Source organism: Corynebacterium glucuronolyticum DSM 44120 (assembly GCF_030440595.1).
GTDB lineage: Bacteria > Actinomycetota > Actinomycetes > Mycobacteriales > Mycobacteriaceae > Corynebacterium > Corynebacterium glucuronolyticum.
This window is the reverse complement of the sequence record NZ_CP047452.1, coordinates 1903158-2133843: the sequence shown is the minus strand read 5'-3', so window position 1 is coordinate 2133843 and position 230686 is coordinate 1903158. Positions and strand designations below refer to the sequence as shown.

The 230686-nt window shown below is 60.1% G+C and carries 226 protein-coding genes, 4 tRNA genes, 1 other RNA gene and 1 riboswitch (2 of these 232 only partly in view); of the genes, 146 read left to right on the top strand and 85 right to left on the bottom strand.

Annotation, left to right across the window (positions count from 1 at the left end; translation table 11 throughout):
- Together proB and CGLUCO_RS09495 are read left to right on the top strand one after the other, a co-directional pair.
- Positions 1–957: the 3' portion of a glutamate 5-kinase gene (gene proB, locus CGLUCO_RS09500; RefSeq protein ID WP_005389211.1), read on the top strand. The gene continues 132 nt to the left of window position 1, outside the view; 957 of the gene's 1089 nt are visible here — the last part of the coding sequence; its start codon lies off the left edge, out of view; the stop codon is at positions 955–957.
- Positions 954–2165 (top strand): glutamate-5-semialdehyde dehydrogenase, encoded by a 1212-nt coding sequence (locus CGLUCO_RS09495; RefSeq protein WP_005389212.1) that lies wholly within the window; start codon positions 954–956, stop codon positions 2163–2165. The genes proB and CGLUCO_RS09495 overlap by 4 nt, the downstream gene beginning before the upstream one ends.
- Here the strand turns inward: CGLUCO_RS09495 and CGLUCO_RS09490 are convergent.
- Positions 2162–3325, bottom strand: a complete 1164-nt coding sequence (locus CGLUCO_RS09490; protein WP_084036738.1) for an HNH endonuclease signature motif containing protein — start codon at positions 3323–3325, stop codon at positions 2162–2164. The genes CGLUCO_RS09495 and CGLUCO_RS09490 overlap by 4 nt on opposite strands.
- A 132-nt stretch (positions 3326–3457) precedes the next feature.
- On the opposite strand from CGLUCO_RS09490, the gene CGLUCO_RS09485 reads away from it, so the two are divergent.
- The 8 genes from CGLUCO_RS09485 to holA all read left to right on the top strand — a co-directional run bounded on the left by CGLUCO_RS09485 (position 3458) and on the right by holA (position 10075).
- A complete protein-coding gene (locus tag CGLUCO_RS09485) occupies positions 3458–4393 on the top strand; it encodes a cutinase family protein (RefSeq protein ID WP_005395320.1) in 936 nt (311 codons plus the stop codon).
- Positions 4394–4403: 10 nt separating this feature from the next.
- Positions 4404–5021 carry a nicotinate-nucleotide adenylyltransferase gene (gene nadD / locus CGLUCO_RS09480; RefSeq protein WP_005389215.1) on the top strand — a complete coding sequence of 206 codons (618 nt, stop codon included), beginning with the start codon at positions 4404–4406 and terminating at the stop codon, positions 5019–5021.
- Between the two features lie 24 nt (positions 5022–5045).
- Positions 5046–5507 carry a ribosome silencing factor gene (gene rsfS, locus CGLUCO_RS09475; RefSeq protein ID WP_231286025.1) on the top strand — a complete coding sequence of 154 codons (462 nt, stop codon included), beginning with the start codon at positions 5046–5048 and terminating at the stop codon, positions 5505–5507.
- The gene (locus CGLUCO_RS09470) at positions 5504–6070 is read left to right on the top strand and encodes a histidine phosphatase family protein (RefSeq protein WP_005389217.1); all 567 of its coding nucleotides are present in this window, start codon (positions 5504–5506) and stop codon (positions 6068–6070) included. Before rsfS ends, CGLUCO_RS09470 begins: the two co-directional genes overlap by 4 nt.
- Complete coding sequence (locus CGLUCO_RS09465) at positions 6067–6852, top strand: DegV family protein (RefSeq protein WP_005389218.1); 786 nt, start codon at positions 6067–6069, stop codon at positions 6850–6852. Before CGLUCO_RS09470 ends, CGLUCO_RS09465 begins: the two co-directional genes overlap by 4 nt.
- Positions 6853–6919: 67 nt before the next feature.
- Positions 6920–7567: a ComEA family DNA-binding protein gene (locus CGLUCO_RS09460; RefSeq protein ID WP_070740091.1), complete on the top strand. Its 648-nt coding sequence runs from the start codon at positions 6920–6922 to the stop codon at positions 7565–7567.
- Positions 7564–9147, top strand: a complete 1584-nt coding sequence (locus CGLUCO_RS09455; protein ID WP_084036740.1) for a ComEC/Rec2 family competence protein — start codon at positions 7564–7566, stop codon at positions 9145–9147. The genes CGLUCO_RS09460 and CGLUCO_RS09455 overlap by 4 nt, the downstream gene beginning before the upstream one ends.
- A 19-nt stretch (positions 9148–9166) precedes the next feature.
- Positions 9167–10075, top strand: coding sequence for a DNA polymerase III subunit delta (gene holA, locus CGLUCO_RS09450; RefSeq protein ID WP_070740081.1), 909 nt, complete (start codon positions 9167–9169; stop codon positions 10073–10075).
- Positions 10076–10148: 73 nt separating this feature from the next.
- Here the strand turns inward: holA and rpsT are convergent, their stop codons facing one another.
- Positions 10149–10412 (bottom strand): 30S ribosomal protein S20, encoded by a 264-nt coding sequence (gene rpsT / locus CGLUCO_RS09445; protein ID WP_005389224.1) that lies wholly within the window; start codon positions 10410–10412, stop codon positions 10149–10151.
- 130 nt (positions 10413–10542) lie between these two features.
- Positions 10543–11064 carry a type II toxin-antitoxin system PemK/MazF family toxin gene (locus tag CGLUCO_RS09440; RefSeq protein WP_232621997.1) on the bottom strand — a complete coding sequence of 174 codons (522 nt, stop codon included), beginning with the start codon at positions 11062–11064 and terminating at the stop codon, positions 10543–10545.
- A gap of 85 nt (positions 11065–11149) precedes the next feature.
- Here CGLUCO_RS09440 and lepA point away from each other — a divergent pair, with 85 nt between their 5' ends.
- Both lepA and CGLUCO_RS09430 read left to right on the top strand, forming a co-directional pair.
- Entirely contained in the window at positions 11150–13003 is a 1854-nt protein-coding gene (lepA, locus tag CGLUCO_RS09435; protein ID WP_005395329.1) for a translation elongation factor 4, read from the top strand.
- Positions 12993–13163, top strand: a complete 171-nt coding sequence (locus CGLUCO_RS09430; protein ID WP_159447602.1) for a hypothetical protein — start codon at positions 12993–12995, stop codon at positions 13161–13163. Before lepA ends, CGLUCO_RS09430 begins: the two co-directional genes overlap by 11 nt.
- Before the next feature lies 1 nt (position 13164).
- On the opposite strand, the gene CGLUCO_RS09425 is transcribed toward CGLUCO_RS09430, so the two are convergent.
- From CGLUCO_RS09425 to CGLUCO_RS09415, 3 genes are read right to left on the bottom strand one after another with little or no spacing between them, the layout of a single operon-like run.
- Positions 13165–13380, bottom strand: coding sequence for an Rv0909 family putative TA system antitoxin (locus tag CGLUCO_RS09425; protein WP_005389231.1), 216 nt, complete (start codon positions 13378–13380; stop codon positions 13165–13167).
- Positions 13381–13407: 27 nt separating this feature from the next.
- Positions 13408–13974, bottom strand: a complete 567-nt coding sequence (locus CGLUCO_RS09420; protein ID WP_005389232.1) for a CAP domain-containing protein — start codon at positions 13972–13974, stop codon at positions 13408–13410.
- Positions 13975–14019: 45 nt separating this feature from the next.
- Entirely contained in the window at positions 14020–14763 is a 744-nt protein-coding gene (locus CGLUCO_RS09415) for a CAP domain-containing protein (RefSeq protein ID WP_301386948.1), read from the bottom strand.
- A gap of 154 nt (positions 14764–14917) precedes the next feature.
- Between CGLUCO_RS09415 and CGLUCO_RS09410 the strand changes: the two genes are divergently transcribed.
- Positions 14918–16255, top strand: coding sequence for a YeeE/YedE thiosulfate transporter family protein (locus CGLUCO_RS09410; RefSeq protein ID WP_084036744.1), 1338 nt, complete (start codon positions 14918–14920; stop codon positions 16253–16255).
- Between the two features lie 17 nt (positions 16256–16272).
- Here CGLUCO_RS09410 and CGLUCO_RS09405 read toward each other — a convergent pair whose 3' ends face one another.
- The 6 genes from CGLUCO_RS09405 to CGLUCO_RS09380 form a co-directional block, all read right to left on the bottom strand.
- A complete protein-coding gene (locus tag CGLUCO_RS09405; RefSeq protein WP_084036746.1) occupies positions 16273–18138 on the bottom strand; it encodes a BCCT family transporter in 1866 nt (621 codons plus the stop codon).
- A 119-nt stretch (positions 18139–18257) separates the two neighbouring features.
- On the bottom strand, positions 18258–18770 hold the full coding sequence (locus CGLUCO_RS09400; RefSeq protein ID WP_005389237.1) for a ferritin: 513 nt from the start codon (positions 18768–18770) through the stop codon (positions 18258–18260).
- A gap of 119 nt (positions 18771–18889) precedes the next feature.
- Positions 18890–19807: a ribokinase gene (locus tag CGLUCO_RS09395; protein ID WP_198481487.1), complete on the bottom strand. Its 918-nt coding sequence runs from the start codon at positions 19805–19807 to the stop codon at positions 18890–18892.
- Between the two features lie 147 nt (positions 19808–19954).
- A complete protein-coding gene (gene glpK, locus CGLUCO_RS09390) occupies positions 19955–21466 on the bottom strand; it encodes a glycerol kinase GlpK (protein WP_070740064.1) in 1512 nt (503 codons plus the stop codon).
- A gap of 73 nt (positions 21467–21539) precedes the next feature.
- On the bottom strand, positions 21540–22253 hold the full coding sequence (locus CGLUCO_RS09385; RefSeq protein ID WP_084036750.1) for an MIP/aquaporin family protein: 714 nt from the start codon (positions 22251–22253) through the stop codon (positions 21540–21542).
- A 111-nt stretch (positions 22254–22364) separates the two neighbouring features.
- A complete protein-coding gene (locus CGLUCO_RS09380) occupies positions 22365–24083 on the bottom strand; it encodes a glycerol-3-phosphate dehydrogenase/oxidase (protein ID WP_232621998.1) in 1719 nt (572 codons plus the stop codon).
- A gap of 413 nt (positions 24084–24496) precedes the next feature.
- Between CGLUCO_RS09380 and CGLUCO_RS09375 the strand changes: the two genes are divergently transcribed.
- Both CGLUCO_RS09375 and CGLUCO_RS09370 read left to right on the top strand, forming a co-directional pair.
- Positions 24497–24667: a hypothetical protein gene (locus CGLUCO_RS09375; protein WP_231286028.1), complete on the top strand. Its 171-nt coding sequence runs from the start codon at positions 24497–24499 to the stop codon at positions 24665–24667.
- A gap of 118 nt (positions 24668–24785) precedes the next feature.
- Positions 24786–25748: an ADP-ribosylglycohydrolase family protein gene (locus CGLUCO_RS09370; RefSeq protein ID WP_084036754.1), complete on the top strand. Its 963-nt coding sequence runs from the start codon at positions 24786–24788 to the stop codon at positions 25746–25748.
- A gap of 18 nt (positions 25749–25766) precedes the next feature.
- On the opposite strand, the gene CGLUCO_RS09365 is transcribed toward CGLUCO_RS09370, so the two are convergent.
- The 4 genes from CGLUCO_RS09365 to CGLUCO_RS09350 are packed head-to-tail and all read right to left on the bottom strand — an operon-like array spanning position 25767 to position 30713.
- On the bottom strand, positions 25767–27440 hold the full coding sequence (locus CGLUCO_RS09365) for a dipeptide ABC transporter ATP-binding protein (RefSeq protein WP_005395348.1): 1674 nt from the start codon (positions 27438–27440) through the stop codon (positions 25767–25769).
- Complete coding sequence (locus CGLUCO_RS09360) at positions 27437–28252, bottom strand: ABC transporter permease (RefSeq protein WP_005395350.1); 816 nt, start codon at positions 28250–28252, stop codon at positions 27437–27439. The genes CGLUCO_RS09365 and CGLUCO_RS09360 overlap by 4 nt, the downstream gene beginning before the upstream one ends.
- Entirely contained in the window at positions 28249–29199 is a 951-nt protein-coding gene (locus CGLUCO_RS09355) for an ABC transporter permease (protein WP_084036756.1), read from the bottom strand. Before CGLUCO_RS09355 ends, CGLUCO_RS09360 begins: the two co-directional genes overlap by 4 nt.
- Entirely contained in the window at positions 29196–30713 is a 1518-nt protein-coding gene (locus CGLUCO_RS09350) for an ABC transporter substrate-binding protein (protein WP_198481488.1), read from the bottom strand. Before CGLUCO_RS09350 ends, CGLUCO_RS09355 begins: the two co-directional genes overlap by 4 nt.
- A 102-nt stretch (positions 30714–30815) precedes the next feature.
- On the opposite strand from CGLUCO_RS09350, the gene CGLUCO_RS09345 reads away from it, so the two are divergent.
- The 4 genes from CGLUCO_RS09345 to CGLUCO_RS09330 all read left to right on the top strand — a co-directional run bounded on the left by CGLUCO_RS09345 (position 30816) and on the right by CGLUCO_RS09330 (position 33739).
- Entirely contained in the window at positions 30816–31748 is a 933-nt protein-coding gene (locus CGLUCO_RS09345) for an AEC family transporter (RefSeq protein ID WP_005395353.1), read from the top strand.
- Between the two features lie 116 nt (positions 31749–31864).
- Positions 31865–32191, top strand: coding sequence for an ArsR/SmtB family transcription factor (locus tag CGLUCO_RS09340; RefSeq protein WP_331252797.1), 327 nt, complete (start codon positions 31865–31867; stop codon positions 32189–32191).
- Positions 32191–33297, top strand: coding sequence for an ACR3 family arsenite efflux transporter (gene arsB / locus CGLUCO_RS09335; protein ID WP_084036760.1), 1107 nt, complete (start codon positions 32191–32193; stop codon positions 33295–33297). Before CGLUCO_RS09340 ends, arsB begins: the two co-directional genes overlap by 1 nt.
- Before the next feature lie 25 nt (positions 33298–33322).
- Positions 33323–33739, top strand: a complete 417-nt coding sequence (locus CGLUCO_RS09330; protein ID WP_232621999.1) for an arsenate reductase/protein-tyrosine-phosphatase family protein — start codon at positions 33323–33325, stop codon at positions 33737–33739.
- Positions 33740–33788: 49 nt separating this feature from the next.
- Here the strand turns inward: CGLUCO_RS09330 and brnQ are convergent, their stop codons facing one another.
- The 3 genes from brnQ to CGLUCO_RS09315 form a co-directional block, all read right to left on the bottom strand.
- Positions 33789–35204, bottom strand: coding sequence for a branched-chain amino acid transport system II carrier protein (gene brnQ / locus CGLUCO_RS09325; RefSeq protein ID WP_084036762.1), 1416 nt, complete (start codon positions 35202–35204; stop codon positions 33789–33791).
- A 203-nt stretch (positions 35205–35407) separates the two neighbouring features.
- The gene (locus CGLUCO_RS09320) at positions 35408–36529 is read right to left on the bottom strand and encodes a MalY/PatB family protein (RefSeq protein ID WP_084036764.1); all 1122 of its coding nucleotides are present in this window, start codon (positions 36527–36529) and stop codon (positions 35408–35410) included.
- 111 nt (positions 36530–36640) lie between these two features.
- Complete coding sequence (locus CGLUCO_RS09315) at positions 36641–38485, bottom strand: ABC transporter ATP-binding protein (protein ID WP_084036766.1); 1845 nt, start codon at positions 38483–38485, stop codon at positions 36641–36643.
- 169 nt (positions 38486–38654) lie between these two features.
- Between CGLUCO_RS09315 and CGLUCO_RS09310 the strand changes: the two genes are divergently transcribed.
- Positions 38655–39215 carry a hypothetical protein gene (locus tag CGLUCO_RS09310; RefSeq protein WP_231286067.1) on the top strand — a complete coding sequence of 187 codons (561 nt, stop codon included), beginning with the start codon at positions 38655–38657 and terminating at the stop codon, positions 39213–39215.
- Positions 39216–39297: 82 nt separating this feature from the next.
- Here CGLUCO_RS09310 and crtI read toward each other — a convergent pair whose 3' ends face one another.
- From crtI to CGLUCO_RS09295, 3 genes are read right to left on the bottom strand one after another with little or no spacing between them, the layout of a single operon-like run.
- Complete coding sequence (gene crtI / locus CGLUCO_RS09305) at positions 39298–40893, bottom strand: phytoene desaturase family protein (protein ID WP_005389262.1); 1596 nt, start codon at positions 40891–40893, stop codon at positions 39298–39300.
- A gap of 24 nt (positions 40894–40917) precedes the next feature.
- The gene (locus CGLUCO_RS09300) at positions 40918–41487 is read right to left on the bottom strand and encodes a polyprenyl synthetase family protein (protein WP_268753258.1); all 570 of its coding nucleotides are present in this window, start codon (positions 41485–41487) and stop codon (positions 40918–40920) included.
- On the bottom strand, positions 41484–42014 hold the full coding sequence (locus tag CGLUCO_RS09295) for a polyprenyl synthetase family protein (protein ID WP_260322400.1): 531 nt from the start codon (positions 42012–42014) through the stop codon (positions 41484–41486). Before CGLUCO_RS09295 ends, CGLUCO_RS09300 begins: the two co-directional genes overlap by 4 nt.
- 63 nt (positions 42015–42077) lie before the next feature.
- On the opposite strand from CGLUCO_RS09295, the gene idi reads away from it, so the two are divergent.
- Complete coding sequence (gene idi, locus CGLUCO_RS09290) at positions 42078–42647, top strand: isopentenyl-diphosphate Delta-isomerase (RefSeq protein ID WP_005389264.1); 570 nt, start codon at positions 42078–42080, stop codon at positions 42645–42647.
- Between the two features lie 51 nt (positions 42648–42698).
- On the opposite strand, the gene CGLUCO_RS09285 is transcribed toward idi, so the two are convergent.
- Together CGLUCO_RS09285 and treS are read right to left on the bottom strand one after the other, a co-directional pair.
- Complete coding sequence (locus CGLUCO_RS09285; protein ID WP_070740044.1) at positions 42699–43862, bottom strand: phosphotransferase; 1164 nt, start codon at positions 43860–43862, stop codon at positions 42699–42701.
- Positions 43859–45604: a maltose alpha-D-glucosyltransferase gene (gene treS / locus CGLUCO_RS09280; RefSeq protein WP_084036768.1), complete on the bottom strand. Its 1746-nt coding sequence runs from the start codon at positions 45602–45604 to the stop codon at positions 43859–43861. The genes CGLUCO_RS09285 and treS overlap by 4 nt, the downstream gene beginning before the upstream one ends.
- 190 nt (positions 45605–45794) lie before the next feature.
- Between treS and CGLUCO_RS09275 the strand changes: the two genes are divergently transcribed.
- Positions 45795–46088 (top strand): hypothetical protein, encoded by a 294-nt coding sequence (locus tag CGLUCO_RS09275; RefSeq protein ID WP_084036770.1) that lies wholly within the window; start codon positions 45795–45797, stop codon positions 46086–46088.
- A 46-nt stretch (positions 46089–46134) separates the two neighbouring features.
- On the opposite strand, the gene CGLUCO_RS09270 is transcribed toward CGLUCO_RS09275, so the two are convergent.
- The gene (locus CGLUCO_RS09270; RefSeq protein WP_005389269.1) at positions 46135–47463 is read right to left on the bottom strand and encodes a carboxylesterase family protein; all 1329 of its coding nucleotides are present in this window, start codon (positions 47461–47463) and stop codon (positions 46135–46137) included.
- Between the two features lie 24 nt (positions 47464–47487).
- On the opposite strand from CGLUCO_RS09270, the gene CGLUCO_RS09265 reads away from it, so the two are divergent.
- A complete protein-coding gene (locus tag CGLUCO_RS09265) occupies positions 47488–49518 on the top strand; it encodes a M3 family metallopeptidase (RefSeq protein WP_084036852.1) in 2031 nt (676 codons plus the stop codon).
- 39 nt (positions 49519–49557) lie between these two features.
- A complete protein-coding gene (locus tag CGLUCO_RS09260; protein ID WP_301386947.1) occupies positions 49558–49710 on the top strand; it encodes a hypothetical protein in 153 nt (50 codons plus the stop codon).
- Positions 49711–49804: 94 nt separating this feature from the next.
- Here the strand turns inward: CGLUCO_RS09260 and malQ are convergent, their stop codons facing one another.
- Entirely contained in the window at positions 49805–51907 is a 2103-nt protein-coding gene (gene malQ / locus CGLUCO_RS09255) for a 4-alpha-glucanotransferase (RefSeq protein WP_196793916.1), read from the bottom strand.
- A 102-nt stretch (positions 51908–52009) separates the two neighbouring features.
- Here malQ and CGLUCO_RS09250 point away from each other — a divergent pair, with 102 nt between their 5' ends.
- The 3 genes from CGLUCO_RS09250 (at position 52010) to hemW (ending at position 55804) form a co-directional block, all read left to right on the top strand.
- A complete protein-coding gene (locus tag CGLUCO_RS09250) occupies positions 52010–53848 on the top strand; it encodes an AMP-dependent synthetase/ligase (RefSeq protein WP_084036774.1) in 1839 nt (612 codons plus the stop codon).
- A gap of 126 nt (positions 53849–53974) precedes the next feature.
- On the top strand, positions 53975–54661 hold the full coding sequence (locus tag CGLUCO_RS09245) for a hypothetical protein (protein WP_005389278.1): 687 nt from the start codon (positions 53975–53977) through the stop codon (positions 54659–54661).
- Complete coding sequence (gene hemW, locus CGLUCO_RS09240) at positions 54662–55804, top strand: radical SAM family heme chaperone HemW (protein ID WP_005389280.1); 1143 nt, start codon at positions 54662–54664, stop codon at positions 55802–55804. It begins immediately after the preceding gene.
- On the opposite strand, the gene CGLUCO_RS09235 is transcribed toward hemW, so the two are convergent.
- Positions 55796–57010: an HNH endonuclease signature motif containing protein gene (locus CGLUCO_RS09235; protein ID WP_084036776.1), complete on the bottom strand. Its 1215-nt coding sequence runs from the start codon at positions 57008–57010 to the stop codon at positions 55796–55798. The genes hemW and CGLUCO_RS09235 overlap by 9 nt on opposite strands.
- A 156-nt stretch (positions 57011–57166) precedes the next feature.
- Between CGLUCO_RS09235 and hrcA the strand changes: the two genes are divergently transcribed.
- From hrcA to CGLUCO_RS09185, 10 genes are all read left to right on the top strand, one after another.
- Entirely contained in the window at positions 57167–58192 is a 1026-nt protein-coding gene (hrcA, locus tag CGLUCO_RS09230) for a heat-inducible transcriptional repressor HrcA (protein WP_084036778.1), read from the top strand.
- Positions 58193–58222: 30 nt separating this feature from the next.
- Positions 58223–59359: a molecular chaperone DnaJ gene (dnaJ, locus tag CGLUCO_RS09225; protein WP_005395392.1), complete on the top strand. Its 1137-nt coding sequence runs from the start codon at positions 58223–58225 to the stop codon at positions 59357–59359.
- Positions 59360–60082, top strand: a complete 723-nt coding sequence (locus tag CGLUCO_RS09220; protein ID WP_005389285.1) for a 16S rRNA (uracil(1498)-N(3))-methyltransferase — start codon at positions 59360–59362, stop codon at positions 60080–60082.
- A gap of 49 nt (positions 60083–60131) precedes the next feature.
- Positions 60132–61112 carry a PhoH family protein gene (locus CGLUCO_RS09215; RefSeq protein WP_005389286.1) on the top strand — a complete coding sequence of 327 codons (981 nt, stop codon included), beginning with the start codon at positions 60132–60134 and terminating at the stop codon, positions 61110–61112.
- A 3-nt stretch (positions 61113–61115) separates the two neighbouring features.
- On the top strand, positions 61116–61640 hold the full coding sequence (gene ybeY, locus CGLUCO_RS09210; RefSeq protein ID WP_005395393.1) for an rRNA maturation RNase YbeY: 525 nt from the start codon (positions 61116–61118) through the stop codon (positions 61638–61640).
- Between the two features lie 9 nt (positions 61641–61649).
- Positions 61650–62999, top strand: coding sequence for a hemolysin family protein (locus CGLUCO_RS09205; RefSeq protein WP_005389289.1), 1350 nt, complete (start codon positions 61650–61652; stop codon positions 62997–62999).
- Positions 62992–63918, top strand: coding sequence for a GTPase Era (gene era / locus CGLUCO_RS09200; protein ID WP_005389290.1), 927 nt, complete (start codon positions 62992–62994; stop codon positions 63916–63918). Before CGLUCO_RS09205 ends, era begins: the two co-directional genes overlap by 8 nt.
- A gap of 3 nt (positions 63919–63921) precedes the next feature.
- Positions 63922–64647: a DNA repair protein RecO gene (gene recO / locus CGLUCO_RS09195; RefSeq protein WP_005389292.1), complete on the top strand. Its 726-nt coding sequence runs from the start codon at positions 63922–63924 to the stop codon at positions 64645–64647.
- Between the two features lie 132 nt (positions 64648–64779).
- Entirely contained in the window at positions 64780–65451 is a 672-nt protein-coding gene (locus CGLUCO_RS09190) for an isoprenyl transferase (protein ID WP_371326117.1), read from the top strand.
- Positions 65451–66539, top strand: a complete 1089-nt coding sequence (locus CGLUCO_RS09185) for a VIT1/CCC1 transporter family protein (RefSeq protein WP_005389297.1) — start codon at positions 65451–65453, stop codon at positions 66537–66539. Before CGLUCO_RS09190 ends, CGLUCO_RS09185 begins: the two co-directional genes overlap by 1 nt.
- Here CGLUCO_RS09185 and CGLUCO_RS09180 read toward each other — a convergent pair.
- Together CGLUCO_RS09180 and CGLUCO_RS09175 are read right to left on the bottom strand one after the other, a co-directional pair.
- Positions 66523–66960 carry a Fur family transcriptional regulator gene (locus tag CGLUCO_RS09180; protein WP_005395402.1) on the bottom strand — a complete coding sequence of 146 codons (438 nt, stop codon included), beginning with the start codon at positions 66958–66960 and terminating at the stop codon, positions 66523–66525. The two genes, CGLUCO_RS09185 and CGLUCO_RS09180, sit on opposite strands and share 17 nt — an antisense overlap.
- 50 nt (positions 66961–67010) lie before the next feature.
- Complete coding sequence (locus CGLUCO_RS09175; RefSeq protein WP_005389301.1) at positions 67011–67394, bottom strand: ArsR/SmtB family transcription factor; 384 nt, start codon at positions 67392–67394, stop codon at positions 67011–67013.
- Between the two features lie 347 nt (positions 67395–67741).
- On the opposite strand from CGLUCO_RS09175, the gene CGLUCO_RS09170 reads away from it, so the two are divergent.
- Genes CGLUCO_RS09170 through CGLUCO_RS09160 form a run of 3 tightly spaced genes read left to right on the top strand, consistent with a single transcriptional unit; the run spans position 67742 to position 70095 of the window.
- A complete protein-coding gene (locus CGLUCO_RS09170; RefSeq protein ID WP_005389302.1) occupies positions 67742–69127 on the top strand; it encodes a glycine--tRNA ligase in 1386 nt (461 codons plus the stop codon).
- A 15-nt stretch (positions 69128–69142) separates the two neighbouring features.
- Positions 69143–69637, top strand: a complete 495-nt coding sequence (locus tag CGLUCO_RS09165; protein WP_005395403.1) for a hypothetical protein — start codon at positions 69143–69145, stop codon at positions 69635–69637.
- Between the two features lie 5 nt (positions 69638–69642).
- Positions 69643–70095 carry a hypothetical protein gene (locus CGLUCO_RS09160; protein WP_005395405.1) on the top strand — a complete coding sequence of 151 codons (453 nt, stop codon included), beginning with the start codon at positions 69643–69645 and terminating at the stop codon, positions 70093–70095.
- A 48-nt stretch (positions 70096–70143) separates the two neighbouring features.
- On the opposite strand, the gene CGLUCO_RS09155 is transcribed toward CGLUCO_RS09160, so the two are convergent.
- Positions 70144–72069 (bottom strand): TPM domain-containing protein, encoded by a 1926-nt coding sequence (locus tag CGLUCO_RS09155; RefSeq protein ID WP_084036780.1) that lies wholly within the window; start codon positions 72067–72069, stop codon positions 70144–70146.
- A gap of 42 nt (positions 72070–72111) precedes the next feature.
- On the opposite strand from CGLUCO_RS09155, the gene CGLUCO_RS09150 reads away from it, so the two are divergent.
- Positions 72112–73356, top strand: a complete 1245-nt coding sequence (locus CGLUCO_RS09150) for a deoxyguanosinetriphosphate triphosphohydrolase (protein ID WP_005389312.1) — start codon at positions 72112–72114, stop codon at positions 73354–73356.
- A gap of 96 nt (positions 73357–73452) precedes the next feature.
- Here the strand turns inward: CGLUCO_RS09150 and CGLUCO_RS09145 are convergent, their stop codons facing one another.
- Positions 73453–73917 carry a guanyl-specific ribonuclease gene (locus tag CGLUCO_RS09145; RefSeq protein WP_005389313.1) on the bottom strand — a complete coding sequence of 155 codons (465 nt, stop codon included), beginning with the start codon at positions 73915–73917 and terminating at the stop codon, positions 73453–73455.
- On the opposite strand from CGLUCO_RS09145, the gene dnaG reads away from it, so the two are divergent.
- A complete protein-coding gene (gene dnaG / locus CGLUCO_RS09140; RefSeq protein WP_084036782.1) occupies positions 73916–75793 on the top strand; it encodes a DNA primase in 1878 nt (625 codons plus the stop codon). The genes CGLUCO_RS09145 and dnaG overlap by 2 nt on opposite strands.
- Before the next feature lie 3 nt (positions 75794–75796).
- On the top strand, positions 75797–77038 hold the full coding sequence (locus tag CGLUCO_RS09135; protein ID WP_084036784.1) for a glutaminase: 1242 nt from the start codon (positions 75797–75799) through the stop codon (positions 77036–77038).
- Here CGLUCO_RS09135 and CGLUCO_RS09130 read toward each other — a convergent pair.
- Positions 77035–77277, bottom strand: coding sequence for a hypothetical protein (locus CGLUCO_RS09130; protein WP_034989438.1), 243 nt, complete (start codon positions 77275–77277; stop codon positions 77035–77037). The genes CGLUCO_RS09135 and CGLUCO_RS09130 overlap by 4 nt on opposite strands.
- Before the next feature lie 63 nt (positions 77278–77340).
- A tRNA-Ile gene (locus CGLUCO_RS09125) sits at positions 77341–77414 on the bottom strand.
- 114 nt (positions 77415–77528) lie between these two features.
- Here CGLUCO_RS09125 and CGLUCO_RS09120 point away from each other — a divergent pair.
- The 5 genes from CGLUCO_RS09120 to CGLUCO_RS09100 all read left to right on the top strand — a co-directional run bounded on the left by CGLUCO_RS09120 (position 77529) and on the right by CGLUCO_RS09100 (position 81135).
- A tRNA-Asn gene (locus CGLUCO_RS09120) sits at positions 77529–77604 on the top strand.
- 50 nt (positions 77605–77654) lie between these two features.
- Positions 77655–78428, top strand: a complete 774-nt coding sequence (locus tag CGLUCO_RS09115; protein ID WP_239170947.1) for a trimeric intracellular cation channel family protein — start codon at positions 77655–77657, stop codon at positions 78426–78428.
- A 90-nt stretch (positions 78429–78518) separates the two neighbouring features.
- Entirely contained in the window at positions 78519–79838 is a 1320-nt protein-coding gene (locus CGLUCO_RS09110) for a dicarboxylate/amino acid:cation symporter (protein ID WP_084036786.1), read from the top strand.
- 2 nt (positions 79839–79840) lie between these two features.
- Positions 79841–80629, top strand: coding sequence for a serine hydrolase domain-containing protein (locus tag CGLUCO_RS09105; RefSeq protein ID WP_084036800.1), 789 nt, complete (start codon positions 79841–79843; stop codon positions 80627–80629).
- 173 nt (positions 80630–80802) lie between these two features.
- A complete protein-coding gene (locus CGLUCO_RS09100; protein WP_231286030.1) occupies positions 80803–81135 on the top strand; it encodes a hypothetical protein in 333 nt (110 codons plus the stop codon).
- A 446-nt stretch (positions 81136–81581) separates the two neighbouring features.
- Here the strand turns inward: CGLUCO_RS09100 and CGLUCO_RS09095 are convergent, their stop codons facing one another.
- Positions 81582–81809, bottom strand: a complete 228-nt coding sequence (locus tag CGLUCO_RS09095) for an acyl carrier protein (protein ID WP_005395416.1) — start codon at positions 81807–81809, stop codon at positions 81582–81584.
- A gap of 62 nt (positions 81810–81871) precedes the next feature.
- On the opposite strand from CGLUCO_RS09095, the gene CGLUCO_RS09090 reads away from it, so the two are divergent.
- On the top strand, positions 81872–82861 hold the full coding sequence (locus tag CGLUCO_RS09090) for an alpha/beta fold hydrolase (RefSeq protein WP_084036802.1): 990 nt from the start codon (positions 81872–81874) through the stop codon (positions 82859–82861).
- Here the strand turns inward: CGLUCO_RS09090 and aceE are convergent.
- Positions 82858–85608 carry a pyruvate dehydrogenase (acetyl-transferring), homodimeric type gene (aceE, locus tag CGLUCO_RS09085; protein ID WP_005395420.1) on the bottom strand — a complete coding sequence of 917 codons (2751 nt, stop codon included), beginning with the start codon at positions 85606–85608 and terminating at the stop codon, positions 82858–82860. The genes CGLUCO_RS09090 and aceE overlap by 4 nt on opposite strands.
- Positions 85609–85662: 54 nt before the next feature.
- Positions 85663–87099 (bottom strand): amino acid permease, encoded by a 1437-nt coding sequence (locus tag CGLUCO_RS09080; RefSeq protein ID WP_005389325.1) that lies wholly within the window; start codon positions 87097–87099, stop codon positions 85663–85665.
- A 194-nt stretch (positions 87100–87293) separates the two neighbouring features.
- Between CGLUCO_RS09080 and CGLUCO_RS09075 the strand changes: the two genes are divergently transcribed.
- From CGLUCO_RS09075 to cbiB, 3 genes are all read left to right on the top strand, one after another.
- The gene (locus tag CGLUCO_RS09075; protein WP_005389327.1) at positions 87294–87710 is read left to right on the top strand and encodes a DUF3052 domain-containing protein; all 417 of its coding nucleotides are present in this window, start codon (positions 87294–87296) and stop codon (positions 87708–87710) included.
- A 48-nt stretch (positions 87711–87758) separates the two neighbouring features.
- Positions 87759–87831: transfer RNA gene (locus CGLUCO_RS09070), tRNA-Val, on the top strand.
- A gap of 113 nt (positions 87832–87944) precedes the next feature.
- Positions 87945–88847, top strand: coding sequence for an adenosylcobinamide-phosphate synthase CbiB (gene cbiB / locus CGLUCO_RS09065; RefSeq protein ID WP_005389329.1), 903 nt, complete (start codon positions 87945–87947; stop codon positions 88845–88847).
- Here cbiB and CGLUCO_RS09060 read toward each other — a convergent pair.
- From CGLUCO_RS09060 to CGLUCO_RS09050, 3 genes are read right to left on the bottom strand one after another with little or no spacing between them, the layout of a single operon-like run.
- Positions 88808–89695, bottom strand: a complete 888-nt coding sequence (locus CGLUCO_RS09060) for an SURF1 family cytochrome oxidase biogenesis protein (protein ID WP_070739989.1) — start codon at positions 89693–89695, stop codon at positions 88808–88810. The two genes, cbiB and CGLUCO_RS09060, sit on opposite strands and share 40 nt — an antisense overlap.
- Positions 89696–89701: 6 nt before the next feature.
- Positions 89702–90184 carry a low molecular weight protein-tyrosine-phosphatase gene (locus CGLUCO_RS09055; protein ID WP_070739985.1) on the bottom strand — a complete coding sequence of 161 codons (483 nt, stop codon included), beginning with the start codon at positions 90182–90184 and terminating at the stop codon, positions 89702–89704.
- Entirely contained in the window at positions 90165–90815 is a 651-nt protein-coding gene (locus CGLUCO_RS09050) for an HAD-IA family hydrolase (RefSeq protein WP_301386946.1), read from the bottom strand. Before CGLUCO_RS09050 ends, CGLUCO_RS09055 begins: the two co-directional genes overlap by 20 nt.
- Positions 90816–90844: 29 nt before the next feature.
- Here CGLUCO_RS09050 and CGLUCO_RS09045 point away from each other — a divergent pair, with 29 nt between their 5' ends.
- The 6 genes from CGLUCO_RS09045 (at position 90845) to CGLUCO_RS09020 (ending at position 95901) form a co-directional block, all read left to right on the top strand.
- On the top strand, positions 90845–91804 hold the full coding sequence (locus CGLUCO_RS09045) for an aminotransferase class I/II-fold pyridoxal phosphate-dependent enzyme (protein WP_084036806.1): 960 nt from the start codon (positions 90845–90847) through the stop codon (positions 91802–91804).
- Positions 91792–92919: a Nif3-like dinuclear metal center hexameric protein gene (locus CGLUCO_RS09040; RefSeq protein WP_084036808.1), complete on the top strand. Its 1128-nt coding sequence runs from the start codon at positions 91792–91794 to the stop codon at positions 92917–92919. Before CGLUCO_RS09045 ends, CGLUCO_RS09040 begins: the two co-directional genes overlap by 13 nt.
- Complete coding sequence (locus tag CGLUCO_RS09035; RefSeq protein WP_005389339.1) at positions 92919–93608, top strand: zinc ribbon domain-containing protein; 690 nt, start codon at positions 92919–92921, stop codon at positions 93606–93608. Before CGLUCO_RS09040 ends, CGLUCO_RS09035 begins: the two co-directional genes overlap by 1 nt.
- A complete protein-coding gene (locus CGLUCO_RS09030) occupies positions 93608–94774 on the top strand; it encodes a bifunctional RNase H/acid phosphatase (RefSeq protein WP_070739973.1) in 1167 nt (388 codons plus the stop codon). The genes CGLUCO_RS09035 and CGLUCO_RS09030 overlap by 1 nt, the downstream gene beginning before the upstream one ends.
- Before the next feature lie 345 nt (positions 94775–95119).
- Positions 95120–95512 (top strand): hypothetical protein, encoded by a 393-nt coding sequence (locus tag CGLUCO_RS09025; RefSeq protein WP_232622000.1) that lies wholly within the window; start codon positions 95120–95122, stop codon positions 95510–95512.
- Positions 95513–95619: 107 nt separating this feature from the next.
- Positions 95620–95901: an HNH endonuclease signature motif containing protein gene (locus CGLUCO_RS09020; RefSeq protein WP_232622001.1), complete on the top strand. Its 282-nt coding sequence runs from the start codon at positions 95620–95622 to the stop codon at positions 95899–95901.
- 6 nt (positions 95902–95907) lie between these two features.
- On the opposite strand, the gene CGLUCO_RS09015 is transcribed toward CGLUCO_RS09020, so the two are convergent.
- Genes CGLUCO_RS09015 through CGLUCO_RS09005 form a run of 3 tightly spaced genes read right to left on the bottom strand, consistent with a single transcriptional unit; the run spans position 95908 to position 99859 of the window.
- Positions 95908–97185 carry an ABC transporter permease gene (locus tag CGLUCO_RS09015; protein ID WP_084036810.1) on the bottom strand — a complete coding sequence of 426 codons (1278 nt, stop codon included), beginning with the start codon at positions 97183–97185 and terminating at the stop codon, positions 95908–95910.
- Complete coding sequence (locus CGLUCO_RS09010; RefSeq protein ID WP_084036812.1) at positions 97182–97916, bottom strand: ABC transporter ATP-binding protein; 735 nt, start codon at positions 97914–97916, stop codon at positions 97182–97184. Before CGLUCO_RS09010 ends, CGLUCO_RS09015 begins: the two co-directional genes overlap by 4 nt.
- Positions 97916–99859, bottom strand: coding sequence for a permuted SH3 domain-containing protein (locus CGLUCO_RS09005; protein ID WP_084036814.1), 1944 nt, complete (start codon positions 99857–99859; stop codon positions 97916–97918). Before CGLUCO_RS09005 ends, CGLUCO_RS09010 begins: the two co-directional genes overlap by 1 nt.
- A gap of 180 nt (positions 99860–100039) precedes the next feature.
- Between CGLUCO_RS09005 and rnpB the strand changes: the two genes are divergently transcribed.
- Together rnpB and CGLUCO_RS08995 are read left to right on the top strand one after the other, a co-directional pair.
- Positions 100040–100446: RNase P RNA component class A (gene rnpB, locus CGLUCO_RS09000), an RNA gene on the top strand.
- A gap of 30 nt (positions 100447–100476) precedes the next feature.
- On the top strand, positions 100477–101853 hold the full coding sequence (locus tag CGLUCO_RS08995) for a ribonuclease catalytic domain-containing protein (RefSeq protein ID WP_084036816.1): 1377 nt from the start codon (positions 100477–100479) through the stop codon (positions 101851–101853).
- On the opposite strand, the gene CGLUCO_RS08990 is transcribed toward CGLUCO_RS08995, so the two are convergent.
- Positions 101850–103082, bottom strand: a complete 1233-nt coding sequence (locus CGLUCO_RS08990; protein WP_232622002.1) for a GHMP family kinase ATP-binding protein — start codon at positions 103080–103082, stop codon at positions 101850–101852. The genes CGLUCO_RS08995 and CGLUCO_RS08990 overlap by 4 nt on opposite strands.
- Before the next feature lie 150 nt (positions 103083–103232).
- Here CGLUCO_RS08990 and CGLUCO_RS08985 point away from each other — a divergent pair, with 150 nt between their 5' ends.
- The gene (locus CGLUCO_RS08985; RefSeq protein WP_196793918.1) at positions 103233–103436 is read left to right on the top strand and encodes a hypothetical protein; all 204 of its coding nucleotides are present in this window, start codon (positions 103233–103235) and stop codon (positions 103434–103436) included.
- Between the two features lie 3 nt (positions 103437–103439).
- Here CGLUCO_RS08985 and CGLUCO_RS08980 read toward each other — a convergent pair whose 3' ends face one another.
- Together CGLUCO_RS08980 and CGLUCO_RS08975 are read right to left on the bottom strand one after the other, a co-directional pair.
- Positions 103440–105182, bottom strand: coding sequence for a CYTH and CHAD domain-containing protein (locus tag CGLUCO_RS08980; RefSeq protein WP_084036820.1), 1743 nt, complete (start codon positions 105180–105182; stop codon positions 103440–103442).
- A gap of 47 nt (positions 105183–105229) precedes the next feature.
- The gene (locus CGLUCO_RS08975; protein ID WP_084036822.1) at positions 105230–106255 is read right to left on the bottom strand and encodes a DUF2786 domain-containing protein; all 1026 of its coding nucleotides are present in this window, start codon (positions 106253–106255) and stop codon (positions 105230–105232) included.
- A gap of 266 nt (positions 106256–106521) precedes the next feature.
- Here CGLUCO_RS08975 and CGLUCO_RS08970 point away from each other — a divergent pair, with 266 nt between their 5' ends.
- A complete protein-coding gene (locus CGLUCO_RS08970; RefSeq protein ID WP_034989447.1) occupies positions 106522–107862 on the top strand; it encodes a glutamine synthetase family protein in 1341 nt (446 codons plus the stop codon).
- A 32-nt stretch (positions 107863–107894) separates the two neighbouring features.
- Positions 107895–110966 (top strand): bifunctional [glutamine synthetase] adenylyltransferase/[glutamine synthetase]-adenylyl-L-tyrosine phosphorylase, encoded by a 3072-nt coding sequence (locus CGLUCO_RS08965; protein ID WP_198481489.1) that lies wholly within the window; start codon positions 107895–107897, stop codon positions 110964–110966.
- On the opposite strand, the gene CGLUCO_RS08960 is transcribed toward CGLUCO_RS08965, so the two are convergent.
- Positions 110963–111610: an anaerobic ribonucleoside-triphosphate reductase activating protein gene (locus CGLUCO_RS08960; RefSeq protein WP_084036828.1), complete on the bottom strand. Its 648-nt coding sequence runs from the start codon at positions 111608–111610 to the stop codon at positions 110963–110965. The genes CGLUCO_RS08965 and CGLUCO_RS08960 overlap by 4 nt on opposite strands.
- Positions 111603–113414 carry a ribonucleoside triphosphate reductase gene (locus CGLUCO_RS08955; protein ID WP_084036830.1) on the bottom strand — a complete coding sequence of 604 codons (1812 nt, stop codon included), beginning with the start codon at positions 113412–113414 and terminating at the stop codon, positions 111603–111605. Before CGLUCO_RS08955 ends, CGLUCO_RS08960 begins: the two co-directional genes overlap by 8 nt.
- A 210-nt stretch (positions 113415–113624) precedes the next feature.
- Between CGLUCO_RS08955 and CGLUCO_RS08950 the strand changes: the two genes are divergently transcribed.
- Together CGLUCO_RS08950 and CGLUCO_RS08945 are read left to right on the top strand one after the other, a co-directional pair.
- Complete coding sequence (locus CGLUCO_RS08950) at positions 113625–113912, top strand: Cgl2226 family protein (RefSeq protein WP_005389366.1); 288 nt, start codon at positions 113625–113627, stop codon at positions 113910–113912.
- Positions 113913–114629: an AAA family ATPase gene (locus CGLUCO_RS08945; RefSeq protein WP_005395448.1), complete on the top strand. Its 717-nt coding sequence runs from the start codon at positions 113913–113915 to the stop codon at positions 114627–114629.
- On the opposite strand, the gene CGLUCO_RS08940 is transcribed toward CGLUCO_RS08945, so the two are convergent.
- From CGLUCO_RS08940 to CGLUCO_RS08920, 5 genes are all read right to left on the bottom strand, one after another.
- Positions 114600–115022, bottom strand: a complete 423-nt coding sequence (locus CGLUCO_RS08940) for a PRC-barrel domain-containing protein (RefSeq protein WP_005389370.1) — start codon at positions 115020–115022, stop codon at positions 114600–114602. The genes CGLUCO_RS08945 and CGLUCO_RS08940 overlap by 30 nt on opposite strands.
- Before the next feature lie 29 nt (positions 115023–115051).
- Positions 115052–115789, bottom strand: coding sequence for a sortase family protein (locus CGLUCO_RS08935; protein ID WP_231286033.1), 738 nt, complete (start codon positions 115787–115789; stop codon positions 115052–115054).
- 94 nt (positions 115790–115883) lie between these two features.
- Positions 115884–116765 carry a PRC and DUF2382 domain-containing protein gene (locus tag CGLUCO_RS08930; RefSeq protein WP_005389372.1) on the bottom strand — a complete coding sequence of 294 codons (882 nt, stop codon included), beginning with the start codon at positions 116763–116765 and terminating at the stop codon, positions 115884–115886.
- A 584-nt stretch (positions 116766–117349) separates the two neighbouring features.
- Entirely contained in the window at positions 117350–118765 is a 1416-nt protein-coding gene (locus CGLUCO_RS08925; protein ID WP_070739939.1) for a hypothetical protein, read from the bottom strand.
- A 537-nt stretch (positions 118766–119302) separates the two neighbouring features.
- A complete protein-coding gene (locus CGLUCO_RS08920; protein WP_070739936.1) occupies positions 119303–120841 on the bottom strand; it encodes an MFS transporter in 1539 nt (512 codons plus the stop codon).
- 209 nt (positions 120842–121050) lie between these two features.
- Between CGLUCO_RS08920 and CGLUCO_RS08915 the strand changes: the two genes are divergently transcribed.
- Positions 121051–121587 carry an NUDIX hydrolase gene (locus CGLUCO_RS08915; RefSeq protein ID WP_005389375.1) on the top strand — a complete coding sequence of 179 codons (537 nt, stop codon included), beginning with the start codon at positions 121051–121053 and terminating at the stop codon, positions 121585–121587.
- A gap of 73 nt (positions 121588–121660) precedes the next feature.
- Here CGLUCO_RS08915 and CGLUCO_RS08910 read toward each other — a convergent pair whose 3' ends face one another.
- Positions 121661–123241: a catalase gene (locus CGLUCO_RS08910; RefSeq protein ID WP_084036832.1), complete on the bottom strand. Its 1581-nt coding sequence runs from the start codon at positions 123239–123241 to the stop codon at positions 121661–121663.
- A gap of 211 nt (positions 123242–123452) precedes the next feature.
- Positions 123453–123665, top strand: a riboswitch (cobalamin riboswitch).
- 245 nt (positions 123666–123910) lie between these two features.
- Between CGLUCO_RS08910 and CGLUCO_RS08905 the strand changes: the two genes are divergently transcribed.
- Genes CGLUCO_RS08905 through CGLUCO_RS08895 form a run of 3 tightly spaced genes read left to right on the top strand, consistent with a single transcriptional unit; the run spans position 123911 to position 126857 of the window.
- Positions 123911–124942: a FecCD family ABC transporter permease gene (locus CGLUCO_RS08905; protein ID WP_363325313.1), complete on the top strand. Its 1032-nt coding sequence runs from the start codon at positions 123911–123913 to the stop codon at positions 124940–124942.
- The gene (locus CGLUCO_RS08900) at positions 124926–125741 is read left to right on the top strand and encodes an ABC transporter ATP-binding protein (protein WP_232622004.1); all 816 of its coding nucleotides are present in this window, start codon (positions 124926–124928) and stop codon (positions 125739–125741) included. Before CGLUCO_RS08905 ends, CGLUCO_RS08900 begins: the two co-directional genes overlap by 17 nt.
- Before the next feature lie 6 nt (positions 125742–125747).
- On the top strand, positions 125748–126857 hold the full coding sequence (locus CGLUCO_RS08895; RefSeq protein WP_084036838.1) for an ABC transporter substrate-binding protein: 1110 nt from the start codon (positions 125748–125750) through the stop codon (positions 126855–126857).
- Positions 126858–126951: 94 nt separating this feature from the next.
- Here the strand turns inward: CGLUCO_RS08895 and CGLUCO_RS08890 are convergent, their stop codons facing one another.
- Positions 126952–127710 carry a helical backbone metal receptor gene (locus tag CGLUCO_RS08890; RefSeq protein WP_084036840.1) on the bottom strand — a complete coding sequence of 253 codons (759 nt, stop codon included), beginning with the start codon at positions 127708–127710 and terminating at the stop codon, positions 126952–126954.
- An 81-nt stretch (positions 127711–127791) separates the two neighbouring features.
- Here CGLUCO_RS08890 and CGLUCO_RS08885 point away from each other — a divergent pair, with 81 nt between their 5' ends.
- Positions 127792–128469 (top strand): metal-dependent transcriptional regulator, encoded by a 678-nt coding sequence (locus CGLUCO_RS08885; protein WP_005389387.1) that lies wholly within the window; start codon positions 127792–127794, stop codon positions 128467–128469.
- On the opposite strand, the gene CGLUCO_RS08880 is transcribed toward CGLUCO_RS08885, so the two are convergent.
- The gene (locus CGLUCO_RS08880) at positions 128446–128961 is read right to left on the bottom strand and encodes a TIR domain-containing protein (RefSeq protein WP_070739923.1); all 516 of its coding nucleotides are present in this window, start codon (positions 128959–128961) and stop codon (positions 128446–128448) included. The two genes, CGLUCO_RS08885 and CGLUCO_RS08880, sit on opposite strands and share 24 nt — an antisense overlap.
- Positions 128962–129067: 106 nt before the next feature.
- Here CGLUCO_RS08880 and CGLUCO_RS08875 point away from each other — a divergent pair, with 106 nt between their 5' ends.
- On the top strand, positions 129068–130207 hold the full coding sequence (locus CGLUCO_RS08875; RefSeq protein ID WP_198481490.1) for an HNH endonuclease signature motif containing protein: 1140 nt from the start codon (positions 129068–129070) through the stop codon (positions 130205–130207).
- A gap of 124 nt (positions 130208–130331) precedes the next feature.
- Here CGLUCO_RS08875 and CGLUCO_RS08870 read toward each other — a convergent pair whose 3' ends face one another.
- From CGLUCO_RS08870 to CGLUCO_RS08855, 4 genes are all read right to left on the bottom strand, one after another.
- The gene (locus CGLUCO_RS08870) at positions 130332–131453 is read right to left on the bottom strand and encodes a tyrosine-type recombinase/integrase (RefSeq protein ID WP_301386945.1); all 1122 of its coding nucleotides are present in this window, start codon (positions 131451–131453) and stop codon (positions 130332–130334) included.
- A 150-nt stretch (positions 131454–131603) separates the two neighbouring features.
- Entirely contained in the window at positions 131604–132401 is a 798-nt protein-coding gene (locus tag CGLUCO_RS08865) for an SHOCT domain-containing protein (RefSeq protein WP_232621823.1), read from the bottom strand.
- A 19-nt stretch (positions 132402–132420) separates the two neighbouring features.
- Positions 132421–132804 (bottom strand): ImmA/IrrE family metallo-endopeptidase, encoded by a 384-nt coding sequence (locus tag CGLUCO_RS08860; RefSeq protein ID WP_331252788.1) that lies wholly within the window; start codon positions 132802–132804, stop codon positions 132421–132423.
- Positions 132797–133276, bottom strand: coding sequence for a helix-turn-helix domain-containing protein (locus CGLUCO_RS08855; RefSeq protein ID WP_084036469.1), 480 nt, complete (start codon positions 133274–133276; stop codon positions 132797–132799). The genes CGLUCO_RS08860 and CGLUCO_RS08855 overlap by 8 nt, the downstream gene beginning before the upstream one ends.
- A gap of 179 nt (positions 133277–133455) precedes the next feature.
- On the opposite strand from CGLUCO_RS08855, the gene CGLUCO_RS08850 reads away from it, so the two are divergent.
- The 50 genes from CGLUCO_RS08850 to CGLUCO_RS08605 all read left to right on the top strand — a co-directional run bounded on the left by CGLUCO_RS08850 (position 133456) and on the right by CGLUCO_RS08605 (position 174117).
- The gene (locus CGLUCO_RS08850; protein WP_084036470.1) at positions 133456–133683 is read left to right on the top strand and encodes a hypothetical protein; all 228 of its coding nucleotides are present in this window, start codon (positions 133456–133458) and stop codon (positions 133681–133683) included.
- 349 nt (positions 133684–134032) lie between these two features.
- Positions 134033–134182, top strand: coding sequence for a hypothetical protein (locus CGLUCO_RS08845; protein ID WP_159447590.1), 150 nt, complete (start codon positions 134033–134035; stop codon positions 134180–134182).
- A 5-nt stretch (positions 134183–134187) separates the two neighbouring features.
- A complete protein-coding gene (locus CGLUCO_RS08840) occupies positions 134188–134430 on the top strand; it encodes a hypothetical protein (protein ID WP_084036471.1) in 243 nt (80 codons plus the stop codon).
- Positions 134427–134813, top strand: a complete 387-nt coding sequence (locus tag CGLUCO_RS08835; protein WP_084036472.1) for a hypothetical protein — start codon at positions 134427–134429, stop codon at positions 134811–134813. The genes CGLUCO_RS08840 and CGLUCO_RS08835 overlap by 4 nt, the downstream gene beginning before the upstream one ends.
- 2 nt (positions 134814–134815) lie before the next feature.
- Positions 134816–135298 carry a hypothetical protein gene (locus tag CGLUCO_RS08830; protein WP_084036473.1) on the top strand — a complete coding sequence of 161 codons (483 nt, stop codon included), beginning with the start codon at positions 134816–134818 and terminating at the stop codon, positions 135296–135298.
- A complete protein-coding gene (locus CGLUCO_RS08825; RefSeq protein WP_084036474.1) occupies positions 135291–135722 on the top strand; it encodes a hypothetical protein in 432 nt (143 codons plus the stop codon). The genes CGLUCO_RS08830 and CGLUCO_RS08825 overlap by 8 nt, the downstream gene beginning before the upstream one ends.
- Positions 135723–135827: 105 nt before the next feature.
- A complete protein-coding gene (locus CGLUCO_RS08820) occupies positions 135828–136001 on the top strand; it encodes a hypothetical protein (protein ID WP_159447591.1) in 174 nt (57 codons plus the stop codon).
- Between the two features lie 102 nt (positions 136002–136103).
- Entirely contained in the window at positions 136104–136313 is a 210-nt protein-coding gene (locus CGLUCO_RS08815) for a hypothetical protein (RefSeq protein ID WP_084036475.1), read from the top strand.
- 13 nt (positions 136314–136326) lie between these two features.
- A complete protein-coding gene (locus CGLUCO_RS08810; protein ID WP_084036476.1) occupies positions 136327–136851 on the top strand; it encodes a hypothetical protein in 525 nt (174 codons plus the stop codon).
- Between the two features lie 72 nt (positions 136852–136923).
- A complete protein-coding gene (locus CGLUCO_RS08805) occupies positions 136924–137238 on the top strand; it encodes a hypothetical protein (protein ID WP_084036477.1) in 315 nt (104 codons plus the stop codon).
- A 93-nt stretch (positions 137239–137331) separates the two neighbouring features.
- On the top strand, positions 137332–137667 hold the full coding sequence (locus CGLUCO_RS08800; RefSeq protein WP_084036478.1) for a hypothetical protein: 336 nt from the start codon (positions 137332–137334) through the stop codon (positions 137665–137667).
- A gap of 229 nt (positions 137668–137896) precedes the next feature.
- Complete coding sequence (locus tag CGLUCO_RS08795) at positions 137897–138082, top strand: helix-turn-helix domain-containing protein (protein WP_260322663.1); 186 nt, start codon at positions 137897–137899, stop codon at positions 138080–138082.
- A complete protein-coding gene (locus tag CGLUCO_RS08790; RefSeq protein ID WP_084036480.1) occupies positions 138079–138336 on the top strand; it encodes a hypothetical protein in 258 nt (85 codons plus the stop codon). The genes CGLUCO_RS08795 and CGLUCO_RS08790 overlap by 4 nt, the downstream gene beginning before the upstream one ends.
- Complete coding sequence (locus CGLUCO_RS08785; protein ID WP_084036481.1) at positions 138336–138617, top strand: hypothetical protein; 282 nt, start codon at positions 138336–138338, stop codon at positions 138615–138617. Before CGLUCO_RS08790 ends, CGLUCO_RS08785 begins: the two co-directional genes overlap by 1 nt.
- Before the next feature lie 17 nt (positions 138618–138634).
- Entirely contained in the window at positions 138635–139000 is a 366-nt protein-coding gene (locus CGLUCO_RS08780) for a hypothetical protein (RefSeq protein WP_143336901.1), read from the top strand.
- Positions 138997–140517 carry a DUF2800 domain-containing protein gene (locus CGLUCO_RS08775; protein ID WP_232622007.1) on the top strand — a complete coding sequence of 507 codons (1521 nt, stop codon included), beginning with the start codon at positions 138997–138999 and terminating at the stop codon, positions 140515–140517. Before CGLUCO_RS08780 ends, CGLUCO_RS08775 begins: the two co-directional genes overlap by 4 nt.
- 55 nt (positions 140518–140572) lie before the next feature.
- Complete coding sequence (locus CGLUCO_RS08770; RefSeq protein WP_084036483.1) at positions 140573–141151, top strand: DUF2815 family protein; 579 nt, start codon at positions 140573–140575, stop codon at positions 141149–141151.
- Between the two features lie 103 nt (positions 141152–141254).
- Entirely contained in the window at positions 141255–141470 is a 216-nt protein-coding gene (locus CGLUCO_RS08765; protein ID WP_143336923.1) for a hypothetical protein, read from the top strand.
- Complete coding sequence (locus CGLUCO_RS08760; RefSeq protein ID WP_198481381.1) at positions 141446–143449, top strand: DNA polymerase; 2004 nt, start codon at positions 141446–141448, stop codon at positions 143447–143449. Before CGLUCO_RS08765 ends, CGLUCO_RS08760 begins: the two co-directional genes overlap by 25 nt.
- 16 nt (positions 143450–143465) lie before the next feature.
- Positions 143466–145904 (top strand): virulence-associated E family protein, encoded by a 2439-nt coding sequence (locus tag CGLUCO_RS08755; RefSeq protein ID WP_084036371.1) that lies wholly within the window; start codon positions 143466–143468, stop codon positions 145902–145904.
- A 589-nt stretch (positions 145905–146493) separates the two neighbouring features.
- On the top strand, positions 146494–147867 hold the full coding sequence (locus CGLUCO_RS08750; protein ID WP_084036350.1) for a DEAD/DEAH box helicase: 1374 nt from the start codon (positions 146494–146496) through the stop codon (positions 147865–147867).
- Complete coding sequence (locus CGLUCO_RS08745; RefSeq protein ID WP_084036351.1) at positions 147864–148505, top strand: MerR family transcriptional regulator; 642 nt, start codon at positions 147864–147866, stop codon at positions 148503–148505. The genes CGLUCO_RS08750 and CGLUCO_RS08745 overlap by 4 nt, the downstream gene beginning before the upstream one ends.
- A gap of 162 nt (positions 148506–148667) precedes the next feature.
- Positions 148668–149357 (top strand): RapZ C-terminal domain-containing protein, encoded by a 690-nt coding sequence (locus CGLUCO_RS08740; protein WP_084036352.1) that lies wholly within the window; start codon positions 148668–148670, stop codon positions 149355–149357.
- Between the two features lie 148 nt (positions 149358–149505).
- Positions 149506–149772 (top strand): terminase small subunit, encoded by a 267-nt coding sequence (locus CGLUCO_RS08735; protein WP_143336875.1) that lies wholly within the window; start codon positions 149506–149508, stop codon positions 149770–149772.
- Between the two features lie 19 nt (positions 149773–149791).
- The gene (locus tag CGLUCO_RS08730; protein ID WP_084036354.1) at positions 149792–151471 is read left to right on the top strand and encodes a terminase large subunit domain-containing protein; all 1680 of its coding nucleotides are present in this window, start codon (positions 149792–149794) and stop codon (positions 151469–151471) included.
- 1 nt (position 151472) lies between these two features.
- Positions 151473–152846 (top strand): phage portal protein family protein, encoded by a 1374-nt coding sequence (locus CGLUCO_RS08725; protein ID WP_084036355.1) that lies wholly within the window; start codon positions 151473–151475, stop codon positions 152844–152846.
- Complete coding sequence (locus tag CGLUCO_RS08720) at positions 152846–154294, top strand: head maturation protease, ClpP-related (protein ID WP_084036356.1); 1449 nt, start codon at positions 152846–152848, stop codon at positions 154292–154294. Before CGLUCO_RS08725 ends, CGLUCO_RS08720 begins: the two co-directional genes overlap by 1 nt.
- Positions 154287–154664, top strand: a complete 378-nt coding sequence (locus CGLUCO_RS08715; RefSeq protein WP_084036357.1) for a hypothetical protein — start codon at positions 154287–154289, stop codon at positions 154662–154664. The genes CGLUCO_RS08720 and CGLUCO_RS08715 overlap by 8 nt, the downstream gene beginning before the upstream one ends.
- Before the next feature lie 19 nt (positions 154665–154683).
- Positions 154684–155631, top strand: a complete 948-nt coding sequence (locus tag CGLUCO_RS08710; RefSeq protein WP_084036358.1) for a phage major capsid protein — start codon at positions 154684–154686, stop codon at positions 155629–155631.
- On the top strand, positions 155632–156027 hold the full coding sequence (locus tag CGLUCO_RS08705) for a hypothetical protein (protein WP_084036359.1): 396 nt from the start codon (positions 155632–155634) through the stop codon (positions 156025–156027).
- Positions 156028–156052: 25 nt separating this feature from the next.
- Positions 156053–156517 (top strand): Gp19/Gp15/Gp42 family protein, encoded by a 465-nt coding sequence (locus tag CGLUCO_RS08700; RefSeq protein WP_084036360.1) that lies wholly within the window; start codon positions 156053–156055, stop codon positions 156515–156517.
- A complete protein-coding gene (locus CGLUCO_RS08695; protein WP_084036361.1) occupies positions 156517–156888 on the top strand; it encodes a hypothetical protein in 372 nt (123 codons plus the stop codon). Before CGLUCO_RS08700 ends, CGLUCO_RS08695 begins: the two co-directional genes overlap by 1 nt.
- Positions 156878–157180 (top strand): hypothetical protein, encoded by a 303-nt coding sequence (locus CGLUCO_RS08690; protein ID WP_084036362.1) that lies wholly within the window; start codon positions 156878–156880, stop codon positions 157178–157180. The genes CGLUCO_RS08695 and CGLUCO_RS08690 overlap by 11 nt, the downstream gene beginning before the upstream one ends.
- Positions 157170–157601, top strand: a complete 432-nt coding sequence (locus CGLUCO_RS08685) for a hypothetical protein (protein WP_143336877.1) — start codon at positions 157170–157172, stop codon at positions 157599–157601. The genes CGLUCO_RS08690 and CGLUCO_RS08685 overlap by 11 nt, the downstream gene beginning before the upstream one ends.
- Positions 157602–157681: 80 nt before the next feature.
- Entirely contained in the window at positions 157682–158476 is a 795-nt protein-coding gene (locus CGLUCO_RS08680) for a hypothetical protein (protein WP_084036364.1), read from the top strand.
- Positions 158477–158525: 49 nt separating this feature from the next.
- Positions 158526–158584: transfer RNA gene (locus tag CGLUCO_RS08675), tRNA-OTHER, on the top strand.
- An 89-nt stretch (positions 158585–158673) separates the two neighbouring features.
- Entirely contained in the window at positions 158674–158997 is a 324-nt protein-coding gene (locus CGLUCO_RS08670) for a hypothetical protein (protein WP_084036365.1), read from the top strand.
- On the top strand, positions 158997–159701 hold the full coding sequence (locus CGLUCO_RS08665; protein WP_084036366.1) for a hypothetical protein: 705 nt from the start codon (positions 158997–158999) through the stop codon (positions 159699–159701). The genes CGLUCO_RS08670 and CGLUCO_RS08665 overlap by 1 nt, the downstream gene beginning before the upstream one ends.
- A 29-nt stretch (positions 159702–159730) precedes the next feature.
- The gene (locus CGLUCO_RS08660) at positions 159731–165724 is read left to right on the top strand and encodes a tape measure protein (protein ID WP_084036367.1); all 5994 of its coding nucleotides are present in this window, start codon (positions 159731–159733) and stop codon (positions 165722–165724) included.
- Positions 165725–166468, top strand: coding sequence for a phage tail family protein (locus CGLUCO_RS08655; protein WP_084036368.1), 744 nt, complete (start codon positions 165725–165727; stop codon positions 166466–166468).
- Between the two features lie 82 nt (positions 166469–166550).
- Positions 166551–167522 (top strand): hypothetical protein, encoded by a 972-nt coding sequence (locus tag CGLUCO_RS08650; protein ID WP_143336878.1) that lies wholly within the window; start codon positions 166551–166553, stop codon positions 167520–167522.
- 1 nt (position 167523) lies between these two features.
- A complete protein-coding gene (locus tag CGLUCO_RS08645) occupies positions 167524–169899 on the top strand; it encodes a hypothetical protein (RefSeq protein WP_198481383.1) in 2376 nt (791 codons plus the stop codon).
- Positions 169900–169915: 16 nt separating this feature from the next.
- Positions 169916–170302, top strand: coding sequence for a hypothetical protein (locus tag CGLUCO_RS08640; protein WP_198481385.1), 387 nt, complete (start codon positions 169916–169918; stop codon positions 170300–170302).
- A gap of 18 nt (positions 170303–170320) precedes the next feature.
- Entirely contained in the window at positions 170321–170689 is a 369-nt protein-coding gene (locus CGLUCO_RS08635) for a hypothetical protein (protein ID WP_084036590.1), read from the top strand.
- 19 nt (positions 170690–170708) lie between these two features.
- The gene (locus CGLUCO_RS08630) at positions 170709–171110 is read left to right on the top strand and encodes a hypothetical protein (RefSeq protein WP_084036589.1); all 402 of its coding nucleotides are present in this window, start codon (positions 170709–170711) and stop codon (positions 171108–171110) included.
- 15 nt (positions 171111–171125) lie between these two features.
- The gene (locus CGLUCO_RS08625; protein ID WP_198481365.1) at positions 171126–171587 is read left to right on the top strand and encodes a hypothetical protein; all 462 of its coding nucleotides are present in this window, start codon (positions 171126–171128) and stop codon (positions 171585–171587) included.
- A gap of 81 nt (positions 171588–171668) precedes the next feature.
- Positions 171669–172985: a peptidoglycan DD-metalloendopeptidase family protein gene (locus tag CGLUCO_RS08620; protein ID WP_232621826.1), complete on the top strand. Its 1317-nt coding sequence runs from the start codon at positions 171669–171671 to the stop codon at positions 172983–172985.
- Positions 172978–173367: a hypothetical protein gene (locus tag CGLUCO_RS08615; RefSeq protein WP_084036584.1), complete on the top strand. Its 390-nt coding sequence runs from the start codon at positions 172978–172980 to the stop codon at positions 173365–173367. The genes CGLUCO_RS08620 and CGLUCO_RS08615 overlap by 8 nt, the downstream gene beginning before the upstream one ends.
- Positions 173368–173396: 29 nt before the next feature.
- On the top strand, positions 173397–173795 hold the full coding sequence (locus tag CGLUCO_RS08610; protein WP_084036583.1) for a hypothetical protein: 399 nt from the start codon (positions 173397–173399) through the stop codon (positions 173793–173795).
- Positions 173770–174117 (top strand): hypothetical protein, encoded by a 348-nt coding sequence (locus tag CGLUCO_RS08605; RefSeq protein WP_084036582.1) that lies wholly within the window; start codon positions 173770–173772, stop codon positions 174115–174117. The genes CGLUCO_RS08610 and CGLUCO_RS08605 overlap by 26 nt, the downstream gene beginning before the upstream one ends.
- A gap of 209 nt (positions 174118–174326) precedes the next feature.
- On the opposite strand, the gene CGLUCO_RS08600 is transcribed toward CGLUCO_RS08605, so the two are convergent.
- The 7 genes from CGLUCO_RS08600 to glnA form a co-directional block, all read right to left on the bottom strand.
- A complete protein-coding gene (locus tag CGLUCO_RS08600; RefSeq protein ID WP_159447594.1) occupies positions 174327–175172 on the bottom strand; it encodes a tyrosine-type recombinase/integrase in 846 nt (281 codons plus the stop codon).
- Between the two features lie 11 nt (positions 175173–175183).
- Positions 175184–176044 carry a hypothetical protein gene (locus tag CGLUCO_RS08595; RefSeq protein ID WP_084036580.1) on the bottom strand — a complete coding sequence of 287 codons (861 nt, stop codon included), beginning with the start codon at positions 176042–176044 and terminating at the stop codon, positions 175184–175186.
- A 54-nt stretch (positions 176045–176098) separates the two neighbouring features.
- Positions 176099–176371: a hypothetical protein gene (locus CGLUCO_RS08590; RefSeq protein WP_084036579.1), complete on the bottom strand. Its 273-nt coding sequence runs from the start codon at positions 176369–176371 to the stop codon at positions 176099–176101.
- Between the two features lie 31 nt (positions 176372–176402).
- The gene (locus CGLUCO_RS08585; RefSeq protein WP_084036578.1) at positions 176403–176714 is read right to left on the bottom strand and encodes a hypothetical protein; all 312 of its coding nucleotides are present in this window, start codon (positions 176712–176714) and stop codon (positions 176403–176405) included.
- A gap of 86 nt (positions 176715–176800) precedes the next feature.
- Positions 176801–177211, bottom strand: coding sequence for a hypothetical protein (locus CGLUCO_RS08580; RefSeq protein WP_143336915.1), 411 nt, complete (start codon positions 177209–177211; stop codon positions 176801–176803).
- Between the two features lie 77 nt (positions 177212–177288).
- Complete coding sequence (locus CGLUCO_RS08575; RefSeq protein WP_084036576.1) at positions 177289–178044, bottom strand: hypothetical protein; 756 nt, start codon at positions 178042–178044, stop codon at positions 177289–177291.
- Positions 178045–178455: 411 nt separating this feature from the next.
- Positions 178456–179892, bottom strand: a complete 1437-nt coding sequence (gene glnA / locus CGLUCO_RS08570) for a type I glutamate--ammonia ligase (RefSeq protein WP_005389392.1) — start codon at positions 179890–179892, stop codon at positions 178456–178458.
- Positions 179893–179984: 92 nt separating this feature from the next.
- On the opposite strand from glnA, the gene CGLUCO_RS08565 reads away from it, so the two are divergent.
- Positions 179985–180461, top strand: coding sequence for an RDD family protein (locus CGLUCO_RS08565; RefSeq protein ID WP_070740198.1), 477 nt, complete (start codon positions 179985–179987; stop codon positions 180459–180461).
- Here CGLUCO_RS08565 and CGLUCO_RS08560 read toward each other — a convergent pair whose 3' ends face one another.
- The 4 genes from CGLUCO_RS08560 to lipB form a co-directional block, all read right to left on the bottom strand.
- A complete protein-coding gene (locus tag CGLUCO_RS08560; protein WP_005389395.1) occupies positions 180462–182063 on the bottom strand; it encodes an aspartate:alanine exchanger family transporter in 1602 nt (533 codons plus the stop codon).
- A 111-nt stretch (positions 182064–182174) separates the two neighbouring features.
- Complete coding sequence (locus tag CGLUCO_RS08555) at positions 182175–182948, bottom strand: DUF4191 domain-containing protein (RefSeq protein WP_005389396.1); 774 nt, start codon at positions 182946–182948, stop codon at positions 182175–182177.
- A gap of 61 nt (positions 182949–183009) precedes the next feature.
- Positions 183010–184041, bottom strand: coding sequence for a lipoyl synthase (locus CGLUCO_RS08550; protein WP_005395461.1), 1032 nt, complete (start codon positions 184039–184041; stop codon positions 183010–183012).
- Positions 184042–184054: 13 nt separating this feature from the next.
- Positions 184055–184831 (bottom strand): lipoyl(octanoyl) transferase LipB, encoded by a 777-nt coding sequence (lipB, locus tag CGLUCO_RS08545; RefSeq protein ID WP_005395463.1) that lies wholly within the window; start codon positions 184829–184831, stop codon positions 184055–184057.
- A gap of 197 nt (positions 184832–185028) precedes the next feature.
- On the opposite strand from lipB, the gene CGLUCO_RS08540 reads away from it, so the two are divergent.
- Positions 185029–186591 (top strand): aspartate-alanine antiporter-like transporter, encoded by a 1563-nt coding sequence (locus CGLUCO_RS08540; RefSeq protein ID WP_005389399.1) that lies wholly within the window; start codon positions 185029–185031, stop codon positions 186589–186591.
- 59 nt (positions 186592–186650) lie between these two features.
- Here the strand turns inward: CGLUCO_RS08540 and gcvH are convergent, their stop codons facing one another.
- The 4 genes from gcvH to sucB all read right to left on the bottom strand — a co-directional run bounded on the left by gcvH (position 186651) and on the right by sucB (position 193473).
- Positions 186651–187037, bottom strand: a complete 387-nt coding sequence (gene gcvH / locus CGLUCO_RS08535) for a glycine cleavage system protein GcvH (protein ID WP_005389401.1) — start codon at positions 187035–187037, stop codon at positions 186651–186653.
- A 72-nt stretch (positions 187038–187109) separates the two neighbouring features.
- Positions 187110–188216 carry a glycine cleavage system aminomethyltransferase GcvT gene (gcvT, locus tag CGLUCO_RS08530; protein ID WP_198481389.1) on the bottom strand — a complete coding sequence of 369 codons (1107 nt, stop codon included), beginning with the start codon at positions 188214–188216 and terminating at the stop codon, positions 187110–187112.
- A gap of 88 nt (positions 188217–188304) precedes the next feature.
- Positions 188305–191169 (bottom strand): aminomethyl-transferring glycine dehydrogenase, encoded by a 2865-nt coding sequence (gcvP, locus tag CGLUCO_RS08525; protein ID WP_084036465.1) that lies wholly within the window; start codon positions 191167–191169, stop codon positions 188305–188307.
- Between the two features lie 294 nt (positions 191170–191463).
- A complete protein-coding gene (gene sucB, locus CGLUCO_RS08520; RefSeq protein WP_198481391.1) occupies positions 191464–193473 on the bottom strand; it encodes a 2-oxoglutarate dehydrogenase, E2 component, dihydrolipoamide succinyltransferase in 2010 nt (669 codons plus the stop codon).
- 233 nt (positions 193474–193706) lie between these two features.
- Between sucB and CGLUCO_RS08515 the strand changes: the two genes are divergently transcribed.
- Positions 193707–194105 (top strand): oxidoreductase, encoded by a 399-nt coding sequence (locus CGLUCO_RS08515; RefSeq protein WP_070739111.1) that lies wholly within the window; start codon positions 193707–193709, stop codon positions 194103–194105.
- 41 nt (positions 194106–194146) lie between these two features.
- Here the strand turns inward: CGLUCO_RS08515 and CGLUCO_RS08510 are convergent, their stop codons facing one another.
- Positions 194147–195610, bottom strand: coding sequence for a leucyl aminopeptidase (locus tag CGLUCO_RS08510; protein WP_005395476.1), 1464 nt, complete (start codon positions 195608–195610; stop codon positions 194147–194149).
- Between the two features lie 180 nt (positions 195611–195790).
- Here CGLUCO_RS08510 and CGLUCO_RS08505 point away from each other — a divergent pair, with 180 nt between their 5' ends.
- The gene (locus CGLUCO_RS08505) at positions 195791–196891 is read left to right on the top strand and encodes a branched-chain amino acid aminotransferase (RefSeq protein WP_005389415.1); all 1101 of its coding nucleotides are present in this window, start codon (positions 195791–195793) and stop codon (positions 196889–196891) included.
- A gap of 105 nt (positions 196892–196996) precedes the next feature.
- On the opposite strand, the gene CGLUCO_RS08500 is transcribed toward CGLUCO_RS08505, so the two are convergent.
- The 5 genes from CGLUCO_RS08500 to CGLUCO_RS08480 all read right to left on the bottom strand — a co-directional run bounded on the left by CGLUCO_RS08500 (position 196997) and on the right by CGLUCO_RS08480 (position 201302).
- Complete coding sequence (locus CGLUCO_RS08500) at positions 196997–198061, bottom strand: AbrB family transcriptional regulator (RefSeq protein ID WP_005389418.1); 1065 nt, start codon at positions 198059–198061, stop codon at positions 196997–196999.
- Positions 198062–198136: 75 nt separating this feature from the next.
- Positions 198137–198925 carry an adenosylcobinamide-GDP ribazoletransferase gene (locus tag CGLUCO_RS08495; protein ID WP_005389420.1) on the bottom strand — a complete coding sequence of 263 codons (789 nt, stop codon included), beginning with the start codon at positions 198923–198925 and terminating at the stop codon, positions 198137–198139.
- 16 nt (positions 198926–198941) lie between these two features.
- Positions 198942–199988 carry a nicotinate-nucleotide--dimethylbenzimidazole phosphoribosyltransferase gene (gene cobT, locus CGLUCO_RS08490; RefSeq protein ID WP_084036218.1) on the bottom strand — a complete coding sequence of 349 codons (1047 nt, stop codon included), beginning with the start codon at positions 199986–199988 and terminating at the stop codon, positions 198942–198944.
- 10 nt (positions 199989–199998) lie between these two features.
- The gene (locus CGLUCO_RS08485) at positions 199999–200541 is read right to left on the bottom strand and encodes a bifunctional adenosylcobinamide kinase/adenosylcobinamide-phosphate guanylyltransferase (RefSeq protein ID WP_084036217.1); all 543 of its coding nucleotides are present in this window, start codon (positions 200539–200541) and stop codon (positions 199999–200001) included.
- The gene (locus CGLUCO_RS08480; RefSeq protein ID WP_005389425.1) at positions 200541–201302 is read right to left on the bottom strand and encodes a DUF3043 domain-containing protein; all 762 of its coding nucleotides are present in this window, start codon (positions 201300–201302) and stop codon (positions 200541–200543) included. The genes CGLUCO_RS08485 and CGLUCO_RS08480 overlap by 1 nt, the downstream gene beginning before the upstream one ends.
- Positions 201303–201525: 223 nt before the next feature.
- On the opposite strand from CGLUCO_RS08480, the gene erpA reads away from it, so the two are divergent.
- Entirely contained in the window at positions 201526–201867 is a 342-nt protein-coding gene (gene erpA / locus CGLUCO_RS08475) for an iron-sulfur cluster insertion protein ErpA (protein WP_005389426.1), read from the top strand.
- Positions 201868–201956: 89 nt separating this feature from the next.
- Here erpA and asnB read toward each other — a convergent pair whose 3' ends face one another.
- Positions 201957–203882 (bottom strand): asparagine synthase (glutamine-hydrolyzing), encoded by a 1926-nt coding sequence (gene asnB / locus CGLUCO_RS08470; protein ID WP_084036216.1) that lies wholly within the window; start codon positions 203880–203882, stop codon positions 201957–201959.
- Positions 203883–204633: 751 nt separating this feature from the next.
- Here asnB and ctaC point away from each other — a divergent pair.
- The 13 genes from ctaC to CGLUCO_RS08405 all read left to right on the top strand — a co-directional run bounded on the left by ctaC (position 204634) and on the right by CGLUCO_RS08405 (position 219277).
- Positions 204634–205776 carry an aa3-type cytochrome oxidase subunit II gene (ctaC, locus tag CGLUCO_RS08465; protein WP_198481393.1) on the top strand — a complete coding sequence of 381 codons (1143 nt, stop codon included), beginning with the start codon at positions 204634–204636 and terminating at the stop codon, positions 205774–205776.
- Between the two features lie 18 nt (positions 205777–205794).
- The gene (ctaF, locus tag CGLUCO_RS08460; protein ID WP_005389430.1) at positions 205795–206226 is read left to right on the top strand and encodes an aa3-type cytochrome oxidase subunit IV; all 432 of its coding nucleotides are present in this window, start codon (positions 205795–205797) and stop codon (positions 206224–206226) included.
- 510 nt (positions 206227–206736) lie between these two features.
- Complete coding sequence (ctaE, locus tag CGLUCO_RS08455; RefSeq protein WP_141759623.1) at positions 206737–207351, top strand: aa3-type cytochrome oxidase subunit III; 615 nt, start codon at positions 206737–206739, stop codon at positions 207349–207351.
- A 95-nt stretch (positions 207352–207446) separates the two neighbouring features.
- Positions 207447–208334, top strand: a complete 888-nt coding sequence (gene qcrC, locus CGLUCO_RS08450) for a cytochrome bc1 complex diheme cytochrome c subunit (RefSeq protein WP_005389433.1) — start codon at positions 207447–207449, stop codon at positions 208332–208334.
- Positions 208331–209542 carry a cytochrome bc1 complex Rieske iron-sulfur subunit gene (gene qcrA / locus CGLUCO_RS08445; RefSeq protein ID WP_005389434.1) on the top strand — a complete coding sequence of 404 codons (1212 nt, stop codon included), beginning with the start codon at positions 208331–208333 and terminating at the stop codon, positions 209540–209542. The genes qcrC and qcrA overlap by 4 nt, the downstream gene beginning before the upstream one ends.
- On the top strand, positions 209539–211182 hold the full coding sequence (qcrB, locus tag CGLUCO_RS08440; RefSeq protein WP_005395484.1) for a cytochrome bc1 complex cytochrome b subunit: 1644 nt from the start codon (positions 209539–209541) through the stop codon (positions 211180–211182). The genes qcrA and qcrB overlap by 4 nt, the downstream gene beginning before the upstream one ends.
- 948 nt (positions 211183–212130) lie before the next feature.
- Complete coding sequence (locus CGLUCO_RS08435) at positions 212131–212754, top strand: C40 family peptidase (RefSeq protein WP_034989501.1); 624 nt, start codon at positions 212131–212133, stop codon at positions 212752–212754.
- Between the two features lie 459 nt (positions 212755–213213).
- Positions 213214–214179: an NlpC/P60 family protein gene (locus CGLUCO_RS08430; protein WP_005395488.1), complete on the top strand. Its 966-nt coding sequence runs from the start codon at positions 213214–213216 to the stop codon at positions 214177–214179.
- Between the two features lie 3 nt (positions 214180–214182).
- Positions 214183–215265, top strand: a complete 1083-nt coding sequence (locus CGLUCO_RS08425; RefSeq protein ID WP_084036214.1) for a glycosyltransferase family 4 protein — start codon at positions 214183–214185, stop codon at positions 215263–215265.
- A 49-nt stretch (positions 215266–215314) separates the two neighbouring features.
- A complete protein-coding gene (locus CGLUCO_RS08420; protein WP_005395491.1) occupies positions 215315–216277 on the top strand; it encodes an ROK family protein in 963 nt (320 codons plus the stop codon).
- Positions 216278–216308: 31 nt separating this feature from the next.
- On the top strand, positions 216309–217043 hold the full coding sequence (locus CGLUCO_RS08415; RefSeq protein WP_005389442.1) for a lysophospholipid acyltransferase family protein: 735 nt from the start codon (positions 216309–216311) through the stop codon (positions 217041–217043).
- 263 nt (positions 217044–217306) lie between these two features.
- A complete protein-coding gene (locus CGLUCO_RS08410; RefSeq protein WP_005389443.1) occupies positions 217307–217813 on the top strand; it encodes a polyadenylate-specific 3'-exoribonuclease AS in 507 nt (168 codons plus the stop codon).
- Between the two features lie 66 nt (positions 217814–217879).
- A complete protein-coding gene (locus tag CGLUCO_RS08405) occupies positions 217880–219277 on the top strand; it encodes a class II 3-deoxy-7-phosphoheptulonate synthase (RefSeq protein ID WP_005389444.1) in 1398 nt (465 codons plus the stop codon).
- Positions 219278–219293: 16 nt separating this feature from the next.
- On the opposite strand, the gene pknB is transcribed toward CGLUCO_RS08405, so the two are convergent.
- The gene (gene pknB, locus CGLUCO_RS08400) at positions 219294–221426 is read right to left on the bottom strand and encodes a Stk1 family PASTA domain-containing Ser/Thr kinase (RefSeq protein WP_084036213.1); all 2133 of its coding nucleotides are present in this window, start codon (positions 221424–221426) and stop codon (positions 219294–219296) included.
- Positions 221427–221493: 67 nt separating this feature from the next.
- Here pknB and CGLUCO_RS08395 point away from each other — a divergent pair, with 67 nt between their 5' ends.
- Entirely contained in the window at positions 221494–221862 is a 369-nt protein-coding gene (locus tag CGLUCO_RS08395) for an Rv2175c family DNA-binding protein (RefSeq protein ID WP_196793919.1), read from the top strand.
- A 648-nt stretch (positions 221863–222510) separates the two neighbouring features.
- Here CGLUCO_RS08395 and CGLUCO_RS08390 read toward each other — a convergent pair.
- The 3 genes from CGLUCO_RS08390 to CGLUCO_RS08380 all read right to left on the bottom strand — a co-directional run bounded on the left by CGLUCO_RS08390 (position 222511) and on the right by CGLUCO_RS08380 (position 225853).
- Complete coding sequence (locus CGLUCO_RS08390; RefSeq protein ID WP_005395497.1) at positions 222511–224013, bottom strand: alpha-(1->6)-mannopyranosyltransferase A; 1503 nt, start codon at positions 224011–224013, stop codon at positions 222511–222513.
- Positions 224010–225086, bottom strand: coding sequence for a polyprenyl synthetase family protein (locus CGLUCO_RS08385; protein WP_005389451.1), 1077 nt, complete (start codon positions 225084–225086; stop codon positions 224010–224012). The genes CGLUCO_RS08390 and CGLUCO_RS08385 overlap by 4 nt, the downstream gene beginning before the upstream one ends.
- Before the next feature lie 89 nt (positions 225087–225175).
- On the bottom strand, positions 225176–225853 hold the full coding sequence (locus CGLUCO_RS08380; RefSeq protein ID WP_005389453.1) for a GNAT family N-acetyltransferase: 678 nt from the start codon (positions 225851–225853) through the stop codon (positions 225176–225178).
- A gap of 175 nt (positions 225854–226028) precedes the next feature.
- Between CGLUCO_RS08380 and CGLUCO_RS08375 the strand changes: the two genes are divergently transcribed.
- From CGLUCO_RS08375 to CGLUCO_RS08350, 6 genes are all read left to right on the top strand, one after another.
- Entirely contained in the window at positions 226029–226460 is a 432-nt protein-coding gene (locus CGLUCO_RS08375) for an SAV_6107 family HEPN domain-containing protein (RefSeq protein ID WP_005389454.1), read from the top strand.
- A 167-nt stretch (positions 226461–226627) separates the two neighbouring features.
- Positions 226628–227026: a DUF3040 domain-containing protein gene (locus CGLUCO_RS08370; RefSeq protein WP_005395499.1), complete on the top strand. Its 399-nt coding sequence runs from the start codon at positions 226628–226630 to the stop codon at positions 227024–227026.
- A gap of 470 nt (positions 227027–227496) precedes the next feature.
- A complete protein-coding gene (mraZ, locus tag CGLUCO_RS08365) occupies positions 227497–227928 on the top strand; it encodes a division/cell wall cluster transcriptional repressor MraZ (protein ID WP_005389459.1) in 432 nt (143 codons plus the stop codon).
- A 327-nt stretch (positions 227929–228255) separates the two neighbouring features.
- Positions 228256–229206 carry a 16S rRNA (cytosine(1402)-N(4))-methyltransferase RsmH gene (gene rsmH / locus CGLUCO_RS08360; protein ID WP_231286068.1) on the top strand — a complete coding sequence of 317 codons (951 nt, stop codon included), beginning with the start codon at positions 228256–228258 and terminating at the stop codon, positions 229204–229206.
- Complete coding sequence (ftsL, locus tag CGLUCO_RS08355) at positions 229203–229970, top strand: cell division protein FtsL (protein WP_231286035.1); 768 nt, start codon at positions 229203–229205, stop codon at positions 229968–229970. Before rsmH ends, ftsL begins: the two co-directional genes overlap by 4 nt.
- A gap of 140 nt (positions 229971–230110) precedes the next feature.
- Positions 230111–230686: the beginning of a peptidoglycan D,D-transpeptidase FtsI family protein gene (locus tag CGLUCO_RS08350; RefSeq protein WP_084036211.1), read on the top strand. 1290 nt of this gene lie beyond the right edge of the window; the window shows 576 of its 1866 coding nt (coding positions 1–576); the start codon lies at positions 230111–230113; the stop codon falls past the right edge of the window.

Genomic DNA, 230686 nt, shown 5'->3' with positions numbered 1-230686 from the left:
GCCCAGGTCAGCGACATTATCCTCGTCACCTCCGGTGCCATCGCCGTCGGTATGGCCCCACTGCGACTGTCGTCGCGTCCTACGGACCTCGCGACCAAGCAGGCTGCGGCCTCCGTTGGGCAGGTTGAGCTTGCCTACGCCTGGGGGCAGAGCTTCGCCCGCCACGGCATCACCGTCGGTCAGGTCCTCCTCACCGCATCTGATGCTGGTCAGCGCGATCGCGCCCGCAACATCCAGAACACCATCGCCCGTCTACACCAGCTCGGTAGCATCCCCGTGGTGAACGAAAACGACACGGTTGCCACGACGGAGGTCCGGTTTGGTGATAATGATCGCCTCGCCGCAATCGTGGCGAACCTCGTCTCCGCAGACGCACTCGTTCTCCTTTCCGATGTCGACGGCCTCTACACCGCCAACCCATCCACCCCCGGTGCGCGGTTCATTCCTGAAGTTTCGGGACCAGAAGATCTCGCCGGCGTGGTCGCCGGTGGTGGCGGTGCCGTGGGAACCGGCGGCATGGCGACAAAGCTCAACGCCGCCCAACTCGCCACCCGGGCAGGCATTCCTGTCCTCCTCACCTCCGCCACCCGCATCGCCGACGCACTCGACGATGCCTCCGTGGGCACCGCCTTTGCCCCACGCAAGGGACTGAACGCCTGGAAAACCTGGGCCCTGTACGCCGCCGAGGTTTCCGGCAACCTGGTCGTGGACGAGGGCGCGATGGAAGCGCTTGCACAGCCCGGCACGTCACTCCTTGCCGTCGGTATCACAGCCATCGACGGGGATTTCCATGCCGGCGACATTGTGGAGGTACACGGCCCCGCCGGTGAAATCCTTGGCCGTGGCGAGGTGAATTACTCCTCCGGGGCGCTCCAGCGGATGCGCGGCAAACACACCTCAGACCTGCCTGATAAACGCCCCGTTGTCCACGCCGATTACTTTTCTCACCAGGAATGACACACACCATGAACGTAACAGAACTCGCCACGCGCGCCGCCCGTGCTTCCCGCACCATCCGCACGCTGCCCCGGACCACAAAGGACGAGGTATTGCGGGCTGCCGCCGGAGCCATCCGTGAGCACACGGACGCGATCCTTGCCGCCAACAAGGTGGACCTCGTCGTCGACGATGACCGACTCCTGCTCACCCCCGAGCGCATCGAGGGGATCGCCTCCGGTCTGGAACAGGTGGCAGCACTTCCGGATCCGGTAGGAGAAGTCCTCGAAGGGCGCACGATGTACAACGGCATCCGCATGACTAAGCGGCGCGTCCCCATCGGTGTGATCGGCATCGTCTACGAGGCACGGCCTAATGTCACCGTTGATGCTTTTGGGCTCACCTTTAAGTCCGGCAACGTCGTCCTCCTCCGTGGCTCCAAGACCGCTCGCAACACCAACGAAACGCTTGTGGGCATCCTGAGGAAGGTGCTTGAGGATTTCGGCCTTCCTGCCGATGCCGTTTGCCTGCTCCCGAGCGATGACCATAGCTCGGTGACCGAACTCGTCACCGCTCGCGGGCTCGTCGATCTGGTCATCCCGCGTGGCGGGGCAGGCCTCATCAACGCCGTTGTCACGCAGGCAACCGTGCCCACGATCGAAACCGGCACAGGCAACTGCCATGTCTACGTTGACGGCACGGCCGATCCCGCCAAGGCTCGCGACATCGTCCTCAACGGGAAAACTCGCCGGGTGTCGGTGTGCAATGCCACAGAGACCGTGCTTATCGACGCTTCCTACCCGCAGGCTACGGAGCTCCTCCAGGCCCTCGTGGACGCAGGTGTCACCATCCATGGGGACGACCTGCCCGTTGAGTGCGTTCCTGCGACGGATGCCGATTGGGCAGACGAGTACCTCTCCATGGACATCGCCGCCAAAATTGTGTCCGGCGTAGATGAAGCCATCGATCACATCCAGCGCTACAGCTCCGGGCACACCGATGCGATTGTTGCCCAGGACGCAGATGTCATCGACACCTTCGTTGAGGGGCTCGACTCTGCGGTGGTGATGGTCAACGCCTCCACCGCTTTCACGGATGGAGAGCAATTCGGGATGGGGGCAGAGATCGGGATTTCCACCCAGAAGCTCCATGCCCGTGGCCCGATGGCCCTCCCGGAACTAACCACCACGACCTGGACACTGCGCGGCGATGGCCAGACGCGGAGTTAGGCAGCGGGCCCGAACAACCATTCTCGCCGGGCGGTGAAGCTGTTGCGCAGCCCCGCCTTGCAGGCCAGCCCCGCGAGGGGCCCGGTGGGAATTGTCGTTGTCTTTTCCCCGTTGGCAAAGAACCATGTATTGATCCCCAGACCATCCATAATGACCTGGACGATGCCGAGGGTTTTCAACGTATGGTGCCGGTGGCACATGAGGTGCAGGTTATCGGGGCTGGTTGGTCCGTCACCCTTGTAATCCTGCACGTGGTCGATCTCGCAGTCCCGGGCGGGCACGTCGCAACCGGGGAAACAGCAGGTTCCGTCGCGGCCACGCACAAAGTCCTTGATCAGGGTGGAGGGTTTGTATCCGGTGGATACCTTTGTCTTGGCCTCATCCATGTCATGCGTGGTAGTCACTTTTCCTGTGAAGTAGTCGGAGAGGTTTGGCGTGAGATCCCCGACGTAGTCGGCGTACTCCGCCTTCCCATCCGCACCATAGGTGTTGAGCGTGACCTTCATCTGCACTTTGCTCATGATGATTTTCTTCAGCGCCTCTATAGGGGAGAGTCCCCATTGCCGTGCGCACTCCATGATTCGCACCTCGATTTCGGTGCCGGCTGTCTCGTCGAAAGACGCGACCACAACAGTCTCATCAACATCAGGGCTGTGCCAGAAAGTGAGCGAGTCCTTGTGTTTCCGCTCCCTCTTCTTAAACTTCACCCCGTACAGTTTGATAAGGATTCGCTTCACCTTCTTCTTGATCTCCCCCGGCGATGGGAGACATTGGTCTTTCCGAATCGGCTGCATGGCTTCGACGATGGCCGCATCAAACGCCGAGAGGTCGTCGCCGATGAGTGCTTTCACCTCGCACAACGGATCCGAGATCGCGCGCAGACGCCGGGCATCGAAGAGGTTTTTCTCCTCTACCCACGCGCGGAGCCGTGGCAGGTGATTGAGGGTGGCGTAGGCACAGAGCTTGCCGGCGATACTCGTCGCGGTTGAGCCGCACTGGCTGGCGAGCTCCTCCGCCGTCGCTGTGATATTGACGATGTCTGTGGTGAATTGTGACCAAAATTGTCTATCGCTCTTATTTTCGAATATGTAGCGTCTGCCGACGAGGTTTGTCGGCTTTTCGACGGTGTAATAAGCGTTGTCTGTGGCTTTTAACTGCATTTTCTACCCTTAGGCTGGGATCGACATTGTGTTCGAATTTATCGTACAAAGTGGCACCCACATCACTCACCCCCGCGGGGGTAGGGGGTGAGTGACCGGGAGAAACAGTCCGCAGATGAGAGGCGATAGTGGATGTGGCAGAATACAACAACGAAAGATCCCTCCGAGAAACGTGAACAGGAGATGGCTCTCTACATGAAGAAGCTTCTTCGAGCAATCGCTGCAACCGCTGTGGCTGTAGCATCCACCTTGGTTGTGCCCGTCGCGGCACAAGCGCAAGAGCCGTGCCCGGCTGTAGCCGTCGTGGCTGCCCGTGGCAGTGGTGAAAACGGTGGTGGTGCGTGGGCACCACAGAACTACGGTGGCCCGTTCTGGTCCAATGGTCGTGAGGGTCCCACTCTGGCGGCCATGTTCCACTATTTTGAGTCCCGCTACAACTGGGATACCGGCGGATCGGTCATGAATTCGGTCAAGGTTCTCGGGCTCGACGAGTTCAAGTACCCGGCTGCTGCACCGGAGCGGGATATCACCCCACCGACGGATTTCGATTCCGCAGTGAACCTGTTCCGCGAGATGCTCCTTCCGCAGGCTGCGCTCTTCCGTGACTCGTTTATCAACGGCACCCACGGTGTCCTGTCCACCATCAACGACTATGAGGCCAGCAGTGGCTGCCACCCGCAGTACGTGTTGGCTGGTTACTCCCAGGGCTCCGTGGTCATGGGTGGTGTCGAGCGGACGCTTGACCGCCAGGGCAAGCTTGCCGGAGTGATCAACCTCGGCAGCCCGTACAACACGCAAGGCACTCCGGGGCGCATTGGAACGGGGCTCAGCGGCATCGGCGTGCTGGGCGGGACTCCCATGCGTGCTGGCGCGCTGTCGGGTGCTCCGCGCATCGAGTACTGCGTGGCTGATGACCCCTTCTGCGACCTGAACGTACGCAAGTACCTCAACGGCCAGTGGGTGGACAACTCCGCACACGGCTCCTACTTCCGCTGGAACTCCTCACGTGCTGCGGATCGCGACGCAGCTGCCCGGATCTTTGCCTCCTGGGTAGACGCGCGACGGTAGCCTAGGGGGTATGGCGAACCGCATTGGAATCATGGGTGGAACGTTCGATCCCATCCACAACGGCCACCTCGTTGCGGGCAGCGAGGTGGCTTACCGTTTTGGTCTGGACATCGTGCTTTACGTCCCCACCGGGGAGCCATGGCAGAAGGCCGACCGGAAAGTAAGCGACAAAGAGGACCGGTATCTCATGACGGTCATCGCTACCGCGTCCAACCCACGGTTTACCGTGTCGAGGGTGGATATTGACCGGGAGGGGGCGACGTACACCATTGACACGCTGCGGGAGCTGAGGGAGCAGTTCCCGGATGCCGAGCTGTTCTTCATCACGGGGGCGGACTCGTTGCAGAACATCACAAGCTGGAAAGACTACGAGGAGATGTTCGAACTCGCGCACTTCGTGGGTGTAAATAGACCAGGCTACGAGGTCGACGAATCCGCTCTGCCGGAGGGGAAAGTGCAGTTCATCAACATCCCTGCGATGGCGATTTCGTCCACCGATTGTCGCGCACGAGCACGCAGTGGCCAGCCCGTGTGGTACCTCGTGCCCGACGGCGTGGTTCAATACATTGAAAAGCGCAAACTCTACCGGCGGGAGGGGCCACGGGAGATCCTTTCTCCCAGCACGTAGCTTGGTGCTAGTACCATATGCCCCATGAATGAAAGCTCAGTAAGAATGGCGACCGTCGCGGCTCGTGCTGCCGACGAAAAGCTCGCAACCAACATTGCTGTCCTCGACGTTACCCAGCCTCTGACCATCACCGACCTCTTTGTCATTGCCTCGGCGGAAACGGAACGCCAGGTGCAGGCAATCGTCGATGAGATCGAGTTCCAGATGAAGGAAGCCGGATACAAGCCGGCCAAGCGCGAAGGTGTGCGCGAATCTCGCTGGTCCTTGCTGGACTACACGGATATCGTCGTGCACGTCATGCGTGATGAGGAGCGGGAGTTCTACGGCCTGGACAAGCTGTACGCCGATTGCCCGATTGTCCCCATCGAGGGTATTGAGCCCTACGAACGCCCCGTGAAATGGGAAGACGAGGTCGATGTCCGCAGCGTGGATTCCATCGATGAGATCCCGCTCGCAGCCCCGGAGCCGGATCGCGACGAACTGTGAGACTCATTCTTCTCCGGCACGGAGAAACAGAGTGGAATCTCGAAAGGCGCGTCCAGGGTCACCTCGATTCGCCGTTGACGCAGAAAGGGCTCACCGGGGCATATGCGTCGGCAGCGGTGCTAGCCAATCGAGGTATCACAGAAATTTACGCTTCTGACCTGGGGCGCGCGTGGAGTACGGCGCAGATCGTCGGCAAGCATGTGGGGCTACCTGTACATGCGGACGTTCGGTTGCGTGAGACCAACCTCGGCGCATGGCAGGGTAAAACCTACGGTGACCTGCCGGAGGGGGAGCGTCTCGCAGAGTCAACTGATCCGAGTTGGGCCCCCGACGGTGGCGAATCGCGACTGCAGGTGGCGGAGCGGATGTCCGACTTTGCGCAGGAGATGTCCGGCAAAAAAGGCACAATTCTGGCGGTCACTCACGGTAATTCGAGCCGGATCCTTGTCACCAGCTGCCTGGGGATCGACGAATCCCTCCTTAACGTCATGACCAATACCGCGTGGGCGACACTGGATTCCACCGGCTGGTGGTCACTTGTTGAATGGAATATGCACCCATGACTGTTCGTGTTGTCACAGATTCTTCCTCAAACCTGCCAGCGTGGGTAGCTGAAGAGCTACACATCGAGGTGGTAGAGCTACATGCGATGGGGGATACGACAGCGGGACTCAGCGCGCTGGAGCTGGCCGCTACGTACGCCCGCCAGCTCGAGCGCGGCGGCGACGATGGGCTCGTGGCGCTACACATTGGTAAAGAGTTGTCGAGTACATGGTCTAATGCAGTGGCGGCGGCAGCCGTTTTTGATAATGTCCGTGTGATCGATACTGACACGGTGGGGATGGACCTTGGCGCGGCGGCGATGGCCGCGGCTAAGAGTGCCCAGATGGGGGCCGATGTGGAGGAATGCTACGCCGTTGCAGTGGATATTTTGCGGCGCAGTGATACGTGGTTCTACGTACATAAGCTCGATGCGCTGCGGAAGTCGGGGCGCTTGACCACGGGGGCATATGTTGCGGCGACGTTGGCAGCGAGACCGATCCTGCACGTGGGCGAAAACGGTCTCGACGTTGCTGCGAAGGGACGTACCCCATCGAAGGCGCTGGCCAAAATGGTGGAGCTGGTGGAGGGACACGCGCGTGGGGAGCGCGTGTTTGTGGCCATTCAACAGTATGAGGCACGCGAAACGGCCCGTCGACTCGAGCAGCACCTGCGCTCAGTGTTAGCGGAAGGGTCGAATGTCCTCGTTGTGGATATCTCCCCGGCAATCGCTATCCACGTTGGTCCCGGCGCCGTCGGAGCGACCCTTGTGAATACATGTGACCTGCCAGAACTACCAAAATAGGGACGTTATCCACAGGACAGTGTTCACGCGCTCGCGTCCGTGAGGTTTGCCTCTTAGCCTCGGGCGCATGAGCACTAATCGCAGAAAAATCGCAGATCGCATCGGTGAGCTCAGCCAGCCCACCGGTACCGAAACACATCTCAACGTCGCGTTTCCGCGCGTCAGCATCGACCCGAAACAAGCAGTGGCCGCCGTCGCAGTCATCGTCGTCGGGCTCTGTTTCTTTTTCCTCCATGGCGGGGCAGAGGAGGCCGACGAGTTCACGCCGATCCCGGCGGTGGAAACATCGGCACCGCCATCGGAGGTTGTGGTCAGCGTCGTCGGCGCCGTCGACCGTCCCGGCCTCATCACGCTCCCCGAGGGGGCTCGCGTCGCGGACGCGCTCGCGCAGGCGGGACCACAGCCCGAGGCGAACCTGGTGGCCGTTAACCAGGCGCAGAAGCTTGTCGACGGCACGCAGATCACTGTCCCCGTACAGGGTGCGGTCGGCGCGGTCGGTGCGGCGGAACCCGGTGGAGGTGCAGGTGGTGTCTCCCTGAACTCCGCCACTGCGGCGCAGCTGCAGGAGCTCGATGGAGTGGGGGAGAAGACGGCTGCGGCGATCATCGCCTACCGGGAGCAAAACGGTGGATTTTCCTCGCTGGAGCAGCTGCAGGACGTAAAGGGTATTGGGCCGGCGACCTTTGACAAGCTGAAGGATAAGGTCACGCTGTGACGGAACTGCGGCTCGTTCCGGCTGCGCTCACTGTGTGGGCTGTCGTCCTCGCGACCATTCTCAGCCGGGGTTCCGCCCTGGGTATAGTGGTCATCGGCGTGGCAGTGCTGGTGTGCGTCTTGCTACGGCAGTGGGGGCAGGCGCTGTTCGTCGCCGGGGTCAGCTGCGCGGGGCTTGTCACCTGTTGGCTCAGGATCGTGCGCAGCCGTTGCCTTGCAGATCTTGCTGGCCGGGTCACCCTTCGCGTGCACGGGGTGCGCCAGACCAGCTCCGGCGGGTACCTCCTGGATACGGGAGGACTCCCCGTTCTCGTGAAAGAAAAGGTCGAGGTCGGTTCGGTGATTACGGCGAATATCCACACCATGCCCAGTGATCGGCCGAGCGTGGAGGGGGTGCTGGGGATCGGGAGGAACATTGAGGTGTTGCGCGGTGGCGGGTGGGCGCAGGGTATGCGCGCCGATTTCGCTGCGGCGGTAGCGCGCATCGCGGGGAGCGACACGCGTGGTCTAATCCCCGGCATGGTGCTCGGGGACACGAGCCTGCAAACACCAGATGAACAGTCCGTATATATTTCCACGGGGTTGAGCCATCTCAGTGCGGTGAGCGGTTCGAACATCGCAATTGTCACCACTGTCGCCGTGCTTACATTGGGGTGGGCAGGCCCCTACATACGGACGGCGGGCGCTGCAGCTGTGCTACTTGTTTACGTGTTCTTGGTAGGACCGGAGCCGTCGGTTCTTCGCGCAGCGGTCACGGGTGTGGTGGGGCTCACCGCTGTCGTTGCTTCCCGACGCTCCGAACCCGTCCACGCCCTGTGTCTCGCCGTCATCGGGCTTGTCGTGTGGGACTCCAACCTCGCGGTGAATTACGGCTTCGCCCTATCCGTCGCGGCGACAGCGGGCATCGTTGTCGTCAGTCCTCTCGTTGCGCAGGCCCTGGGATTCCTTCCGGACCTGCTTGCCCGTGCCCTGGCGGTAGCGATCGCGGCAGACGTAGTCACCATGCCGATCATCGCACTCATGTCCGGCAGGGTCTCCCTCGTCAGTGTTGTAGCGAACCTGCTTGCGGGCATAGCGGTCGCGCCGGTGACGGTGCTGGGGCTGTGTGGCGCCGTGGCGATGCTTCTCCCCGGCGGGGGCGAAGGAGTCTTTATCCGGCTAGCGGAGCCCGGTGCTTGGTGGATTCACGCGGTGGCCACATGGGCGAACAATCTCCCCCACGCGACGGTGGGGATCTCTGCCGCCTGGGCGGTCGTCGTCGCAGGGTGGATCGTGTACCTCATCCTGGATGGGCACCCGCGGCTCGTCGCCACAGTGGTGGCTCTCGTCGTGATCGGGGGCGGACATCTTCCGTGGCGCGCCGGGCCACCACAGGCGACGTTCGATGCGGTCGTGGGCGTGAACGACTACGATGGGAAGGATTACATCGACGCACAGGTCATCGTTGACTCGAGTCCCGGCCGGCCACATGAGCGAGCGACTGTCACGCGCTGGGGACAGCCGGTGATCTATCCGGAACGGGACGGCCGGGTCACCATCTACGCCGATGGAACCCAGCACGCCGAAAGCGGAGCGTTCTAGCTAGGATAGTGGCGTGGCTATGCATGTAATCGTGGGGGAGGATGACTTCCTCGTAGAACGCGTCCGAGACATTATCATCCAGAGGACCGAGGGAAATCCGACCGTGGAGTCACACCACTGCGCGGAGCTCACCGGCTCAATGGTCTACGGCCTCGTCACCCCCACTCTCATGCGGGAGGCCCGTGTCATCGTCTTCACCCACGGTGAACTCGCCCGAAAAGAGGTCATGGAGGCGTTCATCAGCGTCGCTGCGGACCCCGTGGACGAAATCACTGTCATTCTCATGCACTCCGGCGGGGGCAAGCAGAAGAAGCTGTTGACCCAGTTGAAAAAGACGGCGACGGTCAATGAGGTCAAGCCCGTTAAGCCGCGCGACCGGATGCGGTGGGTGATGGATGAATTCCGCAGCCACAATGCGCGCGTGACCCCTGATGTCGCGCAGGCGGTCCTCGAGGGAGTGGGCAGCGATCTGAGGGAACTCGCAGCGGCCATCGCGCAGCTCGTGTCCGATAACAACGGCACGGTGACGGTGGACAGCGTCCGCACCATGTATCAGGGAGTCGCCGAAGTATCGGGGTTCGAAATCGCGGACCTCATCGTCAGCGGGCAGACTGCTAAGGCAGTTGCATCCACCCGGCGGGCACTGCAGCTCGGGGAGCCACCCGTGCGCCTGACCAGCGCCATTGCCTCCAATATCACGGCTATCGCGTGTCTCTACTCCATGCGCGGAGCAGGAGCTCAGGTGCCGGGGATGCCACCGTGGAAGGCGGATAAGCTGGCAAAGGTTGCGCGCCGGTGGTCGGAGGATTCCATTTCCCGCGCTGTCGTCATCCTGGCGGAGCTTGAAGAGGCGACAAAAGGGTGGGGAAACCCCGAATACTCCGTGGAATTCGCGGTCCGGCGTTTGTCTGAGCTGGCGCTGCAGTAGGGGTAGAGATCCCGACATACGAAAACGCCCTTCACAGTCATTCACCGTGAAGGGCGTCCGTACTGATGGACTATTACGCCATCTTGTTAAAAGCCTTCGCCATGCGGGACTTCTTGTTAGCTGCGCTGTTGCGGTGGTACACACCCTTGGTCACAGCCTTGTCCAGCTTGCGGGAAGCGACACGGAGCTGCTCCTCAGCCTTGTCCTTCTCGCCAGCGGCGACGAGCTCGCGGAACTTGCGAATCTCGGTCTTGACGGCGGAACGGACGGCCATGTTGCGCACGCGACGCTTCTCGTTGGTCTTAACGCGCTTCTTCTGCTGCTTAATGTTAGCCATGGAAGTTTTCCTCTTTCTATCGTGTTCTCCTACGCAGACCCAAGGTCCTGCCTGCGATGATTGGAGCCGAGGAAGAAGAATACTCTACTTCCGTCCGTCGAGCAAGCTCAATGGACCTCGACGGACGGTGTTAGGACCAGCCGTACTTCGAGCGCAGGCGATGGGAAACCCGTTCGAAGCGGGCGCGGTTAATGAACGCTCCCTTGCGGGTGATCGTGCTTTCCGGAACGCGCACCATGCGGTCGAGACGTACCCATGCCGGCTTCCCCGATTCATCCCACGGGCCCGAGCCGATCTCCAGCCAGCGGGGGTCATTCTGGTGCCCCGGGTCACAGCTGATGACTAAGCCGAGGAGATCGTTGCCTTCGTGGCCGACGACGATGACGGTGCGCTCCTGCACATCGCGATTGGTCCGTACCTGGATCCAGACGATCTCTCCGGGCTCGGCTTGGCCGTCCATGTCGGGTGCGTAGACGACTCCCCGGGCGAGATCTCTCGTCGGGACGACGAGCTGCTCGAAGTACTGAGGTGCAACGGGGCGGGGGATGTCTTCGTCAAGCCCGAGCCGCGAATTGAGCCGTGACATAGTGCGACTAAGGTCGGAGTCATCCTGCGGCCGGAAATGAGAGAAGAGCCGTTTGAGCCACTGCACAGTAAATACTGTAGTTGGCTAGGCTGTGAAAGAGAAGGTAAAATTACCTGCTTGAAGAGTATCCAGTAATAGTAAGGGGATTTTCGTGGCGCAGAATTTCGCAGAGGAAACTTTTTCGAACCCGAAAAACATCAGAAACTTCTGCATCATTGCGCATATCGACCACGGGAAATCCACCCTTGCGGATCGCATTTTGCAGCTCACCGGAGTGGTGGAGCAGCGCGATATGCGCGACCAGTACCTGGACAACATGGACATCGAGCGCGAGCGCGGGATCACCATTAAGGCGCAGAACGTTCGCCTGCCGTGGGTGCCCCGCAGCGGTGAGCACAAGGGCGAGAACATCGTCATGCACCTCATCGATACGCCCGGCCACGTCGACTTCTCCTACGAGGTGTCCCGCGCGCTCGAGGCGTGCGAGGGGGCAATTTTGCTTGTCGACGCTGCCCAGGGCATCGAGGCGCAGACGCTCGCCAATCTCTACATGGCCATGGAAAATGATCTTGAGATCATCCCGGTCTTGAACAAGATTGACCTCCCCGCCGCCGACCCGGACAAGTACGCGGAGGAAATCGCCCAGATCATCGGCGGTGACCCAGAGGACGTGCTGCGGGTATCGGGCAAGACAGGTGAGGGTGTTGAGGAACTCCTTGACCGCGTGTGTGACCTTGTGCCTGCCCCGACGAGCGAGCACGGAGCCGATGCCCCTGCACGAGCGCTTATTTTTGACTCTGTCTATGACACCTACCGTGGTGTGGTCACCTATGTCCGTGTGATGGATGGCAAGTTGGAACCGCGCCAGAAACTGAAGATGATGTCCACCGGTGCAACCCACGAATTGTTGGAAATCGGCATTGTCTCGCCGACACCGAAGCCCTGCAAGGGGCTTGGCCCCGGCGAGGTGGGCTATCTCATCACCGGCGTGAAGGATGTTCGCCAGTCCAAAGTGGGCGATACCGTCACGTGGGCAGTCGGTGGTGCAGAGGAACCACTCAAGGGCTACGAAGACCCCAAGCCGATGGTGTACTCGGGGCTTTTCCCGATTTCCCAGGCGGAATACCCCGACCTTCGTGACGCGCTGGAGAAGCTGCAGCTCAACGACGCAGCCCTGACCTACGAGCCGGAGACCTCCGTGGCTCTGGGGTTCGGCTTCCGCTGCGGATTCCTGGGGCTCCTACACATGGAGATCACCCGTACCCGCCTGGAGCGAGAGGCTGGACTCGAACTCATCTCGACCGCCCCGAGTGTGAACTACCGCGTGGTGACGGAGGACGGCAGTGAAAAGATCGTCCACAACCCGTCAGACTGGCCCGAGGGCAAGAACCGTGAGGTGTGGGAGCCGATCGTGGATTCCACCATCATCGTTCCCAGTGAATTTGTGGGACCCGTCATGGAGCTATGTCAATCCAAGCGCGGTCAGATGAAGTCCATGAATTACCTGTCCGAAGACCGCGTTGAGCTGGACTACACCATGCCACTCGGCGAGATCATCTTTGACTTCTTCGATTCCCTGAAATCGCGTACGCGTGGCTATGCCTCGCTGAACTACGAGGAGGCAGGGGAACAGCAGGCCGACCTCGTGAAGGTGGACATCCTGCTGCAGGGTAAGCCCGTCGACGCGTTCAGCGCGATCGTCCACCGGGATAACGCGCAGTGGTACGGCAACAAGATGACGGTGAAGCTGCGCAAGCTCATTCCCCGCCAGCAGTTTGAGGTGCCCGTGCAGGCGGCAATCGGCTCCAAGATCATTGCCCGTGAGAACATCCGCGCGCTGCGGAAGGACGTGCTCAGTAAGTGCTACGGCGGCGACGTCTCCCGCAAGAGGAAGCTCCTGGAAAAGCAGAAGGCCGGTAAGAAGAGGATGAAGTCTATCGGCTCCGTATCTGTGCCACAGGAGGCCTTCGTTGCAGCTCTGTCCACGGACGAAGATGAGAAGTAGAGCAGTAGTGGCCGTGGCCATCGCCACGGGCCTCACCGTCGCAGGCTGCAGCACGGGCACGAGCGACTACCCTCCGACAGAGCCCCTATCAACAGAAAAGGTGGCCCCCACAACGGAGACCACCACACCTGGAATCGGCCTACCCGATCCGGTGAAATAGATTACTGCTGCTCGCCCTCTGCAGGTGCCTCGGGGGCGGGCTGCTGTTGCTCACGGTCTGCACCACGGTTGCCGATGCGCTCGTCAGCGGCATCGCGGGCCTGGCGGATCTGATCGGCCTTGTCCGCACCGAGCTTCTCGGTGGCGATTTGCTCCAGCTTGTCCAGGCCAGCGTCGGAGGCCTTTTCGATGAGATCGTCCTTGTTGAAAATGCCCATGGGGATACCTTTCTTTAACGTTTCTTTTTAGTTCCAGAACTTCTCTGTAGCGTACCACCCGCCGTTTCCGTCGGGGGCAAATCCGATTCCGACCTCCCGTGCGCTTGGGTGCATCATGTTGGCATAGTGACCGGGGGAGTTCTTCCAACTCTCGGCGGCACCGCCGGGGTTGTTGGCGGATGTCCAGAAGATGTTCTCTGATTCGCCCGGTCGCATCACGGCGTGCCGGAACGCGTTGTGGGAGGCCATCCACTGGGAGTGTGCGCGAGCATCGTTGGCAAGCCCCTCGTTCCATGCGACGGGGGCGAGGCCGTGGCTGGTGCGCTCCGCGTTTAGCTTGTCAAAGATCGAGCGCTGAGCATCAGAAAGCTGCTGGTTGGTCAGCGCCGGGGCGGGCGCGCCGGGGGCGTTGAGGAGCTGAACGGAACCGTTGGTGATCTGGAACAGGAGATCTGAGGACCCGGGAATGCGGAGGGCGAGGTCGACCAATGGTTGGGGGATAGTAATGGTGGCAGCGCTCGCTGCCGGTGCGACGGTGAGGGTCGCGGCGAGAGCAGTGGCGCAGGCGATGGCTAGGGGGTGTCGTTTCATCATGTTCCTCGGTAGGGATCGGGTGTACACTCCGCTAGCCTAGTGGAGCTAGGAGCTCGCTGCAGCGGAGATTTCTTCCTCGGTCAATGGATCGACAGTGATGATGGCCGGCTTCTCCGCAGGTTCGGTGGATGCGCGGAAAACAACGTACCACTTTCCCTCGTCGTTGTGCTTATAGAAGGCGATGGCTCCGGACTGCAGTGTGGGTTCGAAGATCATCTTCTTGCTCGGCGTGTTATCGCTCCACTCGCGGTAGGACGTGGGAGCCCACAGCGAGTCAGAGGTGCTGGAGATTTCGATTTCCGTCGAGGCAAGGTCGCTGGCGCGGATCAGGCGCTTCTGCTTGGCCTGGTAGACGGCCGAATCCCGGGCGGCGTGGAGTTGTTTGTTGTCCCATGTCAGCGGTTTTAATCCCCTGGCCTCCCGCTCTTTGTTGATGAGCAGGAAGAGCTGCTGCTCGTTCTTGGATTGGAAGGAGATATCCGAGGACATGAGGGAGGACAGGTACTCGCTTGTGGGCTCGGGGCGGCCCTCCCACTGGTCAGCAAATGCGATCAGTGCCATGAGCCCGGATGAGATGGAGGCAATGGCAACGGCGACCTGTGCAGCGATGTTGGGGTCAAAGTTCGTGTTGACCTGCGGTGCCGGGAGATTGGGTAGCTCGATGGGAGGGAGTCCGGGGATCCCGATCTGGGTGGCACTCGCCGACGCTGCTGGGGCAACGGTGGCGGTGAGCGTGCATGCGGTGACAGCGGTCAGGGCGACAGCGCGGGCGATGCGGCGGTTGTTCACGTGCGGGCCTTTCTCCGAGGACATATCTGACTGCCAATTGTAAAGGGTGTGTGCGCGAGGCGGGGTATTGGCGTGGGGTAAATTTTATGCTACAAATGAACCCTACGGTTCAGAAAAAATAGACAATACGGTTCATTTTAGAATTGAGGACACAGTGATTATCACCGGAATAGCGCTCGGCATTGTGCTGGGCATTGTCATGCAACGGGGCAGATTCTGCGTCACAGGCATGCTGCGCGATATTTCCCTCGCACACACGTGGCGCCCGTTCACGGCACTACTCATCGTGATCGCCATCCACGCTGTGGGTATCGCGGGGTTAACCGCAGCCGGCGTTATTCAGCCGGAATACGACCCCTTCGCGCCCTACGCCGTGGTTATCGGCGGCTTTGTCTTCGGGATTGGCATTGTCCTTGCCGGTGGCTGTGCCTCGGGTACGTGGTACCGCTCCGGTGAGGGCTTGGTTGGTAGCTGGTTCGCGCTCCTGTTCTACGGGCTGTCAGCCGCCGCGATGAAGGCCGGTGCCCTCGGCGGTCTTAACTCGTGGTTGCGCGACAAGACCGTGAACCTCACCACGATCCACGGTTCGCTGGGCCTGTCCGTGTGGTGGCTCGCAATCCCGTTTGCCGCGTTGACCGCAGGACTAGCCGTGTACTTTCTGCAGAACGAGTCCACACCCGTCTCCCTGCAGCGGGGCTGGAAGAAGCCGCTTCACCTGTACACTGCAGGCGTGCTCGTGGGCATCCTCGGCGTTATTGCCTGGCCGCTTTCCGCCGCTGCCGGCCGCAATGATGGTCTTGGCATTACGAGCCCCACGGCGAACCTGACCAAGTTCATTGTCACCGGAGATAGTGGCCGTGTGGACTGGGGAGTCATGCTCGTGCTGGGGATTCTTGTCGGTTCCTTCATTGCAGCGAAGGCGACCGGTGAGTTCCGGGTGCGCGTCCCGGATGCCACGCAGACGGTGAAGTCCATTGTCGGTGGCACGCTCATGGGTATTGGTGCCGCGTGGGCCGGTGGCTGCACGGTGGGCAACGGCATGGTGCAGACCAGCTTGTTCACCTACCAGGGATGGGTCGCGCTGCTGGCCATCGCCGCGGGTGTATTCACGGCGGCAAAGATCTGGCTCAAGCCGACGAAGTCAGCTGCTCCGGCAGTGCCTGCCACGTCTGAGGGCGAGCACGTAGGTACCTTCAATCTCAACGCTCCTGTCCTCGGCGGTTCGGCTGTGGCCGTCGCCACGGCGACGGAACTGAGGGAGGTAGCACCTGCGGTCTTCGCTCTGGATACGCTCGGCTCGGTCTGCCCCTTCCCGCTTATCGACGCGAAACAGGCGATGAATGAACTGGAGCCCGGAGAGTGCCTCCGCATCGATTTCGATTGCACGCAGGCTACGGAATCCATCCCGCGGTGGGCGGCCGACGAGGGGTATGAGGTCACTGACTTCCACGAGGTCGGCGACGCCGGCTGGCGAATCACGGTGAAGAAGTAGCAGCCCAGCGGCGGGCGCTACTCGTCGGATGAGGAGTCCTCGTACCCGTCGGCCCACGTGTCGGTGGAGAAGTCGTAGTCGACGGGTTCGCCTGCCTCGTTCGTCCGCTGGTACCAGTCCGTGACGCTGGAATCGGCGGAGTCGAAATCGGCCCCGGCGCCGCGTCCGTCGCGGGCTGACTGAATAGACAACTCAAAATCATCTCCATGCTCCTCAACACCACGGCGGACGGCGTTAGCCACCGCCGTTTTTGCGTAGTCGGAGCGGATGGCAGCGGGATCCTTACGGAGATCCATGAGGAAGGCGACCATCATGACAATGAGGATCGCAGAGAACGGGAGGGCCATGAGGATGATGAGGGACTGCAGTCCGCTGAGCGCCTCCTCGCCTCCGGCGAGGAGCATGACCACGGCGATTCCCATCATGCACAGGCCCCAGAAAACGACGATTGGTTTCGGCGGTGCGGGGTTGCCCTTGGTGCTCATCGTCCCCATCACCACCGAGGCGCTGTCCGCCGAGGTGATGAAGAAGATCGCCAGCACGACCATGAGAATGAACGGCGTGATCTGGTGGAGGGGGAGCTCCCCAAAGAGGGCGAACAAAACCTGCTCGCCGGAGTGGGAGCCGTCGAAAAGCGAATTTCCCTCGCGGCGGAAACTGATGGAGGTGCCACCGAAGACCGTGAAAGCGAAGATGAGAATCGCCGTGGGCACGAGCGTGGCGACGATAGTGAACTCACGGATGGTGCGACCGCGGGAGATGCGGGCGACGAACATTCCCACAAACGGCGTCCAGGCGATCCACCACGCCCAGTAGAAGGCGGTCCAGGAGGCCTGGAATTGTAGCGTGTCCTCGCCCCAGGACAGCGACCTGCTGAGCATCGGGAGCAGCTCATCCACATACATGAGCGTGCCGGAGGGGATGAGGTTGAGGAGGAACAACGTGGGGCCGGTGAGGAACACGAAGACGATGAGTCCGAGAGTGAGGGTAATGTTCGCGTTGGACAGATAGCGGATGCCCTTGGACACGCCGGAAACCGCCGAAATGATGAAACACACCGTCAATACGGTGAGGATCGCGATGAGGATCGTGTTTGTTACCTCGCCTGCGCCGGAGATGATCGTGTAGCCTTCGCCGAGCTGGATGGCGGAGATCCCGAGGGAGGCGGCAGTTCCGAAGAGCGTTGCCCAGATGGCAAAGATATCGACCACCCGCCCGGCGATGCTGCCGGCGGGGGACTCGCCAAAGAGCGAGTGGAATGTGGACGAGATCAAAGAGACGCGACCGCGCCGGAAGCAGGAGTAGGCCATCGCCGCGCCGACGAAGGCGTAGAGCGCCCACGGGGCGAGACCCCAGTGAAAGTGGGACTGCGCCATCGCCATGTGCAGGGCAGCCGGCGTTTCCGGGGAGACCGTTTCCGGGGGAGGGGTGATGTAGTGGGATAGTGGCTCGGAGGGGCCGAAGAAGAAAATTCCCACGCCGATGCCGGCGCCGAACATCATCGCCACCCAGGAAAAACGTGAAAACTCCGGCTCCTCGTCGTCGCGGCCGAGCTTGATCTTGCCGTAGCGGGAACACGCGAGGTAGACCATGAGCACTATGCCGAGGCCGCAGACGGCGTTGAGGAGCCAGCCTACATTGCGCATCGCCCAGCCGAACGCCGTCGCCGCCACGCTGGCAACGGAGGCGGGGCTGAGGACGCCCCAGATGATGAAGGCAATGATCAGGATGCCGGTGACACCGGCGACAACCTTGTCCACGCCGAAGGCGTTGCGCTGATCGTCGACGCTGATCCCCGGTACGAGGGCGGGGTGGAGGCCGTGGGGGTATTGGGAGAAGTCTTTACGGTCGGGATTTTCCGAGCGACCGGAGGAGGTGGGCATAGACGCGCTCACTTACAAAAGTAGAAAATAGTTGTTTCGCCAGTGTAGCAAGCGTGCGCGCGGAGAAAGAGAAAAAGGGAACGCGAAGCGCGTTCCCTTTTTGCCACTAGCAAGCGAAGTTAGGCCTCTTCGCTGGTGGATTCCCCACCGAGGCGGGCATCGATGCGGAGGATGCCGGAGCCGTCGGAACCGACGAGTTCGAGCTGGTCGACGATCTCGGAGACGGTTGCCTCCTCCTCGATCTGCTCGTCGAGGAAGAAGTTAATGAGGGAGCGGGAATCAAGATCCTTCACCTCGTCAGCGATGAGTGCGAGGTCGCGGATCATCGCCGAGACCTTCTTCTCGTGGTCGTAGGCTGCCTTGAAAGCATCCAGCGCGCTGTTAATAGTCAGCGAGGGAACCTCGATGGTGTGGAGGGCAACCTTCTCGCTGCGGTCCAGGAGGTGCTGCGCAAACTTTGCTGCGTGGCTCTGCTCCTCAACGGCATGGGAAGCAAACCAGTCGCAGAGGCCCGGGAGGGAGAGAGCGTCCATCTCGTACGACAGTTGCTGGTAGATGAGGGCAGCCTGGAACTCGGCGTTGACCTGCTCGTTGATTGCAGTGAGGAGCTTGTTATCGATAGTCATAGACATTCCTTTACTTGACGTGCAGGGGCACGAACGGAGGTGTCGTGCCCGTCTGTGAGACAAGAGCAATTTTACATAAGAATGGAAAAGTTAAACAGTAAAATGAAGGGTAGCCTAAGTTTGTGTTAGCCCCGCGGGGGTACCTCGCCGGGAAGGGTGTCGGCCATGTCGGGGTAGCTTGCCTGCGCGCCACGGTGGGTGACGGCGAAGGCGGCGACACGGGTGGCGTGGCGGGCAGCGTCGACAAGGCCCTCACCGGCCAGCAGCTTCGCGGCGACCGTGCCCACGTACGCGTCTCCAGCGCCGGTGGTCTCCACCGGTTCGACGGCGACGGCCGGAATGTGCGTCGTTCCAGACGCGTCGCTGACAATAGACCCGTGGGCACCGAGGGTAATGATGACGGAGGCGAAACCGGCGGCGCGCAGGGTGGTGGCTTGCTCCTCGGGGGTGGCCTGGGAGGGGAGACCAAGGAGAGTGAGGATTTCCCCGGCCTCGTGCTCGTTGGCGATGAGCGGGTCGGCGCGGAGGAGATCCTCGCGGTTGACCTCAATGACGGGGGCCAAGTTGATGACGACACGGCCGGTGGCGTGGGCAATGGCGGCCGAAAAGCCACTGGCCGGGATCTCGCCCTGCACCAAGATAATGTCGCTTTCCGCGATTGTCTCGGCGTGGGCATCGACGCGCTCCGCGTCCATAGCGGAGTTCGCCCCGGGCACGACGACGATGGTATTCTCCCCGGACTCGGAGACGGTAATGAGGGCGAGGCCGGTGTGCCCCTCGAGGAATTCAACGTCGGCGAGGGAGACATCGGAGGATTTCAGATTCGTGAGGGCGGATTCCGCATACGGATCCTTGCCCACGGCACCCACCATGCGCACGTTCGCCCCCTGCAAAGAAGCGGCCACGGCCTGGTTGGCCCCCTTGCCGCCGGCAGAAATATCGCCGCCTGTGCCGAGGACAGTTTGTCCAGGAGCCGGGTGGCGGGTGGCATGTACGGTGAGGTCGGCGTTAATAGAACCGATGACTGTCAGACGCGGATTCATAGGCAACACCATACCGCCTGGTGTCTGAGGAAACAGAAGACCCCGGGCACGGGGACCTGCTCACGGCTTCAGGGAACCGATCGCACATCACAGTGTCCGGGGCACCGTCCGGGGTAATGCATCTGGGGTTTAGCCGGGGGAGCTCAGTTACTCCACCCAGCCGTAGGTGCGCTCCACAGCGCGGTTCCAGTCGTGGTAGAGCTTGTCCACCTTCTCCTTTTCCATCTGCGGCTCCCACACCTTGTCGATGTCCACCTGCGTCTTCAACTGCTCGAGGGAATCCCAGAAACCAATGGCCAGGCCGGCGGCGTAGGCGGCGCCGAGGGCGGTCGTCTCCGTCACCTTCGGGCGAACGACCTCGGTGCCAAGGATATCGGCCTGGAACTGCATGAGCAGCTCGTTCTTGACCATGCCGCCGTCGACCTTCAGGCGGGTGATCTCGACGCCGGAATCGGCGACCATCGCGTCGAGGACCTCGCGTGTCTGGTAGGCCGTCGCCTCGAGCACGGCGCGGGCGAAGTGGTTGCGGTTGGAGAAGCGGGTGAGTCCGACGATGGCACCGCGCGCGTCGTCGCGCCAGCGGGGTGCGAACAGTCCGGAGAACGCGGGGACGATGTAGACACCGCCGTTATCGTCAACCTCGCGGGCCATCGACTCGATCGCTGCGGCGTTCGGAGTTATTGCCAGCTGATCGCGCAGCCACTGGACGAGGGAACCTCCGATGGCCACGGAACCCTCGAGGGCGTACACGGGCTTTTGGTTTTCGATCTGGTAGCAGACGGTGGTGATGAGGCCGTTGTCGGACCACGTCGCCTTATTGCCCGTGTTCTGTAGCATGAACAGGCCCGTGCCGTACGTGTTCTTGGTGTCGCCGGGCTGGAAACACGCCTGGCCGAAGGTTGCGGCCTGCTGGTCACCGAGGACACCACGGATCGGAACATCGGCGAGCGGACCCACATCACGGGTGCGCCCAAAATCGCCCACCGAGGGGCGGATCTCCGGCAGCATGGACATGGGGATATCCATGGCGGCGCAGAGCTCCTCATCCCACTGCAGGGTTTCGAGATCCATGAGCAGGGTGCGGGACGCGTTGGTCACGTCCGTGACATGCTCGGCGTTGCCCTCGGCGCCGCCGGTGAGGTTCCAGATGAGCCAGGAATCGACTGTGCCGAAGATGAGATCGCCCTTTTCTGCGCGCTCGCGGGCACCCTCGACGTTGTCCAGGATCCATGTGATCTTCGGACCAGCGGGGTAGGAAGTAATGCGGAGACCCGTCTTCTTGCGCCACCGGTCAATCCCCTCATCGCCGGCGAGCTCCTTGCAGATCGCCGAGGTGCGAGTGTCCTGCCAGACGATAGCGTTGTACACGGGCTCGCCCGTGTTCTTATCCCAGACAACGGTGGTCTCGCGCTGGTTGGTAATGCCCAGTGCGACCACATCGGAGGTATCGGCATCGATATCGGTGAGGGCGCGCCCCATAGCGCGGCGGGCGTTTTGCCACAGCTTCATCGGGTCGTGCTCCACCCATCCAGCCTCGGGCATGATCTGATCATGCTCATACTGGCCGGTGGAACAGACGGTGCCTTCGTGGTCGAACAGGATGCAGCGGGTGGAGGTGGTGCCGGCATCGAGTGCGGCGATGAACTTCTTGCGTCCCATAGCGGTAAAACCTTTCTTTTATGTGGGTGAAAGATATTGAAATATCTGTAGTTCGGGAGTGCGGGAGTGCGGGTTAGACGGCGAGTGACAGTAGACCGACGGCAACAGCCGCCAGCAGCGGTCCGATGATCGGAACCCAGGCGTAATTCCATGACGCGGATTCCTTGTTCTTAAAGGGTAGAACGAAGGCATACATGAGGCGCGGGCCGAGATCGCGGACCGGGTTAATGGCGTACCCGGTGGGCGTACCAACCGAGAGGCCGATGGCGACGATGATGAAGGCGACACCGAAGTAGCTCAGCGGGCCGAGCTCTCCGCCGGACGGGCCGAAGGCGATGAAGGCCAACAGCGCGAAGGTGCCAATGAACTCGGTCACGCAGTTCCAGCCGTTGTGCGGATGTGCGGGCCGGGTGAAGAAGATTCCGCCGGGGATGGCCTCATCGTGGTGATCAAACAGCTGCTTGTAAGCGAGGTAGGCGGCACCGGCGCCGACCATGGCGCCGAGCATCTGGCCGGCGATGTAGGCGGGGACCAGCGACCAAGACAGGTTCCCGGCGATCGCTGCCCAGATCGTCACTGCCGGGTTGAGGTGGCCGCCCGTGGGGTCGGCGATCGACGCACCGATGAACACACCGAGGCCCCACCCGAAGGCGATCATGAGCCAGCCGGTTCCTTTAGCGGCCGATGTGCGAAGGTTGACAGCGGCACAGACACCGTTGCCAAACAGGAGGAGCATGGCGGTGCCAAAAAACTCCCAGCCAAATGCGGACAGTGGTGTTAATTCCATACGCGGACTTTCTTGTCGTGGGTTTTTGCCCAGTTATCTGTGTTTATGTGGTTTTTTCTCTGGAAAGGCGAAAGCCCCGCTCGTAGCGGGGCCTTCAGAGGTATTGAGTTTTTACTGCTCATCCTGCGATTCGTCGAGGTGAGTGCGCGGATCGGAGACTTCTTCCAAACGGGCATTCGCAGCCGCATCGGTAAGCTCCTTCTCGGCGGCGAGCTGACCCTTCATGCGGGAGGTGAAGGACTCAATCTCGGCCCGCTTGGTCTCGTCATCCCAGCCAAGTAGTGGGGCGATGATGTCGGCCACGGCCTCCGCAGAGTCGATGCCACGGTGGTCGTACTCCATCGTGATGCGCGTGCGGCGGGCGAGGATGTCCTCGAGGTGCTGTGCGCCCTCGTGGGTGACGCCGTAGCGCACCTCTGCCTCGAGGTAGTCGGGCGCGCCGGGGATCGGCTTCAGGCCGTCCGGGTCGGCGGCCACAACATCGTCGACAAGCGAACCATAGCGGTGGAGGAGGTGGTCGGCGACCTTCTCGGACACGCCGAGGCGCTTGGCCAGGGCCGGCAGCGAGTTCTTCAGGGCCTGGAAACCGTCGGCGCCGAGAATCGGCGTGTGATCCGTGACGGACTCGGGGACGCGGATCTTGATGTCCTCGGCGGCCTTGTCCACGGCGTCCTTGCCGATGACGCGGTAGGTGGTGTACTTACCGCCAGCGACGGAGACGAGACCCGGGGCAACGCGGGCGACCGCGTGGTTGCGGGACAGGTTCGTCGTGGTGTCGGACTTGCCGGCGAGCAGCGGGCGCAGGCCGGAGTACACGCCGACAATATCGTCGTGGGTGATCTGGCGAGAGACGCGGGAGTTGAGCTCGTCGAGGATGTAGTTGATATCCGTTGCCGTCGGGGCCGGGTCAGCGCGATCCATGTCCCAGTCGGTGTCCGTGGTGCCGACGATCCAGTAGTTGCCCCACGGGATCACGAAGAGCACGGACTTCTCGGTGACGAAGCAAATGGCGGCGTCTCCCTCAAAACGGTCCTTCGGGATCACAATGTGGACACCCTTGGATGCGTGGACGGTGAACTTGGCATCCACCTCGGCGAGCTCCTGGATCTCGTTGGTCCACACGCCGGTGGCGTTGATGAAGGCGTCTGCGTGGATGGTCGTCGTGTCGCCGGTGTCGGAATCCTGGACGTGGACGCCGGTGACGCGGTCGCCGTCCTTCTCAAAGCCAGTGACCTGGGTGGAGTTGCGGACCGTCGCGCCGTAGTGGGCGGCGGTGCGCAGGACGGTCATCGTGTGGCGGGCGTCGTCGACAAGGGTGTCGAAGTAGCGCACGCCACCGACGAGGGCATCCTTCTTCAGGCCCGGAGCCAGGCGCAGGGCACCCTTGCGGGAGAGGTGCTTCTGGAATGGCACGGTCTTTGCGCCGCCCATGAGGTCGTAGAGGGCGAAGCCGCAGAACATCATGACGCGTTCCCACACGGGGTGGGTCAGCGGGAAGAGGAAACGCAGCGGGGTGACCAGGTGGGGAGCGAGGGCGGACATGGACAGCTCGCGCTCGTGCAGGGATTCGGCGACGAGGGCGAAGTCGAACATGGCGAGGTAGCGCAGGCCACCGTGGAACATCTTGGAGCTCCTGGAGCTGGTGCCGGCGGCGAAATCGCGAGCCTCGATCACGGCGACATTCAGACCGCGCGTTGCAGCGTCGAGTGCGGCGCCGGCACCAACGGAGCCACCGCCAATGATGACGAGGTCGAAGTGCTCATTGCCGAGTTTTTCCCAGGACTCCTTGTGCACCTCGGGGGAAAGTGTTGAGGTGGGGTGGAAAGCCATGATAAGTCTCCCTTTCATGTGGTTTTGTTTGACGGCTTGGTGATGACTAAAACTTTACCTACGAAACCGTAAGTTACGAAAGTGTAGCGTCCCCTGTTTGGGGTTAGGGGGCGGACACGTGGATGCACGGCCAACGTTAGTTTTGTGCCCGTGATCCTGCATGACAACGTTTATTCCTGCACGTGAAGGAAGTGAGGTGTGTGCGGGGAAGAGGAGGCAGGTGCCGTGATGTGTCTCACTATGTGGTGTGAGGGGGTGCATGTGGCTGTGGCGGGTTGACACAGGTGCGAGGTTCTCGTCGTCCCGTCGTGCGAGTCGGGTCAGTGGGGTAGGCTGAAACGCGTACGTTGTTTACGGCCAGTGGGTGTCCGCACCCCTTCGAGTACTTGGAGATAACAATGGAAGCGTATTTCATGCCCCGTCGTGTGCCCACAGTTCACACGGTGGATCCCCAGGTTGCTGCAGCGGCCGCAGCACAACATCGGGACGACAATATCCTGCAGGCCTTGGACACCCAATTCTCGGTAGACCAGGAGCACGTCATCGACATCATGTCGGAATATTGGGGGCCATATTCCAGCTAGCACCTGCAGAAGCAGATAAGCTACCGCACTTTCCAGGCAAAACGGTAGATTGGGGGAAAGAAACCACTTCCATTGATCGCCGGTGATCGTGTGTGGCCCGGCAGTGAGGACAGTAGTCATGATTCCCGCCGACAAGAATGACGCTAACGACGCTCTTTTAGACCGTGCACAGGGGGTGCTGTACGGCCAATTCATCGGGGACTCCCTCGGCTCACTCGTGGAGTGGATGTCCCCGCACGAGATTGAGGCTGACTATCCGGATGGGGTTCGGGAGCTTGTCGACGGCGGGCCCCACGGTCTCCTCGCAGGCCAGCCAACTGACGACTCGGAAATGGCGCTGGCACTCGCGCGGTCGCTCGTCTCCCTCGGCTCTTTCGATCTCGACGATATTCGTGGTGCCTACGAACGCTGGATGCGCTCGGAACCCTTCTCCGTGGGGCAGACGTGCCGGGCTGCACTCACCGGTGGCTATATGAGCCCGGATTCGCAGGCCAACGGCGCCCTCATGCGGATTTCACCGCTCGCCGTCTTCGGCGCGGGCCGCCCGGCAGATGCCGACGGATCGATCGCCGAGGCCGCCACGGAAGACGCGAAAATTACGCACATCAACCCGCTGTGCACGGCGGTGAACGCCACCTACGTTCTCACCCTCACGCGGATCGTGCGCGAGGGCCTCACCCGCGATGCGGCGGTGGACACCCTCCAATCCGTCGCGCGCGAGTATGGCTCCCCAGAAGTAGAAGACCTGGTTGAGCGCGGGCTGCAGGCACCGCCGGCGGACTTCGTCCAGCAGATGGGCTGGGTCACCATCGCGTTCACCAACGCCGTGTACGAGCTCGCGCACGGCGACAGCATTGAAGAGTCCCTCGTCCGAACGGTGAGGCAGGGTGGCGATACCGACACAAACGCCGCCATCTGCGGCGCGCTGCTGGGTGGCCTTTACGGTGCCGAGGCGATCCCCGCACGGTGGCGGGAAACTATCGACACCTGCAAGGCCTACCCCGGTACCCTGCGCCCACGGCCGGAGGAATACTGGCCCGCAGATGTCTCCCAGCTCGCACGGAGCCTGTTGGCCCCGTAGCTAGACAGGCGGTAGCCCCTACGATGTGGTGAGCGTCAGCCGGGAATCCAAGAGCTGCTGCGTGTACGCGTGCTGGGGGTTCGTGTACACGGCATCGGAGGAACCGCGTTCCACGATGCGGCCACCCTGGAAGACGGCCACATCCGAGCAGATCTCGTGAATGACACCCAGATCGTGGGAGACAAACACTGTGGTCAGGCCGTACTCCCGCGACAGACGCTGGAGCAGGTTCAGGATCTGGGCGCGCACGGACACGTCGAGGGCAGAAACCGCCTCGTCGGCAAGCAAAACCTCCGGATGCACGGACAGCGCGCGAGCGATAGAGATGCGCTGGCGCTGGCCACCCGAAAACTCGTGCGGATACTTGTCGGCGGCCGACGGATCGAGACCCACCTCCGCTAACACCTCCTCCACACGAGCGCGGGACACATCTCCCGGCTCTGCAATCGAACGACCCACCGTCATCCGGGGGTCGAGCGAGCCACGCGGATCCTGGAATACCATCTGCACGCTCCTGCCCACGGTGCGCGGATCGACCGGTTTCCCGTGCAGGGTGATGGTGCCACTGGTAGGCGTAATGAGGCCGGAGAGGAGACGCAGGAACGTCGACTTGCCCGAGCCGGATTCGCCCACGATGCCGAGCTGCATCCCCTGCGTCACAGTGAGCGAAACATCGGACAATGCCGTGTTTTCTACTGCCGGGTGGAAGAGCTTCTTAGAGGTGAACACCTTGGACACGTTTTCAGCAACGATAATCGGGGCAGGGCCGTGTGTGCTCGCCGCTGTTTCTGCTTCTGCTGATTCTGTTTCTGCTGTTTCTGTAACCGCCGTTGCTGTTTCCGTCGGGGCTGCCGATACGCCCTTCTTCACACCGGGGACGTACGTGTCCGCCGTGGAGACCGTGTAGAACTCGCCGTTTTCGTCGCGGGCGGTGAGATCCGTCGCCGCAACGAGCCCGGCAGTGTAGGGGTGCGCGGGAGAACTGATGAGAGTCGACGTAGCGCCCTTTTCCACAAGATGCCCATCCTTCATCACGATGAGGGAATCGCACACGTGGGAAACGAGGCCGATGTCGTGCGAAATGAACAGCACAGCCGTGCCACGCTGTTCCGTCAACCGCGAGATAAGGTCCACGATCTGCTGCTGCACAGTAACATCGAGGGCCGTCGTTGGCTCGTCGCAAATGAGAAGATCCGGGTTGTTCGCCACAGCCATGGCGATCAGCGCCCGCTGCCGCTGGCCACCGGAAAGCTCATGTGGGAACGCCTCATAGGCGCGTTCCGGCAGGGAGCACTCCGCAAACAGGTCCTTGGTGCGCTGGGCGGCAGTGGCCTTGTCCGCCGTGCCGTGCAGAAGCATCACCTCGTCTACCTGTTTGCCCACGCGCTTCAGGGGGTTCAGCGCGGTCAACGGCTCCTGGAAGACGATCGAGATGCGGTCACCACGTAGAGGGGCAACCTCCTTTTCCGGCGCGCCGATAAGCTCCCGCTCCGCAAAGGTGGCGGAGCCGGTGGCGTGGAGATTCTCAGCGAGGAGGCCGAGGATGGCGTAGGACGTGAGCGTCTTGCCGGAACCGGACTCGCCGATGATGCCGAGCTTTTCGCCGACATCCAGCGCGAACGTGATGTCCTTGACCAGGTCACGGCCGGAGGCGGTGGAGACGGTGAGGTGGGAAACGTTAAGAAGACTCATCGGTTTGCTCCCGTTGTCGGATCAAGGATGTCGCGGAGGGCATCACCTAGCAGGTTGAAGCCCAAAACCGTGAGGGCAATAGCCATGCCGGGCCACACCACCAAAAGCGGCTGGGTGGAGAGGAAAGACTGCGCCCCCTGCAGCATGCGTCCCCACGATGGATCTGGCGGGGGAGTGCCGAGCCCGAGGAAGCTGAGGGCCGCCTCGGCGAGGATCGCCAGCGCAAATACGATGGAGGCCTGGACGATGACGAGGCCAGCGATGTTCGGGAGCACGTGGTGCACAGCCTTGGATACTCCCCCCTTGCCCGCGAGCGTGGCGGCCTCCATATACGGGGCTGTCACCACGCGCAGCGTGCCCGCGCGGGAGACGCGAATGAAGGCGGGGATGGAAGCAATGCCAATGGCCACCATAGCCGAGCCCGTGCTCGCACCCACCATCGCACCGGCGATGATCGCCATGAGCAGGGCGGGGAAGGCGAGCAGAATGTCCGCGCCGCGGATGATCAGCTGCTCGATGACGCTATCCCTGTTCATCCCGGCAATGATGCCGAGCGGCACCCCGACGAGCATGCCGATGGTGACGGCGACAAAGCCGACAAAGAGCGTGATCTGGCTTCCGGCCATGATGCGCGACAGGATGTCGCGCCCGTAGCGGTCGGTTCCCATGAGGTGTTCCCACGAGGGGCCCTCCAAGGCGGAGTGGGGGAACGCCTGGATCGGGTCGTAGGGCGTCCACACCAGTGAGATAAGGGCGACGGCGACGACGATGATGACGAGGCCGGAGCCGAGGTAAAGCTGGAGTTTTTTCATGCGCGGACCCTCCTCACGCGGGGGTCAATGATGGTGTAGCAGAGGTCCACGATGGTGTTAATAGCCAGCGTGAACACGACGAGGACAAGGACAGCGGACTGGACGGCGGGGAGGTCGCGGTTGGTCACGGAATCCAACAGGAATGCGCCGAGGCCGGGGATGGCGAAGACGCGCTCGATGACAACCGCGCCGACCACGAGACCGGCCAGCTGCACGCCGGTGACGGTAATGACAGGAAGGGCGGCGTTGCGCAGGCCGTCCTTGACCAGAGCCTGCCAGCGGGTCTGGCCTTTGGCGCGCGCCGTCCGCAGGAAGTCGTCGTTAAGAATATCGAGGACGGCGTTGCGAACGTAGCGGGTGATAATCGCGGCCTGCACGGCAGCGAGGGCGAGGACGGGGAGGATGAGTCTGGACACGAATGCGCCGAAATTCCATCCCGGTGGCATCCAGCCGTTGGCCGGCAGCCACCCCAGCTGTACGGAGAACACCGTCACCAACAGGATCGCGGCGAGGAAGGAGGGGATGGCGATACCTACCTGGCTGGCAGCCGTGATGAGCACACCGTCGATTTTGCGGGCTCGCAGGGCGGCCCACATCCCCAGCGGGACGGCGATGGCTACCGCAATGATGAGCGCCGTGGTGACCAGGATGAGGGAAACCTGCAGGCGGTCGGTGATGAGCGGGGAGATGTCCTGCGAACTGGTGAGGGACTTTCCAAAATCACCGGTGAACAGGCCGGAGACCCAGTCGACGTACTGGGTGAGAAGCGGCCGGTCGGTGCCGAGTTCCGCGCGTTTTTTGGCGAGGAGTTCGGGGGTGGCGTTCACGCCGAGGGCAATCTCGGCGGGGTCGCCGGGGACGACGCGGAGCGCCAAAAAGATGAGGATAGAGGAAGCAAAAACCGTGCCCACGAAGCGGACCCCGATGCGGAGGAGCTGTCTAATCACTTGTCTGCCTCCATATCCGCCAGAGGCAGGCCCTCCGTCACGACGTTGGGGTTAAAGCCCGTCACGCCCGGCTTGGTGACCACGATATTGGGGAAGTTGAACACGGTATCTGCTGCCGCATCCTGCATGATGGTGTCCACCGCATCGCGCATGTACTGCACGTTTTCCTCGGGGGTTCCCGTGTCGGCGAGGCTAAGTTGCTCGCGCAGTTTTTCGCTGTCGTAGCCGAGGTAGTAGTCGGGGTTGCCAAACAGGTGGGGGATGTCGCGGGCCTCCACGTGGGCGATGAGCGACATCTGGTAATCGGCCTGGCCCATGACCTTGTTCAACCACACGGCGGGGAACTCCGTGCCCACGATGTAGGCATCGAGTCCGATGTCACGGAGCTGGCTGACAATGATCTCGGAGGCGCTCATGGCGTAGGGGAAGCTGGGGACAGCGAATTCCACCTTTGCGCCCTCGGCACCCGCTTCGCGGATGAGCTCCCGCGCCTTGTCTGGATCGTAGGGGTAGTAGTTCTTCTCCGTGTACCACGGATCGGTGGGAGGAACTGGTTGCCCGCCGGTATCCGTGCCGTAGCCTGCCCATGCGGTATCGATGACCGCTTGGCGGTCGATGGCGTACATGACGGCTTGGCGGACGCGGACATCGTCGAACGGGGCGCGCTTGTTGTTCATCGATAGCAGCACCTCCCCGTTGGTGGTTCCCACCTGCACGTTGTACTTGCCACCGGATACGAGCCCGGATACGAGCTCGGGTTGCTGCGCGGCCCAGAGAATATCGATGTCGCCGCTGAGGAGGGCGTTGGTGGAACTTGTGGCATCCGCGAAGTAGCGAATCACCGCGTGGGAGTGGTGGGGTTTTTCGTCCCAGTAGGTCGGGTTTTCTTTAAGCGCGACGGACTGGCCGACGGCGAAGCTGTCAATGGTGTAGGGGCCGGTGCCCACTGGTTCGGTTGCTAATTTGTCCACGTGGTCGGGGTGCATCATGGCACCGATGAGCGTGCCCATGGACCACAGCCACTGGTTCGACGGGTGAGACAGGGTGACTTCGAGGGTGAGGGGATCAATAACGCGGACGTGGTCGACCACGTCCATGCCCTTTTTCATTCCGTTGGTCCAGTTTTCCTGCACGTTGGTGATGGAAAACGCTGCGGTATCTGCGGTGAAGGGTTCCCCTGTAGAGAAAGTCACGCCGTCGCGGAGGTGGAATGTGTAGACGGTGCCGTCCGGGGACATTTCCCAGCTAGTGGCAAGGCCGGGTACGATGTCGCCCTTTTCATCCAGTTGGATGAGGGTCTGGTACACGTTGCCCATGAGCGCCGAGGGGATGGCGGCGCCACCGGTGGTGGTGAAGTCCAGGCTCGCAGGTGGCCCGGAGGTTCCGACGACGATGGAGTCTTGTTGCTGATTTGTTGCTGTGGGGGTCGCCGTGTAGCCAGCGCTACACGCCGTTGCCGCAGTCGCGATCGTGATGCCCGTGAGGACACTCGCGGTCGCCCGGAGTGAAAACATGTGGAACATGGTAAAACGAACGGCAATTAAAAACACGTTTTTTTGAATATTTCCCCCCGTTTTCTCCTGTCGCTTCGCGCACGAGTGCAATAATGGCCCATCGTGGGAGACGTTATTCATGGTTTTACTGTCGTCGCGCTGATTATCGTCGCCGGATTCGCTGTCGCGCGGACCGGTGTCCTTGGGTCGCATGCGGAGAAGGTTCTCTCCGCCCTCGTCTTCAACGTGACCACCCCGGCGCTCATCATCACGCACACGGCGACGACGCGCCCTGCGGAGCTCTTCTCCCCACTGTTCTTCGTCATCGTCGCTGCGGAAATGGTGATGTTTGTCCTCGTTGCGGTGGGCTACCGGCTCGTCGGGCGGACCCGCTGGGACCGGGCGATCTTCGCGGGGATGAGCACGTCCTACGTCAATGCGGCGAACCTCGGCATCCCGTTTGCCGTCTATATTCTTTCCGACGCCCACCCCGCCGTCCTCGCCATCGTGTTTCAGACCTCACTGTATGCTCCCTTTGCGCTGCTGCTTGTCGACGCTTCCCGGGGCAGGCACGCCAGCGACACGCGCGCCCGCGGCCGCAACCGGTGGGCGCCACTGAAGAACCCCATCGTCATCGCTGCGGCTATCGGCATCGCGGTGAGTCTCACGGGCGTGACGATCCCCTCGATGATCTTTGATCCACTGCAGCTGTTATCCGATGCGGCTGTGGGGCTCGCACTCATCTTCTTCGGTGTTTCGCTCTCCTCCACGACGTTCCTGGAAAAGGGGGCGGTCTCCCGGCGGGAGGCGGCGGGACTCAGCGTGGCCAAGTCCATACTGCACCCGGTAGTGGGGGTGGGGATTGCTACGCTTGTGGGGCTGGATCCCGCCGGTGTCATCGCGGCGGGGCTCATGGGGGCGCTGCCCACCGCGCAAAACGTGTTCGTGTACTCCTCGCAGTACAACACCGCACCGCACCTTGCTCGGGATGTGTCCGTCATCACCACGCTGGCGGCGCTTCCTGTCATGCTCGTCATTGCGCTGGTTCTGGGGTAGGGGCAGTAGTCACCGCTCTGAAAAGTCGAGTGCCCCCACCCCGAACATGTATTGAAGGGATTCTATGTGAGTGCTAGCCTACGTATTGAAAAGTTTCGATATATAGGAGGTTGGCAGTGGCACCTGAAGAGCGCTATTCCCGCATCGCCGGCATGATAACAGCCCTCTCACAGCCCAAGCGGCTGCAGATTGTGGATATGTTGTCCTGCGGGGAACTGTGTGCGTGCGAAATATTGGAAGAGTTCCACATCACCCAGCCGACGCTGTCCTACGACATGAAAGTGCTGACGGAAGCCGGCATTGTGAAGGGGCGAAAAGACGGCAAAAACACCTACTACACGTTGTGGCGAGAAAACCTCACATGGCTGCTAGGAGAGCTCAATGCCGTGTGTTCTGACACCCCCGATTGCCTGTGTCATGTGGCCCACCGAGGTGACTGCTAATGGACTTCTTCCACAAATATCTCTCAGTGTGGGTTCTCCTCTGCATGCTTGCAGGTGTCGCCCTCGGTGCTCTCGTGCCTGCCGTCCCGGACGCTCTGGGGAGGCTGACTGTTTCAGGGATCTCCATCCCTATCGCCGTGCTCATCTGGATCATGATCTACCCCATGATGATCAAGGTGGACTTCGCCAGTGTCCGCACGGTAGGGAAGAATCCCGGTGGGCTCGTCCTCACGTGGGTGATCAACTGGTTGGTCAAGCCGTTCACGATGTATGCCATCACCGCCTTCTTCCTCTTTACTGTGTTTTCGGCAGTCATCCCTAAGGATCTCGCTACCGACTACCTTGCTGGCGCGGTTCTGCTTGGCGCCGCGCCGTGCACGGCCATGGTTTTTGTGTGGAGCAGCCTGGTCAAGGGGAATCCCGCGTACACGGTTGTTCAGGTTGCGACCAACGACCTCATCATCCTCGTGGCCTTCGTGCCCATCGTCACGTTCCTCCTCGGGGTAACAGACGTGCACGTGCCCTATACCGTCCTCATCCTCTCCGTGGTCCTGTTCGTCGTGATCCCGCTCGTGGCCGGCGTAGTTACCAGGCAGGTAGTCGTCCGGAAGAGGGGAGAAAAGTACCTGGCGGACACGTTCCTGCCGGCCTTCGACGGCGTGACCACCATTGGTTTGCTGGCCACCTTGGTCATCATCTTCAGCTCCCAAGCGGAGACGATTCTGGCGCACCCGGTTCATATCGCCCTCATCGCGGTCCCCCTCATCATTCAAACCGTCGTCATCTTCGGTCTTGCGTATGCGGGAGCCCGGGTCATAGCACTGCCGTTCGACATTGCTGCACCGGCGGGAATGATCGGGGCCTCGAACTTCTTTGAGCTTTCTGTAGCCGTCGCCGTTGCACTGTTTGGCGCGGGCAGCCCGGCAGCTCTGGCAACGACCGTGGGGGTACTCACCGAGGTGCCCGTCATGCTGGCTCTCGTGGCGTTTGCGAACAGAACCAAGGGCTGTTTTGCGACCGGGCAAAAGGTGAGGGGCACCTCCAGTGTGAGCAACACCTCCAGTGTGAGCAACACCTCCAGTGGGGGTGAGCCGCGTGGGAACTGAGCATGGTGTGAGAACTGTGCATGGCGTGGGAACGAGGCCACGCGTCGCGTTTATTTGCGTGCATAACTCGTGCCGGAGTCAGATCGCGGAGGCGTTCGCGCGGCTCCGCCTGGCTGATGTGTGCGATGCCTATTCTGCGGGGGTCGCCGCTTCCGGAAGCCTCAACCAGGACGCGGTGCGGCTCATGAAGCAGCTGTACGGCATCGATCTGACAAGGCAGAAGAGCAAGACGATCGAGGAGATCCCGAACCCGAACATTATTATCTCCATGGGATGTATGGACGGGTGCCCATACATTGGCAGGGGATACGACGAGGATTGGGGGATACCGGATCCGACAGGAACCGATGACGAGACCTTCGCCCGCACGATCCGGGTAATTGAAGGAAAGGTAGCTGCGCTGGGAGCACGCCTCAGACAGCACACAGCCCACCGAAAGTAATTGCGGTGGGCTGCCTGCCGTCAGTATAGGCGGGAGAAAAAGTCGGGGTTTACGCGGTAACCGCTGCCTCCACGGGTTCATCCTCGTGGACGGTGGCAACACCGACCTGGATGTCTTCCTTCTTACGGGTGGTGAAGTCCAGGATCAAGCCAACGATAGCGGCTGTCAGAACCGGGAGCCACCAGCCGAGGTCGTTGGAGTGACCCGGTGCCCAGCTGATGAGCGGCTCGATGACAGCAGAACCCCAACCGAGGGAATTCAGGCTCATGAGGCCGGCCCAAATGATGGCCACATACAGGGAGATGCGGTACGTCCAGAACAGCTTCCGGCCGAACAGGGGCTCCACCAGGGTGATGAGCACGAGGGTCATGGCCGCCGGGTAGAGGAAGCCGATGATCGGGGCGGCGACGGACAGCACGGCGGTCAGGCCCAGGGAGGAAATGCCCAGTGCGATGACGGAGAAGATGATCACCCACGCGTGGTAGGAGATGCCGGGGGCAATCTCGTTGAAGAACTCGGAGGTCGAGCCGATAAGGCCGACCGAGGTGGTCAAGCAAGCCAGGAAAACGATGGCGCCGAGAGCGTACATGCCGGGGGTGCCCATGATCTCATGTGCGGATGCGGCAAGCAGTGACGCGCCATCCTTGTAGGAGCGGCCATCAGCCAGGTTCTTGCCGATGATTCCCAGACCGATGTAGACGAGGGCCAGGAGAATGCCGGCACCGATGGCGGCGGCGGACACGGAGCGGACGAGGCGCGGGCCTTCGCCGACGCGCTTGTACCGCAGGGAAGTAACGACGAGAATGCCGAAGGCGAGGGCAGCCAGGGAATCCATGGTGGCGTAGCCCTGGATGAGGCCAGCGGACATCGGGGCAGCATAGTCCTCAGCTGGGGGCAGAGCCTGCGAGTCCAAACGGACGAAGCTCATGATGATCATGACGGCCAGCAGGAACAGCAGCGCCGGTGTCAGGAACTTACCCAGGTTGTCGATGATCGAGTTCGAGTTCCATGCCAGGGCGGCCGAAATGACGAAGAAAACGATGCAGTAAATGACCAGTGAGGCCTTGTTGTCCACGCCCGAGATCGGGACGAACCCGGAGCCGTAGCTCACGACGGCTGTACGGGGGACGGCGTACAAAGCGCCGATGGACAGGTACACAAGGATCGGGAAAACGATGCCGAATACCTTGCCGCCACGGTTGGACATGTCGGTGATGGAATCACCGGTCACGGCGACGGCGATGACGGAAATCACAGGAAGAAGCACACCGGCGAGAAGGAAGCCGATAATGGCGGGCGTGAAAGCCTCGCCTGCGTGTGCGCCGAGCATCGGCGGGAAAATAAGGTTACCGGCGCCGAAGTACATGGAAAACAGCATCATGGACGCCACGATGAGCGTTATGTAGTACTTTCCACCTCGGATCGTCGGTGTTGCTGCGTCGGCTGACGCATTCTTTGCAGTCATGGTAGGAACTCCAGTCCTCTCAAAAATCTCACTCTGACGGATTACCTACCGGCCCTGTGCCCTTTGTCAGATCGGGTCGATTCGGTAGTGGTTTGCCGTGGTTACCGCCTATGGGTGGGGCGGACTACGGCTCCCCATGTCCTTTATTTCACTGTATGGGACGGTATCCTACACAGTGGGAGGCAATTTGTGAAATTTTATCCCTAAAAGGTATTCCCAATTCTGCTTATCATTTCTGCTAGGGTTGACCGGTCGCACCCGAAATTGAGACGCGCAAACCCGTCATGAACTGCCCCGAACCCAGTGCATGCGTTGAGTCCGACGCGCGCTTTCTCGGCCAAAACCTGCTGTGGATTGTTGCGCAGCGCAAGGATCTCACATTGTGAGAAATCAAGCCACATGAGGTAGGTCGCATCCGGATGTGACATGCCGATTCCGGGCAGAACCTCGGGCAGGTGGGTGAGGAGATAGTCTCGGTTTTCCACGAGGTACGCGATTTCGTCATCGAGGAACGAGGATGTGTCGGTGTAGCAGGTCACGGCCGCAACGTTCCCGAGAATCGATGGTGGGGGCACGGCGCTTGGGTTGAGTTTCCCCCACGCGTCATTGTCGTGGTTGTTGGTGAGGATGATCTGGGCGGAGCGCAGGCCAGCGACGTTCCACCCCTTGGACGTGGACATGAACGTGATTGTGCGCTCAGAGGCGACATCGGACACGCTGGCGGTGGGGCGGTGATGGTGGCCAGGGTAGACCAGAGGCGCGTGAATTTCGTCGGAAAGCACGCGCACGTCGTACCGGTCCGCGAGTTCCGCCAGATGGATGAGGTAATCCCGCTCGTGGACAACCCCCAACGGATTGTGTGGGGAACAGAGAATGAACGCTGCGGGGTGGTGGTCCTGGAATGCCTCCTCCACTGCGTCGAGGGACAACCCGTCAATGGTGACAACCTCTCGCCCTGCTGATTGGCAAGCGAAGAAGAACGGCGGGTAGCTCGGTGTGGGGATCACGACGGGGCCTGCGGGAACGATGTAGCGGAGCGCTGCGATGAGCGCCTGCATGACGTCGGTTGCCAGATGGATGCGGGAGGGATCGACGTGCCACCCGTAGCGGGCTTGGCAGAACTGGCTGAGCGCCTCTGCTACCTCGTTTCCCGCCGGGGGATAGCCGAATTGTTCCTCGTCAATGGCCTGGTGGAGAGCCTGGGTGATGCAGGGGTTGGTGGCAAAATCTGATTCGGCGATCCACAGTGGCAGCACATCTGGCTCGAAGGCTGTCCACTTCATCGTCCGGCGGCGGCGGAGCGTGTTGAGGTCTGGGCATTTCATACTTTTGATTGTATTCCTCTGCCGTGCTCATGGAACCTGGCTCACTGTGTTTGCGGTGCCTGGGGTGCCTGCGGTGTCTACTGTGTCTGCTGAGCCTTGCCCACAGAGCGATTAGTTGATGAGGCCGAATTCTTTCAGGCGCTTGCGGCTCTCCTCCGTTGCCGTGGAGGTGAGGGCGAGGAGCTGGGAGTAAATACCACCGGAGGCCGCCAGCTCCGCCGGTGCGCCGATCTCGTCCACGCGTCCCTTATCCATCGTGACGATCGTGTCCACGGTCGCAATCGTGGACAAACGGTGGGCGATGATGAGCGTCGAACGGTTGCGCATCAGCGCCTCCAACCCGGCCTGAACCTGCTGCTCCGCCTTGGTATCTAGGGCACTTGTCGCCTCATCAAGAACGAGGATGGGAGCATCCTTCAGCATCGCGCGGGCGATAGCCACGCGCTGCTTCTGGCCACCGGACAGGCGAAGACCACGTTCGCCGATGACAGTGTCATAGCCGTCGGGGAAAGCCTCGATGAAGTCGTGGGCGTACGCGGCCTTGGCAGCGGCGATAATTTCCTCGTCCGTGGCACCGGGCTTGCCGTAGGCAATGTTCTCGCGCACCGTGCCGGAAAACAGCGAAGAATCCTGGAACACCACGCCGACGGATGCCCGCAGATCCTCTGCCTGAACATCGGTGACATCGTGCCCGTTGATGGTAAGTCGGCCGTCGGTCGGCCTATACAGGCCGAGGATGAGATTGACCAGCGTCGACTTGCCGCCGCCGGATTCGCCAACGAGTGCAACTTTTTCACCCGGGTGGACAGCAAAGCTGATGTTGTGGATGACCTCGTCGCCCTCGTCGTAGCTGAAGCTCACGTCGTCGAAAGTGATGGCGGTCGATCCGGCCGCTGCCAGGGGCGTGGCGTGCTGGGGCTGCGCCTCGAGCGTGTGGGAGGAACCCGTCGCATCGACGACGATCTCGTTGGCCGTCGGCTCGGGGGACACCTCCATCACCTCGAAGTAATCCTTGGAGCCCGCGATCGCCCGCTGCGTCGTGTCTACGAGGTAGCTCATCATCATGACCGGTTGACGCGCCATGGTGACCAGCTGGATAAGCATGACCATGTCACCGAGGCTGAAATAGCCGTGGAGAGTGCGGTAGAAGAGCACGCCGTAGATGAACAAGAAGATGAGGTCCATCGCCGCGCCGCGTGCGACATCCATGAGGTGCCAATAGCGGGACTGCTCGCGGGTATGCGTCACCGTCTTGCCGTAGCGACGGGAGAAGCCGACGAGCTCAGCCACCTCCGTGACGAAGGACTTCACCACCTTGACCTGGCTGATGACCTCGGCAAAACGCCCGCCTGCGAGGTCAATTTCCCTGTTCTTCGCTGCCTCGATGCGCTGCCATTTCTTGCTCGTCAGCGCCGTCAGCCACATGTAAATGGGGAAAATGATGGCCAGCAGGACCGCAAGCGGCCAGTAATACACCGCCGTGATGATGAGGACAGCCGCCACCGTGAGCAGCATCGGGAAAAAGTTGTTGGAAAAAGCCTGCAGGAACTGCGTGATAGAGGTGATGGACCGGTCGAGCCGGGCGATGATCGTGCCGGTCACCTGGGAATCAAAGTAGCGCTGTGGCAGGGACAACAGCTGCGCGTAATAACGCGTGGAGAGGATCTGTCGCATCCGCGCGGCCATGACATCGCCGATATAGCCGCCGATGTTGCGCACGCCGGTGTTGAGAAGTCCGACGACGAGGATTGCCACGGTCAGCCAGATGATCCGCGTGTTCGCGTCACCCAGTGGCTGCTCGCCGGAAACGACGGAGACGATGGTGTCAGTCGCGTCGCGCATGATGAACGGGTTAATCAGGCCGAGCGCCGCGGTGACAAGGGAGGCGAGGATCACTCCCACATAGAAGGGCCACAGGGCTGTGACATTTCTAATAATTCGTAGGATGCTACGCACACATACTCCTTCTACCCGCTGTCCCCGGGCCCGGGGATTATTGCCATATCACCAAACACGCACCCTACCTCACATATTCCCACGACGTGGGGTCGGTAGAATAAGCTAAAGTGCACGTGCTCAGTTCTGGTACGTGTGGACCAAGGATTTCAAGGATGGACGTTTCGTGATGAATCTTCGCCGACCGATCGCCTCTGTGGTAGCTGTTACTGTGTCTGCTGCGCTGGTTCTAGCTGGTTGCTCCGACGAGAAACACGACGGGAACAGTGCCCAAGAATCGTCGGTTAGTGAGAAGGTGTCCACCTCGACTGAGGCTGCCCCGTCGTTCACTCCCAAGGATGTCGCGCCTAAGACGGTGGAAAAGTTTTCCGAACCGGTCGTCGACGAGGGCCTCGGGTTGACCTACAAGCTCGTCAGCGTTGCCGCGGGTAACTTCGGTGGCACCACCGTCGTTGTCACGGTGGAAAACAACAACGAGCAACCGTTCCCGCCGAGCGCGCTGAAGGCCACGTACAAATTTGAGGACTACGACGGCAACAAGGAGCTTTCGGAGGGGGAACCGCTCACGATTTCCGATCCGGACTACATCGTGGGTCTCGACGTGCCCCTCGGAGTGGGGGCGAAGGCGAACCTGAACTTCCCCTACGCTGTGTCCCCCAGCACCGCCTACGATGCGGAGTTCACCATCGGTAACGTGACGTTCAAGGGGAATCTCACCGCCGCCAACTAGGAGCGCACGGTTTTTCGATGCCTCCGCGCACCCTCTTCTCGTCCCCCACGGTCTGCACCGGTGGGGGTTTTTCTTTGCCCCCTTACGCGTAGGGCAGGGGACCGGATGTGGAATCTCCGCGCAGGCGCTTGAGCACATTCTCGGCAGAAATGAGGCACAGTGGAACACCGACACCGGGAACCGTCGTTCCACCCGCAAAGTACAGGCCGGCGACTTTGGACGAGGCGTTGGAGCCACGGAGGAATGCGGACTGCCACAGCGTGTGCGCCAAGCCAATGGAGGAGGCCTGCCACGAGTTATAGCGCTGGGCGAAATCCGCCGGTCCGATGGTAAACCGCTTTTCCACCTTGGTCTTCAACGCCGGGGCATCCGCGCGCCGGGCGACGACGTCGATCACCTCATCCACGATGTCCTCCACCCGTGGGCTGGGCGCATCATTGTAGGCGGAGCCCCGGCCGATGTGCGGATCAGCGACCGTCGGGATGAGGATGAAGATGTTGGAATGCCCCTCCGGGGCCAGCGTCGGATCGGTGGCGCTGGCCTTGCACACGTAGACGCTGCGCGAAAACTCCTGTCCCGGACGCTTGCCGGAGATAGCAGCAAAGTCGGGCGACCAATCGTCGGAAAGCGAAAGAGTGTGGTGAGCAAGCGTCGGCAGCGGATCGGCGACGCCGAGGAGCGCGACGATCGAACTGATCCCCGGGTCCTTCCGCGACCAGGAGCGGACCGAGCGCAACCGGCGGGGGAGGAGAGACGTCTCCGTGTGGTGGAGATCTGCGGTGGAAACAACGATCGCCGCCGGGATCGTCTCCTCTGTGCCGTCGTGGGTCACCCGAACACCCGTGACCGTTGCGTCCTCCGTGAGGATGCGGGTGACGGTACAGCCGGTGCGCAGCGTCGCGCCGCTAGCGGTGGCGAGCTCCGCCATCTTCCTGATGAGCTGATAGTAGCCACCCTGGGGGTAAGCCACGCCGGCGATGAGGTCGGTGTGACTGAGGAGCTTGTACATGCTCGGCGCGCGGTCGGGTCGCGTGGCCACAAAGACGGCGGGGTACTCCAGCAGCATCCGCAGAATCGGGTTGTTGAATTGGGACTCCACATCGTCCTTCAGGCTGCGGGTGAGCAGCCGGATGAGAAGCGGAATGCGGGTAAGGATCTCCCTGTCCAGGAATGGCTTGATGGAGGTGAACGTGGTGTAGAGGAACGTGGTGAGCGCCACCCGGTAGGTGAGGCTCGCCTCCTCCAGGTAGGCGCGGAGCTTTTCGCCCGCGCCGCGCTCCACCGACTCAGCAAGAGCAACCACATTCTCCATGCCCGTGCGCACGTCGACGGTGGGGAAACTGTCGGTGACCACGCGGTACGCGGGGTCGAGGCGATGGAGGTCGAGCTCCGCCTCCGTTGATGTGCCCATGAGCGAAAAGTAATGGTCGTAGGCCTCCGGCATGAGCCACCAGCTGGGGCCCGTATCCCACCGGTAATCGCCGCTGGTGAAGGTGCCGACGCGCCCGCCCAACCCAGTGAGCTTTTCCACGAGCGTCACCGAATAACCCGCGCGAGCACACAGACCCGCTGTGGCGAGGCCGGTTACCCCACCACCAATGACGACGATAGGGGCGGATGTGGCGGAGACGGGGGCGGGCACGGTAGATTCCTTTTCTCTCGGGTGCGGGGTGAGCATCGGCAGGATTCGCTGCGGGTCTTACTAATTCACATAATCGGGGTGGAGGAGCGCGCGGAAGCGCGAGCACAGGTACAAGAAGGTTGCTGTGGCTGGTGCGGAGAACACGTGACCGGCAGTGGCCTTGTCTGTCGCTGCGGCGAGGTGGCTCTCGCCGATGGAACGGGCCTCGTCCACGATCCCTGAATCGGCGAGGAGCGTGCGTGCCTCATCTAAGCGCATCGAGCTGAGCGCCAGGTGGATTTTCGGCCACGCGGGATAGTTTTCGGCGAGCACCATGAGCGGGGTGGTGCGGTGGTTGCGGATATCGCCCACGAATCCGTTGCCGGTGAGGGCGCGAAGATCGTTCGCCATCCGGAAAGCGGCCCCCAGGTGGCGGGCGACCACCCGGAGCGTGTCACACACCGCCACCGGCCTGCCGGCGATGAGCGCCCCACAGACGAGCGGGGCCTCGAAGCTATAAGGAGAGGTTTTGAGCAGTGCCGCGTTGTCCACCTGGCGTGGGGTGGGGTCGTGGCCGGGGAGAGAATGCTCGACGTCCATGAATTCACCGATGATCGCGTCGTCCACAGCGGTGGTGAGCTCGGCAATCACCCGGCGTGTCTTTCCGGATCCATATCCGCCTTGGCCACCAGGGACGTCGCAGCGTTGAGGGAACTCATCCCGATGAGGACGGCGATGGAGTTGCCATAGTGCGCCGCCGCGTGCGTGCCGATGGTGGGGGAGGCGATGCCGGCGGCGGTGGCGTGAATGGTCTTCAGCCCGCGACGGCTGTGATCGGCATCGATGACATCGTCGATGATGCACAGTCCCGTATGGACGAGGTCGAAGGCCGCACCAACAAGCGCATCCGGTTCGTAGACGGCATCCGCGTCTCCGCCTCCGTCTCCGCCGTTGCCGTCGTCGGCGTTGGTCGGTCGATCGGCTCCCAAGTGAACGAGCAGGGAGCGCAGGTGCGTTCCCGTCGTGGCGATCTCCGCCGTGCGTCCGCCGTAGTCAGCGTTGTCTGAGTTGAACTCGTCCAGACGAACGGAAAACGCCGCCGCCTCACGGGCGACGATCTGGGCGGAGGCGTGTGTTCTGGCGCGGAAAATCGGGTGCGCTTCAAGCGGGGCGGGCATAGTGCCATTGTCCCACAGCACCAGGTGATTTCGTGGGAGCACCGGCCAAGTACCCTTAGGGGCATGACAACTCCTCGTACCGAACCAGAGCTGGTCGTGCTCCTCGATGCGTCCAAGGCCCCGTGTGGCGTTGCCGATAAGGCCACCGTCCACACCGACAAGACTCCGCTGCATCTCGCATTCAGCTGCTACGTCGTTGATTCTGCGGGGCGCGTCCTCGTCAGCCGGCGGGCGCTGAGCAAGCTCACCTTCCCCGGTGTGTGGACGAACTCCATGTGCGGGCACCCCGGTCCGGGGGAGACACCGGAAGAAGCGCTCGTGCGGCGGGGCGCGGAGGAGCTCGGCATGCGGCGGGAGGACTTCGTCTCCATCGAGTGTGTGCTCCCTACCTTCGAGTACCGGGCGACCGATTCCAACGGGGTAGTGGAGTGGGAGGTCTGCCCGGTGTTCGTCGCGCAGGTGGCGCCGGACGCGCACGTGGAGGTCGTCCCCGACGAGGTCGATGCCTTCACGTGGGTTCCTGCGGAACAGCTCATCGCCGGGGTGCAGGCCACCCCGTTCGCGTTCAGCTCGTGGATCGGCGCGCAGCTCTCGCACGACGAGCTCCGCGCGGCACTTGTTCGCCGGGTGTAGGCGGGATGACGAAACGGGGTGAGGCCGGAACGAAATCAGGCAGGGGCGAGATCAGGCAAGGATCCGCGCGAGGGCGGTTTCCGGCACGCTGATCATCTCCGGCCGGTTCTCCCTCTCGTACACGACCTCGTAGGCGCACTTATCCGCGATGTACGCGCGGAGGACATCGGCATCCACGTCACCGTAGCTGCCCAGCAGCTCGGCTGCTTTCTCCTCGGTCCAGCCGTCGTCCTTCCCACTGGCGGCTGCAGCGTAGCCGAAGGAGCGGATCATCCCCGCCAGGTCGCGCAGCGGTGAGTCGAGACGCCGGCGCTCCTCAAGGCTGGCTGCGGGCTCCCCCTCAAAATCGATGAGCACCCAGGTGCCATCGGCAGTCAGCGTCTGCCCCAGGTGGAGGTCGCCGTGAATGCGCTGGGTGGGTATGGTCCGGTCGGCGACACTGCGGTAGAGGGCACGGAGATCGTCCTCGTAGCGGGACAACTGCGGTGCACGGGCGAGGAGGCCGTCGAGGCGGGCATCGAGGTTGCGTGCGAGCTCGCCGGGGGCGAGGGTGCCCGTGCCGCACGTCGCGGCCAGCTGGGTGTGCACGTCGCGGATCGCGGCGCCGAGGGGTGCTGCGTCGAGGTCATCGGGGTGGGCGGTGACGAAATCGTAGCCGTCCTCGCCGGGCACAACGTCTTGCACCATGGCGGTGACGTATTCCGTCCCCTCAAGCTCAACGGTGGTCCAGCCGCGCAGGGGAGCGATGTGGGTGCACCCTGCTTCGGTCAGCGCTTCCAGGAGCTCGATATCGGGGTTGGGGCTCGGGGTGAGGCGCCGGAAGTATTTGACGATGACCCGGTCGTTGTAGATCCACGAGGTGTTGGATTGCTCACCCACCGGCCGCACGGATTCCACCGGTGGCATCGCCGGGTCGGTGAGCTTGTGCAGCACACCCGACCCCGCCGCATACCCGTTGGACAGCTGTTTTCCCGCCGCGAACGCGGTGTCCTCCTGCCCGAGGATGTCGTTTCCCTGCTTGTCGACGACCAGTTGGTACAGGTCACTGCCCTGCTCACGGTGGATGCGTGCGAAGGTGAGCGTACCCGGGGCATCCTTGCCCTTGATGAGCTCAGGGCGGGCGAGGGGTGCCTCGCCGAGGATCTCCACGCCCGTGATGGGTTCGGACTTGGTGGCGAAGAAACGTGCAGTGGTCAGTGTGTCTGTATTAATCATGAAATATCAAACCAGAAGAATCCGTAGGGGGGCAGGGTGAGCGTCCAGGAGTCCGTCAGAGGCGGGAACTCTTCCCCGCCGGTGAGCTCCCGGGCACTGCCACCGGCGAACTCGGACAGATCTAACCGGGCGGGCTGCGGGCGGGAGCTCAAGTTGTTGACGCACAGTATCGTCTCGTCCTCGTGGGTGAGCACAAAACTGAACACTGTTACATTGTCGCACGGCAGTTCCTTAAATTCACCCTTGCCAAAGGCATCGTACTGCTTGCGGATGTGGATCAGGGAGCGCGTCCAGTTGAGGAGGGACGACTCGCGGCGGCGCTGCGTCTCCACGTTGATGGCACCGTAGCCGAACTCAGCATTCATGATCGCGGGAGCGTACAACTTCTCCGGGTCGGCGGAGGAGAAGCCGCCGTTCCTGTCCGGTGACCATTGCATGGGGGTGCGCACGCCATCGCGGTCACCGAGCCAAATATTGTCGCCCATGCCGATCTCGTCGCCGTAGTACAAGACGGGGGACCCTGGCAGGGAAAGCAGCAGCGCGGTGAATAGCTCCAGCTGGTTTCGGTCGCCTTCCAGCAGCGGGGCGAGGCGACGCCGGATACCCACGTTGGACTTCATCCGGGGGTCGTAGGCGAACTGCTGGTACATGTACGCCCGCTCGTCCTCAGACACCATTTCCAAGGTGAGCTCGTCGTGGTTGCGCAGGAAGATGCCCCACTGTGCGGAATCCGGGATGACCGGGGTAGAACGCAGGATGGAGGAGATCGGGTCACGTGATTGCATCCGGGAAGCCATGAAAATGCGCGGCATGACGGGGAAGTGGAAACACATGTGGCACTCGTCGCCGACGGTTGGTTCGCCGAAGTACTCGACGACGTCAACGGGCCACTGGTTGGCCTCTGCCAAGAGGATGCGACCCGGGTACTCCTCGTCGATCATCGCCCGGCAACGCTTCAGGAAGGCATGCGTCTCGGGGAGGTTTTCGCAGTTCGTGCCTTCCCGCTCGAAGAGGTAAGGCACGGCATCGAGGCGGAAGCCGTCGAGTCCCAGGTCAAGCCAGAAACGCATGGCATCGAGGATGGCCTCCTGGACCTTGGGATTGTCGTAGTTGAGATCCGGCTGGTGGTGGAAGAAGCGATGCCAATAATACTGTCCCCGCTTTTCGTTGTAGGTCCAGTTTGAGGTCTCCGTATCCACGAAGATGATGCGTGCATCGGAGTACGCATCGTCGGTGTCACTCCAGACATAGAAGTCGCCGTAGGGGCCGTCCGGATCCTCGACGGACTGGGTGAACCAGGGGTGCTCGTCGCTCGTGTGGTTGACCACCATGTCGGTGATGACGCGCAGCCCGAGCTTGTGGGCCCCGTCGACAAGCGCGACAAAGTCATCGACGGTGCCAAATACCGGCAGGATCCTCCGGAAGTCGCGGATGTCGTAGCCGCCGTCGCTCAGGGGGGAATCATAAAACGGCGGCAGCCAAATGCAGTCGACGCCGAGCCACTTAATGTACTCGAGCTTTTCTGTGAGTCCCTTAAGATCGCCGGTGCCGTCGCCGTTGGAGTCGTAAAAGGCGCGAACGAGTACTTCGTAGAATACGGCGCTCTTGTACCACTCGGGATCGGATTTTTCCCACGGCAGGTCGCCCGGGGCGGGGGAGGCCTGCGGGAAATTGCGGGCACTGGTTTCTTTTACCAGGCCGTCGGGGGTGAGAGCGTAGTCGGCGTTATCTTTGTCAGCCATATCTCCACACTAAAGCAAATAGTCTCGCTGTGTCCCACGTTTTATTTGTGTCTTGAGTTTAAGACTTAATATGGAAGATTCCAAGGTTACATATAGAAAAGCAACTCTTTTTAAAAAATGCTTGCCAGAATCTTAAGTGCCGTCTAAGCTAGGCTTTAAGTAAGAAAGCCCCAGCGCCTAAGGAGAAACAATGAAACGAGCAGCCGTAGCAATCGCTACTTCCACCGCTGTCGCGTTCGCATCGCTTGCAGCCCCTGCAATGGCGCAGGAGACGATCAACGTAAATCCCGTTCACCCGGTTGTCGAGCGGAACATCCCGGATCCCACTGATCACAACACGAACGATGATTTCCTCGGCAACAAGTCCGGTCTGACCAGCGAGCTGGAGAGCGTCATCGCAGCTATCGCAGCGCTCATGGGGTTGGCCGCTATCGCCGGTGTTGCAACCACCGCAGCAGGCCCCATCGCAGGCTTCAACTTCTAACAAAAGCTTTTCCCCGCAGCCTAGGCTGCGGGGATTTTTTATTGCCCTAGTCCTGCGGAAACGCCCTCATGATTAGGGTGAAGGGATCGGAGACGAGCTCCGCAGTTCCTGAAAACAAACCAACGCTAAGAACATTCTTAGACTCACCATAGGCAGGCCAGCTCACCGTGCCATCTGTGGCAAAGCTGAGAACCTCCGGATGAACCCTAGCCACGGTCGCGGAAATATCCGCACCCACACGCTGCTGCTCCTCCTCCGGATTATCTCCAAAAGAATCAAAGAAGATCGGCAAATCCGCGCAGTGCTTCGCGGCGTGGGCCACACCATCGTCGCCCCTCCCATGAAACGACAAGAGCCACGTGGTGTCCGGCGCACACTCCGCCACCCGCACCGCGTGCTGACGAATCATGAAATCGCCCATGAGCTGCTGCATTCGCCGCTTCTTCGGCTCATACGAGGTGTACAGCTCAGGCGTTGCAAGCCCCAATGTGGGGGCGAGCGTCTCAATCGCCTTGCCAGTAAACGGCAGCCGATCAAAAGACGGCGCCGGAGGCATGTCGTAGCACTCGTTTTCTAAGGTATCTATCACAATCGGGATCTCCACTAGCTCCTCCGGCTTAAACGGTGCCGGGCCGAAGGCGAGATCCAGGTGGGACGCGCGGTGCAGCTTCTTGGTCAACCGGGCGATGTCATCGTGGCGCAGGGAATCGAAGTGCCCTGCGGTCAAAGCCCCGCCGACGCTGCGCCGAATCGTGTCCTCCTTTAGCGTCACAGGGTGCCGGGGGAAAGCAGGAGACAGTGCCCACAGGCGTCGAAAAGCCCCGCGATAATGATCGCGGCGGGCCAGCCACAAAGCGATCGCCCCGCCAGCAGACTGCCCAGACAACGTGACATTCGTGGGATCACCACCGAACGACTCAATCGCATCCTGCACCCACTCCAGAGCCGTATTCACATCGTCGATCCCCCGGTAGTGGTTCGGCTGATCCGCAGAAAACGGAACAAACCCCTGCACACCCAGGCGGTAATCCACCGACACCGTGATGATGCCATCCCGCGCCGCCGACGACGCCCCATACCACGGGCCGATATGCGTGCCCTCCTCAAAACCCCCGCCGTGCACAAACACGATGACCGGCAGGTGAGAATCCGCAGTGGCATGGGCGGGACCCGTCACCGACAGATACAGTTCGTGCGGCGGACTCTCCGGATCGGGCTGGGGGACAGGCCCTTCCGTGGGGACGATCGCCGAGGCCCCAAACGGGGTAGGAGATGCCCCGAAACGGATCGATTCGAAGAAGGCGACCTCCTCTTCCTCCGTCACCCCAAAGGCCCGCCCGTGGGGCGTATCAATGACTAGTTCGCTTTGTGCCACGTGTCCTCCTATGTCTCGTCTACCATGAATCTTATGACGAACCCACTGCTAAAAGAATCACCACTGCCGTATCACCTGCCGCCGTTTGCTGAGATCACCGACGCCCACGTCCTCCCTGCCTTCCGCGAGGGGCTGGCCGCTCATGATAAGGAGATCGAAGAGATCCTCGCCGAGCCGGAGGCCACCTGGGAGAACACCGTCGAGGCGTTCGAGCGCTCCGGGGCGATCCTCGACCGCGTCTGCGCATACATCTATAACGTGGTGGGTACCGACTCCAACGACACCCGCGAGGCGATCGTCGCCGAAATGAGCCCCGCCCTCGCCGAGCACGAAAACGCCATCTACCAAAACGAGGCGCTCTACGAGCGGATCCAACAGGTCACCCCGCCGGAGGCCGAGGGGGAGAGACTGAAGAAGGAACTCCTGCGCCGCTTCACCCGCGCCGGCGTCCGCCTGTCGGCGAACGGGAAAAAACGACTGTCCGCCATTGACCGCGAACTCGCCGAGCTGGACGACCGCTTCTCCAAGACGCTCAACTCCACCACCCGGGACCTCGCCGTCGAGTTCACCCGCGCCGAGCTCGAGGGGCTTTCCGACGATCAGGTGGCGTCCTACCACGTCTCCGGCGACACCTACCGCGTTCCTCTGGAACTGCCCACGGTCCAGTCCCTGCAGCGCGAACTCACCCGCCACGATTCCCGTGCAAAGCTCTACGAGGAGTCCCAGAAGCGCGGAGGGGAGGAGAACCTCCGTCTGGCAGTCACCATGGCGACGCTGCGCGCCGAGCGCGCCCGCCTCCTCGGCTACCGCACCCACGCCGATTACGTCATCGAGGTGGAGACCGCCGACGATGCCGACGCTGCCCGCACGCTCCTCGCCGATCTCGCGCCCAGCGCCTCCGCGAACGCCGCCGGCGAGTTTAAACTGCTTGTCGACACCGCCGACGAGCCTGTCACCGGCGCCGACTGGCCCTACTGGGAGTCCCGGGTGAAGGTGCGGGACTACGCCCTCGACGAGGCGGAACTCAAGGAATACTTCCCGCTCGACCGCGTGCTCCGCGACGGCGTTTTCTACGCCGCCAACCGCCTCTACGGCATCACCGTCACCCACCGCGACGATCTCCACGGCTACAACCCAGACACCGATGTGTGGGAGGTGAAGGAAGAGGACGGAACCGGAATCGGCCTCATCATCACCGACTATTTCGCCCGCCCCGAAAAGCGCGGCGGCGCGTGGATGAGCAGCTTCAACGACCAAGCCCACCTCACCGGTGAAAAACCCGTGGTAGTCAACGTGTTGAGCATCACCAAGCCCACCGACGGCTCCACGCCACTCTTGACCATGGACGAGGTCACCACCTTGTTCCACGAGTTCGGCCACGCCCTCCACGGGCTCCTCTCGGACGTGAAGTACCCAAGCTTCTCCGGCACGAACGTCCCCCGCGACTGGGTCGAGTTCCCCTCCCAAATCAACGAGAACTGGGCGCTCGACCCTGCCGTCATCCGCCACTACGCCCACCACGTCACCACCGGCGAGGTCATCCCCGACAGGCTTATCGACGCCATCGAGAAGGCACGCCTGTTCGGCCAGGGCTTTGCCACCGCCGAATACCTCGGCGCCGCCATCGTCGACCTGGCCTGGCACTCACTTACCCTCGACGAGGTGCAGAAGATCGCCGCCACCCCGGAGTCCGTGGCCGAGTTCGAGGCGAACGCGCTGGAGAGCTACGGCCTGTCCGTCGACCACCTTGCGCCCCGCTACCAGACAGCCTACTTCCAGCACATCTTCGCCGGCGGCTACTCCGCCGGCTACTACTCGTACCTGTGGGCGGAGGCACTCGATGCCGACGGCTTCAGCTGGTTCACCGAGACCGGTGCGGCAGGGGCAGAGGACGTGCCTGCCACCACCGTCCGCGAGGCGGGGCAACGCTTCCGCGATCTCATCCTGTCCACGGGCGCCTCCAAGGACTACACCAGCCAGTTCCGCACGCTGCGCGGCCGCGATAAGGACGTGGCACCGCTGCTTGCCCGCCGCGGCCTCATGGGTGCTGTGTAAATGCTGGATTGGTGCACCCAAACCCTTACCTCCTCCAGCATGTGGCTGCAGGTGCCGATCGTGCTGGGGGTGGTGGTTCCGCTGTGCGCCGTCGTCGCGGAGTACATGCAGCGGGCGCTCAACTTTTTGGGCGCGAAAACCTATAGGTGGTTTAATGGTGAAAAGACAAGGAGGATACGTAAAGGTGAATAAAGCCGAGCACTTTCAAAAAGACAAGGGAAAGCGAGGCCCAACGGTTATCACGTGGTCGCTCGTGGGCCTCATCGCCTTTGTCATCATCGCCTGGCTAGTGACCTCGCTCTAGCACGAGCGCCTTGTAGTAACGCTGGTCACGGAGCGTTTCCAGCGTCACCGCCTCACCCTTTTCATTGGTGAGCGGGATGCACCAGTTGGGGTACTGGCTGCGGACGGTCCCCGGCTGGTTCTGCGCCCGCCGGTCGCCGGTGAGATCCACCAGCGCCGTACACGTGAGCAGCGAGGGCGTGCCACGGACAAACTCCGACAACTGGCGCACAATCTCCAGCGTCGTATCCCCGGAGGGGCGCTCGCTCAGATCCAAGGAGGCGTAGAACTCCGGGTCAAGCGCGACCTCGTAGATCTGCTTCTGCCACGCAAAATCGGAGGCATCCTCCTCCTCAAAGCTGTTTTCTAAGAGCCCCAGTCGGTCGCGCAGGGCGATGTGCTCGCCTTCCACCATGCCGGCTGTCGGCGGCAGATCATGCGTCGTTCCGCTGGTCAAAGCGAGAGTACGGTACTCGTCTTGGCGACGCGCGCCTTCATGATGTGGCGACCCCTCAAACCACAAGATCGACGTCCCCATCAGCCCCCGCTCCGCCAGATAATCCTGCACCCACGGCTCGAACGTGCCCATGTCCTCGCCGATGACAACAGCACCGGCGCGCGTGGCCTCGAGGGCGAGGACACCGACGAGGGCGTTGTAGTCATAGTTCATGTACGTGCCGAGCTTCGCGGACTCGCCACGGGGAATCCAAAACAGGCGGAACAGTCCCAGAATGTGGTCGATGCGCAGGGCACCGGAGTGGCGCAGGACCGTGCGAATCATGTCGCGGAACGGCGCGTACCCGGCCTCGGCGAGGGCGTACGGGTTCCACGGCGGCTGCGACCAGTCCTGGCCGAACACGTTGTACGGATCCGGCGGGGCACCGACAGACACCTCCGGGGCGAGGATGTCCGATAGCGTTTCCGCATCCGCGCCCTTCGGGTGCACGCCGACGGCGAGATCGTTCATGATGCCGATCTCCATGCCCGCGTCCTTCAGCGCCTTCTGTGCCGTGGCCAGCTGCTCGTCGCAAATGAACTGCAGCCAGCGGTAGAACTCTGCATCCTCGGGGAAACCGTCCTCCTCGGCGTGGGCGCCGGTCGCGGTGCACTCCGCGCGTGCGAGCTGGTGGCCGCACCAGAGGGCGAACTCGTCGAGGCCGTCGCCTTCGGCCTCGCAGTAGGCGCGGTACATATCATGACGGGGTCCGGACTGTTCGCGGTGGAAGAACAGCTCGCGCAGCGCCTGCAGCTTGATGTCAAAGATTGGGTTGCGCTTGATCGGATCAGGTGTGGTGTTCGTCGCTCGCAGGCCCGCGGCAAGGGCGTCGATGTCGGCGCGGGTCGCGTCGTCGACAAGCGAATACTCGGGGACATCCTCCACACATATATAAATCGGATTGACGAAGCGACGCGAGGTAGGCAGGTACGGGGAATCCTCTACCGGCGGGGCAGGCTGGGCGGCGTGAAGCGGATTGATGAGCAGAAAATCCACATCATCGTCCTCCGCGAGGATGGTGCCCAACGTGGCCAAATCGCGGAAATCACCGATCCCCCACGAGCGTTCCGAGCGCACCGAATACAGCTGCGCCATGACTCCGTGGCGCTGGCGGGATGGGGTGGGCACCTGTGCCGGCACCACGATCAGCCCAGTCTCCGCCTGCACACTCTCCGAATCAAGCCGCAACGTGTGCCAGCCAAGCGGCAGGTCCCGTGGGGTGGAGAAAGTCGCCTCACCCCACAACACCCCACCGATGGTGCGCGGATCCGTCCAGTTCTCCTCCTGCACGGCCTCCACCACTTCGCCCTGCTCCGTGGCGATGGTCACGTGCGCAGACGCGCCATGATGAACGTGGACAGTAAAGAAGTGAGAATCACCCTGCCGGGCAACCACGCAGCGGGGGAGAGGCCGCGAGAACAGTTCCTCCTCCGCAGCCAATTGTTGGGAAACCAACTCTTCCTCGGTTTCACCTACTGTCACGCCGATTGCGTGAAGGAGCGCCGTGAGCGTCTCAGGGCCCGCCTCCACTGTCGTACCCGTCGCCGAGGTATAGCTCGTCGAAATCGAGTATGCCTGCGCCAACTTGGAAAGCTCGTCGATGTAACTCACGAGTTTTATCATGCCAGACAGCTAGTAAACGCGGGGATTCAGGGCTGTCGCGCCGGGGAACTAAGTAGCTGGTTCCGCGAGCTGCGTACTAACCTTAACCCCATGCAGGAATTCAGTACCCCCGCGAAGTACGACATCGGCCCCCACGACACCGTGCTCACAGCACTCCTCGGCCTCGCACAGGCGCGACCATACGGTGTCAGCTTCACCCGGCCCCAGAACTTCGAATGGGTGAACGTCACCACCAAAGACTTCGTCGATGAAGTCTTTGAAGTCGCCAAAGGCCTCATCGCCAACGGGGTACAGCAAGGCGACCGCGTAGCCCTGCTCTCCGAGACCCGGTACGAATGGTCGCTCCTCGATTTCGCCATCTGGGCAGCAGGTGCCGCCTCCGTTCCGATCTACGGCTCCTCCTCCCTGTCCCAGGTGCGCTGGGCCATCGAGGACTCCGGTGCGGTCATCGCCGTCACCGAGACCCGAGACCACACCGAGATCATGAAGCACCTCGTCCTCGGCCCCGATGGCAAGCCACCGCTATCGGATTCCCCCTCCAAACTGCGCCGCATCCTGGAAATCAACAGCTCCGGCGTCGACACCCTCAAATTCGAAGGCCGCGACATTTCCGACGACGAGGTGTGGGAACGCATCCGCACCACCTCCTCGGATGACCTCGCATCGATCGTCTACACATCAGGAACAACCGGGCGCCCCAAGGGCTGTATGCTCACCCACCACAACTGGCTCGCCCAGGTGCTGGGTCTACTCACACACCCCATCGGCCAGATCGCCCGCCCCGGCAACTCCATGGTGACCTTCCTGCCGCTGGCCCACGTGCTCGCCCGCGCCGTGTCCCTCGCCTTCGTCGTCTCCGGCGGCACGCAGTCCCACTGGTCCAACTTCAAGACCATCTCCGTGGAGCTGCAGCGCAACCGCCCGAACCTCATCCTCGGCGTGCCCCGCGTATTTGAAAAGGTACGCAACGCTGCGGCCAACAACGCCCTCGACCGCGGGCCCATCCAGGCCGCCACCTTCGCCAAGGCAGAGCAGGTCGCTATCGACTACTCCAAGGCCATGGACGAAGAAGACGGCCCCTCCCGCGGGCTGGAGATGCAACACTCCATCTTCGAAAAACTCATCTACAAGAAGATTCGCTCGGCCATCGGTGGCGCCTGCAACTACGCCATATCAGGAGGCTCCGCCATGAGCCATGACCTGCTGCACTTCTTCCGCGGCATCGGGATCCCCGTCTACGAAGGCTACGGCCTCACCGAGGTCGCCGCTGCGGCAGCCGTCAACTTTGGCAAGGACAACGTCATCGGCACGGTCGGCCAGCCCGTCGGTGGCATGGCCGTAAAAATCAACGACGACGGTGAAATCTGCCTCCGCGGAGAACAACTATTCACCGGCTATTGGCAAAACGACATCGCCACGGCAGAGGCCTTCGACTCCGAGGGCTACTTCAACACCGGTGATCTCGGCGAACTCCTCGACACCGGACACATCGTCATCACCGGCCGCAAGAAGGACCTCATCGTCACCGCAGGCGGCAAGAACGTCTCCCCCGGGCCACTGGAGGACAAGCTCCGCGCCCACCCGCTCATCTCCCAGGCACTCGTCGTCGGCGACGGCAAACCCTTCATCGCCGTCCTCATCGCCCTCGACGAAGACGCCATGCTGCGCTGGAAACTCGGCCACAACTTCCCGGAGAACAAGCCCACCAAGGAGCTCGTCACCGACCCGATGCTGCGCGCCGAAATCCAAGACGCCATCAACGCCGCCAACGCCTCCGTCTCCCACGCGGAATCGATCAAGAAGTTCTACATCCTCGACCGCGATCTCACCGAGGAAGGAAACGAACTCACCCCTACCATGAAGGTCAAGAGGAACATCGTCGTCAACCGTTTCGCAGAGGAAATCGACTGGATCTACAGAAAGAAATAACCTCCCCGGCCCTGCCTCCCCGGCCCGGGGCACACGGAGCCGTAAAGTGAGGTGCAGTCCGGTCGAGCCGTAAAACGCTCGACCGTTTCCACCCGTCGCACAACGTTTTGGGAGGTCGCTGTCACCGTGGCTTATCTGGCTGACGCCAAGCTTCACGACGCCAAGCTCCGGCTCCGCGACCTCACCCAAGCACTCTTCGACATCGGCGACGAAATCGCCGATTACATCGACCACGTCGCCGAAGCCGTCGCCGACTGGGACGAACTGCTTGTCGACGACTGCCTCCGCGAACTCAACGACATCATCACCGAAGGCCGCAACGATTCCCGCCGCGCCGCTGCCGAACTCGCCGGCATGCGCCACGCCATGGTCTCCGGGCTGCGCGCCGGCACCCTCAGCGGCCGCACAAGCGCCCGCCTCACCCCTTCCATCCCCCGCCCCGAGGCACTCACCGCAGCAGACCTCCTCCACCTAACCGCCCCCGTGCAACGCACCCATGCCGTCGTCGACTACCTCACCACGCTTGCCGACTGGGTCGTCGAACAAACCGCCCTCGCCATCGACGACCTCGAATCCGTCTCCATCCCCCTCACCGCCACCAAAGCCTGGCAGCTTGTCAACCTCGCCGTCGGCGCCTGGATGACCGTCGTTGTCATCCCAGACCCCGACATCACGAAGACCCTCCGCGGCAACAACCCACCCGAGTTCCTCCACGAACGCGCCCGTGTCGAGGCCATCGTCCACCGTGTCGCGGCCAAAGCGCGCAATGCGAGCGGGAACAACAAACCGAACCATCCGTCGAAAGGCCTCTAAGTGGCATTCGGACTCTACATCCACGTTCCGTACTGCACCGTGCGGTGTGGGTACTGCGATTTCAATACCTACGTCCTCGGCTCGGACGATGCCCTTCCCGCTTATCATGAAGCCTTGGAAAAGGAACTGGAGCTAGCTACCGCCCAGCTCGAGGCCACCGGCGGCATGCCCGCTGATGGAGTATCCACTATCTTCGTAGGCGGGGGCACTCCGTCGGTGTTGGGTGGGCAGGGGCTTGCGCGCATCCTCGACGCCGTCTCTCACACCATGAAGATCGCTCCCGGGGCTGAGGTAACCACCGAAGCGAACCCGGAGTCCACATCACCAGAATTCTTTTCGACGATCCGCTCGGCAGGGTTTACCCGAGTCTCTCTCGGTATGCAGTCTGCCTCTCCCCACGTGCTTCGTGTACTCGAGAGGCAGCATTCTCCGCAGCGCGCGCTGGATGCTGCGCGTGAGGCGATCGATGCTGGATTCGAGCACGTGAACCTGGATCTGATCTACGCAACACCAGGTGAAACTGATGATGATCTTCGGCGTTCCGTGAAACTTGCGCTCAGTACCGGCATCGACCACCTGTCTGCCTACTCACTTATCGTCGAAGAGGGCACGGCGTTGAACCGTAAGGTTCAGCATGGTGAGTTACCAATGCCGAGCGAAGAGATCATGGCCGACCGTTACGAAATCATTTCCCACATGGCAGAGGAAGCAGGCCTTTCTTGGTACGAGGTATCGAATTTCGCCAAGCCGGGTGGTGAGTGCCTACATAATATGGGGTACTGGCGCAGCGAGCCGTGGTGGGGCGCAGGTCCGGGTGCGCACTCGTTCGTCGGCAAGCATAGGTGGATGAACGAGAAATTGCCGGCGCGTTATGCCGAGCGGTTGGGGAGGGGAGAGCTTCCGGTGAGGAGCGAGGAGACCCTGACCGATGAGGACCGGTATGTGGAGGAGGTCATGCTGAGGTTGCGCCTGTCCGAGGGGATTCGGCGCGCTGCGGTTCATGATAACGGGCAGGTGCAGATCGATCGCTACATCGCCGCCGGCCTCCTGGAGGAGTCCGGCGGTCAGGTGCGTGTGACCAGGGAAGGTCGGCTGCACGCCGATGGCATTGCAGCTGACATCCTGTTTTTGGGGTTAGAGTAGTCGCCGTTTGGGGCGGCGTCTGTGAATTTTTTGGCGGATTTTTTGGCGGGCAAGGTTTTCCGCTTTAGTGCGTCTTTTTAGGTTGGCGCGTTGTCGCAGGTGAAGGCCTCGCCCGGAGTATTCGCGGCAGTGGTTTTTGTGTCGTTTCGGTGGTCCTCCGTCGGGTGGGAGGAAGATGGCTTCTTTGGTTTTGGGGTCTCGGACGTGGCGGCCGTTTTTGGGTTTGTCGGGGTCGTCGTCGTTTTGTAGGTTGTGGTTTCTGCAGAGGGGGATGATGGTGTCGGAGTTGGCTTTTCCGCCGTGTTTGTGGGCTTTGGAGTGGTGGCCTTGGGAGTAGACGGCGAGGTTGTAGCAGCCAGGGTGGGAGCAGAAGATTTGGTCGCAGGCGATGGCAGAGAGGAGTTGTTTGCTGGCGAGTCGCTGGTTTTCGAGCAGGTAGTGGCAGCCGATGTTGCCGTTGCGGTCGTAGATGCTGACGAGGCCGTAGTCGGCGAGTTTGATGTCGGCGAGGTCTTCTTTTCCGAGGAGGGTGCCGTCTGTGGTTGCGAATTTGCCGTCGCCGATGTAGTCCCCGTCGACTGTGATCATGAAGGCGGGGGTCATGGTGCGGTCCCACGGGTCGTCCTCTTTTTGCTTGTCGACGCCCTGTAGTAGGAGTTTCCTCAACCCCTCTGCGTACCTGTAGGACTGGGGCAGTTCGGTCCACTTCTCGCCGAGGTTTTTCAGGGTGACGCGGAAGGTAGCCATGAGTTCCGGGTCGAGGCGGACGTGCGCGTGCTGCATGCCCGTGATGTCGGTTGTTTTGGAGAAGGTGACGGAGTTGGAGACCTTTCGGGCTTGTTTGGCGCCGGCGATCTTTTTGATGTGCGCGCGAACATCTTCCCAGCTGGTGTTGCCGTGGTCGGCGAAAATGAGCATTTCAGTGCGGAATGCTTCGACATCCTCATCGGGGTGGAGGAGGTTCATGGCGTGGGAGATGAGGATGAGGACGGGGACGGGAACGTCGAAGGCGAGGTGGTCGGGGTCGGTGTAGGCTGCCCAGTTTTTGGAGGCGGTGACAAGCTTGTTGGCGTCGGTTTTGGAGTAGTAGAACGATTCTGAGATAAAAGTGGCAGCATCACAGCGGTCGGCGGCGATTGCCGCGACCTCCTTGAATATGGCAAGGCCGGTGTTGACCGCCTTGGCTGCGTTGAGAATCGTTGTCATGCCTTGGACACTAAGCGCAATTTTTGTGTGCTGCTGAAAAAGGCCGATAGTTATCCACAGTTTCCCTTTTTCTTCCTATGTGCGTAGTTTTCTGTGGATAACTCGGGGGATATCGGGGCGGGATATACAATTAGGCCGTGACGTAAGGAGGCGTTTGTGTCTAATTCAGCGAGTGGTCGGCGTGAGCGAGTTCTTCGCGCGATAGTAAGTGATTACATTGCACAGCAGGAACCGGTGGGGTCGAAGGCTCTTGTCGAAAGGCATGGGCTCAAAGTTTCGTCTGCCACGATCCGTAATGATATGGCCGTGCTGGAGGCGGAGGGGCTCATCGCCCAAACCCATGCCTCCAGTGGCCGTATCCCCACGGAGAAGGGCTACCGGGAGTTCGTGGATTCGATTCAGACGGTGAAACCCCTGAGTAAGGCGGAGCGTGCCGCCATCATGAGGTTTTTGGATCAGGGCGTGGATTTGGAGGATGTGCTGCGCCGTGGTGTGCAGTTGCTGAGCCAGCTGACCCGCCAGGTGGCGATGGTGCAGGTGCCTACGTTGCAGGTTTCCCGCGTTAAGCACGTGGAGGTGGTGGGTCTGACCCCGACGCGTATTCTGCTGGTTTTGATCACGGATACGGGCCGGGTGGATCAGCGCAATGTGGAGCTCACTGAGCTTGTGGGGGAGGATGTTATTACTGAAGCGCGGGCTGTGCTCAACGAGCACCTTGTGGGCAAGTCGATGCCCGAGGCTCGTGGTGCGTTGGAGCATGCGGTGGCTGACGCGCGCCCGGAGGCTCATGATGTGGTGGAGGCGATGTCCCGTGTTCTCCTGGACACGCTTGTCGACGCCCCCTCCGACCGCCTCATCCTCGCCGGCACCCCTTACCTCACCCAGCTACGTGGCGAGCTTCCCGCAGGCCTGCCCGCCGTGTTGGAGGCGCTGGAGGAGCAGGTGATCATGCTGAAGCTCATGAGTGCTGTGCATGAGCTGGGGCAGGTGAAGGTGTCCATCGGGGAGGAAAACGAGGACCAGAAGTTGCACGGTGCCTCCGTCGTGGCGACGGCATATGGGCAGGCGATGGCCCCATTAGGGGCGCTGGGAACAGTGGGCCCCACCTATATGGATTATTCTGGGACTATTTCGAAGGTTACCGCTGTTGCTCATTATGTGAGTAAGGTGCTCGGAAGTTAGAACCAATATTTGTAGGAGATTTCAAGAACTGTGGCTCGTGATTATTACGGCATTTTGGGTGTAGATAAATCTGCGTCGGATAGTGAGATTAAGAAGGCGTACCGCAAGTTGGCGCGCAAGTATCACCCCGATGTGAACCCGAGTGATGAGGCGGCGGAGAAGTTTCGTGAGATTTCTGTCGCTCATGATGTGTTGAGTGATCCGGAGAAGCGTCGCATTGTTGATATGGGCGGCGATCCCATGGAGCAGCCGCAGGGTGGCCCCGGCGGCTTCGGCGGGTTTTCCACCGGCAGTGGCCTGGGGGACATCTTCAACGCGTTCTTTGGTGGCCAGGGGGCGGGGAGCCAGCGGAGGTCGCGTGTGCAACCGGGGGCGGACGCATTGTTGCGTACGTCGATTAGCTTGGAGGATGCTTTCGCCGGCGTGAAGAAGCAGGTGACCGTGGATACGGCGGTGGTGTGTACGTCGTGTCAGGGGTCGGGTTCGGAGTCTGGTGCGAAGCCGGTGACGTGTCCGGTGTGCCACGGGCAGGGCATGGTGCAGGAGGTGCAGCGTTCGTTCCTGGGCGATGTGATGACGACGCGGCCGTGTGCGGAGTGTGATGGCACGGGTGAGGTCATTGAGGATCCGTGCAAGGAGTGTGCGGGTGATGGGCGTGTGCGTGCGCGTCGTGATCTGACGGTGGCGATTCCGAAGGGGATCGCTGATGGGATGCGGATCCGGATGGCTTCCCAAGGCGAGGTTGGCCACGGTGGTGGACCTGCCGGTGACCTGTATGTGGAGGTCCGTGTGGAGCCGCATCCGGTGTTTACCCGTGAGGGGGATAACCTCCATGTGGAGCTTTCGGTGCCGATGGTGGATGCGGCGCTGGGTGCGTCAACGTCCCTGGAGGATCTGGGTGGCGAGGAGATTTCTCTCGATGTGGCTCCGGGGACCCAGCCTGGCCAGGAGATTCGTGTCGAGGGCAAGGGCATGCCGCGGCTGCGTAAAGATGGTCAGGGCGATCTCATTGCGCACGTGACGGTGACGGTGCCGACGCACCTGGATCGGAAGGCGAAGGAGCAGTTGCGGAAGGTGCGCCGGAGTTCGCAGGAGAAGGTTGAGGTGGTCCAGCGGGATCATTCGAGTGGTTTCTTCTCTAATCTCCGGTCGAAGCTGGGGTTGTAAGTGACAGCGGCGACGTTCATGGTGAATGTAGCTCCGGCACCCGGGCCGTTTACGCTTTCTGGGCCGGAGGGGCGCCACGCTGTGACGGTCAAGCGCATCGGTCCCGGTGAGATTGTCATGCTTGCCGACGGCCACGGTGGCCGCTCGGTGGGCACAGTCACCGCCACCCAGGGCAAGGACGTGCTTCACGTGGATGTCACCTCCCGCGAAGAGGTGCCGCCGCCCAACCCGCAGGTGACGGTTATTCAGGCGCTGCCCAAATCGGAGCGGCAGGAGCTGACGGTGGACCTGTTGACGCAGGGCGGGGCCGATGTCATCGTGCCGTGGGAAGCGGAGCGGTGCATTGCCAAGTGGCAGCCAAAGAAGGCGAAGAAGTGGGAGAATGCGGCGGTGGCGGCGGCGAAGCAGTCGCGCCGGGCGCGCCTTCCTCTTATCACGAAGCCGAATGCGCTGGATGAGGCGTTGGATGGGGTGGATCTCGTGCTCGTGCTGCATGAGGAGGCGAGCGTGCCGTTGGCGGAGGTTGACCTCTCGCAGGTCCGGCGCATTGCGCTCGTGATTGGGCCGGAGGGCGGATTGAGCCCAGCGGAGGTGGAGCGATTCCGTGCTGCGGGCGCACGTCCTGTGCTGTTGGGGCCCGAGGTGTTGCGCACAGCGACGGCCGGTTTTGCGGCGCTTGCTGCAATTGGCGTGCAAACCAGCAGGTGGCTGGTAGAGTCTTAACGGTTATATCGACGATTGATGAGAAGGCAGGGACTGAAGAAACACCGTGGTGGAAAAGAATACGCCGATCGTGACAAAGGTCATTGATCTCGACCCCGCTCACGTGCAGACAATTCTCGGTGTTGAGGATAAAAACCTCAAGGCATTGGAGGAACATGTGCGGGCGGAGATTTTCGCCCGCGGCACCACGGTGACCATCACCGGCCCAGATGTGGATGTGGTGCGCGCGTCCCGCGTCTTGTATGAGCTGGCGGCGGCTGCGAAAGCCGGTCGCACCATCAACCCGGAGACCGTCCGTCACATGGTTGGGCTTGTCCGCAAGGATGCGCCGGAGACGGTGTCGGCGGCGGCGAAGCGGGACATCATTTCGCGCCGTGGCAAGACGGTGCGGGCGATGACGCACGGGCAGCAGAAGTACGTCGATGCGATCGACAACAACACGATCGTCTTCGGGATTGGTCCCGCTGGTTCGGGTAAGACGTATTTGGCGATGGCGAAGGCAGTGCAGGCGTTGCAGTCGAAGCGCGTGCAGCGCATCATCCTCACGCGCCCTGCGGTGGAAGCGGGGGAGAAGCTGGGGTTTTTGCCGGGCACGCTCGGTGAGAAGATCGATCCGTACCTGCGCCCGCTTTACGACGCTCTCCGTGACATGGTGGATCAGGAGGCCATCGGCAAGCTGTTGGAGTCGGGGATCGTTGAGGTCGCCCCGCTTGCGTACATGCGCGGGCGCACTCTGAACGATGCGTTCGTCATCCTCGATGAGGCACAGAACACGACGGCTGCGCAGATGAAAATGTTCCTTACCCGGTTGGGCTTCGGCTCAACGATGGTGGTCACCGGCGACGTGACGCAGGTGGATCTGCCTGGTGGACAGCGCTCGGGCCTGCGGGTGATTAGGGATATTCTTGATGGGGTGGAAGGAATCCACTTCTGCAACCTGACGAGCTCGGATGTGGTGCGCCACCAGCTGGTTGGGCGGATTGTCGCCGCCTACGACGAGTACGAGCAGACCCACAGCACAAAGAGGTAACGGATGTCTATCGAGGTTTTGAACGAATCGGGAAATACCGACGTGGATGAAAAGCAGCTGTCCACGGTGGCGGAGTTTGCCCTCACCACCATGGATGTCCACCCGTCGGTTGAGGTCACTATTACGTGCGTGGATCTGGATACGATCGAGGACCTCCACGTGCGCTGGCTCGACCTTGAAGGGCCGACGGATGTTATGAGTTTCCCGATGGATGACATTTCCTCCACCGGTGGACGCCCCGATGCCGCCGATCCGGGTCCTGCCTACCTCGGGGACATCATTTTGTGCCCCGATTTTGCTCAGAAGCAGGCGGACAAGGCAGGCCACAGCCTCAACCACGAACTCGATCTCCTGACCGTGCACGGCTGCCTGCACTTGCTTGGCTACGATCATGCGAAGCCGAACGAGGAGCAGCACATGTTCGCGCTGCAAAACGACATTTTGAAGCGGTGGTACGAGGCCACCGGGCGTGAGAAGCCGACGACACCTAAGGCGTTCCCCAGCGCGGCGGAGAAAGAGAACCTGTAACAACACATCATGGAGCCCTTCCTATATTCATTTGTCGCCCTTGTCGCCCTCGTCTTGTCAGGGCTCTGCCGGACGGTGGATTCTGCGCTTAGCGGTATCTCCGTTGCACGCGTGGAAGAGATGGTCAAGGACGATGTGCGTGGGGCTGCTCGGCTGCGTCGCGTAGCTGTCAACCGGGCGACGCACATCAACCTCATGGTGCTAGCGCAGACGGTGCTCGATGTCACGGCAGCAGTGTTCGCTGGTGCCGTCGCATTCGAGGTGTTTGACCGGTTGTCGGTGGCGATGGTGGTGACCATCGTTGTCATGAGCCTTATCAGCTACGTATTCGTCGGCGTGCTGCCACGAACGCTGGGCAAACAGTCACCGTATTCGACGGCGCTCGCTGCCGCGCCGATCCTAAGCGTCCTGGCCACGGTGTTCGGGCCGGTGGCGAAGCTCCTCATCTGGGTGGGCAACAAGGTCACACCGGGCGGTGGCTTCCGCGAGGGCCCGTACTCCACTGAAGTGGAGCTGCGGGAGATGGTGGATATCGCCCAGGAGAAGGGCGTGGTGGAAGTCGACGAAAGACGGATGATCCAATCGGTCTTTGACCTGGCGCAAACAACGGCTCGCAGCGTCATGGTGCCGCGTACGGACATGATCTGGATTGAGGCGGACAAGTCCGCAGGGCAGGCAACCACGTTGTGCGTGCGTTCCGGACATTCCCGGATCCCCGTCATCGGCGAGTCCGTGGATGACATCGTCGGCATTGTTTACCTCAAGGATCTGGTGGCGGAGACGTATTCGCATGCGGATGGTGGCACCTCCGTTTTGGTCAAAGACATCATGCGGGATGCGAACTTCGTCCCCGATTCGAAGAACCTCGATGATTTGCTTCATGATATGCAGAGGCTTCGTAACCACATCGCTGTGCTTGTCGACGAGTACGGGGCCATCGCCGGCCTCATCTCCATCGAAGACATCCTCGAGGAAATCGTCGGCGAGATCGCAGACGAATACGACGATAAAGAGGTCGCCCCCATCGTTGACCTGGAGGCCGATACCTACCGCGTCGTCTCCCGCCTCAGCCTGGAAGACCTTAATGATTTGGTTAAGGAGACCTACGGCAAGGAACTGACGTTCTCGGAGGATATCCTCGATACGGTGGATACCGTCGGCGGGCTCATTGCCTACGAGCTCGGCCGGGTGCCCCTACCCGGCTCGACCGTGCACACATGTGGCATGGCGCTGACGGCGGAGGGGAAACGGGATCGCCGTGGGCGGATGCGTGTGACGAGCGTGGTGGTCACGGTTTATCCCGACGAGCTGGGCGCGGGGTATGATCAGGGGGACAACTCCTCACCTTCTGATGATTAAGGATGCTTACTTGTTCACCGATACCCCCGAAGGTTTCCGCTCCGGTTTTGTGAGCTTCGTCGGCCGCCCGAACACTGGCAAGTCGACGCTTACGAATGCCCTGGTTGGGCAGAAGATTGCGATTACCGCGAACCAGCCGGAGACGACGCGCCACCCGATCCGGGGCATCGTGCATAGGGATGATGCCCAGGTCATTGTGGTGGATACACCCGGGTTGCACCGGCCGCGGACACTGCTCGGCGAACGCCTGAATGAACAGGTCAAGGAGACCTACGCGGACGTGGACGTGATTGCGCTCACGATCCCCGCAGACGAGAAGATCGGCCCCGGCGACCGGTGGATTCTCGATGCTGTCCGGAACGTAGCACCGAAGACGACGCTCATCGGCGTTGTGACGAAGATCGACAAGGTGGGGCGCGACCAGGTGATGGTGCAGCTACAGGCGCTGCATGAGCTCCTTGGTGGCGAGTGCGAGGTCGTGCCGTGTTCGGCGGTGAAGCAGGAGCAGCTGGACGTGCTCACGGACGTGATCGTCGACAAGCTTCCGGAGGGGCCAAAGTTCTACCCGGATACGCACCTCACCGACGACGATATGGAAACCCGCATGGCGGAGCTCATCCGTGAGGCGGCGCTGACGGGCCTGAAAGATGAGCTGCCGCACTCCGTGGCGGTAGAGATCGACGAGGTGCTCGAGCAGCCGACGGAAAAGGATCCGGGTAAGCAGGCCATCCACGCGATTATTTACGTCGAGCGCCCGGGGCAGAAGGGTATCCTGCAAAAGCGTATGGGCAGGATTATTACGGATGCGCGCCGCTCGCTCATCGAACTGACGGGACACAACGTGTTTCTCGATCTGCGGATTAAGGTGCTGAAGAACTGGCAGTCCGACCCGAAGGCGCTCGGTCGGCTGGGCTTTTAGCCTATGCGCCGTGGCTCTTATAGGGAACGGGCGGTGATCGTCCGCACCTATGATTTTGGCGAGGCGGATCGCATCGTCGTGTTCCTTACCCGCACACGCGGCATTGTGCGGGGTGTGGCCAAGGGGGTGCGCCGGGCCAATAGTAGGTTTGGCTCCCGGCTGCAGCCGTTTGTGGAGCTCGACGTGCAGTTTTACAAGGGACGGAACCTGGAATCGGTGACGGGGGCGGACACCGTCACCTTCTTTGGCAGGCTGATCGACGACTACCCGCGCTACACCGCCGCCAGCACCGTTCTGGAAACCGCAGAGAAGGTGAGCCTCGGGGCGGAGTCGGAGGGCGTGTACGACCGTGTCCTCAATGCTCTGGCGGAGCTCAACGAGACGGGCGTGGTGACCCCGGTGCTGGACGCTTTCCTCCTCCATATCATGAGCGATGTCGGCTGGCCGCCGTCGCTGTTCGACTGCGCGCAATGCGGGGCGCCTGGGCCCCACGAGGTATTCCACGCCGGTGCTGGTGGCGCGTTGTGTGAGCGCTGCAGGCTGCCGGGCTCAGCCACGCCCGATCCGGAGACGCTGCACCTCATGTGGCAGTACATGCATGTGGGTGCACCTGCGGCAGCGGGGCAGCCAACGGCGCGGATATCCGAGGCACACGCCCTGACAACCGCCTTTGTCACCTTCCACCTGGAGCGCCGGGTCCAGGCCCTGTCCAAGTTCAACGAAGCGTAAGGCGTGAACAAACCGGAAAGGGGAGTCGTCGACAAGCGATAACTAGGACGGCGGGCTACCCGCGTGGCACAATGGGGGGTTGTGAAACCAGATATCCCACGCAAGTTCCTTCCCAACCACATCGCCCTCGTCATGGACGGCAACGGCCGCTGGGCGCAGGAGCGCGGAATGGTACGCACCGAGGGGCACAAACGCGGCGAGGCTGTTCTCATGGACATCATCGATGCCTGCCTTGAGCTGGGAATTCCCCATCTTTCGGCGTACGCGTTTTCCACCGAGAACTGGCGGCGAACCGCCGACGAGGTGCGCTTCCTCATGGGATTTAACCGCGACGTTTTGCACCGTCAGCGTGACGTGCTCAACGAGAAGGGCGTGCGGGTGCGCTGGGCTGGGCGCAGGCCCCGGCTGTGGCGGTCGGTGATCCGCGAGCTCGAGCTCGCCGAGGAGATGACCAAGGAAAACACCCGGATGACGTTCTACATGTGCGTGAACTACGGTGGCCGCGCGGAGATCGTCGACGCGGCGCGGGAGATCGCCCGCCGGGCGCAGGCGGGAACCCTGCGGCCCGAGCAGGTGACGGAAAAGACGTTCGCGCAGTTCCTCGACGAGCCGGGGATGCCAGATGTGGACCTGTTCCTCCGTCCGTCGGGGGAGAAGCGGACGAGTAACTTCCTGCTGTGGCAGTCCGCCTACGCGGAGATGGTCTACCAGAACACCCTCTTTCCGGACTTCACCAAGGAGAACCTGTACGATGCCTGCCTCGAGTATGCCAAGCGCGACCGCCGTTTTGGGGGAACGAAGTAATGCCGTCAGCGAGGCAGATCCGTCGTTGGCGCAAGTATTTGGCCAACGAGCGCGCGGAAGCTCGCACGTACCGGGCGCTTGCAGATAAGGCAGCGGGGGAGGAGCAAGAGATCCTCCGCTCAGTTGCGGAGGCGGAGACCCGCCACGAGCGCTATTGGGAGGACATGCTCGGGCCGTACGCCAATAAAACCGTGCAACCGAGCCTGGAGACCCGGATTGTGGGTTTCCTCGCGCGGCGGTTCGGTTCCGTGTTCACCCTCGCACTGCTGCAGGCAGCGGAGCAGCGTCGCCCCTACGAGGACGATGCGGATGCGACGGAACGGCTCAGCGCCGACGAGAAGATCCACGCGGAGGTCGTGCGCGGTCTCGCGGCGACCGGGCGCGAGAAGCTCTCGGGCAACTTCCGCGCCGCGGTCTTCGGCGCCAACGACGGCCTGGTCAGTAACTTGGCCCTCGTCATCGGCATGGTGGGCAGTGGAGTGAGCAACTCTGTCATCCTGCTCACCGGCGTGTCCGGGCTGCTCGCCGGCGCGCTGTCGATGGCCGCGGGCGAATTCGTCTCGGTGAGCTCGCAGAAAGAGCTTCTCGACGCGTCGACGTTGGACTCATCCACCGCTTCCTCGGCCCTCCCGGCCCTCGACTTGGACGAAAACGAGCTGGCGCTCGTTTTCCGGGCGCGGGGAATGGAGGCCGGCGAGGCTACGAGATACGCGCATGAGGCGATCGAGAAGTCGAAGGCGTTGCCGCGAGGGGCGGAGGCAGACGTGTTTTCCGGAGTGGGGGGACTATTCGAGGCGCGGAACTCCGAGGTTGTCGGCAGCGGTGCCGCTGCCGCAGCCGCGTCCTTCTGCTTCTTCGCACTCGGTGCTCTCGTGCCGATTCTGGCTTTTCTCTTCCCGCTGTCGACGGTCGTGGCGACGTGCGTCTCCCTCGTTCTGGTCGGCGGGGTGCTCATGATCACCGGTGGTTTCGTCGGGGTGATGAGTGGTGCGAGCCCGATGAAGCGTGCGTTGCGGCAGCTCGCCCTGGGGATAGGCGCCGCAGGGATCACCTACGTGCTGGGACTCGCTTTTAGCTACGTGCTGTAGCGGCGCACGCTGGGCAGAGCCCGAACACCTCGGCGGTGTGGCTCGTGAGCGTGAAGCTGTGGTTGGCGGCTTCCGTACGTGCCCATTCCTCCACGGGACCGCCTGAAATCTCCACCGTGGTGCCACACTTCTCGCACACGAGATGGTGGTGATGGTGCTCGTTCGCACAATGGCGGTACAGTGCTTCCCCCGAATTGGTGTGCAGGACGTCTACTTCCCCGAGATCGACGAGGGACTGAAGCGTTCGGTAGACGGTGGTCAGCCCGACGGATTGCTTCCGCGTGGTGAGTTCCTCGTGGATGGTCTTGGCAGAGGAGAAATGATCCATCGTCTGCAGCACAGACACGACGGCGGCCTTCTGCCTCGTTCTGCGTTGACCAATTTTGGGCAGGGATGCAGAAGCTTGAGCCGGTGTTCTCATAAATGCCACTCCTTCTAACGCGAGTCTGTGGCCAGTATAGACGAGGTGTGCTATCGCTCCTGCTGGCGGCAGGCGAGGATGATCGTAGCTGCCGTGTTGGAGCACAGGGAGTACACCTTTTCGCGGCCGACTCGTCTGCTCGTCACCACGCCGGATTCTTTGAGCACCTTTAGGTGCTGGCTTACGAGGGGCTGGCTTGCGCCGGTCTCCTTCACTAGCTCGTGGACGCGACGCTCCCCATCTGAGAGGAGGAGGACGATAGTGAGGCGCAACCGTGAATCAAGTGCGCGCACGGTAGACAGGATGGCGGACTGCTGTTCCTCAGTTACGGAGATGTGGGAGAGAATGGTGGAAGGGTCGACCATTTCGTAGCGTCCGGAGGAATCAGGCACGACAACTTGGACGCGGGGAGAAGCGGTGAAATCATTGTCCATGATGTTGAGGCCTCTTTTCTCGTACTGTCGTACGACTGCTATTCACTGATATGAGATGTCCTATATATTGTCCTTGGCGCTCCGGTGAGGAAGAGGGGTGGTTACCGCCCTATCCACTTTCATTAAACCTTATTGTCTATATGTCTGCAGAACAAACACGGTGGACAGTCCACCCATACAGGGCTAATATGCATAAAGACTTATTAAATGGTTTATTCCCCTACTGAACTCAACCAATGAGTAAGCTCTTTTATTTCCTCTCGTATCTCCGGTTATACCGGGGTCTCCGTGTGAGATAGTGCTACCGGGTACTATATGAGTACACGTAAATTTTGGAAGGGAACAATATGGCTAAAGGGTCAGTAATAGACAGTGTGGTTAACCTCTGTAAGCGCCGCGGGTTCGTTTACCCGTGTGGTGAGATTTACGGTGGCACTCGCTCCGCGTGGGACTACGGCCCGTACGGCGTCGAGTTGAAGGAAAACCTCAAGCGTCAGTGGTGGCGCACGATGATCACTTCCCGCCCGGATACCGTGGGAATTGACTCCTCTGTCATCCTTCCGCGCGAGACGTGGGTTGCCTCGGGCCACCTCGAGGTGTTCCATGACCCGCTGGTCGAATCTCTCTACACGCACAAGCGTTACCGTGCGGATCACCTGCTGGAAGCCTATGAAGAAAAGCACGGGCACCCGGCCCCCAACGGCCTCGCAGATGTCAACGATCCGGAAACGGGCCAGCCCGGCAACTGGACGGAGCCGCGCGATTTCTCCGGCATGCTGAAGACATTCCTCGGGCCTGTTGACGACGAGGAGGGGCTCCACTACTTGCGTCCCGAGACAGCCCAGGGCATCTTTGTGAACTTCAAGAACGTACTCACGACGTCCCGCGCTAAGCTCCCGTTCGGCATCGGCAATATCGGTAAGAGCTTCCGCAATGAGATCACGCCCGGCAACTTTATTTTCCGTACTCGCGAGTTCGAGCAGATGGAGATGGAGTTCTTTGTCAAGCCTGGTGAGGACGAGAAGTGGCACCAGTACTGGATTGATACCCGGCACAAGTGGTACACCGATCTCGGCATCGATCCGGAGAACCTGCGCCTGTACGAGCACCCGAAGGAGAAGCTGTCCCACTACTCAAAGCGAACTGTGGACATCGAGTACGCCTTCGGTTTCCAGGGCTCCACGTGGGGTGAACTGGAGGGTGTCGCGAACCGCACCGACTTCGACCTCGGCACGCACATGAAGCACTCCGGCGAGGATCTCCGCTACTTCGACCAGGCCTCTGGCGAGCGCTTCATCCCGTACGTTATCGAGCCCGCAGCTGGCCTCGGCCGTGCCATGATGGCCTTCCTCGTGGACGCCTACGCGGAGGAGGAAGTGCCGAACGCGAAGGGTGGCACCGATACCCGTACCGTCCTGCGCCTCGACCCGCGCCTGGCACCCGTCAAGGTCGCCGTTCTGCCGCTGTCCAAGAAGGACACCCTCACCCCGCTGGCTGAGGAGATCGCCCAGACACTGCGTGGCTACTGGAACGTCGACTACGACACCTCCGGTGCCATTGGTCGCCGCTACCGCCGTCAGGATGAGATTGGCACGCCGTACTGTGTAACGGTAGACTTCGATTCCCTTGAGGATCACGCCGTCACCGTGCGTGACCGTGACACGATGCAGCAGGAGCGCGTAAAGATCGACGAGCTGGAAGGCTACCTCGCTCAGCACCTCATCGGCTGCTAAACCGGAAAGGTAAGAATGGAACTGGAATTTCGTCCCCCGTCCAAAGGCACGCTTTCGCTGTACCGTGGCGACGAAAAGATAGCCGAATTTACCGAGAACAGCGCAACTGTCGGCGAGGCACAGTGGGGTCTGGAAAAGACCTCCACGGAGCTGAAGCGGACCGATGCGCCGGACTGGGTTGCTACCACCAAAGACGAGGCAACGCTAGCTAAAGCAGACCGCGTCGAGGTTCACGCCGGTAGTGCCGATTTCATTCTGGATAACGAGGTGAAGTCCGACTGGGTCATTCTCGACCCAGCCGATGAGTATGTCGGACAGTTCACGGGTGCCCGCCACGGCGTGCGCCAGCCGGTCGTCAGTTTTGATAAGGAGCTGCCCACCGACCAGGCTGCGTTCCTGTCATGGATCGCCCGAGAACTCTTGATGTCCTCGATGATGCGGACAACAGGGATCACCACCGGTGCGCTCATCGCGCTCACCGTCCTCGGCATCATGATCGTATTACTCTAAAAAGCATGGAGTTTAACGAGCCAAGCTGGGTGTGGAGGGACAACAACCTCATTGATGCCCTCGGCACCCAGATGGCATCGGTTCGCGCCGATATCATCCACGTGGGTGAGCAAAACATTCTCATTGAGGCCCTGGCTACCAATCTGCATTTCAAGTGCCGTGCGACGACGAGTAACGGGGAAATCTTCACCGTCTCCCAGCGCGGTTTCACGGTAGCCAACCTGGACGCTACCTGCGGGGAGCGGCACTACACCCTGGAACGGATATCCACCTGGCGCAAAGTGCGCGGTATTGCCAGCCCAAGCGGCGATGTGTACGCCTACGTCCAGCCCCGCGCCAATGGGCGCGTCGAGGTTCACGACGGTCCGTGTGTCGACGACCTTCCGCTTCTCGACGCAGTCTTTCTCACCTGGGTGTGCGTTCTCGTCGATGCCACCGTCAGGCGCCCACGAATCTGATCCACAAAATGACCACCGCAGACGATGCTGCGGTGGTCTTAGTCGTTTCTAAAAGCGACCGCCCCAGGAGCCGCCTCCGCCGAAGCTGCCGCCTCCGCCGAAGCTGCCGCCTCCGCCGAAGCCGCCGCCCCCGCCGAAGCCGCCGTTCAGCATCGAGCCGAGCAACAGCCCGGTGAACAGGTCACTGCCGCCGCCACCACGACGCGCCCGCATGGAACTCTGATAATCGTCGAAGTCTCGCTGCGCCGCCTTCAGCGAACGCTGCGCGAGTTGGCCGGCCTGGCTGGCAAGTGGCAGTGCCTTCTTCGGGTCAGATTGTCCCACGGACATCGCCTTGGCCAATGTCTGCTGCGCCTGCGCAAGTAGCGTGCGCGCACGCGAGCCGATGACACGCCCGCGGGTGGAGATAAAGTCTTCTGCCTGCTGCACCGTCGCCTGGGAGGAACGCAGCGTCTGGTTAAGAAGCTGCATGTTGCGCTCGTTGGTGGCCTTCACCTCGCGCAGCGTATCGATGAGCGTGTCAAGCTCTGCATCAATGGAGGTAAGAGACGTGTAAGCGGACAGGGGATCGGTATCGTAGCTGGCTTTAGCCTCTGCGAGAACACCGCTGGCCTTTTCCGCGAGCCCCGCCGCCTCCGCGCTGGAGCTGAGCCCCCGCAATTCACTAATCTCGCCTGCCACCTCGTCGCGGATAGAAACGAAGTTGTCCGTGGCGAGGCGCAGGTTGTCCTCGCCTTGCTCGACGGCGGTAAGCAGCTCGTCGGCCTTCGAAATGGCCTCCTCGGCGCGGCGGATGGCAGCGATGAGCCCACCTTGGGAGCCGGCGGGCTGATCCGCAATGCCACGAGCCTCGTCGGTCGCCTTTTCTGCCTCGTCCAAGGCGGCTTCGGCGAAGTCCGGGTTCTGTGCTATCGATGCCAGCGCCTGGGAGCCGTGGTTGGCCTCGAGCGTAGACAGCGTTTCGCGGGCGGCTGGGAGCCGCCGGTGGAGGCTAACGACCTGGGCCGACAGATCGGCGACGACGTTGTCGGCGTTGAGGATCGTGTCGCGCATGGAGCGGAACTCGTCCTCCTTCTCCTTGAGCGCCTCCTGGGCTGTTCCGCAGGAGCTGACGATCTCCACGAGCATCGCGCGCCGCTCTTCCTCGGATTCGGGGATGGAATCGTTCAGACGTTCCTGCAGCTCGAAGGCGTGGCGCAGCGTCGTATTGGCGTTGTTCATGGCGCGGGTAAACGGGCGGGTGCGCTCGGCACCGAACTCGGCCTGCGCGAGGTCGAGCTCCTTCTTCGACTGCCGGACTGCCTCGTCTGCAGAGACCAGAACATCCGAGGCGAGGTCGGTGAGGACGGGCGTCGGCAAGCTAGAAAGTCTGCCCACATCCGACGGCGAGATTTCGCGGGCATCCTTGGCCATCGCCTGCGTCTCCTCGCGGCGCTTCTTCTTGCCCCGGCTCGCCATCACCGCGCCACCACCGACGACCACGGCACCGCCGCCGAGCAACCACCACAGGCCATTGCCGTCGGACGAGCTCCCAGCGAGGACCTCGCCGGCGTGGAACCAATCGCCACTGGACAGCGCGCCGGTGGCCTCCGACTGGATCGCGGAGACAGCCGACGACGGCCAATCGGCGCCGTACTTCATGCCGACGGTGCGGTCATTAACCCCGACGACGAAGATGAGAACGTTATCGCCACCACCCGTCTTGAACAGCTGCGTGGCGGCCTGCTCGCCGCTCATCCCGCCGAGGTCCTTCTCCAGCACGTAGAACGGGACGAGGCCGGTCTGGGAGGTAAAATTGCTAAATTTCTCGTTCAGGGTCGCCTTCTCGTCGGCAGACAACACGCCGGCATTGTCGGTCACCCTGTCGGTGAGCTGCTGCGTCTGCACCTGCGCAGTGGCAGGCAGTCCAACCGCGAGCGGCGTGCCGATGGCTAGCGCCGCAGAGGCTAATACGGTTCCTACTAAGCGTTTCATAGCACCCAGAGTACAGCCTTGCAGGTACACTTAGCGGTTATCATGTACACCTACGACGCGTTCGACCAGGAGCGGTACGTCACAGAGGCCCCCAAGCGCAGTGGCCTTAAAGGTACCCCTCCGGATCACCGGTCCGTTTTCTCCCGCGACCGGGCCCGCGTCTTGCACTCCGCGGCCCTGCGCCGGCTCGCGGACAAGACACAGGTGGTGGGGCCGCGGGACGGCGATACTCCGCGCACGCGCCTCACCCACTCGCTGGAGGTGGCACAGATTTCCCGAGGCATCGGGGAAGGACTCGGCGTGGACGGGTCGCTGGCTGAACTTGCCGGCCTCTGCCATGACATTGGCCACCCACCGTTCGGGCACAACGGGGAAGTGGCGCTCAATGAGCTCGCCGCCGACTGCGGTGGCTTCGAGGGCAATGCGCAAACCCTGCGGATCCTTACCCGCCTGGAGCCGAAGGTCATGGGGCACGGCCTCAACCTCTCTCGCGCGTCCCTCGACGCGGCCATCAAGTATCCGTGGACGGCCCAGGGGCGGCGGAAATATGGTGTTTACGAGGACGATCTCCCTATCTTCCAGTGGGTACGCGACGGAATCGAGGGAGAGGGGAAGTCCGTCGAGGCGCAAATCATGGATGCCTCCGATGACATCGCCTATTCCGTTCACGATGTGGAGGACGGCATCCTCGCCGGGCGCATTGACCTGCGCGTCCTCGGTGACTTGGTGGAGCTGGCGGCGCTGGCTCAGAAGGGGGCGGCGATGTTCGGCGGGGATCCGGAGTCGTTGGTGGAGGCCGCTGCGAGCCTTCGCTCTTTGCCGGTGGTCGCCGAGGCTTCGCTTTTCGACGGCTCGTTTTCCGCACTTATCGCCCTCAAACAGATGACCAGCGAGCTCGTCGGCCGCTTCGTCGGCGCCGTCATCACCGCCACTCGTGAGCACAACCGGGATAGCCCCCTCGGCCGCCACCACGGCACCCTCGTCGTACCGCCCGGCATCGACGCGGAAATCAGGCTGCTGAAAACCCTCGCTGTCCTCTATGTCATGGAGTCGCCCGCACACCTTTTGCGGCAGGATATCCAGCGGGAGCGCGTGGCGATGGTGTACGAGTACCTGTACGGAGGGGCACCGGGCACCCTAGACCCGGCCTTTGCAGCGTGGTTCACCGAGGCGGATTCGGACGCGGCGCGCAGCCGCGTGATCATCGATCAGATTGCATCCATGACCGAGTCCCGCCTCGAACGCATCGCCCGCGAGGGTGCCGAGTACAACTCGTTCTACAGCTAATCGAGTTAATCGGTATTTTCTACGGGTCTTGCCCCCTTTGACAGTCAGGTGGCCTGTTAGCAGCCATATGAAGGGGTGGCAGGGTTCGTTGCCCCGCTAGTCCTCGGCATCCGGGATCTCGCAGAAGCTGTCGTAGTGGTCGCCGGTGTAATACCACGTGTCCGGGTCCGTCTTCGTCCCGCCGCCGACGACGATCCGGCGCTCACCGCGGTGGCCAATCCCCGGCGTGGGAACCGTGAACTCGCGGTAATACTGCGAATTCTCCTTGGGAAGGCGGTTTTGGTAGTTGCCAAAATGCGTGTTGTCATCGCCGGGAAAAGCGTAGGGGCCACCGCTTTCGATCGAATCGGCAACCGTGCGCGCTTCCTTGGGCAGGCTGTCGATGGGGCAGATCGCACCCGACGGAGAATTCTGCGGCTGATGCTGGTTGCCGTCCGTGGTCAGATCGATGCCGAAATAGGCTGCCACGACGGCGACCAGGAGACCAAGAATCCACGAGCCCTTCTTCACCCGGCCTATTGTAATGTGGGGATAACAACTGGTTGTAATCGGAGGTTTCATGGCGCGCGGACGGATTCCGGAAGAAGATATCGACTATATCCGGGAAAACACCCCCATCGAGGAGATCGTGGGGGAGTATGTTCAGCTCAAGCCGGCGGGTGCGGACTCCCTCAAGGGACTGTCACCGTTCAAAGACGAAAAGACCCCGTCCTTCCACGTCCGCCCCAACCACGGCTACTTCCACGACTTCTCTTCCGGCGAAGGCGGCGATGTTTTCAGCTTCCTCATGAAGCTCGAGCACCTGACCTTCCCCGAAGCCGTTGAATACTGTGCCGATAAGATCGGGTACCACATTAACTACCAGGGGGGTGGCACGGGAACGCGCGAGAAGGCAGGAACCCGCCAACGCCTCGTGGCCATTAACGCAGAGGCCCACCGATTCTTCGTCGAAAAGCTACAAGAACCGGAAGCGGAGCGCGCACGTGCGTACCTGACAGAGCGCGGATTCACCGCAGAGCATGCCCGTCACTTCGGCTGCGGATATGCGCCGGGCGGCTGGGACACGCTCACCAAACACCTGCTCCGCATGGGCTTTTCCGCAGAGGAGCTGGAGGCGGCTGGTGTCACCTCCATGGGGCGTCGCGGCCCCATCGACCGCTTCCACCGCCGCCTGATCTGGCCGATCAAAAACCTCGCCGGCGACGTCATCGGCTTCGGTGCGCGCAAGCTTTTCGACGACGACAAGCTCGGCAAATACCTCAACACCCCCGAGACGATGCTGTACAAGAAGTCGAAAGTGCTATTCGGCATCGATCTTGCTAAGCGCAATATCGCCCAGGGGCACCAATGCGTCGTGGTCGAAGGCTACACCGACGTCATGGCCATGCACGCCGCCGGCATCACCACGGCCGTCGCCAGCTGTGGCACTGCCTTCGGCGAAGACCACCTGCAGCTCATCCGTCGGCTCATGCTCGATGACCGCACCTTCCGCGGCGAAATCATCTACACTTTCGACGGCGACGAGGCCGGCCAGAAAGCCGCCATGCGCGCCTTCGAAGGCTCCCAGGAATTCTCCGGCTCCAGCTTCGTCGCCGTCGCCCCCGGCGGTATGGATCCCTGCGAGCTCCGCCAAGACAAGGGCGATGTCGCGCTGCGTGACCTCATCGCCCGCCGCATGCCGATGCTCGAATTCGTGGTGAAAACCATCCTTGGGCAGTACGACGTGGGCACCATCGAAGGGCGACTGCAGGCCGTCCGCCGTGTTGTCCCCATGATCGGAGCCATCAGGGACCCCGCACTGCGTTCCCAGTACGCCCTCCAATTGTCCGGGTGGGTCGGCTGGCTCAACGAGGACGAACTGTCCCGCATGGTAGAAGACGCTTCTCGGCGCCCCGCCGCCGCGCCACAGGTCGCCACCCGGGGCACAGCGCACCAGCCCACCCCCACAACCGTGCTGCCCGATCCGCGCGACCCCGCATTGTGGCCCCAGCGCGAATCCTTAAAAATCGCCCTGCAGGCACCCGACCTCGCCGGGGCCTCCTTCGACGAACTGGACCCCGAGGGGTTCTTCCACCCCGTCTACCGGACCATCCGGGACGGAATCGCCGCCGCCGGCGGTGCCAGCGGCGGCGACGGAAAGGCCGGATGGATCGCCGCGATCACCGACGCGATCGTCGACCCGGCCGTGAAAAACCTCGTCTCCGCCCTCGCGGTAGAGGAAATCCGCACCGATGCCGACCACTTCGAGGCCTACATGGATGGGGCGTTCGCGCGCCTGGAGGAAGGAGTGGTGGCCAACCAGATCTCCAACCTCAAGGCGACGCTGTCACGGACGCGCCCGTCCGACGACCCGGAGGCCTACAACGCGATGTTTAGCGACCTCCTCGTCCTCGAACAGGTGCGGCAGGAACTCGTCGACAGGGCAATGGGGCGCTAGCTGATGAAATCACCCATTCCACGCTATTTGAACCTGATCCTCGACGCCGTCCGGGAGACCGACGGGGGAGAGGTCGCCGATTACATCCCGGCGCTGGCAAAGGTGGACCCTGCGCGTCTGGGCGTTGCCATCTGCACCACGACGGGCCGCTGCTACCAGGTGGGCGACAACGCCCCCTTCTCCCTTCAGTCCATCTCCAAGCCTTTCACCTATGCGCTCGCGCTGGAGGAATCCGGATTCGAGGCCGTCAGCGAGATTGTGGGCGTGGAGCCAAGCGGTGATGCCTTCAACGAGCTCTCGCTTGAAGCCGATGGCCGTCCCATGAACCCCATGATCAACGCCGGTGCCATCGCCGTCAACCAGCTCATCAACGGCTCGGGGTCGAGTGTTTCTGACCGGATTGAAAAGATTCTCGGTTTCTTCTCGGCCCTTGCCGGCAGACCGCTCACAATCAACAAGGAGATTGCCACCAGCGAGCTGGACACCGCAGACCGCAACTTCGCGCTCGCCCACATGCTCCACTCCTTCGGGATCGTTGACGACGACCCCCACGACGCCGTCGTCACCTATGTCCACCAGTGCGCCATCGAGGTCACCGTCTCCGACCTCGCGGTCATGGCGGCCACACTGGCGAGCGGGGGAATCCAGCCCGTCACCGGTGCTCGCGTCATCGGGCCGGAGGCTGCGCGTATTGCCCAATCCGTGATGACCTCGGCAGGCATGTATGACTACGCCGGGCGCTGGATGACCAAGGTCGGAATCCCTGCCAAATCCGGTGTCTCCGGTGGTCTCATGGGCACGCTGCCGGGACGCATGGGCATTGCCACATTCTCCCCCAAACTGGACCCCACGGGCACCTCCGTCCGCGGCCGCGAGGCTTTCGCCTACATGAGCAGGCACATGGATCTCCACCTGCTGCAGGGCAATAACTACCGGGTGCCCGGTGTGCGCTCCATCCACGAGGAAAGCGACAAGACCGTCATCACCCTTCAGGGCTACGTCAACTTCACGGTGGCCGAGGAGATCTCCAGCACGCTCCTGCGCGAAGCGCCCGCGTCCTCGCGCGTCATACTGGACGTCTCCCGCGTCACGGGCTTTAACGCCATCGGCCGCAAGATTGTGAAAGAACAACTGCGCCGCATCCGCGAGGAGGGCGCACAGGTTGTCCTTTACGACCCCGAAAACCGCATCACCGACATGGATTACTCCGACGGCACGCGCATGGACGAGGTGGATACCCTCTAGTCGTCATCCTTTTCCAGGATCTGATTCCCATCTTCCGTCCGCAGGTTTTTTACCTCACGCATGCGCGGGTTCGGGTCGAGGCGGTTGGCCAGGGCGGTGCGCCCTGCCTTCACGGCATTCTGTGCGACGGGGGAGTTCACGGCGGCGGTGTATGCCCGCTTGATCTGATCAAAGCGTTTCCTACCCGCCTTGGTGCCAAGGACGTAACCGGCGGCCGCACCAACAACAAACTGAATCATGCCCACTACTGTACCGCCACTGAATGAAAAGACACCGGGCGGTTACCGCCCGGTGTCTGAGGGTGGGGCTACTCGGGCTCGAACCGAGGACCAACGGATTATGAGTCTGCTGCTCTAACCGACTGAGCTATAGCCCCGCAGAAAAGTATATAGTCCGCCCCCGCTAACTCTGAAATTGCTCCATTACCAGGCGATTTGCTCAAAACGTAGGTAGCCCGTTATAGTTTATCCACGTTGCAAGGAAGCAATATTCCTCCATAGCTCAGTTGGCAGAGCATTCGACTGTTAATCGAAGGGTCACTGGTTCGAGCCCAGTTGGAGGAGCCACAAGCCCAGGCCTTTACGGTCTGGGCTTTATCTCGTTATGATGGACCATTGTGTCATCTGTGGATCCCATGATTACTAACCTCTATTCCACCCTCGACCTCATCGGGGTGCTCCTTAACGGAATCATAGGCGGCGGCATCGCGCGCAGGCTCGACCTCGACTTCATGGGCACGCTCTTCCTCGCCGTCTTCACCGGTCTCGGCGGCGGTATGATCCGCGACACCCTCATGCAGGTCGGTCCTCCCGTTGCCATTGCCGAGCCCATCTATATGACGATGGCGCTCATCGGCGGCCTCATCTCCCTGTTCATCAATACTGAGGGGCGCTGGTGGGTGCGCATCAAAAACCATGGCGATGCCCTCGTCCTCGGAGTATGGGCTGTTGCGGGATCGACGAAGGCGCTCACCTACGGCCTGCCGTGGCAGTCCGCCATCGCCCTCGGCTTCATCACCCCCATCGGCGGCGGCATGCTCCGCGACATCGCCATCGGCCAAATGCCGTCCATCTTCGGGGGTCGCACCCTCTATGCTGTCCCCGCCTTCCTTGCCTCCGCCACGATGGTGGGCTTCCACTACTTGGGCTATGAGGCAGCTGGCATGATCGTTGCCGCCATGGTTGGTTGGCTCCTCACCTCCATTAGTTACTGGAGAGGATGGATCATGCCGACGCAAATCCGTGTCCCCGGTTCGCGCAGCGTCATGGTGTGGACTCGCAAGGCCGGGCAAAAGACTGTGCGCGAGGTGGATCCCCTCCTGCGTCGGATTAACTGGCTGAAGAGAAATACCAAAGAAATCCTCCCCGGGAGCAAAAAGCCCAAGTTGTAACGGTAGACTAAGTGGTTCATATTGACTAAACCGATTGGTGCGGTCTAGTGTCAAGGGGTCATATCAACGAAAACACCTTGAAGGAAGAACATGACCAAAACCGCACCTGTGGATTCGCCAACCCAACACAAGTCGAATCCCTTTACCAGCTTCGCCGCCCAGGTGATCTACGGTCTCATCATCGGCCTTATCCTGGGCTTCATCTCCCGCTCCTTCGATATTGAGTGGCTTGAATCTACGCTCACAGCCGTCGGCTCGGCGTATGTCACCCTCCTGAAGGTGCTTATCCCGCCGCTGGTTATCACGGCCGTCCTTACATCTATTGCTAACCTGCGCCAGGTGACCAACGCGGCCCGGCTTGCCTGGCAGACCCTTTTGTGGTTTGCGATTACGTCCCTTGCCTCCGTCGTTGTCGCCACGATCGTGGCGCTCGTCCTGAAACCGGGCGTGAATACGACGGTGGATGCGTCCTCGGCCGCCGCCCCGTCGGGGCAGGGCTCGTGGCTTGGGTTCCTGCAATCCATCGTCCCAAGCAACATCTTGGGTCTTTCCGCTCGCGCGACGGACTCGGGCGTTTCGCTGAATTTCAACATTCTGCAGATTCTTGTCCTGTCTATCGCTTTCGGGATCGCCTCGATCCAGGTGGGGAAGAAGGCTGAGCCCATCTTCGAGCTCTCGGCCAGCGTTCTCGAGGTTATCCAGAAGGTGCTGTGGTGGGTTATTCGCATTGCACCGATCGGCACGGCTGCGCTCATCGGCAAGGCTGTCGCAACATACGGTTGGGACGCTCTGACATCTTTGGGGATGTTCGTCATTGCGATCTATGTGGGCCTTGCGCTTGTCATGTTCGTGATTTACCCGCTCGTCCTGAAGACGAATGGGCTGTCTGTTGCGCAATTCTTCCGCAAGGTGTGGCCCCTGACCTCACTCGGTTTTGTTACCCGTTCGTCCATGGGTGTCATGCCGGTAACGGAGCGTACGACGGTTGATGCCCTCGGTGTCCCCCGTGCCTACGCTGCCTTCGCGGTGCCGCTTGGTGCCACGAGCAAGATGGATGGCTGCGCTGCGGTCTACCCAACGATCTCAGCGATCTTCGTGAGCCAGTTCTACGGCTTCCCGTTGTCGATTACGGATTACCTGCTTATCGCCTTCGTCTGCGTCATCGGTTCTGCTGCAACTGCGGGCACGACGGGTGCGACGGTGATGCTCACACTGACGCTGTCGACCCTCGGTCTCCCCCTTGAGGGCGTGGGCCTCCTCATTGCCGTCGATTCCATCATTGACATGGGGCGCACGGCTACGAACGTCACGGGCCAGGCGCTTGTCCCGCTTATCGTGTCCCGCCGCGAGAAGGTCCTCGATACCGCCGTGTACGAGGACGATGACCAGAGGATCAGCGCTAACATTTAGGCATGATCGATTTTTCCGACTGGCCCTGTGACACCGTCGCCGCCGGCTCGCTATCTGGCTTCTCCTTCGGTGACACGTCCGCCGTTTTCGAGTTGGCGAGCGTGACGAAGCTCCTTTCGGCTTACGCCACGCTCGTCGCCGTCGAGGAAGGTGTCTTTAGCTTGTCGACGCCCCTGGGCCCCGAAGACTCGACCGTCCGTCACCTTCTGGCTCATGCTTCCGGCCTCTCCCACGATGATCTCACCCCGCAGAAGCCGGTGGGGGAGCGCCGCATTTACTCTTCCTCGGCCTACGCGCTGCTGGGCCGGGAAATCGAGCGGCTCACCGACATCCCCTTCGGGCAGTACGCCCGCGAGGCGGTCTTCGAGCCACTCGGCATGGAACATACGGAGATCTACGGTAATCCCGGCTTCGGTGGCCGTTCGACGGTGGAGGATCTGCTTCGTTTTTCGGAAGAGGTCATTTCCCCGCAGGTGTTGCATCCGTCGACTGTCAAAGAGGCGACTACTGTGCAGTTCCCGGACCTCAACGGCATCGTTCCCGGCTACGGCAACTACAAGCCGTGCCCGTGGGGCCTGGGGTTCGAGATCAAGGGGGAGAAGAATCCGCATTGGACGGGGCCGTCCATGCCCGCGGATACTGTTGGCCACTTCGGCCAGGCGGGGACGTTCTGGTGGGTTCATCGTGTGTCCGGCAGGGGCCTTGTTGTGCTCACCGACCGCCCCTTCGGCGATTGGGCGAAGCCGCTGTGGATGGAGGCCAACGAATCCTTCTGGCTGGCAAACTCTTAACCTGGCCTTGAAAGACTGGGGGGTTAAGTGGTTGTTGAGGGTTGCGTGCTGGAAGTGATTCGCGTGACAATTGTGTCAATCCGAGGCCGTTGGGGAAGACGCACCTCGTCTTAGCGCTCCGCTTATGTCACGCGGAAGACGCTCACTTTTCGACGACGATTAAAGGTTTTCCCATGACTAACGCACTCCGCCTCCCGCACGTTGCCCCCGCAACCGATTCCACCGCTTCACTTCGGCTCACCGCCGTTCCTGTTCGTGCCCGGAGACTCATCGAAGATGCCCTCGTCCGGTGTCTGCCGGCCCCATCCCAGATTACGGATTACTCCTCCGACCCGTTGTATGCTGAGTGGTTCACGCAGTGGCACCGCGCTCCCGGACAACGGCGGATGGTCGAATGCTCCCAACTGCTTACTGGAAGCCCCGAAGGGCTGGGGGAACTGAAGCGAGCCCTCGATGACCTGTCGTGTTCCTGGGGGTTCAATGTCGACATGGTGATTGTGGACTAGCAGGAATAGGGTATGCAAGATGCCCCGCCGTGGCGGGGTGTGTCGCGAAAGCCGGGCCTATTCCAGTCCAGCTGTGTAAGCGCACGGGACCTTCCTGTGTATTCGATCTCCGAGTATTCGACCCCGTAGTTGACAGTGGGGTGGATCTGCTCGTCGTAGGGCGGTTTTCTGGCTGCTCGTTCGTCCTCGTCCTGCTCGTCCGTGTTCGCCCCGCCCGCGCCTCGCGTTTTTCTTGTTTGCCGGTGGTGTATCGGTCGTCGTCGTTGTAAATGGTGTGGTGTGCTTGGGAGTAGAGGGCGAGTGTGTGACTCCGTGCAGGAAGGAGCCAATAGCCCGCAGGAAGGAGCCAATAGCCCGCAGGAAGGCAAGCCCCGAAGATTACAGGTGGCTTATGTCTGCGAGAGTAAGATGCCTTTCTTCCAGGCGAGCTATCCACAAAAACAGGGTCAGTCTGCGGGCTGGGACGGTGCGATGTAGGAAACGAGGTCACCGACCGTCGACAAGCGAGAAAAATCCACCGTATCCGAGCGCACGCCGGTGGCATCTTCGAGCCGGACGGCAAGTTCCACCAGGCTCAGCGAGTCCACACCAATGTCGCTCAGGGGCTCTTCAGCCGATACCTCGCGGCCGGCGACGGCGGCAATGATGTCGTAGATGTTTTTCGTATCGGGCACGGTTTCCTCCTATACTTTCCCATCGAATAGACAAGCCAGTGACTACAAAAGGACATTGTACGGTGGAAATCTTCGATTCGGTGAGTACCCTATGGAAGCGCCTGATCAAGGGGAAGGAACAAAAGGCGCAGCAGTTCTCCGATACCGAGCGCCCTGGACTTGTCGGCGTCACCCACAAGGGGACAATCGACCGCGACGGGTTCCAGCTTGTGTACAAGGAAATCGGTCCGGCAGACGCAGACCTGACAGTCGTCTTCATTCACGGCTTCACCCTTGCCGCCGACAGCTACTTCATGCAGACGGACTACCTGCGCGATCAGTACCCGAACGTGAAGAGCCTCCTCATGGATCTTCGTGGCCACGGTGAGACCGGGGAGATACCCGCAGATAAGCTCACCATCGAGGCCTGCGGCGACGATATCCTGGCTCTCGTCCGCGAACGCAGCCCCAAGTCGAAGATCATCTTCGTCGGGCACTCAATGGGTGGCCTCATCGCTCTCAACGCAATCAAGAAGCACCCCGAAAATGTCGTGGGACTCGTGCTCATCGCCTCCTCCATTGAGTCGCTTTCGTCCCAGGGGCTGCCGCAAGTGCTTGCTTCCCCGCTTGCGGATAAAGCGCAGGAGGCCGTCGAACTGGCACCCGGCGACGCGCAGAAAATCAAGGATGCGTTCGCCACCATCCTCGCGCCGGCCCTGTCCGCGACGGTGTTCAAGCGCAACGGCACCGACTACAACCTCATCGAATTCCACGCCTCGATGATCGACAACACCCCGCTGGAAACCTTCGTCGGCTTTTTCGACGATCTTCAGCACCACGACGAGGTCGATGCGGCTAGCTCCCTTCAAGGCATCCCCGGGTATGTCCTCGTGGGCAAGAAAGACGATGTCACCCCCGAATCGCAGGCGGATCGGATCAAGGAGCTGTGGCCACAGGCGCAGGAAAAGCGCCTGGAAAAAGCCGGCCACATGCTGATACTAGAAACCCCCGATGCCGTGAACGCGGCAATCGGGGATCTCGTGAAGGCTGCTCAGGCAGCGCCAGAACACTAGTGGTCCTGCGTTGCCCCCTGGTAGGTGGCCGTCGCATCAGTGATCTTCATGTCCTTAGCAGCCTGTACCGCAACCTCGCGGTCGACTTTTCCTTCCCGGGCTAGGGCACTCAACACCGCCACAGTGATGGACTCGCCATCGATGTTGAAGTAGCGGCGGGCTCCTTCGCGCGTGTCCGAGAAGCCGAAGCCGTCGGCACCGAGGACCGTGTACTCGCCGGGCACCCACTTGCGGATGGAATCGGGAACCGCGCACTCGAAATCGGAAACGCCGATGTACGGGCCGTCAACCTTTTCCAGCACCTCGGTGACGAATGCCTTTTCCGGATCCACGGACGGATCACGCAGGGCGACGCGATCCTTCGCGCGGCCATCGCGGGCAAGCTCGCTCCAGGAGGTGACGGAGAACAAGTTGAGGCTCACACCGTAGTCGTCGCGGAGGATGTCGCGTGCCTTCAACGCCGACTGCATCCCGACACCGGACGCCAACAGGTTCGCGGAGGGGCCGTCACCCGTAGCCTTGTCGTACAGGTAGATGCCCTTGTGCAGGCCCTCCACATCGAGGTCGTCCGGTGCGGCTGGCTGGTGGATCGGCTGGTTGTAAATCGTGATGTAGTAGATCACGTTTTCGCCGTCGGCCGTGCCGTACATCCGCTCAATCCCACGGGGGATGAGGTAGGCGAGCTCGTAGGCAAACGCCGGATCGTAGGACACGACAGCCGGGTTTGTCGATGCGAGGGTGAGGGAGTGGCCGTCCAGGTGCTGCAAGCCCTCACCGGTCAGCGTCGTGCGACCGGCGGTGGCACCGAAGAGGAATCCGCGAGCCATCTGGTCGCCGGCGGCCCAGATAGAATCGCCGGTGCGCTGGAAACCGAACATGGAGTAGAAGATGTACATCGGGATCATCGCCACGCCATGGGTGGCGTACGCCGTGCCGGCGGCGATGAACTCGGCGACGGAGCCAGCCTCGTTGATGCCCTCGTGCATGATCTGGCCGTCGACGGCCTCGCGGTAGCTGAGCATGAGGTCGTCGTCCACCGGCGTGTACTGCTGGCCGAGTGGGTTGTAGATCTTCAGCTTGGGGAACCAGGAGTCCATGCCGAAGGTGCGGGCCTCATCGGGGATGATCGGCACGAAACGCTCACCGAGCTCCTTGTCGCGCATGAGATCCTTGAAGATACGCACCACGGCCATGGTGGTGGCGACCTTCTGCTTGCCGGAGTCCTTCATGTGCTTCTTCAGAGTTTCCGGTCCGGGGACGGTCAGTGGCTCGTAGCGGTGGCCGCGCCGCTCCGGCAGGAAGCCGCCGAGTTCTTTTCGACGCTCAAGCATGTACTTGATGGAGGGGTGATCCGGCCCCGGGTTGTAGTACGGGGGCTCCTTTGGGTTCTTCTCCAGCTCTTCGTCGCTGATCGGGACGTGCTGCTTGGTGCGGAAGTACTTGAGGTCTTCCAGCGTCAGTTTCTTCATCTGGTGGGTGGCGTTCTTGCCCTCGAAGTTACGGCCAAGGCCGTAGCCCTTGATGGTGTGGGCGAGGATGACGGTGGGCTGTCCCTTTGTCTCCAGGGCCTTCTGGTAGGCGGCGTAGATCTTGCGGTAATCGTGGCCACCGCGGTGGAGGTGCCAGATTTCCTCGTCGGTCATGTTTTCCACGAGCTTCGCGGTTTCGGGGGTGGCCCCGAAGAAGTGCTCGCGAACGTAGGCACCGTCGTGGCCCTTGAACGCCTGGTAATCGCCGTCCACGGTGTGGTTCATGAGTTTGACAAGGTTGCCGTCCGGATCAGCCTCGAACAGTGCATCCCACTCGCGGCCCCAAATGACCTTGATCACGTTCCAGCCCGCGCCCCGGAAGAAGGCCTCGAGCTCCTGGATGATCTTCCCGTTGCCACGAACCGGGCCGTCGAGGCGCTGCAGGTTGCAGTTAATCACGAAGGTGAGGTTGTCCAGCTGGTTGGTGGCCGCAGTTTGAATAAGGCCACGGGACTCGGGTTCGTCCATCTCGCCGTCGCCGAGGAAAGCCCACACATGCTGCTCGGACGTGTCCTTAATGCCGCGGTTGTGCAGGTACTTGTTAAAGCGTGCCTGGTAGATGGCATCCATTGGACCGAGGCCCATAGACACTGTGGGGAACTCCCAGAACTCCGGCATGCCGTGCGGGTGCGGGTAGCTGGGCAGGCCACCGTTTTCGCGGGAGACTTCCTGGCGGAAACCATCGAGGTCTTCTTCCGTCAGTCGCCCCTCAAGGAAGGCGCGGGCGTACATGCCGGGGGAGGCGTGGCCCTGGAAGAAGATCTGATCTCCTCCGCCGGGGTGGTCCTTGCCGCGGAAGAAGTGGTTGAGACCCACCTCGTAGAGCGGGGAGGCACCGGCGTAGGTGGAAATGTGCCCGCCGACCTCGATGCCGGGGCGCTGCGCGCGGTGCACCATGATGGCGGCGTTCCAACGGATCCAGCGGCGGTAATCCTTCTCGATGTCCTCGTCGCCGGGGAATTCTGGTTCGAGAGAGGTGGGGATGGTGTTGACGTAGTCGGTGGAGGTCAGCGAGGGCAGCGGGACGCGCTTTGCCGTCGCACGCTCCAGAAGTCGGAGCATGAGGAAGCGGGCGCGACCCATGTCGCTGGTTTCCAGGAGTCCGTCGAGGGATTCGAGCCATTCGCGCGTTTCTTCGGGGTCGTCGTCGTGCAGGTACGAGGCGACGCCGTCGCGGACGAGGACGTAGTTACTATCGTCCATCATGTTTTCTGCCATGGCGGGTTTTTCCTCCTAGGGGTAAAAAGATTACTTTTGTTTAAATTTTACGTGTTATTCCTCCTCGTCGCCGGGAATCATCTTTTCTAGGAGGCTTCCGTCGACGCGTTTGCGAATGAATCCGAACCAGGCAATAGCCCACAGGATGGCGAGAACAACGAAGGTAGAGATGGTGATTTTGCCCGCCGTATCCTGCATCCACATTGCAACAATGATGAGGGCAAGGAAGGCGAGGGTGAGGAAGTTAGTGACTGGCGCGCAGAACAGCTTGAAGTCCGGACGCTCCACTTCACCGCGCTTTGCCTTGCGCACGAAGAGCCAGTGGGAAACCATGATGGACATCCATGTACCGGCGATGCCGATGCCTGCCAGGTTCATGACGATGTTGAAGGCATCGGTGGGGTAAATGTAGTTGATGAGCACACCGACGAGCCCAAGACCAGCGGTGATCGCGATGCCGCCGGCGGGAACGTGGTTCTTGTTCATCTTGGCCGCTACCTTTGGGGCAGAGCCCGCAACAGCCAGCGACCGGAGGGTGCGGCCGGTGGAGTATAGGCCGGCGTTGAGGGAGCTCATGGCGGCGGTGAGGACGACAAGGTTCATGATGTCACCGGCATGGGGGACACCGATGGCGGAGAAGAAGGTGACAAACGGACTCTCGTTGGACGAGTAGGCATCGTACGGCATGACCATGATGAGGAGGAACACGGAGCCGATGTAGAACAGGGCGATGCGCCACATGACCGAGTTGACGGCCTTGGGCATGACCTCGCGGACGTTTTTCGCCTCGCCGGCTGCGACACCGACCATTTCTGTGCCACCGAACGCGAAGACAACACCGAGGGCCAGGGTGACCATCGGCGCGAAGCCCTCGGGGAAGAGGCCACCGTTGTCGCGGATGAGCTGGATGCCGGGATCGTAGCCGGCGCTGGAGTTACCCGTGACGATGAAGATGATCGCGACAATCATGAAGATGACGATCGCCGCCACCTTGATGAGTGCAAACCAGAACTCGAGCTCACCGAAGACTTTCACGGAGAGCAGGTTGAGGACAAACACAATGGCCAGAGCGCCGAAGGCGAGTATCCATTGGGGGATGGTGGTGAAGATGGACCAGTAGTGGACGTACAGGGCGACCGCGGTGATGTCCGCCATCACGGTCACGGACCAGTCGAGGAAGAACAGCCAGCCGGTGGCGTAGGCGCCGCCCTCGCCCTGGAACTCGCGGGCGTAGGAAACGAACGCTCCGGAGGACGGGCGGTAGATGGTGAGCTCGCCGAGGGCACGGATCATAAAGAATGCGAAGATGCCGCACAGGGCGTAGGCGAAGGCGAGGGCAGGGCCACCCATGGAAATGCGTCCGCCTGCACCGAGGAAGAGGCCGGTGCCGATGGAACCGCCGATGGCAATCATTTGCATGTGACGCGGTTTGAGAGCCTTTGAGTAGCCCGCGTCCGCTTTATCCACGTGTTGGGATGACGGGGAAGTCATAATGTGTTCCTAATCATACAAAGAACGGATAGTGTCACACTTATCTTAAACCCTTGCATCGTTAAACAATCTCACTACGCGGACGCTCCTACTTTCGTATGGTTCATGCCCGCTTTCGTGGAGAAACAGAGCAATAGGCGGTAATATGTAGTGCAATATTCAGTTTTTACTCCGTAGAGGAAGGTTTATTTCACGTGGCAGATGGTCGCGAGCAGGATTACGCGAAGATCCTGGGGGCACGTCCTGGTCTCATTGTTCAGGAACTGGGGTGGGATGACGATGCCGATAGCAACATTAGCGAGGCGCTCGAAGACGTGATCGGTGCCGATCTCGTAGACGAGGACACTGACGACATCTGTGATATGGTTCTGTGCTGGTGGCGGGACGAGGATGGAGATCTTGTCGACGGTCTCGTCGACGCAGTGCGCAACCTCTCGGATTCCGGTTGCATCTGGTTGCTCACCCCCGCGACGGGTACGGAAGGAACCGTCGAACCCGGCATCATCGCTGAGTCTGCGCAGCTGGCAGGTCTCGTCCAGACCGGCGCGCAGCGTCTGGGAAGCTGGCAGGGTTCCTGCCTCGTGCAGCGCGGAAATAAGCAGGCCAAGTAGGCGATTTTCGCGGACCCGACGGTCCGTGCTACAGTTACCTGCACGTCGGCGCTTTTAGCTCAGTTGGGAGAGCATCTGGTTTACACCCAGAAGGTCACAGGTTCGAGCCCTGTAGAGCGCACGCATAAAGATAAAGGCCAGACCCCCGCTGCGAAATGAAAAGCGGGGGTCTGGCCTTTTCTGGTACACACTGGGTACACACGCCAGGCTTTCGTAGAAAGGGAACGGACATCCGTGCAGTGGGGGATAATCACAGGTTTTGTCGCAGATAAGCTTTTCGGCGACCCACAGCGCCACCACCCCGTGGCCTATTTCGGCTCCTACGCCAGCTTCCTCGAACGCCACCTATACCGGGATTCGAAGCTCGCCGGCATCGGCTTCACCGCAGCCGCTGTTATTCCCCCGACGATTCTGGCAGCGCTTGCTCCAGAAATTCTCCTGCCGGTCGCCGTGTGGGCCTCGCTCGGTGGGACGACGCTGGAGAAGGTTGGCACGCAGGTTGCACACGACCTGGAAGAGGGGGACGTAGACCACGCGCGGACGTGGGTGCCGTGGCTGTGCTCCAGGGATCCGCAGGTTCTCGACGGCGACGGCATCGCCCGGGCGACGGTGGAATCATTGGCGGAAAACACCTCTGATGCGGCGGTCGCGCCACTCGTGTGGGCGGGTCTTGCCGGCGCGCCGGGCGTGGTGCTCCACCGTGCAGCGAACACGCTCGACGCGATGGTGGGGTACAAAAACGAGCGGTATTCCAATTTCGGGTGGGCTGCTGCGCGGCTGGACGATGTCTTGGGCTATCTACCCGCGCGGGTGACAACGGCGATCCATCTCCTGTTCGCACCGAAAAAGCGGGACACGTGGCAGCGCGTGTACGCGGCGGCGGCCAACCACCCGAGCCCGAATGCTGGCTGGGTGGAAGCCTCCGCTGCGGAGGCGCTGCGGGTGCGTCTCGGCGGCCGGACGGTGTATTCATACGGAGTGGAGGAGCGGCCTACCCTCGGGCACGGGCCGTACCCGACAACGCAGACGGTGAAGAAGGCAGTCGTGCTATCCCGTGTGACGCAGCTTGCTGCCCTCGGGGTGGGGCTCGTTATCGCTCAGAAGCGGTCTTCGCGGCGCGCTTCGAACTTGGCGTAGGGGTTGCGGCGCTGCCCGCCGTAGCGGGAGCGCTGTGGCGCCGGCTCATCGTCCTCATCGTCATCGGGGTCGGGGATGAGACCCTCGAGTTCCTCTTGTTCTTCCTCGTCGCGTTTTCTCTCCTTCAATTCCATACGAATGAAGTAGAGGAGGGCGATGGGCGCGCCGATACCCATGGCGATCCACTGGAGGCCGTAGGAGAGGTAGGGGCCACCGTCGAGCTTGGGCAGGGGGATGGCGTTGAGCACGCCGGGCTGTTTGTCGGCGAGTTGGATGTAGCCGTCGGCAAGCGAGGTGCCGGTGAGCGAGGAAATCTGCGGCAGGTTGATGTCGAGAACGTATTGGTGGGAATCGTCCGCGTGCGGTGGGCGGCCGGAATCGGCCTCGCCGGGCAGAGCATTGCCGGTGATGGTCACGGTGTCTGTCGGGGCGGCGGGGATCTCCGGAACTCCGGAATCCTTTTGCTGCGGGACATACCCGCGGTTGATGAGGTACGCGTCGCCGGATGTGGTGGTGAAGACGGTCAGCACTTGGAACACCGGGTTACCAGCCACAGACCGCATACGCAAGATGACCTCGTCGGAGGGGGAATAGGTGCCGACGAGTTCCACCTGTCGCCACGCGTTGTCGGCGGGAAGCGCGCCGTTCACAAAAATCTCGTCTACGGGGATGGGGTCGGTGCGCAGGGCCGTGCGGATCTGCGTATTTTGTTCGCTTTTGACCTCGTGTTTCCCCAGCTGCCACGGCGCCAGCACGGTGATGGCGAAGTAGGAGAACACGACGATGAGGACAGCCGTGATCACCCAGCCGGGTTTGAGGAATGTCCGCAGGATCTTTGAAGTGCTCACAGCCTCTTAGTCTAAGTGATTGATGCACCACTCAAAAAGACCAGGCAGGGAGCTCTCAATTTGGGTGCGCGTTGTGGTGAAACCACTGCGCCCGCCGTAGTACGGGTCGTCGATGGAGGCGCCACGTGGTGCCTGTGGGTCGAAGGAACGCAGGAGCCGGATCTTCGCGGGATCCGCGCCGAGGGAGGCGAGGCTGCGGACATGGTTGGCGGCGAGGGCGACGATGAGATCCGCGCTGAGGTGTTCCTCGGACACCTGTTCGGCGCGCAGGTAGTTGCCGTCGATGCCGACCTTCTTCAGTTCCACGAGCGCGCGCATGTCCGCGTGTTGGCCGACATGCCAGTCACCGATGCCGCAGCTCGTGACGCGGATGCGCTCCTCGCCACGCGTTGCAAGGAAGTCGTTGAATAGTGCCTCGGCCATCGGGGAGCGGCAGATATTACCCGTGCATACGAAGGTGACGTGGAGATTAGGCTTCGGACCAGTCATGCACATATTCCTTCAGCTCGTCTGGGGTGGCCACCACGTGGTGTGCCTGGCGGTGTTCCGAGGGGGTGCCATACCCCCACTCTACAAGGACGGCGGGGATGCCGAATTGCCGCGCGCCGTCGATGTCGTGGATGCGGTCTCCGATGAGGAGCATCTCGTCGGTTGTGGCGGGGTGGGGGAGGTTGTCCAGCGCGTAGCGGATGACTTTTTCCTTGGTGCGCCGCGGCCCGTCTTCTTCGGCGGCGGCGAAGAAGTCGAAGTAGTCGAGCATGGCGTAGCGTTCGAGGGTCTTCCGTGCGAACTCTTCGCCCTTGCTCGTTGCGGTGACAAGTTGGAAACCTGCGTGTTTTGCCCAGGCGAGGAATTCCGTCATCCCGTCGAAGGGGGCTGAATTGTCCCAGCCGTCCTCGCCGTAGTGCCCCAGGTAGAGACGCAGCCCTGCGGCCGCTTGGTCCGCGCTGAGCCCGAGTCGCATCATGGTCTGTTCCATGGGTGGGCCGACGATGGAGGAGACGAACTCCTCGTCCGGGTGGTTGATTCCCAGGTCATCGAGGGCGGAAAGAAAACTTGCTCTAATGCCGGGGAAAGAATCGATGAGGGTTCCGTCTACGTCGATGAGAAGCGTTTTCATAATGCCCTTCATTTTGCCATACTGTACAAATGCAGTATACGAGCGTCGACCTGGCTTTTCACGGCGACGAAGAAGAGGGATCCCGGCTCAACTTCGCCGTCAACGTCCGTGGGCTCACCCCTCCCAGGGGGCTTGTCGACGCTCTGGCGTCCGAGCTTGCCACCCTCGGCTCCTACCCCTCCGCCGCCCGTGAGAGGGCAGTCGTGGCTGAGCTTGCTCGCCGCCACCACGTCGCCCCCGAGCAGGTGGTCCTCCTTTCTGGGGCAGCAGAGGGCTTCACCATCATCGCTAACCTCGGGTGGCGCGACGCCACCGTTATCCACCCCGGCTTCACCGAGCCGGAGAACGCCCTGCGCCTCGCCGGCGTCCCGGTGACCCGGGCGATGATGGAGCCACCCTTCGACACGCTCCCCGCGATCGCCCCCACGCACCTCGCCGTCATCGGTTGTCCTATCAATCCGACGGGCACGGTCATCGAGCCGGTGCTGCCCGCCGAATTTTTGCTTGTCGACGAAGCGTTCGCCGACATCACCGACATCCCATTCACAGCGCCACCCAACGCCTTCGTCACCCGCAGCCTGACCAAAACATGGAACCTCGCGGGACTCCGCGTAGGCTACATGATCATCCCGGAGGGCGTTGACGTGGCGCGCTTCCGCCCCCACTGGGCGACAAGCTCGCTACAGCTAGCCGCCTTCGAGTGGGTGCTGGAACACGAGCCGGGGGATATCTCTGCCGAACGCGAGGAGATGAAGTCCCTCCTCACCGCAGCCGGGTTCACGCTCGCCTCGGATTCGAAGGCGCCCTACCTCCTCGTCCAGCCGCCCGGTGACGCGGAACCACTGCGCCAGGAGCTAGCCAGACGCGGCATCGCCATTCGGCGGTGCGATACCTTTCCCGGGCTAGACTTGAGCTATTGGCGGCTGGCCGTGCGGCCCGCCGAGGATGTGCGAGAACTGATAAGAGAGGTTCAACGATGCCAACCGTAGGCGATATAGTTCGGGTCATGGAGGCCCACTACCCACCCAGGCTCGCGGAATCATGGGACAAGGTGGGGTTGTACGTCGGTGACCCGGAGGAGCAGGTAACAAAGGTGGCCTTCGCCCTTGATCCGACGCTCGACGTTGTGCGCGCCGCCCTCGATGCCGACGCGCAGATGCTCATCACCCACCACCCGCTGCTGCTTAAGGGTGTCAATTTCGTCTCCACGGCAACCCCCAAGGGGCGGATCATTCACGAGGCGATCTGCGGTGGCCTCGCCATCTTTTCGGCCCACACGAATGCCGACTCCGCCCGCCCCGGTGTCAACGATGAGCTCGCCCGGCTGGTGGGGATCACCGGCGACACCCGTGCTCTCGATGAACAGACCTCCATCCTGGATAAATGGGGCGTCCAGTTCCCGGATAACGGCGACATCGCTGCCTTCAAGCGCGCCTTGTTTTCTGCCGGAGCGGGCAACGTGGGGAATTACAGTGACTGCGCATTCCACACCGAGGGGACAGGTCAGTTTCTTCCCGGCGAGAATTCGTCGCCGGCGATCGGCTCCCACGGTGAGCTAGAAACGGTGGCCGAGGTGCGCATTGAGTTCGTCGGCAAGCGAAAGGACAGGGAGCAGATCCGGGCGGCGATCTACCGTGCACACCCGTACGAACAGCCCGCCTACGACTGTGTAGAAACCGCGCCGGAACCCACCGGCACGGGGATCGGGCGCATAGGCAGGCTGGAAACGACCGTAACCTTTGCAGAGTTCGCCCAGCGGGTGGCAGACGCGCTACCGGAAACAGCGTGGGGTATCCGTGCCGCCGGCGACCCGGACAAACCCATCACCACCGTTGCCGTCGCCAGCGGATCGGGCGGCTCCTTCCTGCCCACCGCCGCAGCAGCCGGCGCGGATGTCCTCGTGACCAGCGACTTGAAACACCACATCGTCGACGACCACCTCGCCGCCAGCGACATGTGCGTCATTGACACGGCGCACTGGGCCAGCGAATTCCCCTGGGTGTACCAGGCGGAAAGGGCGATCACGAGCGAACTTGACGTGGATACTACAATTATCACGCTCGTGACAGACCCGTGGAACCTAGGCATTCGAAAGGAAAAGTAGTGCTCACACTCGACCAGGACAAGCAGCATCTTCTCGTCGACCTCGCCGCCGCCGAACTCGGTGGTGCGAGCGGCCCCACCCCCGAAGACCTCGAGGTGGAAAAGCTCGGCGAGCAGCTTGCCGAGGAACGCGAGGCCCACTCCCGTGCCGTCCTCGCCGCCAGCGACATCGACCTGGAGATCCGCCGCATCCAGCAGGACCTGGTGAAGCTCCAACGTCGCGAGCAGGCAGACCGCAAAGAGCTCGGCGCTGCCACCGACCGCGAAACGCGCAAGGACCTGGAGCACGACCTCGCCTCCGCCGCCCGCCGTTCCAACGATCTCACCGGTGAGCTGAAAGAAAACCACGATGCCATCGCCGCCCAGCGCGCCAACCAAGACCTCCACGCCCAGCGCGTGAAGGAACTCGAGGAGCGCCTCGCCGCCGCGCAGCGCGCCGCCGCTGCCGCCCACACGCCTGCCGACGATTCACAGCGTGCCGAGGACATCCGCGCCCAGCTGCCCGAAGACGTCCTCGCTGCCTATGACAAGCAGAAGGTTATCTCGGAGTTCGGTGCGGCCGCCTTCACCGGTCGTGCTTGCGGTGGCTGCAACCTCATTCTTCCTGCAGCCGACATTCAGGAGATCCGCTCCGCCCCCGCAAACGTTGTTCCCCAGTGCCCCGAATGCGGCACCTACCTGGTGCGTTAATGCTCGGAGTTACAGTTTTTGCCGACGGTGGCTCCCGTGGCAATCCCGGCATCGCCGGCTCCGGCAGCGTCGTGAAGGATTCCCACGGGAACGAGCTGCGTGCGTTGTCCCACTTTGTGGGAAAGACCACGAATAACGTCGCCGAATACCAGGCGCTCATCAACGGCCTCAGGGCTGCCCTGGAGCTCGGTGCGACGCACTGCCAGGTGTTCATGGATTCCAAGCTCGTCGTCGAGCAGATGTCCGGGCGCTGGAAAATCAAGCACCCGGACATGCAGGCCAAGGCCAAGATTGCCCACGAGCTGATAAACCAGTTTGAGCAGTTCTCGATTCTGTGGGTTCCCCGCAAGAAGAACGCGCGCGCCGACGAGTTGGCCAACATCGCGATGGATGCCGGCGCACAAGGCGCGAAGCCGGGCTTCGTTGGCTCTGCTGCCCCATCCAGCCACCCTTCGGATCCGAAGGTCGCGCCCTCGCATCCGAAGGATGCAGAGGATACGAAGGATAGGCAGGCTGCACACGCACCAGCGAACAAGGACTGGGTCGGTGCCACTACGGAGGCCCTGACCATTTACCTCGTTCGGCACGGGCAAACCGAGATGAGTGTGAAGAAGCAGTACTCGGGTTCGAGCGACCCGGCGCTGACCGAACTGGGACGCACACAAGCCTCGCGTGTGGCAACCTTCTTTGAAGGCACGAACATTGATGCCGTCATCTCCTCGCCCCAGAAACGGGCACAGGAGACGGCTCGGGGCATCGCCGATATGGCAGGAGTCGCCGTCCACACCGACGAAGCGCTGCGCGAAGTTGACTTCGGCACCTGGGAGGGGCTGACCTTTGCCGAGGCCCACGAGCGCGACCCCGAACTCCATGCCGAGTGGTTGGACGACCCGACCATCGCCCCACCGGACGGCGAATCCCTCGACTCCGTCTATCGGCGGTCGAAGCGGTTCGTGACCAAAGCACAGAAGACATGGGCGGGCAAGACCATCGTCGTGGTCAGTCACGTCAACCCGATTAAGGCCATCGTACGGCTCACGCTGCGCGCGCCGGGGAAGTCCGTTTCGCGAATGCACCTCGACCTGGCATCCGTGAGCACCGTCCAGTTCTACGCTGATGGTCCGAGCTTGTTGACGCTCTTCAATTCCACCGCGCACCTGTCCTAAAACGCCCCCTGGTTGCCCCCGGTGATTGCCTTTATCTGGGGGGTGGCTTCTGGCCTGGATTGGGGCGTTGCGCTGTGTTTTCCTGTTTTCTGAATCGGTTCCCTCGACTGAGGTTTAAATTGGTTTTTGTTAGCCCACTAGTATGTGGGGCATGAACTACAGAGCTCAGATCGCGGCTTTGTTGCCGCATACGATGGAGCTCCTAGGCGTTTATCAGGGGATGTCGACTGGGGAGATTAGGAAACAGGACGGGGTGGATGACCGCTTCGCCAGGATCATGCCTGGCAGGTTCGTGTCGAGTTGACGCGAAGCGTTGCTCATTGCCGCACGAGCAGGGCCGCTGCGGTGGCTGTGCTGGTTCTGTTTAATTCGATGCAGGCGACCAATCCGAAGAATTCGTTGACGGAAAAACCGATTGCGGGGTCGACGAAGATGCGGCTCACTTTAGTGGTGGATCAGCATTTGGGGCGCACGGCGATTGATAGGGCGCGTGCCCAGGGTGGGGATGCGGCCGTCAACTTTGTGACTGCTGCTGTTGGCGGCACGGGAGAACTACCCGCTGTGGAGCCGGTTGTTGTGTTGCCGGCGGATACTTCCATCATGGGGGCGACGGAGCATGAGATGTATAACTACATGTTGTCGTTGTCGGATGGGACGTCGGTTACTGCGTTGGAGTGGGCGCAGATGAAGCTTGCCGAGTTTGGGTGGGTGTTGGTGTTGGATCCTGTGACGGAGTAAAGAGTTGGGGTTTTTCCGGTTCCGTACTGCGGATGCGCGGTTTGCGGGTCCGCTTGAGCGAAAGATTCAGCAGGCGAAGACGCCGGTGTGTGCGGTGGAGGGTGTGCATGTGGGCGGATAAGTGCCAGATGCACCACAGTGAATCCTGGGTAAGCGGTGGCCCCACCACGTTGGAGAATCTCACCATGTTGTGCCCGTTCCACAACGGGCGCAACGATGATGATCCCACCAAGCCGAGATACGGCCGGATTGAGCGGATCAACGGCTTGGACTACTTTGTTCCCCCGTTTGGTGGTAGGCCCCGCCTCAACATGAGCACCTGCGCCCGCGGCGGGGCTGTTCGCCTGGCCCAAAAACAAGCCGGCATCCACACCCAGCCCGTGCTGTAGAGATCCCTACTCGTAGCGAAGCGCCTCGATGGGGTTCAGGCGGGCGGCTTTGCCGGCGGGGTAGTAGCCGAAGAACAGGCCAATTGCCAAGGAGAAGCCGAGGGCAAAGATTGCGCCACCAAGCGGAGGAAGGACAAACTGGCCCATGAGTTTCGAGCCAATCATGCCGATGCCACCACCAACGATGAGGCCGATAATGCCACCGATGACGCAGACGATCATCGACTCAATAACAAACTGCGTGCGGATATCCTTGCGCGTGGCACCGAGAGCCATACGCACGCCGATCTCGCGAGTGCGTTCCGTCACGGAGACAAGCATGATGTTCATCACGCCGATGCCGCCGACGAGGAGGGAGATACCGGCGATGGTGGACAAGATGGCGGAGATGGCGGTGAAGAACTTGTTGACCGACTCCAGCATGGCTTTGTTGTCGGAAACCTTCACCTTGTAGTCCTGGGATGCGTCGAAGAAGTTCGTGATCCGGGTTTTCAGACCCTCCACGTCGGCGTTGTCCGAGGGGCGTACGGTGAAGTTCGTGATGCCGGCCACGGACTTGTCCATTTTCTTAGCCACGGGGTAGGGGATATACACCGAGGGCGGACCGTTGAAGGAGATCGCCCCGCTGCTGCCGTTTTCCGAGTTGTACACGCCAACGATAATGAAGGACTGCAGTTCACCCTGGTATTCGACGCTGATCTCCCCGCCGAGGGCGGCGTTGAGGTCGCCATTGAACAGTTCGTCGACAAGCTTCGAGGGGATAACCGCGACGTTTCGGTGACCGGAGATGTCCTCGGCGCTGAGGAGGTGGCCGCCGTTCATCTTCATGTCCTGCATGTTGAGGGCATCGGCGTTGACACCCTGAACGTAGGCTTGCTCGCGTTCCCTGCCCTGGGTGACGGTGGCGTTCCACATTTGGCCTGCGTTGATGGAGATGTAGTCTACGGAATCACCGAGGCGGCCGCGTAGTTGCTCGATCGAATCGTCGCTGATGCGGTCGGATTCGTTGGAGGGGTCGGCGGGGCCGAACATGGAGTCCTCGTCGTCCTTGTTTTCCTCGTCGGAATCCTCGTCCGTACTCTTTTGCTGCAGCGTGACGTTGAGGTCGCTGGAGCCGATGTCGGAAAACGTTTTCTCCGATTGGGCTGTCAAGGAGTGCCCGAGCGTCATGATCGCCACCACGGAGGCGATGCCGATGATAACGCCGAGGAGGGTGAGCGCCGAGCGCATCTTGTTGGCACGGAGGCTGGTGAGGGCGAGGCGGATTGCTTCGCGCAGGTTCATCGTGCGGCCTCCGTTTCCGGCTGTGGCATACGCCCCTCGCCCTTTGTGCCATGCGGGTTCGCGATGACACCGTCGGTGAGGGTGACGATGCGGTCGGTTTCCTCCGCGAGCTCGGGGTTGTGGGTAATTAACACGATGGTTTTCCCCTCTTCCTTGTTGAGCTTGTGGAACATGTCCATGACCATGCGGCCGGTGTGCGAGTCGAGGGCGCCGGTGGGCTCATCGGCAAGCAGGAGCTTCGGCTCATTGGCCAGCGCCCGGGCGATGGCCACGCGTTGCTTCTGGCCACCGGACAGCTCATTCGGCTCGTGGCACATGCGGTTACCCATACCGACGAGGTCGAGGAGTTCGCGGGCGCGGGCGGCACGCTTCTTTGGGGAAACGCCCGCGTACATCATCGGCATTTCGACGTTTTTCTGCGCGTTCATGCGGCCGATGAGGTTGAAGTTCTGGAACACGAATCCGATGGACTCGCTGCGGTAGCGGGCGAGCTCATCGGATTGGGCGTTGAGAACGTTGACACCACCGAGGACGTACTGGCCACTGGTGGGGGAGTCCAAAAGCCCAATGATGTTCATGAGCGTTGACTTGCCGGACCCAGATTGGCCCACAACGGAGACGAATTCGCCGTCTTTGACGTAAAAATTGCACTTGTGCAAGACCGTCAATTCACCGGGCTGGCCGATGTTGAAGGTCTTGACAATATCTTTCATTTTGATGAGCAAGCTCATTAGGCGCCCTTCGCGCTCATCTCGACCTTGGCCGTCGCACCCACCTTGTCGCGGTACTTCTCCGCCGTGGTGATGACACGGTCGCTCTCCTCGAGGCCCGAGCTAATCGACGTATCGAAGTCATTGCTGTTGCCGGTTGTTACTTCGCGCTCCTCAATCGTCCCCTTGTTACCGCTGCCGGTCAATACGAGGACCGCAGTTTTACCCGCATCATTGGTGAAGACGGCATCGCGCGGGACAGCGATGGTGTCGTGCGTCTCCGAGCGAATAATCTGGGCCTTTGCGGAAGAGCCAAGGCGAAGCTCGTCGCCTCCGGTGATTTCAATCTCCACGGGGAAGGTGACATCGGTGGAGCCTGCGCCGGCGGCAGCTGCGCTACCCTCACCACTCGCGCCCGAGGGCATGCTTGCCATGGGGTCGTTGGCGACAGGGGAAACCTTGACTACCTTGCCGGTGAACTCCTTGTCCCCGGTGGACGGGGTGGTGAAGCGGACCTTGGAATCCTTGGTCACCTTGGGCAGATCGACTTCCTTCACCTGAACGACGATTTTCTTGCGAGAATCGTCAGCGACGGTGACAATTGGCCCCGTGGCCGGTGCGCCCTTCTGCGCCGGAAGTGCGGTAACGATGCCGTCAAAAGGACTGTTCACATCGGCGGAATCAATGTCGATCATGAGCTTGTTATTCGCCAGATCGCTCGAGGCATTCGCAGCTGCTGCGGAATTCACGGCCTGGTCGAGGGCAGAAGCGGAGGTTTCGAGGCCCTGCTTGGCGCCGAGCTTGGCGGCTTCGACACCGACGGTGGCATCAGAAACCGCGTTCTCAGCGGCGTTCACCTTGCGCTGTAGCTGGCCGAGCTCCTGATCGGAGGTCGCGAGAGCGTCGGCGTAGCGGTTTTCCGCCTTGGTGCGTGCATCCTTTGCATCGCTGGCCTGGTTTTCTGCCTGGCGTAGCGAGGTAACAGCATTGGCGATGGACTGGTCGCGCTCGGCGCGTGCGCCGTTTTCCCCATCGATGGTGTTTTGCAGGCTTGCGATCTCCTGCTCGGCTGCCTCGCGCAGCTCCGGAGTAAGCCTGGACAAATCCTGGTTTTTGAGCTGGTCAAGGCGTGCTCGGTTGAGGTCAGCCTGGTGTTCTGCTGCACCATTGACGCGCTGGACAGTTGCCAAGCCGAACTCGGCCTGTGCACGTGCGAGATCTGCATCGCGGGCAGCCTTACGTGCTTGCTCCGCAGCATCCTTCTGTTGCTGGAGCGCCGGGTCGTTGTCTTTTTCCACCTGCTGGGCGCGGTTTGCGAAGTCCTGCTTCGCGCCTTCGAGCTGCAGGTTGGCATCGCGGAGCGCGGAGTTAGCAGAGTTGATTTCCTGGTTGAGGCCGCGGTCGAGCTTTTCGCGCTGCTGTGCGAGCTGCTGCTGGGCCTGCTTGATCGCGTTCTGCGACTCCGAGCTGGAGGCAGATTGTTGCTGGCGCTGGCTGTCCAGCTCACGCTCGAGAGAGGATGTATCCATGCGGGCGAGAAGCTGGTTGGCTTTCACTCGGTCGCCGACGGCGACGGGCAGATCCTGCACGGGAGTCGTGAGCTTGGTCGACAGGGTTGCCGTGCGGATCGGCTGAATCGTTCCCTTGACGCTGACGCGGTCGATAACGTCCTTCTTCGCAACCGTGCGGAAGTCGGTGGAGCTCACCGTCTCCTTGGGGCTGAACGCTGTCAGGACAGCGCTGCCGATGCCAAAGGTAGAGGCGAGGAGCACGGCGATGATGAGCGGGATGATCACCCATTTGTGCCGGGAGAAGAATGTACCTTCTTCCTTTTCCTCGTATTTTTCGCTGAGGGACATGGGTTCCCCCTCCTCGGCGGCGAATTCGTCGTCGTCCCAGAAGGATTCTTCGCTATCTACCGGGTCGTTAGGCGTTGTTGGGAATTTTTCAGTGTTGTCTTCCATAACTTTCCGAGCATATATAGATGGAATCTATGTACCTTAGCGCACGTAGATGTGTTTTTAGACCTACATCAGCTTACCGTACTGTCTATCTGTTTCCAATAGTTGTAACTGTCAAGGATCTGTCCGGTCGGTGGGAATTTCATCGGCATGGGGGGAAGGGCTACAATTTTTTCTCGCGAGTGAGTCGACCATGGCGATCGCGTCGGCGTGAACGAGGGGACTGGTTCCCCAGCGCGCGCTGCCGAGGAAAGTCTGGACTCTATAGAGCACGGTGGTTGTTAACGGCAACCCGGGGCGACCCGAGGGATAGTGCCACAGAAACGAGACCGCCAGCACCGTTTCGGTGTTGGTAAGGGTGAAAGGGTGCGGTAAGAGCGCACCAGCGCGGTAGGTGACTGCCACGGCTTGGTAAACCCCACCGAGAGCAAGGCAAAAGGTCACATCCTTTAGAGGTGTGGCTGCGCAGGCGCCTGAGGGCTGCTCGTCCGAGTCTGCGGGTAGCTGCTATGTAGAAGGCCGTCAGCAATGGCGGTAGCGAGATGGATGGTCGCCACACGACAGAATCCGGCTTACGGTTGGCTCACTCGCCCACGCGTTTCGGGGCACAATGGGAAAGTATGAAGCTGTATGCCGCTGAATTAGACTTCTCCGACGTCGCCCGCGAGTTCCAGGTGGAGCGGGAATTCCCGCCCAACCTTGTCGAGGAGGCCCGCTCGGTGCGCGATCAGTTCGCCGCTCACCGCCGGGATCTGCGCGACATCGACTTTGTGACGATCGATCCGGTGGGGTCCAAAGATCTCGATCAGGCGGTATACATCACCGAGAAAGGCGATTGCCTCGAGGTTTGGTACGCGATCGCCGATGTGGGGGCCTTCGTCCGCCCGGGAATGGGGCTGTACGACGAGGCGCTTCGCCGCGGACAAACCATTTACCTCCCAGATGAACCCGCGCGGCTCTACCCGCCGGAGCTGTCGGAGGGCAGCGCCTCCCTGCTGCCCGGAGTCGACCGCCCCGCCGTGTGCTGGCGGATGCTTGTCGACGCTGCGGGGGAGGTGCAAGAATACGACCTCTCGCGGGCTACGGTTCGCTCCCGCGCGCAGCTGGATTACGTTAACGCTCACCATCCGTCGATCGATTTGTTGCCCAGGCTGGGGAGTCTGCGACGGGCGAGCTCACTGCGTCGAAAAGCCGTGAACCTTTCCCTTCCCGATACGCGCGTACACCGGCTAGACGACGGCAAGTACGAGCTCATCCTCGAACCACGCAACCAAGCCATGGACGACAATTCGGAGGTCTCCCTCATGGCGGGCATGGTTGCCGGTGCGATGATGGCCGAGTGGGGGCACGGCTACCTGCGAACGCTGCATCCTGCGCCGGAAGAGGCTCTCGAGGCTTTCGCCACTGAGCTAGCAAGCCTTGGGTTGACCTTCGACCCGCGCAGTGAGGTCGGCGTATTCCTGGCCTCCGTCGACCCAACCACCGTGACGGGAATGGCCGTACATAAAGAAGCAGCCAAGCTCCTCCGCGGTGCGGACTATCTCTTCCTCGATACCAAGCCCGCAGTGATCCACGCGGGCGTTGGAGGGATGTACGCCCACGTCACAGCGCCGCTGCGCCGCCTCGTGGATAGGTACGCCACCGAGTACTGCCTCGCCCGCGCGGAAGGACGCGCGCCGGAATCCTGGGCGCGCGAGGATGCCGAGGCTGTCATCGACACGATGCGCCACACCTCGCAGCACGCAAACACCGTGGATAACGCATGTATCCGGCTGACAGAGGCGACTGTCTTGCAGCCGTGGGTGGGGACAACTTTCGACGCGCTCGTGCTGAAGTCGAACGAGGAAAAGAACACGGCGAAGATCATGCTCTCTCAGCCGCCGATCATCTCCACCGACCTCGTCGGGAGCCCTGCCGAGGGAGACTCCACACCGGTCACGCTCGTTACAGCCGATCCCGCCGAGCGAGAGATCGCGTTCGCCTGGCCCGCTGACTAGTGCGCGCGGGTACCGGGCCGGAGAACGATAACGTGGGCTCCCGGAACATCCGGCAGGTCGTTGTAACCCGTCAAACAAAGCATGGCTGTGGAGCGCCCGATTGCCGCCGGTCGCGCCGGAATGTCGGTTGGAGCCGCAGCAGCCGCTTCGTCGAGGGCAAACTCGCGCAAGGGACCTGCGGAGCGGGCGAAAACCTCGAATGCGTCGTCCATTCGACGGGAGCGGAGCAGCCCAGCGAACTCGTGTGCCCGGGTGGCTTCCTCACCGAGGTAGGTGAGCCAGCCCACCGCAGCCCCGACCGTCGGCAAGCCCTCACTACCCTTCACCGAGATGACAGTGCGAAGCCAGTCACCTACGCGCGCCGGGGCGTCGGGAAGCTGCTGGAGCGTCGTTACACCGAAGTTTTTCAAAGCCTGGGAGACGAAGGTGCGTCGCCAGGCAAGCCGATCGCTGTTGTCGCGGGCCTCCGGCAGGCGCGTAAGCGCTGGGGTGATGACCATGGCGTCCTGTATGGCGGGCGCAACGGTCAGTGAGCCGTCTCCGAAGTCCACGAGGTTCACCCCCTCACCCGTGCCCCTCAGACAACCGACGAAACGCGCGCGCGGGTGCATCAGCCCCGTAAAAACTTCCGCAGCGCAATGCGCGACGGACGCGAGCTTCGCCCGGGTGGGCGCATCGTCGCGCTCGTCCGGCTCGCCATTGAGAGCGAACGCCAATGCTGACGTGACCGCGGCTGTGCGCCCCAGGCCTGCGTGCGGCGGAATATCGCACACCACGGTCACATTCACCCCCGGCGTATCCCTGGTCAAAAGCTGGCGGTGAATCATCGTGATCACCACGCCACCGAGTCGGACAGCCCATTCATCGGTGGGCAGACTGGAGGAAACATTCCACTCCGCAGGACTGTCATCCTCGTGCACGGGGGGATCCAGGATGGTCCCAGCCGCTTTTTCCAGCTCATCGGCATCGGCTGAGGAAATGTTCTCCTCGCTTCCCGTCTGGAGGAACCGAACGTGAACTTCACGATCCGTGCGGTAGGAAAACGCCACAGCGGCCTCGAGCGAATGAACCATGACCGCGCTCATCCCGCCCGTGAAATCCGTGAACTCGCCCATCAACACGCTCGTTGCGGGGGCACACGCCACGCCGTCAGGGGCAGACCACTGCTTCCGGTGCTCGCTAGACACAATGTCTGCCAGGTTATCCTGAGGCTCCGGCCACCGTTCCATTTCTAGCCACCGCTCCTTTAACATTTGTCGCGCCAACCGTTTACCGTCCCAGAGTACACGGCCACAACCAACGAACTCGGCTGTGTGCGAGGGAAACCAGGTAACCTGGGGCGCATACCAATCAATCCGAAAAGAGAGGACGACCAGTTCATGAGCGACAAGTGGTATTACAACGTGGAAACCGGCGAGGTGCAGCAGGGGAAGCAGGCCAGTTGGGATAACCGCATGGGACCCTACGATACGGAGGGCGAAGCCCGCCAGGCCCTGTCCATCGCTGCGGAGCGGACGAAGGAAGCGGATCAGCAGGACGAGACCGACGACAACTGGGGTAAGCCGCCGGCCTGGGAGAAGTAAAAACTACCAACCCGTTTCGGTGGAAGCCTCCTCCTCGTGGTTGTGGGCTTCCCTGGCTTCGCGCTGGCGAGCAGCCTTACGCACCTGCTTCTCCAGCTTGCGGTACGCCTTCCGGATGCTCTTCTCGGCGCTTGCATATTCCTTCAGTGCAGCAAGTCCATTGGCCATCTCCACGTGGTACAGAACGCCGTAACCGAAGGTGTCGCGGCCTCGTTCACGCGCCTCCTGTGCCTTCTCAGCGATGACATCACGGGAGGTGACGGAATCCTGGAAGTCGCCGAGTACCGTCTGCATCTGCTTGCAGGCGTCATAGAGTTTCCGCGTTTTTAGATCCGTAGCTTTGCCCACAGCCTCCGCTGAGTAGCGGAGCTTCTTGGCTGCCTTCCGCATGTTGTGGAAGTTTGCCTCGCGGTGGGCCAGAGGGAGGGTGTCATCCTCCCACTCCTCCACAGCCTTGAGGTGTCGCCGATGAAGCTTGATGTAAGCCTTGGACAGGTGGCTGGCGAGTACCGCTTCAGGAGTGTCGTCCACGGGATCCGTCGTATCTGCTTCCAGAGGACGATCTTCGGCAGCGTCCTCGGGTGATTCTGGGTGCTCTTCGGGCTGAACCGGTGCGTCTTCTTGCACCGTTTCGGGGGTCGGCGGATCCTTGATGACCTCGTCCAGGCAGCGCAGCAAGGTGAAGTACCGGTCGGAGTCGAGGTAGGAGAGGATCTCGTCGTGGGCGTTGCGGTAGGTCTCCGACATTGATGAGGTGAGGTGCGCGCGGGTTTCCCGGCCAATGACCTCGATGGGTACTTGGTCGACGAGTTCAGTGAAGCGTGCTTCGACCACTTCTGCGTCTCGCGCAACGCCGAGGAGCCCAGCAAGGTACTTGAGTTCCTTTTCCAGTTCAGTGACGCGGGGACCAGTGATGATTCCCTCAAAGGTTTGAATATGGCTGCGAAGCTCCCGGGTGGCAACTCGCATCTGGTGGACGGAATCCCACTCATCGCGGCGAACCTGCGGATCCATCTCAATTATTCTGTCGCGCCCTTCAGCCAAGGCGGTGACGACGGCATGGAGCGGAGAATCCTCTTCTACCTGGGCGACAGGAGCCGGAGAGGAGACATTGTCTACGGAATCGCCGAGAGCCATAACGAGTTTAGATGGGCTGTGGGAGACGGACGCGCCGTTGACTATGAGGAGGCGCGTGGCGGACGTGAGGATCTCCTGCCCTTTATCTGTGCGTGACACATCATTGCCGAGTTCCACCTCCCACTCGCGCCAGGAGGTTCGGTTGCCTCCGGGAAGAAGAGACCAAGCGGTGACGTGGTCGTCACAGAACTCCGCCATCTCGGTTCCGTTGAAGGCACGCAGGACAGTTTCGTGCCGTACATTGTCCACTTGGGCGATGGGGACGAGTTCCCGGTTGCGGGTGAGGACCTTCACCGGGTGCAGAACTTCCTCCGGTGGGGTCAGTGGCCCCTCCTGCTCGGGATCGAAGTCGGCGTGCACCTCTACCCGTCCGAGATCGGAGGGGAGCTTGAGGTGCCAGCCGGAGTCTTTTCCGCCGGTGCGCCGACGCAGAGTGACCTTCGCGCGGGTGAGCGCGAGGTCTTCCGTGTCGTAGTAGATTGCGGACAAGTGAAAGACATTCGTCTCGTCCACGGAATCCACGTGCGCGATCTTTGTGAAATCCGGAACCGGCAGTGTGTCAGAGACAGCGAACTTAGCTTCGACCTCGAGGAAATTTTGTGTGCCCATACCCCTTTTCTATCAGGTTCTGGCGGGCTGCGTGGGGCGAGGGCAGTTTAGGCACCGATGCTTCGCCGCCCACCAACTCCGGAAGAATCGCCGCCGAAGTGAGAAGACTTCGCTGACCGGGCTCCCTCCTGGTATCCGGCATCGTTCCGGGCATGAATATGAGTTGTGGATGTCTCCGGGAATAGGTCGCGGAAGGTCTTATCCACAGCGGCGGTTGTCTCCACCAAGGCGGAGTGGGAGGCCTCGTGTGCGTCGGCTATATCCCGTGTTGCAGAGGCAAGAATATCTCCGATCTCTGAAGCGTACGCAATAATGAAGCTGCGTCGGAATGAGGTTGTGGTGCCTGTGCTTCGTGCCTCGCGTGCGCGTGGTGAGTTCTCCATGAAATACAGGCACTGTCGTTCCAGACTGGCAAACATGTCACTGACGTAGACGAGATCCGCGGCGTATCCGACGGTGCACATGACACCGGTAGAAGTCAGTGCGATGACTCGTACACCGCAGTTTCTGGCGATCGCGCAGAGGAGCAGACTCTTTTCTCGCACATACGGGGCGGAAATGAGCACTCGCTTGGTACCTACGTGTCGGGGCTGATCCACAGTAGCAGCGGCAACGTTGTACTTGGCCTGTAAAGCAGCCGCTTTCTGAATGTAGGTAGCCGCTTCCTCTTCGTAGGGAGTCGATTCGGCCTTTCGCAACAGAGCTGTGATTTTACGTTGCGCTTTTCGCTGCTCTTCCGGCAGATTGTCATCGTCAGCGCATGGATCCTCGGCCAGGCGAAGGTCGACGGACGTGATTTGAGGAAGCTTGCGCAGCTGCTCCCAAAGTGTATGGAGGTTTATTGAGGACGCATCCCGTTTTTCTGCATATGGACATTCGACGTGCCAGTGGTAGCGCACCTCTGCTGGAACCGCATCGCTGAGCTCACTCTTGGCTAGAAACATGCAGTAATCGAGAAGGGGGAGGGTGTTGGTCTTGGCTAGGTGGTGGCGGAGTGCTTCCGGTGTCCACCCGAGTAGTGCGGCGTGCTTGAGAAGGTTGATGGTGTAGGTGGCGAATGATGTGGTGCTCATGTCAGTGATCCTTTGTAGGAGAGAGTGGGTATGGAGGGAAGTCGTATGTTGGAATGTCGGACGTGGGCTGATCGTCACTATGCGGCGGGTCTGGCAAATGAAGGTCCTTTCGAACGAATGATTGCTTGTGAACACATTCCAGCACCACATACCCACGCCATCTACCCCCGTTTATTCGAACATATATGCTAGACAGGGGGAAGTGGGGAAAAATTTACCCCCGTTTCCGTCCCGCCGTGTGGAGGGTAAAAGCTAGATTGGTAGTCATGACAAGCTCGCAGGAATTTGTGCTCCGCACGCTGGAAGATCAAGACATTCGCTACATTCGCCTCTGGTTTACCGATATGTGGGGTATGCTCAAGTCCGTCGTTGTCGTGCCTGCGGAGATCGAAAGCGCCTTCGCTGAAGGCATCGGTTTCGACGGCTCTGCTATCGAGGGATACTCCCGCGTTGCAGAGGCCGACACGCTGGCGCGCCCTGATCCATCGACGTTCCAGCTTCTTCCTTTCGAAGGGGATGACGGCACAGGCCTGACAGCTCGCATGTTCTGCGACATCACAACCCCGGATGGACAACCCAGCTGGATTGACCCGCGACAGATTCTGCGCTTCCAAACAGAAAAAGCAGAAGAACAGGGATTCACCTTCCACGTCCACCCGGAGGTGGAGTTTTACCTGTTGAAGACGATCTACACCCACGGACAGCGTCCGGAGCCGACCGATCTCGGTGGCTTCTTCGATCAGGCGCAGAATGACCAGGCGCCAAACTTCCGCAGGGAAGCAATGAGCGCCTTGGAATCGATGGGTATCTCGGTGGAATTCTCCCACCACGAGACTGCGCCGGGGCAGCAGGAGATTGATCTCCGGCACACGGACGCGTTGACGATGAGCGACAACATCATGACGCTTCGCTACCTGGTTAAACAGGTGGCGCTGCGCAACGGCGTGCACGCCTCGTTTATGCCCAAGCCTTTTAAAGAGTACGCAGGTAGCGGTCTTCACTCGCACCTGTCCCTATTTGAGGGGGAGTACAACGCGTTCCATGACACCGACGATGAGTTTTACCTTTCCAAAACTGCAAAGCAATTCATTGCCGGAATTTTGCAGCACGCGCCGGAGATCTCTGCGGTCACCAATCAGTGGGTGAACTCGTACAAGCGCATTATGTTCGGCGCGGAGGCACCCACCGCAGCGACGTGGGGAATGTCGAACCGGTCGGCGTTGATCCGCGTGCCCGGTTATTCGCCGCAGAAGGCCAATACCCGGCGTATTGAGGTTCGCTCCGTGGACTCCGCCTGCAATCCGTATCTCGCGTACGCCGTATTGCTCGCTGCCGGGCTCAAGGGCATCGAGGAGGGCTACGAGCTCGCAGACCCGGCTGAGGAAGATATCGCAGCATTGACCAGGCGTGAGCGTCATGCACTTGGGTACGTGGATCTGCCCCAGACTCTCGACCAGGCGCTGCGAAAGATGGAAAAGTCCGAGCTCGTGGCCAATACCCTCGGGGAGAAAGTGTTCGAGTTCTTCCTGCGGACAAAATGGGCCGAGATGCGTGAGTACCAGGCGCAGATTACGTCGTGGGAGCTCGAATCGAACCTCCCCCTGTAGTAGCAAGAAGCGAATCTTTCTAAGGAAGAAAAGTGCAATCACCACGGACAACGAGGAAAGCAGTTCCCACGCCGGCGGCGCTTGGCTTCGAGCGCCTGGCAGCGGAGTCTGAGTTGGAGGAACTCGGGTGGTACAAAGCCGAGCACAGTGACCTGCTGCGCGACATGTCGGGAGCCGCCGACCCCGACCAGGTTCTCCTCGGCCTGTTGCGGTTCAAGGATGCGGTCTCTGCAGATGAGTGGAGCGTGTTTAACCAGAGCTTGCACATCAATCCTGAGCTGCGGTTGCGGATCTTTGGACTACTCGGGGCATCAACTGTCCTCGCAGACCACCTCATTGCCCATCCAGAACAGTGGCAGGAGGTAGGAAAACCGGCACCGACACCGGGGGAGATGATGCGTTTCATGCTCGAGGCAGTCGATGCTCGCCCGGACTGCAGCCACGAGGGATGCGGTGCGACGGACAGCCTCGATACTCCCGGTATGTATCGTTCGCCTCTTCGCGGTACGGACGCCGTCCGAACGATCAAACATGCCTACCGCACGCTCCTCATGCGCATTGCGGCTGTCGACCTGGCAGGGACGTTCCTCGTCCGTTCAACTTCCGGGGCGGTGGCGATTCCCGTCCCCTACACCCACGTTACGGCGATGCTCTCGACGCTTGCCGACGCCGCCCTGACCGCAACTCTCGCATGTGCGCAGGGCACGGTGTGGGGCGATGAACAGGCCGACGCGAGGTTGTCTGTGATAGCGCTCGGCAAGTGCGGTGCGCGGGAGCTCAACTACATCTCGGATGTGGATGTCATCTTCGTGGCGGAGCCAGCTTCGCCGAAGGTCACACGCGTGGCTAGTGAGTTCATACGTATCGGCTCGCAGGCACTGTTCGATGTCGATGCGGGACTGCGTCCCGAGGGCAAGAACGGTGCGTTGGTGCGGACGCTGGAATCGCACAAGGCGTACTACTCGCGGTGGGCCGAAACCTGGGAATTCCAGGCTCTCCTCAAGTCCCGGCCGCAGACAGGTGATATGGCACTCGGCCAGGACTATATCGACGCGCTACACCCTCTGGTGTGGGAAGCGTCGCGGAGGGATTCGTTCGTTCCCGATGTGCAGGCGATGCGTAGTCGTGTGATCCGCAACGTGCCCGAGAACCTTAAGTCCCGAGAGCTCAAGCTCGGCCGCGGTGGACTGCGTGACGTTGAGTTCGCCGTCCAGCTACTCCAAATGGTGCATGGGCGCGTGGACGAATCCCTGCGGGTGAGCTCCACTGTCGCTGCACTCAACGCCCTCATCGCAGGCGGGTATGTCGGCCGCGAGGATGGACACGCACTCATTAAAAACTACGAGTTCATGCGGCTTCTTGAGCATCGCCTGCAACTCCAGCGCCTGCGTCGTACACACACGATGCCGAAGGAGAAAGATGTCGAATCGCTGCGTAGGATCGCCCGCGCGGCGGGGATAGCAGGCACCGGTGGGCACAGCTCTGCAGTACAGCTCTTAGAGCTGTACCGCAAGACGCAACACTCGATCGCAGACATTCACACCAAACTGTTCTACCGGCCACTCTTGAACTCGGTAGTGAACCTGGATACGGGGACGCTTGCTCTGTCCCCAGAGGCCGCGAGGCGCCAGCTTGGGGCCCTCAACTACAACTTCCCCGACCGTGCCTACCAGCATCTGCAGGTGCTGGCCTCGGGCTCCTCGCGGAAGCAGAAGTTGCAGCAGCTTCTGCTGCCGAGCCTGATGACGTGGTTGGGGTCTACCTCAGACCCAGACGCGGGGCTCCTTAATTACCGCAAGCTCTCGGAGACGATGGAAGACCGCAGCTGGTTCCTCCGGCTCCTGCGAGATGAAGGGGCTGTGGGGAAACGGCTCATGCATATTTTGGGCACGTCGCCGTATGTCTCCGAACTTCTATTGTCCTCACCTGACACGGTCAAGCTTCTCGGAGACGGAGCGAATAACCCGAAGCTTATTTCCACTAATCCGGAAAAGGTTCGCACGGCTCTCGTCGCCGCAGCCGGCAGGCAGTCCAGCCCCGAGCAGTCAATCGCCGTGGCGCGATCGCTGCGGCGGGCTGAGCTCGCCCGCATTGGTGCAGCAGACCTTTTGGGGATGATGGATGTACGGGACGTGTGTCGCTCGTTGTCCATCGTCTGGGATGCCGTCCTCCACGCCGCTTTGGCGGCGGAGATCCGAGCTGCGGGAGAGCCGAAGGCGCGAATCGCGGTTATTGGTATGGGACGCTTGGGCGGCGCGGAACTCGGATACGGGTCGGATGCCGACGTGTTATTCGTTTGCGATCCGTTGCCGGGTGTCGGTGACACGGAGGCTGTCACATGGTCCATCGGTGTCTGTGATCGGATGCGTCGCAGGCTGGCCAAGCCATCCGGGGATCCGCCACTTGATGTTGACCTCGGTTTGCGCCCAGAGGGCCGGTCGGGGCCGGTGGTTCGCACGTTGGCGAGCTATGCCACCTACTACGAGAAGTGGGCGGAGACCTGGGAGATGCAGTCACTCCTGCGCGCTACCTACATCGCCGGTGACGAAGAGGTGGGCGAGGCCTTCATCGCGCTTATTGACCCACTCCGCTACCCCGAGGGTGGCATCGACGAATCAACCATCCGCGAGGTGCGTCGGATGAAGGCACGCGTAGATAAAGAGCGGCTCCCCAAGGGGGCAGACAAGACAACGCACACGAAACTCGGGCGCGGGGCACTCACGGATATTGAGTGGACTGTGCAGCTGCTGACGATGATGCACGCGCACGAGTATCCGGCATTGCACACCGCCTCCGCACTGGAAGGGCTCGATGCCATCGAAGAGGCCGGCATCCTCGATGCCACAAGTGTCGAGCGTCTCCGCCATGCCTGGCTCACCGCCACAGGCGCCCGCAACGCTCTCGTCCTCGTACGGGGAAAGCGGACGGACCAGCTGCCTCCACCTGGTCCGGCGCTCGCGCATGTTGCGGGAGCCGCAGGCTGGGACCCGGACGATTCGCGTGGCTACCTGGAGCACTATCTCAAGGCCACGCGCCGTGCGCGCCGGGTGGTGGACAACGTGTTCTGGGGAGAGTCAGAGTCCGAGTTCTCGATCGAGCCCTAGCTTCCCACGTAGGTGCCCTCGGTATCGACATCATGTGCCCACTGGACAACCAGCTCCTGGCCACGTTCTTCTACGCGCCGGGTGAGCTCAGGAAGGTGCTCCTCAAGAATGCTGCCGTGCCACAGTGTCGTGCGCACCTGGAGATCAATCTCTCCCGCGTTCGCGATACCTGCCAGGTAGTCGAGGGACTGCCAGGACCGCCGCGCGCCGGCGGGGGTGCAACGGACAACCTCCGGGAGGTCGTCGGGAAGCCCCTTGACATCGAGCCCGATCCAGTCGGGGCACGTAGATGGGTCCTCCACCAGGCTGCGGATTCTCTCGGGGAGGTACCCGCACGTGTGGAGGCCGATGCCGAAGGTCGGTTCTGTGGCCCGAACAGCACGAATGGCGTCGGGAAGCCCGCGGTGCATCGTCGGCTCACCGCCGGAGAAGACCACCCCGTCGAGGAGCCTGCGGCGGGCGGCCGCAAGTTCGAGGACCTCAGCCATCGTGGATGTCGTCTGACCGCGCGGATCCTGCAAGGCGGGATTGTGGCAGTACACGCAGGCCCACGGGCAGCCAGTGGTGAACACCGTGGCAGTGAGCTTGCCGGGCCAGTCCGTAGCGGAAAACGGGATGAGCCCGGCGATGGCCAACTCAGGCATGAGCAGGGGTGGCTAGCTTCTCGGAGAAGTAGGTGCGCTCGTGGAACTCGCCCTTCTTGCCCGTATTGAACGAGCTCACCGGGCGGAAATAGCCCATGACGCGGGTCCACATTTCCGTCTGCTCACCGCATTGCTCACACGTCGGGTGCTCTCCCGAAAGGTAACCGTGGCTAGGACAGATGGAGAATGTGGGCGTGATGGTGATGTACGGCAGGCGGAAGGCCGTGAGTGCGCGGCGAACGAGGCTCGAGCACGCCTCGCCGCTGCTCATGGCTGCGCCCATGTACAGGTGCAATACGGTGCCGCCGGTGTACTTCGTCTGCAGATCCTCCTGCTCAGCCAGGGCGGCAAACGGATCGGGGGTGTGCGAAACGGGAAGTTGCGAGGAGTTAGTGTAGTAGGGTTCCTCCGCTGTGCCGGCCTGAATGATGTCGGGGTAGCGGGCGAGATCCTCGCGAGCAAACCGGTACGTTGCCCCCTCGGAGGGGGTGGCCTCCAGGTTGAACAGGTGGCCGGTGGACTCCTGGGCCGCTACGAGCTTCTCGTTGATGTGGTTGAGGATACGCAGCGCCATCTCGTGTCCGTTGGGGTCGGTGATGTCGTAGGCATCGCCGACAAAGTTGCGCACCATTTCGTTCATCCCGTTGACACCAATGGTGGAGAAGTGGTTGTCCAGGTTCGGCATCCAGCGGCGCGTATAGGGGAACAGGCCTTCGTCGAGTAGCGTGGCGATGGTCGCGCGACGCCGCTCAATGGTGTCGATTCCGATGTCGATGAGGTCATCGAGCTCAGACATGAGGGCTTCCTCGTCGCCAACGTGGAGGTAGCCGAGGCGGGCGCAGTTGATGGTGACCACGCCGATGGAGCCGGTGAGCTCTGCGGAGCCGAACAGCCCGTTGCCACGCTTGAGGAGCTCGCGCAGGTCGAGTTGGAGGCGGCAGCACATGGACCGGATCATGCCGGGATCGAGCTCGGAGTTGATGAAGTTCTGGAAGTAGGGGAGACCGTACTTGGCGGTCATCTCGAACAAGAGCCGTGTGTTCTCGGACTCCCAGGGGAAGTCCTTGGTGATGTTGTAGGTGGGGATGGGGAAGGTGAACGGCCGTCCGTCGGCATCGCCTGTCATCATCACGGTGATGAACGCCCGGTTCAGCATGTCCATTTCTTCCCGCAGTTCACCGTAGGTGAAGTCGCAGACTTCCTCGCCGATGTAGGGATGGTTGTCCGCGATATCTGCGGGGCACACCCAGTCGAAGGTGAGGTTGGTGAAGGGGGTCTGCGTGCCCCAGCGACTGGGCACATTCAGGTTGAAGACGAACTCCTGCACAGCCTGCTCCACTTCTTCGTAGCTCAGGTTGTCGAGGCGCACGAAGGGGGCAAGGTAGGTGTCGAAGCTAGAGAAAGCCTGGGCACCCGCCCACTCGTTTTGCAGTGTGCCGAGGAAATTCACCATCTGCCCGAGTGCGCTGGATAAGTGGCGGGGTGGCAGCGAGCTGATCGCACCGGGTACGCCACCAAAGCCCTGTTCGAGGAGCTGGCGCAGGGACCAGCCGGCACAGTAGCCGGAGAGCATATCGAGATCATGAATGTGGATGGCACCTTCGCGGTGGGCCGTGTTTGCTGCGGGGGAGAACACCTGGGTCAGCCAGTAGTTGGCCACGACTTTGCCCGAGGTGTTGAGCATCATGCCGCCGAGGGAGAAGTCCTGGTTGGCATTGGCGTTGACGCGCCAGTCGGAGCGGTCGAGGTACTCATTGATTGTGGAAATGGCATCGATGGAAACGCGGTCGTGTGTGAAGGTCATACATCGAATCCTAAGCCAGTAATTACATCCACGTAACTCCAACCTATGTTTGATGACACCCCAAATATGGAAAAAGTAAAAGAGGTAGGCACTACATGTAGTAGGTTTAAGCGTCTGTCCGCTGGAGTGATCTGGAAGATGTTGATTTATTAGTGTTACCTTCATCTCACTTTCCAATGCCCCCTTTTGGGGGAGGGTATACTCGGGGCCATGGCACTGACATTTTCCATTAACCTCGATGACGCAACGTTTGCCGATCTTTCTTCGCTTGTCGACGCCGCCCGCTCGTCCGGGGTCGCCGCCGACACGCGCGTTCGGCTCGAGGGGCAAACACTCACCCTCACCGTTGAGCCAACCTCCCCTGCCCCCGCTCCTCGCCCTCGACGCCACGACTCTCAGCACACCGAACCCGCCCCGTCGACGCCGCAGTTCGATGCTGGACCGCTGAAGGACGCTGTGCGACAGGTGCTCACGGACACCATCCTGAATAACAGGTAGGTGTACATACGGAAGGTCCAAATTGAAACGGCACCGGGGCCGGCTGTGGACCTCGGTTACGTAGAGCACCTGCCGGTATTCCAGGCGCTAAAAGAGAGTCCCCTTGAGTTTTCTCACCCAGTCACAGTGTTCGTGGGGGACAATGGTGCGGGCAAGTCGACACTCTTGGAGGCCCTCGCCGTAGCTATGCGCTTCAATCCCGACGGCGGGTTCCTGGGAGCGAGGAGTTTCACCGCTACCGGTGAGCCGACGCACTCACCCCTTCACCAGCTGCTGCGGGTAAGCAGGCCAGAAAACCCGCGTGCCGGGTATTTCCTGCGTGCGGAAACGCACTACAACCAGGTCACGAAGCTGGACAGGAGCGTTTCCTACGCAGGTGCGCACCGTCGTTCCCACGGGGAGACCGTGCTTGATGTCCTTGATGATGCGCTTAAGGACCGCGGTTTATTTCTTTTCGACGAGCCGGAGGCAGGGTTATCTGTCGTCAGTCAGATGGCGGTCATGGGGCACATCGCCCTCGCAGCTCGTCGTGGCAGCCAGTTCATTGTGGCCACTCACTCGCCGATTATCGCCGCGGTGCCGGGGGCGGACATCCGCAGCGTGAGCGAGGGCGGCATTGTCCAGACGGCATACGACGATACGGAGATGGTTCGGGCGACACGGGGATTTTTGTCTGACCCGATCGGGTCAGTTGACTTCATTATCGACGGTGTCTAGCTCCACCTTGTGCGATCCCGTCTTCTCCACCGCCTGCACTTCATCATCTGCGGCGGGCGTCGTAGGAGCTGCCTCTTCGGCAGCAATGACCTTGTAGTGGGTGTAGAGGGTGTTCTGGTATTCCGTTGACAACGACTTTCCAATCGCCTCTACGGGGGCGGAAGCAATGACATCCAGTGGGTAGTTCACCGTCAGAGTCTTCCCCTCGAGGCGGTAGCCAAGCAGAGGGATGAATGCGGACTTCATCCGCAGAAAGCCTCGAAACGCCTCGACAAAGCTGGGTTCCTTGGAATCATCGTCAACGTAGACCTCGCGAACCTTGCCCACCTTCTTGCCTTGGCTATCGACAACAGTGGCACGCAGAAGCTGTTGAAGCACATCGGGCTTGCCCACGAATGATCCTTTCCACGACGGTGGTTTTTTTACCTATCACGCATTGTACCGACCGCTGATTCCTGCCGGTGACCGATCAACACGACGTTGTAGTCTAGATCCTTGTCCGCGGTGATAGCGCACGTTATGAGCACCACACGACCGGGTGCGTGGGAACGGAAAATATCGGTGTCACCGGTCATCGCAGACTTACTGATGAGAAAAACCGTATCGACCGTCCAGCGCACCGTGACCCCGGCAGCGTCGACAAGCGAAAGAGTGGATCCCTGAACACTCTGCGATGGTAGGCGTGGTGACGGTGCAGAAAAATCCGTCCGCGCGGTGACGAATTCCGACAAGCCGTTGAGCACGTAACCTGACTGAGACCATGAATGGCCGATGAGAAATACCGTGCCTGCAGCCGCGTCGGCGGGCGGCACACCGAGCCCGTCAACCCACTGCACGTCATTGAGACCCGTGGCGCTCGGTTCGAGCGGATCGACTGCGGGAGTAGGCGAATACACTGCTGTGGAAATCGGTGCCGGTCCATCAAGAAACAGGCGACCAGTTCCAGAAAGAGTGGGTGGTGGTGGCGGAGGCGGAGCGGGCTGTTCAGACGTCGATGTCACAATGGGTGTTGGCAGAGCCTGTTCCGGTTCTGTCTTCGAAAATGACAGCACCCCTAGTGAGAGCACGATGACAAACGCGATGAGACCAGCCTCCTTGGCCATCGCGCGAATTTTCCTTCTGCGGGTGCGTGGACCGAAACGTAGAAACCCCCGTAACATAACAATGAGTGTAGACCTCATCGCTGGGGAACGCAGGGCAAGAAAAAGGTGGCTGCACAGCGTGCAGCCACCGGGTTATAAAAAGAGGGGGACGTTACTTGCGGTCGGCCTCCGGGTCGACGTAGCCGTCGATACCCTTGGTGTCGATCTCGTCGTGCTTAACGGTCTCGGACACGGTGCGGGTCTCCTGGACCTGCTCGGTGCCGAGGGAAACGCGCTCGACCGGGACAGACTCCTTGGTCACGTTGATCTTGTCCTCGTGGAGGGTGACGGTTGCCTCGGTGGCATCGGAGCCGACGAAGTTCTTGGCTTCCTCGGGGGAGATGGGGGTGCGCTCAATGCGAACCTCTTCGCGGGTGACCGGAACCTCGACGGTCTCCGTTTCCTCAACCTGGTACTTGCGGAGGCGAGCCTCGCCGGTGGCGACGCGCTCGGTGCCGACATTGAGGTGCTCCTTCTCGAGGATGATGTCGTCGGTGCGACCAGCGACAGGCTCGCGAACCTCGCGCTTGTCGGTGTCGATGACATCCTTAGCCTCTGTCTCGTCCTTGGCACCAGCAGCGCCGGCGAAGCCTGCGCCCGCGGCTGCGTGGCGGTTGGTGTCCTCGGTTACGTGCTCCTCAGCGGCCGGACGGTCGGTGACGTAGCTCTCTACATCCTGAACATCCGCGAGGCGGTAGTGCTCGTAAATCTTGTCCTGATCGGCAGCCGTGAGCTGGTTTTCGAAGTCGATTTCCGGTGCGTCCTTGATAAGATCCTTGTCAAAGGCGAGCTTCAGCTCGTCGCCATTGAGGCGGTGGCCACGGAGCGGAACCAGGCTGGAACCCATGCCGAAGAGACCATGGTTTACCTCGATGAACGTGGGCTGACCGGTCTTGTCATCAACGAAAAGGTTGTTGATCTTGCCGAGCTTCTCGCCCTTGGCGTCAAACGCAGTGGCGTTCAGGAGATCCTGGATATTCCTCTTGTCCGTCATCTTCTGTCTATCCTTTCTTAGGGCACTATCCCCGGCAGGAGGTGTTCGCCGCCGTCAGTAGGTGATAAGTACCGATCACAATAAATCTGGAAGAGAATCGGCGCGTGTTTTCGCGACCGATAAACTTGGTGATGTCTCGCGATGCGCGCGACACTGCAATCGAGTGTAAGGAAAAACCGCTCGGTTGGCCGGGGGTGACGGCGATGGTTCCACTTGGCACGCCGGTCCGTTAACTTTCTCGTAATAAAAAAATCCCGTGATATGGGATATTGTCTCCGCGTAAAGAAATAGTGATTAAACGAGTGAAAGAGGGGAAGGGTAGGGAATGGTTAAGACCGCTGGCAGGAGCGATGTATGACGGGTAGAGCCTGCTATATATTCAGTATTGTACTTAAAGTTAGCTGGAGAAAACCTTTAAATGTAACGATTTGGTAAAGATCGGCCAAAATCTTCCGATTTGCACCAAAGTACCCCCGCAACGAGGATGTCCGATGTCGCTTTTTTCTTGTTGTGCGGTATCGGGGGTAGAAAAAAAGGAGAGACAGAACTACGTTCTGTCTCTCCAGAGATGAGGGGAAATCTATTTAGAAGACACCCTTAGCCTTGTTGCCGAAGTCATCAGTGGTGATGTCGGCGGAGTTGAACTCCTTAGCGTTCACGTTAGCGTCGCCCTTGTGGCCGCCGGTCTGCGTGACCGTGATGGTGTTGGTCATGCGGTGGCCGCGGATGAGGCCGTCACCGAAGTGAATGTTGGAAACGAGGACCTCTTCGCCCGGCTCAATCGGGTTGGACAGGGTGACCTCGAAGGTACGGACGGACTTGTCGCGGTCGAAGCCGAGGTCGCGGGTGTATGCACCGTTGAACCAGCCAGCCGTCATGAAGCGGTCGACACCGTAGAGGTAGTCACCGGGCTTAGCGGTGGTCTTAACCTCGATGCGGTAGGTGGTGTAGGGGAAGTCGGGCTCGTAGCGCTTGGTGCCGGTGTTCTTCAGGCGAAGAGCGACGGCACCGGAGAAGCCGGTTGCCTTAGCGGTCGTGAGGCGGGGGGTGAGCTCGTAGTCGCTGTTGACGGCCTCGGACGGATCCTTGGCCTCAGAAGCCTTTGCGTCTTCCTCTGCGATCTTGTTCTCGGCCTCGGCGCCGGAGACGATCTCCTCGGTCTCGACGGGCTTTACTACCTTGTCCTCTTCAACGGCGGAGTCATCGCCGACAACGTCGCCAGCGTCGACGGAGGTGTTCTCCTCGACGGTGGGCTCGGTCTCGTTCTTGAGGTTCTCGTTGATGACGTGGTCGACCTTGTTGTTGGCGACAGCGTCATGTGCACCAGCTAGGGTGGAGTAGGTCTTAACCTTGACTTCCTTCTTGATAGGAGCAAGTGCGGACCACAGGGTCGGGGTGGACCAGGTGCCGTTCGGCTTGCAGTACTGCTGCGTGCCATCCATGGTGATCGTGCGGAAGCCGTAGGTGGCCTCGCCGGTCTCACCGGGCTTAATCGTGTACGGTCCAATGCTCTGGCCCTGATTCCAGCTGAGGCTGTAGGAAGCAGAAGCGCCGAGGGACTGGGACAGGGACATCGTGATGCCGTTGGAGACGGAGCCGCCATCCTTGCTGTAGCCACCGCCAATGTTCATGGAGGTGCTCATGGAGCGGTCGCCCTTGACGTTGAGGGAGATCGACTGGCTCATGGACAGGCTCTGGGAGAGCGGGATATCGTTGGTGGTCTGGTTCGTGGCAGAGATGGTGCCTGCAGGGGTGAAGTTGTCCTTAGCCTTGTACAGGACGGTGCGGTAGTCCTCCCAGGGGTTGCACACCGGGTGCGGGTTCAGGATGTTGGCCTTGATGTGGTCAGAACCGTGGAAAGTGTGAACGATGGGGAGCTCGGGGTTGATGAGCGGGGTCTCGTTGTAGTCGTCGCTGATGGTTGCGGCACCTGCGGTGGTGGACAGGCCAGCTACCACCGCTGCAGCAGTGAAGGAAGCTGCAATCTTGGTGAACTTCATCTGTATCTCCTGATCAGAGTCGTGGTTTCGGAAAGGGAAAGAATGGTAAGCCGCGCCACATGGAGGTCTTGTAAAAAAGACCTGGCCACTGGCTGGCAACGCAATTAAATCTAGACCAGGAAACGCCCTCGTTCAAGGGTTTTTTGGGGCTAAGTTAATAAAGGGTTAAAAGGGAAAAAGTTACGGAGTTGATGAAAACCTTAAAAAATTTAAGGTACTTTCGGACATTTGCAAGGTTGATGGGGGTTCTGGGGAGGGAACGAAAGTTCCAATTTTTCTATAGGAAAGTAAAAAACGTCCGACCTAATGGGGGTGGAGGGAGGGGGTGGTTATCTGAGAGCTTTTTCCGATTGGGTAAGTCGGAACTCATAGCTATATCCAGCAGTATTGGTTGGATGGGGAAGTGTCACTGCTTTGAAAGGTGGTGTGCAAATTGACGGTAGTGAATGAATCTTGAGTGGGGGGAGAAAATGGAAAATCCGCCACCTGATTGGTTCACAGGCGGCGGAATCTGAGAAGAATGTAAGAGAAGGCGGCTTAGCTGTCGGAAGAGGACTCGACAATGCGTACTCGGCGGGGCGCTGCGTTCTTGCGTCGCGAGGCGAGGAAGATCCCTGTGCGCAAGATCGCAATAAAGACGAGTCCTGCAAACCACGTTGCGGTGACCGCATGCCATCCGAACTGGAAGTCTGCCCACGTGTACGTGGTCGAATCCGCGGAGATGTCTAGGAGAATACCCATGCCCTGAGAGGCGACCATGCCAAAGATAAAGCCACCCATGTTGGCAAACCCGGTGCCTGTGGCTACAACATTGTGGGGCAATTCTTCGCGCACGAAGTCGAAGCCGTAGTTGGAGGCGGGTGTGAGGATCGACATGCAGACCAAAGCGATGACGACGGCGACGAGGCCGCGAGGCTTATCGGACCAGAAGAAGATGACCCAGGTCAGGCCAAGGCCAATGGCGAAGATGAATGCTGCAATGTCGCGCCGACCCCCGAGGCGCGCGGAAACGAAGCCGTGGAAGGGGCCGATGGCGAAGCTCACCACGGAGTTGACGGTGAGGACGAGGCCTGCAACTGCGGGGGAGAGGCCCATTCCCTGCGTCATCATGGGGAGCCCCCAGAGGAGCGTGAATGTGATAAGTGGTGTCATGCATGTGGCGTGAATGAGAAAAGCCAGCCAGACGATGGGGTTTTTCGCTACCTTCTTCACGGATTCGATGGTGTCTCGCCCGTGGCGGCCTCGCTTCTCGTCCTCCTGTAGGCGCGTAAGAGCGACGAGGGGAAGGAAGAACTTCCGTGCGCCGCGGAGAACCGCTCGGCGCTGGCCGTCGGCTCGCTCTGCGACCTGGTGGGCGACGACGTTGGCCTTCTTTACGGGCGGAAGCCCTGCCCGCTCACGCTTGGCAGCGTCGGCACGTTGGCGGCGGAGCTCCTTAACGTGCTCTTCCTTTTCGTGGCGTGCACGACGGATTTCTTCCATTGCCGCGTCGGTCTCCGGGCTATCGGCGACTGCGACACGAGCTCCCATGGCGACGAGGATTCCGACCGCGCCGAGGGTGACGAACGCCGGTGTCCATCCCGCCCAGTGTAGGAGGGTGAGGAAGGGAATCGCGGACAGGAACTGTCCTAGCTGGCCGAGTGAGGAGGTGAGCTGCGTGAACATCGGCGACTTGTGCAGCGGAATCCAGTAGGGGAGGATGCGCATCACGGAAAGGAATGCCGTGGCATCGCCCATACCGATGAGGATGCGGGCGCAGATAGCAACCCCGTAGACCGTGGTGAAGCCGAGGAGCAGCTGCCCGAACGCCATAATCAGGGCGCCATAGACGAGCAACTTACGCGGGCCGTAGCGGTCGATGAGTAAGCCTGCTGGGATTTGTGAAAGGGCATAGGTGCCCACTTGTACAGCGGTGAATACCGCGATGTGTGAGGCATCGACCTGGAACCTATTCAGGGCCTCAACCCCGGCGACGCCGAAACTGGTGCGCCCTGTAATAGCGATGATGTAGACAATAACGGCGGACATCCAAACCGCGAGGGCGCGGCGGGTGACTACTTCATGAGGATTCGGCATATGATAGCACCTTAATCATGTGGCACGGGGAGGGGTTAACATGGCTCGTGCAATCATTCCATAAATCACCATATTATTGTTACTTTGCTCACATAAATGATCGTTTTCGGGCAGGCGCTGACCGTCCTCTACGGCCTGAGAAAAGGTGGGGAATGCCGCGACGTGATGCGGGAACGTCCGCCAGCGGGAGGAGAAAGTAATGTGGAGGCATGCCTACACCCGAATTCATTATGACTTTGCGTGAGAAGATCGGCCACGATCCGCTGTTTTTACCCGGTGTTACTGCAATCGTTCTTAAACCTGTGCCGGAAGGAGCACCGATCTGGGAGGTTCCCCAGGTCCTCCTGGTGAAAAGAGCCGATAATGGTGCGTGGACACCGGTTACGGGGATCGCTGAACCCGGCGAGAATCCGCACGTGACTGCGGCCCGCGAGGTGAAAGAAGAAGCCGGTGTTGACGCAGAGGCCGTAGCTATCATTGGCACGGGCACCTCCGGCCCCACCACGTACCCCAACGGGGATGTGACGAGCTATATCGATATTTGCTACCGGATGGAGATCACCGGCAACGATGAGCCCTACGTGGGCGATGAGGAATCTACGGATGTGCGGTGGTTCTCCGTGGCGCAGCTTCCCGAGATGCAGCAACGTTTCCGACTGCTCATTGCCGATGCCGTGGTTAACCTGCGACACCCGGATAAGTTTCGCCCGCGCCTTGGGTACGAGAAGCGCTCGCACAATCAGTGATCACGCGCCGATCCCCACACACTGAAAAAGATATCCCCGCCACCGACTGGGTGGCGGGGAAAATTTTGGGTTTTTACTCAGGCTTGGCAAACTTTCCGGCCTTGACTCCCTCGGTGAATTCCTTCTTCAGGTTCTCAGCGAGGTCCTTGTCTACGTTGGCCCAGTACTCGTAGACGCGCTTCTCCGTCGCGGCGGAGATGCCATCCATCGCGCCGGCGATGTTGGACACGAAGCGCTTCTTTGCCTCCTCGTCGTAGACGTTGAGGTACAGGTCGCGTGCCTGGACGAAGTCGTCGTCCTCGGCGTGCTTCTTGTATGCGTAGCGGGCGAAGTCTGGGTCGTTCGGCTCCGGGTTGATGTAGAGGCCCTCGGCGGAGTCGTAGGACTTCATGGAGGACGAGGTCTCTCCATCGTCGAGAAGCCCGTCGATGACATCCGACTTGTTGGGGGCGTACGGGGGTTGCGACGGGTCGGAGAACTCGTAGGCCATCGGGCCGTTGTGCGTGTAGGTGACCACCTGGTTGAGGGGCTGGTTCACCGGGATCTGGCGGTAGTTCGGCCCGATGCGGTAGCGCTGCTCGTCGGCGTAGGCGAACACACGGCCCTGTAGGAGCTTGTCGGGGGACAGGCCGACACCGGGGACGAGGTTCGCCGGGTCGAGGGCGATCTGCTCAATCTGCGCGTGGAAGTTGCGCGGGTTGCGGTTGAGCACGAAGTAGCCGATCTTCTTGCGCGGGTAATCCTTCTTGGACCAGACCTTGGTCACATCGAAGGGGTTGAAGCGGTAGGCCTTGGCATCCTCGAACGGCATGATCTGTACCTCGACGTCCCAGATCGGGTAGTCGCCACGCTCAATCGCCTCGAAGAGATCCTGGCGGTGCAGGTCGGGGTTCTTGCCGGCCATTTCTGTGGCCTCTTCGTCGGTGAGGTTCTCCACGCCCTGGCGGGAGATGAAGTGATACTTCACCCATACGGGCTCGCCCTTCTCGTTAATCCACTGGAAGGTGTGGGAGCCGTAGCCGTTTTGGTGGCGGGTGCTCTTCGGGGTGCCACGATCGCCCATGAGGTAGGTGACCTGGTGGGCGGATTCGGGAGCACGGGTCCAGTAATCCCAGCGCATGTCAGCGCTCTGGAGGCCGGAAGCCGGTGTGCGTTTCTGGGAGTGGATGAAATCGGGGAACTTCATGGGGTCGCGCATGAAGAACACCGGGGTGTTGTTGCCCACGATGTCGTAGTTACCGTCTTCGGTGTAGAAGCGAAGGGCGAAGCCGCGGACATCGCGCATCGTGTCGGCGGAGCCGGATTCGCCTGCAACCGTGGAGAAGCGGCCGACCATCGGGGTGACGGTGCCCTTCTGGAAGAGCTTGGCTTTGGTGTACTGCGAGACATCCTCGGTAATGTGCAGTTCGCCGAACGCGCCGTGGCCCTTGGCGTGGGGGATGCGGTCCGGGACGATCTCGCGGTCGAAGCTGGCGAGCTTCTCAATGAGGTGCACGTCGTTCAAAACGATGGCACCGGTCTCGCCGGTGGAGATGGACTTGTGTTCGCTCATGACCGGCTGGCCACCGCGAAGGGTGGTGTGTGCGCCGGGGGTTGCGGGGTATTTGCCGCGGTCGATGACCTTGTCGGCTGCGGACTCATCCGAGTGTGTCATAAGGAACCTTTCCGTTTGTACGGGTGAATGTGTCTGACAACCACCCTACAAGAATAATTGCCTATTAGCCACGAGAAATCAATAGGTTGTCTACAACCTGCATTTCTTAGGGTTCCCTTTCCTTGTGGAGGTGCTGACTGAGGTTCGGTTTGTTGTCTTTTGCTTGTCGACGGCCGGTGGCTACGGTTTCTTGTAAACAGTTACCTGGGTTACAATCAACCCTGTAGTTGATTTACCTCTCAAAAATGTATGAGAGCGTGGGAACTGTGGTGTGATTCCACGGCTGGCGCGCAGCGGTAATGGTGACAACGCAGATTATCCACTGAGCAACCCAGAGATGTTTGAAAAAGCACCGTCTGGAACTTGGGAAGGTTCTGCAGCGGATGACCCGAGCCCGAAGACCGATCAACTGCGGATGTGATCCACCTTTTATGTAACCTCCGCGTACGAGGTTGAGAGGAATAACAATGCTCATAACACACGTGTGCCCGCGTGCACCCCTTCACGTATGCCTTCTACATAGGCGTTTTTTCGGTTCGCAGCTAGCGTCCACGCGGCGCAGGCATGACTAGCGTTGGATCCGCGCAAAACAATCAGCAACAGAGGAAGATGAACCGCAGCAGGCGGGTATCAACCGTCCTGCTGACGGTTTCGCTCATCGTACTAACTGTGGCAGTCGCAGTTATCTCGCTGGGTTTTGGTGCGGAAAAGATCCCAATTGAAACGGTCATTGATGTTCTCCAGGGCCGTCTCAGCGGCTCACCGGTGTCAGGTCCTGCAAACACGATTATCTGGGAGCTGCGCCTTCCCAGAGCGCTTCTCGCCATTGTGACGGGTGCAGGACTCGCAATAGCAGGTGCGCTCATGCAAACCCTTGTGAGGAACCCACTTGCGGATCCGTATATCCTTGGCATCTCCTCCGGTGCTGCGGTCGGCGCGACCGCCGTCATCACCATGGGTGTGTTCAGTGCTTTTGGTATTTGGTCGTTATCCGTAGGTGCGCTCTGTGGCGCGCTGGGGTCCAGCCTGCTCGTCTACTTCATTGCACAGACGCAGGGCGGGCTCACACCACTACGTCTCGTACTTGGTGGAGTTGTGCTCTCCGCCGCCTTCAGCTCGGTGTCGTCCTTCCTCGTGTTCCTGTCTGATAATCAGCGTGCCGCTAACTCAGTCATGTTCTGGACTCTTGGATCCGTTGCAGGTGCAACGTGGCAAAAGCTCATCATGCCGGTTGTCGTAGTGGTGTTGAGCCTCCTCCTCGTGCTGGGGTTCAGTAGTTGGCTGGATGCGTTGGCTGCAGGGCCACACACAGCCGCGGCATTGGGAATCAACGTCACGCTCGTGAGGAACTCAATCTTCATCCTCAACGCGATCCTTGTCGGTAGCCTCGTTGCAGTCAGTGGCGGAATCGGCTTCGTGGGTCTCATCGTGCCCCACGCATCCCGAATTCTCGTTGGGGCTTTGCACCGCAAGGTAATCCCTGTGGCGACGGTTGGAGGCGCGCTGTTCTTACTCGTTGTCGATGTCATTGCGCGAACTGTTGCTTCACCCCAGGAAATGCCCCTCGGAGTGGTCACAGGGATCATCGGCGCACCGCTATTCCTCTTCCTTATGGGCAGGAACAGGTACGCGTTCGGAGGCCGTGATGCGCAGCAAAGACAGCAAAAATACAAAGGACAGGGATGTGGCAGTTCCGGTTGAGCTGACACCTAACCAGACGGTTCCTGCCATAGAAGTGGAAAACGTTGCGGCGTCTGTCGGCGGGGTCACTGTGGTTAGCGGAGTTCAACTGTCTATCCCACCAGGCGCGAAGGTAGCACTCATCGGTATTAACGGTGCAGGAAAAAGCACGCTCCTTCGGGCGCTAGCCGGAATAGAAAAACCGGCGGAAGGAGCGGTCTACCTCGACGGCATACCTCTCCACTCGATCCGGGCTAAGAAGCGAGCCCAGCTTGTCAGCTTCGTCAGCCAGGAGGAAACCCCGCCGGCAGACCTCACTCTCGAAGAAATGGTGGCGCTCGGTCGTATACCGCATCGGCCCTCCTGGGCGGTGAGCACGGCGGACGAACAGCCCATCGTCAGAGCGGCACTTAGCGCCGTTGGGCTAGCTGATCGCATGAAAACCTCGTGTGACCGGCTTTCCGGTGGTGAGCGTCGGCGCGCGATGCTCGCCCGCGGACTCGCACAGCAAACAGCCGTGCTATTCCTCGACGAACCCACCAACCACCTTGACATTTCCTGGACGCTGCAGATGCTTAACCTCATCCGCTCGCTTTCCGGAACTGTCATTGTGGCCATGCACGATCTTGACCTCGTGATGCGATACTTCGATCACGTCGTCGTTTTGAACCGTAACCGGATGACCGCCTCTGGTCACCCAATCGATGTTTTCACTCCCGAATTTATGAACGACACCTTCGGTGTCGAAGCGGAGCAAATCGAACATCCCAAAACTTCCCGGATTCACCTCATCATCAATGATGTAAGCACAAGAAAGTAGGAAAATATGTCTAAACGTCTCACCAGTATTGCATCCATCCTCCTCATTGGCGGACTGGCGCTCACCGGCTGCTCCTCCTCCGGAACTGATTCAGCATCATCTACTAGCGAGGCGGAATCGTCCAGCGCGAGCACGAGTGACTCGGTATCGGTTACCAACTGTGGCGAGGAGAAGACCTACCCCAGGACCACACGGCTGGTAGTCAATGACGGAAACATCACCTCGGTCGCCCTCGCTGCCGGCGCATACGACAATATCGTTGGCGTCTCCAGCCTGCAGCGGGATGAGAGCATCATTGCTCTCCGCTACGGGGACAAAGTCCACGACTTGAACCAAATCTCCGAGAAGTACTGGAACTTGGAGAATATCCTGTCCGTCGACCCCCAAACAGCCTTTGCTGGTTGGGGCTACGGCTTCCGCGAGTCTGACGGTCTTACCCCGGCGGACCTAGATACCCACGGCATTTCCACCTACCTCCTTTCCGAGACCTGCAGGCAGGGTGGCAGCCAAGCCCGCGGCACCATGGACCCGTGGACGGCGTTGAACACCGACATTGAAAACATCGCGAAGATCGCCGGCGATGAGGATGCTGCCAACAAGGAAATCGCCGACATCAATGCGCGCCGCACGGCGATTGAGGAGGCCCCGCAGGCGGAGAAAACGCCGGTTACCTTCCTTTTCGATTCCCCCAATGATTCGACCGTATTCTCCTCCGGCGCCTTTGGTGCGCCGCAGGCCATCTTCGATAGTGCAGGTGTCGAGAACGCACTTTCGGATGTTCAGGACACATGGGTCGACGTGAGCTGGGAGCGCATCACCTCCGCTGACCCGGATATCATCTTCTTCGTTGACTACCCGCCTGTGGAGCTCGATGAGAAGATTGCCGCCCTGGAGTCCAACCCCGCCACGAAAGACCTGAAGGCGGTGAAGGAGAAACGCTACGTCAATTTGCCGTACGCCATGTGGGCATCGGGTCCCCTGAACATCGATGGTCTCGAGTACGTTCGCTACGCCCTGGAGCACTACGGTCTCCAGCCTGAAAGTGGAATCAAGCCGAAGTTGGACATTACCCAGCTTGACCTTCCCGGTAATGAGTGGCTCAAGGAAGCGAAATAGTTTTTTACCTCCGCCGGACTGTGGCCATAGAACTCAGTTCGTGACGAACCCACGGGGAGAGGGTGCACCGAAGGTTGTGCACCCTTTTCGCACCTTAAGCTTGTCCGGCCATCGCTTCCGCCAGCTCCTCCCTCGCCGTCGCCATCGCCGGACCGTACCAAAACAGGTTCCGCCCGGCGACGTGAATCGCAGGGACAGGGAAGTGCTGGTGATCTGTCGCGGTGAGGGCGTACGGCTCGTCGGAAAGCGCAACAACGTCGGGCGCGCGCTCCGCGATGTCGGCGGGGGTAAGGAGCGGGTAGCGCTCGTCGGTGACCACGTTGTCCCAGCCGAAGTGTTGCATGAGGTCGGTGGCGAACGTGTTGGCGCCCACCCAACGCCACGGCTTCGTCCAGATCGGCAATGCGACGCGGATACGTGGGCCGCTAGCCGGGTGGGGCCAGACGTTACGCGCCTCCTCTAGCCACGCTGGTACCGCGACGCGGAAAGCCTGAGTGAACAGGCGCGTCATGCTGTCAAGCGCCTTGACCCACACGGGGATGGTGAGTCGCCGCAGCTCCTCCACATCAACCCGCCGATTCTCCTCATTGTTGACCACCACGGGATCAGGCCGCAGTCCGGCGATGGCGGTGATGTCTGGGTTCTTCGTCCCGCGCACGCGGGTGACCGTGAGATCGGGCGGTTGCGTACACCAGTCGGTCGCCCCAATCAGCGCCGTTGGTGCGGTAAGCGCGATGGCCTCGGTCACGGACGGCACGAGGCTTACGACCCGCTGAGCCGGTTGGTGGAGGGGGACGGTGGCCCCGAATCGTCGATAAGCATCGGCATCCTTCCTGTAAAAGCCCCGTTTCATCGTAACCGGGTGCGTCGGAATCGGAGAAGTCGAGTACGCTTTCAATCACAATCCTGCACTCACGATCGGAAGGACACGTTTATGCACCCGCTCGACCTCCCCGACAGAAGTCAGGACTACCTCAAGGCGATCTACGACCATGAGGAACGTTCCTCCACGCCGGCCACACTGACGAAAGTCGCGGAGGTTGTCGGGCAGAAACCCTCCACCGCCTCCGAGGCCATCAAACGGCTGGCCTCAATCGGGCTCGTCAACCACGAGCGTTACCAGGGCATCACGCTTACGGAGGAGGGCAGCCGGATCGCGCTCGCCATGGCGCGCCGCCACCGCATCCTGGAGACCTTCCTCGTGGAGACGCTCGGCTACACGTGGGATGAGGTTCACGAGGAAGCAGACGTTTTGGAGCACGCCGTAAGCGACAGGTTCCTCGAACGCCTCGATGCTCACCTCGGCTACCCCACGCACGATCCGCACGGCGACCCGATCCCCGCCGCCGACGGCACCATCGCGCAGACGGCAACGGTCCCCCTGTCGCGCGTGGCACCCGGAACAGGGATCCGCATCGCCCGCATCGGCGACTCCGATCCCGAACTTCTCCGCTATCTCGCGGAGCAAAACATCCTCCCCGGGCACATCATCGACATGCCAGAGCCCCCCGTGGCCGGCATCGCTCATGTGCTTGTCGACGGCGCGGCCGTCGCCGTGGCTGAGGCCGCCCTGGGCGAGATCTTCGTCTCAGCGGGCGAAGCTGAATCCTAACAGGTGCCGCTCGTTATGTACGGGTGCGTCCTTCTCTGCCGCGGCGTTGATCCATTTGGCTAGGTGAATCGGCGTGGGTGGGTACTTCTCGCTGACGGCGTAGGGGGCGTTATCCGAGAGGCGCGTGGGCAGCGGTGCCCACGCGCCTTTGAGAGAGGGAAGCTCGATGGAAAGGAGCCCACTCGGCTCTGGGCCCGCTAGGGTAGCGGCGATTTCCCAGTCCACCCAGGCACTGTTCCACGTCTTCTTGCCCAGCAGGACGATAGTGACAGCAGAATCTTTCAAGCATTGTTCCCGTAGAGCGGATAAAGCCGCTGACTCGTCGCCGAGTGCACGGATGCTCTCTTCGGTGAGTTCTGGGCCCCGGGTGAGAAAAACCTCCCCCAAATTGTCAAAAGTGGACATAAAGTGCTCCGCTTCGTCGCGGTCCTCGGGGGCGAACGAAACGTAGACGGTGTGTTTTGCACGGCGGGCGAGCTTGGATTCGAGCATGTGAACCTTTCCAACAAACGTAGACGAGCATTCATCATATATCGGGGGGTGGTGTACCCCCCGTTTCGTGGTGCGCTGGTTTTGTGGTGCCGGTACGGTGCGGGGTATGGAAACATCTCGGGGGTTTGATTTTCTTGCCCTGTACTCGCAATCAGTGACGTGCATCCTGGAGCCGTATCAGGATTTGTCGGTCACACAACTCATCGCCCGTGGCAGCTCACCCAGACTTGCCAAACGGATCCACTGCCTGGCCGGCATCTACTTCGGCACCACCAGTGCCACCGTCAAGCAGGTGACCTGTCGCACTGCGGCGATCAGCAACCGGCACAATTTGGAAACACTGGAGCTCATTGAAACGTATGTCCGCAAGCTAAAAGACAAGCACAAAGCGTGGCAGATTCGCGTCGGGCTGACCGCCCAGCCAGCAAACGTGCACGACATCCACGCGCGCGGCAAACAACTTGTCGCCGCGATCAATGGCACGGGGGTGGAGAACCCGAAGAAGGCGGTGTCGACGAGGCGGGTGAAAAACTCCACCATGAAAGACCTGTGCGTACGCACCTCCAGCCACCTGGTCACCCAGGCTATAAACGCCGCCAAAGCCTACGCCGAAAAGGAACACCTCGACCTGGCAGACGCCATCTGCCAGTTGATTCTGGGCAATGCCACCGGCAAAGTCGCAACCGTTACCCCCGCTGTCATCGTGCCGCTTAACCCCGACGTGTTGGGGGTGACCCCCGCAGAACGCGCACACGCCGTCTTATCGCTTACCGACGGGTCGGTGATGCAAGTCAAAGACTTCACCCAAGTCCAAATCACCGCCTTCGGTTTAGCCCTGACTGTCAACCACATCACCGGTGAGGACCTGGGGTTGTTCCGCCTGGATCCAGAGGATCCGGATGCCCGGTTTGCTGATGCGTATCAGCGTCAGGTGCTCCGGCTTATTAACCCGGTGTGTGTGGCCGATGGGTGCGGGGTCGGTGCAGATTATTGCCAGCCGCACCATGTGGTGGCTTTTAAACACGGTGGGAAAACCACAACCTCGAACCTGACGATGCTGTGCCCGTATGACAATGGGCGAAACGATGATGATCGGGACCGTCCCCTGCATGGGCATGTGGAGAAAATTGGTGGGTTGGACATGTGGGTGCCCGCCTTCGGCGGCAAACCCAAACTCAACATGCACCCCTGCGCCCAAGGCGGCGCCATCCGCCTAGCACGAAAAATGGCCACACTAAACAGCTAAACACTGCTCGAAATACAACCCCCTCAGCAGGGGGTTCCTTTCGCACGTCGAAAAGCAAAAACCCCAGGCTCTTGGAGCCTGGGGCGAGGTGAGTGACTAGCAGTTGTAGTACACCGCCAACCCATCATAAACCGCCCTGACCAGCGCCAACACCCTCGCCACTATCGTCAACAACCCCTGAAATCCCGGAAAAATCCCGAACCACAGGCAAATAGCTACGCAGCTCATCACCAGCACCCGGAAACAGATGACTGTAGATATTCAGTGTCATAGCCGCCGACGCGTGCCCCATCGCCCGCTGCACCACCACAACCGACGCACCATTTTCAATCAGACTTGACGCATAGAAGTGTCGAAGCCCGTGAAAAGTCATATCCACCCCCGCAGCTCGTGCGGCCTTACGGAACTGTGCCCCAAGGCTAGCCGACGTTAACGGCTTGCCCTTCGCTGTCGCGAACACTGTCTCATGTGGCGCGCGTGGCACCCGCCTAAGCTGCTTCTCAATCACCCGCATCGTTTCCACGCCGACAGGCACCACCCGGCGCGACGCCCGCGTCTTCAAGGGCGCGAACTCGTGTGTCCTCTGGTGCATCTGCTCCATCACGGCAATCTCCCCACGAAGAAAATTCACATTCCGCACCCTGAGTCCACACAGCTCGCCCGCCCGAAGCCCCGTCTCCGCAGCAACCTGAATCATTGCCGCCAACGCCGGATTAGGGGACCTGCCAACCCCCGTGCCCTCCGCCACGGTGATAATCGCAGCGACCTCCGCCGCTGTCACAATCTCCGACCGCTCCACAGCCACCTCCGCGGCCGGCATCTTCACCCCACGCATAGGATGCCGGGAAATGACATCTTCTTCCACCGCCTCCGTGAAAATACCGTGAAGAATCGCACCGCACGTTTTAATGGTGGTTGCTGCCAGGGGCTGGTTATCCGCCCACGGCCTACCAGTGGTCAGTGTATCCAGCCACGCCCTAATATCAGCTGGTTTCACAGCCTGCACCCGCATACCCGCGAGCTCCCCAAGATTGGCCTGCAAAAAACGCCGGCCATTGCGCGTGGAGTCATTGGTGGCCTGACGGACGCGCTCCTTTACTAGGTCAAGGACGGTAAGGTCGGTGGGTGCGATCCATTCATTCCGTCGAACCGCGCGCTCTTGCTCTTGTAGGAAGGCTTTCGCCTCGCGCTGGGTGTCGAAGGAGCGTGAGCGCTCCCGGCCGGTGGGGTCAGTATAACGTGCCACCCACCTGATAGCCCCCGTCTTGGTTGTGCGTTTTTGTGGCTTCATCTGCTACAATCGTCCTTGTCTTTCCTTGAACTGGTGAGATTTACAGGCCCCTCCGGGTGAGTGTTTTTTATCAAGCGGCACCCACCCGGAGGGGCATTTTTTGCCTTACAGACCGAGAGCTTTTGCCTTCGCAGCAGCGAACTCCTCATCGGTCAGGATGCCGGCGTCGTGTAGTTCGGCCAGCTTCTGCAGCTGTTCAATACCACCCGTAGCGGGGGTAGGGGAGGCAGCGGGAGCAGGCTGATGGACGGTATCCCGAAGGTTGCGCAGGCGGTCAGCAAATTCAGCACCGCGCCCCTTCGGCAGGGTTGTCACCTCGATGACCGACCCCGATGCGGTTATTTTCACCGAATCACCCTTGAACGAGGCGCCTGTCTCGATGGAGGTCACGGCCTTCGGCTCGATCTCACGCATGAAATTGCTTGCCAGCCCTGTGTCTTTAAGGATCGCCCGCCGGTCGGTGAGCAGGATCGCGCACGTCTTCCCATCGGTCACACCACTGGTGATGAAATGCAGACGCTCACCGGGACGCATCTCATCGAGGAGGCCATTGACCTCGAGCCCTGCGAAGAATTTAGCGGACTTATCCGTGCGTGCCAGCACCTCGGCGATGCCGTGATCATCAACCGCGTCAGCGGGGAGTAGGTCGGTGATTTCGCCCGCGAATTTCCGCTGCATACTACCTATGCCATCAATCTCAATGCGGAGCGTGCTGCCCTCGAGGGTGAGCACCCCGGTCATAGCGTAGCGATTGGCCATCAGGCGCCGTTTACGGTCAATCCTGATCGGGTTGCCGCCATCAGTCACAGTGACGTCTTTGATGGTGGGGAGGCCTTGGAGAAGGATGCTGTGGGCCTGCTCTGCGGGGATTGTGAGGTCGCGGGTGGTTGTGTAGTGGGGCATTAGGGGTTCCTTCCTTTTGCTAGGTTGCGGGCGTGTGCTCATGGAGCGCCGCCCAGGTGGTCAAAATATGGGTAGTGACGCCAAGCTCATGTGCAAGGCGCGCCGGGTGGCTGCCGTAGACCAGCTCGGCTGCCCGGTATTCGGTCGCGTCAATGAGGAGCCTGGCAGCAAACCTGTCGGCGCGAATTTCCGCAGTTCCGGTGTGGCCGGGTGGGTCGCCGGCTTCTGCATGTCCTAGCTCGTGAGCGAGGGCGCAGAGTGTGGCGACGTCGGTCATGCCATCGCGCAGGCTGATGGTGCGAGGCGGCAGCCAGGCGGCTTTAGGGCCGTGCCGGTGCCACCGCACCATGTAGCCGTGGTGCTCGGCCACGTCGATGAGGGCATCGACGCTTGTACTAGTCAATCAGATCCTCACCTCTTTCCTCACGTAGAGCGTCCTCATCAGGGGAGCTATCAGCAGCATGGGGGATGCTGTCATCCCACTCACGCACTATGCCATCAGCTGGGAACGCCGATTTAGCACGTTTCGAACGCGCCTGCTCAAGCTGGTCAACATCGGTAGTGAGCGCACGAGTGGCGGTGCCACGCTTCATACGGCGAAGGATCTCCTCGGCGAGATTCTCATCAGTGGCATCGCGCAGCGCGCCGGGAATATCGGAGAGCATCGCCCACTTGGCGGCCACATAGCCGGTGTCGATGAGAGCCGTAATCGGGTGGATATCAAAGGCTTCCGCGATTTTGATGACGTTCTCCGCCGAGAGGTGCTCGCGCTGTAGCTGCGTGTTAACGGTTGTGTGCGAGATGCCGATGCGCTTGGCCACAGCGCGTTCGGTGGCGCCATCGGTTGCTCGGTGGATCCATTCGGAGTGCTTCATGAGCCCATTCTAGCCTATGACAGCCCACAGTGTCCATTTTTTGGACACCCTTTTAGCTGGGGATTTGAAGCATTTTTGTAATTCCGCTTGCGTAATTTGTTCAAGCCGTCCATAATATAGACAAGGCGTTCACGAAATGGACACCCCGGACAAGACTTAAACATCAGGAAGGAGCTGAGATGACCTACCGCCTCCGCGCCGACGTCCTCGATGAAGCCATCGAAATCACCGGCGCCAAAAGCGACGACCAACTCGGCCAGGCCTTCCTCGACCGCACCGGCCAAACCGTCCGCAACTGGCGATTCGGCAAAACCGCACCGGACCTCGCGTCTGTAGCCAAGCTGCAGCGCATCACCGGCCGGGCGTTCGAGGACATGGTCGACATCGCCGAGACCTCCGCCGCCTAAACAAGACTTCTCACAATTTCATACCCGCCACACCGGTGACGGGGCCATGCTGTACCGAAAACTGAAAAGTGCATAGCGCCAGCAAAATACTTGCCCTGCTTGGTGACCCACCTCCCGCCCATTTGCGGGCTAAGGCCGGTCGTAGCAGGGACGCAGGAACCCCCGCCGGGTCGTGACCGAACGAGGTGGCAACCGCATGGCGCGCATACAAATACCCCCGCCCCTGCAAGCCCAAACGGATGGGCACAGCGGATTAGCCGGTTCAACTCCGGCCAGGGGCACCAGCCTCCCGGAATGTGCAGTCCCCAGGAGGCGAAAAACCACCCACAACACACACGAAGGAAAAGCAATGACCACAGAACAGAAGCTACGGGGCCGAACCCGCCTGGCGTGGGCAACCGGGGCGCTCGGCTTCATCGTCGGCGTCATCTACCACGCCATCATCAGCACACCGCCTGTATGGATCGACCAGGTCGCCACGGCCTGCCAAGGAATGTGAGAACAATGCCCCTCCCGACCCTCTATCCGCGCCTGCGGTTCATCTACGACGAAGCCGAGACCTTCACCGCCCTTGGCGAGGAGGCACAGGACCGGCTCATGGAGTACTGCGCATACCGCAGATACCGGTACCCGGGCGCCAGCTCATACAAGCAGCCACGCCTGCTGGATATAGCCCCATTCGTCCTCGCCCGCGAAAACCGCCTACACCCGCTCACCCACGACTACCAAGGAAAGCACAGGAAATGACCGCCCCCTCCCAAACCATCCCCCTCGATGAGCACACCATGCTCCAGCTGGACCCCGACCAGTACGACGAGAACCGCATCAACATTTATTTCGAGTACAACCGCCCTATGGTCGGCCTCCTCGTAGAAACCGGATACATCCCCGCAGACACCCTAGACAAGTCTATTACAGCCTGCGAAACCATTCTGAAAGAAGAAACGACCTACCAGAGGCTGCCAAACGCAGGCGGGTGGATGGTCACCCTCCTAGCAAGCCGCGGATCTAAACGCCTCCAGGTCGAATCCGGCCTAGGAGATGCAGTTATTCGCGTCGAGCTGAGCACCACCACCCTAGCCAGAATAATCGATGCGCTCCGCGCCATAGAGAAGCAGCTGGGGGAGTAGCAATGACCGAAGACCTTCTGAGCACCTTCAGAACCCAGGCCGTTAATGCTGTGAATCTCCTGGCTGTTCTTGATGCCGCTGCCACGGACGCGGAGCGGCTTGATGCCGTTTTCGCCTTCATTGGAACCACAGCCGAGCTGGCAAACCAGATCAGCACCAGCGCCGAGTTGAACACCGATCGCCTCAAAAAATCGGTAGACCGAGCGTACCAGATCATCGGAGATCACGAGGTCGAACTCGTAAATACCGTACGGCGGACTGAAGATGTCGAAAAAGAACTCGCTGAACTGGAAGAAAAGCTCAAGGCACCCGAAAACCCCACAGGAACAGACGACCTTCTCCAAACGGTTGCCACCGCCCATAAGCGTCTCGCCGAGGGACTCCGCAAATTCTCCGACGGCAACTACGACGAAGCGGTCAAAAAGCTAATCACAGCAGAAAAGACCCTCAAAAAGATTGACGGGAAGGAGTACCAATATGACTAAGCACTACAAAACCCACCCACTGGAATCGACACTCCGAGAACACCGACACAACCTTGGCCACGAGTACACCCTCGAAGTTGTTCCTGTACCCAAATGCAATGAGTACTGGGTCAGTGCCGAAACGCACAGCCTTCAAGCCGAAATGAGCATCGACCTCGGTCGAATCGACCTCTACGGCGTAACTCAAACCATCCAGGATCTCACCTCGCTTCTTAGCGGAAAAGACCCCGCCTTTTGGAAGCCTATCGGTTTCCAGGGCGATGGTGAATCTGTAGTCTCCTACGACCCATTTGAAGCACAGTTCTTCCACCTGAAAACACCATGGGGTGATGGTGAAGCCACCATCGACACCAACGCCACAGGGATCGAAGCCTTCGTCGAATTTCTCAAGCTCCTCAAATCGGAGATGGAGGACAACCTATGACTAACCCGCCTGTCGTACCCTACGTGGCCATCGCCATGAAGCTCGGTGATCATCCGGTATTTGACCTGCTGAAGCACATCGTCATGCTGCTGGAAAGGATCTGACATGAGCCTATATGACCTGCTCGATGACGATGACTACATAGACGATCTCACGAAAAAGTTTGAGAAGCTCGCTGACATGCTGTTTCCGCTTTTCATGATCCTCGGGATGATTGTGCTCGCCGGAATCATTCTTTTTTTCACCTGCGGTTTCATCTGGGCGGTGCTCCACGGATGAATCTCCTCGACCTCTATTTTCTGCTTGCCGTCATTGCGATCATGACCGCTGCATCTGTCGCACTCGCCCTACTACTCACCTAAAGAAAGACACCTCCCTCTCATGTATTTGAAAAACAAAACCTGGCAATACCGTCGCGATTTCGCGGGAACCTTCGCCTGCCCACACTGCGGCTACGAGCATGAAGGCTGGGGGTACGACGATGCCCATTTCCACCACGATGTCATCCCCACCATGGAGTGCCCCAAATGCAGAAAAACCGGCGGCGGCCCCATCACCTATCCGACCATCCCAGCCGGAATCGAAATCTAGGAGAAAAACCAGGATGAAAAAGCGCATACAGCTCGGTGACCTCCCGGCCCGTAAGCGGCTCGCCTACGCAGGACGGTGGGCATGGTCGAAGCAATTCAAAAGATTCGTCCTCATCATCGGCGACACCGGCGACCTCACAGCTATTGCTAACCCCGGCGAACCAATCACACAATACGTCCCGCCTAAAGATATCGAAGTGCCCATGGACATGCCACCCGTGTGGGAGATAAAGCAGGCCGCGGATGTCATTCCTGACCACTACGCCTACTACCCAGGCACCACCGCCCACATACACATCCCACTGGCAGACCCTACAGCTGCTACCAGCAAGCAGTCCCCCTACGAGGCCCAGGCTGAGCACCTCTTACAGCAAGCGGAAGGCATCATCACTGACATTCGGCACCCGGCGAGCTGCCAAGGTGAGCTCACAATGATGCACGCATGGGCGGAAATTGCACACGTTTACGCCGTCCTCCACCTCGCGGACAAGCTCGATTACCTATTTGACAACTACCTATACAACGTGGGGAACGACTAAATGCCCTGGCTACGCATTGCCATCAATGACCCCACCATCCCAGCCGGAATCGAAATCTAGGAGAAACGCAACATGATCACTCAAAACTGGGCGCGTAAACACGCCCGTGGAGACCAGATTCTCACCCTCGCAGAGCAGGATGAACAGATAATCCACCGCTTGGACGGGAACATTCGCGACGCGTACGGGAACATCCAAACACGTTTCAGCGACCTCGAAACAGCACTTGATAAGGCCGTTGACAAGCTCAATGAAGGTGAGATCTTCAACCTTGCTGAGCTTGATCTAGCCCGAATTGAATATGCGGGTCTCGCAAGAGACATGGAGATATTCATTGATGCAGTATTCGAATACAACACGGCGATCAATACACGAGGGGCCGACTAATGCCCTGGCTGCCAAGCTTCGTCAGCCCAGACGACTGGCTACGCATCGCCATTGATGAAGAACCAGACGAAGAGGAAAGGGAGGAAGAAGAAGATGCCTGTCAATGCTGAAATCACCGACGAAGCTAAAGGCATTAAACAAGAGCTGGACAACATCGTCGGTTTTCTCAAGTACGCAGCCCATGACCTTGAAACCGGAATCCCCGGAGCCGTCTACCCCGGTGAAGACCTCCACCCGCACATGTGGGAACGACTCAGCAGGCTCACGTACCACCTAAGAAGCATCGCTATCGACTGCAGCACTCTCTCCATGTCCCTGGACAGATACACGTATCACATCGGTGTGGAATTCCTCCCCGATGATTGGCGGGTCGTCATCATGGATGACCTCGAAAACCTCGCTGACACGCTCGGCCGAAAGGAAGCCTGAACGGTTTACTACCTGGGGTTCGATTCCCCAGGCAGGCACAAGGACCGTGGGGTCGCTGCTCCCCGTGGGTACGTCTCAGCACTAAGGGCGCACCCCACCACCCATACTCCGGTGGTGGGCACTACGCACCTGCCCCACGATCCGAAAAAAACCTCCCCAGCACACACTCAGCGCGCCGGGGAGGCTCCCACAGTCACACATCCAGAAAAGCAAAAAGGAAGGAGACACCTTGAGTGTACCAAGAACTTACTCGCTCACAGAAACAGCGGAAATCTTAGGAATGTCGAAGGCAACCATCAGCCGCTTCGTGCAGCGGGGAAAAGCCGACCAGCTGAAGCCCATCAAACTGGGCACAGCAATCCGCTTCCCCCGCGCGGTCATCGACAAGCTCGCCCCACAGGGTGATGCCGCATGAGACGCCTCGTCCCACTCCCGAACCTCGCCGAATACCTGGAGACCTGGCAGCGCGTCTTCCCCGATGCGCCACTGACCATCAGGGACAAAGTGTCGGAGCTCCTGGACGAGCTAGACCGCGCGCCGGGAGGTGATGACCCTGTGACCCGCATGATGTATTGGCCAAGTGATGAGGAGATCGTGGAGCGCTACGCAGCACCCTCCTATGGCCACACCGACAGCAACGAAGAAGTAGACGAAGAGGAGGACACCTAGTGCCTGCTTTCACCGCGCGCATCCCCAGCCGATGGGCGCAGCGAGAACACCCGAAACTATGGACTGCGAACCCCAAGCAAATCCTGCTCGTAATCGCACCCACCAGGAACCGGGCAATCCAAGAGCTTTCCGCCCATGCCGGGCCCTCCCGGGGAACCCACTGGGATGATTTACAGCCCGCCTCCCGCGGGGCGCTAGCCCAGCTCCTTAAAGAGCCGGATGTGCATGGTATTTCCCACATTCTCATGTCCGGCCGTAACCCGATAAACCTTAACGCCTAGTAGAAAGGCATATGACCATGAATTGGTTATCGAAATCACTCGCCCTCGACCTCATCGCCATCATCATTGATGGCTTGACCAAGGCATCGAACCGAATCGAAAAAGAGCCCGACCCAGAGACGGGCGACTGGCCGCCGACCGCGCCCGACACCGAGCCGACGAAAAAGCCGGAACCCACCGAGAGTAAAATGCCGGCTCCCGCGCCGAAGCCCACGGTCACCCTCGAAGAGGTTCGTGACACCATGGTGAAACTGACCAAGGAGAAGGGCCGCAGCGCCGTCCGCAGCATCCTTGATGCAGTCGATGCACCGAAGCTCACGAAAGTGCCCGAAGACAAGCTCGGGACGGTGCTCGAGCTTGCCAAGAAGGAGCTCGCATCATGAGCGACTACCTCCCCCTGATTTTTATTCAGGACATCGACCCCGACGACCCGGCCGACCTCAAGGCACTAAAAGAGACCGTCAAAGAGCAGAAGCTTACACACCTTCAGCTTCACACGAATGAGATTCATCATCTGCGGAATTTTGACGCCATCCTCAAAAAATCAATCGCGGTCAACACCGTCGGCAAGGGTGACCAGTACATGCGTTTCCAATATCCGAAGATCCGCTCACTCGGCGTCATACCCGACGATGACCACGTGGCCGCCCACCCTGATGGAACCGCCCCGACTAAGGAAAAAACAGCCGAGAAAACCCCCGATGAGGAGCAGGACACCGACCAGACAGACACCCGGCAAGTAGCGCACGCCGATAGGGCTCACGCGGTCCTCTCCGCATCTAGCGCAAGCAGGTGGTTACACTGTACCCCCTCCGCCCTCCACAACGCTGTAGGGGAGCACAGGGAAACAGAAGCCACCCGGCAGGGTACGGCAGCCCATGAGCTCGCCGAATGGAAGGCACACAGCAAGCTCCTGCCGGAAACCGAACCCCAGACTCTCCCCGCTGATGTCGATGCCTACCGCGACACGGAAATGGACCGGTACACCGACGAGTATGTCTCCTTCATCACCGATACTTTCGAGGGGCTGAAACCCCACGGGGCGGTACTGCTTCTCGAACAACGCCTGGACTTCTCCAAGTGGGTACCGGAAGGATTCGGCACCGGCGACGCAGTCATCATCGCCGACGACACCATCCACGTCATCGACCTCAAATATGGCGCTGGCGTCCTCGTCGACGTGGAGGAAAACCCACAGCTCAGCCTGTACGGCCTAGGAGCCATTGGCACCTTCGGTGACCTCTACGACCTGGAGAAGGTGAAGCTCACCATCTACCAGCCGAGACGAGGAAACATCGGCACCTGGGAAACCACCGTCGACGCCCTTCTCGACTGGGGTGAGAGCATCGTCAAGCCCGCGGCCGACCTGGCCATCAAAGGCGAGGGTGATTACCAGGCCGGCGACTGGTGCCAATTCTGCCGAATCCGCGCAACCTGCACCGCCCGCGCAGAGGAAAACCTCGCCCTTGCTCGGTATGAGTTCGCTCCCGCAGCCGAGCTCACGGACGAGCAGCTGGCGGAGATTATGCAGCAGATTCCCAAATTCAAAAAATGGGCTGCCGACGTGGAACGCTACATGACCGCCCAGGCTGTCGACCACGGGCGCACCTACCCCGGTCTCAAGGTTGTGGCCGGGCGTGCCATCCGCAAATACATCGACGAGCAGAAGGTCGCTGACGCTGCTATCGAAGCCGGATACCCCGATGTTTTCGATAAGAAGCTCATCGGTATCACCGCGATGGAACGTTACCTCGGCAAGAAGACCTTCCAGGAGGTGCTGGGCGAGCTGGTCCACAAACCGGCCGGCAAACCCATGCTTGTCCCCGAATCAGACAAGCGCCCCGCCATCAAGATTGGTGCCGAAGCTGAATTCAATGATCTAGACCAGGGCGCCGCATAAACCCGCGCCATCCAAACCCCCAAGTACAAGACACAAGCACAGAAAGGCTTAAAACATGTCTATCCGTATCATCATCCCCGCCCGCCTCTCCTACGAGCACGTCTGGGAGCCCAAAGCAATTGGCGACTCCGAACCCAAGTACTCCGCGTCGCTCATCATCCCCAAGTCTGACACCAAGACCATCGAGGAGATCGAGCAGGCCATCCAGAAAGCCATCGACGAGGGTGTGGCAAAGAAATTCGAGGGCAAGCGCCCCAAGGACGCAGTCCTCAAGCTCCCGCTCCGTGACGGCGACCTGGAACGCGACGAGGATGCAGCCTACGCCGACTCTATGTTCCTGAACGCCTCCTCCAAAGACGCTCCGGGGATCGTGGATCGCCGTGCAAAGCCCATCATGGACCGCTCCGAGGTTTACTCAGGCTGCTACGTCAACGTCTCCATCAGCTTGTACCCCTTCAACTTCCAAGGCAAGAAGGGGATCGCTGCGGGGCTTGGCAATATCCAGAAGGTGAAGGACGGTGAGCCCCTGGGTGGCCACACCATCATGGCGGAGGATGAATTCTCTGTCCTCGACGATGGCGATGATGACCGTGGTGGTTTTGATTCTGATGATGCAGATGATCTGCTCGGCTAGCTGACTGCCGCCGGTAGGGGTGGTTCTCCTTTGACGGCCTGTCTGGGAGGGCCACCCCCCTTTTTATCCCCACACTAAACCCCCTCTTTTTCTTTACTCACAAATGACACTTAGCGCCCTCACCCTCGCCAAACGCATCCACAAGCAATACGAAATCAAAGCCCAATGCCAGACCGCCTTCTACTCGCGACGCCACTGGGAAGACATAGGTGACGTTTGCCAACAGGAATTTTTAGACGTGGCCAAGGCCATCCTTGACGGCGAAACATCGTTGAATGGCCACCCGATCCCCGCATGGGCCATAGCACTCAACAAGTAAGGACAGCCACGAAAACACTCTCAATTGACATCGAAACGTACAGCTCAAACGACATCGCCAAGGGTGGCGCCTACAGGTACGCCGATGCTGACGACTTCCAGATCCTACTCTTCGCCTACTCCGTAGATGAGGGGCCCGTGAAGCTTGTCGACCTCGCCCAGGGTGAGAAGATCCCCCAGGCCGTCATCAAAGCGCTCTTCGATGAAAATGTCACGAAGTGGGCGTTCAATGCAAACTTCGAGCGCGTCTGTCTCTCCCGCTGGGCGCGTGACGCCGGAATCCTCGCCCCCGGTGAATTCCTCAACCCTCACGGGTGGCGCTGCACCATGGTCTGGGCTGGTGCCCTTGGGCTGCCCGTCTCACTTGCCAAGGCCTCCGAAGCACTCGGCCTAGAGATCGAAAAAATGGAGGAGGGCAAGAAGCTTATCCAGAAATTCTGCGTGCCACACAACCGGGAGCAGGCGAGCCTGTTTAACCCCCAGCGTGACCCGCAGAATCGGCCGGAGGATTACCCGGAGGACTGGAAAGTTTTTTGCGAGTACAACGTCCGCGACGTCGAGGTGGAGCTCGGCATCCGCGAGAAGTTGAACCCCTGGCCGTTGGAGGATTGGATCTGGGACCAGTACGCGACTGACCAGGCCATCAACGACAACGGAATCTACATTGACCTAGAGCTTGCCGAGCAGGCCGTCAAGGCCGATGAGCACCACCACGAGCAGCTTTCTGCCGAAGCCTGCGAAATAACCGGCCTTGCTAACCCAAACTCCGTGCAGCAGCTGCGCGGGTGGCTAGAAGAGCAAGGACAACCCCTGAACTCCCTCGCCAAGGCAGCCATCGCGGAAGCCCTAGAAACCGCCACCGGTGACGTGAAACGCGTCCTCGAACTGCGCCAAGAACTCGCGAGAAGCTCCGTCAAAAAATACCGAGCCATGATGCGCGCCACGTGCCACGACGGCAGGGCGCACGGTCTCCTCCAGTTCTATGGTGCAGCCCGCACAGGACGTTGGGCAGGAAGGCTCATCCAGGTGCAAAACCTCCCACAAAACCACCTGCCCGACCTCGCAACCGCCCGCGGCCTCATCCGTGAAGGCGACGCAGACCTCGTCGACCTCCTCTATAGCTCCCTCCCAGACACCCTGTCCCAACTAATCCGCACCGCGTTTATCCCCCGCAATGGCCATAAGTTCATTGTGGCCGACTACAACGCCATCGAAGCGAGGGTCTTAGCTTGGTTGTCTGGCCAAACCTCCACCCTCACCGCCTTCGAGGAAGGCAAAGACCTCTACTGCCACACCGCTTCAGCGATGTTCGGTGTGCCCGTCGAAAAACATGGCATCAATGGCCACCTAAGACAAAAAGGCAAAATCGCTGTTCTCGCCTGCGGATACGGTGGCGGTCCCGGTGCCCTCAAAGCGATGGGAGCCCTCAAAATGGGCATCGAAGAAGACGAACTGCAACCCATCGTAGAGGACTGGCGGGGTGCAAACCAGATGGTCACAAAATACTGGGACGAGGTGAACCGGGCAGCCATCAAGGTGATCAAAACCGGCAAGCCGCAAACCGTCCGCGGGGTGGAATTCACCCTCGACAAGCACATGATGTGCATCACTCTCCCATCCGGCCGACGCCTGCACTACCCGAAGGCCGAAATAGGGGAGAACAAGTGGGGCAACCCGTCCATCACCTTCTTAGGTGTAGGCGTCAACCGGAAATTCCAGCGGATTGAGACCTATGGCGGGAAGCTCACCGAGAACATCACACAAGCTGTCGCCCGCGACTTGCTCGCCCATGCCCTCACAACCGTCACAGACGCGGGCTACCGGATTGTCATGCACGTTCACGATGAGATGGTCGTCGATACCCCCATGGACGCAGACATAGACACCCTGTGCGCGCTCATGTCCCAAACCCCCTCCTGGGCAGCAGGCCTGCCCGTCAAAGCAGACGGCTACGAATGTGCCTTCTACCAAAAAGATTAGCTAAGGAGTGATCATCATGAGCCGTGAGCTCAAGGTCGCGACCGCACCAACAAGGCTCGCCAAAACCTGGAAAAACACCCTCACCAGCTGGGGAGAACTCCTAGAAAAACTCTCCGCCCCACACGTCGGCGTCGACACGGTCACTGAGTACCACAAGGCCGCCAAAGCAAAGCGCGCCGAGTGGAAAGACGTGGGCGGGTTCGTCGGTGGGCACCTGGCGCAGGGTCGTAGGCGCAAAGGCCACGTCCTATCCCGCTCGGTGCTGAGCCTTGACCTTGATACGCCCCCCGTGGATCTTCTCGAGCGCCTGCCACTCCTCCTCACCGTCGAATGGGCCGTTTACTCCACGCACTCGCACCTTCCTGACGAGCCCAGGCTCCGGCTCGTCATCCCCCTGTCACGGGATGTCAGCGAGGACGAGTACCCCGCACTTGGCCGACGCATCGCGGCAGATGTCGGCATCGACTACTTCGATGACACCACGTATGAGCCCCACCGAATGATGTATTGGCCATCGCACCCCAAGGATGGTGAATTCCTCTACCACCACCACGAGGGGCCATGGCTTGACCCCGATGAGCAGCTCGCACGCTACGACGACTGGCGTGACGTCTCCACGTGGCCAACCTCCTCCCGCCAAACCTTGGCCATCGAGGACAGGGCCGGAAAACAAGCAGACCCGCTGCAAAAACCCGGCCTCGTGGGTGCCTTCTGCCGCGCCCACACGATTGAGGACGCTATCGCCATGCTGGGGGAGAAGGTCTACACCGAAGCAGGTGACGGCCGATTCTCCTACGTGCCGGGCGAATCCGTCGCCGGTGTGGTCACCTATGACGGGAAATTTTCCTACAGCTGGCATGCCACCGACCCGGCAGGCGAGCAGCTTGTCAACGCCTTCGACCTCGTCCGCATCCACCGATACAGCACCGAGGATGAAGAGACACTGGCAGCTAAGCCAAAGACGCCCACCAACCGGCTGCCCTCCTTCAAGCTCATGACCGAGTTTGCATCGGAGGATAAGGCCACCAGGCGGGTGTTGGCCACAGAGCGTCAGGAGCAGGCAGCCGCCGAATTCAGCGTCCTCACCGACAGTGACAGTGACAGTGACAGTGAGCCCCAGCCGGACCCAGAATGGGAAACCCAACTTGACCTGAAAAAGAACGGTACCCTGCAAGATTCCCTCTCCAACTTCGTCACCATCCTCGGAAACGACCCAAAACTGCACGCCATCGCCTGGAACGAGCACGCCTCCAATATCGACGTTCTCCCCGGGGAGCCCCTGCCATGGAAACGCACCAAACAAGCCTGGACAGACACTGATCTTGCCCAGCTCAAGGTCTATATCGAGCACACCTACACGGGGCTGTACGCCCCCACGAAAACAAAGGAAGCCCTGATTGCTGTGGCCGCTAACCGTTCATTTCACCCCGTCCGCAACTACCTCAAGGCTCTCCCACCCTGGGATGGGGTGGAGCGCGTCGACACCCTACTAGTCACCTACCTGGGAGCAGACGACAACATCTACACCCGCGCTGTGACAAGGAAGACGCTTGTGGCTGCGATTGCCCGCGTCATGAGGCCAGGCATCAAGTTTGATCAGGTCCTCATCCTCAACGGTCCGCAGGGCGTTGGTAAATCCACGCTTTTCGCAAAGCTTGCCGGAGAGTGGTTCTCTGATGCGCTGACCATGACAGATATGAAGGACAAGACGGGTGCGGAGAAGCTGCAAGGCCACTGGATCATTGAGATCGGCGAGCTCTCCGGCATGCGGAAGATGGAGGTCGAAATCGTCAAGTCCTTCATCTCGAGGACGGATGACAAATACCGCCCCGCCTACGCCAGTGTCGTAGAATCACACCCCCGCCAGTGCATCATTGTCGGCACCACCAACGCCGAGGACGGCTTCCTTCGCGACATCACCGGTAACCGCCGGTTCAGCCCCGTAAAGGTCACCGGCGTCGGGGAGAAGAAGGCATGGGAGGTGACCGACGAAGAGGTGAAGCAAATTTGGGCTGAAGCGCTGACGTACTACAAGGCTGGGGAACCCTTGCACCTCACGGGTGAGGTCGCTGAGCTTGCCCGCGTGCAGCAAGATGACGCCATAGAGACCGATGACCGTGTGGGGCTTGTCGCTGACTTCCTCGAAAAGAAGCTTCCCGCCGACTGGGATATGATGCCGTTGCATCAACGCCGCGCGTATCTCAGTGGCGCAAGTGGGGAATTCGGAATGGCCGGCGTCACAGACGGGGTGGAGCGAGCTACGGTAACGAACCCGGAGATTTGGGCGGAGTGCTTCGGTAATGAGCCAGCAGCGCTACAGCGAAAGGATTCGTATGAGATTGCGTCCATCATGAAGCAGATAAAGGGGTGGGAGAGGAGTGAATCGCGTGAGCGTGTTCCGCTCTATGGAAGGCAGCGTGTGTACCGGCGCAAGGCCCCGGGCGGTAGCCAATAATATTCGAACATTCATTACTGGGACGAGCCGGGACGAGCCGGGACAGGCGACGTGGACAAGGTTGTCCCAAGCGTGAAACGAGGAAAACGGTGGGACAAGGAAAAAGAATGGAAAACCGGATTGTCCCCGAGTTGTCCCAAAGGTTGTCCAACCATAAAAACGGCTATAACCTCTATGTTTTCTTTATTTATCTTCTTTTGGGACAAGAGGGACAAGAAAATACTAGGAAACGATATAGATAGTGAAAATAGGTATATATACACCCCTAAACACCTAATACAGAGAACTATATGGATTCGCCTAGATTTTGTCCCAGAAAGGCCAAAAATGGACGAGAAGTCAATCGAACAAAACCTGAGAAAACAGGTTCAACGGATCGGTGCACGAGCTGTCAAACTCACTTCTCCAGGTACCGCAGGAATGCCTGACAGACTTCTTCTCTTACCCGGAGGAAAAGTCATCTTCGTCGAACTAAAAGCATCGAGAGGCCACCTCCGGCCAATCCAAAAGAGACGCCACGAACAGCTACGCGCCCTCGGATTCACGGTCCGCACCATCAACAGTCAAAGACAAATAGACGAGCTGATCAATGAAATACAAACCTCACGACTACCAGGCCTACGCCACTGAATTCATCTGCGAGCACCAAGAAGCAGCTCTCTTTCTCCAAATGGGCCTCGGCAAGACAATCATCACACTGACAGCCATAGACGAGCTGCTTAATGACTATTTCGCCGTGGAGAAGGTTCTCATCGTTGCCCCGCTGCGTGTCGCCCGCGACACCTGGCCACAAGAATTACAAAAATGGGACCACCTCAAAGCGCTCACCTACTCAGTGCTCGTCGGCACCCCGAAACAGCGCCGAGACGCCCTTAACCATACAGCCGATATTTACATCATCAACCGAGAAAACATTCCCTGGCTGGTCAAAGAACTAGGCAAGGCCTGGCCATTCGACATGGTCATCATTGACGAGCTGTCCAGCTTCAAAAATCACAAGGCCAAACGCTTCAAAGCCCTAACGAAAGTACGGTCACGCATCAGGCGGATAGTCGGCTTGACCGGCACCCCCTCCTCCAATGGCCTCCTCGACTTGTGGGCACCGTTCCGGCTCCTTGACGGTGGCAAGCGTCTCGGAAGGTTCATCACCCACTACCGTGAGCGGTTCTTCCGGCCGGGAAAATCTAACGGACATCAAGTCTATGAATGGCTCATCATGCCAGGCTCCGAGGAGAAGATATACGAGCTCATCGGCGATATCACCATCTCCATGGAGACCGCCGACTACCTCCAACTACCGGAGGTAACTGACCAATCCCATGAGGTCGCCATGCAGCCGAAGGAAAAAGCCCTGTACGACAATCTCAAGCGTGACATGGTTGTTCAGGTCAGGGATACTGTCATTGATGCCGGCAACGCCGGAACGCTTTCCGGCAAGCTCATGCAGCTCGCATCCGGCGCCATCTACATCTATGACGAAATAACCAGCGAGCAGACCGGCTGGGAACCGATACATTCAGCAAAAATAGACGCCCTCGGTGACGTCATCGAAGCTGCCAATGGCGCATCAGTGCTAGTTGCTTACTGGTTCAAGCACGAGCGCGAGAGGATCCTCGAGGCCTACCCCGATGCCCGGCCGTTGGAGAGCTCCGAGGATTTCACAGCGTGGAATGAGGGCCGCATCCCCGTCGGCCTTATCCACCCCGCTAGTGCTGGTCATGGGTTGAATCTGCAGGCAGGCGGGCATATCCTGGTGTGGGTGACCACCCCCTGGTCACTGGAGCTCGTCCAGCAGACTAACGCCCGTCTGAACCGCCAGGGGCAAACCCACCCGGTAAGTATCATTCATCTCGTCACACGGGGAACCATCGACGAGCGTGTTACCCGCGCGCTCGCCACAAAATCAGCAACCCAGCAGCAGCTGATCAGCGCTGTGAAAGCAGAGTTAGGAGACCCCCAGTGACCACAATTGATGAATTCCAATCAGCTGTAAAAGCTCTGAAAGAAGCATTTTTTCAGCTCGAATCACTCAAAGCTGAGCGCCCTGTAAAGCCAAAACCCGTCAGGAAAATGGTTCCTCACTTTGGTCCGGCGTCGCCAACCCCGGATAGGGATTGGGGGCTTAACCTTGAGGACTGCTTGCTGCACGAGCGGTTGGATGAGCGGATACCGGGTGGACTACTCAATATGGCTCATGATGCGCTGTCCTACACTACGCGGGGGGATCGGGTGATTGAACCGATTACCGGTCCGATGGTGTGCGCGCACCTGTGGAGGGAAGCGGATGAGATTGTCCAGCGGTTCCCCGTTGTCGAGGACTTGGTCGAATTGATGGTGACGCAGGCGGGTTTTATTGCGAGGGAGTGTGAGCTGCGTGAGCGCTCGCAGGGGATTGAGGCCGGTGCTCCGCAGGCGCAGGCTCGGATGACCTCATCGGTTATCTGTCCGCTGCTAGCGCAGCGTGGGTATGATGTTTCGCCCGAGTTGTTGAGGCAGTGGGTGAAGCGGGGGAAGATTACGGCTTACGTGCAGGGTGGGCGCAACTATTACAAGTTGGAGGAAATTTTGCGTGTGGGTCTTGTGGACTGTCACGGTTGTTGATATAATCGACGTGATGATACCCCTGGGAAACCGGGGGTTTTGTTATGCATAGACTTGCCGGCATCACATTCCAAGGGTTGAGGAGCGCACAACGCGCACCCGCCGAAGTTTCATCTCGACCCGGATGCTGGCACCAATCTTTATGGGAGGTATGAAGAACGCTTGATTCAGATCACCTCCGGAAAACTCGCAGGCACACCAAGAAACGGCTACGTCATTGACGCATCGCGTCTACCGAACCCTTATGATGTGCCGAAGCTCATGCCACGTGACGGCACGAACCGCCTGGTAAAAGAATGGCTTCTCCCACAAATTCAGGATAAGCTCGACCAGTGGGAGAAGGAAATCGCGCTGGGGGAATTCACTGCCGTAACCACCCTTTGTAACGCGGGTCGACACCGTTCCGTCGCTGTCGCCGAGGAGCTCGCCAGCAGGCTAAAAGCCCAAGGTCACAGCGTTACCGTTAAGCATCGTGAGATTAAGCCTAAGAAGAAAGAATCCGCCGCGAAACGAGGCTACGGCGCAGCTCACAAGGTCAAACGACAGCAACTCCTGTACAGCCTTCGCGACGGTACCGAGTGTGACTACTGCGGCCGGCCGATGTACAAGGATTCGGCGCGGAATTTCGACGGCGCTGCGCTTGAAGCGGACCATTTACAGCAGGATAAAGGCCATTTAGCTGCGCGTTTGCTTCACCGGCAGTGTAACCGAAAGATGAGTCAGCCGGGCTCGTGGGTTGAGCACGGACCGGAGTGGTACGCGGCGCATGAGCAGTTGCCTATTGATGGCTCGCTGGATTGGCCGACTGGTAGAGTCGTGGCATGGATTGATAGGGGTGGCCAAAAAATCTGAGCCCGCCCGGAGGGACTCCCCCTCCCGGCCACTGGACAGAGTCTCGGGTTCTCTCTCTGAGCTGGAACGGGGGCTCGCGCGAGTAGACACAGCAATTCGGGCGATTGCAGGCGATAACAGGATATTTAGACGACCTGGAGGCGTTGACATGGGAAAAATGCTCGATTCAGTGGACGGAGCCGTCGCAGCAGCCACACATCTGACTGCCGACGACCAAGCAAGCATCGAAGTGGCCCGCGAACTGGCCACATACATAGACGAAGCTAATGCTTCAGGAGACCAGGCGAGGATCGACAAGACAACATTCGGCGCCTACCCGACCCTGAACAAGGTCTTGACCGGTCTTGGGCTTAATCCTGAGGGAAAACAGAAGCTAGGCTTGCTGGTGCTCGACGAGGAGGTCGAGCCCTTCTAACAGGTAGGAGGTGGCTGGCGTGACGTTGACGCTGCCGAGGATATTTACCCCACCTCTGCGAGATCTCTCCGAGTCGGATGCCACCTGGGGATACGATTTCGCTTGGTTCTGCCGTGAGATCCTGCACTCGCCACTGTCTGACTACCAGGAATGGCTGGGTATTCACGTCCTTGAGGTGCTGACCAAAGAGGATGCTGTTGCTTTCGCCAAGCTGGAGGATAATCCAGAGGTTGAGTTGGCGAAAGTCGAGCGACTTTACGCCCAGCCGGTGGTCAAGGGTGGCCGTCCGATCCCGAATGGCAGGCTGCGGTTCACCTACGTCCTCATCCTGATCAGTCGTCAGAACGGCAAGACTGACTTCGTGAAGAAGCTGATCAAGTACTTCTTTTTCCGGCGTCGGGTTCCGGAGATTATGGCTGCGGCGCAAACGCTGAATAAGGCGATTGACCTGTGGAATGAGATTCTGCTTGAGATTGAACTGGATCCTGTGCTGTCCCGGTCTTTGGGGCGGGTAGATCACTCGAAGGGTGGGCAGGCGTTCTGGTCGAAGGATAGGCGGAGGCGTTACAGGCCGGTGGGAATTGACGAGAACGCCGGTCGTGGTGACACGAATGATCTGCTTTACATTGATGAGCTGCGTACCCAGAAGACCTACGTTGGTGTGAATTCGTTGGAGGCCACCACGACGGTGCCGGACAACGGGTTGATCGTTGCGACGTCGAATGCGGGCGGTGACCATTCGGTCGTACTGCGTGAGACGCGTGAGCGCGCGACTGCACCGATCAAGGATGGCACATGGCGGGATGCGCGTATCGCGATTTTCGAGTGGTCAGCTGATCCCGACAAGGATATTGATGACCAAGATGGGTGGCGTGAAGCAAATCCTGACTTGGGTAACGGTCGTATCACGCTTGCACGGTTGGCTGGTTTCCGCCAGTCGAAGTCGGAGGCTGCGTTCCGCACTGAGCATTTGTGTCAATGGGATTCGGAGATTGACCGTGAGGATTTCGTGCCGATCCTGCCCATGGAACGCTGGGGGCGGTTGGCCGTCGACCGTGAGGTGAAGGTGGGGAAACTTGTTCTTGCGGTGGAGGCAGCCCCGGATGATGGCCTGGTGTCGTTCGTGTCGGCGGGGCAGACCGTACGCGGTGTGCATATTCAGCTGCTTCATACGACCCCGACCTTGGTGGTCGATGACGCTGTCCGGGCGATTGCTGATTTTCGTGATGGGTGTGGTCCGTGCTCAGTTCTTTTGGATAAGGATTCTCCTGCTGGGGTGCTGCAGGCGCCTCTTGCTCGTGAGGGGATTGAGGTGGTGGCCATGACGGGGGCGCGGGTTTCGGCTGCGTGGCGCTCGTTTGAGCAGGCTGTACGTGATGGCACTCTGACCCATGATGGGAATCCGCAATGGGTGAAGGAGTTAGGGGTTGCTGTTCTTCGTGGGGAAGATGGCAAGTACCCCGCTATTGATAGATTCTCGGGCGAGGTTCCTAGTCTTGTCGCTGCGACGTTTGCGGTGTGGGGGTTGAATGATTTTCTTGCTGGGTATGCGGCTGGGCGGCGTAAGGCTATTGAGGTTGAGGAAGTGAAGATGAACCCTGTGGGGGCTTTGCCTCGGTTTGCAGTGAGGCATGAGAAGAAGCGAGGAGGTGTGAGCGTTGGAGAAGCAGCAGCGAGTTTCCGAGGTTGGTCACGCTAGTATGCCGAGGTTTGCGCCGAGGATTGGTACGCGCCCGGGCATGACGTGGTGGGCTAGGCAGTGGGAGCTTGTGGAGATGCGGTCCACGGCGAAGGTTGCTCAGGTGGAGAATGCTATCCGGAAGCCGATTGAGCAGGCAGCGCGGTCGATTGATCCGAACGGGGCACCCGATGAGGTGGTCGCGTTGGTGTCGTCTGATTTGCGTTTGCCGGTGAAGGGGCAGGAGGGGCAAGCCCCGCGGCTTACTGGACGGGTGTCTTTCAATGAGCATGTGAAGATGGCGGTCGATGCGATTTTCACTGGTGTTGAGTTTTTCGAGCAGGTCTACGATGTTGGCTCCGATGGTCGGAATCACCTTCGCAAGCTTGCTCCACGCCCGAATTTGTCGATTCGGAAGATCCATGTCGGTGCTGATGGTGGTCTTGAGGGGATTACCCAGATGGGTGCCAAGGGTGGCAAGGATGTGTTCATCCCCGTGGATCGTCTTGTGGCCTATCGGCATGGTGAGCGTGATGCCACATGGCAGGGCACGTCGGTGTTCGCGGCATCGCGGGACAATTGGCTGGAGCTGATGAAGCTCACCCGGTTGAACTCATTGGTGTTGCAACGTAACGGCATGGGGATCCCGAAATATAAGGCTTCCCAGCTGACGCAGCCGGACCGGGTGCAGGAGGAACTGGACCGTGGGCAGGAATTGGCCGAATCTTATGCGGCCGGTGCCGTCACCGCGTACTCGCTGCCGCCTGGTGCGGACATGCCCGTCGAGGGCGTATCTGGCCAGTTGCCGGATATTCAGCGTGCGATGGAGTTCCACGGCAATCAGATCGCTATCTCCTGCAACGCCACGCATTTGAACCTTACAGGTTCGGGTGGATCATACGCGTTGGCCAATGTTCAGCTGGGCGAATTCATCCAAGGGCTGCAATCCTTGTCGGAGTGGATCGATGACATCGCAAGCCAGCATATTGTGGCTGACCTGGTGCATATTGCGTTCCCGGATTATGAGGGCCCTTTGCCACTTGTGACGTCGACGCGGATTCAGGTCCAGAAGGATCTGACTCCGGGTGACATTTCGCAGCTTGCAGCCCAGGGCGTGCTGACTAAGGAGCCGAACCTGGAGGGGTGGGTGCGTTCGACGTTCCGTATCCCGAAGGCCCGCGAGCTATTTGATGCGCTGAAGGCGAAGAAGAATCTGCGCGATGCGGAGCAAGCTATCGGAGTGTCTCTCTCTGATGATGCCCCGGTGCCTTCGGAGGAGTCCTCCATGCAGTCACCGGCCAGGCAGCCAGTGGATTCCTTGCCATCGGGAGATGAGATTCTTGCTGCCTACATTGACCGGATAACAGGACGAACGAGCACTGGGGAGGTGCGCTAATGGCTGAAATTTTGATGTACGGCCCTATTGGGTTTGATTTTTTTGAACCAGAGAATGAGATCACTGCAAAGGCCGTGATTGACCAGCTTGATGCAGCAGACGGGGAGGATGTGACCGTTCGCATCTCCTCCGGTGGTGGTGATGTCTATGAGGGCATTGCGATCATGAACGCGTTGCAGGATTATGCGGGGAAGGTGACCGTCATTGTCGAATCTTTGGCGGCGTCCGCTGCGAGCTTTATTGCGGTGGGTGGCGCGGATGAGGTGCTTATGCGCCCGTCAGCGGAGATGATGATTCACCGGGCCATGACCTACATGGACGGTAATGCTGATGATGCCCGCAAGACGCTGGAGGATCTGGAACGCCAGGATAAGAAACTGGCCAACATTTACGCAGAGAAGGCGGGTGGCACGGTAGAGGACTGGCTGACAGCCATGTCGGCAGAGACGTGGTATGCCGCCGATGAGGCGGTTGCGGCTGGGCTGGCGGACGGGGTGCTTGAGTCAAAGAAGCAGGAGTCCGCGCGTGAGCCGGTTGCTGCGTCGATGCGTCGCCGGTTCAAATTTGCGAATCGTGCGGCAGCCCCGCCGCCGAAGATCCCCAGCGGTGTGCGGGGGGATGTCAATGATGAGCCCAGTGATGGGCCGAAAGGAGCCAAGATGGATGTCTTGAATCAGCTTGCCCAGGAGCTGGGCAAGAAGCCGGAAGAAGTGCGAAACGCGCTCTCCGGCTTTTTTAATGAGCAGATTGAGGTCGCCACGATTGTGACGGCCGAATACCCGGACGAAGTGGAGGTCGTACCGACCGGCAAGGTCGAGGTGGACCCCACGGAGCCCCTAAATGATGAAGCCGAGGTCACCGCTGAGGTCGGTGATGGCTTCACCTGCGAAGTCGGTGCCGCAGGTGCTGTCACCGTCCGTGCCACAGATGAGGTGAAGGTCGGTGACACCACCGATCTGGCCATCACCGTCGGTGAGGAAACCATCACCGTGAAGGTAAATGTGGTAGCCGCCGACAAGGTCGACAAGGAGACCCCGTCCGAGCCTGCTATCGACCCTGATGTGGCGCCCGCTGGTGACCCGCTGGGGGAGATGGTGGAAGTCCCGCGTGCCCACTTCGATTACCTCAACGAGGTGGCACGCAACTTCGGTAAGGCGCAGGCGGAGCTTGACGAGAAGAACAACGCCGCCCGCGTCGACGAGGATATCGCAGCAGGGCGTTTCGCAGCCGCTATGCGCCTCAAGGCACTGGATGCGCTGCGGGCTGACCCGCAGGCATACCAGCGTTCCTGGGGGTCCCTGCCGAAGAACACCGTCCCAGTCGCTGAACTGGGCAACTCCGGTGCGGAGGCAGTAGAGGAAGCGGCTCGTGAGGGTCGAGAAACACGTGAAAATCTGATGGCAACGGCTGCGGCTCGAGCCAAGAAGGGAAAGAACAACCATGTCTAATCCGGTGTACACGGGTGGCCCCATTGGCTATGAGGCTGCAACCCGCGTAGAAAAGGGCCACCTCGTGGCCATCAAAGACGGCAAGGTGAAGCACGCCGGCGCGGAAGGTGCCATCTTCGGTGCAGTCACCGAGATCGCCGACCCGAAGGACCAGCTTCGCCCCGATAATGTTGCCGTGCATTACGGCAACGTCGCTGTGAAGCTCGTTGTTGATGGTGACGCGAAGGCAATCAAGGCGGGTGCCGCCGTGTTTGCGGCAGCCGATGGTAAGGCGGCAGCTACCGGCACAGTCCAGGTTGGTGTTGCCGTCCGTGACGGTGAGAACGGCAAGATTCTCACCATTCTCAACAACCTGCCGGTGGCAGGCTAACCAGAAAGGATGATGAAGAATGGCTGATGAAGTAACGACCGTTTCTTCCGTTTGGGATGCGATCCCTAATCTCACTGTGGCGGAGATGCTCTCCGACCCGACCCTTCTCACCGACGCGTTCGGTGAGCGCCTGGACGAATTCCAGGCATTTGATGCGTTCTTCGAGGTGAAGAATGTCAACTCTGATATCGTGCCCTACCGTCACGCAACGGCGGCTTATCTTGAGGATGACCCGATTGTTATCCCGGAGGGTGGGGAGATCCCGGTGTCCGATCCTCTGGCGACGACGGAGCTTCTCCACGCCACCATCAAGAAGTACGGTATTGGTCTTCGTGTGACCTGGGAGCAGATCAAGGACGATCGCCGTGATGAGGTGGCCGATGAGCTGACTGCGAAGGCTAACACGGTGTCTCGCCATAAGAAGCTTGAGGCTCTGGCGGCCCTCAAGGCAGCCCCGGTGCAGGAGCTTCAGGTGTCTAAGCCGTGGGACGCTGGCGGTGACGTCAAGGGCGACCTTCTCGACGCGCAGGCGCTTATTCTTGATGCCAAGGATAAGAAGGGCGACCCGCTCATGTACGAGCCGGCGGTTGTGTGGGCATCTCCGACGACCATCATGGATATTCAGCGTTCTAAGAGCATGGATGATCTGTACAACGGCAACATGGCTTCCGCTCATCCACTGTTCCAGAAGGCCGGGACTCTTCCGTCCCTGTTCTCTGATTCCATCGCCGTTATCAAGGATTTTGCTATCCCTCACGGTGAGCTGTGGATGGGCTCTAACATCAAGGCTGGCAAGCTTGCACAGCGCGAGGACGAGTACACGTCCCCGTTCTACGCGGAGGATGGTGGCGCGGTGGATGTTCGCTACGGTAAGCGTCAGACCGCGCGTGCTAACTACTCTCACCGTCGCGCGTTCTACGTGCAGCATCCGCTGTCTGTTGTCCACATGACGGGGCTGGCAGGCTAAATGACGGAAGTTCGTTTGACCAAGGCGTTCCGGGTTTTCCCGGATCGTCCTCTGGTGAAGCCGGGAACCCCGGTTGATGTGGATGAGGCTACCTACCAGCGTCTGGTGGGGCTGGGTCTTGTCGACGCTCCGGAGGTGGCAGGCGGATCAGACGATGACCCCCCAGTGGGAGACGATGAGGAAGCTAGCTCCACCCCAGACGGTGAAGACGCGCCTAAGGAGGATCCGAAAACCACATCGATGCCTACGGCCGAGTATCCTCCGCTGCCCGATAGGACAGCGACTGTCGCGGTGTGGAAAGAGTATGCCCGTGCCAACGGCATCAAGCTGACCGGTCTCTCCAAGCGGGCTGAGATCATTGGTTTCGTGGAAAAGGTCGCAGGTCGGGGAGAGTAACACACTAGGGAAGGTGGTGGCACCTGTGGAGATAACCGTTGAGGATATTTCCTCCGTATTTCCTAGACCTCTCGAAGAGGATGAGCAAGAGCGTGCTGAAGCTTTGATTAAGCAGGCTGTGGAGCTCATTGCCTTCGAGTTCGCCCGCAGGGGGCGGGATCTAGCAGAAGAGGTGGAGACCACACCGTGGCTGCAGGTAGCCGTGCTGCAGGCTGTGCGGATTATGGTGTCCCGGGCGGTGCTCATCGGTGAGAATGTGGGTCGTGCGTCTGCGTCCTCGACGTCGGGGCCGCAGTCGGATTCCATCACCTTCTCGCAGGGGGTGGGTATCCACTGGGGTGGTGTGGGGATGGACCAGTCCATTCTCGATCTTCTTGGTCTGCACACGGGTCCGCTGCCGCGTGGGCGTGGTGGGCTGGTGATCCCGTTTGGGACGCGTTGGCCGGTTCGCCGGTGCGCGGAGGGTGCGGAAAGGCCACGGTGGTGCTGATGGGGTGGAAGCCTGATGATTTTGGTGAGCCGGTTGCTATCAAGGGTGGGGTGATCGGGCGTGATGCTCGTATGCGCCCCATCTATGGTGAGGGTCGGGTCATTGAGCACTGTATTGTGTCTCCGGCCGGTGACCAGGTGGTCAAGGGTGAGGATTTTGTCCATGGTGATATCACCCGGTTGCAGGTGCTGGCGCCGGCAGGAACCCGGGTTGCCGATGGTGACACGGTGGTGATTCGCGGCGAGGAGTACGTGGTGCAGCAGTTGCAGTCCTTCGACTACTCGGTGGGTCGTAGGCCGGTGCTCCGTTCCCACCGTCCGAAGGTGGTTTTCATCGTCTCACGTGGGGAGGTGTCCGAGAATGTCTCTTGATTATCATGGGCTTTTCCGCCAGATGGCCAATACTCCGCAGGTGCAGAAAGCCGTGGAGGATAAGGCCGAGGAGCTCAAAAAGTTCATTGAGGTCCGCTGGCCTGACGTCAACGACGTGGGCGCGAGCACCAAGCGGTTCCTCAAGGAGGACCCCGGTGACGTCGTCAAAGTGACGCATGCGACCCACGGCACGAACCGCCCCACGCACGTCGTGACAGTTCGTCACCCTGGTGCCGTGGCCAAGCAGGCCAAGGATGGTTTCCTAACCAAGGCGGTGAAAGATGTCTCATGATGTGGGGATCACCCCCGACCTTGTGCAGCTTGTCTACCATCATGTGCTGCGTCTTTTCTCTGCGGAAGATGCGGACATGGTCCATAAGATCGCACTCCCGGATGGCTACAACGCAGCCACGGATGGGCTGGCGATCGTGGTCACAGATGATGTGACCCAGGTGGATGAGACGACGCATACGCGGGAGCTTGTGCGTATCAGCGTGTACGGCCCTGACCGTGAGGGTATTCGTGCTCTCGGCCGCAGGCTGTACACGGCGATGACGCAGGGGATAACCGGAATTGGGTTGGGTGTGTCCCGGTCGAAGTCGACATTCTTCGGCACGGGGCCGTCCTACCAGCCAACCGGGTTTGTCTCCACCATGAGTATTTCGGTGGGGGTCGGCAAACTGCTGGCCACCATAAACCCCCCCACCGCATAACCGAATAAATCACATATTTTCGTTGACCCCTTGGAACCCCATGGGGTCATTTTTTATGCCCTCAGAAAGGGGAAAAATCAATGGCACGAAATCGTAACATCGGCCTGGATATCCGCGTGCTTGAAGACCGCCAGGTGCTGGCCTTCTTCGGTGATGATCCGGCCATCGACAAGAAGACTGGCGCGTTCATCGATGGCTGGGAAGCCCTTGGTGTGGAGCCGACTGACTCCAATCATGGCCACACGCGTGAGGTGACCTCCAACGACACCAACCTGACCGGCGGTAACACGGAAACCTCTTACACCGCTGGCCCGCTGTCTGGCGCGGTTGATGGTATCGCCGGTTCCCCGGTGATGCGCTACATCGAAAACCCGGGCGCGGTGGTGCAGGACGGCACTGTTTACGGTGCCCACACTGCCGAGGTGGCCCGCGGTTATGTGGCGTTCGTCCACAAGTTCTCTTCTGGCCTGGTGCGTATCTGGGTTTCTCGCGAGAAGGCCGAGCTCACCATTAACGAGCGTCAGACGGCGAAGGATCCGCAGGCCCGCCCGGTCGCAATCAAGTTCAAGAACGGTACGGATGAGCGCTACTACGAGGAGCGTTTCTACATCGTCGGAAAGGATGGCGCTGTGGCTCGCGTCGAGGAGAAGATCTTCAAGGACATTGAGGACCTGGAGAACAAGATTGAGCAGGGGAAGGCTTTCTTCCCGCAGGCTTCTGGATCCAAGCTCACCGCTATGACAGTGGTGGATGAGAAGACCGGGGGTGTCACCCTGCATGAGTACAAGAAGCCGGATGGTGAGACGGCTTCTCTTCCGGAGGACGCGAGCGAGCATACCGCCCCGTCTGGTGAGAATTCTCCCGGGGCAGCTTAGGCACCGTCGTGTGCGTCGGTAAACCCGCTCGGGGTGACGACCTGGGCTGGTGGGTGTAGCTCAGTCGGTAGAGCCATAGGCGCGCAGGTTCGAGTCCTGCCACCCATACTGGCGGCCGCTCTTTCTTCAGGTGGTTCCTGAGAGTGGTTGCCCTCAATCATCTCGTAGGGACCACCACCATGCCTAGGAGGAACCACATGGCTACAGCAAAGAGCACGCCAGCGAAGACCGACGCCCTGACCGGTGAGCTGGTGGATGGAATCTACACCGAAAAAGTGGAGCTCAGCAACGGCACGAAGGTCGACGTTGAGGTCATCACCGACCCCAAGAAGCTCCCCGCCACCTACTACAACCTGCTGGCCGAGGGGAATACCGTCGCCATGGTCATTGCTGCCTTGACTACTAAGACCCGGCGTCTTCTCGACTTTTCCGGCGCGATCCTCGAAGACATCGAGGACATCATCTCCCCGGTGATTGACCGCGCACGGGACGCCGCAGAAAAGGCAGAGGAAGGCAAGTAGTGGATCTCCGGCTCATCCTCGCTGACGAGCCGGGGGCCTGGATCACCTTCACACACCGGGACCGGCAGCTAAAAGCCCGCCTAGACCCGATGTGGTTGGGCGCGGAGCGTGTCCCTGCGCTGCTTGAGACACCGCTTCTCGTACGTGGTCTTCTCGATGTTCACTCGCAGGTGGTAGTCATGACCTCGGACCCCTTCGCGCGTCACATTGATGAGCTTTTCGAGGACTACCTCGAAGCGACCGGGCTGGGGGTGCGGGGTATTGCTGAGCTTATTTTCGCGCTTCGGCACGTGGACCTTGTGGAGCTGGATTTGCTGCGTGAGGGGCTAGAGATCCGTGAGTGGCTTGACCCTGCAGGGTCACTGTCCTCGCGGCGTCTGCTTCTGCTTCTGCGGGATTGGGTGCTTCGGCCGGAGACACGGATCGGCGCGCGCCGGATGAATATCAATCCAGCATCTAAGGCCGCGCTTGTGACAGCCCAGGCGGTGTCTAACCCTGATGATCCGCACCCATTCCTCAAGAGCCCAGCACAGCTCGCGGTGGAGGAGAAGCAGCTGGCGGAGCAGCAGGAGAAGCGTCGCCGAATCGAGCGCCAGCGCCCGCGTGAGCTTGAGTATGTGCCTCGTACGGCGGGGTCGTTGGCTGATGCTCAAGCGGAGTCCAAGCAGGCTTTGGAGGAGCTGAAAGCCCAGCTCGGTCAATAGGAAGAAAAATAATTGAAAAGGAGGCCTCCATGTCTGGTTTTGTGTCCGTCCCGATTATCCCGACCTTTAAGGGGATGTCGAGGGAGTTTACGGCGCGGCTCATCAAGCCCGCGAAGGATGCCGGCAAAAAAGCGGGGCAGGAGCTGTCCAAGGGGCTGGGCGCTGAGGTAGATTCTCTCGAGCGTCAGGTGGGAGCCTCCACGAAGAAGCTGAATGATCTTGCCCGTGAGTATGAGAAGGCGTACTCCAAGCAGGAGGAGATGCAGCGGAATGTGAAGGCCGCGACGCTTGAGCTGACGGCTGCGGAGGAAAAGTACAACAAGGCTCTCGCTGACGGAAAGACGGGCACGGCTGAGCTGGCGAAGGTCGAGCGGGCTAAGGGCAAGCTGGAAAAGGCTAACCGTGACCTCGCGCAGTCCGAGATCGATACGCGCGTGGTGGAGGAGAAGCACGCCCGTCAGCTCAAAGACCTCAAAGAGACCTCCGAGAAGTATGAGAACGCTCAGAAAACACTGGCTGACCAGGTTGGCTTGACCCGTGATGAGCTTAAGCGCATGGGTGGGTCTTTCTCTGAGCTTGATCAGGCCATGGATAACGCAGTGGAGCGTTCCAGTGGCTTCGGGCAGAAGCTTGTCGACGGTTTCAAAACCATGGGCAAGGGCGCTCTCCTGGGGGTCGGTGCTAAGGCTGGTACCGCCGTCATGAGTGGCGTCCACTCCGCCATTGAGGGCGGTATGGCCAGGCTGCAGAATGTGGAGCAGGCCCAGAAGATGCTGGAGGGCCTGGGTCACTCGGCGGGTACTATCGACACCATCATGGACAACGCCATGCAGTCCGTGAAGGGCACCGCCTTCGGCTTCGGCGAAGCCGCATCCATGGCGGCCACCTTCGTCGGTGCCGGTGTCAAGGAGGGCGATGACCTCCAGCGTGTCCTTTCCCTTGTGGGTGATTCGGCTGCTATTGCCGGTGCGGATTTCCAGGAAATGGGCTCCATCTGGACGAAGATTGCATCCAATCAGAAGCTTTCCACGGAGGAGCTGAATCAGCTCATGGACCGTGGTCTGGGTATCCTGCCGAAGCTGCAGGAGAAGTACGGGGTCACGGCTGAGGAAGCCCGGAAGATGATTTCCGAGGGTAAGGTCGGATTTGAGGATTTCGCAGATGTCATGGAAGACATGGTCGGCGGTTCTGCTCAGTCGATGGGTGAGACTTTCTCTGGCTCGGCTGCCAATGCTCGCGCCGCGCTTTCTAGGCTTGGCGAGAAGCTGCAGGAGCCACTTTTTCAGGCTGCCCCTGCAATCTTTGCGGCCATTGGCCAGGCCATTGATGACCTGGGGGTTGTGTTGCAGCCGGTTATTGAGAAGCTGGCCGAGTGGCTGGCCCCCAAGTTGGATGCTCTGGCCACGGATGTGATCCCCCGGCTGGTTGATGCCCTTGTGGATACCACGGAGCGGGTCAAAGAGATGGCCGACTGGGTGATGCGGAACAAGGACTGGCTCGAAGCCTTTGGTCTTGCTGCTGGTATTGCAGCTGCTGGCCTGGGAGCTATTGCTTTGCAGCAGAAGATTGTTGCAGCCGGTGGTTTCATCACCTGGATCATGAAGGCCGTTAAGGCTACGAAGATTTGGGCTGGTGTACAGGCCGCACTGAACTTCGTGATGAACGCCAATCCGATTGCCCTTGTAGTGACGGCTATTGCCGCGCTTGTTGCAGGACTGGTCTTTTTCTTTAGCCAGACGGAGACCGGCCGGAAGTTGTGGGCGCAGTTCACGGAAGCGCTTTCCACCAAGTGGCAGCAGTTTACCGATGCCGTCGTCGGTGCTTGGCAGGATCACATCAAGCCGATGTGGGACGCGATGGTGTCCTTTGTCACCGAGACGCTGTGGCCCGCCATCATTGACGGGGTCCAGTGGGTCGGTGACAAGTGGCGGTGGCTGTGCGACACGGTCAGCGCCATCATCAGTGAGATGGTAGACGGCTGGCATGGCTTCTCCGATGCCATGATGGCTGTGGCCACATGGCTTTACGACAACGTCATCATGGGTGTTGTCGATGGGTTCCAGTGGCTGTGGGACAAGATTGTCGCGATTCTTGGCTGGATCTCCGACAAGTGGGATTGGCTGACCGGCAAGCTCGGTGATGGCTGGGACTGGCTGAAGACGACGGTTTTCGACGCCTTCGGGGCGGCTCTTGATAATCTCCAGACCTGGTTTCAGATCGCCGTCGACGGCATCACGAAGATTTGGGACGGCCTGCGTGAAGCAGCCGCAGCCCCGATTCGTTTCGTGGTGAACACCGTCTGGAATAACGGCATCCTCAAAGCTATTGAGGGTGTCACAAAATTCATTCCTGGCATTGAAGCGCCTGCCCCTGTGCAGCTTGCTTTCGCTACCGGTGGCATCATGCCGGGCTACACCCCTGGTCGTGATATTCACAGGTTTGTTTCGCCTACGGGCGGGATTTTGGACCTTAGTGGTGGTGAGCCGGTGCTTCGCCCGGAGGTAGGCCGCGTCCTTGGCAAGCGCTGGGTAGATGGTATTAACGCTGCAGCCCGCAGGGGTGGCGTGTCTGGTGTTGAGCACTTCCTCGGCGCTGATAAGCCTCTCGATAGGGCGCAGGATCGTATCAAGATGGCGCATGGCTTCGGTGATTTCTTGCCGTATCAGGCGCACGCGCGTGGTGGCACGATTGATGCGATGGCCGCCATCGTCAAGGGTAAATACCCGAATATCATTTTGACGTCGAGCTTGCGTCCTGGTGGTCCGTACCATGGGACGGGGCAGGCGACGGACTGGGCGACCGCTGGCGCCTTCGGCAACAGCGCTGAGCAGCTGGCATTGGCGCATGATATCGCCAAAACCTACCCGAACGCCACGGAGCTGATCTACGATCACCCGGGGTGGCGCGGCAACCTCAAAAACGGTCTCCCCATGGGTGCCTTTGGTGAAGGCTACACGCTGGCGCAGGCGGGTCCGCACCACCACCATGTCCACTGGGCGATGACCACCAACCCCACCATGCCGTTTGATGATGGTGTCTTCATGGAGGGTGCTCCCATCGGTGATGGTGCTACGGGTGGTTTCGGTGGCTGGGCTGCGTCCCAGATTCGCAAGATCTGGGATGGGATCATGAATCCGATTAAGGAGAAGATTCCGGAGTTTCCTGGCTGGTTTGGGCAGCTGCCGAAGACGTTCTTTGCTAAGGCCACGGGGGCTGTGTGGGAGAAGATTTCCTCCCTCATCCCTGGTATCTCCGGTGGTGGGGATACTACTGGCGCGTACATGGGGCCGGTGGGGTCTGGTGTGGAGCAATGGCGCCCGCTTGTTGAGAAGATCCTCACTGATAAGGGATTGTCCACTGCTTTGACAGATACGGTTCTGCGCCGTATGAATCAGGAGTCCGGTGGTAACCCGGGTGCGCAGAATAACTGGGATATCAACGCTAAGAATGGTGTGCCGTCTAAGGGCCTTATGCAGGTCATTGGGCCGACGTTCCAGGCGAATAAGGATCCGGGATTTAATGATATTTGGGATCCGGAGGCGAATATCCGCGCATCGATGAACTACGCGATTAGGCGCTATGGGTCGCTGCCGGCTGCCTATAACCGTGCTGGTGGCTACGCCGAGGGTGGTCTCATTGACCTGGCGAAAACCATGGGCGCGCTCCTCTTCGATAGGGGTGGTCTGTGGCCATCCGGGCAGATGGGTATCAACCTCACTGGTGGGCATGAGTGGGTGCTGCCGGGCAACTCCGCCCAGGACATCTCCGCCATCTTGGCCGCCATTAAGGCAGGCAACACTGACCAGCTGCGCGACGCTATGTCCCAGGCTGTGCAGCCCATGGTGGAAAAGCTCACCAAGATTGCTGACCCCTCCACCTACGAGGGGATAACCGCCCGTGGGCTCGCAACAGAATTCGGCAACATCGCCGACATGCTCGGCATGGGCCACACATCCACTGTGGTATCCACCCTCGTCAAGGCCGAGAATGACCTCCTCGGTGCCCGCCAAGCACACGCGGAGCGTCTTGCCACCATCACCGAGAAGGAGGAAGCACTCACCAAAGCGCGTGAAGCTCTCGCCGAGCTGCAATCCTCCGAGGGTGGCTTGACCAAGGAGCAGCAGCGGAAGGTCTACGACGCCAACAAGGCCCTGGAAAAGGCCAAGGCCGAGCAGGCTGCCGCTGATTCCGACGAGAAGCGCGCCAAGGCTACTGACAAGGTCAAGGATGCGGAGGAGAAACTCGCCCGCATCCGTGAAGACATCGATGATAAATCGGCGGAGAACGCGAAGAAGCGCGCCGAGGATATCGAGAAGGCGAATGCCGAGGTGTCTAAGGCCGAGTCTGAGCTGGCAGCAGCCCGTAAGGCTTCTGTTAAGGCGTTGGATATGCGGGTTTATGATGTTTTCCCGCAGATTTTCGACGGTCTGGCTATGGCAGCTAATGGTGTGCAGAATGTGGCCGGTCAGGCTATGGCGATGGGTGGGTTGGCTGCTCAGGCCGCCCCCGCCCTCGGCTCGGTGGCGTCAGCATTGTCTGGTGCTGCGGCCATGGCTGGCCCCGCTGGCATCTCGCTGAGTGTGGGTATCCAGGCGGTGAAATCCGGCATTGAGGTCGGCAAAATGATAGTCAATCTCGTGAAGGACATCATTGACTGGGTACAGAAGGCACGGCTGGCGGCCATGCAGGGGCTGGCAGATGCGTTCGGCACTATTGCCGAGTACGCGCGTCTGCTGAACGAGATGCAGACTGATGTGTCTGAGCTGCAGCAGGCTGTGGTGCGAGGGCTGAATGAGCAGCGCACAGCAGAGTTCAACCTTCGTGTGGCTGCGAATAGTCGCCGGATTGCGGAGGTTGAGGGTGCGCTTGCTGTGGCGCAGGCTCGCCAGGCGCTAGATGATGAGATTGAGAAGGGTGCTCGTGCTGCGCAGCTTAGGCTGATGGGGCTCGTAGAGGACTGGGACACCTACAAGGCGCTGGAACAGCAAACGACCGGCAAGGTGCTCGAGCAATGGTCGGATAAGGCCATTAGCGCCCTGTTCACCTATGAATCCGCGCGCGCTAAAGCTCTGCGGGGTGAGCTCACCGCCCGCCTGGAGCAGATTAAGGCCGAGGACGCGCTCGCAGCAGCCAACCGCCTCAACGCCCGCAACCAGGCTGACCTGCTCAAAGCCCAAGAGCGTCTCATCAAGATGTCCGCGAAGGTCGCAGGCGTCGACCTCGTCGAAGCGACCGGAATGGAGCAGGCCACCAAGCTCATGGTGCAAATGGTGGAGCTGCAAAACGCCATGGCCAAGAACTCCCTTGGCCACTCCGGTCAGGCGCTGGGGATCGAAAACTCCTACACCCGCGCGCTGGCCGGTGAACAAGCGCAGTACGCGGGACTTGAGCACGCCCTCAAGGCCGTACTGGCGGAGTCCGGTGTGACCATCTCTCAAAAGCGACTGGATGAACTGCTGAAAATCACCGCGCGGGCTGCCCGCCGGGGCCTGGACCCGAAGTCGGTGCTCATGGCGGAGATGCCAGAATTCGCAGCCGCTCAGGCGAAGCTGCTGGAGGATAAGGCACTCAAGCCGATTTGGGAAGCCCAGGACAAGCTCACGGCCGATGAGCGGACGGTGCAGGACTTCAAGGCAGAGATTGCCCTCTTTGAGAAGACCGCACCGCTTGAGACACGGCTCAAGGGCTTGGAGAACACCATCGCGTCCCTCGATGCATCCGCCAACGCGTTTGCTGAGGGGAATGAGAAGGCGCGGGGTGAGTACCTGGCGGTGGCTCGTGAGAATCAGGCCGCGGCTGAGTCTCATGGTGTGTCTTGGCAGCTGGATCCCCGCTATGCGACCCCTGCTGTGCGGGACCAGATCGCCCGTGAGGTGCACATCTACACGGACGGTACGCGTGTGTACACGGCTGACGATGTGGACAAGGTGGTCGAGGAGGCCCTGGAGGGCACTGGGACCACTGTGGTGAAGCATCGGACGGCGTCGGAGGTGGCGAAGTCTCGCCGGAATGGAGGATTGTAAATGCTCAAGGTTGAGATGGTGACCCCGCAGGGGACTGTGTGGGATTTGACGGGCGTGGCGGAAACCTCCCCGGTGCTTGCACCGGAGGGGCAGCTCGCCGGGCTGACTGGTAATGCCAGCCGGACGGACCTGTCGATCCCCGGCCACGCGGGGGTGCTGCCTGGGGATACCCGCTATGGTGCGATTGAAGCTGATGTGCAGTTTTTCCTTCGCACCTTCACTGGTGAGGAGATGGAGCGTGTGCATGCTGCGTTCCGTAAGGCGTGGAGCGTGTATAGCAGGGTGCGCCCTACCCCGCCGGTGGTGCTCAAAATTAACTCGGATAGCCCGCACTCACCCTTGGCGATGCGACTGTGGCTGTCGAAGCCGCTGCCGGGGGTGGATGTGGATTCGAGGAAGCGCACCAGCCTCGATGTCACCGTGCCGGTGCTTATCCCCTCCGGGGTGGCCATCGGCGTGGAGCAGACAGGTAAGGGCGCGGTTGAGGTGGAAAATTCTGGCGATGTCACCATTTACCCCCGCATTGCTTACACCGGCCGGGGCGGCCAAGTTACGTGTCCCTCCGGCGCGGTTTTCGTGCTCCCCGCTGTGGGTGTGGAGACAGTGGTGAGCATGGATCCTTTGGATCTGCGCTTGGAGGGGGCGTTCCCGGAGGGGGTTGAGCCGGGGGACACCGGCCGGTGGGTTTTGCCGGAGGGTGCGGAGCTCCGCTGGGCTGTAGGGGTCGTCGACCCCTGGACGTAAAAACATAGACGGCAGGGGACGTGTCCACCCCTGCCTTTTTCGAACCTATTTTCTGAGAACTGCATAGTGAGGTGGCTTATCCGTGACTGATTGGGAATCTTGGCAGAAGCACGTCCGTCGTGTGGTGGAACAGAAAAGGGCATGGTACGGAATCGGTGACGGAGACGGAACGCCTGTGGCCACGCTGCCGACGCCGGTGTCGAAAGAGACCCCAGAGCAGTGGATGGAAGCGTCCGATCTATCTTTGACGATTCCTGCTCGTCACAGTGACGGAATTCCAACGGGTCTCTGTAAGGGGCTTGTCACGGATAATTTGCGTCTTGTCGACCCCTCCGGCCAGATTCCACTTGCCACAGGTGATTTCACACTGCTTTTCGCCATGATGGGTGAAAACGGGATCCTCGAGCGCCGCGGGGGTGTCATCACCCACGTTGACGGTGATGACCCGGACGGTACTGGCCAGCCGACCGAGCTTGTGCTGCACGCCCTGAGTGTGTCGGATGTGTGGAATACGATTCCGGCGCCGTCGTGGCCAGCATCATGGTGGGCAGCCACCCCCTACGAGGTGACCACAGACGAATCAGGGTTGTCGTTTGGTCAGCCATGGACCATGGCGAAGATAGAAATGTCCACCCGCGCGACGTTCACGCTGAAGCAGGGGCGGGCGGGGTTTGTTATTCGCCGATTGGCTCAGGAATCGCTTGACGCTGCCATGTTCACCCAGCTCGACCCGGACGGAACCCGTTGGGTTGATGACCCCTACCACGTGGTGGAGGTCCCGGCCGAGGATAACACCCCGGAGGTGAGCTTCACCGTGGCCGATGGGAGCTTGTGGGACACCGTCGCCGGTGTAGCCAAGAACGCCGGGGTAATCCTGGGGGCTCGCATGTGGTGGCCGGGGGATCCGCCCGTGCGGTGCTGGACGCCGGCATCGTCGTCGATGAGCCCGGCGCAGGTTGATATTTCCCCCTCGGAGGGCGAGCCCTACAGGACGGTATCTGAGCGAACCTTTCCGCACGCTATGACGGTTTTGACGGTGAAGGAGGTGGCATAATATGCCGACCCCAGTACTGACAGCAGATTCCGCCCGTGTGTCTGTCATGCGACCCCTGGCGTCGAGTGCCTATGGTAAGCGGGCAGTAGCCCTGCCAGAGGGTGTGAAGCCGGAGGATGTTTTCACGGTGTCCGCGCCGGGGAATGAGCCGGGTTTTGTGGCCATGCTCGCCCCGAAGAAGCGCACGGGGGGTTTCGCGAGAAGGTTCATCCGGGCTGACGTCACCGTCACAGCTGCGGACAAGACCCGCCCTGATGTGGTGCCAGATTCCGACACCTCCCGTGTGCTAACAGAGACGCGCGACCGTGTCACCAGCGCGTTTTTCCTCGAATCCGACATTTCCAAGGCCGGCCTTGGGGCGTGGGTGCCCTATGAGGATTTCACCCTCGGGGATTATGCCTGGATTAGCGTCTTTGGCCATCGTGTGAAACTTCCTGTCACCCGCATCGAGCCACTCATCACCGACCACTCCGTCGTGGACTGGAAGGTCCACGTAGGTGGGCAGCTTGTGTCAGATGAACAGGCCCGCATGGTGGAAAACGAGGCTGTACATAAGGCCGTGGTGGAGGATCGCCGTGAGCTCGCCGGGCTCGACGCTAAAGCTAGTAGCGCCGTGTCGACTGCTGAGACGGCGAGGGTGACGGCGAAAGCGGCCTCTGACAAGGTCGACAAGCTTGATGGTCGGATCGTCGACTACTCGGAGACCGTAAAGAAGCATGTCAAGGCTGCATCTGAGCACTCGGATAAGGCTGCTGAGCATTCTGCTAAGGCGGAGGCTGCGTCGGATCGCTCCCAGATCGCATCTAGGAAAGCGGAGCTGGCGTCGCTTAGGTCGCAGTCGTCTAGTGGTGTGGCGGTCGTGGCGGATGCGGAGGCGCAGGAGCATGCGCGGCTGGCGGGTGAGGCGTCCGACAAGGCGCATGAGGCGTCGCTCAGGTCGGAATCGTGGTCGCTGAAATCTCAGGAATCCTCGAAGAGCGCGGGGGTGGCGTCGGATCGTGCGGAGGATGCGAGTACGCGGGCAGAATCAGCGTCTACGAATGCGGATGCTGCGTCTAAGCAGGCGAAAGAGTGGGCGGAGAAGTCCCGGGGCGCGAATGATACGGCGCAAGAATGGGCGGCTAAGGCTGAATCCGCTTCTAAGAAATCCTCGGCGGATTCCTCCGCGTCTCAGAAATTCTCAGAAGCAGCAGCTCAGGCATCGGAGCAGTCGAGCAAAGCGAGTAAAGAGGCCACCAAGGCGAAAGAGCTGACGGCGGAATCCCTGCGGCTTGCGGAGATCGCCCGCGATAAAGCGGAAGAGTACCGCCGCGCTGCTGAGGCGGAGCGTAATGCTGCGGAAAAGGGCAGGGATGAGGCGGAAAAGGCGCGTCGTCGTAGTTTCGCGGCGATGGCGGCGGCTAACGCGGCTTTCGCGCAGGCTGAGGCTGCACGTCAGGAAGCTGAGGAGCAGCGCCGGATCGCGGAGAATGAGCGCAAACTCGCCGAGGCAGCTCGCGCCGAGGCGGAGCAGTTGCGTAAGCTCGCGGAGGAGGAGCGCGCGAAAGCGGAGAATGAGCGCCTGCAGGCCGAAAAAGGTCGTGATGAGGCTGAGCAGCACCGTAAACGGGCGTTCGCAGCAATGGCGGCGGCTAATGCGGCTTTCGCGCAGGCTGAGGCTGCGCGTGCTGAGGCTGAGGAACAGCGCCGGATCGCGGAGATGCAGCGTGCGACGGCTGAGGATGAGCGTAAAAGAGCTGAGGCTGAGCGCGCTGCTGCAGAGGTGGCGCGTAAAGAGGCGGAGAACAACCGGCTCCAAGCGGATAAAGCTAGAGATCAAGCTGTCAACGCGGCGACGGAGGTTGCCACCGGCGCGCGGGCGATCGCGTTGGCCGCTAAATACGCGGCTGAGGTGAACGCGGTCGAGATAGCCAATCAGAAGCTATGGAACACCTACCAGCAGCAGATCAGCAATTACATTGATGATCTCCGCATCATGCGGTTCACTCGCCATTGGTCACTCGCACGGAGCCAACAAAGAATGTGGTCAGGCGATATTTTCAATTTCATTGGCGAGCCGAAACGCGACCACAAATCCACCCTGCAGGTGCCCATTAAAGGCAAATGGAAAGGCGTGCTCACAATCCAGCTTTTCCACGATAACGGCCTATCCGATGCGAACACCGTTTTCATTGAGGACGGGAAGATCGTATCGGGGCCAAAATATTTCGGGTCGGAAACGGAAACATTCCTTGACGGCGGGGCAACTATGAAAATCAAATCAGCGATCGTCCTCGTGTACCCGGACACGCTGCCGGGTGGGGGTACGCCGACCGTGCCGAAGCCGCCGAAATTGCAGGAGATTCCTCCGATTCCTGCTGGGCTGAAACCAAACTAAGAAAGGATGTTCTAATATGAGTGAGCCTATTGCGCAGGCCATGTACTCGGTGCCGATCACGCGCCGCGTCGACTCAGTCGAATCGCTGATCCCGGAGGAATACCGGGCGCGAACACACGCTTCGTCCCAAACCCAGGTGCGCTGCGGTCTTTTCCCAGGTGAAAACATGGTCAAAGTCACCTGGGGTGGGCCGGAAGAGGCACAACTTTTTTGCAAGGTAGATGAATCAGACTCGTCTTATCATGTGGGGTCTGTGCCAGCGGGGGGGGGTGCCCGCACCAAGCTTTTTACGGTGCCAGCCCGCTCCCCGGAGGATTTCGTCTATGTGCGTTTCCCGACTGTCGCGTCGATGCAGGGCGATGCGACCGGTGCCGTCACGGTCATCGGCATGGACGCATCCTAGCAAGAGCGGGGTGGTCGCATGAGCACGCCACTCTCCGATGCTGTGATTTGGGCAACTTTGCAGCCCTACACGACGGATTTTTCATTCGCCCGGATTACCGCAACCAATGGTGTGAGGTCGACTCAAAACACGCGCCTAACACTCCCCACGGGCACGAATCTCGTGCAAGTCTCATGGTCGGGTGCGTCCCGTATCCAAATCCAGGCAAATGCGGACGGTCACAATCAGACCACGGAAATCCAGGCAGCGATCTCGGGCACAGGGCGCACGAAAATCCTGCGTGTCCCCGTCACCAAAGAGGGGTATGTGAATGTGACCACATACAAAAACCTGCAAGAAGAGGTCGACACCACCACGGGAGGCATCACCGTCTACCCCACAACCTAGCAACCGTGGGGGTGGCAGCATGAGTACCCCCATCATGTACCCCCTGTCCGTTGTGTTTAAGCCACAGCAGGTGAACTACGCGGATGTGTGGCGCAACTCGGAAATGACCACAGGGCCATACAAGCCCCGTCACGTTCTCCCCATCCCCGTGGGCGTCTCCATGATCCAAATCGACTACCGAATGAAAGGCGGCTCCTGGAAAACGCTGGCCACCATCAATGGTGAGGAACGCCAGCTCGGAAAAGAGGAAGGCGGCACCAATGATTTGAAGCCGCAATTTTTCCGCGTCGTCAACGATGATCCGGGGGCGTTGCTCACCGTGCAATGCAAGCTGCAGTCGACCGTGGCGATTAATACGGCGCGTGTGGGGGTGACCATCACACCGATGGATGTCCAAACCTTTGAAATCACAACAACCTAGAAAGGAAAAACCATTATGACCGAGCTAATGGGGCTGTGGCGCAAGATGCCCACCAAAGACCGCCAGTGGCATCTCGTCACCATCCTGAATGAGGCGGAGCCCGCCGAGAAACACCAATACGTGCGTGATTTGGTGGCCACCATCCCCGTAAACGAGCTCCGCGAATACAGGCTGTATCTCTCCGATGAATCCACTCGGCGCGAGACGGAAACACAAATGATGGCGCTCACTGCCAAATTCCGCGACCGGGGCATGACCAAAAAACCCACCCGCATCGATGATGCCACTCTCGCCACCATAACCGCCCAGCACCCTCAAATCACCACCGTCTACGTGTGGGACCCGGACGTGTTGTGGCTCGATGGTGAGCACGTCCTCGACGGTAAGGATCTGTACCGCAAGCAAGGCCCCGACGCCGGTGACATCTCGGATCCCCGCCTGTGGGTCCACTACCCAACACCAATCCAGGAGGGGTAAATGCCTTGTAAACCGATGGTGGAGGGCACATTTAGGGTGTCCTCCGGGTTTGGTCGACGCTGGGGATCACCACATCTGGGTGTGGATCTCGCAGCACCCCACGGCACCCCCATCTATGCTGTGGCCGATGGTGTGGTCGTACAAGGACGGGAGCGCCCCCAAGGCAGTGTGGCGGGGTTTGGCTCCTGGATCTGGATTGATTGCCAGGCCAGCGTCGGACGGGATTTCATCTACGGTCACGTCCACCACCCCGGCATCCTCGTCCAGGCAGGCGACCGTGTGCGCGCAGGGCAGCAAATCGGCGTAGTCGGCAACGAGGGCCAATCCACCGGCCCTCATTTGCATTTTGAGGAGTGGACAGCCCCCGGACGGCTTGGGGGTAGGGCTGTGGATCCCGCCGGGTGGGTGGCATCACACCCCAGCCCCGGCGCGACAGCCTCTATTGTGAGGGAGGACAGTGTGACTATTTTCGGCATTGACATCTCGGATCACCAGCGGGGCTTTGACCTCGCACGCGCGAAAGCGGAAGGCGTCGAATTCGCCATCCTGCGTCTGTGTGATGGCACCTACGTCGATAGGTCTTTCCGGGAGCATCTGGCTGGTGCGGAGCGTGCCGGGCTGCTCGTCTCGACATACTGGTATCTCAGGGCACCGAGCGAGGGGACGAGCATATCCCAGCAGGTCGACGTCATCGATCGCCAAATGGGCGGACGGCGCGATCTCGGCGTGTGGATCGATGTGGAATCCATCCCCGCAGGCGTGAAAACGCTGACGGGCGAGCATGTGCGAGAGGCCAAGCGGGAGCTTGAGAGACGCGGCTACCGGGTGGCGGGCGTTTATTCTGGCGCGTGGTATTGGGAGGCGATGCCTGGTGGCGAGCCATCGATGGACGGCCTCGGGCATTTGTGGGTGTCCAACTACGGCAGCAACCGCAAGGGCTCCTACCGCACCCTGTACGAGGGTGACGGTGGCGACCAGCATCGCGGATGGTCGTATCCCCTCGGCGACCGCAAACCCGACATCCTGCAATACGGGTCAGAGGCCACTGTGGCCGGGCATTACCCCGTCGACGTGAACGCCTACAGGGGCACCAGTGAGCAGCTCGCAGCAATATTTACAGGTACAAAACCGGCAGAAAGAGAGGAAGAGGAAATGGCCGATTCCAAAATGATCTCAGATATTTTCGACCAACTGGCAGGTCCCGGACGCGACGAGAAAGGCAAGCCGACCTACAACGGGTGGGACGAGGACACCATCCGCGAAAACGCCCGCACCCGCGAAAGTGGCGGCAAAACCCTCATCGAATTGGTCGCCCTCACACGGGCGGAAGTCCACCAGCTTGCCGAAGCCGTCGCAGCTCTTGCAACCGCAATCAAGGAGGAACACCAGAATGCCTAGAAACAATTTCCGCGAAGCTTGGTGGATTAGGCGTGTCATCTACGCCGTGCTCGCTCTCGCATTGACCATCGCGGTTGGTGGAGGATGGATTTCAGATACGCAGGCAGATACCTGGCTCGCGCAAGCCGACAAAATCGTCTCCATCCTCGCAGCGGTTGGTCTCGGCATTGCCGCGACTAAGACGCACCGTGGCAGTGATGATCCCACCACGCATGAGGATGTGACTGTCGCGGCGACCAGCCCCGACCCCCGTATCAGTGATATTGGCATGGTCGTCAACGATATCCGCGACGCTATCGCGTCTATGACCGTCCCACATGGGGTGGTCGCACCGCCCCCGGCCGACACGACCCCAGGTGACTACACCAAACTCACACGCTAGGGGTGATTGTGGTGAGGTTATCCACCCGTATGACAACCGCCGCCCGCATCCTCCTCACCTCCATCGCTGTGTGGTGCATCGCAACCGGGGTCGCCTACGATCCCATCCTCGGTGATGTGCCCTCGACGATGGGGCCACTCGTCGCGGTGATCCCACCACGCCTATGGGCATACTCGTGGATCACCGCAGGGGCGCTGATGATCGCAGGCCTACGCTGGTACAAACCCCGGCAGTGGGGTATTAGTCTCGCAATGGGGCTAACCGTCCTGCTCGCCGCCGTGTACGTGTCCGCGTGGCTCACAGGTGATATGGAGCGTGGGTGGGTAAGCGCGAAAAATTACATTCTGATCTGCGTGGTGGTGATGACAGGCGCGGCAATCATGGCCGAGGGGGTGCTCGCGCGTGGATCTTGTCGCACTCATAGATAGAGCAGATGCCCTCATCGCCGCTCTTATCGCGGCTGGTGGGACGTGGCTCGCCTCCCGCGAATCCCGGCGCACGAACCTGCGCGCCACCCTCGACGCGTCGGCGCAGGAGACAATCGACCGGCTGGAAACATCCATCGAACGGCTCGACACCCAGGTGGCGGAATTGCAGCGGAAAATGGGGATCCATGATTCCTACGCCTCCTATGCGATCTCGGAGATGCGCCGCGTCGAGGAGCACCTCGAGGCCAACGGTATGCATTGGCCGCCCCCGCCCCCGATGAGTTTCTACGCGTGGCTTAATGAGCAGGACAAAATGAACTGAACGGTACGGTAGGTTTTGTTGCAGTACAGGCCGGTGTCTAGTACTAGACCGGCTTGTGTAGGGCTGCTACCTGCAATAACTTTTGTTGCAACGCCCAAACTAGGCAGTGCATGAAACCTGTACCGGCTGGTCTATACAGACCAGTACGTACAAAAAGACCGACCAAAAACACGCCCCCTACCTGGGAGCCAAAGTCTCAGGTAGGGGGCTTATTTTGCGTCTCTGAGGGCATCATCAACGGCACGCGCGGCCGCCGCATCCCGTTGCCGTCTACCCCGGTCGTAGTACTCGATCATCGTCACATCGACGTGCCCTGTCATGGCCATGATGTCCTCGTCATCGACTCCGAGGTCGCGGGCGAGGGTGACGAAAGAGCGGCGCAGCGAGTGGGGTGTGATGTGCTGCTCGCATCCGGCGCGCTCCGCAATGGCCTCGACGATGACACGCGCATCCTGGTAGGTCATCGGTCTACCATGCCAGCGCAGCAACCGCCCCGTGTGGCGGGCATCGAGTAGTGGTGTGAGCGCCTGCACCACCCCGCCCGGTGTGTCGAGCACATCCACATGATTCGGCTTGCGGTGGAGGGTGATGCGCAGCCCCTCCCGTGTGCGCTCCACATCATCCACGGTGAGGGCGATGGTCTCACCTACCCGCGTACCCATGAGGATAAGGACAGACAGTAACCCCCAGGTGTCCCCGCCGTCCTCGCGGGCGATGGTGAGCATGCGTGCAAGCTCCTCACGGGTCGCGTACGTCCCGGCGCGATGCCGGCCTACCCGCGGTCTACGCACACCCCAACCCAAATCGGTCTCGGTGAGGCCATTGAGGTGTGCCCAGGCGTAGTAGCCGCAAATCACTGTGGCAGCCCCCTGCGCCGATGATGCCGGCATCCGGCGTAGATACGCCTCGATATGCACTCTGCTCACACCCCACGGGTCAAGGTGTGAATCCCGGCAGAAGTGCAGCCAACGGCGAAGCTGCGGGGCATAGGAGCGGGCTGTGGTGGTCTTGTAGCCCGCGATGAAATCCGCAGCAGCCTGCTCAGGAGCCACCACCCAATGAGGTCTTATCTCCTCCATGCGTTGACCCGGTCCGTCTTGAGTGGTGCGTCCTCCGGCCCTTTGATGTACGGCGCGACATAGACGGGTCTGACGTATTTCCGGCCTGGGCCTACGCGCTGCTGCCGCCAATGCCCCCGCACCATCCACCGAGTGTGAAACTCGCGGGTGGCATGTCCCTTCTCCTCGCTGTGCTTGTGAGCCAGTCGGCGCAGCTCGATCACCTGCACAAGCGACGTTTTCGGCGGCTTCTTTTTGCCGACACCGCCCCCTACCCCTTTTGCTTTCCTCGTCGTGGCCACCGTCGGCTGCTGCATCAAAATCCACGCAGCCCCCAGGGTGTGAACCACCTTCGCTGCCCACGGCTGAGGTATAGCACCCGAAGATGGGGAGAATTCCTGATCAGCGATGATCTTATACACCCCAATCTCGTAAATATCCCTCGTGACGGGTACGGTGCGTGCCCGCTGCACCTCGTCCACACAAGTACCGTACAGGGTGAGTGTCAAGGTGTGCCCTGCCTGCAGCGACCAATGCACCCCCTGAATGCGTCCCGCGCCAAGCACTGACTCCGTAGGGGCGCCGTCCCCCTTAAACCCCGCTGGTGGGGTGTCAGGCGTGGAACCAATCGGGGCAGAAAACCACATGAACCCAATCGGCTCGGGGGCCGCGATGGCAGGTGTCCACTCCGGCATCTCCGGCGCTGTGCTGATGGCGAGCTTGGTCATGTCGCGGGATGCCCACCACAGGCCACATTTCCGCAGCGTGCTCGTGTGGATGACCATTTCCTCTGGGGAGTGGCCAGAAAATTTTTTCTCCGCCGACACAATCTCCTTACGGAGCGCGGGCAGCTCAAGCAGACTAATCATTCCGGTACCTCACAAAAAAGGGAATACCCCGGCGTGGCGGCCGGGGACGGCGGGTTAGAGGTCCTCGAAATCGAGGTCATCCTCGTCCAGCTCCTCCGGTGAGGGGCTGCGGGCGTCGATCTCGTCAGCTAGCTCAAGCATCGCTTTTGCTGCTACTCGGAGATCGAAGCTCTCGCCGGAGCGGGTCGGCACCCCGTACACCTCGTAGGTGTCTTTGGCTTTCAGCTCCACGATTTCGTAGCGTCCCTCCTCGAAATCCGGGATGATGGAGACACCGAGGGCTGCGAGGTAGTAGGTGTTAATGGTGTCTTTATCAAATGTGCGCATTTTGTGAATCCCCTTTTTCTCTTATGGTTGGTTATGCCTGTGCCCAGGCGATGATCTGGTTGATGGCCTCTGGGAGGTCTGCGCCATCCTCGGAGACGATGTACTCCGCGTCGGCTTCTTCGTCGATGTCGAGGATTGCCCAGGTGACATCAAGCTCCACGCCCTCCTCAGCATCCTCGTGGAGCTTGATGCTCATGGTCTCGCCATCCTCGCGGATGATGCGCACGTCCTCGTTGTCGGTGTCGCGGTTGCTGATGGTCCAGTCTGTGATGATGTCTTCGTTGTAGAGGTCGATGGCGATGTCGGTGGTGGTCTCGATGTCCTTGATGTTGATGCTGCTCATTTCCCTTTTCCTTTCTTGAGCTTTCCTTGCTGACACCTTTGATTATAGTCAATTCCCGCCAGAATGTAATACAGGGTTACATTAAATTACCCCCGGTTTAGGGTAGTCCGGCGTTTGATCTCATACACAGAATTTCGCGCCACCCCAGCAGACCGCGCCGTATCCACCACCGAAGCCCCCGCCTGTAAAGCTCGTACCACAGCCTGATCTCGGACACTGGCCAAAAACTCACACTCCGCCTGCGACACGGCCAACTTCTCGGCAGCATCTGCGACCTCGTCCAAAGCCACATCCGCATCCGACTGCGAATCGAGCCACCCAGTGACCGCATCATAAATCGCGCCCGCGTGATCTTCATTCAGATCACCCTCGTCAATCGCCGTACGATCCAGACGCTCCAACTGACCCAAAAACTCCCGCGCCGCGCCCGTGGCGGAATCCTTGTCAATGTCACGATCTTTGACGATCCGCTCCACAACATCATTAAGCGTGCTCATATTTTTAGTCTCCAATCTCGAATTAATCATGTGCAATGCACCGTGAATGAAGTGCATTGCACATGAAATGATTTTTACTAGCACTCGGAGATCGCCAGGAAACGCACGGTCTCATCACTGTCTCCGTACGCGCCCTCAATGGTGACCTCAAGCTCCGTGTCCGCGAGCGGGTCGAAACTGTCGATGTTGTCGACCTCCTGGTCGTCGACTGTCATCCGCGTGATCGTGAAAGGTTTTTCCGGCTCTTCTGCGGTATTGAGGTAGTCGAGGAGGTCATCGAGCGCATCCTCGACCGTGTCCCCATTAAGATTGATCTCGACCCCGGAACCCGTTTCGCTTGCGCTGGCCTGTACTAGTGGGGTGGCCTTATCTGCCCATTCGACGATTCGGGTGGCCATGATCCGCGCCAGAGCCTCAACCTCGCCGGGTTTGATTGTGTCGCCGTCGCCGTCGCTTTGAGGCTCACCATCGGGGGAGCACACATTGTACGTCCAGCCGGTGACGATTTCGGCTGCTTCGTCATCGTCCTCGGGGAGTAGATCCGCGTGCTGGTATTCCCCGGTGGGGTCGCCATATTCAGCCCAGAAAACAAGCTTTTCACCATCGGCGCGAGTGAGCACCTCAGCATAGAAGGTGTCGCCCTCAAGGGTGGGTCCCTGTTCCTCCTGGCTGCGGTTTGTGATGGTGGGGAGGAAGGCGTATACAGAGGTCGCGACGGCGTAGTCGATGGGGAAATCCTCACTCTGCGCAGTGGCAATGGCCGTGTCCGTGATCTTGTTGACGGTGTGCTTGTCGGAGGTGTGGATGGTGGGGTGAGAAAGTGTCGTGCTCATTTTGTGTCCTTCCGGTTTGTGGGCTGTTGCCCTTTCCTTTTTCCTTACACCTGAGAGCTTAATGTAACCCTGGGTTACATGCAACCCTGGGTAACGCTAAAGTACCCTAAAATGGGGGTAACGGAATATCGCAGTCCATCGCAGTCCATCGCAGTCCATCGCAGTCCATCGCAGTCCATCGCAGTCCATCGCAGTCCATCGACGCTGTCAACTGCCTCATACCTCTATAGAAATGGAGCCCCCTGCACTAGCAACAGTGCAGGGGGCGAAAACGTGGCAGACACTAGCCCGCGATCCCGGAAAATCCCGGTCCAGACCTGAAACTCAGGAAATCACAGCAACCACAGCAACCGTAGAAACACTGTGACCAGCGTAAACACAAAACCGCAGGTGTGCGAAACCCCAGGAAAACTAGCAGTTGTAGTACATCTCGAACTCGAGCGGGGTCGGGCGGAGACGTGCCGGGGTGATCTCGTTATCGACCTTGAACTTCACGTACGTGTCGATGAGGTCCTCAGTGAAGACATCACCCTCGGTGAGGAACTCGGAATCCTCGGCGAGAGCCTTGAGAGCCTCTTCGAGAGACGCGGGAGCCTGCGGGATGGACTGGGCCTCCTCCGGCGGGAGCTCGTACAGGTCCTTGTCCACCGGGGCATGTGGCTCGATGCGGTTCTTGATGCCGTCGATACCAGCCATCATCATGGCGGCGAAACCGAGGTACGGGTTGCCCGACGGATCCGGCGCACGGAACTCGATGCGCTTTGCCTTCGGGTTCGAGCCCGTGATCGGGATACGAATCGCTGCGGAACGGTTGCGCTGCGAGTACACGAGGTTGATCGGGGCCTCAAAGCCCGGAACGAGACGGTGGTAGGAGTTCAGCGTTGGGTTCGTGAATGCGAGTACGGCCGGTGCATGGTGGAGGATGCCACCGATGTAGTAGCGGGCCATGTCGGACAGTCCGCCGTAGCCAGACTCGTCGTAGAACAGCGGCTCGCCGTCCTTCCACAGAGACTGGTGGGCGTGCATGCCGGAACCATTGTCACCAGTAAGCGGCTTCGGCATGAAGGTGACGGACTTGCCGGCTTCGATTGCCGTGTTCTTGATGATGTACTTGAATGTTTGCAGGTCGTCGGCAGCGTGCAGCAGCGTGTTGAAGCGGTAGTTGATCTCATGCTGCGAGCCGGTGCCCACCTCGTGGTGGAAACGCTCGATGTGGAAGCCGGCCTTCTGGAGATTCCGGGTCATATCGTCGCGCAGGTCAACGAGGGTGTCAGCAGGGGCGACGGGGAAGTAGCCACCCTTGATCGGGGTCTTGTTGCCCAGGTTGTAGGAGCCGTCCAGGTCGATTTCCTTGTCGCGGTTCCACCAGCCCTCGTCGGAGTCAACGTGGAAGAAGCCCTGGTTGGTGTCCGTCGAGTAGCGCACCGAGTCAAAGATGTAGAACTCGGCCTCCGCGCCGAACTGGCACACATCGGCGATCCCGGTGGAAGCCAGGTACTCCTCGGCCTTGCGGGCGACGTTGCGGGGGTCGCGGCTGAACGGCTCGCGGGTGAACGGGTCGTGGACGAAGAACTTGATGTTGAGGGTCTTCGCCCGACGGAAAGGATCCAAAACTGCGGTGGAGAGGTCTGGAAGAAGCGTCATGTCGGATTCGTCGATGGTAGTGAATCCGCGGATGGACGAGCCGTCGAAGGCGAGCCCCTCTTCTACCGCGCCCTCGTCGAATTCGGAGGCGGGGATGGAAAAGTGATGCTCTGTGCCGGGGACATCTGTGAAGCGAATATCAATGAACTCCACTTCCTCGTCCGTGATAAATTTCTGAATTTCCTCCACATTGTTGAAGGTCATTTTTTCTCCTCGCGCGTGTCGCTTACAGATGTTTAGAGTCTACTTCATGCCTCCCCGCTAATAGATCAGAACTGCCGGGTAAGGTTATCGGCATGCGCGACAAGAATTCCAGCTGGCTCAACGGCCCACAGATTCCTGCTCAAAATGAGGACCCCTCGCGGCCGAATCGGTGGCCGGGGGAGCAAATCGGTTTGGCGGAATCTGGCCCCGGCTCGCTTGCTTCCATGATGCGACGGATCGGGGGCTTGCTTATCGACTGGATCATCGCTGCCATTGTTGCGTCGGTCATCACCCACTTCACCCACGCGTTGGGAGGCCAGGCGACGGTCCAACTCCTTGTGTGGGCGGTTATCTCTGTGGTTTCTGCCACGCTGTTTGCGCGCACCCCGGGGCAGGCAGCCTTGGGCATGGGCATCGCCTGTATCGATAGGCCGGGGCAGCGCGTCGGGTTCCTTCGGTGCCTGGCACGCACGCTTCTCACGGTCTTTATTCTTCCCCCGATTCTTACCGACGCCGATGGTCGCGGTCTCCACGACCGTGCCACAGGCACGGCCGTTATTCGCGGTTAATCACACCAGCAGGAAGAACAGAGCCTGCGCGCAGATGATCTTGGTGATCATCGCCATCGGATAGACCATGGCGTAGCCCGCCCCGGGCATATCATTTCTAGCCTGGTCGGATGCGTAGCTGAGAAGAGCAGGGTGCGTATGGAGCGCGGCGATGAAACCGGTGAGCGTTCCGTACGGTATTTTGAGCACCTTGTGGCCGACGACCACCGCCGTCGTAGCAAGCCCCATGGTAATGATGGCACCGAAGCCAATAACCTGGAGGGACGTTGGATCGTGGAGTGCGGAAGCGAAGCCAGCTCCGGCTGTCGTGCCAATGCCAGCGAGAAACAGTGTGAGACCAAACTCCTTGAGAATTCGGCCAGCGGCATACGGTAGATGCCACACGAAGTGTCGCGTGCGGGACAGGGATCCGAGGATGACGCCCATAACCAGTGGGCCACCCGCAGAGCCTAGCTTGAGAGAGACACCACCTGGAAGCGGAATAGCGATCATGCCGAGGAGCAGGCCGAGAAGCAGCCCGCTGAGGAGGGGAAGCATTTCGAGGGTCGCCGCTTGGGTGTAGGAATCTCCGAAGAACCGGCGCGCCTTTTCACGATTTTCTGGTGTCGACACGATTCGGATGCGATCACCCAGGTGCAGAATCATATCCGGGCGCGCAACCTGATCGTCGTCGCCGTGCTTGACGCGTGAGATGAGGACACCGGGCAGCTTAGGTTTGAGTTCCGCCAGGGGGTACCCGACAGCGGATTCGTCTGTGACTACGAGCCGGTCGTAGTCTAAGCCCTTGTTGCGGTCTGGACGGGAACTGACAAAGGAACCGATGAGGCGCTCTGACTTCTTCAGATCCTCCGGAGATCCGGCAATAGTGAGGATATCGCCGATCTTCGGGCGGTCTCCGGTTCCGGCGAGTATTTCCTTCTTGCCGCGACGAATGCGGGTGATGATGATCCCCAGATCGAAGATTTCGGGAATATCATCCACGGGTGGGAGGTTATTGACTTCCACCTCGATCTGCCAGTGCTCAAGCTCGTGGGGAGTCAACCCTGCCTCGTCTGCTTCCTTTTCGTAATCCACCCGGAACACTCTCTGGAAGATGGCGAGCACGATGATGACTCCGAGCACGCCTATCGGGTAGGTCAGGGAATAGGTCACGACCGGGACCTGCGCATTGCCGATCCCCGAGCTGTTAATGGATTCCACCACTGCGGCTAGCGCGGGTGTGTTCACGAGTGCGCCGGTGAAGATGCCACCCGCCGTATCGGGTCCGAAGCCGAGTAGTAGCGCTCCTCCAACGGTTGCCACCGTGGCGAGGAGGAGAAGAATGACGAGGTAGAGGTTCAGTTTCCAGCCCGTCGTTCGCAGGGTGTGGAAGAATCCGGGGCCGAACTCAAGGCCGATCGTGTACACGAAAAGCGTCAGACCCATGTTGTAGAGCAGTGGTGGGAGCTCGATATCGGGGGCGAGTGTGGCGAAGCCAAGGCCGACGAAGAGGACGGCCGCCACGCCCAGTTTGATGCCAAAGAAGTTAATTTTCCCGATGATAAGACCAACAGCCATGATTACCACGAGGGTAAATAGGGGGTTGTCCACGAAAAACTCCATACATTAACACCACCAAATTTGCCCCACATTATCTATAAGTGCCCCCGAAATGGGGCAAAAAAGAACCCTCGCCCGCGTGGGCGAGGGGGATGGTGGTGCAGACAGAGGGGATTACTTGGAGCGGTTTGCGTGCCTGCGGGCGCGCCGGTTCATGCCAGACATCTTGGCCCCCTTGGGTAGTGGTCCCTTGGGGAGACCGGCGCCGGGGCCGGACTGGGCATCCATGGACTCCACGCGAGCGGCCATGCCGGGGACCGCGTTCTTCTTGTAATTGCGCGGAAGCTTCATAATCTCACGCTGCAGCTTCTTCAGCGGCACCTGGCCTTCGCCGTCGCCAACGATGAACTCGTACACGGGGATCTTCTTGGCGATCCGGTTAAGACGCTTCTTCTGCTGCTCCATGAGCGGCTTGAGGCGGTGCGGCTCGCCCTCTCCGACGAGGATGATGCCTGGGGCACCGACGACACGGTGCACGACATCCATGTGCGTGTTGGCAGCAACTGCAGTCTTAGAGCGCCACTGCATACCGGGGCCGTCCTTGAGGTTTTCAACCACCCACGCGGCGGCACCAGGCTGATCTGCGGTGCGTTCGTAGAAGCTAGACTCCATGCGCTTGGGGAAGATATACATGGCGAGCATGGCGCCCAGCATGAGGCCGATGATGAGGCCGAACCACTGAGCGGAGAAAGCAAGGCCGATAAGGAACCCGAGGATACCGAGGCCGAGGAAAGCCGACAGCATGAGCGGGATAAGTTTCTTATCCTGCTTCCGCTGCATGTTGAAGGCTTCCCATACCTGCTTGCGGGTCTGCTTGCGCTGTTCGCGCTTGGCTTTCTTGGCTTCCTTCTCCTGAGCTTTTATTTGTTCTTTCTTGCTATCTGCCATGTGTACCACCCTTTACGTCGTCGTTTTATCTGCCGGAAGTAGTTTACAGTGCGGGCCCGCCTTACTTCACACCGACGGGCGTATCCTTGCTCGGCCCGTACTTCTTGAGCAGCGTGGATGCCTCCTGTGCAGTGGAACCTTGGGAGGTTTCGGCCAGGTGGGCGAGGTTTTCGGGGAGTTTCTCACCGCGTGCGGCAATGGTCTGCGCGTACAGGCGACCTGCGCGGTAGGAGGACCGGACCAGAGGACCGGACATGACACCGGAAAACCCAATTTCCTTGGCGTACTCGGCATGCTCGACGAATTCTTCTGGCTTCACCCAGCGGTCGATCGGGTGGTACCGCAGACCGGGGCGGAGGTATTGGGTGATGGTGATGATGTCGCAGTGCGCGGAACGGAGGTCGTCGAGCGCCTCACGGATCTCCTCTGGGGTTTCGCCCATGCCGAGGATGAGGTTGGACTTGGTGACGAGACCGAAGTTGTGCGCTTGCTGGATGACATCAAGGGAGCGGTCGTAGCGGAACGCCGGGCGGATGCGCTTGAAGATGCGCGGTACAGTCTCCACGTTGTGGGCGAAAACCTCGGGCCGTGCCTCGAAAACGATGCGGAGGAGGTCCGGCTTGCCCGAGAAGTCAGGGGTGAGGTTTTCCACGCCGGTGTGCGGGTTCAGTTCGTGGATCTTGCGCACGACCTCGGCGTAAAGCCACGCTCCTTCGTCGTCAAGATCATCGCGGGTGACACCGGTGATGGTGGCATAGTTGAGTCCCATCTCGCGGACGGACTCGGCGACGCGACGTGGTTCATCGCGGTCAAGAGGATCGGGCTTGCCGGATGCGATCTGGCAGAAGTCGCACCTGCGGGAGCACTGTGATCCGCCGATAAGGAAGGTCGCTTCGCGGGATTCCCAGCACTCGTGGAGGTTGGGGCAGCCGGCTTCCTGGCACACCGTGTGCAGCGAGGCACCGGCGACGCGTTCGCGCATGTCCCGCAGCTCCGGGCCGGTGGATACTTGGGTGCGGATCCACCGCGGCTTGCTTTCGATCGGTGTGGTTGAGTTTCGGCGCTCAACGCGCAGCATTCTCTTTTCAGCCATGGTTTTTCCTTGTCTACTTGTGGTCGTGTGCGTGTCGACGATGGGGGAGACCCTTGGTTGGGTCGGGAGCGGAGCCGAAGGTGTGATCTGCCACCTGCAGCCGCCCTTCGAACGCTTCGATGAGATTGTGGACGAGCGGTTCGGTTACTTCTTCCACGGTGACATCGCGCCCCAGTTCATCGCTCATCGTGGTCACCCCTGCATCGGAAATCCCACAGGGGACGATGTAGTCGTAGTATTCCAGAGTGTTGTCACAGTTGACGGCAATTCCGTGCATCGTCACGCCACGGGTGATGCGGATTCCGATAGCCGCAAGCTTGCGATCTGGCTTGCCATCTGAAGCGGGGACCCAGACACCTGACCGGCCGTCGATTCGTCCGGCTTCGTGGATTCCCATGTGTCGGACGGTTTGGATGATCGCCTCTTCTAGGCGACGCACGTAGTCGACAACATCGACGGGATCGTCGAGCTTAATGATGGGGTAACACACCAGCTGGCCGGGGCCGTGCCACGTGATGCGGCCGCCGCGGTCGATGTCAACAGTCTCGATATCGGAAATTGTCGGGCGATCCTCTGGCTGAGTCCGCTTGCCGGCCGTATACACCGAGGGGTGCTCGAGGACGAGGATCGTATCCGGGATTTCCTCATCGTGGCGCTGGAGGGCGAGTTTTGCTTGTTCGTCCCACATTTGTTTGTAGGGCTGCTTGCCGAGTGTTCGCACGTCAATCGGATCAGAGGACTTTCTGATGGGTTGATCAGAGGGGGTGAAGGGAGGACGAGGTGCTGTCATAATACCTTTCAACGCTACGTAGCCGTTGACGCTTCCCTGCTACAAGAAGCGCTGTGACCGGGAACATTTTGTGGCCAGTCACATGCTGTACTTATAGGGACTATCTTACTGCATCGCCCAGCTTCATTGTCTCGGGGGAGCTGGGCTTTTGCTTCACGGGTGTGGTGGATAGCCGTTAGTTAGGTAATTTAGATACTATGGTTGACTTGCTTAGTTCTAACACCCTCATTGCGGTCTTCCTTGTCATCGCATTGGGGGCGTGGTTTGGGACCGTAAAATTCGGGCCCATCAGATTCGGCGCCGCGGGCGCCTTGTTCCTCGGCCTTGTTATTGGTGCCTTCGTCGTACCAGAGAGCGCAGATCTCACCCTGCTGCAGAACCTGGGGCTGGGTTTGTTTGTGTATCTCATCGGTTTGGAAGCAGGGGAGGAATTCTTTAAGGACATCAAGGCTCAGTTTGGCCTTATGGCTGCATCCGTTGCGGCCGTGACGATCGGTGCGGTTGTCGCTGTGTTCGCCGGAATGCTCCTGGGACTGAGCCGCGAGTTTAGCGTCGGTGCTTTCGCAGGCTCCTTGACCTCGACACCGTCGCTGTCTCTGGCGCAGGCACAGACTGGGTCGTCGGATCCGGCCGTGGGTTACTCTCTTGGCTACCCGACGGGCATTATCGTGGCTATTATTCTCGTCCTTATCACCATCAACAAAGAGTGGAAGGCAAAGAAGGATCAGCTGGAAAAGGGAACGGATGACCTGCGAGGCGTGCTCATCCGCGTCACCAACCCTATGACTCGGGATGAGCTGGCTGAGGCTGTCGATGGCGACTACATCCTCGCATCCATCCGTCGCCATGGCAAACTCCATTTTGGTCGCGTTGATTATCAGCTGAAGAAGGGCGATGAAGCCTACTTCATGACGAACAAAGCAACGCATGCTGACCTCGTGCACACCCTGGGGCAGCGTCTGCCACTCCAGCGCATCCGCAGCCCGCATGTCACCGTACAGCGGTACACGGTGTCCAACTCGGATATCACCGGAAAGGAAATCGGTGAGCTTGGTATCTACAAGAGCGGCAAGGCACAGATTTTGCGCATCATCCGTGGCGACGAGATTATTCTCGCCACCCCGGAAACTGCACTTGACCCCGGCGATGGTGTCGAAGTTGCGCACGAAACGATCGATCGCGACGCCATGGAAGAGTTCTTCGGTAACTCCGCACAGGTGTCTGCGGAGCTTGACTGGGTGCCCACCGCGCTTGGTCTCTTCGCTGGTTTCGCCCTGGCAATTGTTCCGATCCCGCTGCCTGGTGGCAACGAGTTCCAGATGGGAGCCGCTGGTGGTCCGCTCATCGTCGGCTTGATTCTTGGCGCTCTGCGCCGTACAGGGAAGCTGTCGTGGAAGCTGCCCGCAACCGCGAACTTCACGCTGCGCCAGTACGGTCTCATGCTCTTCCTGGCTGCAGTGGGTCTGGCTTCGGGCGAAGCGTTCGCTTCCGCAGTGTTCAGCATGACAGGTCTGAAGCTCATTCTGCTGTCCGCTATCGTGTGCCTTGCTGCCTGTGGCTCGCTGCTCGCAGCAGGATTTTTCATGGGGCGCTCGGCAACACGCTCCAATGGTGCTGTCGCAGGCCTTTTGGGTCAGCCAGCAGTTCTTCAGTACGCCATGCAGAACACGACGGACTCGCGCGTCATGTCCGGCTACTCAGCGACTTTCGCCATTGCCTTGATTTACAAGATCCTTGTGATTCCCTTCATGCTTGTATAAAACGTCGAAAAGCCAAAAAATCCTCCCTCAGAAACTGAGGGAGGATTTTTTGTGGAGCCTTAGGCGTTGTCAGCCTCGTAGCCGGCCTTGTCCTTCACCGGACCAACCTCGGAGACCTGCACCTCGTAGATCCAGCCCTCACCGTAGGGATCGTTGTTGATGAGCGCCGGGTCATCTTCCAGGGCCTCGTTCACGGCAGTGATGGTGCCGGAAACAGGGGAGAAGATGTCAGACACTGACTTGGTGGACTCAACCTCGCCACAGGGCTCGGAGTGAGTTACCTCGTCGCCAACAGAGGGGAGGTCAACGTAGACGATCTCGCCCAGGGCATCGGTTGCGATCTCAGTGACACCGACCTTGACAGTCTTGCCCTCAGCCTCAGCTGCGGGGACATCGATCCACTCGTGCTCAGCAGAGTAGGAGTAGTTCTCGGGCAGATTAGCCATGTTCAAACCTTTCGTTTGTGAATGTGACGGGCGTGAGGCCTCGACATAGTCCTCACTTATTATGCCCGATTCTTACTTGTCGCGCTTGTAGAACGCGCCCTTCACCACAGTGTAGGGGTAGCGCTTGCCACGAATGTCAGCCTCGAGCTTGGCGCCCTCGCCTGCTGCCTCACGCTTCACGTAGCCCATCGCGATGGGGTAGCCGAGCGTGGGGGAGAGCTGGCCGGAGGTGACGTAGCCAACTTCGTTGCCTTCGGGGTCGAAGAGCTTAGCGCCCTCACGTGCGGCGCGGCGACCCTCACCGACCATGTTGGTCAGCTTATTGGGGGAAACCGGAAGGTCCAGCAGGATCTTGCCGTAGAAGTCGCCTTCCTTCTCCTTGCCCGTAATGCCGCGCATGCCGGCATCGACGGTGGTCAGGTCGTGGGTGAGCTCGTGGCCGTAGAGGGGCATGCCGGCCTCGAGGCGGAGCGAGTCGCGAGCAGCAAGCCCGCAGGGGAGCAGGCCATGATCCTTGCCGGCCTTGAGAAGTGCGTCCCACAGCTGCGGTGCCTTCTCGTTTTCGATGTAGAGCTCGAAGCCGTCCTCGCCGGTGTAGCCGGTGCGGGCAACCAGAACCTTCTCGCCAGCCACGGTGTGGTACTCGGCGGCGTAGTACTTGAGGTTCTCGAGCTTCTCATGCTCTTCAGCCGGGATGACCTCCTTCAGCACTGCCTCGGAGTTCGGCCCCTGGCAGGCGATGTTAGAGATCTCGCGGTTCTTGTTCTCGAGGGTGACATCGAAATCGCCCTTGCGCTCGACCATGGTGTCCCATACGGTCTCGGCGTTGCCGGCGTTGGGGACGACCCAGAAGATACCGTCTTCGACGTGGTAGATGATGAGGTCGTCGATGATCCGGCCGTCTTTCTCCACCATGTGGTTGTACTTTGCGCGACCAACGGCCAGCTTGGAGTAGTCAGCGATGAAAGCGTAGTTGAGGTACTCCGTTGCCTGCGGGCCACTGACGATGATCTCGCCCATGTGGCTCAGGTCGAACAGGCCTGCTGCTTCGCGCACAGCGCGGTGCTCGTCGAGCTCGTTGCCGTACTTGAGGGGCATCTCCCAGGCACCGAACATGGTGAAGGATGCGCCGAGTTCCTCGTGCTTGGAGTGCAGGGGGCTGTGCAGAGTTTCAGTCACAAAAATCTCCTTTAATTGAGAAAAGCTGATGAGGGAAGTCGTGTTGGGGAACCCCGGGGTGAAAACCACCCCGGGGCCGGAGGAGGACCTAGTCCTCGATTGAGAAGGTCTCCGGCGAGGGGCACTCGCAGAAGAGGTGGCGATCGCCGTAGGCCTCATCGATGCGACGCACTGACGGGTAGTACTTGTCGCGGAGCAGACCGTCTACCGGGAAGACCGCTTCCTTACGAGTGAACTTGTAGTTCCATTCGTCGGCGGCAGCGGAAGCCGCGGTGAACGGGCTGTTGGTGAGAACCGAATCTTCGAGGGCAATCTTGCCGTCGATGACGTCCTGGATCTCAGCGCGGATCGTGCGCATAGCTTCGATGAAGCGGTCCAGCTCCTCCTTGCTCTCGGACTCCGTCGGCTCAAACATGAGCGTGCCGGGAACCGGGAAGGCAAGAGTCGGGGCGTGAATGCCGAAGTCCATGAGACGCTTAGCCACATCGGTGGCGGAAACGCCAGAGAGCTTCTCCACCGGGCGGATATCGAAGATCGTCTCGTGGCCGACCAAGCCGTTCGGGCCGTGGTAGAGGACCGGGAAGGAATCGTCCAGTTCCTTTGCCACATAGTTGGCGTTGAGGACAGCGACCGCAGTGACGCGCTTCAGGCCTTCAGAGCCCATCATTGCCAGGTACATCCATGTAATCGGGGTGACACCAGCGGAGCCGAACAGGGTACCAACCATGGGGATGCCTTGGCCCTCGGGAACCGGCGAGTGCGGATCCGTTGCCAGCGGATCTGCCGGCAGGAACGGAATGAGGTGTTCGCGAACCGCAATTGGGCCAACACCAGGGCCGCCGCCACCGTGCGGGATAGCGAAGGTCTTGTGCAGGTTCAGGTGGCTGACATCGCCGCCGTACTGGCCGGGGCGAGACCAACCACACTGTGCGTTCATGTTGGCACCGTCGATGTAGACCTGGCCGCCGTAGTCGTGAACCTTCTTGCACACCTCGCGAACCGTCGGCTCGTAAATGCCGTGGGTGGACGGGTAGGTAATCATGATGGCGGCGACGTGGTTGCTGTACTTCTCCAGCTTGGCGTCGAGGTCATCGACGGAAATGGAGCCGTCCTCGTTGGAATCGATAACGACTACGCGCAGGCCGGCAAGGGCTGCGGATGCCGCGTTCGTGCCGTGTGCGGAGGCGGGGATGAGGCAAATGTCGCGCTCATGGTCTCCGTTGGCAACGTGGTAACGACGGATTGCAAGGAGGCCGGACAGCTCGCCCATAGCGCCGGAGTTCGGCTGCAGGGAGACCTTGTCGTAGCCGGTGATATCGACGAGCCAGTTCTCTAGCTGCTCGAGCATGGCACGCCAGCCCTTGGTTTGCTCAGCCGGTGCGTACGGGTGCAGACCTGCGAACTTCGGCCAGGTAATGGGTTCCATGGCAGCTGCGGGGTTGAGCTTCATGGTGCAGGAACCCAGCGGAATCATGGCGCGGTCGAGAGCCAGGTCGCGATCCGAGAGGCGACGCGTGTAGCGCATCATCTGCGTCTCGGAGTGGACCGAGCTGAAGATCGGGTGCGGAACCGGGTCGTCAGTACGGCGCAGCGACTCTGGGTACTCGGCGTACTCGGATTCCACCTCGCGGGTGACACCGAATGCCTCGAGGAGGGCGGTAATGTCCTCGTCCTTGGCAGACTCACCGAAGGCCACAGATACCTTGTCATCGCCGATGTGGCGGATGAGGTAGCCGGCTTCCTCTGCTGCCTTGACGATCTGCTCCGCGCGACCGGATACGCCCACGGTAACGGTGTCGAAGAAGTCGTCGTGAAGGACGCTCAGATCGCCACCAGCCTTGCGGATGTTAGCTGCGAACGTGGAGGCGTAGGTGTGGATCCGGTCAGCGATGCGACGCAGTCCAGCAGGTCCGTGCCACACGGCGTACATCGAGGCCATCGTTGCGAGCAGTGCCTGTGCAGTACAGATGTTACTGGTGGCGCGCTCGCGGCGGATGTGCTGCTCGCGGGTCTGGAGGGTGAGGCGGTAGGCCGGGTTGCCGTCAGCATCCTTGGATACGCCGACGATGCGGCCAGGCATCTTGCGGACAAGCTTGTTCGTGACGGCCATGTAGGCGGCGTGCGGGCCACCGAAGAAGAGCGGAACGCCGAAGCGCTGCGTGGAACCAACGGCGATGTCCGCGCCGAGGGAACCGGGGGACTCGAGGTGGATGAGTGCCAGTGGGTCGGCAACGACTGTTGCGTAACCACCGACGGAGTGAACCTGCTCGATGATGGGGCGGAGATCGACGATATCGCCCTCCGTGCCCGGGTAGGCGAGGATGACACCGGCGAGTCCGTCCTCGGCGATACCCGAGGTGACATCGGCGATTTCAACGTCGAAGTCGAGGACGCGGGCGCGCTCCATGGCGACGGTGAGATCCTGGCGGTGCAGGCGCTCGTCGAAGACAACCTTGTTGGCCTTGCGGGCGCTGCGCACCATGAGGGCTGCGGCCTCGGCGACGGCGGTTGCCTCGTCGAGTAGCGATGCGTTGGCAAGGTCAAGGCCGCTGAGATCCTTGAACAGGGTCTGGAAGTTGAGCAGTGCTTCCAGGCGACCCTGGGAGATCTCAGCCTGGTAGGGGGTGTATGCCGTGTACCAGCCTGGGTTCTCGACCACGTTGCGGCGGATGACCGGCGGCGTGATCGTGTCGTTGAAGCCCTGTCCGTAGAAGGACTTGAGCACGGTGTTCTGGCGTGCGTAGGTGCGCAGCAGCGCCTGTGCCTCGTGCTCGCTCAGTGGTTCGATGAGCTTCGTGACTGCTTCGTCTTCGATGATGTCACCGGGGATAGCAGCCTGCATGAGCTCCTCTAGGCTGTCGTAGCCCAGATCCTTGAGCATTTCCTTCTGGTCATCAGCGTCAGGCCCAATGTGCCGATTATGAAACGGCAAGGGGGTGATGGGGTTCGTCATTAGTGGGTTTTCCTCCTAATGGTTAAAGGTCCCGATTTGTTATTACCTAATTGATTGTACGTGGTAAAAGGTGTCGGTGATGTCCAAAAGATGGGAAGTGTGAGTGCAGTCACGTTGGGTATATTCACTGGTAGTTATAGTGCTACATCGAACTGGTTGTGACCTTTAATAACCACATATCAAGCGCATAAAAAGGTGGAATGTTACCCCTAACATGGGGTAGTTTGTGGGGGTGTTAGGGGATAAAAATCCCCTTCCGGTCATTCCGGAAGGGGATCTCGTGTTGCCGTGGAATTACAATTCCAGGTCGGCCTCGAAGTCGATGTTTTCGAGGCGGTCACGAACAGTTGTCATGAATCGGCCTGCATCGGCACCATCAACGACCTGGTGGTCGTAGGTCATCGGCAGGTACACCATCTGGCGTACCGCGATGGCGTCGACACCGTTTTCCGTCACAACGACGGGGCGCTTGGTGATGGCACCCGTGCCGACCATGGCGGCTTGCGGAGGAACGACGATCGGGGTGTCAGACAGAGCACCTTCGGAGCCAATGTTCGTGATGGTGAACGTAGCACCAGCGAGATCATTGGGCTTCAGCTTGCTGCTGCGGGCGCGATCGGCAATATCGACGATTTCCTTGGCCAGCTCTGGCAGGCTCTTGTCCTGAGCGTCGTGGATGACCGGGGTGAGAAGACCCTGCTTGGTGTCCACGGCGATGGCCAGGTTCACCGACTCGTGGTACGTCATCTCCTTGGTCTCTGCGTTGTAGGACGCATTGACGTTCGGGTGAGCAACGAGCGCCTCGACGATAGCCTTGGCAAAGAACGGCAGGTAGGTGAGCTTCACGCCGTGCTTCTCCTGGAACGCCTGCTTGTTGGCGGAGCGGAGTTCGGCGATCCGGGTCATATCCACCTCGTGCAGCTGGGTGAGCTGTGCGGCGGTCTGCAGAGCCTCGAGTGTCTTTGCTGCGGTGATAGCGCGGATGCGGTTGACTTTCTTCGTCGTACCGCGCAGTGCTGCCTTGTCCGGGTCTACGGACTTGGTGGACGTGCGCTGCTCTGCAGTGGCAGGTGCAGCCGCAGAGTCCGTGGAGCCTTCGCCGTTGACGATGGCGAGGATATCCTGTTTGCGGACGCGTCCGCCAACACCGGTTCCTTCAACAGTATTGAGGTCGATGTTGTGCTTTTTAGCGAGCTTGCGAACCAGCGGCGTCACGTACGGAACGTGATCGTCCTCGGAGGAAGATGCCGCTGCGGGCTTCGACTCTTCCTTCTTCTCTGCAGGCTTAGACTCGGCCGGCTCTTCCTTCTTTTCTTCCTGGGCGGGTTCCTCTTCCTTCTCGGCGGGCGCTGCGTCGGCGTCGCCGATGCGGGCGATGACGTCGCCTACCTCGACGGTGTCATCCTCGTTGGCAAGGATTTCGACGAGGGTGCCTGCGACGGGTGAGGGGATTTCGGTGTCGACCTTGTCTGTGGAGACTTCGAGGAGTGGTTCGTCTACCTCGACTTCGTCGCCGACTTCCTTGAGCCACGTGGTGATGGTGCCTTCGGTGACGGATTCGCCGAGTTCGGGCATCGTCACGTCGGAGGCGGAGCCGGAGGCCTTCGGGGCGGGCTTGTCGGCCGACTCTTCCTTCTTCTCCTCCTTGGCGGGCTCTTCCTTCTTTTCTTCCTGGGCGGGTTCCTCTTCCTTCTCGGCGGGCGCTGCGTCGGCGTCGCCGATGCGGGCGATGACGTCGCCGACCTCGACGGTGTCATCCTCGTTGGCAAGGATTTCGACGAGGGTGCCTGCGACGGGTGAGGGGATTTCGGTGTCGACCTTGTCTGTGGAGACTTCGAGGAGTGGTTCGTCTACCTCGACTTCGTCGCCGACTTCCTTGAGCCACGTGGTGATGGTGCCTTCGGTGACGGATTCGCCGAGTTCGGGCATCGTCACGTCGGAGGCGGAGCCGGAGGCCTTCGGGGCGGGCTTGTCGGCCGGCTCTTCCTTCTTCTCCTCCTTGGCGGGCTCTTCTTCCTCTTCCGGCTCCTCAGTGGGCGCATCGTCCTTCTCGGCGGGCTCCTCGCCCTCTTCGCCGATCTCGCAAATAATGTCGCCTACCTCGACGGTATCGTCTTCTTCGGCGAGTACCTTAATGAGTACGCCTGCAACGGGTGAGGGGATTTCGGTGTCTACCTTGTCGGTGGAGACCTCGAGTAACGGTTCGTCTACCTCGACGGTGTCACCAACCTCCTTCAACCACGTGGTGATGGTGCCTTCGGTTACTGATTCGCCCAGCTCGGGCATCTCCACAGAAGTGGCCATTTTCGTCATACTCCTTGAGCTGTAGTCCTACGCGTTTTCACCATTGTAAGCCTATAGCCCCACCCCGTGCACACACCGGCGTTCGTGCAAATCCCTTGTATACACCCGGCATCTACCCCTAGGAGGGTGTAGTGCGGTGGTTTGTTCTGCATAGGATTCGGCTTATGCACAGCGCTTGCGCGGTTCTGGCGGCAGTCTGGTTTGTCAGACCCTGTATCGGTTAAAGTCGTAGTGTGTTTGGCTTTCTTTCAAAGGGTAAGAAAAAGGCTACGGATAAGCGCGTGAAACGGGCTCCCGGTAGCACAATTCGTGAGCCTGATCTAGTCGCTCTCGAGCGTTGGGCAGCACCGAGGGGGTATGTAGAGGGGTTCATCGAACCCGAGACGTTCGTTAACGAGATGTCTATTGTGCTTGTCGACGAAGGGGGAGACCATATTCGGAGAAAGATCGGTGGGCCCAAGGGGATCGATGTGGTTGCGAAAAGGCTGGGGATCGACATTTACGATGTGGAGGAGGCAGGTTATCCGCAGCGGATGCGGGATCGAATTGAAAAGGATCGTCTCATCCGTAAACGTCTGGAGTACCGCGAACGGAAGGCGAAGCTCCAACAAGATTCGCCCGACGGGGAATAAAAAAGGTCGCGCCCAGACGGGCGCGACCTGAGCGGGCATACTTACTTCTTATTCTTTGCTAGCCTTTCCAGCGTCGCTACAAGCGTGCGGACGGGGACGCCTGTGCCACGCTTTGGGGTGTAGCCCCAGGAGGCCCCTGTGTTGTAGGACGGGCCAGCGATGTCAATGTGCGCCCACGGAGTGTCCTTCGGCACAAAGTGCTCGAGGTAGGCGGCCGCTGAGAGCATGCCACCCGGTCGTTCACCCATGTTGCGCACATCGGCGACATCCGAGTCCATCGTTGACCGGACTTCCTCCGTAATCGGCATCGCCCAGGCATCCTCACCAACAGCGCGCCCGGTTTCTGCAATGAGGTCGCGGAAGTCCTCCGTCCCCATGACACCCGCTGTGCGGTTGCCGAGTGCGACGATCTGCGCGCCGGTGAGTGTAGCAACGTCGATGAGGTAATCGTGACCTTTAGTGGAGGCGTAGGCGAGGCCGTCGGCAAGCACCAGGCGCCCCTCTGCGTCGGTGTTGCGGATCTCGCTGGTGAGTCCACCAAAGTGGGTGATGACATCGCCGGGGCGGTAGGCTGCGCCACCAGGCATGTTTTCTGCCAGGGGGAGGTATGCAGTGACGTTGATGGTGAGCTCCAGCTCTGCTGCCGCGAGAACCGTGGCGAATACGGCTGCTGACCCACCCATGTCGGAAATCATGTCATCCATTCCCGCCGACGGCTTGATGGAGATACCGCCGGTGTCGAATGTGATGCCTTTGCCTATGAGACCGATGCTCGGGAGACCTTTTCCTGCCTTATAGGAAACGGACACCATGCGGGGCGAGCGTGAGGAGCCACCGCCGACGGCGAGGATTCCGCCAAACCCTCGCTTTTCCAGTTCTTCCGGTTCGAGGATCTCAACACTGAGGTTTTTAGCCAGCTTCTTTACCCTGGCCGCGTAGGTTTCCGGGTAAAGGTGTGAGGAGGGGGTGTTCACCAGGTCGCGGGTGAGTACGACGGCGCGTGCGCGGACGGAGGCTGCAGCTATGTCCTTCTTGGTGCCACCGACGATGGTGACTTCACAGTCGGTGTGCGTATCCGGAGCAGTCTTTAGCCCGTCGAACGAGTAAGAACCGAGGATGAATCCCTCGGCGACGGCGGCCGCGTTGGAAACCTCGGCGGAGGCTTCGACAGGGATAGTGGCAAGTGTGGTAGCGGCGCGGGTTGCATCTCCTAGGTGCTTAGCGCCGATGGCAGCGGCCTGACGAAGTTTGTCCTGGGTGAACTCGGCGCGCTTGCCTAGCCCCACCCCCACAACAAGGTGTTCCTTGGTGGCGACTGTGCGGGTACGGCCCCATTTCCCAGCGTGTCCAACTGCAACGAGAGCGGAGGTGATTTCGTCCCTCTTCTTGGTCTTTGTTGCGTCATCTGCAAATAAGCCGGTGACAACTACTTCAACATCTTTTGGAATCTTCTTTCCTGCCGCGACGGAAACAATGTGCCCCTGCGGGAAAGTGACCTTAGCCATCTGTACTCCTCCAATATTTGTGCGAAAATGGGAAAATGAGTGGACGGGTGAACCGGTCCGGTTGTAGCCAGTGTACAAAGTGTCGGTGGCTACCAGGAAGGATCATTACCCGTGCCGGATTTTTGTCTCACTATGTGAAGGATGGTTCCCATTAGGCGGGAAGGGGTGTATTGTGTGGCTATGGCTTCACTTTCCTTTACAATTCACCAGAACCCTCATCCGGCAACCGACGAAGAGATCGCTAAGGTCTTGGAAAAGCCCGGATTTGGTAACTTCTTCACCGATCATATGGTCACCATCGACTGGTCGGAAGACAAAGGTTGGCACGATGCTCAGGTCCGCCCGTACGAGCCGATTTCCCTCGAGCCTGCCTGCACCGTTTTCCACTACGGGCAGGCGATCTTTGAGGGCCTCAAGGCCTACCGTCACGCTGACGGCCACGTCTACACCTTCCGTCCTGAGCAGAACGCACGCAGGTTCCAGCGATCCGCACAGCGTTTGGCCATGCCGGAGCTGCCGGAGGACGTATTCATCGAGTCCCTGCGCCAAATCGTCGAAATCGACAAGCGCTGGGTACCCGCCGCAGGTGGCGAAGAATCCCTCTACCTGCGCCCCTTCATGATCTCCACGCAAAACTCCCTCGGCGTCCACCCGGCCAACGCATACCGCTATGTGCTCATCGCCTCACCCGCTGGCGCCTACTTCTCCGGTGGCGTTAAGCCTGTCTCCGTGTGGCTCTGCGAGGACTACGTCCGCGCCGCCCCCGGCGGGACTGGAGCCGCCAAGTTTGCTGGCAACTACGCAGGCTCCCTGCTCGCACAATCGCAGGCAGAAGAGAAGGGCTGCGATCAGGTTGTGTGGTTGGATGCGACCGAACGTACATACATCGAAGAAATGGGCGGCATGAACCTCATGTTCGTGTACTCCGATGGCGACAAGACCTCCGTTGTCACCCCCGCTCTTTCCGGTTCGCTGCTGCCCGGCGTGACACGCGACTCGCTGTTGCAGGTCGCCCGCGACCTTGGCTACGACACCGATGAGCGACGGATCTCCAAAGACGATTGGGAAAACGACGTGAAGTCCGGTGCCATGGTGGAGTCCTTCGCCTGCGGCACGGCTGCTGTCATCACGCCCGTCGGCGAGGTCAAGAGCGCCCACGGCTCCTTTACCGTCAACAACGGAGAGGCAGGCAAGGTCACGATGCAGCTTCGCGAGCACCTGACCGGAATCCAGCATGGCGATATTGACGATACCCACGGATGGATGGATCAGCTCGCCTAGCAGTTGCACCCACTCACACGATCTCGTTCGATCTGGCCGGGAGAGAGTGAGCTAGTTGCACGCGAAGAGCGATGAAAGTGGTACCCGTTTTTGGGTACCACTTTTTTATCGCACAAAACGCCGGTAGAGACGGAGAAATTGGGGCAGGTAGCCGGCAAAAACCACAATGCAGAGCAGCCGAATCACCTGCATAGTGACGACGACCGCACCGGATCCGCTCTCTGATGTAAGCGCCAGAACCGTGTCTAGAGCCCCCGGGGTGGTTGCGAGATAGGCTTCAAAGTACGTGATGTCTAGCCATTCCGTGAGGGGCCACGCGATGAGAGCACATGCACCAATGAGGACACCGACGAATGTGAGCGTAATCGGGAGGAGAGCAGAGAACGTCTTCAGGGAGGTGAGGGAGAGGCTGCCTCCGCACATCCATCCGACGACGAGGAAAGCGATGATCCGCATCACTTCTGGTGGATACAAGGAGACCGAATCCGGGATCGCAGACGCGACGATGATCATCACGAGGATCGGCCCAATGATCGAGGGGGAAGGGATATGGAGGAAACGAGCAACGGACTCCGCACCCATCGCCACGGCAATAATGATCGCGAGGCCGACCCAACCTGCGGGCTCGGGTGGAGCAGGGTGTCCAGCGGGGGCGCTCTCCGTTGTCATGAGCCAGCCCGCCACGAGCGGCAAAGAGACAGACACGGTAAGCAAGCGGAGGTACTGGTTGAGCGCGACGTAGCGGTAGTCAGCTCCTACTTCTTTGGCGATGATGGGCATGACGGATGCACCCCCTGCGAGCATCGACATAATGCCGGATTCAAGCCCGATTTGCTTGTGCGTTTTTCCCATGATGGTTCCGCCAATAATAGCCAACAGGATGGTAAAGGTAGCGGTAAATAGCCCTGGCAGCAGGTACGTCACGAACTCCCGCCAGCCGACGGTGACGAGGGGAAGAGCAGCGAGGATTCCGATCGTGCCGCGGGAAAACCGAAACAGATAGCGGTTAAGGGGAAGCTCCTTTTTAGTCAGCAAAGCGCAGGCCGCTGACACTACCAGCGGTCCAATGATCCACGCTGCCGGCACCGATGCGCGGCTCAACACGTACCCCAAGAGCACCGAAAGCGGTGCAACCACTAACCATCGCACGTGCCAGAGTGTAGTTGCCATCTGTGCCGACACCGAAAATGCGGGTCGGAGTGTGCCTGTAGGCGTCCAGGAGGAAGCGAAGGCGGGATGTATGTGTTACAGAGAGCTGAAAATAGCAGCGAGGGCGGCAGTAGCCGTGGTGCCAAGGAGAACACAGGAGCCCACGCAGTCGCCGTTGAGACCGTCGAAACGCCGGGACATGTGCGTACTGAACCAGTAGCTTAAAGCGAGCGCAATGGCGGATGCCAGAGCAATCCATGGACCCGCAACGGCGAGCGAAAAGCCACTGAGAATCGCCCACCATACGGCGATCCACCACCAGTGGACTGTGCCGATGATGAGGCCACCGAATCCGGATTCTGAAAACGGTGCAAAGCCACCGGTCGCTGGAACCTGGCCTGCGATGCGACCGGCCCATAACGAGAAGAAGACGAACCACGGCGACGGCACGGATGCGAAGGCGGCGAATTGCACGATGTACACCATGGCAAGCGCTCCGATGGCGAAGGCACCAGAACGCGAATCGTGAAGGATCTCGCGAGCCTTGTCCGGCTGGGCGTAGGAGCCCAGTGCGTCGGCAACATCGGCAAGCGCGTCGGCATGCATGAAGCGAGTGCAGAGCTCAGCAACGGCAAGCGCAAGTGCCGCGGCAAGAAGTGGTGAGTGACGCAGCGCAAAAAAGAGGACAGCGCTGCATACGCCGATAACGATTCCGGCGACGGGGAGCGCCGCCATGGCGCGCGCACCCGTCGTGCGATCGAAGGTCCGCGCCCCAGCGAAGGGGAAGACCGTCATCCAGCTGAGTGCCGTAGAGATAGCCTCCCACACAACAGACACGTGACCTGAACGCGCGGGGTTATCGCCGGGACCTGCTTTGCCACTCACCTTTTATGCACGCCTCCTAGCTGTGGAAGGCCGTGTTCACACCAGCGTCGGCGAACGTTGCCATGTGGTGGAAAATGTTGACTGCGGCGCGAATATGGGGGAGTGCCTCCACTGCACCGGAACCCTCGCCCAGGCGCATCCCCAGATCGAGGATGGGCGTGAGTTCGAGCTCTCGCAGTGCGTAGCCGTGGGCGGGTTCGGGAGAGCGGTGGCCGGCAATCCAGAACGATGACGCGCCGGGAGCCAGGCGGTTTGCCCACAGGCCAGCGGCCGTAACGATTGCACCGTCGAGGATGACAGGAATGCGTCGAGAAGCAGCCTGGGCCATAAAGGCTGCCATAGCAGCGATGTCAGGGGAGCCGATGGCCACCAGCACCTTAAACGGATCACGCCCGAAGGGGCGGGCGCGGAACATGGCATCGCGGACGGCGGCGACCTTGGGCTTCCAGGTCGCGTCGTCAATTCCTGAGCCGCGCCCGGTGACCTTTACCGGCTCGGTTCGTGTGTACGCGCCGATGAGGGCGGCGGCGATGGTCGTGTTGCCGATGCCGAGGTCGCCGGGGATGAGGATGTCGGCGCCCCCGTCTATTTCCTCGTTGGCGATGTCTATTCCGGCGTTCAACGCTGCGGCGAGTTCGTCCTCGCTCATCGCATCCTCCACGTCGATCGCCCCGCTGGACCGGCGTACGTGGTGCGGGTCCGTGGATTCCCGGTCGAGGGAGATATCGACCAGGCGGATTTCCACCCCGTGTGTTGCAGCCAGCGCGCACACGCCGGCACCGCCCTCCGCGATATTGTCGAATGTCTGGATCGACACGATCGGGTCAAAATTGCTCACACCGCGAGCGGCAATGCCATGATCACCAGCAAACACCACGACGCGGGGCTTCTTAATGGCGCGGGGAGGAACCGCGTCCTGTACTGAGGCCATCCAGGCACCGATCTCTTCCAGGCGGCCGAGCGAGCCCGGTGGTTTGGTCAGCTGGCTCTGTACTTTCCACGCCTTCGCGCGGGCAGCGGCGGACAGATCAGGCACGTGAGAAAAGAAATCCGTTGATTCCATGCAATCAATCCTAAGTCAGTGGGGTGGCCGGTTTGAGTTTGAGCGGCAGACCGGCAGCAATGAAGAAAACCTCGTGCGCGCACTCTGCTACCCGGGAATTCATCAGCCCGCAGGTATCGCGGAACAATCGTGCTGAGCGATGCTCCGGCACAACCGACAGCCCCACCTCTGGGGAAACGAGAATGATATCCGAAGTGGAGGGCAGAGCCGTCAGCGCAGCAATAAGTTCATCGATCGCCTGCTGCGGAGGCTCGTCCCACGAGGTGACGTCAAAGCGGTGAGTAAGCCAGGTCCCCAGATCGTCGACAAGCGACAGCCCGGAGGGGTGCGCAAGATAGGGGACGAGATCCTCCTCGTCCTCCGTGTGCCACGGGCTCGGGCGGCGGGCGCGATGCGCACGGATTCGCTCGTCAAAATCGGGGTCCGGCGAGATGAGCGGGCGCGCTGTGGCCACGTATGTCACCGTGTCAGGGCGCGAAGCGCGCTGCGCGGCAAGCCGTTCAGCGAAGACGGACTTTCCCGAACGCGCCCCACCAAGCACCAGCGTGATCATTAGTCGATGTTGGTCCCGGCCTCAACCTGCGGCTTCGGGGTGCGTAGGCGGCGAGGCTGCGAGGCGCGAGTCCAGGCGTAGAACCCCAGCGTCCAGCCCTTCAGCGTGGAGTTGGGGAAGTGCTCCCGCACCGCGCGGGTGGCCTTGCGCCCCTGGTAGATGCCCTCGATGAGGAAGATCAGCATGATGATCATGCCAACGATCGATGCGGTGTTGGAGATCATCGGCTGGCGCAGGCCGATAAACATGAATACCAGGAGAACGAGCATCACAGGCATGAGCCAAGAGCTCAGCATATGCCGGGAATCAACCCAATCGCGCAGGAAACGACGCTCGGGGCCGCGGTCGCGCTCGAGCAGATACTGTTCCTCGCCGGCATCCATCTTGTCCTGGATTTCCTTGTTGCGAGCGTTGCGCTGATCGCGCTCCTTCTGCTTGTACGCCTTGTACTCCTCCTTAGTCATGGAGGCCTTCATTTCCTTACGGCGGCGTCGCATTTCGGAGTAGGAGGCAGGCGCGTCCACGGGGCCGGTATTGATGCCACGCTCACGCTCAACGTCCTTGCGCTTCGGCGTTGCGTGCCCCTTCTTCGGGGTGAAAGCCTTGGGGTTCGGGGCCTGTTTCCCCTTCTTCTTCGGCTTGGCGGGTGTATCCGAGGGGGCAGAATCTTTCTGCTTATCCGCGTCGGCGGGCAGATCGGTCTGAGCCTCCGTGTTGGTCTTCTTGTTCCGGAGGAGGTTTAGGTACTTCGATGAACTCACGAAACATAAGGCTACTAGGTCACACCTGTCCGGGCTAACGTGGGCTCGTACCGGTGGTAGTCTTCCAGGGCCTCTATTGCCGACGGCGCGGAATAGGGGGATTGACGGACGTGTTACGGTAGGTGACACGAAAACGTTTGGGTTTGCGGGCCTGCCACATTGGTGCCCGGCACTATGGCTGCTCAGGCTCTGTAGTCCAAGACTTTTAAAGAGGAGAAAAACTATGACTGCACCGTCTACCACGGGGGTTACCCTCACCGACGCTGCCGCTGCTAAGGCAAAAGCACTCATCGACCAGGAAGGTCGTGACGATCTCCGCCTCCGCATCGCAGTTCAGCCCGGTGGCTGCTCGGGTCTTCGCTACCAGCTGTTCTTCGACGACCGCGAGCTCGATGGTGATACTGTCGACGAGTTCGGCGGTGTGAAGCTTGCTGTTGATCGTATGAGCGCCCCGTACCTTGCCGGTTCCACTATCGATTACGCCGATACGATTGAGGCGCAGGGGTTCACCATCGATAACCCAAACGCAACCTCGACGTGTGCATGTGGTGACTCCTTCCACTAACTCCACGCTCTGGTAACGAAACCACTCGTTACGCGTAGCCAAACAAAATGCCCCTGGTGTACGTCCACCAGGGGCATTTTCCATTCTGTTTAGAGTTCTACGGGGTACTCGCGGCGCTCTACACCTGGGTCGATTCGCTTTTCGACGAAAATTCCGTGCCAGATCATGAATGAAATGATCGTCCAGAGACGGCGGGAGTGTTCGGCCTCGCCACGCCGGTGCTCCTCCAACATGGCAAGAACCGCAGACTTATCAAAGAGATGATCGGTTTGCGATGCCGTGATCTGTTCCTTTGCCCACCCGTACAGCTCGTCGCCTGCCAGCCAGTACTTCATCGGTACCGGGAAACCCAGCTTCTTCCTGTTGAGAACGTGCGCAGGAACGATCTGTTTGAGTGCCTGGCGCAACGCATACTTCGTCGTTCCGTGCGAGACCTTCAGCGTGTGCGGAATGTGCTCGGCAACGCGGAACACCTCCCGGTCAAGGAACGGGACACGCAACTCCAGCGAATTGGCCATCGTGATCTTGTCGGCCTTAACAAGGATGTCGCCCCGCAGCCACGTGAACAAATCAAGGTGCTGCATCCGGGCTACCGGATCCATGTCACGGGACTTGGCGTAAATCGGCGCGGTCACCTCGCGGTGATCCCACTCCGGCTTCGCCCAGGGCATGACGCGCTTGATCTGTTCGAAGTTAAAGGAGCGCGCGTTGCCGTAGTAGCGCGTCTCCATCGGCTGGGTGCCACGGAGAAGGAGTGACTTGCCACGGACTCCATCCGGCAACGCTTTACCCACTGCGCGCAGACCCTTAAGGAGAGGACCCGGGACGTACTCGAATGGCTTGAGAGAAAGGGGCTCCTTGTAGATGGTGTAGCCACCGAACAACTCGTCCGAGCCTTCGCCTGACAGGACCACTTTAACGTGCTTGCGAGCCTCGGCTGCAACAAAATACAGCGGCACGAGCGAGGGGTCGGCGACAGGGTCATCGAGGTACCAGATGATGCGCGGGAAGGCCTCTGCGTACTCTTCCGGCGAAACAATCTTGACGATATGCTCAACGCCAATCGCTTCGGCAGATTCCGCAGCAACATCAACTTCTGAATAGCCTTCCCGTTCGAACCCGGTGGTAAAGGTGAGCAGGTTCGGGTTGTGGCGCTTTGCAAGAGCAGCGATCGCGGTGGAGTCGATGCCACCGGAGAGGAAAGACCCGACAGTAACGTCAGCGCGCATGTGCTTCTCGACACTGTCTTCCAGCGCCTTCGCGATCGAATCAAAAAGTTTCTGCTCTTCACCGGCAGGCACAGGAGTGACGTTGAACTTCGGCTCGAAGTGGCGCTGTTGGTTGATAGCGGAATCAGTAACCGACAAGGTGACGGAACAACCCGACTCCACGCGACGGATATTGGCATGGAGGCTTTCGGGCTCCGGCACGTACTGGAGGTCAACGTAGTGTTCCAGGGCTCGCCGATCGAGGGAAAGATCGAGTCCCAGCTCCGGAGCCATCTCGAGGATGGATTTCTTCTCAGATGAAAAGACAGTGCCGACTTCAGTCTGTGCGATGTACAGCGGCTTGATGCCAAACTGGTCGCGGGCAGCGAACACGGTCCGCTTTTCCGAATCCCAGATGACGATGGCGAACATGCCACGCAGATGAGTGACAACATCTTCACCCCAGTGGTGGTAGCCGACGACAATCGGTTCTCCGTCACCTTCAGTATTAAAGGTATAACCCAAAGCAGAGAGCTCTTCCCGCAACTCGATGTAGTTGTAGATCTCGCCGTTGAAGGTCATTGTGTACCGCGTCGGGTTATCTTCTGGGCCCCACTGCAGCGGCTGGTGCGAGTGTGCGAGATCGATGATGGAGAGCCGGTTGAATCCGAATACCACGTGGTCGTCGTTCCAGGTTCCGACTGCGTCGGGCCCACGGTGATACATGCAGGGAAGCGCCCGCTCTACCGCCGGCACTAACTCGCTTGAGTTCCCAGACGGGACAAGTAAACCCAAAAGTCCACACATGCGGTTGAGATCTCCTTTAACAATTAATCGAAGCTTTCTTACCTCACCTATTTACCGGCGAGGGTGGGTGGCAGCGGTACGTTGTGGGACCGGCTGCCGAACTGTAGTGAAAGTCTACCCGTGACGCGGGAGAGGCTTTAGCTTCCCTCTCCTCAGCGTCCGGCTCGTCCGTGCAACTGACTATTCCCTTACACGCGCGCCGCCAGTGTCGCGCCGCCAGTGTCGCGCCGCCAGTGTCGCGCCGCCAGTGTCGCGCCGTCACGTGTCGTGCCGTCACACGCCCCGCCGTCACATTACGCACCACGAGGTTCTCCTCACGGATCTATGCCTACGGGAGGTAGGGGCAAGGATCCTGTGGGACGGCGCCCGGCTATCGGCGCGAGGGAGGGGGCGCTGCGGAATCGAAGTGGGGTCAGATGTCTGGAATGTGGGGGTGGAATGGTGCAAAATTGCTTGTAGGTAGCCAAAACCAACCTTGGGGCTACACCTTCAACCTTTGGGCTACACCCGTTCATGGGTAGACGATCGGCGAGACATTTGTGACCTGGGTCACGGTTGAAGCTCGGGTAACCGTGGCGGAGGCGGTAAACATGCAGCGCCGTGCCGTGTGAAGAGCGAAAACGTACTTTCGATTGATACCGAATCCACCCTGTAAACGGTGTGGATTCTGTTTCCATTTGCGATACGCTGCATAGATAGAAATGAACCTTTGAGAGTTCTATGAGTTTTGTACATAGGAAGGCAGACACACGTGGAACAGCGAAAGAAGCGCGGTTTTGGCCGCAACATGCTGCTGGCTGGAATGCTCGGTGCCAGCGGCCTTGCGCTCGCTGGTTGTGATGTAACTCCTCCTGGTGGCGCTGTAGGAAAATTCCTGCGCATGGGCTGGCCAGAGGGCATTACGCCGGAGGCGACCGAGGTCGGAAACTTCTGGGTCTGGGTTTGGGTAACCGCCTGGACGATCGGCATCATTATGTGGGCGTTGATGTTGTGGAACGTTTTCTTTAACACCGCCAAGCGCGCAAAGAAGGCCGGTAAGGGTGAGCTCCCGAAGCAGCTGCAGTACAATATCCCGCTGGAAATCGTCCTGACAATTATCCCGATCACCATCGTCTCTGTGCTGTTCTTCTTCACGGTGCAGGCTCAGGATCAGGTCAACGCTCTGGATAAAAACCCGAAGGTGACGGTGGATATCACTGGCTTCCAGTGGAACTGGAAGTTCGGCTACGCCAACGTTGCAGCTGACCTTTCCCCGACCGGTCAGGACTACGTCGGAACCGATGAGGCTAGGACGAAGGCAGCTGAGGAGTCCGCTTACGAGCGCGACGCCGACGGCAACATCAAGACGAAGCACCTTCCGAACGGCGAAGAGTACCAGTGGGGTGGCCCGGTTCACGGCAAGTCCCGCGATGATCGCTCCTACCTCCACTTCAACAAGATCGAGACCGTAGGTGCATCCGACGAGGTTCCGGTTCTCGTGCTCCCGAGCCAGACCCCGCTCGAGTTCCGTCTCGCTTCTGCGGACGTATCGCACTCCTTCTGGGTTCCTGAGTTCCTGTTCAAACGCGACGTCTACGCTAACCCCGAGGCTAACAACTCGGTGAACCGCTTCCAGATCGAAAAGATCGAGGAGGAGGGCGCATTCGTTGGTCGCTGCGCTGAGATGTGTGGTACCTACCACGCCATGATGAACTTTGAGGTTCGCGTTGTCAGTCCCGAGAAGTTCAAGCAGTACCTTGAGTACCGCACTGCGAACCCCGAGGCTCCGAACTCCGAGGCTCTTAAGGCGATTGGTGAAGATCCGTACTCCACCAGTACCCGCCCGTTCCTCACTGAGCGCGATGGAACCCGTGGCATTGAGTCCAACACTTTCGATTACGCGGCAAACAAATAGGAAAGGTCTGTAGAAGAAATGAAAAGCACAGCACGTATTTTCTACGGTTTGACCATCTTCCTGGTGGTTATGTCCATCATCTACTTCCTCGCCGTTATGTACGTTGAGGATGCAGGCTACCACACCGGAATCGAATGGGGCGGTGGCACTGCTCTGGTCGTATCCGCACTGATGACTCTTATGCTTGGCGCCTACTTCCACTTCACGGAAGCTCGCCAGGACGTTCTCCCGGAGGATTGGGAGGACGCAGAGACGGAAGACGGTGCCGGCCTGTACGGCTTCTTCTCCACGAGCTCCATCTGGCCGATCGCAATGTCTGGTTCGATCCTCGTTCTCGGACTTGGCATCATCTACATGCACTACTGGCTCATCGTTCTTGGTGCCGTGCTCCTGATCTTCACGGTGTTCAAATTGAACCTGCAGTACGGCATCCCGAAGGAAAGCCACTAGTTTCTCTTAGCGAAGGCTAGGTACAATCCGCAAAAGCGGACGAACTCCTTAGGTTTCAGACCCCCGCCCTCCGGCGGGGGTTTTGTCGTATGAAAAAGGAAATAGTTCCCCGTGGCGCGAAAAAATTTATATGGGGGTGAACCGGCTTGCTTTTCCAGGGAAAACTGCAGGTCGGTGTGGGGTAAACAAAAGTTTGAGAGGCGGCTTCTGGCCGATTTCGACGGTGTGAGAAATGTCACAGTGAAATTGGGAGAATTCCCGGCGTTTTTGCCAGACTTTTTGCTCGGTGGATGAGGAGAGCGGTGGGGTGGAGAAAAATAAGATTCCACTTCTTCCGTCTAGCAGGGGGAATATAGAGGTCGGAGACGGGAGGAAAAAGTTCCCCGCCGAAAAAGATGAAGGGGAGGAGTCCTGCGCGTCAACCAGGTATGCAACTTTCGTTGTGATTGGCCTGATATGGGAGGGTGGAGCGGGTCGAATTAGGGGCCGGAATCGACAATACTAATGGTTGTGACAAGCGCAGTTGGAAATAATACGGCAGCACCACGGCGTGTTGCGGCGCTGAACCGTCCGAATATGGTCAGCGTCGGCACCGTTGTGTTCCTGTCTCAAGAGTTAATGTTCTTTGCTGGTTTGTTCGCGATGTACTTCGTCTCGCGAGCAAACGGCCTTAAGAGCGGTACATGGGATTACGGCCCGGCTCACCTGAACGTGCCGTTTGCCCTGTCAATCACGGTCATCCTGGTGGCAAGTTCGTTCACCGCGCAGATGGGCGTGTTCGCCGCTGAACGAGGAGACGTCTTTGGTCTTCGTCGTTGGTACCTTCTCTCGGCTCTCATGGGAACGATCTTCCTTGTTGGCCAGATGAAAGAGTACATAACGCTCGTTGGCCACGGACTCACCATCCAGAGCAGCGTTTACGGCTCGGTGTTCTTCATCACCACGGGCTTCCACGCAGCTCACGTGTTGGCTGGCGTCCTCGCCTTCGTAGTGGTTTTGACGCGTGTATCGCTAGCCAAGTTCACTCCGGCCCAGGCAACGGCCGCAATGGTGGTGTCCTACTACTGGCACTTCGTTGACGTTGTCTGGATTGGTCTGTTCACCACTATTTACTTCATTCAGTAGGCCGTATTGGTCGTTTGAGGTCTGCGGGAGGCTCGCCAACCGTAGACGCGATTTCGGCCTACAGCCATTCACTTTCCATACGAGTTAAAAGGGAAATGATGGATACCACACCACGAAACGCCGACTCGGCTGCTGCCGAGAAGGCGAAAAAGGTTAGGGGCCGTCGGAAGATGAGGCGCACCGCCGCTGGTGGCCTTGCCCTTACCGTCGGTCTCTCCAGCGCTGGCTTGCTCGCCAGTGCCTTGACTCCCGATGCTCAGGTTGCTACCGCTAAGCAGGATCAGCAGGCCCTCATCGTAGAGGGTAAGTCCCTCTACGAGACCTCCTGCGTCTACTGCCACGGAGCTAACCTCCAGGGTGTCGCGGATCGCGGACCTTCACTGATCGGTGTTGGCGAGGGTGCAGCCTATTTCCAGGTTCACTCTGGCCGCATGCCGATGCTCCGCAACGAGGCACAGGCTGCCCGCAAGCCCGCTAAATTTAACGAATCTCAGACGATGGCTCTCGCTGCTTTCGTGGCCGCTAACGGTGGTGGCCCCGAGCTGAAGCGCAACGAGGACGGCTCGATCGCTATGGAATCTCTCCGTGGCGCTTCGACCACCGAGGGTGAGATCCACCCCGAGGATGTCGCCCGCGGTTCGGAACTGTTCCGTATGAACTGTGCCTCCTGCCACAACTTCACTGGTCGTGGCGGAGCGCTTTCCTCCGGTAAGTACGCACCTGGTCTTGACCCTGCCAACGAGCAGGAGCTCTACCAGGCCATGCTGACCGGCCCGCAGAATATGCCCAAATTCTCTGATCGCCAGCTGAGTGAGAACGAGAAGAAGGACATCATCGCTTACATTAAGGCAGCTAAGGAAACCCCGAATCCCGGTGGTTGGACCATTGGTGGTCTCGGCCCGGTAACTGAGGGCATGGTTATGTGGATCGTCGGCATCACAGTTCTTGTCTGCTTCACGATGTGGATTGGAAGCCGCTCATGAGTCACACAGTAAATAATCAGTACAGTTCTGAAGATCTGAAGAACATGTCGCAGGAAGACCTGGCTCGCCTGGGCACGGAGATGGATGGCGTCACCATTGCATACCGCAAGGAACGCTTCCCGATCACGAATGATCCGGCTGAGAAGCGCGCATCGCGCACCGTCGGTTTCTGGCTGGTGCTCGGCATTATTTGCGCACTTGCTTTCCTCGCGATCTACCTCTTCTGGCCGTGGGAGTACAAGGGCCTCGGTCAGGAGGGTATGTGGTGGTACACCTTCTACACACCGTTGCTCGGTGTAACGATGGGCCTGTCCATCATTTCCCTGGCTATCGCCACCGCGCTGTACATTAAGCGTTTCATCCCCGAGGAAATCGCGGTGCAGGAGCGCCACGATGGTCCGTCGGATGAAGTTGACCAGCGCACCCTGACCGCCCTGCTTAACGATTCGTGGGAGACCTCCTCCCTCGGCCGTCGAAAGGTACTCAAGGGCCTCTTCGGCACCGGAGCAGTCCTCGCGGGTATTTCGATCATTGCTCCGCTCGGTGGCATGATCAAGAATCCGTGGAAGCCCGGCAAGCTTGGCATTCAGGGTGACGGCACGCTGTGGACCTCTGGTTGGTCCCTGCTCGACACCCCCGAGGTAGAGAAGATCTACCTGGGTCGTGACACTGGTATCGCGGCCGAGAAGGATGAGCACGGCAACTACCACACCAACGGCCTGGCTCGCCTGGTTCGCGTTCGTCCGGAGGATCTCGCTGCTGGTGGCATGGAGACGGTCTTCCCGCTCCTGCCGGAGGCAGTTATCCGCCACGGCGACAAGACCAAGGACGTGTACGAGGAGCACATGCACTCGATCCACGGCCCGCGTAACGCAGTTATGCTGATTCGCCTTCGTAGCGAAGATGCCAACCGCGTCGTCGAGCGTGAAGGGCAGGAGGATTACCACTTCGGTGATTACTACGCCTACTCCAAGATCTGCACGCACATCGGTTGCCCGACCTCCCTCTACGAGGCTCAGACAAACCGGATCCTGTGCCCGTGCCACCAGTCACAATTCGATGCCTTGCACTACGGCAAGCCTGTGTTTGGTCCTGCCGCACGTGCCCTGCCTCAGCTGCCGATCACGGTGGACGAGGAAGGCTACCTCGTTGCTACGAGGAACTTCAGCGAGCCGGTTGGCCCGGCCTTCTGGGAGCGTGAGTCATGAGTAACAAGCTAGCTACCCGTGCTCGTAACGTCGACGAACGCTACGGTGCCGCCGGGTTTATCCGCACGAACATCAATAAGGTGTTCCCCACCCACTGGTCATTCATGCTCGGCGAGATTGCGCTGTACGCTTTCATCGTCCTGCTGCTGACCGGTATCTACCTCGCACTGTTCTTCGATCCTTCCATTACGAAGGTCATCTACGACGGTGCTTATGCACCGCTTAACGGTGTCGAGATGTCTCGCGCCTACGAGACAGCGCTGAACCTCTCCTTCGAGGTTCGTGGCGGCCTCTTCATCCGCCAGATGCACCACTGGGCTGCTCTGCTGTTCAGCGTTGCCATCTTCGTCCACATGTTCCGCATCTTCTTCACCGGTGCATTCCGTCGTCCCCGTGAGGCCAACTGGCTCATCGGTGTGACCCTGCTCCTCCTCTGCATGGTTGAGGGCTTCATGGGTTACTCCCTCCCGGACGATCTGCTCTCCGGTGTCGGCCTGCGAATCATGTCCGCGATTATTCTGTCCATCCCGATCATCGGTACGTGGACACACTGGTTCATCTTCGGTGGAGACTTCCCATCTGATCTGATGCTGGACCGCTTCTACATCGCACACGTCCTGCTCGTTCCTGGCATTATCCTTGCCCTGATCGCAGCTCACGTTGCACTTGTATGGTTCCAGAAGCACACGCAGTACCCGGGCCCCGGCCGCACGGAGAACAACGTCATCGGCGTCCGTATTCTGCCCGTATTCGGTACCAAGGCTATCTCCATGGGCCTGTTCACCTTCGGTGTTCTCGCCCTGTTCGCCGGTATCTTCACCATTAACCCGATTTGGAACCTGGGGCCGTACAACCCGTCACAGGTTTCCGCCGGTTCGCAGCCTGATATTTACATGCTGTGGACAGATGGTTTGGCTCGTATCATGCCGCCGTGGGAGCTGTATCTTGGTTCCTATACCATTCCGGCTGTGTTCTGGGTCGCTCTCGTTGCTGGCATCCTGGTTGTCGTTCTGTTCAGCTACCCCTGGATTGAGAAGGCATTCACCGGCGACGATGCACACCACAACATCCTGCAGCGCCCCCGCGATGTGCCTGTGCGCACCTCGCTCGGTGTTGTCGCAATCGCCGCGTGGTTCCTTATGACCCTGTCTGGTGCCAACGACCTCTTCGCTCACTTCGCGCAGATTTCGCTGAACGCCATGACCTGGTTTGGTCGCATCGGCTTCGTGGTTCTGCCCCCGGTGATCTACTTCGTCACCTACCGTATCTGCATCGGCCTGCAGCGCTCCGACCGCAAGGTTCTGGAGCACGGCGTGGAGACTGGTGTCATTTACCAGACGCCTGAGGGCAGCTTCGTTGAGCTGCACCAGCCGCTTGGCCCGACCGATGAGCACGGTCACCAGATCCCGCTGGAGTACCAGGGTGCTGCTGTGCCGAAGCGCGCCAGCCAGCTGGGCTACTCCGGTCGCCCGGGTCGTGGCTCCTGGCTCAAGGCTGACAGCCCGGAGATCGCAGCGAAGGCTAAGGAGATCGAGGAAGCGAACGATCGCGAGCGGTTCGAGACTCTGTCTGAGCTCAACCGTAGGGCCGCCGAGGAAGGCGACTCCCGCAACGTGCTTCGTCGCGGCGACTCTAAGTAGCACTCAGCGCTTGGCACACTGCCAGTAGTTCGCTACTAAGGCCAGAGCCCTCGTCACTCTGTGACGAGGGCTCCTTTTTATGTCTGTAACGGATGATCCCATCTAGTCCACGGCGGAAAACACATACCGCCACTGTATATATATAGAGCACGAATAGTCTCGTATTTTGAAAGGCTCCTCGAGAATAGAAGCCTCCTAGACAAAGGTGACTCTGCGACAAATTGAAATCCTTCAGGCACAGGTGCCTTCAGGCTGCCCCCGGGGTCTGCAGGAAGCAACGGGGGCAATGAACGATAGGTGGACGGCTAAGTCAGCCGACTAAGGGGATAGCCGCTGACTAAAGGGGAGGGCTGCCGGATTGGGCGGGCGGTTGCCGAATCAGGCCTACGGTTGCCGGCTAGGGGGCAGAAGTGGCTGAGGGGACAGGTGGATGGTACGCAGGAGGCTAAGGGGAAACCTAGACAAACGGCAGGGGAGACTGCCGTGGGAGGCCCTAAGGTAACGAGAATGTTAACAAGAATGCGGTGTGTGGGATATTCCGCACGGTGTACATAAAGTGAGGTATGACACATAAAAGAGGGTTGGTTGTCATAACCGGATCTACGGTGCTAATTCTGGTAAATGCCAGTTCAGGGCATGGTCTAGGGGTGTGGTGGGGTGGAAGTGGTTAGTGTTACTTGGTGGTTGGAGGAGTGTTTTTATTGCCGGGTGTTTGTAAAAATCATCGCCGTTGGCGTTTCGGGTTGCGTTAGTTTGTGACCATTTTGTAACCTAATTGAGACCAAAGCGTTTTGTGGGTTTGGGTATGCCCTTTCCACTTGCGCCAAACGAACCGAAGCCCCGCTACGGGATCCTGAAGGAATGTCATCCGCCAGGTTGACCGTCGCAAGCTGGAAGCTGATTGAATCGGCTTTCAGTGGGCCCAAGAGAAATTTGGAGAAAACATCCGTGGGTAAGCACACTAAGGCATCGAATAAAGCTGTACGTTACGGTTCAGCTGCTTCGGCGCTCGCCGTCGGTGCGACGGCCGTCATCACCCAGCCTGCAACTGCCGCTCAGGTTACCGTACCGAACAGCAATATCACCTTCGAGGTGCAGGGTCTGGAGAACGTTCCGAACATCAACCAGGTGCCCGGAATCACCGATTGGGTTCCTTCCCTGAACCAGCAGGCTGCCACTGTTGACTACTCCGCCACTGTCAACGCTCCTGCTGCTCCGCCGGCAAAGCCTGTGGGCAATCAGATCGTCGATGCTGCAGCAACCAAGCTTGGTTCGCCGTACCAGTACGGTGCAACTGGCCCCAATGCTTTCGACTGCTCGGGCCTGACTACCTGGGCGTATGCGCAGGTGGGCAAGCAAATTCCGCGCACCTCTTATGCGCAGGCTGCTCAGGGCACCCCGGTTTCCCGTGACCAGCTTCAGCCTGGCGATATTATCGCCTTCTATGCCGGTGCATCCCATGTCGGTATCTACACCGGTCACGGGACCGTCATACACGCTCTCAACTATGGCACCCCGCTTTCTGAAACGTCTATTGACTACATGCCGTTCCACTCTGCAGTTCGGTTCTAAAAAAGCTTTTAGGAGCCCCCTGTTGCCTTCGGGTAGCAGGGGGCTTTTTGGGGGATCTCTTTCTTTTGTATTTTGGGTGATGGTGGGGTCGTGGTCAATCGATGGTTTGAACGCGCCTTTCTGTTGCCTGTGAAGATATTCACGCACGTCACAACTGTAACTCTAGGTATCTCAATTCTCTTTCGCCCCGGCTGGCTAAGTGCGGAAACGTATATAGTTCATCCTGTATACGTGCTACAACGTCGCGTTATGCGGGATTAGAGAAAACATAGCTAGAATCTTCTCGAGCAGTGGTTACTCGAGGGAAGAAAGAGTGCGGTGAACTTCGTGGATGACCTTAGGTGCAGCACAGGCAGCGGACGGCGCAAGGGGAAACATCGCGCGCGTTTGCATCGCCAGCTTTCACTACCCACCCGCGTAACGGCCATGGTACTTGGGGGATTTCTCGTTGTGCCACCAATGGATGCCCCGCGTGCAGCGGCGGATCCAGCGGATGTACAGCAGATCATCGACGACTTGGAAGCCACCTCCCGGGATGTTGAAGCCTATAATGAGCAGATTGAAGCGACGCAGGTAACCCTTGAAGATGAGGAACGGCGTGTTGAGGAGCACCAAGCTCGTCGCGCCGAAGCTCGTGCACACGCTGAAGCCTTGAAAGCCGAGGCTGACCGCAAGCGCGAATCCGTTAACCAGGTGGCGCTGACACGCTACAAGGTGGGGAACGGGGACATCGTTGCCAAACTCTGGTTCTCGGACAACCCCCAAGAAGTTATCGAGAAGCGTTCCTATCTCAACGCCTTGCGCGATAAAGCAGAAAATCAAGCGAAGGATGCTGCGCGCCAGACCCGCCTCGCGGCAGATCAGTTTGCTGATGTCGAATCGGCTGAGGCCACTGCTCGCTTCGAGATCGAGCAGCTGCGTAAGAAGCAACAGGATCTGGAAAAGGAACGCGAAGCTCTCAAAGTCCGCACTGATGAAATTCGGGCTCGCGTCGACGCTCTGAGTCCTGAGGACCGCCAGGTGTGGATTGAGAAGGATGGGCCAGTGGCCTATTCGCTTGACGGCATTACCGGCACCAACCCGGTGGGAATGGCGGCCCTTGAGGCCGCAATGAGCAAAATCGGTTCGCCTTACGAGTGGGGTGGGATCGGACCAGGTGCCTTTGACTGCTCGGGACTTATGTACTGGGCTTACCAGCAGCAGGGAATCACGATTCCCAGGACCTCGAGCGCGCAGATGGCTGGCGGGACACCAATCTCTCGCGAGGAATTGCAGCCCGGCGACATCGTTGGGTATTACGCGGGTGCGAGCCACGTAGGGATGTACGCCGGCAATGGCATGATCGTCCATGCCTCCGATTACGGTATCCCCGTCCAAGTTGTGCCGATCGATAACGCGCCGATTTACGGCTACCGGCGCTACTAGCGCATGTCTAACGTTCTCGTTGTCACGAACGATTTCCCGCCCACAGTTGGCGGGATTCAGAGCTATGTGCGGGATTTCGTGTCGCTTCTTGATCCCTCGACTGTCCATGTGTTGACCTCTACACAGGATGAGAGAGAAGCGAGAAAATACGACTCGAGTGTGCCCTACACCGTTCACCGAATGAGGCAAACGGTCTTGCTTCCCACTCCGTCTGTCGTCCGTTCGATGGCGCGCATCATCACGGCGTACAGAATCGACGTGGTGTGGTTCGGAGCAGCAGCGCCACTAGGCCTGCTAGCCAACGTTGCACGCACGGCGGGTGCCAAGAAAATCGTCGCCTCTACCCATGGCCACGAAGTCGGGTGGACGCTCATCCCAGGTGCCCGTCAGCTCGTGCGGAAAATTTCCGCCGATGTCGATGTTGTCACCTACATTTCCGAGTACACCCGGGCTCAGTTGGAACCAGCTCTTTCGTCATCCACGCGCTACGTTCGCATGCCGTCAGGCGTTGACATCCACCGGTTCACCCCGGGGCTGGGGTATGACCACGCAGGCGAGCTGTGGGTTGTTTGTGTTTCGCGTCTCGTGCAGCGAAAGGGGCAGGATTGGCTCATCCGATCCGTCTCCTCTCTCGCTCATATTTTTCCCGTGCGCCTCATCATCGTTGGGGAAGGGCCGGACTCGAATCGTCTCGGACGACTCGCCGACGGGCTTCCAGTGACCTTTACTGGGCGGGTAGATCGTTCTGCCATGGTCGAGTACATTCGCTCCGCTGATGTCTTCGCTATGCCTGCCCGCACACGGCTTGGCGGCCTCGATGTGGAAGGCCTTGGGATCGTCTACCTGGAGGCGCAGGCGTGCGGGATACCTGTCATTGCGGGTGCGTCCGGTGGTGCACCCGAAACGATCACTGAAGACACCGGATTCGTTGCCCACTCACCAGAGGAGCTCACGGCGCAATTGAAGGAGCTATTAGGTGATTCGGAACTCCGTGCGCGGCTGGGGCGAGCCGGCCGGGAATATGTGGAACGAGAATGGAGTTGGGAGAAGATAGGAAAAATAGCTCAGCACGTCTTGGCGCTATAATCGACTTTTACATTCGCGCAAAGAGGAAACTCTGGAGGTTCACCTACCAATGATGAGTACGAAAGCTCCCCTCACTCTGGGGTTTGACATTGGAGGAACGAATCTTAGAGGGGCAGTGGTAGATCGCAACGGCACTATCCTCGATTCAGCGCAGATTCCCACACCGTCGTCCGAGGACATGATGGAGAGAGGAATCGTGCATGTTGCCAACAAACTGCGAGCATCGTGGGATATCGAGGCGTGTGGTTTGGCTATCGCCGGCTTTATCGACCCGGATCTAGAAACAGTCTCCTACGGCCCGCACGTCCCGTGGCGCAACGCCCCCGTGCGTGAGCGGCTTGAAAGCAAGCTTGGCATCCCCGTGCGCATCGAGCACGATGCAAACTCTGCGGCGTGGGGAGAATATCGATTCGGTGCCGCTATGCAGGCGCGCACATGGGTACTGTTCGCCATCGGAACGGGAATCGGTGCCACCTTGATGGTTGACGGGAACATTTACCGCGGTGCGTTCGGTGTTGCTCCGGAGTTCGGGCACCTCGTTGTGGTGCCCGGTGGGCGTTCATGTTCCTGTGGCAAGAACGGGTGCCTGGAACGTTACTGCTCTGGTACGGCCTTGGAGGAAACTGCGCGTGAGGTGATTGGATGTGCGCAGTTTGAGGAGTCGGAGCTCGCTAGGGCCTACCGTGACGAGCCTGAAAAACTCAGCGGTCGCGTCATTATGGCGGCAGCGAAACGGGGCGATCCGGCGGCTCTCGCCGTGGTGAACAACTTCGCAATGTGGTTGGGGCATGGGTTGAGCATCGTCTCTGATGTCCTCGATCCGGAACTCATCGTTATCGCCGGGGGCGTCGCAGACGAGGCCACGTTGTACCTGGATAAGGCGCAGGAAGTGTACTCGGAGTCCATTGTCGGTGCCGGTTTTAGGAGACTTGCGAGACTGAAGACCGCGGAATTGGGCTCTGCGGCGGGTATGATCGGTGTATCCGACCTCGCCCGCGAGGCCGTTGTGTAACCGTAGATCCCATCTAATTTAGGATTGTTTCATGCATAACAAGTGGTATTCGCTGTTTAAATCTATTCTTGGGCCGTTTTTGTACGTGTACAACCGTCCGAAGATTTACCATGCTGAGCGTATCCCCGCCACAGGCCCCGCGATTTTAGCCTCCTCGCACCAGTCTGTGGTGGACTCGTTCTTCCTGCCGTTGTTGTGCCCCCGTCAGATCACCTTCCTGGCGAAGAAGGAGTACTTTGTTGGCGAGGGACTGGTTGGGAAGATCCAGAAGTGGTTCTTCACCTCGGTTGGTCAGATTCCTGTGGACAGGAACTCCTCTGCAGCTAGCGACGCCGCTGTCGAGGCCGCGCGGAACGTGCTGGCGAAAGGTGATCTCTTCGGCATCTACCCGGAGGGAACCCGCAGCCCTGACGGCCGGGTCTATAAGGGTAAGCGTGGTGTTGCGAAGATCGCTTTCGAGACAGGCGAGACGATCATTCCCATCGCGATGCGAGGCTCTGGTCGCGCTAACCCCATCGGATCCTGGTTCCTCCGCCCGGCAAAGGTCGAGGTTGTTGTGTGTGAGCCCATCGATGCAGATGCATTCGCGTCCGCCAAGGGGCTCGAGCCGGGCAGCTACGAGGCGCAGCGTGCCGTCGTGGATCACGTCATGCATGTTCTTGCAGAAGCAGTGGGCACCGATTATGTGGATGTGTACGCAGCTGATGTGAAGAAATCCCTCGCAGCGGGCAAGGGGTACCCGGAGGGGGCAGAGCCCCGCGCGTAGGGCGCGGTGTGCGGTTTTCCGGGTCGTGCTGACGGCTGTGGGGAAGGAGCGCCCACGGCAGTGCGAAGCAGTATGCCACTGCGGAAAAACGGATCGCGTCGCTAGGCAGTACCCCCGATTACCGTGTGTTGTGAATCACATATCGCGCACGCATGGCATTGGGGGGATTACATTGGGGGTTGGAATGTTTACCTAGGCCACCTAGGGTTTTTCCCCATGAAAACCTGTTGGTGTCGCCGTTGTAGAATCTGGACAAAGCCTGCGTGCGCTACTTTTATGACACAGAATTTATAGAAGATGGCTCGACCATCGAATTGATCTCAATCGGCATTGTCGCCGAGGATGGCCGTGAATATTACGCCGTCTCAACCGAGTTCAATGCGGATCGAGCTGGTCATTTTGTGCGTGCCCAGGTGCTTCCCAAGCTCCCGCCACAGGATGATGCTGCGTGGAAACCACTTGCCCAAATTACTGATGAGGTTTATCGCTTTGTTCATTCCGATGGGTCCCGTCCGCAGATGTGGGCGTGGGTGGGGGATTACGATCACATTGTCTTGGCCCAATTATTCGGTGAGATGAAAGACCTGCCGGGGGACATGCCGCGGTTTACGTACGAGCTGAAGCAGTATTGGGAAATGGCTGGCCGCCCGCGCCTGCCCGAGGTGCCACAGGGCAACCACGATGCTCTCGTGGACGCGCGCCACAATCTCGCGAAATTCAACGCGTGCATGGCAGTTCTCCCGTTGTCTGCCCGAAACTCCGCAGTTTAGTCCGCCCAGTGGGACAAAATGGGGCGGAAGTGGTAGTAATTCTTCGGACGTGCTAGGAATTAATGAATGAGTTGGACTGTAGACCTCCCAGTAGACGAGTTGCCAGATCTTCCCCCGCTGCCAGACGGCATTAGGGAACAGTTTGAGGATGTCATTTCGCGCCCCGCCAAACAGCAACCGACCTGGGATAGTCGTGTTGCCTCCCACGTGAGGAAGATTTTGGAGTCGGTGCCTCCCGTTGTCGTGGCGCCGGAAATTCGCACACTTAAGAAGCAATTGCGTGATGTCGCGCTTGGTCGCGCTTTCCTGTTGCAAGGCGGTGATTGCGCGGAGACGTTCGAAACGAACACGGAACCGCACATCAAGGCAAATATTAAGACCCTCCTTCAGATGGCCGTGGTGCTCACCTACGGAGCCTCCACGCCCGTGGTGAAGATGGGCCGTATTGCCGGTCAGTACGCCAAGCCCCGTTCCCAAGACCTGGATTCCAATGGTCTGCCCAACTACCGTGGCGATATCGTCAACGGTATTGAAGCTACACCGGAGGCACGCAAGCACGACCCCGCCCGCATGATCCGTGCGTACGCCAACGCATCGGCGGCGATGAACCTCATCCGTGCGCTGACGCACTCGGGTACGGCTGATCTGCACCGTTTGCACGAGTGGAACCGTGAGTTTGTGCAGAATTCCCCGGCAGGTGCCCGCTACGAGGCCCTCGCTATGGAAATTGAGCACGGCCTGAACTTCATGGATGCCTGTGGCGTGTCCGATTCGACGCTGAACGCTGCGGATATCTTCTGCTCGCACGAGGGGCTGCTGGTGGATTACGAGCGCGCAATGCTGCGTCTGAGTAACAACCCTGAAACGGGCGAACTGGAGCTGTTCGATCTGTCAGCACACCAGCTATGGGTGGGCGAGCGCACGCGTGGGCTTGAGGATTTCCACGTCGCTTTCGCGCGCCTCATTGCTAACCCCGTTGGGATCAAGATCGGCCCCGGGTGCACCCCGGAGGAGGCCGTGGCCTACGCGGAGCGACTTGATCCGAACTTCGAGCCCGGTCGCCTGACGATGGTCGCTCGCATGGGCTACGAAAACGTCCGTACTGTGCTTCCTCCGATCGTGAAGGCTGTCGAGGAAAGCGGTCACAAGGTGATCTGGCAGTCCGACCCGATGCACGGGAACACGTTCACCTCCTCCAACGGCTACAAGACGCGTCACTTTGACAAGGTCATTGATGAGGTTCAGGGCTTCTTCGAAGTGCACCGCTCGTTGGGCACGCACCCAGGTGGCATCCACATCGAGCTGACCGGCGAGGACGTGACCGAGTGCCTTGGTGGTGCGGAGGACATTACGGACGTCGATCTCCCCGGTCGCTACGAGTCGGCGTGCGACCCCCGTCTGAATACGCAGCAGTCGCTCGAGCTCGCCTTCCTTGTTGCGGAGATGCTTCGCAACCACACGTAGGATCGCTGGCTGACGCCTACTTCAACCACACACGGAGGGTATCTTGCTTTTCGACGCTTGTACCCTCCGTTGGTGTTTGTTTGTAGGCTTTCCCGCCGGAGATCCCATACAGCTTGGCGGAAAGCCCGAGGGAACGCAGTGTCTTGTCGATCTCTTCGCGTGACAGACCCGTCAGGTCTGGGACGCGCACCTTGTCGGAGACGACAAGGTCGACTTTGTTGTCCTGCTGCTCCACTCGGGTTCCTGGCTTGGGATACACCGCTTCAATGATGCCGGATTGAGAATCGGCGGTTCCTTCAAATCCGGCCTTTTTGAGGGTCTCAATCCCCTCCGCGACGGTCTTGCCCGTGACATCGGGGACTGTGAGGGCATTTGACACGACGAGGTCGACGGAGGAGCCGGAGCCGGTGGTTTCGTTAGCCTTCGGGGAGGACGCGATGACGGAGCCGCCGGCGACATCTGCGGAAAACTGTTTCGTTGTCTCGCCGAGGTCAAGTCCAGCCTTCTTCAAAGCGTCGATGGCATCCTCCAGCTTTTTTCCTACGAGGTCAGGGATAGTGACGGGCTTCTTGCCTTTGGACAGGTGGATGGTCACCGACGACCCGACGGCTACCTCCGTGCCAGGCTGGGGATTAACTGCAGCGACGAGTCCCTCGGGCACGGTATCGGAGTAGGTCTCTTCGCCAATGACAGGTGTCAGAGTCCGGCTCTTCAGCTGCTGCTCGTATTCCCCGGGGCTCTGCGAGCTCGGGAGCGCGGGAATCGTGGGCTTGCCGAGCGATACATAGAGGACAACGGAGCGACCCCGAACCTCCCGTTCGCCTGTGAGCGGGTCAGTTCCCGTGGCTTGGCCTTTGGGCACATTGTTGTCATAAACCTCGATGACGACCGGCTCAAAGCCGGCGTTATCGATCTGCGTGTATGCCGCATCTTGGTTGAGACCCGTAATGTCCGGCAGCTCGCCATAGCGCCCCGAACCGAACCACCAGCCACCAACGCCGACGGCTGCGGCGATGAGCACGACGACAACAAACCACACGATGAATCGGCCTGTGGAGCGGTTACTTACAGGTTCCGGCTGCGTCTCCGGTTCGGGTTGGCTGGCAGGCTCTGGGGCCTGCACGTAATCGGCAAGCTGATTGTGCTCCTGGCTGGCGGGCATGACAGCAGTTTCGGGGTTTTGTGCCGGGGCAGTGACTGTCGGGAGAACTGCGGTCTCATGACCCGTCCGGGTGAGGACATCGGTGGCGACCGTGAGATTCGATCCTGCGCGTTTGGCGGCGGTGTTCTGCGGGACAGGCACCTCGTATTCAGGTAGTTGCAGTTCGCGGGCGACATCCTCGAGCGCATCGAGGAACTCCTGCGCATCGCTGAACCGTTCTTCTGGTTCCCTCGCCGTCGCAGTGGCGATGAGATGATCAAAGAGGTGGGGGACACCGTCGATAAGCGTGCTCGGGGGCGGGACGATCCCGGTGACGCGGGCTCGGGCATGCTCGTATACATCGTCGCCGGAGAAAGGCGTGCGTCCGGTGAGCAGCTCGAACAAGACGATGCCTGCGGAGTACACGTCGGAGGCCGGGCCGATCGGCTCACCGGTGACTTGTTCGGGGCTGAGGTAGGCTACCGTCCCCGTGATCTTGTGGGAACCCGTGACGCTTGTCGACGCTGCCCGGACGAGCCCGAAATCCGACAGTTTGACCTGGTGGTCGCCGTTGATCAGGATGTTGTCGGGTTTGATGTCCCGGTGCACCATTCCGGCTCGGTGGGCGAGGGACAGGGCCGTCAGCACAGGAATCATGACAGCGGTGGCAGCATGCGGGGGCATTGGCCCGCGCTCAGCCGTGAGCTCGCGGAGGGTGCCTCCGGTGATGAGCTCCATGATGAGGAAGTCGTACGCCCCGTCGGAGCCCGTGTCGTACACGTTGACCAGGCACGGGTGACTGAGCTGTGCCATCGCCCTTGCCTCGCGCTTAAAGTGCGAACGGGCGGCAGGGTCAGCGGACAACTCGGGGGAGAGCACTTTTGCAGCCACGTTTCGCCCCAGGCGCGTGTCGACGCAGCGGTAGACCGTGGACATTCCACCACGTGCGATCGGGCGTTCAACGCGGTAGCGACCGTCAAGTAGTTCTCCATTGCGAGGGCCATTCATGCCTCAAGTATTGCTTATATCGGTCCCCCCATGCCATTTAGGGGCGGGCATAAGGTACGTTAGGGGTGTGAGTTCAGTACCAGTTTCTGAAAACGTCCTGCCGGAAGGCGAACCCCTCTACACTCTTGACGAGGTAGCCGACCTGCTCAATGTCCCCTTCAGCCGTGTGAAGCAGCTGCTCAAAGATCACAAGGTGATCGCCGTCAAGTCCGGCAAACAGCTGTGTATTCCCAAGCGTTTCTTCAACGGCGATGACACTCTTAACAAGCACGTCACCGGAGCAATCACCGTGTTAGCAGACGGTGGCTACAACGATGAGGAAATTCTCCGCTACTTCTTCACCGAAGACGAGACCCTTCCCGGTCGTCCTGTCGATGCCTTCCATGGTCACCTCGCCCGCGAAGTACTTCGCCGTGCGCAGGCCATGGCCTTTTAAGAACACGGGGTGTCAACGCCCTCGCTACAGCCTGTGGGGGGGAGAGCGACACCCGTCAATGCATGGGAATAGACGGTGGCCGTAATAGGAACGGCCACCTCTTCTATGCACACGTATGAAGCCCATTCGTGGCCAGCACAGGGGATGGTCTGTCACCGCGTGCGCAGCCACATAACTTTGTCCCCGTACCGGTAACGTGACAATTTCGTGCGCTCCGGCTCTGTTTCGATCCGTAACCGCATCGAACCGGTTCCGAATCGATCCGGTTACGCATCGATCCGGTTACGCATCGATCCGGTTCCGAATCGATGTTAATACCGTGTCGATTCGGTATCTATGCGGTGTTTTCTGTGAATTCTTGGAGCGGAGGAACGGCCGTGGGGTCAGAGTCGCAGACGCACGCACCACATGCGGGGCCGTACCCGCGAGGCTATAAGAGAGCCGCAGGCGCAGCCACGCGGGGAAGATGGTGGTCATCGCCCCATCGCGGGCTGCAAAAGAGGGGGCTTCGTAGGGGAGTCGTACTGTGTGCTGGAAAACCGAGGGGAAAAACCACTGCTCCTAAAACTGTGTCGTGCCTCGTCGAAGGAGCCAGCGAGCCACCGGTGATACCCCGCGCACGTCAACCGGGGACGCCCAGTAGCTCAACTACACCCGCCTAACCCCCGCAACAGCGGAGTGTTTCGTCCGCGCATAGGCGTTACTGCGTTGCGCCCTTTCGATAACGATTGCGACGATCGCAGAGCAGAAGATGACCGGGACCATGATCCAGCCGTTATACAGATGATGGTTTCCGGAACCTGCGAAGGAGAGACTGACGGTTAGCGATGCAGCGATGGTGAACTGGATGAGTCGACGGGGTGGCTTGATCGCCCCCACAAGAGAGAGGGCACTGGCGTAATACCAGGGCAGCGTGACGGAGTTGAACACCATGAGAGAGGCATAGGCGGCAACCGTGCCCCGCACATTGTCACGAGTTGACCTGCGGAAGTACCACCACGCGATGACAAGGCCTATGAGCATGAGGAGGCTGGTGACGGTGCGGATGCCTCCCAGAACCGCGTTGTATGAAAAATCTGGGTCGATGAGGCGCCCGATTGGAGTGACGAAGCCGGCCAAGAGGGACGGGAGCGCAAGGGGGTTGATGACCTTCGCGTTTCCGGTGATCTGCGAGACCCATTCCCAACTAGTACCGGAAGCTATTGTGACGAGAGCGACTGTGCCAACGGTCTCTGCGGCAAGGACAATGCCGGAGCCGACGAAGGCGATAGCGGGATGAATGCCGTAGCGGTTGTGCAGGCACCGCACTGCCATCCAGACGACGAATGGCAATGCGATGACGGCAGTAGCCTTAAGCGAAACGGAGACGGAAATCACTGCAACAGCTGCCACAATGTGCCAGGGGCGTTCCGTCACTGCCCACAAAATGCCGAGACTGACGAGGCCCACCATGACGGATTCGTTGTGCATCCCGCCGACCATGTGAAAAACCATCACGGGATTAAGCACCCCGAGCCAGACCGCGAGACGCGGGTCGCCACCGATGCGACGCGCGATACGTGGCACGCACCAGGCAATGAGCGCAAACCCTCCGAGGGAGAGAAGCTTGTAGCAGATTACGCCGAGCGTGACATTTTCACCCACAATTCGAGTGATGCCCTCACCGATCCACAGGTGGAGTGGCCCGTAGGGCGTGGTTGTGTTTCGCCAATCGTGGGAGACCTCGAGGAGGAAGGGTCCGGGATTGACGGCAGCACCTTGGGTGTAGGGGTTGAATCCATCGCGCAGCATAGCTCCCTGCATGAGGTAGGAGTAGACATCGCGGGAAAGGATCGGGGCTGCGAGGAGCAGTGGTGCGGTCCACCAGACAAGGAGCGGCCGGAGACGAATATGGTGCAGCCGCATCCCAGCGATGCACCATGCGAGGACGAATAGGACGAGGCCACACCACAGGACAATGTTGGAGAAGGATGCGCCATGTCCAAAGGACAAAAAGTCGAGGTGCAACGCGCGGAGAATGCCACCTTTGTAGCGAATTGCACCAGCACCGAAACTGCCGAGGGCAATGAGAACGGATCCCGCTGTACCAAGCAGGAGTGGGCTGGGCGCAGCGTTGCTGAGACTGGTAAGCGTCTTTTCGGCTGAGGTCATTTGGTACGCTGCGTGGTCTTAATGGCGAGTTCTTTGAGGATCGTTGTGGCATCATCCGAGATTGCAGCGGTGTCGAGGCACGAAAGGCCAGTGTCACGAAGCGTAGCGATACGGCGTTCCATGTCATCGGCCGCGCCGGAAGCGCGGATGATGTCGGCGAGTCGGGCTATCGTCGCAGGGTCGGATGTTGTGCCAACATTATCGAGGAGGTACTGCGCCTCGGGGGTTCCGTTGAGCTTGTCGACGGCGACAGCCAGCAACTCCGTGCGCTTTCCTTCGCGCAGGTCATCGCCTGCTGGCTTTCCCGTTACCGAGGGATCACCGAAAACACCGAGGAGATCATCGCGAAGCTGAAAAGCGATCCCCAAGTTGCGACCGTAACCTGCAAACGCTTCCAGAGTGGAGTCATCAACACCAGCGAGGAGGCCACCGATCTGAAGAGGCCGGGTGATCGTGTAGGAGGCTGTCTTGTAGATGTTGACACGGCGAGCCGTGTCCTCGCTTGTTTCTCCCACGGCCTCGGCACTGATATCTAGGATCTGACCACCGATAACCTCGGCTCGCATGGCGTTCCATGCTGGTCGGGCTCGCATAAGGTCGCTGAGCTCGACCCCGGACTCCATGAACATATCCTCTGCCCAGACGAGTGCTAAGTCTCCAATGAGGATGGCTACGGAGGTTCCAAACTCTGCGGCTCTCTCCGTTGGGCCAGAGAAGCCAGGGTAATCGCGGAGGTACGTTTCCATCCGGCGATGAACAGTGGGATTGCCACGACGGGTATCTGAGGCATCGATGATGTCATCATGGATGAGAGCGCACGCCTGGATGAACTCGAGCGAAGAACATGCGCGCTGAACGGCGGTGTTAGATTCGTCGCCACCACCGCCGACGTACCCGGCCCAGGCATAGAGGGGGCGAACACGCTTGCCGCCGGAGACCACGAAGTCACTCAGTGCTTCAGATGCCACGTCGACGTGTGATCCTATGGCGCTGACGTGGGGCCGGTGGGATGCCAAGAATTCCTGCAGGTTTTTGGTAACGCCTGCCTGGACGGATGCTAGTTCAAAAGCCACGGGATCTCCTTACGCGCGAAATCAGCGAACCTCGCGCCCTGTGCTGTGGGCGCACTTCAACGATACCGGCCGCCTCCCAGCGAAAGCCGTTACGGTTCCCGCTGCGTGTACAAAACAGCGAAGGGGCGGTTATCGCCGTAGAAGTAAAAGTGACGGAGCAGGTCTCGAAAGCCGAACTCTGGTGAGCGGTATAAAGAGAAGGCTCGGTTAGCTTCGTGTGGCACCTCAGGAGTGGAAAGAACGACGCACGGACGATCAGTGCTGTCGATGAGTGTGCGCAGGAGTTTCCTCCCGATGCCGGCGGATTGCGCTTCGTCCCGGACATGAATCTCGGATACCTCAAAGTAGTTGTGCATCAGCCACGAGGCGTCGATGCCGACGGGATGGCGGGTACGTACCCCCCGTGCTATCTCCCGATGCCACCAGCTGTCCCAATCGGCATTATGGCCGTAGCACACCCCGAGTGGGACATCAGGATAACGGGGGTCGACGGCCTCAAATGCATGGAAACCGTCGAGTGTGCTGTCGTGCTCCCAAGCGGCAATACGTGAAGCACGGAGACGAGAATCGTACCGCATAGCGGCCATGTAGATGGCCACATATTCCTCCACCTTGCTGAGGAATCTCTCGATAGAAAGGGGCCGGACCACGGCTTGAGCAGGGTCTGGCCCATCGAGTCTGGCAGGGGGTTGTGGAGACGCGCCCGGGCCGAGATTAGCTACGAGCCAGGAAACCAGTGCAGCAGACGGCTTGCCTATAAAAGACATGACAGTGGCTCCTTTCCCGGAGAAAACGGTGTACCTCTTCAGTTTGTCACGGGTTGGATCGTTGTGCGGGCGAGTTTGGCGAATTGGGTCTAATTAGAACAACTGTTCTAAAGGTGTTGCTATGTCGTGGTCTCGCAGGCATACATTAAGCATTGGTTGTTAAGTAAGGAGGAACATGATGGCAGGAAATGTTGTATCGGCTACCGTTGGCGCAATAAAGCGTCAAGATCCGTCCGCGGTCTTTATGGCGAAGGCGCACGGTTTGCTCCTTGCTGCGGAGAAAGCGTACCAGGATGGTCGCTATTCGGATGCGCTTGAACAGGGGTATCAAGCGGCGTTGCGTATTGCCGGCTCCCGAATTAGCCCCCTGTCTCAGCGGAAACGGAAACGCGCCGGGGTGAGCGTGTGGGAAAAACTTGCATCTGTGGATGAGGCGGGGGAAGCTCAGGCGCAGATTTTTGAGCCTTATTCTGCCGTTCGGTCGAGAGTGCTAAACGGGCTTGACAAGGACGTTTCTCCTATCTGTGTGCGAAGGCTTTTGGCACATGTTTCGGAGTTTATTGACTTCGCAGAGCGGGAGCGGGGGTGGCTTTCCCCCGCAGCGTAGAACGCCGTAAGATGGAAAGTAGCTAGCGACCATGTTGAGGGAACATTTTCCGATGTATGTTCGTTAGTAAAAAGTGAAGAGGCTCGATGGGATGTTTACCGGGTTGATCGTCGCCCGGTGGGTGCTGTCGTGCTGAGGTCACATACCACTTTTCTAAGGGAGGACACGTGGCACTGACAGATAAGGAAAAGGCAACGCTCCGCGAAATGGAGCGCCTGCTCGAAGCTGACGACCCAAAGTTTGGTTCGTCTATGCGTTCTGCCGGCCGTATGGGCTCTGGTCAGCCGGGTTTTAGCCTCCGTGGCATTGCTCTCGTTGTGGTGGGCATTGTGCTTCTCGTTGGTGGCGTTGCTCTCGCTTCGGAGAGTATGTGGTTCATCGCCTTGAGTATTGTTGGCTTCCTCGTGATGTTTGGTGCGTCTCTGTGGATGCTTAATGGTGGCGGAAAGGTTGGCGGCCAGACACAAAACCTCAAGAGTTCACGCCAGAAAGTCCGCGCTGTGAAGTCGGACCGAGGAATCGGAAGCCAGATGGAAGACAATTTCCGTCGCAGGTTCGAACGCTGATTTCTCTCTAACTAGAGCCGGTAACCCCTACAGTTGGGTGCCGGCTTTCTTTATGTCCCCACTTCGCCCCACTCGTGTCCCCCACTTTGCCCCACTGGCGACCCCCACTTCGCTCCACGCGGTGGTGTGTCGTGGGGTTTTTAGTATTTTCGGGTTCTACGCGTGTGACTGATGGGGTTATTGACGGCTTGAGGGGGCTTAAGTTATCACGGTGAGGGGTGAAAAGGGGGTGAAAGTGAGTGCCTCTAGGGAAAAGTCACCACCTTTTTTATTGGCTTTGACGTGCGAAAATATTATTCCTGAGGAAAATTTATCGTCCGTGGTGGTTGAAAGTGGGGGAAAGTGGGGTAGGGTGGACGGTGTTGGTAGGGAAAGGAGGGACGTGTCCCTTGTTTATCTACCGCGAGGAAAACGGATACAGCTGAGATACTGACTGACCGCTCATCTGAGTGGGGAAGGGAGTAACCGAGATGTTTCTTGGTACTTACACCCCCAAGATGGACGATAAAGGTCGCCTCACGCTACCGGCAAAGTTCAGAGATGACTTGGCTGGCGGGCTTGTGGTGACGAAAGGGCAGGATCACAGTTTGGCCATTTACCCCAAGGAGGAGTTCGAGCAACGAGCTCGTAAGGCGGCACGAGTGTCGCGCACGAAACCAGAAGCGCGCGCGTTCATTCGTAACCTGGCTGCGAGTGCGGACGAGCAACGTCCAGACGGGCAAGGCCGAATCACCCTGTCTCCGGCACACCGGAAGTACGCGGGCCTGACAAAGGAATGCGTAGTTATCGGCTCCGTAGACTTCCTCGAGATCTGGGATGCACAGTCCTGGGTCGACTACCAGGCTGAAACAGAAGCCGATTTCTCGGCTGCTGAAGATGAGGTCTTGGGTGGCCTTCTGTAACAAGGGGGCTTCCCGTAAGCGCGTAGCGCGTGCAGGAACTCTGCTCGAGTGGGCGGGGCTTCGTTCTGATGTACTTCCCCGATATCAGAGCGGGCCCGCACTCGGGCAGGGCTCTGTACGCACTCAACTCACTGGTGACGCATTGTGCGTCGCCGGAAAACCATGAACACGCTTCGACGGTTAAAGGGCTCACTGGAAGGAGGGGAGTGGCGCATGAACAATCACACGGACGTGGATACCGAGCGTGCCACGCCGATCCTTTCCACGAATCAACGCGAGCGCGATCTGCAAGAAAATCACGGTCATGTTCCCGTTCTGAGAGACAGAATGGTTGAGCTTCTTCGGCGCGGAATAGCAGTGGATGGGGCAACCGGAATCGTCGTAGACGGAACGCTGGGCGCGGGTGGACACACGGAGCACTTGTTGGCAACCGATCCCAACGCGCGTGTCATCGGAGTCGACCGGGATGCACAGGCGCTCAAGGATGCTACAGCACGTCTAGCGCCTTTCGGCGACCGCTTTGTTGGTCTCAATGTGCGCTTCGATGAATGGATGGAGGCGGCCTCATGCTCCTCCCATCCACTGTGCCAGGAGGCCGCGGCGGATGGTATCTCCGGGGCGCTTTTTGACTTGGGTGTCAGCTCCATGCAATTGGATCAAGAGGAACGTGGATTTGCTTACAAGATAGATGCTCCACTGGACATGCGGATGGACCCGAGCAGGGGCATCACCGCGGCCGACGTACTTAACACCTATTCACACGGAGACTTGGCGCGAGTGCTGAAAACGTACGGCGAAGAGAAATTCGCCGGCAAGATTGCGTCGGCAGTGATTCGGGAGCGAGAAAAGGAACCGTTTACGCGCTCCGGGCGTCTCGTTGAACTCTTGTACGACACGATTCCCGCACCAGCTCGCCGTCACGGCGGGCATCCCGCAAAGCGCACCTTCCAAGCGCTGCGCGTGGAGGTGAACCAAGAGCTTCGCGCGCTGGAACAAGTGATTCCCGTCACCGCCGATGCTTTGCATGTCGGCGGAGTAATGGTGTTCATGAGTTATCAGTCGTTGGAAGACAAAATAGTCAAAAAAGCGTTGGCCAAGCTGACCACGTCCACGAATCCGCCAGGGTTGCCGGTGGATCTTCCCGGCACCGAACCCCATTTCGCTCTTGTGACACGGGGTTCAGAGAAAGCATCCAAGAAAGAAATCGACCAGAATCCGCGAGCCGCGTCCGTGAGGGTACGGGCAGCTCAACGTGTTCTGAATGGAGACAGGTCATGACGCTTCGCACACGACCCAGCACGAGAAGTCGGCGCTCGACGGCGCGCCAGCAGCGTAGTGTAACGCGGCGGCCCGCCGGAACCCTGGTAGATCACCGTGATGAGCTGCGCTCTCGCACCGCAGTTCCCAAATCGCCGAGTAAGTTCCGACCGGCGACGCAGCCCGTGCCGGCGCGTCGGTTCGGTCATTCGCCTGTCACCAAGCCGGAGCACTCGTTTGGTCGGAGGCTGGGATCCAAGCAGATCACCTCGTACCGGGGACGCCGGATCGTACACGAAAAGGCGGATACCAACACCGTCCGCTTCGTAGTGTTGCTATCGGTGTTCCTCGCTGTAGGCGTAGCAATCTCGGTGTGGTTGTCGGGAATCGCAACGCAGCAGTCCTTCGATTTGAACCGTCTCGCACAGCAGGATACGACGCTATCGCGTGAGTTAGAGACGGCAAACCGAAACCTGGAGGAGCTCCGCAGCGGTGCTGAAATCGCACGCCACGCGCAGTCGACCGGGGCTGTAGTAGCCACCGAGCCGGGGATTTTGACCACCGATGAGGCGGGGGCTGTCATCGAGCAGCGTCCCGCTAACCCGGCGGAATCCCGCCCGCTTACCGACGTAAACGACGCGCCAGTGCGTTCCAGCAGGGCATCGAGTTCGCCCGAAGGAATGGATGAGATCACGGATTCGGTGGTTCAAGTTCCCCAGGAGACGAACAAACCCTTGCTTCGTTCGAATGCAGGTCTTGCACCGTACGATCCCAATCAGAGGTAATTGTCGTGCGTGCCTACAGCCAACGCGTCCGCCTACAGCTAGGCTGTGCGGTAGTTAGGAGTTAAGGGCACGCAAAAGGAGTGAGGATGCAGTCGAGGCCGTCGAATAGCCAACGAAGCGCAACCAGAAGTGCGTCGGCAATGCTGACCTCCCGCGTGAAGATCATCAACATTGTCGCGGCTGTCCTCGCGATCGCTCTCGTCGGTCGATTGGCACTCGTGCAGGTTGTGTGGGGGCCACGGCTTGCCATGCAGGCGGAGGAGCAACGGACGAGGACGTATATCGATCCTGCACGGCGCGGTAGTGTGGTGGATCGGACTGGCAAGGAACTGGCGTACACCATGAAAGCGAGCACGCTCACCGTTTCGCCGAACATCCTGCGCAAGGAATTGCCCGTGTATATGCGTGGCAAACTCATTGAGTCCGGTCAGTACGAAAAGTACACCAACGATCAACTTCATGATCTCGCGGTCCAGAAGGCGGAAGAACGCATTGATGAGATGGCTCGTGAAATCCCCAAAATGGTGGAAGAATCCGCAGCCAATTCCACTGATATCAAAGAAGAAGACATCAAGAAGAAATTGCTGGCGGACTCCAACTACGAAGTTCTCGTCCGGAATGTTGATCCGGACGTCGCCGCGAAGGTGCGCGATACCTTCTTTGGTATCGCCGCAGACCACCAGGACATCCGTCAGTATCCCAACGGCGCGATCGGA

Coding starts and splice junctions, on each gene's coding strand:
- CGLUCO_RS09420 (WP_005389232.1), bottom strand. CDS start 13,974: ATGATGAAACGACACCCCCTAGCCATCGCCTGCGCCACTGCTCTCGCC.
- CGLUCO_RS09350 (WP_198481488.1), bottom strand. CDS start 30,713: ATGTTTTCACTCCGGGCGACCGCGAGTGTCCTCACGGGCATCACGATC.
- dnaG (WP_084036782.1), top strand. CDS start 73,916: ATGGCGCGCGGACGGATTCCGGAAGAAGATATCGACTATATCCGGGAA.
- gcvP (WP_084036465.1), bottom strand. CDS start 191,169: ATGACGAACCCCATCACCCCCTTGCCGTTTCATAATCGGCACATTGGG.
- CGLUCO_RS08830 (WP_084036473.1), top strand. CDS start 134,816: ATGACCGAAGACCTTCTGAGCACCTTCAGAACCCAGGCCGTTAATGCT.
- CGLUCO_RS08875 (WP_198481490.1), top strand. CDS start 129,068: ATGGAAACATCTCGGGGGTTTGATTTTCTTGCCCTGTACTCGCAATCA.
- CGLUCO_RS09080 (WP_005389325.1), bottom strand. CDS start 87,099: ATGACTTCCCCGTCATCCCAACACGTGGATAAAGCGGACGCGGGCTAC.
- qcrC (WP_005389433.1), top strand. CDS start 207,447: ATGATGGATACCACACCACGAAACGCCGACTCGGCTGCTGCCGAGAAG.
- CGLUCO_RS09100 (WP_231286030.1), top strand. CDS start 80,803: ATGACTAACGCACTCCGCCTCCCGCACGTTGCCCCCGCAACCGATTCC.
- CGLUCO_RS08705 (WP_084036359.1), top strand. CDS start 155,632: ATGACGGAAGTTCGTTTGACCAAGGCGTTCCGGGTTTTCCCGGATCGT.
- CGLUCO_RS08760 (WP_198481381.1), top strand. CDS start 141,446: ATGGGCCATAGCACTCAACAAGTAAGGACAGCCACGAAAACACTCTCA.
- CGLUCO_RS08910 (WP_084036832.1), bottom strand. CDS start 123,241: ATGACACACTCGGATGAGTCCGCAGCCGACAAGGTCATCGACCGCGGC.
- CGLUCO_RS09205 (WP_005389289.1), top strand. CDS start 61,650: ATGGAGCCCTTCCTATATTCATTTGTCGCCCTTGTCGCCCTCGTCTTG.
- CGLUCO_RS08725 (WP_084036355.1), top strand. CDS start 151,473: ATGCCGAGGTTTGCGCCGAGGATTGGTACGCGCCCGGGCATGACGTGG.
- CGLUCO_RS08645 (WP_198481383.1), top strand. CDS start 167,524: ATGCCGACCCCAGTACTGACAGCAGATTCCGCCCGTGTGTCTGTCATG.
- CGLUCO_RS09495 (WP_005389212.1), top strand. CDS start 954: ATGACACACACCATGAACGTAACAGAACTCGCCACGCGCGCCGCCCGT.
- CGLUCO_RS08500 (WP_005389418.1), bottom strand. CDS start 198,061: ATGGCAACTACACTCTGGCACGTGCGATGGTTAGTGGTTGCACCGCTT.
- CGLUCO_RS09105 (WP_084036800.1), top strand. CDS start 79,841: ATGATCGATTTTTCCGACTGGCCCTGTGACACCGTCGCCGCCGGCTCG.
- CGLUCO_RS09040 (WP_084036808.1), top strand. CDS start 91,792: ATGCCAACCGTAGGCGATATAGTTCGGGTCATGGAGGCCCACTACCCA.
- CGLUCO_RS09465 (WP_005389218.1), top strand. CDS start 6,067: ATGACTGTTCGTGTTGTCACAGATTCTTCCTCAAACCTGCCAGCGTGG.
- CGLUCO_RS08805 (WP_084036477.1), top strand. CDS start 136,924: ATGATCACTCAAAACTGGGCGCGTAAACACGCCCGTGGAGACCAGATT.
- pknB (WP_084036213.1), bottom strand. CDS start 221,426: ATGAATGGCCCTCGCAATGGAGAACTACTTGACGGTCGCTACCGCGTT.
- CGLUCO_RS09175 (WP_005389301.1), bottom strand. CDS start 67,394: ATGGACAATGATTTCACCGCTTCTCCCCGCGTCCAAGTTGTCGTGCCT.
- CGLUCO_RS08925 (WP_070739939.1), bottom strand. CDS start 118,765: ATGAAGTTCACCAAGATTGCAGCTTCCTTCACTGCTGCAGCGGTGGTA.
- CGLUCO_RS08375 (WP_005389454.1), top strand. CDS start 226,029: ATGATGGCAGGAAATGTTGTATCGGCTACCGTTGGCGCAATAAAGCGT.
- CGLUCO_RS09235 (WP_084036776.1), bottom strand. CDS start 57,010: ATGACAACGATTCTCAACGCAGCCAAGGCGGTCAACACCGGCCTTGCC.
- CGLUCO_RS09395 (WP_198481487.1), bottom strand. CDS start 19,807: ATGAATCCGCGTCTGACAGTCATCGGTTCTATTAACGCCGACCTCACC.
- CGLUCO_RS08950 (WP_005389366.1), top strand. CDS start 113,625: ATGGCACTGACATTTTCCATTAACCTCGATGACGCAACGTTTGCCGAT.
- CGLUCO_RS08695 (WP_084036361.1), top strand. CDS start 156,517: ATGGGGTGGAAGCCTGATGATTTTGGTGAGCCGGTTGCTATCAAGGGT.
- era (WP_005389290.1), top strand. CDS start 62,992: ATGATTAAGGATGCTTACTTGTTCACCGATACCCCCGAAGGTTTCCGC.
- arsB (WP_084036760.1), top strand. CDS start 32,191: ATGGACTTCTTCCACAAATATCTCTCAGTGTGGGTTCTCCTCTGCATG.
- CGLUCO_RS08420 (WP_005395491.1), top strand. CDS start 215,315: ATGATGAGTACGAAAGCTCCCCTCACTCTGGGGTTTGACATTGGAGGA.
- CGLUCO_RS09015 (WP_084036810.1), bottom strand. CDS start 97,185: ATGAACCTGCGCGAAGCAATCCGCCTCGCCCTCACCAGCCTCCGTGCC.
- CGLUCO_RS09400 (WP_005389237.1), bottom strand. CDS start 18,770: ATGTCTATGACTATCGATAACAAGCTCCTCACTGCAATCAACGAGCAG.
- CGLUCO_RS09190 (WP_371326117.1), top strand. CDS start 64,780: ATGGACGGCAACGGCCGCTGGGCGCAGGAGCGCGGAATGGTACGCACC.
- CGLUCO_RS09250 (WP_084036774.1), top strand. CDS start 52,010: ATGCAGGAATTCAGTACCCCCGCGAAGTACGACATCGGCCCCCACGAC.
- qcrA (WP_005389434.1), top strand. CDS start 208,331: ATGAGTCACACAGTAAATAATCAGTACAGTTCTGAAGATCTGAAGAAC.
- CGLUCO_RS09365 (WP_005395348.1), bottom strand. CDS start 27,440: ATGAGTCTTCTTAACGTTTCCCACCTCACCGTCTCCACCGCCTCCGGC.
- CGLUCO_RS09045 (WP_084036806.1), top strand. CDS start 90,845: ATGCAGTATACGAGCGTCGACCTGGCTTTTCACGGCGACGAAGAAGAG.
- CGLUCO_RS08610 (WP_084036583.1), top strand. CDS start 173,397: ATGACAACCGCCGCCCGCATCCTCCTCACCTCCATCGCTGTGTGGTGC.
- asnB (WP_084036216.1), bottom strand. CDS start 203,882: ATGTGTGGACTTTTGGGTTTACTTGTCCCGTCTGGGAACTCAAGCGAG.
- CGLUCO_RS08415 (WP_005389442.1), top strand. CDS start 216,309: ATGCATAACAAGTGGTATTCGCTGTTTAAATCTATTCTTGGGCCGTTT.
- CGLUCO_RS09490 (WP_084036738.1), bottom strand. CDS start 3,325: ATGCAGTTAAAAGCCACAGACAACGCTTATTACACCGTCGAAAAGCCG.
- CGLUCO_RS09180 (WP_005395402.1), bottom strand. CDS start 66,960: ATGAGAACACCGGCTCAAGCTTCTGCATCCCTGCCCAAAATTGGTCAA.
- CGLUCO_RS08770 (WP_084036483.1), top strand. CDS start 140,573: ATGTCTATCCGTATCATCATCCCCGCCCGCCTCTCCTACGAGCACGTC.
- CGLUCO_RS08985 (WP_196793918.1), top strand. CDS start 103,233: ATGAGCGACAAGTGGTATTACAACGTGGAAACCGGCGAGGTGCAGCAG.
- recO (WP_005389292.1), top strand. CDS start 63,922: ATGCGCCGTGGCTCTTATAGGGAACGGGCGGTGATCGTCCGCACCTAT.
- CGLUCO_RS09155 (WP_084036780.1), bottom strand. CDS start 72,069: ATGAAACGCTTAGTAGGAACCGTATTAGCCTCTGCGGCGCTAGCCATC.
- CGLUCO_RS09260 (WP_301386947.1), top strand. CDS start 49,558: ATGTGGCTGCAGGTGCCGATCGTGCTGGGGGTGGTGGTTCCGCTGTGC.
- CGLUCO_RS09370 (WP_084036754.1), top strand. CDS start 24,786: ATGATTCCCGCCGACAAGAATGACGCTAACGACGCTCTTTTAGACCGT.
- CGLUCO_RS09170 (WP_005389302.1), top strand. CDS start 67,742: ATGGCTAAAGGGTCAGTAATAGACAGTGTGGTTAACCTCTGTAAGCGC.
- CGLUCO_RS09005 (WP_084036814.1), bottom strand. CDS start 99,859: ATGGAAGACAACACTGAAAAATTCCCAACAACGCCTAACGACCCGGTA.
- CGLUCO_RS09185 (WP_005389297.1), top strand. CDS start 65,451: ATGCCGTCAGCGAGGCAGATCCGTCGTTGGCGCAAGTATTTGGCCAAC.
- crtI (WP_005389262.1), bottom strand. CDS start 40,893: ATGCTCACCCCGCACCCGAGAGAAAAGGAATCTACCGTGCCCGCCCCC.
- idi (WP_005389264.1), top strand. CDS start 42,078: ATGACAACTCCTCGTACCGAACCAGAGCTGGTCGTGCTCCTCGATGCG.
- CGLUCO_RS08820 (WP_159447591.1), top strand. CDS start 135,828: ATGAGCCTATATGACCTGCTCGATGACGATGACTACATAGACGATCTC.
- sucB (WP_198481391.1), bottom strand. CDS start 193,473: ATGGCCACTTCTGTGGAGATGCCCGAGCTGGGCGAATCAGTAACCGAA.
- CGLUCO_RS09110 (WP_084036786.1), top strand. CDS start 78,519: ATGACCAAAACCGCACCTGTGGATTCGCCAACCCAACACAAGTCGAAT.
- CGLUCO_RS08630 (WP_084036589.1), top strand. CDS start 170,709: ATGAGTACCCCCATCATGTACCCCCTGTCCGTTGTGTTTAAGCCACAG.
- CGLUCO_RS08660 (WP_084036367.1), top strand. CDS start 159,731: ATGTCTGGTTTTGTGTCCGTCCCGATTATCCCGACCTTTAAGGGGATG.
- CGLUCO_RS08585 (WP_084036578.1), bottom strand. CDS start 176,714: ATGAGCAGCATCAACATCAAGGACATCGAGACCACCACCGACATCGCC.
- CGLUCO_RS08920 (WP_070739936.1), bottom strand. CDS start 120,841: ATGCCGAATCCTCATGAAGTAGTCACCCGCCGCGCCCTCGCGGTTTGG.
- CGLUCO_RS08615 (WP_084036584.1), top strand. CDS start 172,978: ATGCCTAGAAACAATTTCCGCGAAGCTTGGTGGATTAGGCGTGTCATC.
- CGLUCO_RS08935 (WP_231286033.1), bottom strand. CDS start 115,789: ATGTTACGGGGGTTTCTACGTTTCGGTCCACGCACCCGCAGAAGGAAA.
- rsmH (WP_231286068.1), top strand. CDS start 228,256: ATGGTTGAGCTTCTTCGGCGCGGAATAGCAGTGGATGGGGCAACCGGA.
- CGLUCO_RS08405 (WP_005389444.1), top strand. CDS start 217,880: ATGAGTTGGACTGTAGACCTCCCAGTAGACGAGTTGCCAGATCTTCCC.
- CGLUCO_RS09020 (WP_232622001.1), top strand. CDS start 95,620: ATGTGGGCGGATAAGTGCCAGATGCACCACAGTGAATCCTGGGTAAGC.
- CGLUCO_RS08575 (WP_084036576.1), bottom strand. CDS start 178,044: ATGAGCACGACACTTTCTCACCCCACCATCCACACCTCCGACAAGCAC.
- CGLUCO_RS09360 (WP_005395350.1), bottom strand. CDS start 28,252: ATGAAAAAACTCCAGCTTTACCTCGGCTCCGGCCTCGTCATCATCGTC.
- CGLUCO_RS08840 (WP_084036471.1), top strand. CDS start 134,188: ATGCCCCTCCCGACCCTCTATCCGCGCCTGCGGTTCATCTACGACGAA.
- CGLUCO_RS08975 (WP_084036822.1), bottom strand. CDS start 106,255: ATGAGCACCACATCATTCGCCACCTACACCATCAACCTTCTCAAGCAC.
- CGLUCO_RS08990 (WP_232622002.1), bottom strand. CDS start 103,082: ATGGAACGGTGGCCGGAGCCTCAGGATAACCTGGCAGACATTGTGTCT.
- CGLUCO_RS08755 (WP_084036371.1), top strand. CDS start 143,466: ATGAGCCGTGAGCTCAAGGTCGCGACCGCACCAACAAGGCTCGCCAAA.
- CGLUCO_RS09485 (WP_005395320.1), top strand. CDS start 3,458: ATGTGGCAGAATACAACAACGAAAGATCCCTCCGAGAAACGTGAACAG.
- glpK (WP_070740064.1), bottom strand. CDS start 21,466: ATGGGACGCAAGAAGTTCATCGCCGCACTCGATGCCGGCACCACCTCC.
- CGLUCO_RS09055 (WP_070739985.1), bottom strand. CDS start 90,184: ATGACTGGTCCGAAGCCTAATCTCCACGTCACCTTCGTATGCACGGGT.
- CGLUCO_RS08835 (WP_084036472.1), top strand. CDS start 134,427: ATGACCGCCCCCTCCCAAACCATCCCCCTCGATGAGCACACCATGCTC.
- CGLUCO_RS09285 (WP_070740044.1), bottom strand. CDS start 43,862: ATGATTAATACAGACACACTGACCACTGCACGTTTCTTCGCCACCAAG.
- treS (WP_084036768.1), bottom strand. CDS start 45,604: ATGGCTGACAAAGATAACGCCGACTACGCTCTCACCCCCGACGGCCTG.
- CGLUCO_RS08800 (WP_084036478.1), top strand. CDS start 137,332: ATGCCTGTCAATGCTGAAATCACCGACGAAGCTAAAGGCATTAAACAA.
- CGLUCO_RS08690 (WP_084036362.1), top strand. CDS start 156,878: ATGTCTCTTGATTATCATGGGCTTTTCCGCCAGATGGCCAATACTCCG.
- CGLUCO_RS09265 (WP_084036852.1), top strand. CDS start 47,488: ATGAATCTTATGACGAACCCACTGCTAAAAGAATCACCACTGCCGTAT.
- brnQ (WP_084036762.1), bottom strand. CDS start 35,204: ATGACTGCAAAGAATGCGTCAGCCGACGCAGCAACACCGACGATCCGA.
- CGLUCO_RS08765 (WP_143336923.1), top strand. CDS start 141,255: ATGACACTTAGCGCCCTCACCCTCGCCAAACGCATCCACAAGCAATAC.
- CGLUCO_RS08670 (WP_084036365.1), top strand. CDS start 158,674: ATGGCTACAGCAAAGAGCACGCCAGCGAAGACCGACGCCCTGACCGGT.
- CGLUCO_RS09385 (WP_084036750.1), bottom strand. CDS start 22,253: ATGGAATTAACACCACTGTCCGCATTTGGCTGGGAGTTTTTTGGCACC.
- CGLUCO_RS09460 (WP_070740091.1), top strand. CDS start 6,920: ATGAGCACTAATCGCAGAAAAATCGCAGATCGCATCGGTGAGCTCAGC.
- CGLUCO_RS09375 (WP_231286028.1), top strand. CDS start 24,497: ATGCCCCGTCGTGTGCCCACAGTTCACACGGTGGATCCCCAGGTTGCT.
- gcvH (WP_005389401.1), bottom strand. CDS start 187,037: ATGGCTAATCTGCCCGAGAACTACTCCTACTCTGCTGAGCACGAGTGG.
- CGLUCO_RS08930 (WP_005389372.1), bottom strand. CDS start 116,765: ATGACGGACAAGAGGAATATCCAGGATCTCCTGAACGCCACTGCGTTT.
- CGLUCO_RS09050 (WP_301386946.1), bottom strand. CDS start 90,815: ATGAAAACGCTTCTCATCGACGTAGACGGAACCCTCATCGATTCTTTC.
- erpA (WP_005389426.1), top strand. CDS start 201,526: ATGACTGCACCGTCTACCACGGGGGTTACCCTCACCGACGCTGCCGCT.
- ybeY (WP_005395393.1), top strand. CDS start 61,116: ATGTCTATCGAGGTTTTGAACGAATCGGGAAATACCGACGTGGATGAA.
- mraZ (WP_005389459.1), top strand. CDS start 227,497: ATGTTTCTTGGTACTTACACCCCCAAGATGGACGATAAAGGTCGCCTC.
- CGLUCO_RS09405 (WP_084036746.1), bottom strand. CDS start 18,138: ATGCCCACCTCCTCCGGTCGCTCGGAAAATCCCGACCGTAAAGACTTC.
- holA (WP_070740081.1), top strand. CDS start 9,167: ATGCATGTAATCGTGGGGGAGGATGACTTCCTCGTAGAACGCGTCCGA.
- ctaF (WP_005389430.1), top strand. CDS start 205,795: ATGAAAAGCACAGCACGTATTTTCTACGGTTTGACCATCTTCCTGGTG.
- ftsL (WP_231286035.1), top strand. CDS start 229,203: ATGACGCTTCGCACACGACCCAGCACGAGAAGTCGGCGCTCGACGGCG.
- CGLUCO_RS08595 (WP_084036580.1), bottom strand. CDS start 176,044: ATGATTAGTCTGCTTGAGCTGCCCGCGCTCCGTAAGGAGATTGTGTCG.
- CGLUCO_RS08560 (WP_005389395.1), bottom strand. CDS start 182,063: ATGGAGTTTTTCGTGGACAACCCCCTATTTACCCTCGTGGTAATCATG.
- CGLUCO_RS08810 (WP_084036476.1), top strand. CDS start 136,327: ATGAAAAAGCGCATACAGCTCGGTGACCTCCCGGCCCGTAAGCGGCTC.
- CGLUCO_RS08510 (WP_005395476.1), bottom strand. CDS start 195,610: ATGGCTAAGGTCACTTTCCCGCAGGGGCACATTGTTTCCGTCGCGGCA.
- CGLUCO_RS08865 (WP_232621823.1), bottom strand. CDS start 132,401: ATGCCCCACTACACAACCACCCGCGACCTCACAATCCCCGCAGAGCAG.
- CGLUCO_RS09165 (WP_005395403.1), top strand. CDS start 69,143: ATGGAACTGGAATTTCGTCCCCCGTCCAAAGGCACGCTTTCGCTGTAC.
- CGLUCO_RS08565 (WP_070740198.1), top strand. CDS start 179,985: ATGCGCGACAAGAATTCCAGCTGGCTCAACGGCCCACAGATTCCTGCT.
- CGLUCO_RS09320 (WP_084036764.1), bottom strand. CDS start 36,529: ATGAAATGCCCAGACCTCAACACGCTCCGCCGCCGCCGGACGATGAAG.
- CGLUCO_RS08970 (WP_034989447.1), top strand. CDS start 106,522: ATGACAAGCTCGCAGGAATTTGTGCTCCGCACGCTGGAAGATCAAGAC.
- CGLUCO_RS08955 (WP_084036830.1), bottom strand. CDS start 113,414: ATGACCTTCACACACGACCGCGTTTCCATCGATGCCATTTCCACAATC.
- CGLUCO_RS08485 (WP_084036217.1), bottom strand. CDS start 200,541: ATGATCACGCTGGTGCTTGGTGGGGCGCGTTCGGGAAAGTCCGTCTTC.
- CGLUCO_RS08555 (WP_005389396.1), bottom strand. CDS start 182,948: ATGGCAGATAGCAAGAAAGAACAAATAAAAGCTCAGGAGAAGGAAGCC.
- CGLUCO_RS08390 (WP_005395497.1), bottom strand. CDS start 224,013: ATGACCTCAGCCGAAAAGACGCTTACCAGTCTCAGCAACGCTGCGCCC.
- nadD (WP_005389215.1), top strand. CDS start 4,404: ATGGCGAACCGCATTGGAATCATGGGTGGAACGTTCGATCCCATCCAC.
- CGLUCO_RS08775 (WP_232622007.1), top strand. CDS start 138,997: ATGAGCGACTACCTCCCCCTGATTTTTATTCAGGACATCGACCCCGAC.
- CGLUCO_RS08590 (WP_084036579.1), bottom strand. CDS start 176,371: ATGCGCACATTTGATAAAGACACCATTAACACCTACTACCTCGCAGCC.
- qcrB (WP_005395484.1), top strand. CDS start 209,539: ATGAGTAACAAGCTAGCTACCCGTGCTCGTAACGTCGACGAACGCTAC.
- glnA (WP_005389392.1), bottom strand. CDS start 179,892: ATGACCTTCAACAATGTGGAGGAAATTCAGAAATTTATCACGGACGAG.
- CGLUCO_RS09130 (WP_034989438.1), bottom strand. CDS start 77,277: ATGATTCAGTTTGTTGTTGGTGCGGCCGCCGGTTACGTCCTTGGCACC.
- CGLUCO_RS08995 (WP_084036816.1), top strand. CDS start 100,477: ATGAAGCTGTATGCCGCTGAATTAGACTTCTCCGACGTCGCCCGCGAG.
- CGLUCO_RS08855 (WP_084036469.1), bottom strand. CDS start 133,276: ATGAAGCACTCCGAATGGATCCACCGAGCAACCGATGGCGCCACCGAA.
- CGLUCO_RS09010 (WP_084036812.1), bottom strand. CDS start 97,916: ATGAGCTTGCTCATCAAAATGAAAGATATTGTCAAGACCTTCAACATC.
- CGLUCO_RS09275 (WP_084036770.1), top strand. CDS start 45,795: ATGAAACGAGCAGCCGTAGCAATCGCTACTTCCACCGCTGTCGCGTTC.
- CGLUCO_RS08915 (WP_005389375.1), top strand. CDS start 121,051: ATGCCTACACCCGAATTCATTATGACTTTGCGTGAGAAGATCGGCCAC.
- CGLUCO_RS08890 (WP_084036840.1), bottom strand. CDS start 127,710: ATGAAACGGGGCTTTTACAGGAAGGATGCCGATGCTTATCGACGATTC.
- CGLUCO_RS08425 (WP_084036214.1), top strand. CDS start 214,183: ATGTCTAACGTTCTCGTTGTCACGAACGATTTCCCGCCCACAGTTGGC.
- CGLUCO_RS08750 (WP_084036350.1), top strand. CDS start 146,494: ATGAAATACAAACCTCACGACTACCAGGCCTACGCCACTGAATTCATC.
- CGLUCO_RS08880 (WP_070739923.1), bottom strand. CDS start 128,961: ATGCTCGAATCCAAGCTCGCCCGCCGTGCAAAACACACCGTCTACGTT.
- CGLUCO_RS08710 (WP_084036358.1), top strand. CDS start 154,684: ATGGCTGATGAAGTAACGACCGTTTCTTCCGTTTGGGATGCGATCCCT.
- CGLUCO_RS08550 (WP_005395461.1), bottom strand. CDS start 184,041: ATGGCTGAAAAGAGAATGCTGCGCGTTGAGCGCCGAAACTCAACCACA.
- CGLUCO_RS08735 (WP_143336875.1), top strand. CDS start 149,506: ATGGGAAAAATGCTCGATTCAGTGGACGGAGCCGTCGCAGCAGCCACA.
- CGLUCO_RS09430 (WP_159447602.1), top strand. CDS start 12,993: ATGAGAAGTAGAGCAGTAGTGGCCGTGGCCATCGCCACGGGCCTCACC.
- CGLUCO_RS08625 (WP_198481365.1), top strand. CDS start 171,126: ATGACCGAGCTAATGGGGCTGTGGCGCAAGATGCCCACCAAAGACCGC.
- CGLUCO_RS08380 (WP_005389453.1), bottom strand. CDS start 225,853: ATGTCTTTTATAGGCAAGCCGTCTGCTGCACTGGTTTCCTGGCTCGTA.
- CGLUCO_RS08825 (WP_084036474.1), top strand. CDS start 135,291: ATGACTAAGCACTACAAAACCCACCCACTGGAATCGACACTCCGAGAA.
- CGLUCO_RS08885 (WP_005389387.1), top strand. CDS start 127,792: ATGCACCCGCTCGACCTCCCCGACAGAAGTCAGGACTACCTCAAGGCG.
- CGLUCO_RS08845 (WP_159447590.1), top strand. CDS start 134,033: ATGACCACAGAACAGAAGCTACGGGGCCGAACCCGCCTGGCGTGGGCA.
- CGLUCO_RS08790 (WP_084036480.1), top strand. CDS start 138,079: ATGAGACGCCTCGTCCCACTCCCGAACCTCGCCGAATACCTGGAGACC.
- CGLUCO_RS08680 (WP_084036364.1), top strand. CDS start 157,682: ATGGCACGAAATCGTAACATCGGCCTGGATATCCGCGTGCTTGAAGAC.
- CGLUCO_RS09160 (WP_005395405.1), top strand. CDS start 69,643: ATGGAGTTTAACGAGCCAAGCTGGGTGTGGAGGGACAACAACCTCATT.
- CGLUCO_RS08815 (WP_084036475.1), top strand. CDS start 136,104: ATGTATTTGAAAAACAAAACCTGGCAATACCGTCGCGATTTCGCGGGA.
- rsfS (WP_231286025.1), top strand. CDS start 5,046: ATGAATGAAAGCTCAGTAAGAATGGCGACCGTCGCGGCTCGTGCTGCC.
- CGLUCO_RS09135 (WP_084036784.1), top strand. CDS start 75,797: ATGAAATCACCCATTCCACGCTATTTGAACCTGATCCTCGACGCCGTC.
- CGLUCO_RS09310 (WP_231286067.1), top strand. CDS start 38,655: ATGAATCTTCGCCGACCGATCGCCTCTGTGGTAGCTGTTACTGTGTCT.
- CGLUCO_RS08640 (WP_198481385.1), top strand. CDS start 169,916: ATGAGTGAGCCTATTGCGCAGGCCATGTACTCGGTGCCGATCACGCGC.
- CGLUCO_RS09145 (WP_005389313.1), bottom strand. CDS start 73,917: ATGAAACCTCCGATTACAACCAGTTGTTATCCCCACATTACAATAGGC.
- CGLUCO_RS08960 (WP_084036828.1), bottom strand. CDS start 111,610: ATGCCTGAGTTGGCCATCGCCGGGCTCATCCCGTTTTCCGCTACGGAC.
- CGLUCO_RS08895 (WP_084036838.1), top strand. CDS start 125,748: ATGTCTAAACGTCTCACCAGTATTGCATCCATCCTCCTCATTGGCGGA.
- CGLUCO_RS09380 (WP_232621998.1), bottom strand. CDS start 24,083: ATGGCTTTCCACCCCACCTCAACACTTTCCCCCGAGGTGCACAAGGAG.
- CGLUCO_RS08655 (WP_084036368.1), top strand. CDS start 165,725: ATGCTCAAGGTTGAGATGGTGACCCCGCAGGGGACTGTGTGGGATTTG.
- aceE (WP_005395420.1), bottom strand. CDS start 85,608: ATGGCAGAAAACATGATGGACGATAGTAACTACGTCCTCGTCCGCGAC.
- CGLUCO_RS08505 (WP_005389415.1), top strand. CDS start 195,791: ATGGCTTCACTTTCCTTTACAATTCACCAGAACCCTCATCCGGCAACC.
- CGLUCO_RS08540 (WP_005389399.1), top strand. CDS start 185,029: ATGGTTGACTTGCTTAGTTCTAACACCCTCATTGCGGTCTTCCTTGTC.
- rpsT (WP_005389224.1), bottom strand. CDS start 10,412: ATGGCTAACATTAAGCAGCAGAAGAAGCGCGTTAAGACCAACGAGAAG.
- CGLUCO_RS08635 (WP_084036590.1), top strand. CDS start 170,321: ATGAGCACGCCACTCTCCGATGCTGTGATTTGGGCAACTTTGCAGCCC.
- cobT (WP_084036218.1), bottom strand. CDS start 199,988: ATGGAATCAACGGATTTCTTTTCTCACGTGCCTGATCTGTCCGCCGCT.
- CGLUCO_RS08580 (WP_143336915.1), bottom strand. CDS start 177,211: ATGAGCACGCTTAATGATGTTGTGGAGCGGATCGTCAAAGATCGTGAC.
- CGLUCO_RS09425 (WP_005389231.1), bottom strand. CDS start 13,380: ATGGGCATTTTCAACAAGGACGATCTCATCGAAAAGGCCTCCGACGCT.
- CGLUCO_RS08685 (WP_143336877.1), top strand. CDS start 157,170: ATGTCTCATGATGTGGGGATCACCCCCGACCTTGTGCAGCTTGTCTAC.
- CGLUCO_RS08720 (WP_084036356.1), top strand. CDS start 152,846: ATGGCTGAAATTTTGATGTACGGCCCTATTGGGTTTGATTTTTTTGAA.
- CGLUCO_RS08715 (WP_084036357.1), top strand. CDS start 154,287: ATGTCTAATCCGGTGTACACGGGTGGCCCCATTGGCTATGAGGCTGCA.
- CGLUCO_RS09150 (WP_005389312.1), top strand. CDS start 72,112: ATGTACACCTACGACGCGTTCGACCAGGAGCGGTACGTCACAGAGGCC.
- CGLUCO_RS09295 (WP_260322400.1), bottom strand. CDS start 42,014: ATGCCCGCCCCGCTTGAAGCGCACCCGATTTTCCGCGCCAGAACACAC.
- CGLUCO_RS08980 (WP_084036820.1), bottom strand. CDS start 105,182: ATGGGCACACAAAATTTCCTCGAGGTCGAAGCTAAGTTCGCTGTCTCT.
- CGLUCO_RS09030 (WP_070739973.1), top strand. CDS start 93,608: ATGCTCGGAGTTACAGTTTTTGCCGACGGTGGCTCCCGTGGCAATCCC.
- lipB (WP_005395463.1), bottom strand. CDS start 184,831: ATGACAGCACCTCGTCCTCCCTTCACCCCCTCTGATCAACCCATCAGA.
- CGLUCO_RS08430 (WP_005395488.1), top strand. CDS start 213,214: ATGGATGCCCCGCGTGCAGCGGCGGATCCAGCGGATGTACAGCAGATC.
- CGLUCO_RS08850 (WP_084036470.1), top strand. CDS start 133,456: ATGACCTACCGCCTCCGCGCCGACGTCCTCGATGAAGCCATCGAAATC.
- CGLUCO_RS08780 (WP_143336901.1), top strand. CDS start 138,635: ATGAATTGGTTATCGAAATCACTCGCCCTCGACCTCATCGCCATCATC.